Source organism: Paenibacillus sp. ALE3, assembly GCF_054113405.1.
Map to the genome: position 1 here is coordinate 1,045,344 of NZ_CM134214.1, position 230,686 is coordinate 1,276,029.

210 protein-coding genes and 3 pseudogenes (2 of these 213 only partly in view) are annotated in these 230,686 nt (G+C 43.7%); 157 read left to right on the top strand and 56 right to left on the bottom strand.

Annotated features, from left to right (window positions below):
• The 3 genes from ACXHJ2_RS04775 to ACXHJ2_RS04785 form a co-directional block, all read left to right on the top strand.
• Positions 1–676 carry the 3' portion of a LytR/AlgR family response regulator transcription factor gene (locus ACXHJ2_RS04775; RefSeq protein WP_013372559.1) on the top strand. 89 nt of this gene lie to the left of the window's left edge, so the window shows 676 of its 765 coding nt (coding positions 90–765); its start codon lies beyond the left edge, outside the window; its stop codon occupies positions 674–676.
• 189 nt (positions 677–865) lie between these two features.
• On the top strand, positions 866–2,119 hold the full coding sequence (locus tag ACXHJ2_RS04780) for an L-lactate MFS transporter (protein WP_165083113.1): 1,254 nt from the start codon (positions 866–868) through the stop codon (positions 2,117–2,119).
• A 176-nt stretch (positions 2,120–2,295) separates the two neighbouring features.
• Complete coding sequence (locus tag ACXHJ2_RS04785) at positions 2,296–3,207, top strand: serine/threonine protein kinase (protein ID WP_013372556.1); 912 nt, start codon at positions 2,296–2,298, stop codon at positions 3,205–3,207.
• 40 nt (positions 3,208–3,247) lie between these two features.
• On the opposite strand, the gene ACXHJ2_RS04790 is transcribed toward ACXHJ2_RS04785, so the two are convergent.
• Entirely contained in the window at positions 3,248–5,338 is a 2,091-nt protein-coding gene (locus ACXHJ2_RS04790; protein ID WP_238791100.1) for a vWA domain-containing protein, read from the bottom strand.
• A gap of 591 nt (positions 5,339–5,929) precedes the next feature.
• Here ACXHJ2_RS04790 and ACXHJ2_RS04795 point away from each other — a divergent pair.
• From ACXHJ2_RS04795 to ACXHJ2_RS04865, 15 genes are all read left to right on the top strand, one after another.
• On the top strand, positions 5,930–8,146 hold the full coding sequence (locus ACXHJ2_RS04795; protein WP_025676112.1) for a hypothetical protein: 2,217 nt from the start codon (positions 5,930–5,932) through the stop codon (positions 8,144–8,146).
• A gap of 119 nt (positions 8,147–8,265) precedes the next feature.
• Positions 8,266–8,691: a hypothetical protein gene (locus ACXHJ2_RS04800; protein WP_007431573.1), complete on the top strand. Its 426-nt coding sequence runs from the start codon at positions 8,266–8,268 to the stop codon at positions 8,689–8,691.
• A gap of 130 nt (positions 8,692–8,821) precedes the next feature.
• Positions 8,822–9,274: a J domain-containing protein gene (locus ACXHJ2_RS04805; RefSeq protein ID WP_165083117.1), complete on the top strand. Its 453-nt coding sequence runs from the start codon at positions 8,822–8,824 to the stop codon at positions 9,272–9,274.
• Positions 9,275–9,306: 32 nt separating this feature from the next.
• Positions 9,307–9,855 carry an FHA domain-containing protein gene (locus ACXHJ2_RS04810; protein ID WP_040103096.1) on the top strand — a complete coding sequence of 183 codons (549 nt, stop codon included), beginning with the start codon at positions 9,307–9,309 and terminating at the stop codon, positions 9,853–9,855.
• Positions 9,856–9,919: 64 nt separating this feature from the next.
• On the top strand, positions 9,920–10,447 hold the full coding sequence (locus tag ACXHJ2_RS04815; RefSeq protein WP_040103097.1) for an FHA domain-containing protein: 528 nt from the start codon (positions 9,920–9,922) through the stop codon (positions 10,445–10,447).
• A gap of 35 nt (positions 10,448–10,482) precedes the next feature.
• Positions 10,483–11,313: a PP2C family protein-serine/threonine phosphatase gene (locus tag ACXHJ2_RS04820; RefSeq protein ID WP_165083119.1), complete on the top strand. Its 831-nt coding sequence runs from the start codon at positions 10,483–10,485 to the stop codon at positions 11,311–11,313.
• 22 nt (positions 11,314–11,335) lie between these two features.
• Complete coding sequence (locus ACXHJ2_RS04825) at positions 11,336–13,213, top strand: PP2C family protein-serine/threonine phosphatase (RefSeq protein WP_165083121.1); 1,878 nt, start codon at positions 11,336–11,338, stop codon at positions 13,211–13,213.
• Between the two features lie 47 nt (positions 13,214–13,260).
• On the top strand, positions 13,261–14,580 hold the full coding sequence (locus tag ACXHJ2_RS04830) for a hypothetical protein (protein WP_013372548.1): 1,320 nt from the start codon (positions 13,261–13,263) through the stop codon (positions 14,578–14,580).
• Entirely contained in the window at positions 14,577–15,266 is a 690-nt protein-coding gene (locus ACXHJ2_RS04835) for an iron-dependent peroxidase (RefSeq protein ID WP_165083123.1), read from the top strand. Before ACXHJ2_RS04830 ends, ACXHJ2_RS04835 begins: the two co-directional genes overlap by 4 nt.
• 31 nt (positions 15,267–15,297) lie before the next feature.
• On the top strand, positions 15,298–17,949 hold the full coding sequence (locus ACXHJ2_RS04840; protein WP_165083125.1) for an Hsp70 family protein: 2,652 nt from the start codon (positions 15,298–15,300) through the stop codon (positions 17,947–17,949).
• Between the two features lie 61 nt (positions 17,950–18,010).
• A complete protein-coding gene (locus tag ACXHJ2_RS04845; protein ID WP_165083127.1) occupies positions 18,011–18,523 on the top strand; it encodes an RDD family protein in 513 nt (170 codons plus the stop codon).
• A 59-nt stretch (positions 18,524–18,582) separates the two neighbouring features.
• Positions 18,583–18,738 carry a hypothetical protein gene (locus tag ACXHJ2_RS04850; RefSeq protein WP_165083129.1) on the top strand — a complete coding sequence of 52 codons (156 nt, stop codon included), beginning with the start codon at positions 18,583–18,585 and terminating at the stop codon, positions 18,736–18,738.
• Between the two features lie 17 nt (positions 18,739–18,755).
• A complete protein-coding gene (locus ACXHJ2_RS04855; protein WP_165083131.1) occupies positions 18,756–19,532 on the top strand; it encodes a DNA and RNA helicase in 777 nt (258 codons plus the stop codon).
• Between the two features lie 501 nt (positions 19,533–20,033).
• The gene (locus ACXHJ2_RS04860) at positions 20,034–20,966 is read left to right on the top strand and encodes a DUF2167 domain-containing protein (RefSeq protein WP_165083168.1); all 933 of its coding nucleotides are present in this window, start codon (positions 20,034–20,036) and stop codon (positions 20,964–20,966) included.
• A gap of 50 nt (positions 20,967–21,016) precedes the next feature.
• Positions 21,017–21,682 carry a hypothetical protein gene (locus ACXHJ2_RS04865; protein ID WP_044787221.1) on the top strand — a complete coding sequence of 222 codons (666 nt, stop codon included), beginning with the start codon at positions 21,017–21,019 and terminating at the stop codon, positions 21,680–21,682.
• Positions 21,683–21,776: 94 nt separating this feature from the next.
• Here ACXHJ2_RS04865 and ACXHJ2_RS04870 read toward each other — a convergent pair whose 3' ends face one another.
• From ACXHJ2_RS04870 to ACXHJ2_RS04885, 4 genes are all read right to left on the bottom strand, one after another.
• Complete coding sequence (locus tag ACXHJ2_RS04870; RefSeq protein ID WP_238791653.1) at positions 21,777–22,028, bottom strand: helix-turn-helix domain-containing protein; 252 nt, start codon at positions 22,026–22,028, stop codon at positions 21,777–21,779.
• 5 nt (positions 22,029–22,033) lie between these two features.
• Entirely contained in the window at positions 22,034–22,351 is a 318-nt protein-coding gene (locus ACXHJ2_RS04875) for a hypothetical protein (RefSeq protein ID WP_238791651.1), read from the bottom strand.
• A gap of 15 nt (positions 22,352–22,366) precedes the next feature.
• Positions 22,367–22,720, bottom strand: a complete 354-nt coding sequence (locus tag ACXHJ2_RS04880; RefSeq protein ID WP_342366153.1) for a PocR ligand-binding domain-containing protein — start codon at positions 22,718–22,720, stop codon at positions 22,367–22,369.
• 90 nt (positions 22,721–22,810) lie between these two features.
• Positions 22,811–24,595 carry a helix-turn-helix transcriptional regulator gene (locus ACXHJ2_RS04885; protein ID WP_165083133.1) on the bottom strand — a complete coding sequence of 595 codons (1,785 nt, stop codon included), beginning with the start codon at positions 24,593–24,595 and terminating at the stop codon, positions 22,811–22,813.
• Between the two features lie 260 nt (positions 24,596–24,855).
• On the opposite strand from ACXHJ2_RS04885, the gene ACXHJ2_RS04890 reads away from it, so the two are divergent.
• On the top strand, positions 24,856–27,030 hold the full coding sequence (locus ACXHJ2_RS04890) for a serine hydrolase domain-containing protein (RefSeq protein WP_165083134.1): 2,175 nt from the start codon (positions 24,856–24,858) through the stop codon (positions 27,028–27,030).
• A gap of 733 nt (positions 27,031–27,763) precedes the next feature.
• Here the strand turns inward: ACXHJ2_RS04890 and ACXHJ2_RS04895 are convergent.
• Positions 27,764–27,886 (bottom strand): annotated as a pseudogene (locus ACXHJ2_RS04895) (PocR ligand-binding domain-containing protein); the annotation flags it as partial.
• A 193-nt stretch (positions 27,887–28,079) separates the two neighbouring features.
• On the opposite strand from ACXHJ2_RS04895, the gene ACXHJ2_RS04900 reads away from it, so the two are divergent.
• The 4 genes from ACXHJ2_RS04900 to ACXHJ2_RS04915 all read left to right on the top strand — a co-directional run bounded on the left by ACXHJ2_RS04900 (position 28,080) and on the right by ACXHJ2_RS04915 (position 33,380).
• On the top strand, positions 28,080–29,213 hold the full coding sequence (locus tag ACXHJ2_RS04900) for a glycerol dehydrogenase (protein ID WP_040103107.1): 1,134 nt from the start codon (positions 28,080–28,082) through the stop codon (positions 29,211–29,213).
• A 1-nt stretch (position 29,214) separates the two neighbouring features.
• Positions 29,215–30,975, top strand: coding sequence for a dihydroxyacetone kinase subunit DhaK (gene dhaK, locus ACXHJ2_RS04905; RefSeq protein WP_165083136.1), 1,761 nt, complete (start codon positions 29,215–29,217; stop codon positions 30,973–30,975).
• Between the two features lie 163 nt (positions 30,976–31,138).
• On the top strand, positions 31,139–31,390 hold the full coding sequence (locus ACXHJ2_RS04910; protein WP_165083138.1) for a hypothetical protein: 252 nt from the start codon (positions 31,139–31,141) through the stop codon (positions 31,388–31,390).
• Between the two features lie 385 nt (positions 31,391–31,775).
• Positions 31,776–33,380 carry a cellulase family glycosylhydrolase gene (locus tag ACXHJ2_RS04915; RefSeq protein ID WP_165083140.1) on the top strand — a complete coding sequence of 535 codons (1,605 nt, stop codon included), beginning with the start codon at positions 31,776–31,778 and terminating at the stop codon, positions 33,378–33,380.
• 279 nt (positions 33,381–33,659) lie between these two features.
• Here ACXHJ2_RS04915 and ACXHJ2_RS04920 read toward each other — a convergent pair whose 3' ends face one another.
• Entirely contained in the window at positions 33,660–34,664 is a 1,005-nt protein-coding gene (locus ACXHJ2_RS04920; protein ID WP_013372535.1) for an LLM class flavin-dependent oxidoreductase, read from the bottom strand.
• 152 nt (positions 34,665–34,816) lie between these two features.
• Here ACXHJ2_RS04920 and ACXHJ2_RS04925 point away from each other — a divergent pair, with 152 nt between their 5' ends.
• On the top strand, positions 34,817–35,140 hold the full coding sequence (locus ACXHJ2_RS04925; RefSeq protein ID WP_016324638.1) for a DUF3817 domain-containing protein: 324 nt from the start codon (positions 34,817–34,819) through the stop codon (positions 35,138–35,140).
• Positions 35,141–35,283: 143 nt separating this feature from the next.
• Here the strand turns inward: ACXHJ2_RS04925 and ACXHJ2_RS04930 are convergent, their stop codons facing one another.
• Positions 35,284–36,240: an acetylxylan esterase gene (locus tag ACXHJ2_RS04930; RefSeq protein ID WP_165083142.1), complete on the bottom strand. Its 957-nt coding sequence runs from the start codon at positions 36,238–36,240 to the stop codon at positions 35,284–35,286.
• Between the two features lie 36 nt (positions 36,241–36,276).
• Positions 36,277–36,540, bottom strand: a complete 264-nt coding sequence (locus ACXHJ2_RS04935; protein ID WP_238791104.1) for a YkgJ family cysteine cluster protein — start codon at positions 36,538–36,540, stop codon at positions 36,277–36,279.
• A 297-nt stretch (positions 36,541–36,837) separates the two neighbouring features.
• Between ACXHJ2_RS04935 and ACXHJ2_RS04940 the strand changes: the two genes are divergently transcribed.
• Positions 36,838–37,095, top strand: a complete 258-nt coding sequence (locus tag ACXHJ2_RS04940) for a GlsB/YeaQ/YmgE family stress response membrane protein (RefSeq protein WP_013372531.1) — start codon at positions 36,838–36,840, stop codon at positions 37,093–37,095.
• Between the two features lie 125 nt (positions 37,096–37,220).
• On the opposite strand, the gene ACXHJ2_RS04945 is transcribed toward ACXHJ2_RS04940, so the two are convergent.
• Positions 37,221–38,513 (bottom strand): MFS transporter, encoded by a 1,293-nt coding sequence (locus ACXHJ2_RS04945; protein WP_165083146.1) that lies wholly within the window; start codon positions 38,511–38,513, stop codon positions 37,221–37,223.
• Between the two features lie 280 nt (positions 38,514–38,793).
• Between ACXHJ2_RS04945 and ACXHJ2_RS04950 the strand changes: the two genes are divergently transcribed.
• Genes ACXHJ2_RS04950 through ACXHJ2_RS04960 form a run of 3 tightly spaced genes read left to right on the top strand, consistent with a single transcriptional unit; the run spans position 38,794 to position 41,098 of the window.
• Entirely contained in the window at positions 38,794–39,645 is an 852-nt protein-coding gene (locus ACXHJ2_RS04950; RefSeq protein ID WP_165083148.1) for an amino acid ABC transporter substrate-binding protein, read from the top strand.
• A gap of 17 nt (positions 39,646–39,662) precedes the next feature.
• Entirely contained in the window at positions 39,663–40,331 is a 669-nt protein-coding gene (locus ACXHJ2_RS04955; RefSeq protein WP_025676010.1) for an amino acid ABC transporter permease, read from the top strand.
• 14 nt (positions 40,332–40,345) lie between these two features.
• Entirely contained in the window at positions 40,346–41,098 is a 753-nt protein-coding gene (locus ACXHJ2_RS04960) for an amino acid ABC transporter ATP-binding protein (RefSeq protein WP_165083150.1), read from the top strand.
• An 86-nt stretch (positions 41,099–41,184) separates the two neighbouring features.
• Here ACXHJ2_RS04960 and ACXHJ2_RS04965 read toward each other — a convergent pair whose 3' ends face one another.
• The 3 genes from ACXHJ2_RS04965 to ACXHJ2_RS04975 all read right to left on the bottom strand — a co-directional run bounded on the left by ACXHJ2_RS04965 (position 41,185) and on the right by ACXHJ2_RS04975 (position 45,343).
• Complete coding sequence (locus tag ACXHJ2_RS04965) at positions 41,185–42,342, bottom strand: MFS transporter (protein ID WP_165083152.1); 1,158 nt, start codon at positions 42,340–42,342, stop codon at positions 41,185–41,187.
• 260 nt (positions 42,343–42,602) lie between these two features.
• Positions 42,603–43,886, bottom strand: a complete 1,284-nt coding sequence (locus tag ACXHJ2_RS04970; RefSeq protein ID WP_165083154.1) for an AAA family ATPase — start codon at positions 43,884–43,886, stop codon at positions 42,603–42,605.
• Positions 43,886–45,343 carry an RtcB family protein gene (locus ACXHJ2_RS04975; protein ID WP_058830074.1) on the bottom strand — a complete coding sequence of 486 codons (1,458 nt, stop codon included), beginning with the start codon at positions 45,341–45,343 and terminating at the stop codon, positions 43,886–43,888. The genes ACXHJ2_RS04970 and ACXHJ2_RS04975 overlap by 1 nt, the downstream gene beginning before the upstream one ends.
• 542 nt (positions 45,344–45,885) lie before the next feature.
• Here ACXHJ2_RS04975 and ACXHJ2_RS04980 point away from each other — a divergent pair.
• From ACXHJ2_RS04980 to lpdD, 5 genes are all read left to right on the top strand, one after another.
• On the top strand, positions 45,886–46,215 hold the full coding sequence (locus tag ACXHJ2_RS04980; protein WP_007431533.1) for an ArsR/SmtB family transcription factor: 330 nt from the start codon (positions 45,886–45,888) through the stop codon (positions 46,213–46,215).
• A 28-nt stretch (positions 46,216–46,243) separates the two neighbouring features.
• Complete coding sequence (locus ACXHJ2_RS04985; RefSeq protein WP_165083156.1) at positions 46,244–48,025, top strand: SulP family inorganic anion transporter; 1,782 nt, start codon at positions 46,244–46,246, stop codon at positions 48,023–48,025.
• Between the two features lie 512 nt (positions 48,026–48,537).
• The gene (locus ACXHJ2_RS04990; RefSeq protein WP_165083158.1) at positions 48,538–50,163 is read left to right on the top strand and encodes a S8 family serine peptidase; all 1,626 of its coding nucleotides are present in this window, start codon (positions 48,538–48,540) and stop codon (positions 50,161–50,163) included.
• Positions 50,164–50,704: 541 nt separating this feature from the next.
• On the top strand, positions 50,705–56,203 hold the full coding sequence (locus ACXHJ2_RS04995) for a S8 family serine peptidase (protein WP_165083160.1): 5,499 nt from the start codon (positions 50,705–50,707) through the stop codon (positions 56,201–56,203).
• Positions 56,204–56,383: 180 nt separating this feature from the next.
• The gene (lpdD, locus tag ACXHJ2_RS05000) at positions 56,384–56,734 is read left to right on the top strand and encodes a prenylated flavin chaperone LpdD (protein ID WP_025365561.1); all 351 of its coding nucleotides are present in this window, start codon (positions 56,384–56,386) and stop codon (positions 56,732–56,734) included.
• 8 nt (positions 56,735–56,742) lie between these two features.
• Here the strand turns inward: lpdD and ACXHJ2_RS05005 are convergent, their stop codons facing one another.
• A complete protein-coding gene (locus ACXHJ2_RS05005; protein WP_025676003.1) occupies positions 56,743–57,330 on the bottom strand; it encodes a hypothetical protein in 588 nt (195 codons plus the stop codon).
• 221 nt (positions 57,331–57,551) lie between these two features.
• On the opposite strand from ACXHJ2_RS05005, the gene ACXHJ2_RS05010 reads away from it, so the two are divergent.
• Both ACXHJ2_RS05010 and ACXHJ2_RS05015 read left to right on the top strand, forming a co-directional pair.
• Positions 57,552–57,923 carry a DUF4190 domain-containing protein gene (locus ACXHJ2_RS05010; RefSeq protein WP_013372515.1) on the top strand — a complete coding sequence of 124 codons (372 nt, stop codon included), beginning with the start codon at positions 57,552–57,554 and terminating at the stop codon, positions 57,921–57,923.
• Between the two features lie 93 nt (positions 57,924–58,016).
• On the top strand, positions 58,017–58,319 hold the full coding sequence (locus ACXHJ2_RS05015; RefSeq protein ID WP_165083162.1) for a hypothetical protein: 303 nt from the start codon (positions 58,017–58,019) through the stop codon (positions 58,317–58,319).
• A 73-nt stretch (positions 58,320–58,392) separates the two neighbouring features.
• On the opposite strand, the gene ACXHJ2_RS05020 is transcribed toward ACXHJ2_RS05015, so the two are convergent.
• Entirely contained in the window at positions 58,393–58,545 is a 153-nt protein-coding gene (locus tag ACXHJ2_RS05020; protein ID WP_017426780.1) for a DUF1540 domain-containing protein, read from the bottom strand.
• A gap of 333 nt (positions 58,546–58,878) precedes the next feature.
• Here ACXHJ2_RS05020 and ACXHJ2_RS05025 point away from each other — a divergent pair.
• Positions 58,879–60,023, top strand: a protein-coding gene (locus ACXHJ2_RS05025) for an IS3 family transposase (protein WP_457874148.1) whose coding sequence is annotated in 2 segments (ribosomal slippage) — positions 58,879–59,152 and positions 59,152–60,023 — 1,146 coding nt in all. Because the reading frame shifts where the segments join, the coding sequence is not laid out codon by codon here.
• A 109-nt stretch (positions 60,024–60,132) separates the two neighbouring features.
• On the opposite strand, the gene fabV is transcribed toward ACXHJ2_RS05025, so the two are convergent.
• Positions 60,133–61,320, bottom strand: a complete 1,188-nt coding sequence (gene fabV, locus ACXHJ2_RS05030; RefSeq protein ID WP_165081803.1) for an enoyl-ACP reductase FabV — start codon at positions 61,318–61,320, stop codon at positions 60,133–60,135.
• Between the two features lie 189 nt (positions 61,321–61,509).
• On the opposite strand from fabV, the gene ACXHJ2_RS05035 reads away from it, so the two are divergent.
• The 5 genes from ACXHJ2_RS05035 (at position 61,510) to ACXHJ2_RS05055 (ending at position 71,955) form a co-directional block, all read left to right on the top strand.
• Positions 61,510–67,758 (top strand): WIAG-tail domain, encoded by a 6,249-nt coding sequence (locus tag ACXHJ2_RS05035; RefSeq protein WP_165081805.1) that lies wholly within the window; start codon positions 61,510–61,512, stop codon positions 67,756–67,758.
• A gap of 157 nt (positions 67,759–67,915) precedes the next feature.
• On the top strand, positions 67,916–68,395 hold the full coding sequence (locus ACXHJ2_RS05040; protein ID WP_040103124.1) for a hypothetical protein: 480 nt from the start codon (positions 67,916–67,918) through the stop codon (positions 68,393–68,395).
• Between the two features lie 174 nt (positions 68,396–68,569).
• Positions 68,570–69,280: a response regulator transcription factor gene (locus ACXHJ2_RS05045; protein WP_040103125.1), complete on the top strand. Its 711-nt coding sequence runs from the start codon at positions 68,570–68,572 to the stop codon at positions 69,278–69,280.
• 2 nt (positions 69,281–69,282) lie between these two features.
• Positions 69,283–70,662, top strand: coding sequence for a sensor histidine kinase (locus ACXHJ2_RS05050; RefSeq protein WP_165081807.1), 1,380 nt, complete (start codon positions 69,283–69,285; stop codon positions 70,660–70,662).
• A 225-nt stretch (positions 70,663–70,887) separates the two neighbouring features.
• On the top strand, positions 70,888–71,955 hold the full coding sequence (locus ACXHJ2_RS05055; protein WP_013372507.1) for an ABC transporter ATP-binding protein: 1,068 nt from the start codon (positions 70,888–70,890) through the stop codon (positions 71,953–71,955).
• 145 nt (positions 71,956–72,100) lie between these two features.
• On the opposite strand, the gene ACXHJ2_RS05060 is transcribed toward ACXHJ2_RS05055, so the two are convergent.
• Entirely contained in the window at positions 72,101–73,384 is a 1,284-nt protein-coding gene (locus ACXHJ2_RS05060) for a pectate lyase family protein (RefSeq protein ID WP_165081809.1), read from the bottom strand.
• A 443-nt stretch (positions 73,385–73,827) separates the two neighbouring features.
• Between ACXHJ2_RS05060 and ACXHJ2_RS05065 the strand changes: the two genes are divergently transcribed.
• A complete protein-coding gene (locus ACXHJ2_RS05065; protein WP_165081811.1) occupies positions 73,828–74,565 on the top strand; it encodes a cyclase family protein in 738 nt (245 codons plus the stop codon).
• A 123-nt stretch (positions 74,566–74,688) separates the two neighbouring features.
• On the opposite strand, the gene ACXHJ2_RS05070 is transcribed toward ACXHJ2_RS05065, so the two are convergent.
• The gene (locus ACXHJ2_RS05070) at positions 74,689–75,102 is read right to left on the bottom strand and encodes a DUF4183 domain-containing protein (protein WP_013372504.1); all 414 of its coding nucleotides are present in this window, start codon (positions 75,100–75,102) and stop codon (positions 74,689–74,691) included.
• Between the two features lie 249 nt (positions 75,103–75,351).
• Here ACXHJ2_RS05070 and ACXHJ2_RS05075 point away from each other — a divergent pair, with 249 nt between their 5' ends.
• A complete protein-coding gene (locus ACXHJ2_RS05075; RefSeq protein WP_274597485.1) occupies positions 75,352–76,176 on the top strand; it encodes a DUF4183 domain-containing protein in 825 nt (274 codons plus the stop codon).
• A 39-nt stretch (positions 76,177–76,215) separates the two neighbouring features.
• Here ACXHJ2_RS05075 and ACXHJ2_RS05080 read toward each other — a convergent pair.
• Together ACXHJ2_RS05080 and ACXHJ2_RS05085 are read right to left on the bottom strand one after the other, a co-directional pair.
• Positions 76,216–76,452 (bottom strand): annotated as a pseudogene (locus tag ACXHJ2_RS05080) (oxidoreductase); the annotation flags it as partial.
• A complete protein-coding gene (locus tag ACXHJ2_RS05085; protein WP_238791051.1) occupies positions 76,448–76,606 on the bottom strand; it encodes an oxidoreductase in 159 nt (52 codons plus the stop codon). The pseudogene ACXHJ2_RS05080 and the gene ACXHJ2_RS05085, both read right to left, overlap by 5 nt.
• 294 nt (positions 76,607–76,900) lie before the next feature.
• Here ACXHJ2_RS05085 and ACXHJ2_RS05090 point away from each other — a divergent pair, with 294 nt between their 5' ends.
• The 3 genes from ACXHJ2_RS05090 (at position 76,901) to nfi (ending at position 78,928) form a co-directional block, all read left to right on the top strand.
• Entirely contained in the window at positions 76,901–77,485 is a 585-nt protein-coding gene (locus ACXHJ2_RS05090; protein ID WP_165081813.1) for a TetR/AcrR family transcriptional regulator, read from the top strand.
• 74 nt (positions 77,486–77,559) lie between these two features.
• Positions 77,560–78,141, top strand: a complete 582-nt coding sequence (locus ACXHJ2_RS05095; RefSeq protein WP_025676090.1) for an NAD(P)H-dependent oxidoreductase — start codon at positions 77,560–77,562, stop codon at positions 78,139–78,141.
• A gap of 82 nt (positions 78,142–78,223) precedes the next feature.
• Entirely contained in the window at positions 78,224–78,928 is a 705-nt protein-coding gene (gene nfi, locus ACXHJ2_RS05100) for a deoxyribonuclease V (protein ID WP_165081815.1), read from the top strand.
• Positions 78,929–79,019: 91 nt separating this feature from the next.
• Here the strand turns inward: nfi and ACXHJ2_RS05105 are convergent, their stop codons facing one another.
• Positions 79,020–79,349: a hypothetical protein gene (locus ACXHJ2_RS05105; protein ID WP_013372497.1), complete on the bottom strand. Its 330-nt coding sequence runs from the start codon at positions 79,347–79,349 to the stop codon at positions 79,020–79,022.
• 253 nt (positions 79,350–79,602) lie between these two features.
• Positions 79,603–80,796: a glycoside hydrolase family 5 protein gene (locus ACXHJ2_RS05110; RefSeq protein WP_013372496.1), complete on the bottom strand. Its 1,194-nt coding sequence runs from the start codon at positions 80,794–80,796 to the stop codon at positions 79,603–79,605.
• A gap of 337 nt (positions 80,797–81,133) precedes the next feature.
• On the opposite strand from ACXHJ2_RS05110, the gene ACXHJ2_RS05115 reads away from it, so the two are divergent.
• The 9 genes from ACXHJ2_RS05115 to ACXHJ2_RS05155 all read left to right on the top strand — a co-directional run bounded on the left by ACXHJ2_RS05115 (position 81,134) and on the right by ACXHJ2_RS05155 (position 91,004).
• A complete protein-coding gene (locus tag ACXHJ2_RS05115) occupies positions 81,134–82,156 on the top strand; it encodes a substrate-binding domain-containing protein (protein ID WP_165081816.1) in 1,023 nt (340 codons plus the stop codon).
• Positions 82,157–82,487: 331 nt separating this feature from the next.
• Entirely contained in the window at positions 82,488–83,726 is a 1,239-nt protein-coding gene (locus ACXHJ2_RS05120; RefSeq protein WP_238791571.1) for a PTS ascorbate transporter subunit IIC, read from the top strand.
• 72 nt (positions 83,727–83,798) lie between these two features.
• Positions 83,799–84,140, top strand: coding sequence for a cupin domain-containing protein (locus ACXHJ2_RS05125; protein WP_040103134.1), 342 nt, complete (start codon positions 83,799–83,801; stop codon positions 84,138–84,140).
• 257 nt (positions 84,141–84,397) lie between these two features.
• Positions 84,398–84,841, top strand: a complete 444-nt coding sequence (locus tag ACXHJ2_RS05130; RefSeq protein WP_165081818.1) for a HEAT repeat domain-containing protein — start codon at positions 84,398–84,400, stop codon at positions 84,839–84,841.
• A 273-nt stretch (positions 84,842–85,114) separates the two neighbouring features.
• Positions 85,115–86,875 carry a cache domain-containing sensor histidine kinase gene (locus tag ACXHJ2_RS05135; protein ID WP_165081819.1) on the top strand — a complete coding sequence of 587 codons (1,761 nt, stop codon included), beginning with the start codon at positions 85,115–85,117 and terminating at the stop codon, positions 86,873–86,875.
• 2 nt (positions 86,876–86,877) lie between these two features.
• Positions 86,878–87,678, top strand: coding sequence for a response regulator (locus ACXHJ2_RS05140; protein WP_165081820.1), 801 nt, complete (start codon positions 86,878–86,880; stop codon positions 87,676–87,678).
• Positions 87,679–87,814: 136 nt separating this feature from the next.
• Entirely contained in the window at positions 87,815–89,158 is a 1,344-nt protein-coding gene (locus tag ACXHJ2_RS05145) for an extracellular solute-binding protein (RefSeq protein WP_013372489.1), read from the top strand.
• Positions 89,159–89,184: 26 nt separating this feature from the next.
• Positions 89,185–90,066, top strand: coding sequence for a carbohydrate ABC transporter permease (locus tag ACXHJ2_RS05150; protein ID WP_165081821.1), 882 nt, complete (start codon positions 89,185–89,187; stop codon positions 90,064–90,066).
• Between the two features lie 56 nt (positions 90,067–90,122).
• Positions 90,123–91,004 (top strand): carbohydrate ABC transporter permease, encoded by an 882-nt coding sequence (locus tag ACXHJ2_RS05155; RefSeq protein WP_043886031.1) that lies wholly within the window; start codon positions 90,123–90,125, stop codon positions 91,002–91,004.
• A gap of 194 nt (positions 91,005–91,198) precedes the next feature.
• Here ACXHJ2_RS05155 and ACXHJ2_RS05160 read toward each other — a convergent pair whose 3' ends face one another.
• From ACXHJ2_RS05160 to ACXHJ2_RS05170, 3 genes are all read right to left on the bottom strand, one after another.
• Entirely contained in the window at positions 91,199–91,621 is a 423-nt protein-coding gene (locus tag ACXHJ2_RS05160) for a hypothetical protein (RefSeq protein ID WP_165081822.1), read from the bottom strand.
• Between the two features lie 378 nt (positions 91,622–91,999).
• Positions 92,000–92,695 carry an Imm3 family immunity protein gene (locus ACXHJ2_RS05165; protein ID WP_165081823.1) on the bottom strand — a complete coding sequence of 232 codons (696 nt, stop codon included), beginning with the start codon at positions 92,693–92,695 and terminating at the stop codon, positions 92,000–92,002.
• A gap of 20 nt (positions 92,696–92,715) precedes the next feature.
• Complete coding sequence (locus ACXHJ2_RS05170) at positions 92,716–95,820, bottom strand: deaminase domain-containing protein (protein WP_165081825.1); 3,105 nt, start codon at positions 95,818–95,820, stop codon at positions 92,716–92,718.
• 383 nt (positions 95,821–96,203) lie between these two features.
• On the opposite strand from ACXHJ2_RS05170, the gene ACXHJ2_RS05175 reads away from it, so the two are divergent.
• The 9 genes from ACXHJ2_RS05175 to ACXHJ2_RS05215 all read left to right on the top strand — a co-directional run bounded on the left by ACXHJ2_RS05175 (position 96,204) and on the right by ACXHJ2_RS05215 (position 104,283).
• Complete coding sequence (locus ACXHJ2_RS05175; protein WP_165081827.1) at positions 96,204–97,166, top strand: helix-turn-helix transcriptional regulator; 963 nt, start codon at positions 96,204–96,206, stop codon at positions 97,164–97,166.
• Between the two features lie 108 nt (positions 97,167–97,274).
• Positions 97,275–97,901, top strand: coding sequence for a type 1 glutamine amidotransferase family protein (locus ACXHJ2_RS05180; protein ID WP_165081829.1), 627 nt, complete (start codon positions 97,275–97,277; stop codon positions 97,899–97,901).
• 49 nt (positions 97,902–97,950) lie between these two features.
• The gene (locus ACXHJ2_RS05185; protein ID WP_165081831.1) at positions 97,951–98,475 is read left to right on the top strand and encodes a VOC family protein; all 525 of its coding nucleotides are present in this window, start codon (positions 97,951–97,953) and stop codon (positions 98,473–98,475) included.
• Between the two features lie 606 nt (positions 98,476–99,081).
• A complete protein-coding gene (locus tag ACXHJ2_RS05190) occupies positions 99,082–99,399 on the top strand; it encodes a hypothetical protein (RefSeq protein WP_013372457.1) in 318 nt (105 codons plus the stop codon).
• A gap of 75 nt (positions 99,400–99,474) precedes the next feature.
• On the top strand, positions 99,475–100,158 hold the full coding sequence (locus tag ACXHJ2_RS05195) for a DUF5819 family protein (protein WP_165081832.1): 684 nt from the start codon (positions 99,475–99,477) through the stop codon (positions 100,156–100,158).
• Between the two features lie 544 nt (positions 100,159–100,702).
• Positions 100,703–101,479, top strand: coding sequence for a DCC1-like thiol-disulfide oxidoreductase family protein (locus tag ACXHJ2_RS05200; protein ID WP_412534808.1), 777 nt, complete (start codon positions 100,703–100,705; stop codon positions 101,477–101,479).
• Between the two features lie 10 nt (positions 101,480–101,489).
• On the top strand, positions 101,490–102,614 hold the full coding sequence (locus ACXHJ2_RS05205; RefSeq protein ID WP_013372454.1) for a serine hydrolase: 1,125 nt from the start codon (positions 101,490–101,492) through the stop codon (positions 102,612–102,614).
• Positions 102,615–103,547 (top strand): M23 family metallopeptidase, encoded by a 933-nt coding sequence (locus ACXHJ2_RS05210; RefSeq protein ID WP_040103149.1) that lies wholly within the window; start codon positions 102,615–102,617, stop codon positions 103,545–103,547.
• Positions 103,548–103,770: 223 nt separating this feature from the next.
• Complete coding sequence (locus ACXHJ2_RS05215) at positions 103,771–104,283, top strand: copper amine oxidase N-terminal domain-containing protein (RefSeq protein WP_165081834.1); 513 nt, start codon at positions 103,771–103,773, stop codon at positions 104,281–104,283.
• A 415-nt stretch (positions 104,284–104,698) separates the two neighbouring features.
• Here ACXHJ2_RS05215 and ACXHJ2_RS05220 read toward each other — a convergent pair whose 3' ends face one another.
• Positions 104,699–105,571 carry a copper amine oxidase N-terminal domain-containing protein gene (locus ACXHJ2_RS05220; protein WP_058830046.1) on the bottom strand — a complete coding sequence of 291 codons (873 nt, stop codon included), beginning with the start codon at positions 105,569–105,571 and terminating at the stop codon, positions 104,699–104,701.
• A 268-nt stretch (positions 105,572–105,839) separates the two neighbouring features.
• Complete coding sequence (locus tag ACXHJ2_RS05225) at positions 105,840–107,267, bottom strand: pyridoxal phosphate-dependent decarboxylase family protein (protein WP_165081836.1); 1,428 nt, start codon at positions 107,265–107,267, stop codon at positions 105,840–105,842.
• A 189-nt stretch (positions 107,268–107,456) separates the two neighbouring features.
• Here ACXHJ2_RS05225 and ACXHJ2_RS05230 point away from each other — a divergent pair, with 189 nt between their 5' ends.
• Positions 107,457–107,702 carry a hypothetical protein gene (locus tag ACXHJ2_RS05230; protein ID WP_238791066.1) on the top strand — a complete coding sequence of 82 codons (246 nt, stop codon included), beginning with the start codon at positions 107,457–107,459 and terminating at the stop codon, positions 107,700–107,702.
• A 164-nt stretch (positions 107,703–107,866) separates the two neighbouring features.
• Here ACXHJ2_RS05230 and ACXHJ2_RS05235 read toward each other — a convergent pair whose 3' ends face one another.
• The 8 genes and pseudogenes from ACXHJ2_RS05235 to ACXHJ2_RS05270 all read right to left on the bottom strand — a co-directional run.
• Entirely contained in the window at positions 107,867–108,226 is a 360-nt protein-coding gene (locus ACXHJ2_RS05235) for a putative zinc-binding protein (protein ID WP_165081838.1), read from the bottom strand.
• 188 nt (positions 108,227–108,414) lie between these two features.
• Positions 108,415–108,747, bottom strand: a complete 333-nt coding sequence (locus ACXHJ2_RS05240; RefSeq protein ID WP_164964593.1) for an Imm8 family immunity protein — start codon at positions 108,745–108,747, stop codon at positions 108,415–108,417.
• Between the two features lie 216 nt (positions 108,748–108,963).
• Complete coding sequence (locus ACXHJ2_RS05245) at positions 108,964–109,755, bottom strand: hypothetical protein (protein WP_165081840.1); 792 nt, start codon at positions 109,753–109,755, stop codon at positions 108,964–108,966.
• A 92-nt stretch (positions 109,756–109,847) separates the two neighbouring features.
• On the bottom strand, positions 109,848–110,228 hold the full coding sequence (locus ACXHJ2_RS05250; RefSeq protein ID WP_238791052.1) for a hypothetical protein: 381 nt from the start codon (positions 110,226–110,228) through the stop codon (positions 109,848–109,850).
• 851 nt (positions 110,229–111,079) lie between these two features.
• A complete protein-coding gene (locus ACXHJ2_RS05255; protein ID WP_058830042.1) occupies positions 111,080–111,505 on the bottom strand; it encodes a hypothetical protein in 426 nt (141 codons plus the stop codon).
• Positions 111,506–111,629: 124 nt separating this feature from the next.
• Entirely contained in the window at positions 111,630–112,112 is a 483-nt protein-coding gene (locus ACXHJ2_RS05260; protein ID WP_058830041.1) for an antitoxin YezG family protein, read from the bottom strand.
• Positions 112,105–115,173 (bottom strand): DNA/RNA non-specific endonuclease, encoded by a 3,069-nt coding sequence (locus tag ACXHJ2_RS05265; protein WP_238791053.1) that lies wholly within the window; start codon positions 115,171–115,173, stop codon positions 112,105–112,107. The genes ACXHJ2_RS05260 and ACXHJ2_RS05265 overlap by 8 nt, the downstream gene beginning before the upstream one ends.
• Before the next feature lie 465 nt (positions 115,174–115,638).
• Positions 115,639–115,851: pseudogene (locus ACXHJ2_RS05270) on the bottom strand (phenolic acid decarboxylase); the annotation flags it as partial.
• Between the two features lie 179 nt (positions 115,852–116,030).
• Here ACXHJ2_RS05270 and ACXHJ2_RS05275 point away from each other — a divergent pair.
• Positions 116,031–118,271 (top strand): right-handed parallel beta-helix repeat-containing protein, encoded by a 2,241-nt coding sequence (locus ACXHJ2_RS05275; RefSeq protein ID WP_165081842.1) that lies wholly within the window; start codon positions 116,031–116,033, stop codon positions 118,269–118,271.
• A 444-nt stretch (positions 118,272–118,715) separates the two neighbouring features.
• Here ACXHJ2_RS05275 and ACXHJ2_RS05280 read toward each other — a convergent pair whose 3' ends face one another.
• Positions 118,716–119,546, bottom strand: a complete 831-nt coding sequence (locus ACXHJ2_RS05280; protein WP_165081844.1) for a methyltransferase domain-containing protein — start codon at positions 119,544–119,546, stop codon at positions 118,716–118,718.
• Positions 119,547–120,082: 536 nt separating this feature from the next.
• Between ACXHJ2_RS05280 and ACXHJ2_RS05285 the strand changes: the two genes are divergently transcribed.
• The 4 genes from ACXHJ2_RS05285 to ACXHJ2_RS05300 all read left to right on the top strand — a co-directional run bounded on the left by ACXHJ2_RS05285 (position 120,083) and on the right by ACXHJ2_RS05300 (position 124,784).
• Complete coding sequence (locus ACXHJ2_RS05285) at positions 120,083–120,631, top strand: restriction endonuclease (RefSeq protein ID WP_457874637.1); 549 nt, start codon at positions 120,083–120,085, stop codon at positions 120,629–120,631.
• A 12-nt stretch (positions 120,632–120,643) separates the two neighbouring features.
• The gene (locus ACXHJ2_RS05290; protein WP_165081846.1) at positions 120,644–122,461 is read left to right on the top strand and encodes a DUF4209 domain-containing protein; all 1,818 of its coding nucleotides are present in this window, start codon (positions 120,644–120,646) and stop codon (positions 122,459–122,461) included.
• A 319-nt stretch (positions 122,462–122,780) separates the two neighbouring features.
• Positions 122,781–123,728 carry a hypothetical protein gene (locus tag ACXHJ2_RS05295; RefSeq protein WP_165081848.1) on the top strand — a complete coding sequence of 316 codons (948 nt, stop codon included), beginning with the start codon at positions 122,781–122,783 and terminating at the stop codon, positions 123,726–123,728.
• The gene (locus ACXHJ2_RS05300) at positions 123,729–124,784 is read left to right on the top strand and encodes a hypothetical protein (protein ID WP_165081850.1); all 1,056 of its coding nucleotides are present in this window, start codon (positions 123,729–123,731) and stop codon (positions 124,782–124,784) included.
• A gap of 210 nt (positions 124,785–124,994) precedes the next feature.
• On the opposite strand, the gene ACXHJ2_RS05305 is transcribed toward ACXHJ2_RS05300, so the two are convergent.
• Complete coding sequence (locus ACXHJ2_RS05305; protein ID WP_165081852.1) at positions 124,995–125,219, bottom strand: helix-turn-helix domain-containing protein; 225 nt, start codon at positions 125,217–125,219, stop codon at positions 124,995–124,997.
• Positions 125,220–125,327: 108 nt separating this feature from the next.
• Here ACXHJ2_RS05305 and ACXHJ2_RS05310 point away from each other — a divergent pair, with 108 nt between their 5' ends.
• The 7 genes from ACXHJ2_RS05310 (at position 125,328) to ACXHJ2_RS05340 (ending at position 133,471) form a co-directional block, all read left to right on the top strand.
• Positions 125,328–125,594 carry a hypothetical protein gene (locus tag ACXHJ2_RS05310; RefSeq protein WP_052452895.1) on the top strand — a complete coding sequence of 89 codons (267 nt, stop codon included), beginning with the start codon at positions 125,328–125,330 and terminating at the stop codon, positions 125,592–125,594.
• A gap of 357 nt (positions 125,595–125,951) precedes the next feature.
• On the top strand, positions 125,952–127,346 hold the full coding sequence (locus ACXHJ2_RS05315; RefSeq protein WP_165081854.1) for a TldD/PmbA family protein: 1,395 nt from the start codon (positions 125,952–125,954) through the stop codon (positions 127,344–127,346).
• Between the two features lie 3 nt (positions 127,347–127,349).
• Complete coding sequence (locus tag ACXHJ2_RS05320; RefSeq protein ID WP_165081856.1) at positions 127,350–128,693, top strand: TldD/PmbA family protein; 1,344 nt, start codon at positions 127,350–127,352, stop codon at positions 128,691–128,693.
• A gap of 215 nt (positions 128,694–128,908) precedes the next feature.
• Positions 128,909–130,300 carry a threonine synthase gene (gene thrC / locus ACXHJ2_RS05325; RefSeq protein ID WP_165081858.1) on the top strand — a complete coding sequence of 464 codons (1,392 nt, stop codon included), beginning with the start codon at positions 128,909–128,911 and terminating at the stop codon, positions 130,298–130,300.
• Positions 130,301–130,717: 417 nt separating this feature from the next.
• On the top strand, positions 130,718–132,094 hold the full coding sequence (gene gdhA / locus ACXHJ2_RS05330) for an NADP-specific glutamate dehydrogenase (protein ID WP_165081860.1): 1,377 nt from the start codon (positions 130,718–130,720) through the stop codon (positions 132,092–132,094).
• Between the two features lie 280 nt (positions 132,095–132,374).
• Positions 132,375–132,767: a MarR family winged helix-turn-helix transcriptional regulator gene (locus ACXHJ2_RS05335; protein WP_165082050.1), complete on the top strand. Its 393-nt coding sequence runs from the start codon at positions 132,375–132,377 to the stop codon at positions 132,765–132,767.
• A 50-nt stretch (positions 132,768–132,817) separates the two neighbouring features.
• Positions 132,818–133,471 (top strand): nitroreductase family protein, encoded by a 654-nt coding sequence (locus ACXHJ2_RS05340; protein WP_016821829.1) that lies wholly within the window; start codon positions 132,818–132,820, stop codon positions 133,469–133,471.
• Between the two features lie 144 nt (positions 133,472–133,615).
• Here ACXHJ2_RS05340 and ACXHJ2_RS05345 read toward each other — a convergent pair whose 3' ends face one another.
• Both ACXHJ2_RS05345 and ACXHJ2_RS05350 read right to left on the bottom strand, forming a co-directional pair.
• Positions 133,616–134,773, bottom strand: coding sequence for a VanZ family protein (locus ACXHJ2_RS05345; RefSeq protein ID WP_165081862.1), 1,158 nt, complete (start codon positions 134,771–134,773; stop codon positions 133,616–133,618).
• Positions 134,774–134,780: 7 nt separating this feature from the next.
• Positions 134,781–136,124, bottom strand: coding sequence for an amino acid permease (locus ACXHJ2_RS05350; protein WP_013372423.1), 1,344 nt, complete (start codon positions 136,122–136,124; stop codon positions 134,781–134,783).
• Between the two features lie 272 nt (positions 136,125–136,396).
• Here ACXHJ2_RS05350 and ACXHJ2_RS05355 point away from each other — a divergent pair, with 272 nt between their 5' ends.
• A complete protein-coding gene (locus ACXHJ2_RS05355; protein WP_185156519.1) occupies positions 136,397–138,391 on the top strand; it encodes an AraC family transcriptional regulator in 1,995 nt (664 codons plus the stop codon).
• 117 nt (positions 138,392–138,508) lie between these two features.
• Here ACXHJ2_RS05355 and ACXHJ2_RS05360 read toward each other — a convergent pair whose 3' ends face one another.
• Complete coding sequence (locus ACXHJ2_RS05360; protein WP_090738590.1) at positions 138,509–139,561, bottom strand: 2,3-butanediol dehydrogenase; 1,053 nt, start codon at positions 139,559–139,561, stop codon at positions 138,509–138,511.
• A 341-nt stretch (positions 139,562–139,902) separates the two neighbouring features.
• On the opposite strand from ACXHJ2_RS05360, the gene ACXHJ2_RS05365 reads away from it, so the two are divergent.
• Positions 139,903–140,940 (top strand): LacI family DNA-binding transcriptional regulator, encoded by a 1,038-nt coding sequence (locus ACXHJ2_RS05365; RefSeq protein WP_013372419.1) that lies wholly within the window; start codon positions 139,903–139,905, stop codon positions 140,938–140,940.
• 87 nt (positions 140,941–141,027) lie between these two features.
• Positions 141,028–141,663 (top strand): hypothetical protein, encoded by a 636-nt coding sequence (locus ACXHJ2_RS05370; RefSeq protein WP_165081864.1) that lies wholly within the window; start codon positions 141,028–141,030, stop codon positions 141,661–141,663.
• A 97-nt stretch (positions 141,664–141,760) separates the two neighbouring features.
• Here ACXHJ2_RS05370 and ACXHJ2_RS05375 read toward each other — a convergent pair whose 3' ends face one another.
• On the bottom strand, positions 141,761–142,690 hold the full coding sequence (locus ACXHJ2_RS05375; RefSeq protein WP_165081866.1) for an AraC family transcriptional regulator: 930 nt from the start codon (positions 142,688–142,690) through the stop codon (positions 141,761–141,763).
• Between the two features lie 350 nt (positions 142,691–143,040).
• On the opposite strand from ACXHJ2_RS05375, the gene ACXHJ2_RS05380 reads away from it, so the two are divergent.
• The 3 genes from ACXHJ2_RS05380 to ACXHJ2_RS05390 all read left to right on the top strand — a co-directional run bounded on the left by ACXHJ2_RS05380 (position 143,041) and on the right by ACXHJ2_RS05390 (position 145,540).
• Positions 143,041–143,778: an SDR family oxidoreductase gene (locus tag ACXHJ2_RS05380; RefSeq protein WP_040103170.1), complete on the top strand. Its 738-nt coding sequence runs from the start codon at positions 143,041–143,043 to the stop codon at positions 143,776–143,778.
• Positions 143,779–144,007: 229 nt separating this feature from the next.
• The gene (locus ACXHJ2_RS05385) at positions 144,008–144,286 is read left to right on the top strand and encodes an ArsR/SmtB family transcription factor (RefSeq protein WP_013311367.1); all 279 of its coding nucleotides are present in this window, start codon (positions 144,008–144,010) and stop codon (positions 144,284–144,286) included.
• Positions 144,287–144,367: 81 nt separating this feature from the next.
• The gene (locus ACXHJ2_RS05390; protein WP_165081868.1) at positions 144,368–145,540 is read left to right on the top strand and encodes an MFS transporter; all 1,173 of its coding nucleotides are present in this window, start codon (positions 144,368–144,370) and stop codon (positions 145,538–145,540) included.
• Here ACXHJ2_RS05390 and ACXHJ2_RS05395 read toward each other — a convergent pair.
• The gene (locus tag ACXHJ2_RS05395) at positions 145,496–146,185 is read right to left on the bottom strand and encodes an acetyltransferase (RefSeq protein ID WP_165081870.1); all 690 of its coding nucleotides are present in this window, start codon (positions 146,183–146,185) and stop codon (positions 145,496–145,498) included. The two genes, ACXHJ2_RS05390 and ACXHJ2_RS05395, sit on opposite strands and share 45 nt — an antisense overlap.
• Positions 146,186–146,638: 453 nt before the next feature.
• Here ACXHJ2_RS05395 and ACXHJ2_RS05400 point away from each other — a divergent pair, with 453 nt between their 5' ends.
• Positions 146,639–147,010, top strand: a complete 372-nt coding sequence (locus tag ACXHJ2_RS05400; protein ID WP_025679288.1) for a hypothetical protein — start codon at positions 146,639–146,641, stop codon at positions 147,008–147,010.
• 210 nt (positions 147,011–147,220) lie between these two features.
• On the opposite strand, the gene ACXHJ2_RS05405 is transcribed toward ACXHJ2_RS05400, so the two are convergent.
• Positions 147,221–148,222 carry a chitosanase gene (locus ACXHJ2_RS05405; protein ID WP_165081872.1) on the bottom strand — a complete coding sequence of 334 codons (1,002 nt, stop codon included), beginning with the start codon at positions 148,220–148,222 and terminating at the stop codon, positions 147,221–147,223.
• 420 nt (positions 148,223–148,642) lie between these two features.
• On the opposite strand from ACXHJ2_RS05405, the gene ACXHJ2_RS05410 reads away from it, so the two are divergent.
• The 4 genes from ACXHJ2_RS05410 to ACXHJ2_RS05425 are packed head-to-tail and all read left to right on the top strand — an operon-like array spanning position 148,643 to position 150,837.
• Complete coding sequence (locus tag ACXHJ2_RS05410; RefSeq protein WP_165081874.1) at positions 148,643–149,446, top strand: isocitrate lyase/PEP mutase family protein; 804 nt, start codon at positions 148,643–148,645, stop codon at positions 149,444–149,446.
• 20 nt (positions 149,447–149,466) lie between these two features.
• The gene (locus ACXHJ2_RS05415; protein ID WP_025679286.1) at positions 149,467–150,027 is read left to right on the top strand and encodes a bifunctional transcriptional activator/DNA repair enzyme AdaA; all 561 of its coding nucleotides are present in this window, start codon (positions 149,467–149,469) and stop codon (positions 150,025–150,027) included.
• A 23-nt stretch (positions 150,028–150,050) separates the two neighbouring features.
• A complete protein-coding gene (locus ACXHJ2_RS05420; protein WP_013372407.1) occupies positions 150,051–150,578 on the top strand; it encodes a methylated-DNA--[protein]-cysteine S-methyltransferase in 528 nt (175 codons plus the stop codon).
• Positions 150,550–150,837: an antitoxin Xre/MbcA/ParS toxin-binding domain-containing protein gene (locus tag ACXHJ2_RS05425; protein ID WP_013372406.1), complete on the top strand. Its 288-nt coding sequence runs from the start codon at positions 150,550–150,552 to the stop codon at positions 150,835–150,837. The genes ACXHJ2_RS05420 and ACXHJ2_RS05425 overlap by 29 nt, the downstream gene beginning before the upstream one ends.
• A gap of 114 nt (positions 150,838–150,951) precedes the next feature.
• On the opposite strand, the gene ACXHJ2_RS05430 is transcribed toward ACXHJ2_RS05425, so the two are convergent.
• Positions 150,952–151,509, bottom strand: coding sequence for a YdhK family protein (locus tag ACXHJ2_RS05430; RefSeq protein WP_058710295.1), 558 nt, complete (start codon positions 151,507–151,509; stop codon positions 150,952–150,954).
• 288 nt (positions 151,510–151,797) lie between these two features.
• Between ACXHJ2_RS05430 and ACXHJ2_RS05435 the strand changes: the two genes are divergently transcribed.
• Positions 151,798–152,637 (top strand): MetQ/NlpA family ABC transporter substrate-binding protein, encoded by an 840-nt coding sequence (locus ACXHJ2_RS05435; RefSeq protein ID WP_165081876.1) that lies wholly within the window; start codon positions 151,798–151,800, stop codon positions 152,635–152,637.
• A 66-nt stretch (positions 152,638–152,703) separates the two neighbouring features.
• A complete protein-coding gene (locus ACXHJ2_RS05440; protein ID WP_165081878.1) occupies positions 152,704–153,879 on the top strand; it encodes an aminotransferase class I/II-fold pyridoxal phosphate-dependent enzyme in 1,176 nt (391 codons plus the stop codon).
• Positions 153,880–154,072: 193 nt separating this feature from the next.
• On the opposite strand, the gene ACXHJ2_RS05445 is transcribed toward ACXHJ2_RS05440, so the two are convergent.
• The 4 genes from ACXHJ2_RS05445 to ACXHJ2_RS05460 all read right to left on the bottom strand — a co-directional run bounded on the left by ACXHJ2_RS05445 (position 154,073) and on the right by ACXHJ2_RS05460 (position 157,531).
• Positions 154,073–154,558, bottom strand: coding sequence for a DUF5381 family protein (locus ACXHJ2_RS05445; protein ID WP_090738600.1), 486 nt, complete (start codon positions 154,556–154,558; stop codon positions 154,073–154,075).
• Positions 154,551–155,387 carry a hypothetical protein gene (locus ACXHJ2_RS05450; RefSeq protein ID WP_058710292.1) on the bottom strand — a complete coding sequence of 279 codons (837 nt, stop codon included), beginning with the start codon at positions 155,385–155,387 and terminating at the stop codon, positions 154,551–154,553. The genes ACXHJ2_RS05445 and ACXHJ2_RS05450 overlap by 8 nt, the downstream gene beginning before the upstream one ends.
• A 34-nt stretch (positions 155,388–155,421) precedes the next feature.
• Positions 155,422–156,507, bottom strand: coding sequence for a WXG100 family type VII secretion target (locus tag ACXHJ2_RS05455; protein WP_165081880.1), 1,086 nt, complete (start codon positions 156,505–156,507; stop codon positions 155,422–155,424).
• Positions 156,508–156,781: 274 nt separating this feature from the next.
• The gene (locus ACXHJ2_RS05460) at positions 156,782–157,531 is read right to left on the bottom strand and encodes an MORN repeat-containing protein (protein ID WP_165082054.1); all 750 of its coding nucleotides are present in this window, start codon (positions 157,529–157,531) and stop codon (positions 156,782–156,784) included.
• Between the two features lie 157 nt (positions 157,532–157,688).
• Here ACXHJ2_RS05460 and ACXHJ2_RS05465 point away from each other — a divergent pair, with 157 nt between their 5' ends.
• The 33 genes from ACXHJ2_RS05465 (at position 157,689) to ACXHJ2_RS05625 (ending at position 190,011) form a co-directional block, all read left to right on the top strand.
• Positions 157,689–158,615, top strand: coding sequence for a cell division protein ZipA C-terminal FtsZ-binding domain-containing protein (locus ACXHJ2_RS05465; protein WP_165081882.1), 927 nt, complete (start codon positions 157,689–157,691; stop codon positions 158,613–158,615).
• A gap of 11 nt (positions 158,616–158,626) precedes the next feature.
• Positions 158,627–159,337, top strand: coding sequence for a DUF1963 domain-containing protein (locus ACXHJ2_RS05470; protein WP_238791055.1), 711 nt, complete (start codon positions 158,627–158,629; stop codon positions 159,335–159,337).
• A 24-nt stretch (positions 159,338–159,361) separates the two neighbouring features.
• Positions 159,362–159,832, top strand: a complete 471-nt coding sequence (locus tag ACXHJ2_RS05475; protein ID WP_165081886.1) for a DUF6097 family protein — start codon at positions 159,362–159,364, stop codon at positions 159,830–159,832.
• Between the two features lie 50 nt (positions 159,833–159,882).
• Positions 159,883–160,353, top strand: coding sequence for a hypothetical protein (locus ACXHJ2_RS05480; protein ID WP_165081888.1), 471 nt, complete (start codon positions 159,883–159,885; stop codon positions 160,351–160,353).
• A gap of 34 nt (positions 160,354–160,387) precedes the next feature.
• Complete coding sequence (locus ACXHJ2_RS05485) at positions 160,388–161,185, top strand: hypothetical protein (RefSeq protein ID WP_165081890.1); 798 nt, start codon at positions 160,388–160,390, stop codon at positions 161,183–161,185.
• Between the two features lie 123 nt (positions 161,186–161,308).
• Positions 161,309–162,097, top strand: a complete 789-nt coding sequence (locus ACXHJ2_RS05490; RefSeq protein WP_043886028.1) for a YwiC-like family protein — start codon at positions 161,309–161,311, stop codon at positions 162,095–162,097.
• A 15-nt stretch (positions 162,098–162,112) separates the two neighbouring features.
• Positions 162,113–163,219, top strand: a complete 1,107-nt coding sequence (locus ACXHJ2_RS05495; protein WP_025679268.1) for a TIGR04053 family radical SAM/SPASM domain-containing protein — start codon at positions 162,113–162,115, stop codon at positions 163,217–163,219.
• Complete coding sequence (gene hemY, locus ACXHJ2_RS05500; protein ID WP_165081892.1) at positions 163,212–164,633, top strand: protoporphyrinogen oxidase; 1,422 nt, start codon at positions 163,212–163,214, stop codon at positions 164,631–164,633. Before ACXHJ2_RS05495 ends, hemY begins: the two co-directional genes overlap by 8 nt.
• A gap of 109 nt (positions 164,634–164,742) precedes the next feature.
• Positions 164,743–165,450 (top strand): DUF542 domain-containing protein, encoded by a 708-nt coding sequence (locus tag ACXHJ2_RS05505; protein ID WP_165081894.1) that lies wholly within the window; start codon positions 164,743–164,745, stop codon positions 165,448–165,450.
• A 46-nt stretch (positions 165,451–165,496) separates the two neighbouring features.
• A complete protein-coding gene (gene modA / locus ACXHJ2_RS05510) occupies positions 165,497–166,348 on the top strand; it encodes a molybdate ABC transporter substrate-binding protein (RefSeq protein WP_165081896.1) in 852 nt (283 codons plus the stop codon).
• Between the two features lie 2 nt (positions 166,349–166,350).
• Positions 166,351–167,022 carry a molybdate ABC transporter permease subunit gene (gene modB / locus ACXHJ2_RS05515; protein WP_238791056.1) on the top strand — a complete coding sequence of 224 codons (672 nt, stop codon included), beginning with the start codon at positions 166,351–166,353 and terminating at the stop codon, positions 167,020–167,022.
• Positions 167,023–167,220: 198 nt separating this feature from the next.
• Positions 167,221–170,895 (top strand): nitrate reductase subunit alpha, encoded by a 3,675-nt coding sequence (locus tag ACXHJ2_RS05520; RefSeq protein WP_165081898.1) that lies wholly within the window; start codon positions 167,221–167,223, stop codon positions 170,893–170,895.
• Positions 170,885–172,474 (top strand): nitrate reductase subunit beta, encoded by a 1,590-nt coding sequence (gene narH / locus ACXHJ2_RS05525; RefSeq protein ID WP_016324613.1) that lies wholly within the window; start codon positions 170,885–170,887, stop codon positions 172,472–172,474. The genes ACXHJ2_RS05520 and narH overlap by 11 nt, the downstream gene beginning before the upstream one ends.
• The gene (gene narJ / locus ACXHJ2_RS05530) at positions 172,467–173,033 is read left to right on the top strand and encodes a nitrate reductase molybdenum cofactor assembly chaperone (protein ID WP_013372382.1); all 567 of its coding nucleotides are present in this window, start codon (positions 172,467–172,469) and stop codon (positions 173,031–173,033) included. The genes narH and narJ overlap by 8 nt, the downstream gene beginning before the upstream one ends.
• The gene (gene narI / locus ACXHJ2_RS05535; RefSeq protein WP_013372381.1) at positions 173,030–173,713 is read left to right on the top strand and encodes a respiratory nitrate reductase subunit gamma; all 684 of its coding nucleotides are present in this window, start codon (positions 173,030–173,032) and stop codon (positions 173,711–173,713) included. The genes narJ and narI overlap by 4 nt, the downstream gene beginning before the upstream one ends.
• Before the next feature lie 45 nt (positions 173,714–173,758).
• Entirely contained in the window at positions 173,759–174,211 is a 453-nt protein-coding gene (locus ACXHJ2_RS05540) for a GAF domain-containing protein (protein WP_013372380.1), read from the top strand.
• A 1-nt stretch (position 174,212) separates the two neighbouring features.
• A complete protein-coding gene (locus tag ACXHJ2_RS05545; RefSeq protein WP_165081900.1) occupies positions 174,213–175,277 on the top strand; it encodes an ATP-binding protein in 1,065 nt (354 codons plus the stop codon).
• Positions 175,278–175,284: 7 nt separating this feature from the next.
• The gene (locus tag ACXHJ2_RS05550) at positions 175,285–175,932 is read left to right on the top strand and encodes a response regulator transcription factor (RefSeq protein ID WP_040103856.1); all 648 of its coding nucleotides are present in this window, start codon (positions 175,285–175,287) and stop codon (positions 175,930–175,932) included.
• 208 nt (positions 175,933–176,140) lie between these two features.
• A complete protein-coding gene (locus ACXHJ2_RS05555; protein ID WP_165081902.1) occupies positions 176,141–177,337 on the top strand; it encodes a nitrate/nitrite transporter in 1,197 nt (398 codons plus the stop codon).
• Positions 177,338–177,445: 108 nt separating this feature from the next.
• A complete protein-coding gene (locus ACXHJ2_RS05560; RefSeq protein ID WP_165081904.1) occupies positions 177,446–178,465 on the top strand; it encodes a ThiF family adenylyltransferase in 1,020 nt (339 codons plus the stop codon).
• A gap of 86 nt (positions 178,466–178,551) precedes the next feature.
• Positions 178,552–178,995: a molybdenum cofactor biosynthesis protein MoaE gene (locus ACXHJ2_RS05565; RefSeq protein WP_165081906.1), complete on the top strand. Its 444-nt coding sequence runs from the start codon at positions 178,552–178,554 to the stop codon at positions 178,993–178,995.
• Positions 178,988–179,221 carry a MoaD/ThiS family protein gene (locus ACXHJ2_RS05570; protein WP_165081907.1) on the top strand — a complete coding sequence of 78 codons (234 nt, stop codon included), beginning with the start codon at positions 178,988–178,990 and terminating at the stop codon, positions 179,219–179,221. The genes ACXHJ2_RS05565 and ACXHJ2_RS05570 overlap by 8 nt, the downstream gene beginning before the upstream one ends.
• A gap of 69 nt (positions 179,222–179,290) precedes the next feature.
• Positions 179,291–180,307: a GTP 3',8-cyclase MoaA gene (moaA, locus tag ACXHJ2_RS05575; RefSeq protein ID WP_165081909.1), complete on the top strand. Its 1,017-nt coding sequence runs from the start codon at positions 179,291–179,293 to the stop codon at positions 180,305–180,307.
• A gap of 9 nt (positions 180,308–180,316) precedes the next feature.
• Positions 180,317–180,502: a hypothetical protein gene (locus tag ACXHJ2_RS05580; protein ID WP_165081911.1), complete on the top strand. Its 186-nt coding sequence runs from the start codon at positions 180,317–180,319 to the stop codon at positions 180,500–180,502.
• A 199-nt stretch (positions 180,503–180,701) separates the two neighbouring features.
• Complete coding sequence (licT, locus tag ACXHJ2_RS05585) at positions 180,702–181,526, top strand: BglG family transcription antiterminator LicT (protein WP_165081913.1); 825 nt, start codon at positions 180,702–180,704, stop codon at positions 181,524–181,526.
• 116 nt (positions 181,527–181,642) lie between these two features.
• Positions 181,643–183,559, top strand: a complete 1,917-nt coding sequence (locus ACXHJ2_RS05590) for a beta-glucoside-specific PTS transporter subunit IIABC (RefSeq protein ID WP_165081915.1) — start codon at positions 181,643–181,645, stop codon at positions 183,557–183,559.
• Between the two features lie 28 nt (positions 183,560–183,587).
• A complete protein-coding gene (locus ACXHJ2_RS05595) occupies positions 183,588–185,045 on the top strand; it encodes a glycoside hydrolase family 1 protein (protein WP_165081917.1) in 1,458 nt (485 codons plus the stop codon).
• Between the two features lie 226 nt (positions 185,046–185,271).
• A complete protein-coding gene (locus ACXHJ2_RS05600; protein ID WP_058710280.1) occupies positions 185,272–186,108 on the top strand; it encodes a methyl-accepting chemotaxis protein in 837 nt (278 codons plus the stop codon).
• 112 nt (positions 186,109–186,220) lie between these two features.
• Positions 186,221–186,571 carry a hypothetical protein gene (locus ACXHJ2_RS05605; RefSeq protein ID WP_113050012.1) on the top strand — a complete coding sequence of 117 codons (351 nt, stop codon included), beginning with the start codon at positions 186,221–186,223 and terminating at the stop codon, positions 186,569–186,571.
• A gap of 86 nt (positions 186,572–186,657) precedes the next feature.
• Positions 186,658–187,464, top strand: coding sequence for an alpha/beta fold hydrolase (locus ACXHJ2_RS05610; RefSeq protein WP_165081919.1), 807 nt, complete (start codon positions 186,658–186,660; stop codon positions 187,462–187,464).
• 31 nt (positions 187,465–187,495) lie between these two features.
• On the top strand, positions 187,496–188,479 hold the full coding sequence (locus tag ACXHJ2_RS05615) for a sensor domain-containing diguanylate cyclase (protein WP_165081921.1): 984 nt from the start codon (positions 187,496–187,498) through the stop codon (positions 188,477–188,479).
• Positions 188,480–188,522: 43 nt separating this feature from the next.
• Positions 188,523–188,918 (top strand): hypothetical protein, encoded by a 396-nt coding sequence (locus ACXHJ2_RS05620; RefSeq protein WP_165081923.1) that lies wholly within the window; start codon positions 188,523–188,525, stop codon positions 188,916–188,918.
• A gap of 130 nt (positions 188,919–189,048) precedes the next feature.
• Positions 189,049–190,011 (top strand): helix-turn-helix domain-containing protein, encoded by a 963-nt coding sequence (locus ACXHJ2_RS05625; RefSeq protein WP_165081925.1) that lies wholly within the window; start codon positions 189,049–189,051, stop codon positions 190,009–190,011.
• 86 nt (positions 190,012–190,097) lie between these two features.
• Here ACXHJ2_RS05625 and ACXHJ2_RS05630 read toward each other — a convergent pair whose 3' ends face one another.
• Both ACXHJ2_RS05630 and ACXHJ2_RS05635 read right to left on the bottom strand, forming a co-directional pair.
• Complete coding sequence (locus tag ACXHJ2_RS05630; protein WP_165081927.1) at positions 190,098–191,693, bottom strand: S-layer homology domain-containing protein; 1,596 nt, start codon at positions 191,691–191,693, stop codon at positions 190,098–190,100.
• Between the two features lie 301 nt (positions 191,694–191,994).
• On the bottom strand, positions 191,995–193,755 hold the full coding sequence (locus ACXHJ2_RS05635; RefSeq protein ID WP_165081929.1) for a methyl-accepting chemotaxis protein: 1,761 nt from the start codon (positions 193,753–193,755) through the stop codon (positions 191,995–191,997).
• A gap of 251 nt (positions 193,756–194,006) precedes the next feature.
• Here ACXHJ2_RS05635 and ACXHJ2_RS05640 point away from each other — a divergent pair, with 251 nt between their 5' ends.
• From ACXHJ2_RS05640 to ACXHJ2_RS05655, 4 genes are all read left to right on the top strand, one after another.
• Complete coding sequence (locus tag ACXHJ2_RS05640; protein WP_165081931.1) at positions 194,007–195,206, top strand: MFS transporter; 1,200 nt, start codon at positions 194,007–194,009, stop codon at positions 195,204–195,206.
• 220 nt (positions 195,207–195,426) lie between these two features.
• Entirely contained in the window at positions 195,427–195,561 is a 135-nt protein-coding gene (locus ACXHJ2_RS05645; RefSeq protein ID WP_274597486.1) for a hypothetical protein, read from the top strand.
• A 36-nt stretch (positions 195,562–195,597) separates the two neighbouring features.
• Positions 195,598–195,753 carry a hypothetical protein gene (locus tag ACXHJ2_RS05650; protein ID WP_238791596.1) on the top strand — a complete coding sequence of 52 codons (156 nt, stop codon included), beginning with the start codon at positions 195,598–195,600 and terminating at the stop codon, positions 195,751–195,753.
• Positions 195,754–195,769: 16 nt separating this feature from the next.
• Complete coding sequence (locus ACXHJ2_RS05655) at positions 195,770–196,177, top strand: hypothetical protein (RefSeq protein WP_238791058.1); 408 nt, start codon at positions 195,770–195,772, stop codon at positions 196,175–196,177.
• Between the two features lie 130 nt (positions 196,178–196,307).
• Here ACXHJ2_RS05655 and ACXHJ2_RS05660 read toward each other — a convergent pair whose 3' ends face one another.
• A complete protein-coding gene (locus ACXHJ2_RS05660) occupies positions 196,308–197,309 on the bottom strand; it encodes a hypothetical protein (protein WP_165081935.1) in 1,002 nt (333 codons plus the stop codon).
• Between the two features lie 278 nt (positions 197,310–197,587).
• On the opposite strand from ACXHJ2_RS05660, the gene ACXHJ2_RS05665 reads away from it, so the two are divergent.
• The 9 genes from ACXHJ2_RS05665 to ACXHJ2_RS05705 all read left to right on the top strand — a co-directional run bounded on the left by ACXHJ2_RS05665 (position 197,588) and on the right by ACXHJ2_RS05705 (position 207,224).
• Positions 197,588–200,350, top strand: a complete 2,763-nt coding sequence (locus ACXHJ2_RS05665) for an alpha-L-rhamnosidase (RefSeq protein WP_165081937.1) — start codon at positions 197,588–197,590, stop codon at positions 200,348–200,350.
• Positions 200,351–200,364: 14 nt separating this feature from the next.
• Positions 200,365–201,558: an MFS transporter gene (locus ACXHJ2_RS05670; RefSeq protein ID WP_165081939.1), complete on the top strand. Its 1,194-nt coding sequence runs from the start codon at positions 200,365–200,367 to the stop codon at positions 201,556–201,558.
• A 28-nt stretch (positions 201,559–201,586) separates the two neighbouring features.
• Positions 201,587–202,585 (top strand): AraC family transcriptional regulator, encoded by a 999-nt coding sequence (locus ACXHJ2_RS05675; RefSeq protein WP_044787682.1) that lies wholly within the window; start codon positions 201,587–201,589, stop codon positions 202,583–202,585.
• Between the two features lie 89 nt (positions 202,586–202,674).
• The gene (locus ACXHJ2_RS05680; protein ID WP_165081941.1) at positions 202,675–203,682 is read left to right on the top strand and encodes a phosphotransferase; all 1,008 of its coding nucleotides are present in this window, start codon (positions 202,675–202,677) and stop codon (positions 203,680–203,682) included.
• A gap of 84 nt (positions 203,683–203,766) precedes the next feature.
• Positions 203,767–204,927, top strand: coding sequence for an immunity 26/phosphotriesterase HocA family protein (locus tag ACXHJ2_RS05685; RefSeq protein WP_165081943.1), 1,161 nt, complete (start codon positions 203,767–203,769; stop codon positions 204,925–204,927).
• Between the two features lie 30 nt (positions 204,928–204,957).
• Complete coding sequence (locus ACXHJ2_RS05690) at positions 204,958–205,476, top strand: hypothetical protein (protein ID WP_038978048.1); 519 nt, start codon at positions 204,958–204,960, stop codon at positions 205,474–205,476.
• A gap of 35 nt (positions 205,477–205,511) precedes the next feature.
• A complete protein-coding gene (locus tag ACXHJ2_RS05695; protein WP_016821759.1) occupies positions 205,512–206,171 on the top strand; it encodes a DUF2625 domain-containing protein in 660 nt (219 codons plus the stop codon).
• Between the two features lie 28 nt (positions 206,172–206,199).
• Positions 206,200–206,634 (top strand): hypothetical protein, encoded by a 435-nt coding sequence (locus ACXHJ2_RS05700; protein WP_017428304.1) that lies wholly within the window; start codon positions 206,200–206,202, stop codon positions 206,632–206,634.
• Positions 206,635–206,687: 53 nt separating this feature from the next.
• Positions 206,688–207,224, top strand: coding sequence for an SMI1/KNR4 family protein (locus ACXHJ2_RS05705; protein ID WP_165081945.1), 537 nt, complete (start codon positions 206,688–206,690; stop codon positions 207,222–207,224).
• A 106-nt stretch (positions 207,225–207,330) separates the two neighbouring features.
• Here the strand turns inward: ACXHJ2_RS05705 and ACXHJ2_RS05710 are convergent, their stop codons facing one another.
• The 3 genes from ACXHJ2_RS05710 to ACXHJ2_RS05720 all read right to left on the bottom strand — a co-directional run bounded on the left by ACXHJ2_RS05710 (position 207,331) and on the right by ACXHJ2_RS05720 (position 209,362).
• The gene (locus ACXHJ2_RS05710) at positions 207,331–207,915 is read right to left on the bottom strand and encodes an RBBP9/YdeN family alpha/beta hydrolase (RefSeq protein ID WP_165081947.1); all 585 of its coding nucleotides are present in this window, start codon (positions 207,913–207,915) and stop codon (positions 207,331–207,333) included.
• Positions 207,916–208,108: 193 nt separating this feature from the next.
• A complete protein-coding gene (locus ACXHJ2_RS05715) occupies positions 208,109–208,678 on the bottom strand; it encodes a DUF1697 domain-containing protein (RefSeq protein WP_165081949.1) in 570 nt (189 codons plus the stop codon).
• 33 nt (positions 208,679–208,711) lie between these two features.
• On the bottom strand, positions 208,712–209,362 hold the full coding sequence (locus tag ACXHJ2_RS05720; RefSeq protein WP_165081951.1) for a hypothetical protein: 651 nt from the start codon (positions 209,360–209,362) through the stop codon (positions 208,712–208,714).
• 216 nt (positions 209,363–209,578) lie between these two features.
• Here ACXHJ2_RS05720 and ACXHJ2_RS05725 point away from each other — a divergent pair, with 216 nt between their 5' ends.
• The 4 genes from ACXHJ2_RS05725 to ACXHJ2_RS05740 all read left to right on the top strand — a co-directional run bounded on the left by ACXHJ2_RS05725 (position 209,579) and on the right by ACXHJ2_RS05740 (position 213,824).
• Positions 209,579–210,574 (top strand): hypothetical protein, encoded by a 996-nt coding sequence (locus tag ACXHJ2_RS05725; protein ID WP_165081953.1) that lies wholly within the window; start codon positions 209,579–209,581, stop codon positions 210,572–210,574.
• Positions 210,571–211,659 (top strand): hypothetical protein, encoded by a 1,089-nt coding sequence (locus ACXHJ2_RS05730; protein WP_238791059.1) that lies wholly within the window; start codon positions 210,571–210,573, stop codon positions 211,657–211,659. The genes ACXHJ2_RS05725 and ACXHJ2_RS05730 overlap by 4 nt, the downstream gene beginning before the upstream one ends.
• Before the next feature lie 93 nt (positions 211,660–211,752).
• Entirely contained in the window at positions 211,753–212,691 is a 939-nt protein-coding gene (locus ACXHJ2_RS05735) for an ADP-ribosylglycohydrolase family protein (RefSeq protein ID WP_165081955.1), read from the top strand.
• Positions 212,692–212,903: 212 nt separating this feature from the next.
• A complete protein-coding gene (locus tag ACXHJ2_RS05740) occupies positions 212,904–213,824 on the top strand; it encodes a hypothetical protein (protein ID WP_165081957.1) in 921 nt (306 codons plus the stop codon).
• Between the two features lie 43 nt (positions 213,825–213,867).
• Here the strand turns inward: ACXHJ2_RS05740 and ACXHJ2_RS05745 are convergent, their stop codons facing one another.
• Entirely contained in the window at positions 213,868–214,437 is a 570-nt protein-coding gene (locus ACXHJ2_RS05745) for a TerD family protein (RefSeq protein ID WP_165081959.1), read from the bottom strand.
• Positions 214,438–214,613: 176 nt separating this feature from the next.
• On the opposite strand from ACXHJ2_RS05745, the gene ACXHJ2_RS05750 reads away from it, so the two are divergent.
• The 13 genes from ACXHJ2_RS05750 (at position 214,614) to ACXHJ2_RS05810 (ending at position 228,389) form a co-directional block, all read left to right on the top strand.
• Entirely contained in the window at positions 214,614–217,001 is a 2,388-nt protein-coding gene (locus ACXHJ2_RS05750; protein WP_165081961.1) for a polyprenyl synthetase family protein, read from the top strand.
• A 228-nt stretch (positions 217,002–217,229) separates the two neighbouring features.
• A complete protein-coding gene (locus ACXHJ2_RS05755; RefSeq protein ID WP_165081963.1) occupies positions 217,230–217,769 on the top strand; it encodes a CueP family metal-binding protein in 540 nt (179 codons plus the stop codon).
• Positions 217,770–218,053: 284 nt separating this feature from the next.
• A complete protein-coding gene (locus ACXHJ2_RS05760) occupies positions 218,054–220,117 on the top strand; it encodes a methyl-accepting chemotaxis protein (RefSeq protein WP_165081965.1) in 2,064 nt (687 codons plus the stop codon).
• Between the two features lie 372 nt (positions 220,118–220,489).
• Entirely contained in the window at positions 220,490–220,927 is a 438-nt protein-coding gene (locus ACXHJ2_RS05765) for a tyrosine-type recombinase/integrase (RefSeq protein ID WP_058829984.1), read from the top strand.
• A 163-nt stretch (positions 220,928–221,090) separates the two neighbouring features.
• Positions 221,091–221,903 carry a class I SAM-dependent methyltransferase gene (locus ACXHJ2_RS05770; RefSeq protein WP_058829983.1) on the top strand — a complete coding sequence of 271 codons (813 nt, stop codon included), beginning with the start codon at positions 221,091–221,093 and terminating at the stop codon, positions 221,901–221,903.
• A gap of 261 nt (positions 221,904–222,164) precedes the next feature.
• A complete protein-coding gene (locus ACXHJ2_RS05775; protein ID WP_058829982.1) occupies positions 222,165–222,950 on the top strand; it encodes a hypothetical protein in 786 nt (261 codons plus the stop codon).
• Positions 222,951–223,105: 155 nt separating this feature from the next.
• Positions 223,106–224,155: a hypothetical protein gene (locus tag ACXHJ2_RS05780; protein ID WP_165081967.1), complete on the top strand. Its 1,050-nt coding sequence runs from the start codon at positions 223,106–223,108 to the stop codon at positions 224,153–224,155.
• A 154-nt stretch (positions 224,156–224,309) separates the two neighbouring features.
• Entirely contained in the window at positions 224,310–224,681 is a 372-nt protein-coding gene (locus ACXHJ2_RS05785; RefSeq protein WP_058829980.1) for a hypothetical protein, read from the top strand.
• A 296-nt stretch (positions 224,682–224,977) separates the two neighbouring features.
• Positions 224,978–225,070 (top strand): competence inhibitor ComI, encoded by a 93-nt coding sequence (gene comI, locus ACXHJ2_RS05790; protein ID WP_007431380.1) that lies wholly within the window; start codon positions 224,978–224,980, stop codon positions 225,068–225,070.
• Positions 225,071–225,450: 380 nt separating this feature from the next.
• On the top strand, positions 225,451–225,867 hold the full coding sequence (locus ACXHJ2_RS05795; protein ID WP_058829979.1) for a DUF2569 family protein: 417 nt from the start codon (positions 225,451–225,453) through the stop codon (positions 225,865–225,867).
• Between the two features lie 236 nt (positions 225,868–226,103).
• Positions 226,104–226,709 carry a class I SAM-dependent methyltransferase gene (locus tag ACXHJ2_RS05800; RefSeq protein ID WP_058829978.1) on the top strand — a complete coding sequence of 202 codons (606 nt, stop codon included), beginning with the start codon at positions 226,104–226,106 and terminating at the stop codon, positions 226,707–226,709.
• Between the two features lie 254 nt (positions 226,710–226,963).
• Entirely contained in the window at positions 226,964–227,392 is a 429-nt protein-coding gene (locus ACXHJ2_RS05805) for an NUDIX hydrolase (RefSeq protein WP_058829977.1), read from the top strand.
• Between the two features lie 172 nt (positions 227,393–227,564).
• Positions 227,565–228,389: an HNH endonuclease gene (locus ACXHJ2_RS05810; protein WP_058829976.1), complete on the top strand. Its 825-nt coding sequence runs from the start codon at positions 227,565–227,567 to the stop codon at positions 228,387–228,389.
• An 88-nt stretch (positions 228,390–228,477) separates the two neighbouring features.
• Here ACXHJ2_RS05810 and ACXHJ2_RS05815 read toward each other — a convergent pair whose 3' ends face one another.
• Positions 228,478–228,765, bottom strand: a complete 288-nt coding sequence (locus tag ACXHJ2_RS05815) for a hypothetical protein (protein ID WP_058829975.1) — start codon at positions 228,763–228,765, stop codon at positions 228,478–228,480.
• A gap of 171 nt (positions 228,766–228,936) precedes the next feature.
• On the opposite strand from ACXHJ2_RS05815, the gene ACXHJ2_RS05820 reads away from it, so the two are divergent.
• The 4 genes from ACXHJ2_RS05820 to ACXHJ2_RS05835 form a co-directional block, all read left to right on the top strand.
• The gene (locus ACXHJ2_RS05820) at positions 228,937–229,161 is read left to right on the top strand and encodes a helix-turn-helix domain-containing protein (protein ID WP_058829974.1); all 225 of its coding nucleotides are present in this window, start codon (positions 228,937–228,939) and stop codon (positions 229,159–229,161) included.
• A gap of 184 nt (positions 229,162–229,345) precedes the next feature.
• Positions 229,346–229,813, top strand: coding sequence for a DUF2691 family protein (locus ACXHJ2_RS05825; RefSeq protein ID WP_058829973.1), 468 nt, complete (start codon positions 229,346–229,348; stop codon positions 229,811–229,813).
• A gap of 200 nt (positions 229,814–230,013) precedes the next feature.
• Positions 230,014–230,442: a hypothetical protein gene (locus tag ACXHJ2_RS05830; protein ID WP_058829972.1), complete on the top strand. Its 429-nt coding sequence runs from the start codon at positions 230,014–230,016 to the stop codon at positions 230,440–230,442.
• 215 nt (positions 230,443–230,657) lie between these two features.
• Positions 230,658–230,686, top strand: partial view of a hypothetical protein gene (locus ACXHJ2_RS05835; protein WP_238791060.1) — the 5' portion only. 481 nt of this gene lie beyond the right edge of the window; only the first 29 of its 510 coding nucleotides appear in the window; the start codon lies at positions 230,658–230,660; its stop codon lies off the right edge, out of view.

Here is a 230,686-nt window from a genome sequence, read left to right on the forward strand (position 1 = left end):
TAGTTTCGAGGATGGGCTGGATGTGTTCCGGTTTCTGCAAGATCAGGAGACGGATGCGATCTTTCTGGACATTAACATTCCTTCATTGGACGGGATGCTATTGGCACAGAACATTAGCAAATTTGCTAAAAAGCCCTATATTATTTTTACGACCGCCTATAAAGAACATGCGGCGCAGGCTTTTGAACTAGAGGCGTTCGACTACATTCTCAAGCCATATGATGAAAAACGGATCGCATCCATGCTGCATAAGCTCGAAAATGCTTATGAGCAGCGAAACGCTCAGATACAGGAACCTGTCCAGGCTGGGCAACCCCGAGCTGCTGAAACCAGTACCGTTGCTGCTCCGGGGCGTATTAATCTGCTGAAAAATGACAAAATTATCGTAACGGATGCAAACGATATTTACTATGCGTGTGCGCAGGAAAAGGTAACTCGTGTCTTTACAAGGCACGAAGAATATACGATGCCGATGAGCATTTCGGAATTTCATGCCCGCCTGCCGCAGCAGGACTTCTTTCGCTGTCACCGATCGTATACGGTTAATCTGTCGCAAATCCGTGAAATTGTACCTTGGTTCAATCATACGTATCTCCTGCGCTTGCGTGGACTAGAAGCAGAAATTCCGGTGAGTCGCAGTAAGGCCAAGGAATTCCGGCAAATTATGCGACTTTAAAGGCATTTCATTCCGCTATATGTGCATTTCATTCCTCAAACGATTTCTGGCTGACATGCAGGGTTATAATAACCGTGTAGACAGGATCCTTACAGACTTGCTCTTTCACAGACGCAAAGCGTACTGGATTCACGGTTATCATCATAACAAATGGATGCTGTAGAGCCGGAATGAAAAGAGGAGATCAATATGAAATCAAACAGCGGAAATCGCCTGCTGGTCGTACTTGGAACGATTATTGTCCAGATGGGCTTAGGTACCATTTACACATGGAGTTTATTTAATCAACCATTGGTGGACCGCTTTGGCTGGAACCTCAGTTCGGTCGCTATTACATTTTCAATTACCAGTTTTGCACTGGCGTTTGCTACGTTATTTGCAGGCAAGCTACAGGATAAATGGGGACTACGTCGTCTGATTTTGTGTGCAGGTGTCGTGTTAGGGGCAGGGCTCATGCTCAGTTCACAGGTAACTTCGTTATCCTTACTGTACATTTTGGCGGGTATTATCGTAGGTTTTGCGGATGGAACGGCATATATTACATCACTGTCGAATCTGATTAAATGGTTTCCTGAGAAAAAAGGACTTATTTCCGGTATTTCAGTTGGGGCCTACGGAACAGGCAGTCTGATATTCAAGTATATTAATGGTTCGCTGATTCAGTCTGTTGGCGTATCGCAAGCGTTTCTGTATTGGGGAATGATCGTGCTGATCATGATCGTCGGGGGTTCTTTCCTGGTGAAAGAAGCAGTAGTCATGAATAAGCCTTCGGTACAAAATGGGGCTGTACAGCGGGACTACACCGTTAAAGAAATGCTGCGCACCAAGCAGGCATACCTACTGTTCGTCATGTTCTTTACCGCTTGTATGAGTGGTCTCTACTTGATCGGAGTGGTCAAAGATATCGGCGTACGGATGGCTGGTTTGGATGTAGCAACAGCCGCTAATGCGGTCGCTATGGTCGCTATTTTTAACACGGCGGGTCGGATTATATTAGGTGCGCTATCCGATAAGGTGGGTCGTCTGAAAGTGGTAGCAGGTGCACTTTTAACAACAGCAATTGCAGTTACAGTACTGAGTGTGATACCCCTGAATTTTGGTTTGTTCTTTGCCTGTGTAGCAGGGATTGCTTTTTGCTTCGGCGGCAATATTACAGTCTTTCCTGCCATCGTAGCTGATTTCTTTGGTCTGAAGAACCAAAGCAAAAACTATGGTATTGTGTATCAGGGCTTTGGCCTTGGTGCGCTGGCGGGGTCATTTATCGCTGCCTTGCTCGGCGGATTTATCCCAACATTTACCACAATTGCTGTGCTATGCGTCGTATCGTTCCTGATTGCCCTCACCATTCGCACCCCAGAACAAGGTAAAGGCAAACTGCGCAGTGAACGGAAGAAAAATGCCAACGGTGTACGCAGCATGAAGCCAGGTACAAAATTAGGTTAAACGATTTGAGAAAATAGGACCAGATGAATGCCAAAAGACCTGTCATCATTCTCTAAGGGAGATTATGGCAGGTTATTTGTTTTTCCAATAACCTATTTTACGCTATAATAAAAAGATGTGTAATAAGCCGATATATACAAAAGACATAAGCTAAGAACCTGACAGGAGGACGAGTCATGATCGTGGATACAAGCGGGAATCTGCTTGCCCGCAATACGAAGCTGCGAAATACATATCAAATTCGAAGCGCCTTGTCCCGCAGTGAGCTGGCCATCGTGTATACGGCAAGGCTGTTGGATAACCGAGAAAAGGTCATTGTGAAGGAATTTTTTCCGAATGCACTGGCTTTACGGGGGACAGATCGAAAAACGGTCACTTGTAGCGCTACGATGCAATACAAATACGTGGAATTTATGCATTATTTTTTGCGTGAAGGGCAAATGTTAAAGGAGTTAAGTCATCCGGGAATTGTCGGTTATATAGATCATTTTGAGGAAAATGGAACTGCTTATCTGGTCATGGAATACTGTGCAGGCAAAACGCTGGATCGAATGATGCAAGAAGAGGCTGTGCCAACGTCTGATCCTGCTTTTCTGTACCAAACGTTGCTGCCTTTAATTGATGCCTTGGAGTATATTCACAACAAAGGAATTATTCATCGGGACATTAAGCCAGGCAATATTATGATTGGGGAACATGGCAACATCAAGCTGATTGATTTTGGCTCTGCTGTGCATTTTGAAGGCAAGGAGCATCCGATCTTCACCACGGCAGGCTATTCTCCGCTGGAATTTTACTCTAACCGTTCGCGGCAGGGGCCTGTATCGGATATTTATAGCTTGGCCGCAACGCTGTATTATTGCCAAAAAGGATCACCTCCACCGGATGTGCCAGGCAGATTATTTGCAGATCGAACCGAACGGATTCGGATCGAAAATGCAGGGATTTCACTACTGCCGTATGTTATTAGGCGCGGTCTGGAAGTACAGGCTACCAAGCGTTGCCGCTCACTTCGATGGTTTAAAGCCGCCCTACGTGCGGAATATTGGATAAAAAAAGGGAAGCGCCCTACTCTTACGGTTCGTTAACCGTAAGAGACGGCGCTTCTCTTTTTTTATTCCGACGATGTTATCCTGTCGGAGCTTGAATATGGTCGGTGTAGACTGAAGTATTCGGCTTAATCGCTTTATAGCGCAGCTCAATTTCAGTGACACCATCCTCAAATGTGATATATAGTTTGTCACCATACTCCATGACCGCTTTTTTGTTGCGGGTCAATCTGACTTTTCCATGCTGCAGGGCGCAGCGTGTATCATGTTTCACGATCAGAGTCCCTTTTTTACCTGCGGAAAATAGGATTCGTTCCGCTTCTGGTAACGGTTCGTGAACGTCAAGCGTACGGAATAACTCCTGCAAGCTGACCTTATGACCCGGAAAGGAGGTAAGCGGCCAAGATTTTACCGGAATCTCCTGCCCACTCGCTGTAGCGAGAAAATATCCTTCGATTCTTCCAGCAAACTGAGGCTTCGGTCGCAAGAACCAATACAGAAGAGCAGCTATCACAATACTGATGGCTACTGTCCATTTAATGGCTGTATACCGGGATTGGACTGAAACGGTCAGTGTTGCGCTGCTGGATGCACCTTCTGGATCGGTAGCGGTAATCTTTAGCTTCGTGTCACCTGTGTGAAGCTCGGATAGCAGCAGATCATTACCGTTAATCTCGGCATTAATCGTATCGCAAGAAGCTCCTGAATCCAGCTTAAAGTTCAGCTTGTCATGATTAGGATCAACAATAAAGTCCGATAAACTTCGACGGGAATCACCGTCTTCTTTTATCAGGCGAATCGTCAGGTCTTTTAAGGCCTGTGGTGCTGCATTGGTGGCGTGAACCTTATGTACAATTCCCTTACGGTACCACTGCGGACTATCCAGAGATAGCTGCCATGTATAATCACCCGTTTGGGGGAACGCATATTCGGTATGAAAGGCTCCTGACTTATAGGTCATAGGCACCTTTTTAGCTGTACCGCCCTTTACAGGGGTAACTATAATATGGGCTTGGAGAGATGTGTATACGGCATCATCTGTAAGCTTTTGGCCATCCGGTAACACGAGCTGAGCTTGAAATGGTGTCGCTTGTCCCTTCAGCAATTGCATAGGCTTGTCGCCATGAGCTGCTGTTGTTTGCGTTCCCCCTGTAGTAGCTTCAGCTTCCAGTCGGTAGCTGCCAAGTAAATTGATTTTAACCAAATCTCCGCGTATGCCCCGTAATTTTAACTTCACTTTACCTGCTTGTGGATGCTCAATTTTCAAAATTGCATATCGGCTCGACTTGTACCTGCGGACATTTTCTGAATTGGAGTATAGCTGGGTTTCCAGCAGGGGATGCTCCGACAAAAGCACCAGATTGGCTTCCTCCATACTAGAGTCCGGTAGAGTCACCGTTAATTCTTGCATCTCGCCAGTGGTCGTAATTGCAGCAACTGGAACGAGCTTGGAGCGAATTTGACTGGCAAAAATACGGTTCAGAATTTCGGGCAGATCCTCAGCACTACTGGTAATAAAAGAAGCTCCTCCCGTTTGAGAAGCGATCCGTTCGAGTTCTTGCCGGTTTACCGTGCCATCATGATTCAGACCAATCGTATACACCGGGTATCCCTTGGTCTGTGCAGATTTGATGACAGAGGATACATCGTTATTCGAGTCACCCTTGGACCGAGAACCAGAAGAGGCACCAAAATCAGTCTCTCCATCTGACAATAAAATCATAAAAGGCTGACGCCCTTGGGATGATCCTGCGGCTAGCAGTTCTGAGCCTTTACGCAGTCCCAGTCCCAAATCTGTATAACCAGAACGGTTCAACATTCTGATTTCCTGCTGGATTTGCGATTTTTGCGCTGCCACGCCAATCGAAGTCAGTGGTTTTGAGGCGACAACGTGATGGTTGTAGGCGACGAAACCCACACGTGTACGGTCTGCATCACTCAAGTCCATAAACATACTGATAACTTCGGCGGCAATACCCTCGGGATCCGTGTCTCTCATGGAATAGCTGGTATCCAGTACAAAAACAGCATCGTAACCCTCGCTTGGAGCAGTCCTCAAAGATGCTGCATTAGCCTGATTTACAGTGCAAATGACCCCGTTTAAGCCCGTTTGAAAAAATAGTACAAAAGTCATGAAAGTGATAATTCCTAGTTTCCTTATTCTGAACATAAGCTCCTCCATCGGCGAGACCAATGTGGGCGTACCAACTCTCCTAATCCTTGGGATATAAGGGATAAAGGATCAAAACAGCTGAAAAACCTCACATTAGCCATGAATTTGATACTTTTACGCTTCTCAGAAATATCCAATGAACTTCTATCGGTCATTGGATTCCATTTGTGAATATTTCCCTGAAGAAACAGGTCTAACATATCATAAAAATTACATACTTACGCATAAAATGAGTCAAAATGCCCTGTTTCAATCTGAGACTACAGAAATTGACAAAACTGAAGAGTGCTTTGTATGATAGCTTTCGTATCAACGGCAAAAATTGGGATTGAAGTTAGGAATACGAAATCATAAATTTGAAATTTCTGTGTTATATGACTTTTGATTTTGAATTTCCTCTCATTTGAAATGCCTTGCCGTTAAAAGTCGAATAGCGCTTCGGACCGATTTTTGAGGTTATATGCCTGTACCGTAAATGTGGTATAAGCTCAATCCTTTGACGAATTTAAATGTTAAGTAGGGGGGAGGAGGCAAATGAACTAAAATTGAATATTCGTCCGTTTCAAATTGGACATCCCGTGTCCGTATATGGAGCAATGGACCTATAACTCATACTTTATTCATTTGCCGACAACGATGGAAATCATTTATCAAACCAACCGGACAATGCTTTTTGAAGAGATTAACCCGGAAAAGCTGGATCTGATCACCATTGTAGGTGATGTGAAGGGTATCGACAGCTTGAGCGATGAGAAGATCAAGGAAATTAATCAGCACCTTCTGGTGCGTAGCTTTGACGAATTTTTGGATAAGTTTTCACCGACCGTATATTCATTTTTTAACGCGGCCAATCAAAAGGTCGTCTACACCCTTAAAAAGCCTGAGGGAATTGATGAGGATAGCATTTCTGAAATTCGTATCAATCAAAGTAATGATTTTCTGAAAATGTTGTTTACGCTCATTGATACTAAGCGCAGTCAAGGAATCACCAATGTAGATTTCAAATTTGAAAATCTGCTGGATATGATTTCACCGAAAAAGGTTATGGACGATATTCGTCAAGTCCGCAAAGAAATTCACTATATGTACGGTGAATACGACAAGCTGGATGATGGCGATCCGAAGAAACTCGACATGGGTGACAAGCTGAATGCCATGTTCGAGGAAGCGAGCCAGAACTATAACAACGTTATGGCTATGCTGCCTCTGGCAATTGAGGACATCAAAACCCGTCTTTTGCTCGGTGGAGCCCAAGAGGAAAACGCCGGTGAGTTGATCCAGGTGGGTATGCTCTCCATTGGGGAAAGCGGCGAACTGAAAATTATTGAAGCGCCGAAGAGCGAAAGTACTGAGCTGATGCTGTTGGATGAGAACAGCACTGGCGATCTCTCCCAAGTATTCGAAGAAGACTATAACTCTATCACAGATACGCCTTCTGACTATGTGAAGGACTTGGTGGTTCGCACGTTTGTGCCACTTCCAGCTGTTCAGACCAAGGTTGACACAGCGGTTGAAGTTCAAAACTACAACACGTATTTGGAGTTCTATAAAAATGCCAAGGATGATTTCGTAAAGGCGGTTAAGCCGCTGGTAGAAAAAATCCTCGGTGTCAAAATGTTCTTCGACCAATATGCGACGAAGAGCAAAGGAATGCTGCCGACAATGCTGGTGGCGAATAACAAGCTGGACATGCTGGTGAAAAGCAGCAATATTCCACGTCTGGAAACGTACCTGAATACCGTAAATGCCAAAAATGAATTCAGCGACACCATCTGGTTCGGGATCGTTCCATCTATTGAACTGGAAGCAGCCGGTAAGGTGAAGGTGTCTCGTGAACGCTTTAAGGGCAACGAGAAGGTCGTAAAGCAGGGCGGAAATTCAATGGAATCGCTCTCGATGCTGCTGCAAGTCGTGAAGGATTACAAAATTCAAATGTTCTTTAACTTTGAATCCGGTGAAGAGACGACCTTCAACAGTATGGCGACAGCAGGCATCGACAAGTATGTCGATAAATGCGCCAGTCTTGTGCGCAGAGAATATAGCGAATTTGCAATTCCTTGTGTACCGAACTTTACCATTATTCCGAAGGATAAATCGGGTGTCATTATTGATAGCAAAATGCTACAGACCGAAGACGGTGTGCAACTTTCCAAGGAAAAAGAAGATATTCTCAAACTGTGGATCGAGGGCGTATATGTAGGCGCTGCCTACGTGGCTGCTGGCTTGGTCGCTTCTTATCAATGTCCTGAATACCTGCGTGAGACGTTCAAAACGGTCAATAAAAACTTCCCTGGTGTACGCTTCGACATTGAAGCTGGGGACAACAGTCTGCGCACAGTGACGACGATGGCCAAGGAAATCACTGGGTTCACCAACACGATCAAGGATGCCATCAACCGTAAAAACTTTGGCTTTGTATTCTCGTCTGAGAATGCTCAGATTCAGGATAAGGATATCCGCCGGATTACTGTCTACAAGGCAAGAAGCATGGCGATGTCTGAGGACGGCTTTGACTCCATCTACAAAACGCTGGTCAGCACGTACATTGAACGTATTTTGCGCTACCAAACAGGAGACTTCAAGCACGAAAATATCGTCCGTTTCTTTAGTAACAATCCGAGCAGTCAGAAGAGCAAGTGGCTGAGCAGCAGAGGATCTGTGAACTCGATCATTCAAGACGGAGACGATATGAGCTTCATTATTGATGAGAAAAGCAATATGTGCCATATCGATCTGGTCTTCAATGGTAATGTGAAGAACCTGGAAGTCATGATCACTAAGGGAACCAGCTCGGTCAAATCATGATCCGAGCACTACGAAAGATGTTAGAGGCGTTTCTATCCAGAACCGCCTTTATACATAAATCGCGGAGAAGCACTGCTTCTTCCGCCATCATTTTACCTAATATCAAGGAGGCAACACACATGGGATTCAGATTGAAAGTAGAAGGACAAGAAACAATTGAGCTGGGCTTGGATAACATCCAAACGGTTATTTATGACACCGATACACCGGACGATTCCAATGCACGCTCCACTGACGTAGGCTCCACGCTGCGCATCAGCGGTAAAATCATCACAGCAGTAGACGGTGACAGCGCGGATGACACGTTGAAACTGGCTTTGTGGTCTCTGGTTCCTGCTGAAAAAGCAGACAGCTACCGTAAAGTAACACTGGAAGTTATTGCAGCTGATCAAGTTGTGCGTAAAATCTACTTCCCGAATGCTTTCGTTGTAGACTACAACGAGCACTTCGGCGACACAGAAGGTGTAGGTGCATTTACACTCTACATTAAACAAAAGAAAGACAAAACCGAGCTGGCTACCATCGACGGCGGATATCCGGTTTAAGCTTAACATCTTAACGTTAAGCGCAGCTTAAACACACACTCACCCGGCGCATACGTGAAGGGTGGATAAATATTAAGAGGCCTACGGGTCTCTTAATATTTATTTTTTTCGGAGAGGGGAACATCAGACAATGACCAACTACTATGAGCTGCTCGGTGTCGGCCGGGATGCTTCGGAGGCAGAGATTAAGCAAGCTTACCGTAAACTGGCCAAAAAGTATCATCCTGATACCAACCAGGGAAGCGAGGAAGCAACGCGCAAGTTCAAGCTGATTCACGAGGCTTACAATACCTTGCGTGACGAAGCATTGCGGCAGGCATACGATGCTGAGCTCATCCGAAAAGCAACGGGAACTAGCGGAGAACAGCAAGAAAAAGCAAAAGGGGCAGCAGCACCTTCAGGGGGTACACGTAGGGCAGCCAAAGGATTCAATCCGGCTGACATAGGCACTGATTTTGAGCAATTTTTCGGCTTTCATCCGAAAACGAAGGAAGGCTCACCAGGGAAAAAAATGAAAAAATCCGGTGATCCGACGGATACCTCAGCCATGTTCAACCAATTTTTTGGTATTCGTAAAAAGTGATGATTTCAGGATAGAAACGGGGGAAGCAAGCAGTGAAAACGGCGCAGAGCAGATGGGTTTTCATCATAGATGTTGCCATGTTCGGGCTGATGCTGGCGATCGCCTTTTATGTGTTTAACCGTACAGGCTACAGCGGTTTGAAGACTGTGGTCGCAATAGGTATTGGGATTAGCGTGCTTGTATACATACTGCGCAATCTGGTTTCCGTGGTCCCTGTGCCAAGGCCAAAGGCAGAGCGTAAACGGATTGCAAAACTGGTGTTAATTGATGAAGAAGGTGAATCCATTAAAGAATGGTATATCGAAGGCGAAACATCATTGTTAATCGGCAAAACAACGTCACGCTCTGAGGCGGATATTGATTTGGCAGGTACAGATTATGCTTCCTTGGTAAGTGTGGAGCATGCGGTACTCAACCGGGTAAACAGTGACTGGTTTGTGGAGGATGTGGATTCCGGCAATGGGACCGGGCTACGGTCTGCGAACGAAAGTGTAACCAAGAAGCTGGAAAGTGGCGAGCCTTACCGAATTTACTCAGGTGATTTATTATATATTGCCAATACCAGGCTGCTCGTTAAATAGAAGAAGTTGCACAATCCTTAGATTACTGTAAAGACAATCAAGACAATGGGGGAAGGAACCGACTATGAGTTTGACAAGATGCCCGAACGGACACATGTTCAGTACACGAAAGCACGGAAATACGTGTCCTTATTGTAATACAGTAGTAAATATAGCCGCACCCAAAAATGCCGAACCAGCAGCGAAAACAAACGTTGCAGGAGACGATGACAAAACCATGCCGTATTTAGGCGAAACCGTAGGGATTCATCCAGTAACCGGATGGCTGGTATGTATCGAAGGAGCACAGGTGGGTCAGGACTATCGCATTATGGCGGAGAAAAACTTTATCGGGCGCGCAGAGGAAATGCATGTCCGTATTATCGGAGACAACACGATTTCCCGCAGAAATCATGCGGTCATTGTGTATGATCCGAAGAAACGCAACTTTTACTTGCTGCCAGGCGATTCGTCAGGCTTGGCGTATCACAATAACGAGGCGGTATATTCACCAGTGGAGCTGGCTGCTTATGACGTGATTCAGCTCGGGCGCAGCAAATTTATCTTTATTCCGCTGTGCGGCGCTCATTTCGAGTGGGATAACGAAAATTAGAACGGAAGTGGGCAATGGTGCAGGGAGGTAACGATATGCAGCCTTATTTTGTTGTATGTGGAGCTGCGGTGCTATGCGCTGTTCTTCTCATCATCCGTATACGACTGACGCGAAGTTCCGGCAGCCGTACCGTGAGTGGAATTGAGATTGGAAATGGTCAAACGATCGGGAGCCGGAGCGAGCAGGATGATTATTTCTCCAGTATGACCACCCCTGTCGGTACGCTGGCGGTTGTTGCAGACGGGATCAGTGGGCTGGCCAATGGGCGTATGTCCAGTACCTTGGCTGTGACGACTTTTACGAAGGCATTTGCCAAGTTAGAAGATGCAATGAATTTGAACGGATATTTTGCAGAGGCCGCAACCCAAAGCAATCGCGGCATTTTGCAAAATTTGAATGGGCAGGGCGGGGGAACGACGCTCGCGGCGGTCATTGTGTGCGGCTATCAGCTGTATTACGGAGCGGTGGGTGACAGCTTGATTACAATTTACCGCAATGGTCACTTTCAGACAGTCAATTCCAAGCATACTGCGGAAACACTGCTGGAGGAACGAGTGCTTGCTGGACAAATGACCTCGGAGGAAGCTAAAACGAGTCCTGTACGCAATCAACTGGTCAACTACTTGGGCTATGAAGGCTTTGAGAGCATGGAACTGGGGAGTGCACCGATTCGTCTGTATTCGGGTGATTATGTGCTGCTATGCAGTGATGGCATTCAGGAGGCGCTGACGGAGATTGAGCAGGAAGAGATCATGCGCAAGGGCGGAACTCCGCAGGAAATGGCGGATGCCATGATCGACACCATCAACGATAAAGGGTTTAAAAGTCAGGATAATGCGACAGTGCTTATTTTGGCGATAGGATGAAACAAGAAAGACGGGGGTAGCGATGCGCAAGGACAACAGCGATTTTAGTACCGCCTTTGTGTCGGAAGCGGGCTCTTACATAGACAACCGGGACTATTTTGCATTCATGGAGACGGACGACATGGCCTGTTATGTCCTCGCAGATGGTCTGGATTCAGATCAGGAACTGCGCAGCGCAGAAATGGTTGTCAAAACGGTGCTGGAAAACTTCATGGAGAAACCTTCCATGTCCAAGCGGCGCTTGATGAGAGATCTGCGTGAAGCGCAGGAATGGCTGCAATTTGAAAGCCGTCGTGTTCGGCTCAAGGCCAGTCTACTGATGGTAGTGACCAACTATAACAAAATGGTGTACGTTTCGTGCGGTAATGTGCGACTATATCATTTTCGCAATGGAAGGCTTAATTTTCGCAGTAAGGATCACAGCCTGGCTCAGTCATTGGCGGATGATGGACGTATTCCAGACGAAGCGACCAGTACACACGAGGAACGGGGCAATCTGCTGGAATACCTCGGGAATCCGAATGGGGTTCATGCCCATTTCGCCAAAAAGACACAGCTTGCAGATGGAGATGTAATGCTGCTCGCTACATCTGGGATGTGGGAGGATGTTGAACTGGCGGAAATGCTGGGTGCGCTGGAGGAAGCGAAGGACCCGGGTATGCTGACGGATACGTTGGAAGAGGTTCTGCTGAGCAAACAGCGCCGGACGGTTAATAATTACACGGCTGCCGCCATTTATGTAAACAAAGTTTTTCAGGAAAAACCTAAAAACCGTCGTAAGCTGATCAAACGGATCTTGATTGCGTTGCTCGCCTTTGTAATCGTGGGCGGGGGAGCATGGATTACACTGGCGCGTATGGCTGCGAACAAAGCGGCTGCGCTGGAAACGATGATCGAATCGGCTCAGGCCGCGGATGATTATGCAAGAGCAGGAGATTATGCAAAAGCGCTCAAATCCTACAGTGAAGCGAAAAACGCGGCAGTTAAAATTAACGATAAAATTCACAAGCGATTGTATACAGCTGAACAGAAAGTATCTCAATTGATGGTTGACGGGGACGGCTATGTGGAAAAGGCCGATTTTACCAAAGCTGAAGCCAGCTACGATAAAGCACGGAAAAGCGCCGGACTATATCCGCCATTTAATGTGAAGGATATTGAAAAAAAAATCGACCAACTGGACAGCTATGCCGAGACGGCGAGCTGGATGAAGGACGGAGATTTAAAATTCCAGGGTGGCGATTACACAAATGCACTCAAGCTGTACAAAAAAGCAAATAAGGCTGCGATGGAATCCGGCTATACGTCCGCGCAAAAAGAGTTGGAGAAGAAAATTACCGAGACCAATGATAAATTGACATCCATCCAGCAGCAGCTCAAGGAGATTCAAGCTGGCAAACTTCAGGCCAAAGGGGATCGGCTGATGAAAGATCTCGATTATGAAGGAGCCATTGACGCTTATAGCGGGGCACAGGAGATTTATCAGGAGATCGATAAGCTCGAAAGTGTTCTGGCGCTGGAGCGGAGCATAGCCAAGGCGGAGGAAAAGCAGAGCGCGGAGCAGCAGCAAAATGGTCAGCTTCCTGCTGGATTGGGATTGTCTGACGGAGCGATGAATGACACAGATACCGGGGACGCAGCGAGTGAAGCTTCATCTTCTGCTAGGGCAACCTCTGCCACAGCATCACAAACGAAGGTTGCGCCGACGGCTTCAACGGGCACTACGTCCGCGAAGAAGGAAGCCTCTCCGGCTGCAAAGAGCAGTGGTACGGGGGATGGCAATGCCGCTTCGATCAAGGCGGACACCAGCAAAGAGCAAGGAACTGCTGATTCTGCTTCTAAAGCAGCCGGGGCGTCTAATTCAGAGAGCTTAGATCAGGCTGCTGCGAACGGGAAATAAGTTTTTAATGTTCATTGAATGCTGGAGTCGGAAAGGAGTGAGGCGTCGTGAAAGAGCTGGTACAGGATCGTTTGAGCAAGATGGACGATTTAGAGCAGAGACGTTTACTGAAAAATATGATGGCCGGGGTATTTATGAACCTCGTCGAATATCAGGAAGAAATGACCCGCCAGCTAGAACGGCGGGTATTTGAGGAAATTGAGAATACGGAAGAAAAGTTTGATGTGTATGTGTCATTGACATCGCGTGAGGACTATGACCCGATTCATGAATTTTTATATCCTGTGTTGCCCTCCGATGCAGAAGAAAAACAGGTAGACATCAGCCGTGTGGCAGAGGTGGTGGGCGAAGGCGGGGAGATGCCGTTATTTACGCTTTTTCTCGAAATGGAGACCGAACGAATCTCGGCACTGGTACGCAGCAAACGAATTTTCTCAGGAATGCTGGTCACGGAAACCGGAAACTATCCGATTCGTTTTCGTTTGGAGCATAACCGTTCTTATATTTTGGAGATTGAGCAGTTGTATCATACGTTTATGCAAAATGGTATGCCGTGGAAAACGATTAATCACCCGTACGCTTATAAATTTGTGGACTGTGTATTGATTGGTGGAGACGGCGAACCGGCCGCTCATGAAGAAATCCATGAAATCACGATTTCGTTGGAGGAATTCGACATTTTTAAGAAAGCCGATGTTTTTCCGCTATGGAACATTGAAAGATTGGCTCTAAAGAACAGCGGTTTTCCTATACCAGCTATGGATCGTGTGAACTATGAGCATGTGCTGCCTTTGCGTAAAACAGGACCAGAGCATGGTTACCTGATTGACGGGACTGAAAGCGATATCCGCTATATCAAGCGGACAGAAGAGGAACTGACGATTGTCACACCCCGTGATAAATCTGGCGAGTGGAATGTGTTGAAGGTTACGAAACCAGCTACAACCAAGCTTAGTCGTCAGACCTATCCGGTATTGTCCAATCGGCGGCAAGACAGCTTTTTGGGTCGCTATGCAGGGAAACAGGCCGTGATTGTCCGGGCCAAAGCAGAGATCACGCGCATCGTCAATTCGTTTGAAGCGGCACAGGGGCTGGAGCTAGAGCGTGTGGACATCTGGGGAGGTGCAGGGAGAAATGATATAAGCAACCTTGTAACCAAAACTCAGACGTATCTGTTAAATCCGTTTGTCAGCGATAATGTACGGACAGAGGATGGCAAGCAGATCATGCGATTGGGGTTCAGACGTGGTTCCGAGGATGTTTTGCCAACTGCACCTGCTTACATTTTATCCGATTTAATGAGCTTTCTGGTGTCGGAAGTGCAGATGTATTTTCCAGAGTACAAGTGTGAAGGAGAATGGGTGTGAATTATGTTTGGGATCTGCTCATGCGCGCAAGGAAACAGGGGCTGGATGTAAATAAAATCCGTTTTGTACCCGCTGTCAGCTACTCTCCGTATATGGAGCTTAGCTTGGCTGAGCTGAATACTTCCCATTTGGAGCAGGTAGTGGAGATTAATCCGTACTACCGCTTTTATTCTATTTTTCGGGATCTGTTTCCACCGGATGCAGCAGAGGATCTAGAGCTGAGAGAGTCGCTATTTGATATTATGATGCATTTTCTGGCGGAGATCGATTTGTATCAAGGAATGAATCGGCGAGAGTATCATATCCGGTTTGTTCAGCGTGATATTGCGGATGGCATTTTTGGCCCGAAGGTAAAGGAAGCTTTTGGACAATTAAACCGTGAGGAACAGGACGCAATTGCTGAAGGCCTGCTGCGCCTGTATGAGACGGGGGAAGCCGTACATCTGCTAAAACAAACGATGCGTCGCGTCTTTCATCGCTCGATCATTTACACCAACTGTGAGGAAAAAGACGAACTGCTCATATATATTGGTCAGGAGGAAACGATGCTCTCACGAATCAAAGTCGATTTGATTCTCGATTTATTTCTTCCAGCACGGTTTACGACGGAATTGTATTGGACCAGTCATTTCGGCATTTTGGAGGAAGAACCTACAATGAAAATTGACGCTATCGCCCTCTATTAAAGCTAAATGGCTAAGAAAGGACATGTGAACGATGAACGGACCCTATACATACAGGTTGCTAGAACCGCTCACCGATCGAAAAAACGCTCGTTTCACGACCAAATACACGCGGGCGGAATTGGAGCAAATGACGACCTTTCAGTTGCGTGGCATATGTGATAAAGAGCGACTGGTCGAGGGCTTTGCGAATCGTCTGGCACGTGAAGAATTGATTCGCGTAATTTTGCGATTTCGTAGCGCGGAGGAGCATCTACTCATCACCAGACCCAATCCTGGCGGTTTTGAACGTATGCAATTGGCACTACAGCGCAACTGGAATGACCGCCCGCAGGAGAGCGGCGGTATCCGGGTTCCCGCCAAAATCACGCTGTATCAGGGGGTGCGCACAGGTCGCATGGACAACTATCGGATCGAATCCGATTTGCCTTGGCTGAGCTCATCTAATGTGCTGCTGGTGAATGCGACAGGGGAATTATGTGGTGTTTTAAATTTGGTGAAGGATGAGGGACGAACAGGCGTATATTATCTTTCTCGTCACCGCGATGCTGAACTGCGAGAGACGTCCAATCATAGCTATAGCTTGCTGTTTCTGCGAAGACAGGAGTCAGAATATTTTTATAACCTCTACTATGGAGATAAGCCGATGCTACCGCTGAAACTTCAGGGTCACCGAATCCCGGTGGCAGAGCTGATCATTCGGGGAACGGAAACAACCGATGCGGTACTGGCGATTGATTTTGGCACCTCGAACACTACGGCAGGTGCTTATTTGGATAGTTCCTACGTTACGGCCCCTGATACAGGGATGAGCAGCACAGTAAGGCTGGACGCCATCAATTATGTATCATTCCCTGGTCCAGAAGGTACGGAAGGCGACTGGATCGAAGTGTTGCCGACCGCTATTCGCGTCGCGGACTGCTCCAATCCTGAGCATATCGTTTATGCATTTGGGGAGGAGGCATTGCGTGGAAGCGATGTGGCAGGTAGCCGTGCCACGGTATTACGGGGGATTAAACGTTGGGTCAATGACTATAAGCGAATCGAAGAATTAATGGATTCTGAGGGGAATACAGCAACCGCTTCCCGCAGCGATATTTTAGCGGCTTTTATCCGTTATGTGATTGCTACAGCCGAGCAACAATTTAAGTGTCGGTTTCGCAATTTACACTTTTCTGCTCCTGTCAAGCTGCAGCCCCAGTTTATTGAGATGTTTAGCGATATTTTGCCTGATTACCGGATTGAAGCAGAGGATGCGCTGGACGAAGGGCTGGCAGTGCTCTACAACACGTTGGCAGACCAGATGGAACGAGGAACTTTTGCAGACGGTGAGGAGTATCAGGCACTTGTCATTGATTGTGGTGGGGGCACGACAGATCTGTCTTCCTGCCGCTTTCGGATAGAAGATGGACGAATTGCTTACAAGCTGGATATTCACACAACGTATGAAAATGGGGATACCAACTTTGGCGGCAACAATCTGACTTACCGGATTATGCAGTTTATGAAAATTGTATTTGCAGGTTATTATGCTGCCGAGACGCGTTTGCCTGACACCGATATTGATGCTCTGATCGGCATTCCTTCGGGAGATTTGTACCGTCATGTGGATGAGTTTGGTGTAGATGCTGTATATGCAGGGCTGGAGGAACGCTATCGTGACGCAGAGGCGATCTTGCCTACCGCGTTCAAACGGTATGAGCATGCTACACGGGATGAATATCAACGGGTACTGAGTAATTTTCATCTGTTGTGGAGTGCGGCAGAAAATATGAAAAAGGAATTTTTCCTACGTACGGGGATCTTGCGCAGTCGCTTTGAATCCGAGCAGGTATTATCTGCTGAAAGCGACCTGAACATTGCCGTAATGGATCGTTGGCTGGTTTCGGTGATTGAGAACGGACGGTTCCGTGATGAATATGGTTTGCCTGATGTGGTGTTTAATATTCGTGAAGTACAGCAGCTACTTAAGGCAGATATCTACAATATTGTGCGCAAGTTTCTGGATGATTTTTATTTGGAGGGGCGCTTGCAGGATTATTCGATTATCAAACTGACCGGGCAGTCCTGCCGGATAGACGTGTTCCGCGAAGCGCTTAAGGAATTTGTGCCAGGGCGCAGTATTGAGTTCCGACAAAAGGCAGAAGATTTAAGCCGGGTACCTGAGTTGAAAATGGCCTGTCTGCGCGGGGCTATCCGTTACCTAAACGCTAAAAAAATGGGGACCATTGAGCCTGTCATTACCAATCATATTCCAGCTATTCCGTATACGGTCAGCGCATGGACGCATACGGGGCGTGAGAAGGAGCTGATTGCGAGTTTGGAAAGCAGCCGGGTACGCGGTTCGATTTCCCGGCCGTCTCAAGCGGTCGAAGTGGAATTCTTCCTGACGGCCAACGGGGGTAAGCTGCGTCAGCGCCATGTGTACCGCAGTCGGCCAGATGCTTTTGAACCCATGCCGTATGAGGAAATCGCAGAGCTGTACGGTCGGGATATCCCGCAGGATGATACGGACTCCATCCGCAATGAGGAAACGAAATATTTTGTTTTTGTCGGGGATAGTCGTTGGGGCTTTTATGTAGTACCGATTACCCGCCGTGATGAATTGCTGTATCTGGGTCCCAAGCGCTTTTTTGCCTTCGAAAATGATCTCTCCGAGCTGGATTTCTTTGACGGCACGAAATAATAAATTAAGAATTATTCAAATGCAGAAATCAGAAAAGCACACAACACTTGGAGGGAATAACATGCTGTATGCAGGTTTTTGGAAACGAACTTTAGCCTATATCATTGACATCCTTATTTTAGGATTTGTATTTATGATAATCGGACTGGTCTGGATCATCATTCAGGCCATTGGAGATTGGGTGCCATCTCCGGCAGAAACCTCTATGCTGACAAACGGGCCGACTGCTATTTTTACCATGCAATTATTGGGACAAACTTTGATGAATTTGGGGGCTTCATGGCTGTATTTTGCGATCATGGAATCGTCCAAATGCAGAGCTACGGTGGGCAAACAGGCTCTTGGTATCGTTGTAGTAGATGAATTTAACCAAAAGCTGAGCTTTGGACGTGCGAGTGCCCGCTACTGGAGTAAAATTGTATCGAGTATCATTTTGTGGATCGGTTTTATCATGGCAGGCTTTACAGCTAGAAAACAGGCTCTTCACGATCTGATCGCCCGTACCTATGTTGTGGACAAGCGTGAGCTGAATTATATACTTCGCGAGCAGGCTGGGCGCGGAGCCGGGATGTAAAGGTAGGTAATAAATTCTGAGATCATAATGAACCTCAGTCTTCAATCAGGGGGAACACGATGGATTTACGCAGATGTATAGAAAAGAATTTTCGTCTATTTATTGGATTACTTGGAGTAAGTAAAGCTCCACCCACCACCGATGATGGAGTTACAGTCCCGCCGCTTGCGCCCGGTGTGAATCGGCTATCTGTTCCCCTAAATAAAGAAGAATAGAGAAAGGAGGGAACCCCATGTTAACGCATATCGTTCCAAAGTTTGAAAAAGGTCGTATTCTCAAAACCGAGATGCTGGAAAATCTGCGGGATTACCCCCGTAGCTTTCTGGATATCCGATATCAGGATTATTCGGATGGCATTATTACCGGAATGAACGTGACCGTTGGGGAACATGCGCTGACCGTAGGCAGAGGCATTGTAAAGCACAAGAATAGATTATACCTGCTAGAGCAGGAACAGGAAGTGCCGTATGCAGCCACGGGGCAACTGTCGGTGTTGAAGCTGCTTTTTTTGGAACAAACAGATCGCCCGGATTTCACCGTGCATCATGCAGATATTGTGCTGGAGGCCGAGGCTGAGATCGGATTGGATGAACTGGAGCTGGGCCGGTTCAAACTCAAAGATGGAGCCGTGCTTCGTTCCAATTATCAGGATTTTGCTGATATGGCTACTGAATTTAATACATGGAGTGATATCCATGTCCCGTTTGCGGGCTTGTATCAAAGCACATTGCGCCCGGAAACGATGCGCTACTTTGCATCCGAACTGCTCAAAAGCGGTACAAACGATCCGATGGATTGTATGTTTGCACTGATGTGTCTGAACCTGGAAGCTGTGGACAGAGAATCTATCCAGCATTATATTGCGAACCGAAGTGGTGCAGAATATAAGGAATTTTCACATGCTCAGCTCCATAGGCAGTTAGTGTTGATTTTGGAAGGAGCCGGACGGGGGAAGCGCACAGCAGGCCGCTGGCAGGGCGGCGGAGCCGGACGGATGATTGTGGATTAAAATAACTGATAGAGGAGTGGAGTGTGCATCCCCTCTATCTTTACTTCTGTGCCCCAGCATTTGTTAAATCAATCTGGTGTAAGCCTATACATTTTTTAAAATAAAAAAGATGACATATGTATAAAAAACAGGAATAAAGTCACTAAGACTATAGTCGCTTGTTCGGTGAAGTGTGCATTCCTTATTCTGCTGAAATTCGACATTTTATATGCTAGATGAGACTTGAACGGATAAGTTGCAGCCATTGCGCAATTGTGCTTGTCCATGATGAGTCTTTTCATATCGCTCCTCCCATACCTTGTAAAACCAGTCCGATTAGAGTAGAAAATTTGCATACATATGTATAAAAATGAGTATTAAGTCTTGCAAACGCCCTTTGTTACGGTGAATTGACAAAATATAAAGCAGTGGCTAATATGGTTGGGGACACGGGAGATATTGGAATTTATAAAGGGGTAATGAGTTTTGAACAAGAGACTAGATAACAGATGTAACCACAAAATGAGATGGGGCCAAACGATTTTGGGAGCGCTGTTGGCGCTTAGTCTGGTGTTACTCAGTGGAGGAAATGCGTGGGCTTCATCCAGTGAACAATTAAAATGGATTGAGGGTGGCCGAAAGGTAGACCTGGGAAATGTGGCTGCGGTTGATTTAGACTCATCACTTCTTTTTTTGGATGCGGCTAACACTGCGAAGGTAAGCGAGATGAATCACGAGAAGCCATCTGGCAAGGAAATTGGGAGTATATTTCCGAAGGATGAAAATCAAAATTGGGAAGTTGTTTTTGAATACTATGAACTTGGACATATCAAGGATGATGAAAAAGAAGACATCGATGCAGATGCTATTCTAGATAGTTATAAAGAGGGTACGGAAGAGAGTAACAAGGAAAAAGCGGAAAGTGATCGCCTGTATGTTACGGGCTGGGATGTGGAGCCTTTTTATAATGAAGCGACCCATAATCTAACCTGGTCTATGCTGGCGGAGGATGGGAACAAGGAAAAGCTGATTAATTATAATGTTCGCGTGCTCACTCGTCAGGGGTATATCTCTGTCATATTAGTGTCCGATCCTGCACATTTGGACGCGGATAAGAAGTTTTTGAATGAGAAAATATTACCCAAGCTGACCGTCAAATCAGGGGAGCGATACGAGGATTTTAATGCTTCAACAGACAAAATTTCTGAGTATGGCCTGACTGGACTGATCTTGGGAGGAGCCGGTTTGGCAGTAGCTAAAAAGGTAGGCTTGTTGGCATTAATCATTGCTTTTGTTAAGGGCGCGGGAGTTAAGGTGCTCGTCCTCATTGGTGCTGCTTGTGTAGGTGTGTTTGGTGTGATAGGCAAGTTTTTTGCCAAATTATTTCGCAAGAAAAAATCAGAATCCTTGCACAATGAAACGAATGCTCAGGATCAGTCAGAAACATTACGATAGCTCTAAAGAAACACACCATAATAAAATTGCTGATAAAAAGGGGGATTTGTATGTCCGTTCATGATGATGAGAAAACGAAAATTTATAAATTGGATAATAAACGTTTTGCTATTCTTCATCCTCATGCCATTCTTACCGATTTGGCTCAGGCTCAGGCAGAAGCAATCAGTGTGCAGCTTTCCGAAGGGACTGTGACGATGGAAGAAATGGAGCATTATGATTATTGTATTCCATTACATGCAATAGAAAGCGTGCAAACAAATTTGACCAAATTTGATGATACATTGCTTCTTACCTATACAAAAGCAGGTAGCTCCACACCTGAAAAAGTGAAAATGGAATTTGCCAGTGACGAAAAGGACGCGTTCGTACAGCATTTGTACAGCTACATGAAAAAGGATTATACTTATGAGCAATCTACGAATACAGCTTGGGCATCTATGAAACCGTCGATCGTCTTTTTTCTATACACATTATTGATCGGGGGCTTTCTCTCCTGGCTAGCGTATTATATGGAGACGGCTGATGAGTATTCGTTCAGGGTGCCTGCCATCCTGTATCCGGTTGTTGAGCTGATTTCGTATACGGGATATATGCCGGTCGCTATCTTTATGGGAGTAATTGTATTGATTTCCTTAATGATGGTCGTCAAAAGAGCCATCAAACCAAGCACTAAACTGGTGATTAAGCGCAAATCACAATCACAGGCAGCCTGATCAGCACACACAGATTATGTAGCTTAGGCAAGAACATTATGAACAGATGATCATGGTAACAATATACCCATGAATCATCTGTTTTTTCGTTTATTTATCCCTTGTAATACTTTCGGTACACCGCAGGTGTTGTGCCTTCATATTTTTTGAATATTTTAATAAAATACTCCGGCTCATTGAAGCCAAGCTCACTACTGATCTGGGATACCGGAATATCTGTGGCTTCGAGCAGCTGCTTCGCCCATTTCATATTTAAGCGGGACAGATAGCTGGAAAAGTTCTCACCCGTTTCTTTCGCAAACAGCCGACTAACATAACTCGGACTAATGTGACACAAGTCAGCCATGGCTTTTAGAGAGAAAGTTTCACCCTTGTGCTCATAAATATATTCAAAAGCGGGTTTGAGTACAGGATTTCCGCACGGAATATCCCATCCCCTGAGGAGTTCAGATAGGCATCTGCTAAGATATTATTCATTTCTTTCTTAAGGCTTTCGATATGCTTCAGCGAGTAGCCAGGAAGGATCTCGGACAACTGCGGAGTGGACTCTATGGCCGAAGCCTTTTCGAACATTTCCGTGAGAAGATTTTTGTTCATCGCTTCTTCAACAATATAATTACACAATAAGGATAACATGTTGGAGATCATCTGAATTTCCTGATAAGTCATCGTCGGCAGATCGGCCTAGTAGTCCTTAAGTTCCTCCCATTTGGAACTGTACAGTTTTTCATTTTTTGACGTGAGGATTTGTTCCAGCTGTAAAGCGCTCGAAGGATCGGCTAGGCGAACCTGACCTGCCATGACGGCGCCGATGTACTTATCGTCGATAATAATCGGTACTGCGATGTCAACGATGTCATAATGACAGAGATAAATATAAGGTTTGTTGGAACGCACCGCTTCAAGTCCACCACGAGAGTCACATTTCTGGCAGTAGGGAAGGAGATTCTCATCTTGGCGAACCTTCTTGCAGAACGATTGGCATTGGCTGTGGCTGGTTACAGGATAGAAAAAGCGGTAGTTTAAGACCCTGATAATAAAGTCTTAGACTGCCGCTATTGTTGTTCAACTAACGATCCCTGTTAGTTGAACAGTTTAACTCAAGGATTTCTCCCGTCCTTTTGTCTTCTATAGAATACTCTCATTTCTCGCCAGTTCAATCGCTTCTTCCCGGTTGCTGACACCGAGCTTCGAGTAAAGGGTGGAACAGTAATTCCGTACCGTTCCCTCCGATAAATATAGTTTGGTGGCAATCGATTTGTAACGAAGTCCATCCGATAAAAGCTGTAAAATTTCCCTTTCCCGTTTCGTCAACCCATACGGATCATTCGGGCTGTACTTCTCTAACTGCTCACGTTGGCGCTTCATCTCTTCGAATACGCGTGTGGCGATCGACTGATCAAGCCACGTTCCCCCGCTATAGATGAGCTTCATCGCTTCCATCATCTCTTTAGGACGAGTTGACTTCAGCATATATCCTTCCGCCCCATGCTCCAGTGCTGTTGCTGCCTGTACCGAATCCTCAAACGTTGTCATGATCACAATCTTCATGTTCGGCCAGCGTTCTTTCATTTGAAGGAAGGTCTTGAGTCCGTTCATCCCTTGCATGTGCACGTCCATTAACACGATATCCGGCTGGTGCCGCTCACATTGTTCTAATGCTTCTTGCCCATCACTAGCTGTACCACCAACGATAAAGTTGTCCTGCTGGCTTAAGATTTGCTGTAAGCTGTCGGCAATCATCACCTGATCGTCAACAATAAGTAGGCGGATACTTCCCTGTCCAGCTTCTACCTTTATGGGAACATTACAAATGACAACGGTTCCTTGCCCTGATTGTGAATGAACGGCCAGCGAACCTTGCAGTTGCTCAAGCCGTTCTTTTATTCCCTTTAGTTCTAAGCCGAATTCGATGGATTCTATTCCGTTGCCATTATCTTCGATTTGTAGACGGAGTTGCTGACTTTCGAAATACAGATCAACAGATATCTCACTTGCTTGGCCGTGACGAACCGTATTTGTGAGCGATTCTTGCAGGCAACGGTATAGACAAAAGCTAATTTTTTGCATAACGAGCGTCTCACTGCCGATCACACGGAAGTTGACCGTTACACCAGTTGACTTTATAAATTTTTCTGTCAGTTCCAGTAGTGCCTCACTTAACGATTGGTTCAAGCGCGCATCAGAGGGCTGATGAAAATGCTTTCTGATATCATCCAAGCTGTCTTGTGCTATTGAGACAAGTTTGTCGACTCGTTCGATTTGTGAATCAGGAACCGAGGATCGGAGTGATTCAACGCCCACAATCAGCGAGGTTAGCGAATGCCCAATTGTGTCATGCAACTCATATGACAGCCGATTACGTTCCTCGATCAGTGTAAGCTCCTCGATTTGCTTAATATGCTGCTCCAATAATTGCTTCTGTTCTTGAATGATGCGGCCTTGCTTATGAGACTCAATTAATATGCTAAAAGCCATACCGATCGCAAAACCAAAGCTGCAACTAAACATGAACTCGTACGGGAGACGATTGGTAATCAACCCGTTCAAAGCCGGAAAAATAATCCCACTAGAGATTCCCGTCCACATATATGTTCTGCGACTGCTGGCCACACCAATAATGATCACCAATAAAACGAAAGTCCAAGTCAATGCAGGCGCTACATAGGCCACAAATAGATAAAAAAAGCCTGTCATTAAGACTTCGACTGCCAGATACCAATTTTCTTTTCGATATTGAACGATCAATGGAATGGCATAAACCAAAAAGGCAATAAGGATGATGACTCCGAACGGAACGGCTATCATTGCCGGATACATAACATCTGCTATGACGATGATGCCTAGCCAAATCGTTCGTAAAGCAAAAATCACCCAATTGTACCAAAACCATTTTTTTATCATGGATAACATTTGTCATATACTCCTGCTCATTTGAATGGTAAGAAAATTCCCGAATGTCTCTGACTCATCATGCCTCATCAATTCCCGATTCGTCAAGCAAAATCGCCATGTCATACAGCCTCTATGACATTCTATCATGTCGCAAACATGATGGGTTGGCATGATGTCATTTATAGAAAGAACGGTTTTGTCACTATGTGATTTTACAGCCCTGAAAATAAGGTGGATGTGTGAGACAACACAATTCAACTTACAGGAGATGATGAGAAATGAAACCATTCCACATGAAAAAAGGAGCGTCCCTTACGTTATCTGCATTATTGATAGGAACGCTGATACTACCTACTTACGGTTGTGCGGAGGCAGGTGTGGACCAGGCAATCACGCAACAAAAGGAAACGGTTCATGCCAAAACAAAAGAAGCGATTGATAAAGCTGCTGCCAGCGAAAACATCCCAGGTGTCATCTTTGCAGTAAAGAAGGGAAAGGATTTCTGGTCGTATGCTTCCGGCGAAGCGAATGTAGAAAGTAAGAAACCGATGCAAGCTGACTATTCATTTCGAATTGGGAGTATAACGAAATCGTTCGTCGGTGTAGTGGCCCTGCAACTAGCTGAGGAAAAGAAGCTAAGCCTCGATGACTCGGTAGAAAAATGGCTCCCAGGTGTCGTACAAGGAAACGGATATGACGGTAACAAAATTACGATTCGTCAGTTATTAAATCATACGAGTGGAGTGGCAGACTACTTAGATGATGAACTCAAGGAAAGTTTACTCCAGAACTCCACTCAAACGTTTACAGCAGAACAACTCATTTCTCGCGCATTAAAGCATGCACCGACCAAGGGTGACTATTCGAATACGAATACAGTGCTGATGAAACTCATTATCCAAAAGGTCACAGGAGAAACATATGCCGAACAAATCAAGAAACGAATTATTGAGCCGCTGCAACTAAAAGAAACGTTTTTACCAGAAAACTCGCAATCCATTCCGAAAAACAGCCCGAATGGATACTTTAACAATGCCGGTACATTAATGGATATGACTGACCTTAACCCTTCGTTTGCAGACGCAGCAGGGGGAATGATCTCGACTGCGAAAGATTTAACAACATTCTTTAGTGCTTTATTGGGCGGAAAATTGTTAACACCTAAGATTCAGAAAGAAATGTTAACCACTGTTGATACTCCACACGGGAAATTCGGACTCGGTATTCAGGAAGTAACATTGCCGAATGGCACTACCATATGGGGTCATCAAGGTGGCATTCCTGGATTCACCAACTTCGCAGGTGGAACAAAAGACGGCAAGCATGTGATCGCGATGAGTATTAACGTATTAGAAGGTGCTGTACCTCATATAGAGAACATCCAGATGACTGAGTTCTCGGGACAAGCCAAGCAACCTTCCACCCCGGATCAAGCAGCTGGAAAACATGGGAAAGAATTGAAACACTTCATTGATCAGAAAGCAAAAGTCGAGGGAGTCCCTGGAATAATTGCTGCTGGGTTAAGAGACGGAAAATACTGGTCTTATGCAGCCGGTGTAGCCAACCTCGATCATAAAAATCCGATGGAGCCAGACTTTACTTTCCGTATTGGCAGTGTCACAAAGGCGTTTGTTGCTACCCTTGTCTTACAGTTGGCTCAGGAGAAAAAGCTGAATCTGGAAGACTCGGTAGAAAAATGGCTCCCAGGTGTGGTAAAGGGTAATGGGTATGATGGCAACAAAGTCACGATTCGTATGTTATTGAACCAAACGAGCGGGATTGCAAGCTATACGAATCTAGACATGCGATACGCTACCTCATTCCCTCAATATACCGTTAATGACCTTGTACGTATGGGACTGGCTAAGCCGCCAGTATTTCAACCAGGGGCAGGCTGGGACTATTCGAATACAAATACCGTACTAGCTGGTCTTGTTATTCAAAAGGTGACAGGAGAAACGTACGATGTACAGATTAAGAAACGGATCCTTGGCCCGCTTCAGATGACAAATACATCCTTTAGTGGTAGTAATCCAAAAATCCCGGGCAAGCATGCCACAGGCTATAACATGAATCAGGCAGGGAAACTGTATGATTTCACAGAGTATAATCCTTCATGGGCGAATGCTGCGGGGGAAATGATCTCGACAGGAAAAGATTTGACCACCTTTTTTAGTGCGCTTTTGGGTGGGAAATTATTAAATGACAAGATGATGAAGCAGATGACAACAGGTGTGGACTCACCTTTTGGCAAATATGGACTTGGAATTTATAAGGTGACTCTGCCGAACGGAAAGACCTATTGGGGACATGGCGGCGGCATTCATGGGTTTGAAACGCTAGCGGGTGGTACCTTAGGCGGGAAGGATATTTTGGTGACGAATATCAATGCGGTGGGTCCAGAACCTGTCATCGCTAATCAAGCCATTTTCGAAAAAGAATTTAGCCGTTGAGTTAAAAAGGAAAAATGATAGAAGGCTTTTGCTTTGGGAACTCCAAGAGCAATAAGCCTTTTTCCTTTTCAGCTCTTATCCATAAATTTATTTATCGATACACTTTCCCCTGATATTAATGACCATACAGAAGTCTTACCCCTATCATATTTCATAGCCTTTTAGGCTAACCTCCTATATTCCTTGCTTTCTGTATTGTTGGCCGAGTTGTCTATTTGTCTTGTATGGATAGTTGGATTTCATACTCTGATTACACAATTTGATAAATCAGCCCAATTGCACACCCTGTAGCAAGAAGGTGGTCTGCTGTCCATGATCTGCAGCAGCCGGGTTAATCCAAAGCACTTCAGTCCGCGCCTGCCCCGTTTCAATCACTTGCTGCCGTTATTCACGTTGCCAATCACTCAACATATCGTCGTATAGCTCATTTGAATAACCGAATATCAGGACCGGTCCAGAATGATCCTTCAGGGCATTCAACAATACCGAGTGATCATCATCGGTCATCTCATTCCTGTAAATATCTCCATTCCTGGTGCCCATAATGTAGGAGTGTCCGCGTAGATTAAGACATCCTCTCGTTGATACCTTCCAATTACCTGTAGCGCAGGTCTATTCTCGATTTGGATTTCCTTCAACCGCTCAGCTACCACTTTAATTTTGTTCGGTAAGTCATTCCAAATTACACCTATAGGTACCGGTAGTCCAATTTCTAATTCAAAATCTTCTTTCGCGGATTCCCTCTATAATCGACGGTGAGAATGGCTAATTTGGTAACGGATGCTAATGAATCCTGCAACTGCTCCCACTTTTCCAAATCAAAGATTTTCTGGATACTTAAATGTTCACGTATCAAGATTCTCATCCCTTAATGGTAAATTATCCTGTAAGCAACAACAAAAAAGTACAATTCACATGACATGCTTCAGTGCAAAAAAATACGATTGCAAATTATAATATATTCCTTGATTCCTCCAATGTAAAGTTCACATGGTTCGTTTATAGTTTAAATCAGAACGAAACCAACACAATAAAGGGAGGAATTATAGATGAGAAAAGCTTTTATCAGCCCAAGCAAATATGTACAAGGTGAAAATGAATTGTTAAATTTGGGTTACTATGTGAGCACCTTCGGCAAATCTGCCTTACTGATCGCGCATCCAGCCGATGTGGAGCGGGTGAAAGATAAGCTTGATTCCACTACGGAAAAGTATAACGTAACCTTTATTGAAAGCGGTTTTATGGGTGAGTGCTCCAGACAAGAAGTGTCTAGACTTCAAGAAATCGCCACTGCGAATGGATGTGATTGCATCGTTGGTCTCGGCGGTGGCAAAGCGATTGACGCGGCGAAATGTGTGGCACAAGGGGAAGCGCTTATCATCTGTCCGACGATTGCTGCGACGGATGCGCCGACAAGTCACTCGGCCGTTCTTTATACTCCAGAAGGCGCATTCGACGATTACGCCTATTTTAAACAAAGCCCGAGTGTCGTATTAGTCGACACCACTGTAATTGCCAATGCACCAACCCGATTCCTCGTATCAGGTATGGGTGATGCACTGTCGACATACTTTGAAGCCCGTGCGACCTCCCGCTCTTACTCCAGGGTCAACGCTGGACTGCCTAACGGAGTACGCGAGGGACAGTGTGCGCCAGCCGTAGGTACGAATGCGGCGTTGGCACTTGCAACGTTATGCTATGAAATGCTCTTAAAAGACGGTGCCAAAGCAAAAGCGGCATGCGATGAAAATCAAGTTACACAAGCACTCGAAAATATCATTGAAACTAATATTTTACTCTCAGGTCTTGGCTTCGAAAGCGGCGGACTTGCTGCGGCCCATGCGATTCATGATGGACTCACCATTTTGGAAGGCACGCATCATTATTATCATGGAGAAAAAGTCGCATTCGGTACGATCGCACAGCTGGTGCTCGAAAACGCACCGACGGAAGAATTACATCAGGTACTGGATTTCTGTTTAACCATCGGTTTGCCGGTCTGCTTGGCCGATATCGGTGTCGATCATATCAGCCGGGAAGAACTCATGGAAGTAGCTGCTAAAGCCTGCATTGAGGAGGAATCGATTCATGCCATGCCGTTTCCGATCACGGTGGAGCAGGTTGCAGCGGCAATTGCTGCGGCCGACCGGATCGGCAGCCAGTACAAAGCGGAGGTAAAATAGCATGAAAAAGGTCATCAACCGTACGGAAAACTTGGTTCTTGAGATGTGCAGCGGTATTGCGCTCGCGCATCCCGAGTTGGAATTTCTACCAAAATATAAAGTGCTCAAGAAAAAGGAACTGAACACGGAGAAAGTAACGCTCATCAGCGGCGGCGGCAGTGGGCATGAGCCCGCTCACGCCGGCTTTGTCGGCAAAGGGATGCTCGATGCGGCGGTCTGTGGTGATGTTTTTGCCTCTCCTTCGCAAATTCAAGTGTATCAGGCCATTCGAGCAACCGCTGGGAAAAAAGGCACACTGCTGATTATCAAAAACTACAGCGGCGATATCATGAACTTTAGAAACGGTGCCCATTTGGCTGCTGAAGATGGTTTGGAAGTGGACTATGTAAAGGTTGAAGATGACATCGCTGTAGAAGACAGTCTATATACGGTCGGACGACGCGGTGTAGCGGGCACGGTACTTGTGCATAAGATCGCGGGTGCAGCAGCAGAAGAGGGCCGTAGTCTGGCGGAAGTCAAAGCAGTGGCGGAGAAAGCCGCTGCGAATGTACGCAGTATCGGATTTGCATTGACGTCGTGCACCGTGCCGGCGAAGGGCTCGCCAACGTTTGAGCTTGAGGATGATGAAATGGAGTACGGCGTCGGCATCCACGGTGAGCCTGGTATCAGACGCGAAAAGCTGACGGATGCGGATACGCTGGCAGATAGAATGGTAAGTGATCTCCTTCGAGACATGCAGATCGAAAACGGATTCAGCGGAGAAATCGCTCTGCTGATCAATGGTTTTGGCGGTACGCCTCTACAAGAACTGTACCTTTTCAATTATGCGGTCACTCGCGAACTGGCAACGAAGGGAATCAAGATCAATCGAGCTTTCGTTAACAATTATATGACGAGTATCGATATGGCGGGCATCTCAGTTTCGATCATGAAGCTGGACGGCGAGTTGAAAACGCTACTTTCCCATGAAAGCAACGCGCCGGCGTTCAAGGTGTCTGGACCTGTTGATCATGTTGAATTCACGGAGCTTTCAACTGTAGCAGACGAAAATCGGCAAGTATCTTTCGAGGTGGAAACCGCTCCTGCTTTTGCAGTTATTGAGGATAACAAGATTACGTTGAACAATCTGATCTACCTGGTTGACAAAATAAGTGCAGTTATCATCAAGAATGAGGTGCCTTTCTGCGATCTTGATTCTCATGCAGGCGACGGAGATTTTGGTATGAGCGTTGCGAAGGGATTTCGTCAGCTGAAACGGGAATGGAGCGATATCCTAGACCAAGATTCTTTGACGATGGGGGCCTTTCTCCATTCGTGCTCGCTCGTCATCATGGAATACTGCGGCGGTGCTTCGGGCCCGATCTGGGGCTCGGCATTTCGCGCAGCAGCACGCTCTGCGGGCGAAAGAAACGAGCTCACCGTTACCGAATTCGCAGATCTGATGCAGGCTGCGGTGCAAGGCATACAGTCGACAGGCGAACGTTCTTTCGGCAGAGGAGCCGTCGTTGGTGATAAAACGCTTATTGATGCATTAGTGCCATGTGCGGATAGCTGGGTAGAGAGCGCGAAATCAAATGTTGACGTGAAGGCAGCCTTTGTACGAGGTGCTCAGGCCGCTGTACTAGGGGCCAAAAAGACAGAAAACATTGTGGCGCGTATGGGACGTGCCGGAGCGGTCGGAGAGAGAAGCCTTGGTTATCCAGATGCGGGGGCTTATGCGCTTGGAGTAATTTTTACAGAGCTTGCTGAATGTTTGAATTGATTCGCTAATTCTTAAAAATTCAAGGTTTGTTCATTGCAATTGGGATGCATTAGGTTTATAATTTCAGACGGATTCAAAAGGCTTATCCCTGGATCCGTGGGAGTTCATCCCATCTGAGCAAGCATACTGCATGCTCAAATAAGAATTAAGCGAGGGATTTACAATGAAAACCTGCTGCACCATCCAAGTTGACGAAGACAGTTTAGTTATTGATTTGCCAGAAGAAGGAACCACGCTAGAGTCCCTGCTCGGTGATATTGAGAGTTGTGGAGGCAGTGAAGAACCTTGGCTACAACTTATAGACAAGGTAATGGGTAACTCAACTGAGACTGTACTGACAGATCAAGCGACGGATGGCGGCGATATGAACGAAGATCAGGCAACCCAAGAACCTCAAGCTGCCGCTAAGGGGTAATAGGGACATCATACATTAAGACGAATTGTTAATATTATCTGATCACATATAAGATCATGATAAGACTGCTGTACCGAGCCTAGGCATCGGGAAGCAGTCTTTTTTTAGGTTAAACTTAATAAGTAAATGAGACTTTTGTCCCTTCAGTACTCTACAGTAGCCAACAAAGGGGTACATATCCCAAAACCGTGACTTCTTATTCATTTTCTGGGATAAAGTCGAAACGTAACATGAAACTAACTATAATAGTAGTAGCATCCATATACAGGTAAGTGACATCGAATGTTGGACCTGATCCTTTTATTGTATAAAAGAGGGGGCGAAAAAGCGGAGAACAACGTACTGATAAGTCTTATCTACTTTATTAAAAGGAAGGAATGTGTAAATGATGAACGGGCAATGGGTCCTGCCAAGGATCGCAAAAAGAGTAGCAGTAATGTTAACAGCAGTGTTGCTATTGACGTTAACGAATGGGTTCAACTGGAATGCGCCGACAGCAGAGGCGGCCGGGACGACCCCTGTGGAACGTTACGGACAACTTTCAGTAAAGAACGGTAAACTGGTGGATAAAAATGGACAACCTGTACAGCTCAAGGGCATTAGTTCTCATGGCGTTCAGTGGTTTGGGGATCTGGTGAATCAGGACACTATGAAATGGTTACGGGACGATTGGGGCATTTCCGTGTTTCGAGTTGCGTTGTACACTGAAGAAAATGGTTATATTGCCAACCCTTCATTGAAAAATAAAGTGAAGGAAGCAATTGAGGCAGCACAGAAACTGGGCCTGTACGTCATTATTGACTGGCACATTCTCTCGGATGGCGATCCGAACACTCATAAAAATGAAGCCAAAGCTTTCTTTAATGAATTTTCCACTAAGTACGGTCATTTGCCTAACGTAATTTATGAACTTGCTAATGAGCCGAATGGGAATGTAAACTGGAACAATCAAATCCGACCTTATGCATCTGAGGTATCTCAGGTTATTCGAGCTAAAGACCCGGATAATATTATTATTGTAGGAACAGGTACTTGGAGTCAGGATGTACATGATGCAGCAGACCATCCGCTTCCAGATAAAAATACAATGTATACCGTGCATTTCTATGCAGGTACACATGGACAATCTTTACGTGATCGGATTGATTATGCCCTGAACAAAGGTGTAGGCATTTTTGCTACCGAGTGGGGTACAAGTGACGCTTCGGGTAACGGTGGTCCGTTCCTGAATGAATCCAAAGTATGGACTGATTTTATGGCCAGTCGCAAAATCAGTTGGGCCAATTGGTCGCTTTCCGACAAAAATGAGACCTCTGCTGCCCTGTTGCCTGGTGCTGACCGCAAGGGTGGATGGCCTGATTCACAATTAACGGCTTCCGGCAAATTTGTAAAACAGGCGATTCTGGAAGGCTCCAGCAATCATGGTGGAGGAAGCAACGGCGGGAATAGCGGCGGAGATGGCAACAATGGTAGTAATAACAATGGTGGAAACAACGGTGGCGATCACAGTGGAAGTACACCAGGCGGTAATAATGAAGGGATTGTGCTTCAATATCGCACTGATGACACGAACGCCAAGGATAATGCAATCCGGCCTCAATTTAATATCAAAAATACCGGAAAAACAGCTGTGAAGTTGAGTGACCTGAAAATTCGCTACTATTACACAGATGAGAGCAAACAAGCTCAGCAGTTTTTTATAGACTGGGCCAGAATTGGTAATGAAAAGGTAAAAGCAACTTTTGTAACTTTGCCAAATCCGAAGTCCAAGGCAGATAAATATGTAGAAATTTCTTTCACAGATGGAGCAGGAACGATCCAGCCCGGCGGCGAAACTGGAGAAATTCAATCTCGTATTCATGCGGCGAATTGGAGTAACTTTGATGAGACTAACGATTACTCCTATGGAGCTGCCCAGACAAAATTCGCAGACTGGGACCAAGGCACCGTATATCAACAGGGTAAGCTTGTATGGGGCATAGAACCCTAGGATATGCTGTAGCTACTACCAACTACTGAACGAGTAAAATATATGGGACTTTTGGTTGCGGTCTTTTGAGGTTATGCTATAGTGTATACGCCTTTGGTGTATGTCATATACTACCAAAGTACCATATGACGTTCAACTTTTGTGGTGTCTACACTACTTCTATAGTACAGATGGGTTGGTTCTAATGAACCGATCCTTTACAACAAACCCCCGCTGTTGCCATTATAGGCAGGCGGGGGTTTTAATGTGCTGAAAATTAGCCTATGTTTAACCTTCTGTTTATACCAAATTAAAAGCTTTGGCCAGCAGCCGATAGGACTGAACACGCTTATCAAAGTCATGAATCGATGAAACGACCAGTAACTCATCGGTGCGATACTGCTCAGCCAGTCTCAGCAGCTGTTCCTTGCACTGTTCAGGAGTGCCAACAACACGCCATGCTGCGGACTGACGTAGCCGCTCACGATCAAATTCTGTATAGGGATAGGACATGGCTGTTTTCACCGATGGAAGAGAATTCATTTCTTTACCCTGCATGAGTAAAAGGAAATACAAACTAGCACTGGACGCCAGCTGCTCAGCTTCCTCTTCAGTTTCAGCGCAGGCTACCGTAACTGCCGCCATAGAGCGGGGCTTATCTCCTAAAATCGAAGGCATGAATTGCTCGTGGTAACGCGCGGTAGCTTCTACGCCGCCCGGAGTACCGAAAAATTGGGCAAAGGCATAGGAGGCACCCATCATCGCGGCCAATCTGGCGCTCTCCCCGCTGGAGCCAAGCAACCATAATTCAGGAACGGTCGATATCATCGGGGAGGCGTGAAGACCAGCAAACCGATGATTGTCAGGCACCGAATCATGGAAGTAGTCGATTAAATCTAGAATCTGCTGTGGATATTGTTCGACAGCTTGGTATTTCCCTTCCTGCAAAGCGCGAGTAGCCAGCGGCAAGCCGCCTGGAGCACGCCCAATCCCCAAGTCAATGCGTCCTGGGTGGAGCGCCTCCAGCAGACGGAAGTTTTCAGCTACTTTATATGCGCTGTAGTGTGGTAGCATAATACCGCCTGAACCCACACGAATACGCGATGTATGAGCGGCCAAATGGGCAATCAATACCTCGGGACTGGAGTGTGCTAGAGTTTTGGACGCATGATGCTCGGATACCCAATAGCGGCTGTACCCCAGTTGATCAGCTTCACGCGCTAAATCTGTTGTATTAGACAATGCATCTTGAGCGGAACCGCCTTCAGGAATATGAGATTGGTCCAGTATACCCAGTTTAAGCATTTATAATCACCTCTCACACAACTGTATCAAACACAACTCATTTGGTCAAAATCCAAAAATGGATAGGTTGGAGTTTGTGGATCTTTTCGTTATAATAAAAGATGCATAAGGGATGAGAGAACATTCCTGCTCATGGAGAGGGGATTGAATTTGTGTTAAGAACACCTTTGGGGCGTGTCCGGCTCATGCTCTGGATTCAAGCTATAGCGTATTTGGCGATACTATTCACCCACCAGCCGCTGCAAGCTGCGGGCATGACCCAGGCGGTTATGGTGATTGGTAACATATACCGGGTGAGCTTTCTGTTGCTCCTCGTTGCTCTGATCTATGGAAAAACCGCATTGCATTGGTCTATACGGCGGCCTCTTTTCATTATGTTTGCATCCTTCATTCCGTTTGGCCTGATGATTATGGATTTTGTTTGGGTGCGAAAATGGACAGGGGATTCGGCAGCAGAACAGCGAACTGCATCGTAAACTTTGCAGAGATGCTTTGCTGTGAAGTGTCGAGGAGCTTGTCAGGGTAAGCAGGACTGGCTCCGATGCAGTTGAAAGAACATTACGCAGATAAATGCGTGGTGTTCTTTTTTTATGCACCAGAACCGGAGGAAACCGTTAACTCAATCTAATGCTAAGATTTGAACTAAAAATTCAGCCGTCTTGCGTCTATGGAAACCTTCTATCCAATGTCCGGTGAACGGATAAACTTCAATTGTTTTTGGTGATTCAATGCGGTTATAAGCAGCAAAAATCGTCTCTGGCATGCACACCGTATCCTTCAACCCTACAGATACCATGACCGGGATACGAATGCGATGAGCTAGATTCATCACGTCAAAATAACTCAATGTATGTAGTACCTGCTCCAAATGCTCGGGGAAGCGGTTTGCGAATTCGGCAGCTTCTGTCAGTGAACTGGTAGAATTCATCATGCCAAAATCCATATGACACATATTAGGAATATCCGCTACTATAGTAGCAGCTTTATCGCTGAGCGCACCCACCATTAATGCAAGTCCACCACCCTGGCTGGCGCCACTGATTGCGATTTTATCTGCATCGACATCGGACTGCTCCGCCGCCCAATCTACGGCTCTAAGGGCATCGGTTGTAATCGTTTTGTAGTAGCAGGTATCCTTGTCCAATATTCCTTTCGTAACCCAGCCTTTAACGGTTCCGTGTGGATCATTCCGACGATCTCCCGTTTCTCCTCCCTGACCACGAACATCTACCGCCAATACAGCAAAACCAAGCATTAGCCAAGATGAATAATCTTCAGGATAGCCCTTTCCGCCTGTGTAGCCATGAAACAGAACGATGCATGGAAGTTTTTGATCTCCAGCATATCGGGGGCGTACATACCAGGCATGCAGAGGCGTATCATCGACCCCCTCAAAAGTGACCCGATAGGCCGTCATATGAGGATACGGTGTTTCTACGGGCGTTTTGAATGCATGTACAGGTTTGACGTGAACTTCTCTCAGTGTTTTGTCCCAAAATAAATCCATATCTTTGGGGGTGGTAAGATCGGGACCGTACTGCTTCAATTCGGCAATTCTTTTTTCAATAACATTCATAATCAAAAATTCTCCTTCATATCGAATGAGTTCGCCTTAAGTTTTACTTGGTAAAGTGGACTTCTCCAGCTCTCTCAGCAGCTCAAATGCTCTTTCATTTGTGTCTCCGCATGTATCATTATCCGCATGAAAGCCACTGCATACGGCAGGACGCTCGGGTTTTCCAAATAATTGGCAACGGTAATCAGGCGTGAGCTGAGGGCATGGAACACCAGCAGGTTTTCCGTCTGGCATGCCGGGAATAGGGGAAGAAATCGTAATGGCAATGCAACATGCAGCACATCCTACTCGACACTCCAGTGGGGGTCACTCCTTAATAATTTGTTATTTTTGTAACTTATGCATGAAGTGACTTCAGTGAAGCCATAATGTGAGGATGGCACAAAAAAAGCAGGAATACAAGGATAAACGAATAGGAGACACACTTTTCACACAAAGAGCATAAATAATCTGGGAGGCACGTAGGATGATATCAAGCCCCCAAATCAGCGTTCCATTGCGTGGTAATATTAACCAATTGGTCTCTGTGTGTTCAAAAGGAGTTCGAGTGGTTAATAATAGAACACAACGATAAAAACTTAAACGAGGTGACGCAAAATGAGTTGGTTATGGGCATTGATTGTTGGCGGTATTATTGGTTGGTTGGCAGGAATTATCGCAGGTCGTGATGTTCCGGGTGGCGTGATTGGTAACATCATCGCCGGTTTTATCGGTGGATGGTTGGGTAGCTTGATTCTGGGAGACTGGGGTCCTGAAATCGGATCGTTCTACATCGTTCCTGCATTAATTGGTGCGATTGTGCTAGTCGTGATTGTGAGCTTGATCTTCCGTTCCGTTGGACGGAGCAGAGGTTAACTTTACGAATTATTGAATAGACTCGTCCTATGGGACGCGAGTCAAAATGGAAAAAAGCTGCTTCCGCAAGGTTCACAAATGAACCTGTGGGAGCAGCTTTTTTTGAGAAAAGGTTACATATTCCCCTATTGAAACCGTCTGATATGAGGAACAATTAGCACGCCCAGCACGATACACATGCCGATGGTTGCAAACATACCAATGGTGAGGATACCACCAAGCTTGTCGGCCACGGCACCTACGGCCAGATAGCCGACAGGAAGCAGTGCAAAGGAAAACATCAAATCCAGACTGGCTACACGTCCAAAGGATTCAGCGGGGATTAATTCCTGCAGGCTTGTCTCCCAGATAATTGCAAAAATCATAATGCCAAATCCTTCGAGCATCATGCTCATAATTAATCCTGGCATCCAGGTGACTATAGACAACAGCAGTAAGGCGAGACCGCTGACAAAAGCTCCTAAGTAAGCGAGCAGACCGCGGTGTTTCCAATGCTTGCGTGATCCATACACAAAGGCTCCCAGCATGGCACCAATGCCACTACTTGCCATTGCAATGCCGTATACGACTGGATTATAGCCATGATGAACCTTGAACAGCCACGGGATGAGCACAGCGATAATACCTGAATAACAGATATTAATGAAAGAAAAGGCGAGAATCGTAATCCATAGCCAAGGATGGCTTTTGAGAATAGTAAAGCCTGCTATAAAATCCTTGAGAAAATGTTGTCCACCCTGATCTTCCTGTTCTGAATCGGCCTGACGTTTACCGATGATGGAGGCCAAATGAGCACTTAGCATCCAAAAACAGGCAAAGGATACCAGATAAGCGATAGAATCCAGTCCAAAGCCGACACCCGGGGAGGAAAAGGATACAATAAAGCCTCCTAGCGGAGGACCGAGTAGACGAACGGCTTGTATACTGATTTGACTTAGCGCATTGGCAGCATTGCGGATGTCCGGTGTGAACACTTGTGCACGTAAGGCCGAATAAGCCGGATTAAAGATACCATCCATCAATCCGTACAACGCAAGACCAACGAATAGGAACGGCAACTTCATCCCGTCCGTAAACATCAACACCGATGCAACGAACATCAGACCAAAGCGGGCGACATTCGTGAACAGAAGAAGACGAATTCGGTCAATTCTGTCCACGATCATTCCTGCGAAAGGAAGAATAAGTACGTTTGGCAGCATATAAACCGTCATCGCCAATCCCATGATGGTGGTCGAGCCTGTCAGAGAATAGATAACCAGTGGCAAAATGACTGTCGTAACAGAACTTCCTAACATAGCGATCCAATGTCCAAGCCACAAGAGGGTGAACGCTCTGGATTGCTTTAAAGGTGAAGTAAAGGTAGCCCAGGCTGAGTGCCTTCCTTCAGGGGATAAAGTTGTATTATGGGTATCCATGATCACACTCCGGTAAATATTTCTAATCTGTATTTTAAAACCTATTATACGAAATCTCTTATGTAATGGTACACAAAAAGTTGCTGCGAGGGAGAGTAAAGATGAATAGCCTGCCTATGATTGAGTCAACCTAGAATAGCCTTAGATGATAAAAAAATATAACTTACCTTTTGGATAGGGATTATTGGATAAAAGCATTGACGCGCGAAAATGAATGATGTACTATTCAATGACTAGCCTGCGCTAGGTGATCAAGAAAAAGGGAAAGAGTGTGGATAACATGAGAAAATTTAGTTTTTTACCGATTGTACTCATCGTGATGGCATTGCTGGTTTCGGCTTGCGGCAACAATGATAAAGGCGCTGGCACGAATAATGCATCTACTGGAGAGAACGGTTCTAATAATGGAAAAGCAGATACAACGGCTGCTGCTACTCTTGAATCTGTCAAAGCCAGTGGCAAGCTGAGAATCGGTACGGAAGGTACCTATGCTCCGTTTACTTACCATGATGCTGCTGGCAAACTGACAGGCTTTGACGTCGATATTGCAACTGAAGTAAGTAAGCGCCTGGGTGTGCAACCGGAATTTATCGAGACGCAATGGGACGGAATATTTGCAGGCTTGAACTCCAAGCGGTTTGACGCAGTATTCAATGAAGTGTCTATTACAGATGAGCGCAAGCAAAAATATGATTTCTCCGATCCGTACATTGTCTCTAAGGCAGTTCTGATCGTGAGTGAAGATAATACGGACATCCAGAAATTTGCGGATCTAAAAGGTAAAAAGGCAGGGCAATCTCTGACTAGTAACCTGACTCAAATCGCAAAAAGCAACGGTGCGGAAATTGTAGCAACCGAAGGATTCAACCAAGCTATTGACCTCCTCACTTCCAAACGGGTAGATGCGACCGTCAACGACGGGTTGTCTTATCTGGATCTGAAAAAGCAAAAGCCAGATGCTCCAATCAAAAAGGTGGACGAATCTTCGGATGCTTCACACAGCGCAGCTGTATTTAATAAAGGCAGCGAAGATTTGATCAAGGAAGTTAACAAAGCGTTGGCTGATATGAAGGCTGACGGTACGTATCTGAAAATTTCTGAAAAATATTTTGGAGCCGATGTGTCCAAATAATAAAGGATGTCTGTACAATGGATGATCGCCAAATACAAATTATTATGGATTCATTATTACCTCTGCTAAAAGCAGGGGTTTCTTTTACGATTCCGCTCACGCTGATCTCTTTTGCTCTGGGACTCGTGCTGGCGCTGATTACTGCGCTCGCCCGGTTGTCCAAATGGAGAATACTCAAGCTGATCTTCGGCTTCTATGTATGGGTGATTCGAGGAACTCCTTTGCTGGTGCAATTGTATATTATTTTCTATGGTTTACCTTCGGTGGGTATTACACTGGACCCGTTTATTGCTTCAGTGATCGGTTTTACGCTCAGCGTGGGGGCCTATAGCTCTGAAATTATGCGTGCGGCTATTATTTCCATTCAGGAGGGTCAATGGGAGGCAGGATACTCCTTGGGGATGACACGCTGGCAAGTGCTGCGGCGGATCGTGCTCCCCCAAGCTTCCCGTGTGTCGGTGCCTCCGCTTGCCAATTCATTCATCAGCTTGGTAAAGGATACCTCACTGGCTGCCACTATCACCTATGTGGAAATGTTCAGAACGGCTAATCAGATTGTAGCTACCACATACGAACCGTTATTAGTGTATACCGAGGCTGGGGTTATTTACCTGCTGTTTAGTACGATATTGACTGTGCTGCAAAATTATTTGGAAAAGCGTCTGAGCCGTTTTTCCGTTAGATAAAGGAGATTGTACCGGTGATCCAAATTCGGAATATACACAAGTCGTTCGGCTCGCTGGAAGTGCTTAAGGGTATTGACGTGACGTTGGATAAGGGGAAAGTGCTTGTAATTATCGGTCCTTCCGGTTCTGGTAAAACAACACTTTTACGCTGCTTGAATTTGCTGGAGGTTCCCGACCAGGGAGAAATTCAGGTAGGTGATATTGCACTGAATTTTGCGAAAGGGACGAAGCTTCGGCAAGAAAACATTTTGGCGCTGCGTAAGCGGACAGGGATGGTATTTCAATCCTACAACCTATTCCCCCATATGACCGCTGTGCAAAATGTGATGGAGGGGCAAGTCACGGTTCAGAAAAAAAGCAAGGACGAGGCGCGCAAACGTGCACTGGAGCTGCTGAAGAAGGTAGGCTTGGCTGATAAAGCGGAATCCTATCCACATCAATTGTCGGGAGGACAGCAGCAACGGGTCGGTATTGCCCGGGCAATGGCAGTCGAACCTGAGGTGCTTTTGTTCGACGAGCCGACCTCTGCTCTTGATCCCGAGTTGGTAGGTGAGGTGCTCAAGGTCATGAAGCAGTTGGCTGCCGAAGGGATGACGATGGTTATTGTCACCCATGAAATGAAGTTCGCGGCAGAGGTTGCTGACCATGTAATCTTAATGGATCAGGGCGTAATCATTGAGCAGGGTACGCCATATCAGGTGCTAGAGCAGCCAACCAGCCCACGGGCCATCCAGTTTTTGAACAGACTGAGTGGGGAAACGGAATAAACTGAACATACAGGCAGCTACAGCTGGGCATTTGAAAAATAAAGCCTCGCACCCGTAGCTGCCTTTTGCTCATCAGTTGTCCTCTTTTATTTCATTTTTAATGTAATCAAGAAGGTAATCAAAAGAATGCAACAGCCTGTTAAAAATGGAGCGAACATATTCGCATCAAATAAAAATCCCGCTAGAGTAGGGCCTAAAATATTCCCGACACTCATATAGGCATTATTCATACCAGCTACATATCCTTGCTCATTTCCTGCCATCTTCGACAATTGTGTATTAAGAGCTGGACGAAGCGTAGCTGTAGCAAAGAAAATAAGGGAAGTCACAAGAAAGATACTCCAAAAATCTTTGGCGAAGAGAAATAAAACATAAGCAGCAGAGGTGAAGAGAAGCGAGCCTTTGATCAACCTTTTTTCACCAAACTGATGGATCATTTTAGCAACAACTAATGCCTGCATACCGACGCCGATCACAGCACCTGCAGTTAGAAGGATTGAAATATTTTGCGGTGAAAATTGGAAGCGATTCGTTACATATAAACCAAGAACGGATTCAAAATTAGCAAGTCCAAAAGTCATCACCAGGACAATGACAAAGAACATCGCATATTTTGATTTCAATGACCTTGCATACTGTTTGAAAATAGACTCTCTTTGATGATTAATTCTTGCTCGTGCTGCCTTCATTTGTTCTTTCGATAAACTTTCAGGTAAACAAACGATTGAAAAAATAACTGCAATCATAGCTGCACCTGTTGCTGTATACAGTGGCACTCTCGTTCCATATCCTGCAAGAAGGCCTCCAAGTCCTGGACCAATGACAAATCCAAATGACATCGCTGCCGCTAGTAGACTATTTCCTTTGCCACGTTCTTCGGTTGTTGTAATATCAGCTACATATGCCATCATGGGTGGAATAATCAGGGCTGCTGCAACTCCTTCCAGAAGTCTTGAGGTATACAGCATCCACAGCTCATCTCCAATAGCAAAGATCAATTTAGCTACAGCAAAAACAATAACACCTGCGACGATAAAAACTTTTCTCCCATATCGATCAGACAGCTGCCCAGTCATGGGCGAGAGCAGGAATTGCGTTATGCCATAGGCTGCCACCAATAAACCGATGGCCCGCCCACTGGCACCAAATTCAATGATCAGTTCCGGCAGAATAGGGGTGATCAAACCAACGCCGACCATCACAATGAATATATTGATCATGAGAATTGCGAGTATTCTTTTCATACAAAAAAAACCTCCTTATCCATTGGTTTCTGGATAGGAGGCAGACATACGAACAAGAAGATACACTGCTCCCGTCAAAGAAGCAATGCTCTTATCGTTAATACCCAAAAGCCTACACTAATCCTATCCAGAAAATTCGTAAGATTACGTTTTTTCTTTGGGAATAGGATTAGTAGATCATTGGCTTAAGGTCACCCTTTCGGTACTTTATTGTTTATCAATGTAACATAAATTTCATAATGAGGCAATAAAAGGATGAATCAGAAGAAGCCGACTCGTCCTTCGGATACATTTTTTAACCAGTCCTGCTTGCGGCTTTTATCAAGCTCGCCTCGCATACCTTTAATAATCAGCTCAATATCGGCTTTTCCTTGTTCATGCCATTCTAGAGCCGTACTGACATATAGTTCTCCGAGCTGAGCCAGGGAGAAGCCGTCTGTCATCGCTGCCGCCTTCTGTGTACCTGTCTCACCTGCAAAAACAAGGAAGTTACGCAGCTTGAGATACGCGAGTCGCAGCGCTTCGTCAGGCAGACTGATTTCATAAGCCCGATCGAAGCGGCCCGCCCGGTTCATCAGACCCGGATCGATTTTCTCGGGATAATTGGTCGTTCCGATCAGGAAGATACCCTCCTTGGATGTAGCGCCGTCGAGCGTATTCAGGAAAAAGGAACGAACCTCCTGAGGCATGGAATCAATGTCCTCAATGACCAGCACCATCGGAGCCAGGCGAGTAGCTGCCTCGAACACCTCTTTGACCGATTCACTGGTTGTATATTCTGTAATTTGCCAGTAAGCGGCCGGACCTGGCACGCTATTGGCAATAGATTTCACTAGGGTTGTTTTACCGTTGCCTGGATGGCCGTATAGCAGAATCCCACGCTTGTAAGGAATGTTATAAGTCTGATAGAAGGTACGATCCGCTTCAAAAAACTGATCAAGTGATCGGAAGATATCCCGCTTGATTTCCGCTTTCAAAATCACGTCATCCCGCGTAATTGCGCGGGTTATCGGCTCTGCCTGCCGGGAGAGTCCCCGGCTTGTATCGGTGAAGACGGTGACACGCTTCATATTTTGCTTGCGTTCACGCCCGCGTACGCCTGCGAGGAAGCTTTGCAGTTCCTGGTCGCCTGTAGCAAACACATAATCTTCATTATATACGCCATTATCACGGAAAAAGGGAACTCGTGCCAGTGCAATCCCCCATTTGGGATAGGCAAATACATTGTTACGCATCGACAGATGCACACCGTATTCAGGAGTTGGCCCGTCATCGTCATACTGGATGGTGCGTTCCTCCAAACGATCGAACACCCGTGCCACATGCTCCAGCTCAGGGCTGCCTGAACGAATATCCTCCTCCAGCAAATCCCAATACTCAATATTGGGATCATCACTGGCGTACAACTCATATTTTACGCCATAGCGGTTATAAAGTGCTTCACTAATACCGTCGATCAGACGGGCATAAGCAGCATAACCGGTAATGCGTCCATCTGTACGTTCGTCAAATTCATAAATAGCTGGGGTGTCTATACTCAACATTATTTTGCTCCTTTCAGGGCGGCCAGCGGTCTACATTTGGCTACAACGGCTGCAAGTCCTGCCCCGGTAACACTTTCAATAATATCATCTACATTTTTGTAGGCTTGTGGAGATTCGTCGATAATACTTTCCAGAGATGCCTGGTTGACCACAATTTCGTCGTCTGTCCCTACACCCAGAGCGCCTGCAAAATCGTCCACACTCACGAGCCGTTTGGTTGCAGATCGCGAGCGAATACGGCCCGCTCCATGACAGATGGAGTGAAAGTTATCCTGACCGCCTGGTAAACCTACCATAATATAAGAGGCAGTCCCCATAGAACCGGGGATCAGGGCCGGATGCCCTGTCGACTGATAAGGTCGCGGATTGTCGGGGTGTCCTGCTGGAAGAGCGCGCGTCGCACCTTTACGATGTACAAACACGCTGCCGTGATCCGGATGGGATTCCTCCCAAGCATAATTGTGCATCAGATCGTACAGAGTACGCAACTCGCACTTTGTACCAAAGACATCGCGGAAGGCTTCTCGCACGGAGTATGCAATCAGATGTCGGTTCACCACAGCATAATTCAGCGCTGAATACATCATATCCACATAATGTGCTGCCTCGGGATGATCCAGCGGTGCGAATACCAGTCTCGGATCGGAGGTGCCGAGACCGAGACGGCTCATCGCTTTGGCAATGGCAGATGAACTGGTCTGGCTGACTGCTCCCCCCCAAGCACGTGATCCGGAATGAATCATCACAGCCACCTGACCGTCGAACATCCCCCAAGCTTCAGCGACTTCTCTATTTTCTTCTGCAATTTCAATCGCCTGAATTTCGACGAAATGATTGCCTCCACCCAGCGTGCCGAGCTGCCGATGAGCCCGGTGCCAAGTACGATCTTCGACGAGATTCAGCACTTCCTCGTCAAAGGAGAACTTACTGTGCTCTACATGGCTCAGTGAGGTGGATTTCTTAGGAGTGTAGCTATCCGGGATATATTTATTAGGCAAGCCATGCAGGCCTTTGCGTACAATATGCTCCAGCCGTATATCCGAATAATGTCCGCGTTGGTGGGCTTCCATCGGCAAGTATTTGTCGATCGTCTTAACCAACTTGCGACGTAGTTTAATTTCCTTTAAAGCATCTTTGTGCAGATTGGTCAGGTGTACACGCATGCCACAGCCAATATCACTACCGACGATGGAGGGAGATACATAACCGTCTTCCATTCCCCATACCGCAGTTGTACCGATGCAGGTTCCGACGCCTACATGTACATCCGGTGTGTATCCCATATAGCGGATACCTGGAATTTGTAAATTGTTATTAGCCATCTCGAACACTTTGTAATCCAGTGAGGAAAAGAGTTGCTGCGAAGCGTACACGGTCAGATCCCCTGCCGGAAGCTTCATCAGGTGGCTGTATGGTCCTTCATGAAAAGATGAATTGGTCGTAGGTTGTATATTCATAATAAATGGGTAGATCCCTTCTTCATGTAAATTCATAACATCGTATAAAAAGATTTGAAAAAAACAAAAAAGCCGCAGACTTGTCGTCTACGGCTTCCTGCACCGAAAGTGTCATTACATTTTATGATCAGTACATCATAAAAACATAAATAACCTGTTCTTTCAATAGCATGCAAAATAAAAAAAGCCTGGCATATCACGCTGTCAGACAGCGTGATACCCCCATCATGTTGCCCGAACGGGGCCGATGAGACGAAATTTCGAATATGTGATTGTATCATGCTGACTGATTGTCATTATCGTGTAAAGCTTGGTCATGTCTGTCGGCCCCCTTTTCTTAAAGTTAATTGTTATGTTAATGGAAACCTGTGGAAGCTGTCAACCCTGAAAGATAAAAGTGTGGAAAAATGTGACTATACGCATGGTGAAGTGTGAGTAACATCATAGTTCAATTGACCCAAAGCTGTTATTGTACTGAATATTCAAATATTCAGATATTGTTGATCGTTATGAAACAATTCTGTGAGGGGGACGGCGCAGGAATGGAAGGAGATCTCCAGAAGTTTAAGGCTGACTTTTTCAAAGCATTAGCTCACCCTCTGCGCATCCGCATTTTGGAGGTGCTGAGTGAAGGGGAACGGAATGTGAACGAGCTGCAGACTGCGCTTGGTTCCGAAGGTTCTGCCGTATCGCAGCAATTGGCTGTTTTACGGGCTAAAAATTTGGTGAACAGCTTCAAGGAAGGCACAACGGTCGTGTATTCACTACGTGATCCGCTCTTAACGGAGCTGCTAGCGGTGGCGCGGCGAATTTTTGACAATCATTTAGTCGAAGCGATCTCGTTGCTGGAAGGCATACGTAACGAGAAGTAATGCTACTACAGAAAAGAAGGGTTACAGGATGAAGTGGAGAGGAAGGTTTGAAGGCTATAACGCAGGGGCTTTACGAAAGGATTTAATTTCTGGAAGCATCGTGGCGATTGTGGCTATCCCGCTCGGTATGGCGTTTGCCATTGCATCGGGGGTAAAGCCGGAATATGGTCTGTACACAACCATCATAGCGGGAATTTTGATTTCACTACTGGGTGGGTCCAAATTTCAGATCGGAGGACCTACAGGTGCGTTTATTCCGATTTTGCTGGCTATAGTCATGCAGTACGGCTATGAGAATTTACTTATAGCTGGTTTTATGGCAGGTATTATACTCATTTTAATGGGTGTTCTAAGGCTGGGGGCATTGATTAAGTTTATTCCCAAGCCCGTAACCATTGGCTTCACGGCCGGGATTGCCGTGACGATCTTCAGTGGTCAGATTGCTAACTTTCTCGGCTTGCGCGGGGTAGAGCGACATGAAACCTTTCTGCCTTCGATGGCAGAGATCATCCATCGGCTTCCTTCACTCAATGTGTACAGCATCCTGACAGCTTGTATCAGTTCTGCTGGACTTATTGTGGTGCCTAAAAAATGGCCCAAGATACCTGGCTCACTGGTCGGCCTACTCTTGTCAACGCTGGTGGCAGCTTTGTTTTTTCCAGGGCAGGTGGCTACGATTGGCTCTGCTTATGGCGCAATTCCGGCATCTTTGCCTGAGCTGCATATTCCTGCAATGACGTGGGAATTAATCGTGAAGCTCTTGCCGCCAGCACTTGTTATAGCGATGCTGGGGGCTATTGAATCACTGCTTTCAGCGGTGGTAGCTGACGGGATGACGGGAGACCGCCATAACAGCAATCGCGAACTGGTTGGCCAAGGGATTGCCAATTTGCTGACACCACTATTCGGCGGTATTCCTGCGACAGGTGCCATTGCCCGTACGGCCACCAATATCCGCAACAACGCGGTTTCTCCTATGTCAGGTATTGTGCATGGGGTCGTTGTACTCCTCATTCTGATGCTTTTTGCACCTTATGCATCTAATATTCCGTTAGCTAGTATGGCACCGGTGTTGATGGTAGTGGCCTGGAATATGAGTGAGCGCAAGCATTTTGCGCACATCCTCAAAACACGGACAGCGGATTCTATTGTGCTGGTCGTCACTTTTTTGCTGACGGTTTTTACGACGCTGACAACGGCTGTGGAGGTCGGCCTGATTCTGGCAGTTGTATTGTTTGTCAAACGTATGAGCAATACACTTTCAGTAGATAAGGTGCTTCCTGATCCTTCTGTCAAGCATGAAAAGGTAGGCGCACATATGGTCACAGAGCAGCATGATTGCCCGCAGGTGGCTATTTATAATGTGGAAGGCCCCCTATTTTTCGGTGCAGCTTCAGCGTTGGAAAACTCAGGTGTAGGGGGACAGACTGGTCTCCAGCAAGGGATTTTGTTGTTGCGTATGGGAAAGGTCCCTTTTATGGATATGACGGGAGAAGCTAACTTTACTGCATTAATACAAAAATACCGAAAGTTTGGTGGAACAGTGCTTGTGTCCGGACTCCAGCCTCAACCGCTGGAATTACTGCATAAAACCGGATGCTATGACATGATCGGACAAAATCATTTTTTTGAACATACGGGAGAGGCCTTAACAGCAGCTCTTGCAATGGTAAATCAGGATCGGTGCAGTGGGTGCAGACATATGGCTTTTCGAGAATGTACGAGCCTGTGTCGTAGAACCCAGGAAACCAAATCTTCCTTTCCAGAAGGAGCCGTTTCGGTTCCCATACCTGTAAATAGCGGCAGATAGCGCTTTTCTACTTTTGCTGCTGAATGCCGAAAAACCTCTTCTATGATCCGAAACAAAATGCACGAAGAAGACCCGCATTTGTTTTGAAAATGGAAGAGGTTTTTCAATTTTTCAAGAAAAAAAGGAATAAAATTCAAAAAAAATGCTTGAATATCTGATTTTATGACACTATACTAGATTCAAAAGATACCATATGTTTAATTCTTTTGTTTTAAATTGTATTTTAATATATGCTTATCAACCTCCTCGATCACTTCTAGTATCTTACCCTACCTTTTTCTTCATTTTTTTCACTTACTTTCTTCCAGACTTGTCCACAGTTCTTAATTGAATGTCGTTCCTTGCGGTCTGCACCAAAGGTTATTCACCTTAGAATATGACCTATGGATTTCACCCCAGAATCTATTTTTTAAAGGAGGTGAGTACCAGAGGCTATTTGTGAGCTTTTGACGCTGCTATCGGAAGGTTGTCTTTGAGAATCAAAAAAACCAAGTAAAGTGAGATGAAAAGTATTGATTAAGTCGAAAAATATCAAAAAGACGCTGTCGGTCGGTTTTACCGCTATTCTTGCTTTTTCTCTGATTTCTCCGGTGTATGGAGATTCCAGCACAACCTCCTCACCAGGAGCATCGACGATTTCCGCCAAGGTTTCAGCCAAGCTGAACCAGCAATTCAGCACCAGCGAGTATGTCACCTATCTGGTTAAATTAAAAGATCAGGTAGATACAGAATCTGTTGCTAAACACGCATTTCAGAAGGCTTCCGCCGAGCAGATTTCCCCCGCTGCTGCTAAGCTTTCTGTACGTAAAACGGTTGTCAACTCTCTGATGGATACCGCAGAAAAAACTCAACCATCTGTGGAAGAATACTTAAAGAAGGAAGTCAATAACGGAAACGTAAAAAAATACAAGAGTTACTTTATCGTGAATGCATTTGCGGTAACCAGTACCAAAGAGGTCATGGATAATCTCGCAACCCTACCTGAGATCGACAAAATTTTACCAGATGAAAAGCGCGAGCTGCAAAAGGTAGAAATAGATAAGGATGCCCAGCCGGTAGGGGAGCAATCAACAGCAAACCAAGCAGTTGCAGATCAAACTGCTGTCGACCCGGCTGTGACGGAAGAGAATGCACAAAAATCGGTGCAAGAATCCGTATATAAAGATGCGGTAACGCCAAGTCGTGTCGAGTGGAATATTTCCAAAATCAAAGCACCGCAGGTTTGGGCCAAAGGTATTGACGGCAAAGGCATTGTCGTTGCCAATCTAGATACAGGTGTTGAATATACTCATCCAGCACTGAAAAGAAAATGGCGGGGGCTGAATGCTTCTGGTCAAGTCGTGAATCCTGAGCTGAGCTGGTATGATGCGGTTAATGGAGCATCGCTGCCCACAGATTCGAATGGACATGGTACACATACGATGGGGACAAGCGTTGGCTCAGACAGCAACGGTACGAATGAAATCGGTGTTGCTCCGGGGGCCAAGTGGATTGCCGTTCGAGTATTCAATCCGGATACCACAGACTCCATCTTGCTGGACGGCGGGCAGTGGATTCTTGCGCCTGTAGATAAAAACGGCAAAAAACACCCTGAGCTTGCACCGGATGTGGTGAATAATTCTTGGGGTGGTGGACCTGGTTTGGACGAATGGTATCGCCCAGTGACCAAGGCGTGGAGAGCGGCTCAAATCTTCCCTGAGTTCTCCGCAGGCAACACAACACTATCGAACCCGGGCGGACCTGGGTCTGTGGCTAATCCGGCAAATCTGCCTGAAGCCTATGCCACGGGAGCCACCGATATCAATAACAAGCTGGCCAGCTTCTCGTTGCGTGGTCCTTCTCCTTATGGCGAAGTGAAGCCAGAAATCTCGGCTCCTGGCGTGAACATCCGTTCTTCTGTACCGGGCGGGGTTTATGAGGGTGGATGGAACGGTACCTCTATGGCAGGCCCGCATACTGCCGGATTAGCGGCATTGCTGCTTCAGGCTAAACCATCTTTGACCGTGGATCAATTAGAGGATGTTATTTCGAAAACAGCGACACCGCTGACAGACAGTCAGTATCGGACCTCACCCAACAATGGTTATGGATATGGTCTGATCGATGCGCTTGCTGCGGTGAACTCCGTACTTAACTAAGAATATCAGACAGGTTTAAAAAAAAGATCCCCGAAAATCCCTTTGGGTGGCTCGTACAAGGATGCATGCACCTGCTAACCGTGTGTTGCACTCATGACGTAGCCGCTAAAAAGGGGTTTTCGTACATAAATGAATATAAAAGTCATAGAATTTCAAGAAAAATGCAAAAAAATGACTTGTATATCTGTTTTGGTAACTTTATACTATCCATAATATATGATTTTATATCAATTTTTAATATAAAATGTAATGATATAACATGTAATGGTATATCATGTTTTTTTCTTCGAAATGCTCCTGCTTTTTCTCCTAGGTATCTACTGAATTTCATCGCTTTTCTATTGGATTATAAACTCACCTATGAAGTACTGCCATCTATGAACAGCCCAATACTTTTATATCTTTCTATAATCTATGAAGGAGGTGGTCGCCAACACATCGTATTGCGCAAGCCGCGTGTTTGATGTGCAAGGCATGAGGTCTGACTCTTGTACAGGTTATTTCGGAATCATTAAACCTAGTAAAAGGAGTGGAAAAGTAATTGATTAAACCTAGACGTTTCAAGAAATCGTTATCTATTGGACTCTCTTTGCTTATGGCCTTTTCATTTGTTCAACCCGCTTTAGCGAAAAACACACCGGATGGCTCCAAGCTGGAGCTAAAATCAGCCTCACACAAGGTCACGACTGCGAAGGTGTCCCCGAAACTGACCAAACAGTTTGAGGAGAACAACTATGTTACTTATTTGGTCAAATTAAAAGAACAGGTAGATACCAATAAGGTTTCCAAAAATGCTCTCCAAAAGGCTTCACTTGAGAAAATAACACCTTCCGCCGCAAAAATGGCTGTACGTAGCCATGTAATCAGCTCTTTGCGTGAAACGGCTTCCAGAACTCAATATGGGCTTGAAAGTTATTTGGATAAGGAATCAGAGAGCGGCGGAGTAAAAGAATATAAAAGCTATTTTATTGTCAATGCTTTGGCTGTCACGAGCACTAAGGAGGTGCTGGACCATATTTCGAAGCTGCCCGAGGTCGATAAAATTTTGCCGAATGAAACACGTTATCTGCAAAAGGTAACGGTTGATAAGCAGCCAGAGGACACAGGTAACAAAGCGGCTGGAACAGCAACGGCAGCAACAGCAAAGTCTGACACAGCACAGAAGGCTGTAGAAAAGGACGATAGCAAAACATCGGCATTGCCCGGCAATACAGGCAAGAACGCTGTGGATCCATCTACGGTGGAATGGAATATATCCCATATTAACGCACCACAAGTGTGGGAAAAAGGAATTGACGGAACCGGAATCGTGGTCGCCAATCTCGATACAGGCGTAGACTACACGCATCCGGCCCTGCATCGCAAATGGCGTGGTCTGGATGCGGCAGGCAATGTCGTAAATCCAGAACTGAGCTGGTATGATCCGCATAGTCATGCGGCGCTTCCGGTCGATCAGGAAGACGATTCCCATGGTACGCATACGATGGGCACGATGGTCGGCTCCGAGGAAAATGGAACGAACCGAGTGGGCGTTGCCCCTGGTGCAAAGTGGATTGCGGTTCGGATTTTTAATCCGGAAACGACGGATGCAATTATACTGGACGGCGGTCAATGGCTGCTTGCGCCAAAAGATGCTCAAGGTAATCTTCATCCCGAGCTTGCTCCAGATGTGGTGAACAACTCGTGGGGAGGCGGACCGGGTCTTGATGAATGGTTCCGGCCTGTAGTTCAGGCGTGGCGGGATGCTCAAATCTTTCCCGAATTCTCCGCAGGGAACACCTCTCTCTCCAATCCGGGCGGACCTGGATCGGTAGCCAATCCGGCCAACTATCCGGAATCCTTTGCCACGGGGGCAACCGATATCAATGATAAACTGGGAAGCTTTTCATTGCTGGGACCCTCACCTTACGGTGAGATCAAGCCCGAAGTTTCCGCGCCGGGTGTAAATATTCGTTCAACCGTGGCTGGTGGCGGTTATAAAGGTGGCTATAACGGTACTTCCATGGCCGGTCCTCATGTTGCGGGTCTGGCTGCTCTGCTGCTGCAAGCGAATCATTCTCTTACCGTGGACCAGCTGGAGGAAATTTTGGAAAACACGGCTACCCCTCGGACAGACAGCACATATCCTACTTCGCCAAACAATGGATATGGACATGGTGTCATTAATGCACTCGATGCAGTCGGATCTGTCATGCAGGGTCTGGGCTCTGTATCCGGTAAAGTCGTAATAGGTGGCGACGATCTGGAAGCGCCTGTTCTTGAGCATACACCGCCTGCAGCTGCATTTGAGGGTCTTGATATACCTTTGACGGCTCATGTAACGGACGATGTCGGCGTAATAGCCGTTGAGGCCTTTGCCAAAACAGCGGGTTCGTCAAACTATGTATACATTCCGTTGGAGCGGACCTCTGGAGACAGCAAAGATGGTACATATCAAGCGTCCATTCCGACCTTTTTGGTGGATAGCAAAGGTTTGGAATACTATATTCGTGTAAATGATTTCGGTAATAATGGTTTTGAAACGGAAGTATATAAGGTGAATGTCTCTAAAGGTGTTAAACCAGGCTACACACAAGACTTTGAAAAAGACATTGCCGGTATTAATATCGGGGGTCAGGGTAGTGTTTGGAAATGGGGAACCCCGACAAGCGGCCCTAAAGGTGCACATTCGGGTACAAAGGTCATCGCGACCAATCTCGAAGGCCAATACCAGACCAACACCAACAGTTATTTTATGGCTCCTCCTATTGATCTGACCGAGAGTTCCAAGGGGGCACTGGTTAGCTTCAAGCATTGGTACGATCTTGAAAACAATTCTGATTTCGGCAAAGTGTATGTAGCGACCACCAACAATCAGAATGCGTTTGAGCAGGTATTATCGTTTACTGGAACCAGCAATGGCTGGAAAACACAATATCTTGATTTGCGAGCATTTGCGGGTCAAAAGGTATACCTCCTGTTCAACTTTACTAGTGACAATACGATCGTGAAAGATGGCTGGTATATTGACGATCTGTCCATTCAGGAACCAGACGCCGTTGCACCTGCTGCCCCTGGCCATTTGACTGCTGAAGCAGATAATGTGGGCAATGTTACACTCGCCTGGGGTGCTTCCTCTGATGAAGATGTGAAGCAGTACAAGGTGTATCGTTCAACCCAGTCCGGCAAAAATTATACTTCCATCGGTACAACTTCTGGGCTGACCTACACGGATACGATCACCGTCGGTGGTGCGACCTATCATTATGCAGTGGCAGCCGAGGATTATAGCGGTAACGAAGGTGTCAAGTCGAACGAGGCTTCACTAAGAGTGGACGTGCCGGATACGCTGTATAGCAATCATTTTGATGGCAGCTCAGACAATGGTTGGACTCATTCCGGGACCAAGGATGAATGGGAACGCGGCATTCCTAAGGAAGTAGGACCGGGGAGCGCAGTGTCCAAGCCGAATGTGTGGGCCACCGATCTCGATAGCAACTATGAGAACGGTGCTGATTTTTCGCTGGTTTCTCCAAAAATTAATTTGAATGGTATACGCAATGCAACACTGACCTTCAACCACTGGTTTGAAATTGAGGGCGGCTATGATTACGGATATGTAGAAGTGTCCAAAAACAATGGCGACACGTGGAGTGAGCTGGGTAAGTTCTCACATAATACAAGTGGTAAGAATTGGGCGCCTGTTTACTACAATCTGGATAGCTATACCGGCAACGAGATTCAAGTTCGTTTCCGCTTGAAATCGGATAACAGTGTGAACAAAAATGGCTGGTACATTGACGATTTCCGTGTGCTGGGTGTTCCAGCTTCGACAGTGACCAAGGATATCGTACCTGAGTCCAATATCAAGCTGGAAAAAGCGGAAGAACAATTCCCGCTGTATAAAATTACAAGCACTGAAAAGAGTGAATTCCAGGAAAAAGTGAAGCCGGCAGATGCATCCGTGGAGCGTGGACGTGTCGGTCTTGACAGTCTTCCAGCCAGTGCTACCGTTACGGTACTGGAAACCGGACGTTCGGTGAAAACAGACCCAACCACGGGCAAATACAGCTTCACTCATGTAGCAGGTGACTATACGCTGAAGGCCGAAGCCTACGGTTACGTGCCTCAGACGAAAGCAGTCACGATTGAAAATAACAAAGTCATCAGAGCAAACTTTAGTCTCCAGGCTGTCCCTCACGGTACGATTCACGGGGTTATTACCGACAAGCAATCCGGTGAACCGATCCAAAAAGCGAAAGTATTGGTGCTGGAAGATGCACGTATTGCTCCTGTAGAGACGAATGAGGCTGGAGAATTTACGCTGGACGTGCTGGAAGGAACATACACATTGTCCATTGCAGCCGAAAATTATTACAGTGACAGTGTTTCCGTGATTGCTCCTCCAAACGGCAGTGTTGAAGCGAATGTCACGTTGAAGCCTTTCATCGGTTTCCAAGGAGGCATTGCCTATGATGACGGTACAGGAGAAAATGCCAGAGCCTTTAACGCGGCAGGCAATTCATGGGCAGTGAGAATGACACCTGAGTCGGAAGTGGCACAAGTGACAGGAGCATCCCTTTTGTTCTGGAACTCTGCTTTCCCGAATCCGGGGGGAACGGCATTCCAATATTCTATCTATGACGCCTCCGGTGCAGCAGGAGCACCAGGACGTCTATTGGCTGGTCCATTCGACGGGACTGCTGTCCGGGATGAGACACAATGGACGACGGTGCAGCTTCCAGAGCCGGTGACGGTTCAAGGTGATTTCTACATCGTATATACACAGTCTGCGGTAGGGACACAGTCACCAGGTCTGGCTACAGATGAAAACAGTCCCAATGCGCTCCGCAGCTGGCAAGGTGTAAGCGGCACATGGAGCCAATCACCTGAAGAGGAAGGGAACTACATGATCCGGGCTATCGTCAGATATCCGGTGAATGCTCCAACGATTACGACTCCTACGAAGGCTACGTATACGCAGGAGGAAACGATTACCGTAACAGGAACTTCTCCGGCAGAAGGAGCTGATATTCAGCTCTTTAACGGTAAGGAGCTGACTGGCACAACGAAAGTGAAGGATCGTCAATTCAGTTTGTCGGTCGATCTTCAGCCAGGTGCTAATCCGCTAAGTGTTCAAGCGGCGGTATACGGCAAAGTAACGGATCGTTCCGAGCCGGTGGTTGTAACGCTCGATCAGACTAAACCGGGTCTGATCCTGACTTCACCTGATGAAGGAGCTCGTACAAATGCGGGTGTGGTCAGTGTAACCGGTACGGTGTATGACGAGTTCCTCACCGAATTGACGATTAACGGCGAGCCCGCTCAATTCGGAAGTGACGGTAGCTTTAATAAACGGCTGCTTATCAATGAAGGTGAAAATCAAATTACGGTAACGGCCAAAGATCTTGCCGAAAACGAAACGACTGTTACACGCTCGGTGTATGTCGATACAGCGCTGCCGAAGCTTGAAAATATTAGCCCTGCTGAGGATGTACGTATTACTCCAGGACAGCCGGTACGAGTAGCTTTTGACAGTGCATCCGGTTTGGAGGCATCCTTCCATGTGGAGCTGCCCTTTAACCTGTCCACTTTGGCCCGTAATGAAATTCCATTAAATGAAACTTCGTCAGGCCACTATGAAGGTACTTATCTCACTTCATCTTCTCTGAACCTGGAAGGCGGAGTCATCGTGATCCGGGTAAGGGATGCAGCGGGGAATGAAGTGGAGACGGAGGCGCCGGGGAGGTTGTATGTAACCCATGGTGGAGGAGAGGGCCCAGGTCCGAATCCACCTACATCGAATGAAAAGCCGGTAGCTATTATCCAGGCGAATGACTCAGCCAAGAAGAACAAAAATGTACAATTTAATGCCAAAGCTTCCCGCGATACAGATGGTGAGATCGTCAGCTACAGTTGGGATTTTGGTGATGGCGATACGGCGGTCGGTTCCAAGGTGAAGCATAAATTCACCACAGCCGGAACGTATACCGTGGAGCTAACAGTAACGGATAATGACGGCGCAACGGGTAAGGCAGTGCATACCATCACAATCCGTTAACAGCAAGTAAGAGGATGGGAGTTTTTTTAGAATACAATAAAGGTCCACAGCAAGCCACTGTTAATAGAGGCTGCTGTGGGCCTTTTTAAATTTGTCCAACAGTTCAGGAAGCGATACAATGAATGGTACTCTATGAAGTGAATCGTTTCACAATAATATTTTTTAGCAGGAGAGGATCATATGATTCATTTGGAAAAAGAAAGCGGACGTATCCGTCTTGTGCTGGATGCCTATTTTATGGGAGAAGATATCGTTGTGCTCATATCAGGCGGTGATCAGCCTCACTTGGGGACGATTACTGCAGGGGCTAGGCTTGAGCCGATTCAAACCGTGCAATTGCAAAACCACAAGGAATTTTATATTACTGAAGAAATTGCAGTTCGCTTGCGTAAAGAGTTTGCGGGTAACTTCGCCATTTGCTGCGGGACGCATTTGGATCATGCAACCAAGGACGAAATCCGAGTGCTGACAGACATGGCTATACAAATGGGAAAAGAGCTCATTGAAGAACTTAAGCAAGTGCGCTTGTAGCAACCTTTTTAAGTGAACTCTCGAAAAAGTAGATTGCGATAGGGGTACTTACTAAAGGGATACTTAAAAAGCAATGCAAAACCATCATCCTCAATGTCTACAGATTTTAGCGCAGAGGATGGAATTAAACTACGGATCATTACATGAACTGCACGCTGGTCTTGCCTGTTGATCGCTTTGGCTAGGGCAGAAGCAAAGCATTCATTGCGTGCCAATTCGCGATACAGCGGAAAAACGGCTTTGGCAATGGCGCGATGAACCTTTGGCTCAAATGTAAACTGCACCGTCCCGGGTGGAATCGTCGTACCGTTCGTGTAATAGAGCATCGGCGGCTGAGCTAAAAAGGAAACAAAGTAGCCAATCCCATTCGTACCTAAGCCTTGTTTGGCGGCAAATGGCGCTACCGAGCAGAGAAGGGATTTCATCCGATCCAAATTACCCTGAACGACAGCTCGTGACCATTGGACGGCAAAAGCACGTTGGGTTGCAATAGCTTTGTAAAATGGCAGCATGGCGGCGGATATTTTCCGAAGTGTCTCTGCATGTAAACGTTGGTGAGACGAGCCCTTTCTGCGGGCTGTTCCACGATATAACATAGCTCCGTCCTCCTTGGCAGGATGCTCTCTTGGAGCGTAATTTATCTGTAATAGGTACAGTACTGTATGCCCGGTTATCTCAAAAAGTGCTAAGATGCTACGCTTCTTCTTTTTAACGTTCTAATTTAAAAAATTGAAATAAGTACTGTCCTGATTTGTAAGATTGTGGTACCCTAGAACTTATATATTGCTATTATAATTATTGGAGTTGAATTAAACAGATGAGTGACTTGTACAAGGAGCCTCGATCTTCCGATCCTTTTCAGGAGCCGAACGATTATAACGCTCCATTTAACCAGCCCCCAGTAGTTCCACCTACAAACAGTAAAGCTGTTGCCTCGATGGTGCTCGGGATTTTATCTGTTGTCATTCCCTATCTTGGGTTGATTATCGGAATTGTGGGTATTATTTTGTCCAGTCTTTCCCTGAAGGAAATTAACCGTCATGGCGAGCAAGGCAGAGGTATGGCCATTGCTGGACTGGTATGTAGTATTATCGGCACACTGATTTATGCACTGATTATTATTTTCTTGGTTATTGTTTTTGTTGTGGCGGCCTCCAGTGGCGATCCAGATATTTTTTCAGACATTTAATGAATTAAAGAATGTTTGAGTCAGACAAACCATTCACGATTTGCCTATTGGATGCTATGATACAGGGAGTCCAATCAAGGAGAGTGAAGCTTTATGGCACGTACTCAAACACAAAAGGCGTTAAGCAAGGCGAAACGCGCCGGGATCTATTGCGCGGCACAGAGCCGCAAAACGAATGATCATTATGGCGAAATTTCACAGCACACGCGAATGAAGCCAACCAAGCAGGAACAATTACAAAAGGTCAAGCACAAGAAGCGACTCGTTCAGGGTGACGCTTCTTTTTTTGTCTTAAGCGAAGTCGAAAAACTTCGAGGAAGTGAATGTATAGGAGCGGATAGCATTTTCCATAACATAGGCCAAAAAGAACTTGATAATAATTATCATTCTTGTTAGAATCATAAGAAAGAAGGAACCCTGGCAGGGGCTCCTTCATGATAAAGCTATGGTTTGGCTTGAAAACTAAGGTCTATTTTGCTTCAAAGGTTTTGCAGTCTGTTTCTTCGGACGTGTGAGTGTTTGCAGGCTTGTTGCTTACGATATAAATAGAGCTTGCGCTGCATTTATTATCCTGAGCCCAGTACGTGCATGAGTTGACTTCGCACAGAACGTCTTTTGCCATATTGTTCACCTCCTTACAGGGATGTGATGGGCTGAGCAAAAATAATCACGGTCAGTCAAGGTAGGACTTGTCCAACTGTGCTTACCCTCTTGGTAAGAAGAGGGATTTTGCTATGTCTACTTGTACAATATCAAATGAATTTTAAAATTGCAATATTTACACATTTTGCAGTTCAAAATAGACACAAGTGTTCCTTTTTAGTTAGAAAACAAAAAGCTGTCCTTGTGCAGAAGAGATGGGGACTGACCCCTTAACGTGAGACAAATCAAAACACCTTCAAGAGAATGCAACCATGTCGTAAGATATGGAGACAACCTTGGAGGTGTTTTTTCGTTGGCAACAAGAGTCAGTTATCCATTAGAAGTTAAAATGAAGGCGATTGAAATGAGAATGGCTGGTATACCGGTCAAAGAAATCATGGAGCAATTAAACATACGAAACAAGACACAAGTGGAAACTTGGATGAGATGGTACCGTAATGGCGAGCAGAACCGTTTAGAGCAGCCTGTAGGCAAACAATACAGCTACGGCAAAGGGCCCGAATACACTTCGGAATTAGAGAAGGTCCAGGCTGAGAACAGGTTTTTGAGACAACAACTAGAGTTGCTAAAAAAGTACAGCGTAATGGAGAGGAGGTATCGTCAAAGATCGTAATGGAGTGGATAGAGTCGATCCGAGGGGAAGTGAGTGTGAAGCAAGCTTGTGCATGGATAGGAATCTCTCGCGCCACGTACTATCGCTGGAAGGCGGAGTATGCGAGCAAACTTGAGGATCACTTGGTAGAGAAAATCCGTGAACTCTGTATCCAGCATAAATATCGTTATGGATACCGGAAAATCACCGCCTTGCTTCGGAGGGAGTATGCGGTAAACCACAAACGCGTGCAACGGATTATGCAGCGTGAAGGGCTGCAATGTCGTGTCAAAGCGAAGAAACGGAAACCTACTGGGCAACCCATTCATATCGCGGAGCATCTACTAAAGCGACAGTTTGAAGCAGATACGCCTATGCAAAAACTTGTAACGGACATTACGTATTTGCCATTTGGAGGAAGAATGTTGTATCTGTCGAGTATTTTAGACTTGTTTAACGGAGAGATTGTGGCATACAGTATAGCTGACAAGCAGGACACCGCCTTTGTGCTCGATACCCTTCGTCAGTTGCCATCTCTACCAGGTGCAATACTTCATAGCGATCAAGGCAGCGTCTACACATCCTTGGCCTACCAGGAAGCGGTAAAAGGAAAAGGCATTACCATGAGCATGTCCCGTAAGGGAACGCCTGCTGATAATGCCCCCATCGAATCGTTTCATTCCACACTAAAGTCTGAAACGTTCTATCTCGAAAGTTTAACCTGTACGACGACGGCAATCGTCGAGCAGACCGTTCGAGAGTACATCCTTTACTATAACTCAATTCGCATTCAAACAAAACTAAACAACCAGTCGCCGGTTCATTTCCGACAACTGGCTGCTTAAACTTGGAAGGTGTTTTGATCCCTGTCTCACAAACGGGGGTCAGTCCCATGTTCTTCTGCCAGAGACAGCTTTTTTATATTTTTCTAACAGAATGGCAGCACTAAAAGACTTAGCGTGCGTTAGGAATATTTACGATCGGATCAATATCAGCATCATAGTCCACACCCTCGAACTCAAAGCCGAACAGCTGGAAAAATTCGCGACGATATCCTTCAAGATCGGACAATTCATAGATATTATGGGTCGTCAGTTCCTCCCATATTTTCGCTACTTCTGCCTGCACATCCTCGCGCAGTTCCCAATCATCAATGCGAATACGACCTTCTTGATCTACCGCAGTTTCTGGTGCATACAGACGCTCGGCAAACAGGCGGTAGCTCTGTTCTATGCACCCTTCATGCAGCCCTTTCTCCTTCATCACCTTATATAAAGCGGAAATATACAGAGGAACGACAGGGATGGCCGAACTGGATTGGGTAACAAGTCCTTTGGTGACTGCGACGAAGGCGCGTCCACCCGTGGTTTTCATCTGGTCGTTCAGCTGACGAGCTGTCGCCTCCAGATGATCTTTTGCACTTCCGATACTGCCTTCTCGGTAGATGGCTTGGGTAATATCTGAACCGATATACGAAAAAGAGAAGGTAGTGGCGTTATCAGCGAGCACGCCGCCTGCACGCAAGGCGTCAATCCACAATTTCCAATCCTCACCGCCCATAACCTCTACAGTCCCCTGTACTTCTTCTTCTGTTGCCGGTTCGAGCGTCACGCTGCTGACTTCACCGGTGTGAAAGTTAACGGTCTTATTCGTGTAAGGCTCACCAATAGGTTTGAGCACGGAATTAGACGTTTCGCCTGTGCGGGGATTAGTACGGCGACCTGAAGCAACACTGTAAACCACCAAATCGACTTGTCCCAGTTCTTCGCGAATGGCTTCCACCGTTTTGGCTTTGACCTCATCCGAGAAGGCATCTCCTGTCACGCTTAAAGATTTAAGCCCAGCATCCTGAGCTGATTTTTCAAATGCAGCAGAATTATACCAGCCTGCTGATGCTGTGCGTGTAGCCGTAGCATTGCTAGGACGATACACGCCAATTGTATTGGCACGCGCACCGAAAGCGGCCGTAATTCGAGATGCCAACCCATATCCGGCAGATGCCCCGATCACAAGCACATTACGAGGTCCCTGGATAGCAGGACGGGCTTGTACATAGTCAATTTGCTCCTGAACATGTTGGGCACAGCCCACCGGATGAGCAGTGGTGCAGATAAAGCCACGTGTTCTTGGTTTGATAATCATGTTATTGTAGTTCCTCTCTTCTTGTAGCAATCTTCACCCTTACTATTTTAACTTTTAACAATTTTTTTTCAAACGTGGATTTCAGTAAGTATCCTTTTTACCCAAAAGTGAATCTCTGTACAGGGTGGCAAGTGCCTAAGAGTCTGCATATGATGCTGTAACGATAAACATGAGAAGGGAGAGAGCTGCTTGAAGAACAAGAGCCGCAAAACCAACAGAAACAAAAAGCCGCTCTATCGTGTAATTGACCCGGATATGAATGAGTTAAATATGATACAACGCTCAAAACCACTACCTGCGGAGAGGGAGACAGAAGCAAGACTTCATCAAGTTGCTTCTCCGCCTCCCCCAACTACAGAGGAGTCGGAGCTACAGACAATTGTCGAGCCTGAAGTCGAGGCTCTGCACGAGAAAGAGATTGAGGTTGCAGATGTAGAGGAGACTCCAGCTTTGAGGGAAGAGCCCCCACTGCCAGAGCTAGAACCAGAGCAAGAACTAGAGCCGGAACCAGAACCAGAACCAGAACCTGATCCAATTGATGTGGAAGAAATTTTGAACAATAAGAAGGCTCCGCATGTAAACAATGCTTTCATCTATACAGACGATTTGAGTGATTTCGCTGTGACAGGTGAAAAGATCGCTCCCGCTTCCATAGATTCCAGCAAGCTGAAACAAGAGAGTATCCAAACGGAATTTCTAGCAGATTATGCTGTTCATACAATTAAAATAGCTGACGGTGCTGTGACTGCTTCGAAGATTGCTCCCGACTCCATTACGGTCGAGCATCTGTCGGACGCATCAGTGGCAGGCAGTAAATTGCAGGATCGCTCTATTAGTGGTGAAAAACTTCGTGATGGCAGCATCACTCCAGAAAAGCTGGCGGATAAAATTATCAGCGGCGATCATATTGCCAATGGCTCGATTGAAAGCCGTCATTTCAAGCAATGGATCGTGTCTTCAGATATGCTTCAAGATCAGTCGGTCACCTCCGATAAAATTCGCAGCGGTACGATTCAATCGAACAATTTGGCGAATGAAGCTGTTGATAGCTCCAAGCTGGGCGATCAGTCTGTGACCACCTCCAAACTGCGGGATGGGGCTGTGGATGGAACTAAAATCCAGGCAGGTAGCATTGAGAGCGCACACCTGACCGAGCATGCCGTTCATGCCCGGCATCTAGCTCCGGGTTCGATTAATCGCAAGCAGCTATCCGACGGAATTGTGGGCAGGGAACAATTGGAGGAAGGTGTTGTCAGCGGGCGTCATCTGGAGTCTGAGGCAGTCACCAGTACGCACATTCAGGCAGGAGCAATTGAAAGAAAGCATCTCAGTCCTGGCTCCATCGGGGAAGAGCAGCTTGGAACGGGCCAAGTGACAGCCCGGCATATCGCGGATCGGAGTATTCAATCCAATAAACTGGCAGATCAGTCTGTAGGCTCATTGCAAATTGTTGATCAATCCGTCACTTCATCCAAAATATCGGATCAGAGCATTCTCCCACACAAAATTGCCGATGAGGCAGTACTTACCAGACATATTGCAACAGCAGCCATACAAGGACCCCAGATTTCTCCGGAGGCAGTTTCTTCCGTGCATCTTCAATCCGAAATTATTCGGAAAGATCATATTGCACCAGAGGCGGTTACGGAGCAACATTTGCATGCCGGGGCTGTGACAAGCGAGAAAATAGGGAAGGGTGCAGTTCTGGATCACCATGTGGCGAATCAGGCTATCAAGGAAAATCACATTGCTTCGAGCGCTATTAAGTCTGACAAAATCGCTGACGAGGCGGTTATAGAAACTAAAATTGGCACAGGGGCGGTAACCGGAAATAAAGTTGCGTCTCAAGCCATTACCCACGTACACATTGCAACGGGAGTAATCCGTGAGAACCACCTTGCCGACAACAGTGTGGGCGGAAAGGCATTACAGGCTCAATCGGTGGATTCAGCCCATTTGGCCCAGAGTTCTGTACAGAGCAAGCATCTTGCGGAAGACAGTGTCGGAACCGCGGCGTTGCAAGAACAGTCCGTTACCGCAGACATACTAGGTGAAGGCGCTGTTCAAACCGCACATTTGGCCAGCGGAGCGGTATACTCCCACCATTTGCAGGATCATGCCGTTACTTCGTTGAAACTATCGCCGGAAAGTGTGGCTACGGATAAAATTAATGATTTGGCGATTACTGCGCCTAAGTTAGCTGAGGGCAGTGTCACTTCCTCCAAGCTGTCTGCTCGTTCTGTGCAACCTTGGCATATTACAGATAAAGCGGTGCTGAGCAACCATCTGGCTGTTGAGGCAGTGGAGGCGAATCATCTTGCTCCGGAATCCGTCACCTCCAACCATTTGCAGTCTGCTTCGGTCCAAACCAAACATCTCGCCCCAGATAGTGTGTCCGGCCATGCACTTCAGTCGGAAAGCGTCACTTCCGAGAAGTTAGCGGCTCGGGCTGTGCAGGCTTCCAACCTGGCGGAAAACAGCGTGGGACCCGGGCATTTGGCTGCACAGGCCGTACACACCAGACATTTGGCCGCAGGATCAGTAGAGGACACGATATTAGCCCAGAATGCTGTGAAGTCTGAGCATCTTGCAGCAGAATCCATCCAATCCGAGCATTTGCAAAGCGGGATCATTCAGGGAGAGCATATTGCATTGCAGGCGATAGCGACTCCGGCCATACAGGATGAAGCGGTTACCTCTGCCAAACTATCAGAGGAAAGTGTAACCTCTACCAAGTTGTCAGCCCATGCAGTGCAGTCCGGGCATATTATGGATGAAGCTGTACAAAGCAACCACTTGGCCGTGGCGGTTGTGGACTCGACCCATCTGGCATCTGGAGCGGTCACCTCAGTGCACCTACAGGCCTCCTCGGTGCTTACGAGACATTTGGCTCCGGATAGTGTGTCCGGTCGTGCACTACAAGCGGAAAGTGTTACTTCGGAAAAGTTGGCAGCCCGTTCGGTACAAGGAATGAACCTTGCAGAAGGCAGTATCGGCCCTTCACATCTATCTGTGCAGTCCGTACACACGCGGCATTTGGCAGCTGGAGCGGTACAGGATAGAGTGCTGGCAGAGGGAGCAGTGAAGTCCGTGCACATTGCCCCGGAATCGATCCAACCACACCATCTGCATACTGAAATCATTCAGGGCGAGCATATTGCATCTCAGGCCATATCGACCGATGCTTTACAAGATGAGTCTGTGACATCTAACAAACTGGCAGATGAGGGCGTGACTGCCGCCAAGCTGTCGGCCCACTCGGTACAGTCGTGGCACATTACAGACGAAGCGGTGCAAGGAAATCATTTGGCAGCAGAATCCATCCAGTCGAACCATCTGGCGCCGGAAAGTGTCACTTCAGCCCACTTGCAGTCTTCGTCAGTGCTCACGAGCCATCTGGCCCCGGATAGTGTGTCCGGCCGTGCGCTACAATCGGAAAGCGTCACCTCGGAAAAGCTGGCAGCCCACTCGGTGCAAGGAACGAATCTTGCGGAAGACAGCGTCGGCCCGTCACATTTGTCTGCACAGTCGGTACACGCCCGACATTTGGCAACTGGCGCAGTACAGGATACAGCGCTGGCAAAGGGAGCAGTGAAGTCGGCACACATTACCGCGGGGTCAATCCAGCCGCATCACCTGCACACAGGAAGCATTCAGGGCGAGCATATCGCATCCCAGGCCATATCGACCGATGCTTTGCAGGATGCGTCTGTTACCTCCGATAAATTGGTGGATGAGGGTGTGACTGCCGCCAAGCTGTCGGTCAACTCGGTACAGCCGTGGCACATTACAGATGAAGCTGTGCAAGGAAATCATTTGGCGACAGAAGCCATCCAGTCAAGCCATCTGGCCTCGGAATCCGTTACCTCTCGCCATTTGCAGGCCTCTTCAGTGCTTACGAGCCATTTGGCGCCAGATAGTGTATCCGGTCGTGCACTACAGGCGGAAAGCGTCACCTCAGAAAAGCTGGCAGCACGCTCGGTACAAGGGACGAATCTTGCGGAAGGCAGCATCGGCCCGTCACATCTGTCGGCACAGTCCGTACACAGCCGGCATCTGGTAGCCGGAGCGGTACAGGATAGAGCGTTGGCAGAGGGAGCAGTGAAATCTGTGCATATCGCTCCAGAATCGATCCAGTCGCACCATTTGCACACTGGAAGCATTCAGGGCGAGCATCTGGCATCCCAGTCGATATCGACTGATGTTTTACAGGATGAGTCCGTTACGTCTGATAAATTGGCGGATGAGGGTGTGACTGCCGCCAAGCTGTCGGCTCACTCAGTACAGCCGTGGCACATTACAGATGAAGCTGTGCAAGCTAATCATTTGGCAGAAGAGGCCGTTCAGTCGAGCCATCTGGCGCCGGAATCTATCACCTCAGCTCACTTACAACCTTCGGTGATACTTGCGAGCCATTTGGCACCAGAAAGTGTATCTGGTCTTGCGCTACAAGCGGAAAGCGTCACTTCGGAAAAGCTGGCAGCGCACTCGGTGCAAGGGACGAATCTTGCGGAAGATAGCGTCGGTCCTTCGCATTTGTCCGCACAGTCGGTACACACTCAGCATTTGGCAGTTGGCGCAGTGCAGGATACAGCGCTGGCAGAGGGGGCAGTGAAGTCGGTACACATTGCCACGGAATCCATCCAGCCGCATCACCTGCACCCTGGAACCATTCAGAGCGAGCATCTGGCATCCCAGGCTATATCGACCGATGCATTACAGAATGAGTCCGTTACGTCCGATAAATTGGCAAATGAGGTCGTGACTGCTGCTAAAATATCTCCACATTCCGTACAGCCATGGCATATTACGGACGAAGCCGTGCAAGCCAATCATTTGGCAGAAGAGACCATCCAGTCGAGCCATCTGGCCCCAGAGTCCGTCAGCTCAGCCCACTTGCAGTCTTCGGCGGTACTTGCGAACCATCTGGCCCCTGATAGTGTGTCTAGTCGTGCGCTACAAGCGGAAAGCGTCACCGCGGAGAAGCTGGCAGCGCACTCGGTGCAAGGAACGAATCTTGCGGAAGGCAGCGTCGGCCCGTCACATCTGTCTGCACATTCGGTACACACCCAGCATCTGGCAGACGGTGCAGTACGGGATACAGCGCTGGCAGAGGGGGCAGTGAAGTCGGTACACATTGCCATGGAATCCATCCAGCCGCATCATCTGCAAACCGGAACCATTCAGAGCGAGCATCTGGCATCCCAGGCTATATCGACCGATGCATTACAGGATGAGTCCGTTACGTCCGATAAATTGGCAGATGAGGTCGTGACAGCTGCCAAAATATCTCCACATTCCGTACAGCCGTGGCACATTACGGACGAAGCAGTGCAAGCCCATCATTTGGCAGAAGAGACCATCCAGTCGAGCCATCTGGCGCCGGAATCCGTCACCTCAGCCCACTTGCAGCCTTCGGCAGTGACGATCCAGCATATTGCGCCAGGGAGTGTATCTGTTCACGCGCTCCAGGCAGGCAGTGTGAACGCTGAGAAGCTTGCGCTTCGGGCGGTGCGAGCTTCGAATCTGGCGGAAGCCAGCGTAAGCTCCGTACATTTGACAGAACATGCCGTGCAAGCCCAGCATTTGTCCGATGGAGCGATTCAAGAGTCAGCACTGGCAGAAGGGGCTGTGCAGTCCCGCCACATTTCACCGGATTCTGTCCAATCCGAGCATTTGCAAGCAGGAGCTATTCAGTCACAGCATATCGGCTGGCAGGCGGTGTCAGAGGAAGCTATACGGGATGGAGCGGTGACGTCCGGCAAACTCGCAGATGGAACGGTGGAGTCCCGCCATGTGGCTGAGGAGGCAATTGAAGGCCACCATATTGCAGAGGAAGTCATTGATTCGCACCATCTGAAACCCGGCTCAGTAACACTGAATCAATTGTCCACAGATATTCATCTCTCGGGACTTTTGCCTGAGGAAGGAATCAGTGGCGACAAACTTCAGGCAAACAGTATATCTCGCAGCCATCTGCAGAATCAGGTCGTCGACAGTGAGGTGCTGAGCCCAGAAGCTGTAGGTCCAGAGCATCTGCAGGCTGCTGCGGTACAAAGTCATCATGTGGCAGAGCAGAGCATCGAAGGTCATCATCTGGTAGAAGGTTCCGTGGGCTCACGTGAGCTGGAACTGAACGCAGTGAAACCAGAGCATTTGAGCATCACCCCGGTCCGTACTTGTACAAATCAGCCTGCATTGCAGCAGTTTGGCAGAGCGCCGTTTCTTTTAAAGGGAAGCGAAGGAGAGACAGAAGTAACCATTGTATTCGGGGAGCCATTTGTGAACCCGGATTACACATTGGTAGCGATGACGAACCATCCTCTCTTCCATGCAACGCTGAAATCTCAGACGACTCATGGAGCGGTGATCGTTGTAACCAAGTGGAGTGAAACCGCGCATAACTACGGTATTGTTTCCTGGATTGCCATCGGTTAGTGGAGATGATGGTTGCAACATTTATAGCGTGCAGACTCATGTATTTTTCAGATACAGAGCTGCACGCTTTTTCATATACTTTTCACATATTTGCTCCACAATTATCCCGAATTCTCCTGATAAGCTAAAGATACTTTAAAGGAGAGGTGATTCAATCATGAAAAAATGGACTAAAAATGCAGCAGCCGTATTGACCGTAGTAAGTGTACTGGGAGGAGCAAGCAGCGCATTCGCCGCTACAGCAACCACAACTCCAGTCACCACTGCACCAGCCATCAAAGCTCCTGCGGTTACGACTCCTGCTAGCAAAACACCGTCAAAAGCGCCTGCAACGAAAACACCTGTGGTGAAAGCACCTGTTAAAAAAGCTCCTGCCAAAAAAGCCAGTGCGAAAAAAGTGGCAAGCCACAAAGCAAAAGCAGTGAAAGCAAAACACCGCACAGTTAAACATCATGCGAAAAAACATAATGCTGTTCAACGCAAGGTAGCGGCACATAAAACTCGTGCACAACATGTTGTATCTAAAAAAGTAACCCATAAAGCTCCAGTAAAAAAAGCAGTCCCAGCTAAAACAGCTCCAAAAACGGTGAAAACAGCTCCAAAAGCAGCAGCTAAAGTAGTAACAAACAAAAAATAAGGTAGAAGGTAGAAGTTAGTTAGCTTTCAGTTCACCTAGCATATACAGCAGCGATTCATGATAAGAAAAGACGGGACCGGGAACGGTATACCCGTCTTTTGTCTATTCTGTGGGGCTTCTGATAAGCTTAAGAAAGGATGCTAGCATTCAGAACAACAGCAAGGAGTTAAGGCTATGACAAAAATAGTAGTAGTGGATGACGATGTGTTCATTTTGCAACTAATATCTGAATATTTGAAAAAAGAGTCCTATGAGGTAACTTCCTTTTCCAGTGGGAAAACACTGGTAGAGCATATCCGAACCAACCGTCCGGATTGTCTCGTGCTTGATATTATGATGCCAGGCATTGACGGGCTTTCTCTATTGACTCAGCTTCGTGAGTTTACAGAAATGCCAATCATTATGATCTCCGCGCGCGGAGAGGAAAATGACCGCATCCATGGGCTGGAATTGGGATGCAGTGACTTTCTGACCAAGCCCTTTAATCCAAGGGAGCTGGTGGGAAGGGTCAAAGCGATGCTGAGACTGAGCAAGGCGGGCACGTCTGCATCTGATGACAAGCAAGCAGCAGAGGGCGCAAATCTTTGCCATGCAGGCAATCTGTGCATTTTTGCTGACTTTCGTAAAGTTACAGTAGACGGACGAGCGGTGAATTTGACCTCGCGTGAATTCGATCTGTTGCTGTTTCTTGCGAATCATTTGGAACGGCCTTTTGGCAGAGAGCATTTGATTCAGCAGGTGTGGAGCTATGATTTTATAGGAGATGTGAGGGTCGTAGATGATCTGGTCAAACGTATTCGCAAAAAGTTGGCAGAATACCACTCCACGCTCGTCATTAACACGGTATGGGGATTTGGATATAAAGCAACGGTTCAGGAGATGTAGCCATGCGTACGATGAGAGCCAAAATTCTGCTGTCCCTGTCTATTGCAATGCTGATTACTGTCTGTATTACGGTGGTCTTATTTATCAGGCTCATCGACGACATTCTGGTGAATCAGGCCAAATCCAAGCTCCATGAGCAGGCACGCAAAGCCGTCCATATTATGAGTGACGGGGGCTTTGATCGACTGGATAATGCTGAACTTAACTATGTTATCAAGGGTGTGCTTTTATCTGCCGATTACTTTATTTTAAGCACGAATAACCGCATCATCGACTCCAGCGTCTCTGGAATGGAAGGCAAAAAGCTCGAGCGTTTGCTTTTGACCCGCCAGGGCTTTTTTGCCTCGGTTCATCCGTCTGCCCACGATCTGGTTACTACACATGAAGGGGTTGCTGTCCTTCAAGGTAAAAAGATACTGTTTACGAATGAAGAATTGCCCGGACAACCTTTTCGGATCTTTGTATACTCACCCTTATCTTCTTTGAGAGCACTCTATGTACCGTTAATGAGAACTACGCTGTTGTCGATCGTCGCGAGTTTTCTGGTGATTCTCGTTATTGGTCTGATGGTTGTTTCACGTCTGGTGCGTCCGCTCAAGCGATTGAAAGAGGCGGTAGGCAACTATGAGCCGAATCAGCCGCAGGATAGTGATTTTCCGCAGGCGGACAAAAGCGAAATTGGCGAACTGATAGGCACCTTTCATTCCATGTCCGCTCGCATTCAGCAGCACCACCACAGCCAAATTGAATTCCTACAAAATGTATCACACGAGCTAAGAACACCGCTAATGTCCATTCAAGGCTATGTATATGCCATTCAGGATCAAGTGGTATCGCAGGACGAGGGACTGAGCATTATTAAAGTGCAATCCCAGCGATTAATTGATATGGTGGAAAAGTTGCTTCAGCTATCAAGGCTGGAGGCGCTGAATGAGGAATGGCCTGTCTCTTTGATTGATCTGAGAAGTATGGCAGAGGACGCTGTTCATCTGTTGATGCCGATGGCCAGCGAACGCTCTATCTCGCTGCGAGTGGAGGGAGAGGGTCTGCATGTGGCCGTTCCGGCCGAGCAATTATTCCGCATGATATTGAATTTGCTGCAAAATGCAGTTCGACACACCTCCACAGAGGTAGTCATTCATTTGGAGACGGGGACAACATCGGAGGTTGTGTGGGTTATGCATGTAGATGATGATGGGGAAGGTCTAACCGAATCTGAAGCAGCCGAGGTGTTCGGAAGATTCTATACCGGATCAAATGGTGCGACGGGACTAGGATTGGCCATCTGCCGTCAAATAGCCTCCCGACTGAATGGAGAATTACTTTGTACACGATCGCCATTAGGTGGGGCACGCTTCAGCTACATTCAACGCATGTCATGACGCATGTTATAAATGAGGAAAAAATGGTTAAAAATGATCAATTTTTCGCTAAAACGTGCCATTAATATGACATTTCATGATAGGTTTTTGGTGATATTTTAGATATTGCTTGACTGGCAGGTACTAAAATGAGTAAAATTATTCGTATATACCTTGACTCATGAACGTCGTTTTTTTAGATAGTGGTCAATAATAGTGATGAATAATAAATGAAAGAGTGATGAGATGAACCGCCTTTTGGAAGTGAAGGACTTAACGATATCTTTCAAGACCCGTCAGGGACTAGTGCAGGCCATTCGTGGCGTAAACTTTCATGTCAATAAAGGAGAGACGCTGGCGATTGTCGGTGAATCCGGCTCAGGCAAAAGCGTAACCTCACAAGCTGTTATGAAGCTGATCCCGACTCCTCCGGGCGTTTATCAAAAGGGTCAAATTATGTTTGACGGACAAGAGCTGATTAATAAAACGGAAAAGCAGATGCAAAAAATTCGTGGTAAGGAAATTGGTCTGATTTCTCAGGACCCTATGACTTCACTTAACCCGACGATGAAAGTCGGTAAGCAGATCACGGAAGTGCTTTTCAAGCATGAAAAGATATCCAAGGACGCTGCTCGCAAGCGGGGTATTGAGTTGCTGAATCTGGTAGGTATTCCACATCCTGAACAGCGTTTTAACCAATATCCGCATGAATTTAGTGGCGGTATGCGTCAACGTGTCGTCATTGCAATGGCATTGGCTGCTAATCCGAAACTTCTGATTGCCGATGAGCCGACGACTGCGTTGGATGTAACCATTCAAGCTCAAATCTTGGAACTGATGAAGGATCTTCAGAAAAAAATTGATACTTCTATCATCTTTATTACTCATGATCTCGGTGTTGTGGCGAAGATGGCGGATCGCGTTGCTGTTATGTATGCAGGGCAAATCGTGGAAACAGGTACGGTTAATGAAATTTTCTATAACCCAAAACATCCATATACATGGGGACTCCTCGCTTCCATGCCTAGTTTGGACAGCCATGGTCAGAAGCTGGCTGCGATCCCGGGAACACCACCGGATCTGCTTCACCCACCTGTAGGGGATGCTTTTGCAGCCCGTAGTTCTTATGCCATGAAAATTGACTTTGAGAAAGAGCCTCCACTCTATCAATTGTCTGATACACACTTTGTGAAATCATGGCTGCTTCATCCAGATGCACCTGCGGTTGAGCCACCAGAAGCGGTGAAGGCTAAACTTCGCAAGCTGGATAACGCATTTGAAAAGCCAGTTTTAGTTGAACAATACGGCAGTTAAAGCACGATATCATTTGTAAATAATCAAATAATAAATAAAAAAAGGCTGTTTTCTCCGTGTGAATTAATATTACGGAGGAACAGCCTTTTTGGTGTAACACCACAGGTTGTATGAGTCTGTGGTGATTTGTATTATACGGCAGCGCTTACAACTTGCCGGAACCGGCTTGGGAAGTGACTTCTGTCTTCACGCTGGCGGATGGGGAAATTTTATCGTTCAAGGATGGCTTCCAGCCTACAGAGGAGCTAAGCCCCGCGCTGGAGCCTGCGTTTACGGCCTGTCCATTCAGAAGTGTGCCAGTGTCTGACAAGGCAGTTCCACCAAAAACAGTCACAATTTTGGCTGCGGACAGTCCTGCAACGTCAATGACATTGTTTTCAGCAAAGATTTTAGAGGATTTGCCCGCGCCCCATATATACAGTGTAGGGTATTCAGAGCGTTTTACATCACCTGTATAGTAATTGTTATATAGATGGACTTGTCCATAACGTACGCGCGGTGTGCGTTGTACTGTATTCTCATAATAATTGTGATGCAGGGTTACACGTAAAGCCCCTTCATCTGCTGTTTTACTGTCGCTGTTGCCGATAATGGATGTTTTGTCATGATCGTAAAAGTGATTGTATGAAATGGTAACCAGATCACCTTGGTTAATCACATCGAGCAGTCCATCATGATGTTGGTATTCTTGACCGTAGAAGGTGCCGTTTCCGCTATCGGGGTGAGCCCCGTCATTGAACGTATTGTGATCCACCCATACATGCGTGGCTCCGTTAATTGTAATGCTGTCATATTCTGAATTCCAATTGCCTGTACTGCCATCAGTTGGGTCCCATTGTGGGAAATAATCGTAGGCATCCTGAAACTCAATATTACGGATAATGACGTTGTCTGTACCCTTTTTTAATTGGAAGTTTGCGCCATTAATGACGGCATTGTTGCCCAGACCGACAATCGTTGTATTGGATGGAATTTCAATAACGATACGACTGGCTTGATTCTTCTGTGATGCCTTACGTGCATCTTCCAATGTACCAGAAGGAACCTTTTTCCCCCATGTAGACGGATCATACGCCTTGAGATACGCATTGAAATCATACTTAGAGTCCTTGTAATCGTTCAATCCTAATGGTTTATTATTGTCATCGACGTTAGCATTGATTGTACCTTTGACATAAATAATTTTAGGTGTAGTGTTGCTGCTCTTGCCTAACGCATCGACAAGTTGTTTACGGTTCGTTACGGTGAAAGTATTGGAGGAAGTAGCAGTAGCTCCACCTGTTGTGCCAGTAGAAAAGGCGGCCCAGCCGTTTTTGCTGCCGAGTGTCTCCTTGCCAATATCGCTGGCTGCATGAGCAGGTGCACCCATAGGAGCCAGAGTAGCGAACAGTAACACGGCTGCGATTCCGAGTGAAAATCTCTTTTTCATAAAATACCTCCGTATATTGGATAAATGGAGTAGACGAACGAAGGGAGTCCCGGGTGCTCCTGTAGTTTCTACATGTTCTATCATACTTTGTGTTCCAGTATTTGTTAATATAATAAAAGTTACATACTAAAATTTTTGTCGAATTTTTTATATAATTCAATAGAGCCCTTCTTTTTCCAATCAAAACGCATATGCTAGAATGAAAACGTTAACAATCATACCGAACAGAAAATGTATATATGATTATATGGAATTTTACTGGTGAATTTCTTTTAAAATCAGTCTGTTCATCTTCATATTAAAGCAAAGAAAAATTGAACGGTTTTTCTCATAATGTTAACGATTTCAAGCCAAAATACGAAGGGGAAGGACAGGGGATTTATGGATTTTTGCAGCATCCTCAGGTACAATGCTTGTAATAAAGCTGAGGAGGAATGGGCATCATGGCAGAGCATTTAGCAGATATCCTGAAGTTGTTGAAGCAAAAAGAGTGGGTGGACTTGTCCCATGCCTTTTATCCCGAAATTCCCCATTTTCCGGTTTTCGATAATGTTCAGGTGGATACCCTGTTTACCCACGACGATGGCTTTTTTGTAAAACAATACTGCTTTCCAGGGCAATATGGAACTCATATCGACGCCCCCGTTCATTTTGTGAAGGGTAAACGTTATTTACATGAGCTTTCGTTGAAGGAACTGGTTTTGCCGCTGGTTGTCATTGACCGTTCAGCAGCCGTTGCAGCCAATTCCGACTATGAGCTTACGGTTGCGGATATTCTGGATTTTGAACAAGAGCACGGACGGATTGCCGATCAGTCCTTTGTCGCCTTTCGTAGTGATTGGAGCAAGCGTTGGCCTGATCCTGATGCTTTCTCGAACAAGGACAACGCTGGAGATGCACATTGCCCGGGTTGGTCGCTGGATGCGCTGCGCTTTTTGGTAGAGGAACGAAATGTTGCTGCTATTGGACATGAAACACTGGATACTGACTCCTCTGTAGCTTATCGAAAAGAGGGCAAGCTGGTAGGAGAATATTACATATTGGAGCAGGATCGATATCAAGTTGAGGTGCTGACGAATTTGGACAAGCTGCCCCCGAAGGGTGCAGTCATTTATAATATTGTACCGAGTATTCAGGATTCTCCGGGATTTCCGGTGCGCTCCTTTGCTATTTTGCCTTAATCTTGAGCTTAAAAGACCGATTCAGATCTGGACATCTGAATCGGTCTTTTTCTAGCATATACGGGGTAGTGTACAGCGTGAATGACCATTCAGTCCGGCTTGGTTCAAAATCATTGAAACGTCTTATGTGATAATCGTTACGGTAGGGGCAGAGATGGTAGGCTGAGTTGTGATAGTAGAGGTTGTGCCGCTAAAATCAGATATTTCTATGACAGCGGGGACACCTGGTGTAATATCTACGGAGGCAATGACCAGACTTGCCGTGGTTAGGGTGAATAAGGAGCTCTGCTGAATAACTCCGTTAATATAATAATTAGCAGAATCAGTAGCCGTTAATGTTGGCAAAGCAACGACTGGAGCATCGGCATCATCTACGAAGCTGGCAGCAGGAATAGTTGTTGTTGTTGCTCCGATCATCCCGGCTGTAATGGTTGCAAAAAAACGAGTCACGGCTGGGGTTACAGTCGTGCTTATGGCACCACCAGTAGCTACTGGAGCAGTAGCTACTGCTGTGTATACAGGTTTTATGATGGGCATCGTTTTCATCTCCTTTCTTTACTGGGATGAGCCACTGCTGGCTCTTAATCAATAAATGATTTTTCAACCTATTCGGAAACGGCATATGAACCTTCCTATTAATAATAGGGTAAATGGAGAAAGCCCTATTTTACTGCGCAAAAAATGAAAGCGAATACTTGGAATCTGCATGCTACAAATGCCTAAGACCCTAATGGGAGATGTGCATACAATACATAAGTATGAGAGGAGGAGGTGTGTACGGCTGTTATGAAAAGACGCGATGCATCACTAAGGAGGCAAGGAAAGAGACCGGTACATTGCAAGATCAACAAACGAAAAAAGTGCAAGCCCCGGTATTCATTCAAAGATAAAACAAAAACGGGGCTCCATGCTCAAAAGCATCCAAAACTAATTATTATACAACGACGCTTCAGAAATACTCCTGCCAAACGGAAGAGGATAGAGCATACAGGAAAGCAAGGTCTGCCAGGCGAAGCCGGGGTGACAGGAGCGCCAGGAGTACCGGGAATTGCGGGAACACCAGGAACACCAGGAATACCTGGAATACAGGGTCCAGCAGGAACACAGGGAGCACCGGGAGTGCCAGGTCCAGCTGGGGCTCCCGGTAGTGCAGGCGCAACAGGTGCACCTGGTCCTACCGGAGCACAGGGCATACCTGGCCCTACCGGAGCCCAAGGCATACCCGGTTCTACCGGGGCACAAGGCGTAACCGGTCCTACTGGAGCCCAAGGTATAACTGGTCCAACAGGTCCGGCTCCTGACATCTCCAATGTTGAAATTGTCCCTACGGCTGAGCGGTATTTTTATTTTACTCCTGATCCGATTGAATCTTCAGTCACAATTATGGCGGATCAATTTTCTGTAGATGGTGTGCAGGGGGCTTTTCAGAGGTTTCATGTTGGAAGCAATAGTTATGCCAATCTGTATATTAACGGGATGTTACAAGAAAGAACGTTGTTCAGCTTGACACCTTCATCGCTGACGATTCACCTCAGCGAAGGGGAGACTATTTCCTCCGGCACACCTATTATTGTGGAAATTGTTCAATTTAGTGTGCGATACAGTGCATGACATTGCTCGCGATGAATACTTCATGTGATGGACATTATTTTAAAACCAAAAATGGTTATAGGGTGCAGGTCCTTCAATACGAACACCGAGTTGCTCGGCTGCCTGTCTGGGCCAGAATGGATTACGCAGCAGTTCCCGACCTACTTCAACCAGATCCGCCCGACCATTACGCAAAATTTCCTCGGCTTGAATACCGTGAGTAATCAATCCTACGGCCGCGGTAGCTATATCAGCAGCCTGACGAATAGTCTCCGAGTAAGGCACCTGATAGTCAGGAGCGTCCGACATGGCAAAGCTGGAGACCGGCTTTAGAGCCTTGGTCATGGATGGCCTGCACCACTTTTTGCAGCGGGGAAATGTGCTCGTCGCTCCATATGCCAAGGCTGCCCGAATCTTTTCCCTGCTGGGTGACTGCATGCACTTCAAGCATGATTAGCCCGACTTGTCCTAGCGCCGAGCGCCGTAATGCAGCGTATGCCAATCGGTTGCTTTTCCGTCCTCTTTATTTACGCTTCAGAACGCCCGCTTTTATTCGGTTACATATGTATTTTATAGGAATAAAATGAGGCGCTACACGTATCATTTAACGTATTTATGACCATTCACTTATAAAAACATGGTATTTTAGGTTTATTACGATGGATTTTAAATTCAAGCATACAGACAGGTTGAAACTGTATAAATATGATTTGCAATTTGGTTAGCAATCACTTACTATAATCCTATGAATAAGAAAACACATGTAGACAGTAAAAAGAAGGATATTCTGCAGGCAGCGATGTGCTTATTTGCAACCAAAGGAATTGATGGGATTTCGGTCAAAGAAATTGCAGAGGCTGCCGGTGTGACAGATGCTGCGATTTATAAGCATTTTAAGAGTAAAGACGCGATGGCCTTGGAGGTATTCGGGCAGTATTGCAATAGCTATACCACCTTAATTGACTTTTATCGCAAGCAGAATGGGAGCTTTCTCAGTCGTTTCCACCAACTGGTGGATGAAGTGCTGAATATGCATGATGAGGACCAATATGGATTGCTTCTACTATCACAGCATCATGAGCTGTATGTTGAAGCAAGCCAGAACCAGAATGTGCGTCAGCCGCTGGAGGCGTTGACTGAATTCATCGAACAGGGGATTCAACAAGGTGAACTGCCGAAGCAGGATGTTCAGCTATCCGGTGTGCTCGTCATTGGAGCCATTACACGCTTGTCCGTGTCTAGCCTGGAAGGTGAACTTCCACAGCAGCTGGTTCCATTTGCCGTAGAGATCAAACAACGTTTAACTGCTTTATTAAGTAAAGGTCAGTAGTGACCTTTTCTTTTTAAATATAAAGTTAGTGTTTTCTAACTAAAATCATAATATGAAGGTAGGAAGTGGCTTATATGTCTAAAAAAATATTGGTGATTCAGGGGAATCCGGTCGCTGACAGTTATGGAGAAGCGCTGGCTCAAGCCTATGTAAAAGGAGCCGAAGGCGCAGGGGCTGAGGTTCGCTTATTGCAGCTGTCCGCGTTGGAGTTTAATCCAAATCTATCAGGTGGATATCGGAATAAATTGCCGCTTGAACCTGATTTGATTCAAGCACAGGAATGGATTAAATGGGCAGAACATCTCGTTTTTGTCTTTCCGATCTGGTGGGGCAGTTTGCCTGCGTTAATGAAGGGATTTATTGACCGTACCTTTATGCCGGGATTCGCGTTTAAATATCAAAAAGGAAAACCCTTGCCTGACAAGCTTTTAAAGGGAAGAACAGCCCGCCTTATCAGCACGATGGATGGTCCGCACTGGTATTACCGATTTTTCCAAGGACAGCCTGGGCACCGGATGATGAAGGATTCCACGTTACATTTATGTGGAGTCAAACCAGTACGTTCTACAACCATTGATCTCATGAATAAGAGGACAGAGCAACAGCGTAACGAATGGCTGAGCAAGGTTGAGCAGCTAGGACGAAGCATGAGCTAGGTTTTCGCCATCTCAATAGCAAACACGCTGATCCATTAACATATAGAGGACATTTGGAAAACTACATTCTAAGAGGATAGAAATGAGGCACAGAAAAATGGAACCAATCATAAATCATGAATGGGATCTAAATGAAAAAGAAGCGGTGAAATTACAGCAGGAGTTATCTTTAAAAGTTACAAAAGAAGATCGATTCCCTGAAATTCAATATGTTGCTGGGGTAGACGTGGCATACAGTGAACAAAGTGATCTCTTAGTTGCGGCCATCGTGATTTTAGATGCTAGCTCATTACAAGTAGTGGAATCCATAGTGGTTGAAGATGCTGTCCATTTTCCCTACATCCCCGGATTGTTTTCATTCAGGGAGCTACCGCCTATAGTAAAAGCATTGAAGCAAATCAAGACCTCTCCCCAACTGGTGGTCTGTGATGGACAAGGAATTGCCCATCCTAGACGATTCGGATTAGCCAGTCATTTAGGTGTTATATTTGATATTCCTACAATTGGATGTGGTAAAACGAGGCTATGGGGTGAATTCGAAGAGCCATCTCGAGAACGAGGGACATGTTCGTTATTAATGGATCGTGAGGAAATTATCGGTAGGGCGTTAAGAACCCAGGACAACATTAAACCTCTGTTTGTATCCGTAGGACATCGTATTTCATTAGAAACGGCCTGCAACTGGATATTAAAGCTTTGTCCACAATATCGCTTACCTGAGACCACTCGACAAGCTGATCAGCTTGTGAGAAAAGCTTTATCACAAATAAACCAGGGGAGTATCTGATCATAATCGATCTACATAAGGAAAAAACACCACAGTGGAGCAACTGGCTCGCATTGTGGTGTTTGGAATAGCTCATGTTTTACAATCAACGTTATATAAATATCGATGCAACGATTAAAATAAATCCGATCGCTAGACCGGCAGGGCCCCAATAATGCATAGGGATAAAAAACAGACTGTGCTGGGTTCCCATTCGATAGCGTTGTCCTGTTTCCATATCAACGAGCACCTTGTCCGAGTCGGCGTTAAGTGCTTTACCCAAATACCAGATAATAACTCCCGACACAATGAACACAAAAGCCATCGGCAGCCGGGAATCTATGGAGTCAAGCCCAAGAGCGGATACTAAACTGCCGACAATAACGAATAAAATTCCTGGAATAATGATATTTAAAATACCAAAGCCCTTCCAAATAATCACATGAAAACTTCCTTCCTAATTATGTTTACGTTCATGGTGAGTCTCTCGTCGAAATGATTTTCACATCCAACATATGTATTTATCGGTTAAAAGAGAGATTTAGTTTACAATATGACCCATTCATTAGGGAATTTACAATGTGTAAAACTGGAAAATGAAAAAAGCCGTTTCTCCACCTTTTCGTAGTCCCAGCACAAGCTGGACTGAAGGAGGAAAAATCGGCTTTTTTAATAAACGGATTGAAGTTCTGTGCCTATTCGGCGCTTGCTTTCACTTGCTCTGCTATGAAATTTACAGGCTTCATAATCCGGCTCAGCATGTCCTGCTTCGGACGGTTCCAGGTAACCCAGTCATCCAGCAGCAGACCACCTGTATCGCCGCTATTCGGATTCAGGGACCAATACGTAAAGTACAGGTTGTTGGCACCAATATAGTCTACGAGTGCATTTTGCCATTTACCCTCAGCGGAAGACGAATCAACATTGCGACCGCCGAATTCACCGACCAGCACCGGAGCTATGTTTTGCTTACTGATGTAGCCCCAGGTTTGATCCCAGATTGCTGGCAGGTTGGACGGGAAGGTTGAATCGTTGAACCATGGCTGCGAAGACACACCAGGACCGTAGTCATGTGGTGAATAGACGACACGGTTCGGTACGTCCAGAACGACAGGATAGTTGGCTACACCTGTCAGGTTGCCGCCCCACCAATATTGGCTGTTGTTGCCTTGTACATTATGGTCCACACCTTCTACCAAAATCAGCCAATTCGGATTCACAGACAGAATGGCATTCCCTGCACGCTGCGCCGCGAGACGCCAGTCTGTGGAAACATCGCCTGTTCCCCAGCTTGCCTGACCGTGCGGTTCGTTGTGTAAATCTGCACCAATGACGGTAGGATTGTTTTTATAACGTTCAGCCAACATCTTCCAGTCGCTGATCCAGCGGGACTCAGGGTACTGAGAGGTATACCATAGCTCGGATTGTCCACCTGAGCCTGGGCGGTGACGGTCAAGGATAATCTGAATACCGCGTTGTCCAGCTTTTTCGATCAGCTTGTCCATAATTTGAATCGGAGTCAATCCGACCAGATCAGGATTTTTGTAGTAATCAATACTGTCCGGACGAGAGCTGGAATCCAATAACTGATTGCTGTAAGGCAGACGGATGAGATTATAACCTTCCTTCTTCACCTGATCCAGCATGTCGTCCATTGAGCGGCTCCATAGTCCATGCAAAGTGTAATTAGGGGTTTCCAGACCAAACCAGTTCAGACCGTTAAATGCGGCCTCTTTCCCGGATTCATCTACAATCTTGTTTCCTTGGGTATGATAATATCCTTTCACGCTGGCTGCATCTGCCGAAGGTGGAGTGTACCCATACAGTGTGAAGCCCATGACGAGGGAGGCAATGACGAAAAATGTTTTTTTCAACCCTTTTTTCTTCATGATTCTTGCTTCCTCCTTTATATAAATGATATTGTAACCGATTACAGTTCCATTTTATGTTCAAATCTTCCATCAAACAAGTTCATAAAATTTGTATATTTTTAAGATTTCGTTCAAAATTATTAGTTTTGCGACAAGGGATATTTAGGTTAGGGGGTCTAGCATTTGTGGGGCTGAATTATGGGGTGAGGCACGTTCCAACTCACATTTATTATATTTTCCTCCTGTAAAAGAAGGTATATAATAAAGGAAATTCACATTACATACAGGTTGTAGAGTACATACAGAGTTGAAAATGAACACATGCCTAATACGCAATATAGAAAGGGGGGGAATCATGGTAACCACGATGAAAGAAGTCGCAGAACGTGCAGGGGTGTCGAAGAGCACAGTTTCACAGTTTCTGAATAAAAGATACAACTATATGAGTGAAAGCACCAAGAAGAAGATTGAGCAAGCGATTGAGGAGCTCAGTTATATTCCCAATGAGGTGGCGCGCAGTCTCAAGCAAAAGAAGACCTTTATTGTGGGGGTTATTTCTTCAACTATTTTGTCGAGATTTACAACAGAAATCGTGCGCGCAATTGAAGATGAATGCCAACTGGAAAATGTCCAGGTCATTGTCTGCAATACTGATGATGATTCGCTCAAAGAGAAAAAGTACGTCCAGTCGATGATCGCTCGGCAAGTGGATGGACTTATTATTTTTCCGACAGAAGAGAACAAAAAATTATATGTTTCCCTTGTCAAAAGTGGCTATCCGTTCGTGTTTGTGGACCGAAAAATCGATGAAATCAACGTAGACACGGTGCTGTTAAATAATGAAAAAGCTAGCGAGCTTGCGGTTGAAGCACTGATTGAGCATGGTCACAAAAATATCGGCATCATCACGTTTCCCCTAGGCAAAAAAGCAATTACCACACGAAGTGAGCGGCTGTCCGGCTATAGAAATACGCTCGGCAAACATGATATATCCATGCATGAAAACTATATCAAAAGCGGCAGGCTGGATGAAATGCCTGATCTTATTAGACAACTATTTTACATGGAGAGCCCGCCCACCGCAATCATTGCTACGAATGACATGATTTTGGAGCAGGTGCTGATCTATGCCAAAAATAATCATCTGACCATACCTAATGATTTTTCCTTGATTGGGATAGATGATGTATCCTTTGCATCTTTTTATAATCCGCCGATCACTACCGTTTCCCAGCCGAGTTTTGAAATGGGGAGAAGAAGTGCGAGGCTACTGCTCGATAAAATTGATCATAAAGAGCAGAAGCATGAGCAGCTGTCAGACATCATCCGATTAAATCCGGTCATTAACCACAGAGAATCTGTCCAAAAGTTAAATTGAATAATTGGAATAAGTATTTTTTTCTTTTTTGAAAACGTTTTTATGAATTCTATTGTAAAAGGAAAATAAAGAGCTATAATGATCTTATGATTCGAGTCATGAATACCCTTTCTGGTAGTGTTGAGTGTAGTGATGACTGCAACTTAATAGAGGAGAGGAGTGAACCATAAACGGAAATTTATGATTGGATTTGTGATATAATTCACAAAAAAATCAGTTCTACTTCTTTTTACATTCCCGGAAGGGAAAATTTTTTTCAAGCATTACTAAATCGATTTAGTAAGAATGAAAAATAAAAGAAAAGAAGGTCGGGATCATTATGGAAATGTTTATGAGCATTATCAGGGAGCCATCCATCATTATTGCGATTGTGACATTACTCGGTCTCATATTCCAGAGGAAGAAAGTATCCGAGATCATAACCGGAACCACCCTTTCTTTCATGGGCTTTACCATGATTAAGGTCGGCGGCGGAATTTTAGGAGGCGTGCTCACCAACTTCAGCCAAATATTTTCTTTTGCGTTCAACCTTAAAGGTGTCGTACCAAGCAATGAAGCTATCATGGCCCTGACCATTGATCAGATCGGGGCGGATGCTGCGCTCATTCTACTTTTTTCCATGAACCTTAACATCGTGCTTGCGCGCCTGACCAAGTTCAAGTACATTTATTTGTCTCTCCACTTGATTTTGTTCATGAGCTTTGCCGCTACAGCCGTTATGAAAGGTCTGGGTCTCAGTTCGCTAACTACAATCATCGTTGGTTCCTTGGTCATTGGGAGCTATATGGCAGTGTTTCCTTACCTGCTCCGAAATGCCAGCAAAAATATTATCAAATCGGATGAATATACAATTGCTCATGCTTCCATGACTTCTTACATTCTCGGTACCTATTTAGGAAAAGTTTTAGGCAATCGTGAACATGACACCGAAAATGTAAAAATAAATGACCGCATCAGTTTTTTGCGTGATCCCAATGTCGCAACAACCTTGACGATGCTGGTGCTTTTGTTGGTATCTGGACTGGTTGCTGGTTCTGAATATGTCAGCAAATTATCTAACGGCAAAGAATACCTCGTCTTTATCCTCGAACAATCAGCCACTTTTGCTGCTGGCTTGTATATCGCAAAAGCAGGTGTTAAGCTGTTCACGACTGAAATTGTACCCGCTTTCAAGGGGTTCTCCCAAGTGTTCGCACCTGGAGCAGTTCCTGGGGTGGATGTTCTGGTACTGTTCGACAAATCACCCAATTCCGCGTTGGTAGGCTTCTTGATCAGCTTTTTCACAGGTGTGGCCTGCGTTTTTGTTTTCCCGCTTATCGGACTGCCTGTTATTGTACCGGGGATCATGGCCTGTTTTCTCGCTGGCGGTGCAGCCGCGATATTTGGCAATTCCAGCGGTGGTTTTAGAGGGGCAGTCATTTCCAGTTGTCTTAATGGATTCTTGCTCTGTTTGCTGCCGGCTCTCACCTTGCCGCTCTTTTCTTTTTTGGGTGCCGACGGAGTGACATTCGCCGATCCCGACTTTACAACCCTTTCCGGATTACTTTGGCTTATTTTCCGCTGGTTTTAAACTAAATCGATTTATGAATCTTTAAAAATACTCATCTAAATAAATTGGGTTCTAAATAAGGAGGAATGATTCATGTTTTTTAATGACCAAGATATTCAAATGGATACAGTAGACAGTAATACGACCCGGAAAGTGCTGGCCCACAGTGACCAGCTTATGTATGTCAAAGTGATGTTTGCTAAAGCCCAAACTGGGGAGATCCTGTTGCATAAGCATGCCCATGAACAAGTTACTTATGTTTTGAAGGGAAGCTTTAAGTTCATGATCGATAATGGGCAAACCAAGGAAGTACAGACTGTTAAAGAAGGAGACAGCATCCATTTTCCATCCGACACTCTTCATGGCTGTATCCCGCTGGAGGATGACGGAATTTTGCTAGATGCATTTACACCAGCACGTGCCGATTTTCTATAAATTTTCTTACTAAATATGGCTATTATCGAGCATGCCGAATATAAAAAACTGTACCAACGCAGGTTTTCAGTTGTTAATCTGCACCAGTGAGCCTGAGGCGGAGCCTTGGGTTCTTTTTTGTTCATATTATTGGCTGTGGGTCCAATGCACTTCATAATGATCTTTTTTAGTAGAAGACCAGCAAGTATGTTATATTTAACAAACGGCAATCGTGATGAACAGCAGTGTAGTGATTTTTAGAAAAGGATGAGATTATTTTGGAAAACAACGAAACTCAGCAGGAATTTGCAGAAGTATATGAGCAGCTTAAGGTGGCTGCAAACCGAACCTCCGATTGGAAAGCGCGTCTAGCAGCGGTGAATGATCTGGGTGCATGGAAGAACCAGCAGACGATTGACTTGCTGACGCACCGAATGAATAATGATATGGTATATGTCGTTCAGGAAGCTGCTTACCACAAGCTACAGGAATGGGGCGAAAACGTACAGCCACCTGTGCGCAAAGAGGGTGAGCTTGTTAAGGGGCTGACGAAGATACTGGTGCGGATTAAAAAAAGCCTGCCAGCCGACCATACCTATAATGATTTTCGCGAGAAGCTGCGTAAGATGAGAGTCGATATTTATGATATCTATGAAGGCAACAAGGGTACTGAATTCGATCAGTGGCTGGAGCAAAAATGGGCTTCGTTATCGACAAGATAATGCATGAACCCTGCCATTGATGTACTTCTGAGGACTGCTTTGGTAATGCAAACCAAGTCTTAACAAGGATAAGGTGTTATCTTTGTTAAGGCTTTTTTAATATATATCGTTATTACGTGTTATTATCAAACGCAATGATTTCAAAGAGGGCTGGCCGTTTTAATTAATCTCTGCTAAAAAGATGCCAACAAAGGGGAACGATGCGCTAGAATAGAAAAATAGAAAGCGTTATCATTATCAGCTTTTCTGCGATGATTCAGGGGGAGAAGGCTTATGCGTTCAAGGTTTCAACCATTAAACACGTTGCGTAATCAGATCTTTATCGGCTTTATATTGGTAATGCTCATTATGATGAGTGTGGCGGGAGCGTTTATTTATCTTAATGTCTCTCACCTGTTGAAAGACAGTGCCGAACGGCATATTGGTCAAACCGCAGTACAAGCAAGCGGCAGACTGGATGCATTAATCGGCCAGATGGACAGCCTGACGGAACAAGTGGCGAATCATCCATCTGTTCAGCATATTTTGCTGGAGGAGCGTAATGGGGGCAAGGTGACTTTCGGACAGCGTCAATCGCTACTGCAAGTGATGCATAGCTATCAGGCTTATATGCCAAGCGTTGGCTCGCTGGAGCTGTATACCGCTGAAGGGAAGATGTTGTTTCCGATTAGAGAAGGCAGTCTGGAGGATCGTATCGGACAGGCGGACATTCGGGAAGCAAATGAGATGAAAGGCAGGCTGGTCTGGATCGGCATAGATCCTGAAAATCCCCAGTCGCTGCTGGCGATTCGGCAGGTGAGCCTGGTGGATCGCTGGTTTTCACGCGGAGGATATCTGATTACCCGCATGGAACGAAGTTATTTTGGGCTAAATGGTACGTCAGCGACCCATGAAGAAGCAAATGAAACTATGCTGCTTGTAGATCGCCGAGGGCAGCTGCTGTCGGGTGAGCCTATGAGTCAGACTAATTTGTTAGATGTATTGCACAGCAAGACACAGACGGTTCATATTGGAGAGCGCGAGTATGTGAAGGCAGTTCAGCAATCGGAACGGACTGGCTGGTCGCTGCTGATCCTGATTCCAGTTAGCGTCGTCACAGACGGAATTACGGTTTTACGGACGACACTTATTATTTCGGCGTCTCTAGGTGCCGTGTTATTCCTGTTCATGTCCTTTATGCTGTCAACGTTGATTACCAGACCGATAGGTCACTTGATTCAGGCGATGCGCCGTTCACGGGAAGGAGCGTTGGCCTTGAATCCTGAACCTGCAGCAGCGGTTGAATTACGGGAATTAAATGCAGAGTACAACACGATGATTGTCGATATCAATGAATTGATCCGTGTCATTTGCGAGAAGGAGGCTTTACAAAGCCAGACCGAGCTTAAAGCACTGCAAGCGCAGATCAACCCGCATTTTCTTTTTAATACGCTAGATGCATTCAATTGGTCGCTGCAAGAAAAAGGAGAGGAGGAGCTTGCCGGGCTGATGGTGTCCATGTCGCGGCTGTTTCGTTATGTGATCGAACCGGCTCACCATGACTCTTGGGTGACACTTGGGGAAGAAATAGCACAAGTCCGTCGTTATCTGGAATTGATGGAGATGCGTCTGGGCGAACGTCTGAGCTGGCAAATTCATATGCCACCAGAGGCATCAAGCATTCCGCTTCCTAAGCTGCTGATCCAGCCCATTCTAGAAAATGCAATCTTACACGGTGTCGAAAATCGTATCGGCAATGGCCGTGTTGAAATTCGAATCACTCCTTCGGCGAGGTTGGGTTGGACTAGGATCGAGGTTGTAGATAACGGACCTGGAATGACACAGGAGGAACTTGCAGCTGTGCGTACAGCGTTGATCGAGGGATCTGCCTGTCAGAGCAAGGGAACTGGTATGGGACTGGTTAATGTGCAGCGCAGGCTTGCTCTCTATTATGACAGTGCATCTTATCCAACGGACGGCGTGCTGATCTACAGTGCTGTGCAGGAAGGAACGGTGGTCGCTTTTGAAATTCCTGATGAATACGGGGGGCGGTAGGAATGAGTTTTTCATCCAAGACCATTGTTATTGTGGACGATGAACAAAGAACACGTCAGGGGATACATCAGACACTGGAGCAGTGGGCCTCCGGGAAATACCGAATTATGACATCGGGGAATGGCCTGGAGGCATTACATATGCTGCAAGCGGAGAGGGTTCATCTGCTGATTACAGATGTCCGTTTGCCGGAATTCAGCGGGCTGGATTTAATCCGCTCTCTGGAACGGGAGTCATATCGTCCGGCGATCATTGTGATCTCGGGATATGCGGAGTTTGATTATGTCCAGCAGGCGCTTCGTCTCGGAGCCGTTAATTATTTGCTCAAGCCGATTGATAAGCAGGAGCTGCTGAATGCGGTAAATGAAGCACTTCAACTTGAAGAGGAACGGCAGCGGTATAAGAAGCTGGACAAGCTGGCTGACCCTGTTCTGCTAGAGCTTGACCTCCAAGCGACTACGCTTAGCGATCCGGTACGGCGAGCCTTTACCTTTATGGCAGAGCATCTTCACGAACCCATTACGATGGCGCAGACTGCAGCGCATTCACACCTGAATGCGAGCTATTTTAGTGTTTTATTTAAGGAGCAAAGTGGTTTGTCCTTCAGCGAATATCTGCACAGGATACGGATACAACGGGCTAAGGAGCTGCTGCTGCATACCCAGTTGACGATTGCCCAAATCGGTGAGCGCTCAGGCTACCGGACAGATAAATATTTTATTAAAGTATTCAAAGCGACCGAGGGGGTAAGTCCCAGCCGCTATAGACAGCAGATGCGTAAAGGACCAGAGAATATCGACTGACATATAGGCTGCTCACAACCCAATAAAAGTGGAATTATACCCAATGAGCGTACCCTGTTGGAAGCAGAAATAGAGTGCTAAACTTACAAATGATAACGGTTACAAAAAATATAATTACAATAACGGAGGTCTAACGATGTCCAACGAGTATTCAGTTCGTAAGCGCTCACATCGAAAATGGGTTGCTGGGTTGACCCTGCTGCTGTCATTCATGCTAGTGCTGTCCGGTTGTGGTGTTGGTAAGGATGGGCAAGGCGGTTCCAGTGGAGCTGGGGGCAAGGTTACGCTCAAAATGATGCACTTATGGCCAGAGGGAAGCTCGGCACAGCAAAGCAAGCTTGTAACTCAGATTATAGATCAATACCAAAAGGATCATCCGAATGTCGTCATTCAGCAGGAAGTGCTGGAAAATGAACAATACAAAAACAAACTCAAAGTGCTGTCAGCTTCCAATGAATTGCCAGATATCGGCATCACTTGGGCCGCCGGTTTCATGGAGCCTTACGTTAAAGGTGGATTATTTACGCCGATGGATGACCTGCTGCAAGGTTCCAAGCTGAAGGACAAATTCGTACCGGGAACGACCGATGCCTATGCGCTGGATGGTAAAACGTATGCGCTTCCGATCGAATTGAACATAACACCCATTTATTACAATAAAGCCATATTCCAAAAATACAACTTGAAGGTACCTGCGACATTTGATGAATTTAAGCAGGTGGTGAAAACACTTGTAGATCATGGAGTTGCACCGATTGCATTGGGCAATAAAGACCGCTGGACGGGTTCGCTTTGGTACATGTATCTGGCAGACCGTATAGCAGGTAGCGAAACGCTGAAAAAAGCAATTGACGGCTCAGGATCATTCGATGACCCTGGTTTAATTCAGGCGGCCTCCGAAATTCAGACGCTGGTGGATATGAACGCCTTTAACAAAGGATTTAACGGGTTGTCCAATGATGAAGGAAAATCCGAGTTTATGAACGACAAAGCGGCGATGTATTTGATGGCTACTTGGGAGCTGCCGAATTTTACGACTAATCCCGAAATCCCGCAAGCGTTTAAAGATCAAGTCGGCTTCTTTAAATTCCCGATGGTTGCAGGCGGCAAGGGCAACGAGAACAGTTGGGTAGGAGGTCCGGGAGTCGGCTTGTTTGTTTCGGAAAATTCCAAAGTAAAAGAAGAAGCCAAAGCGTTCGTGGAATACTTCGTAGAAAAATGGGGAGAGCAATCGGTCACACAGGCGGGCGTTATTCCAGCGACGAAAGTGGACACCTCCAAAGAAAAATTGCCCAAGCTGTATGTCGATCTGCTGAATGGGCTGAACCAAGCCAGCAACATTACATTGTTCGCTGATGTACAAATGAAGCCGAATGCAGCGCAGGTACATTTGAATATGATTCAGGCGTTATTTGGTAAAGCGGTGACACCGCAACAATTTGCCGACCAGCATAAGGCTGCCATCGAGAAAGGAAATTGAAATTGACCACCTAAGGAGGTATGACCGTGGAAAAGGTCATGTCCAATAAGCTCGTCATTGCTCTCTATGTGTTGCCTTCCCTGCTGCTGTTATTTGCCGTGATTTATGTGCCCATCGTACTGACCGGCTATTACGGCCTGAATCAGTGGAATGGAATCGGCCCTATGACTTTCGTAGGGCTGGATAACTATCAACATTTGTTCACAGACGCGGCATTCTGGCAAAGTGCTTGGCATTCGCTGCTGCTGGCCTTGTTTTCAGGCATCAGTCTGATCGGTTATCTGGTCGTTGCGATGATTCTGTCAGGAAAAATCAAGGGAGCGAATCTGCTGCGGAAAATTTATTTAATTCCCATGCTGCTGTCTTCTGTAGCGATCGCTCAATTGTGGCTCAAAATGTATCACCCGACCAACGGAGTGCTGAATTCTTTGCTGACATCGGTCGGAGTTCACAATCCGCCCGAGTGGTTGGCTAATCCGTCTCTGGTTCTGCTTGCCTTATTCATTCCGATTATTTGGCAATATGCAGGCTTTTATATCCTGATCTATTATGCCGGGCTGAAAAACATTCCCGAAACGCTGATGGAGGCTGCACGGATCGACGGAGCCAGTGCCTGGCAGATTGCGACTCGTATCAAATTGCCTCTACTGCGCGAGGTAATTAACGTGACGATCATATTGTCCATTGTCGGCTCGCTCAAATATTTTGACCTGATCTACGTCATGACGGACGGTGGGCCGAACGGGGTCAGTGAAGTGATGGCTTCGTACATGTACCACCAGGCGTTCCGCAGCTTCGATTTCGGATATGGCAGCGCTACAGCCTTTGCCCTGCTGCTCATCTGTCTGGTTGCTACGTGGGTGATTCGCAAGGTGACCGCTACTAGTGACACCATCCAGTATTCATAGAACATTCATGCAATTAGATCATGGGTAACAAAGGACAGGAAGAGGGAGGAACGGATATGAAAACCCAGGCAGCCGCCAACTATCCGCTTGGAGTCGCTACTCGCGGCAAAATGTTAACTCGGGTCGGTTATGCCGCTTTGTATATACTTTTGATCATCTTAGCGGTGACGCAGCTTTTACCGCTAGTGTGGCTGATGCTTTTTTCGCTTAAAAATAATCAGGAAGTGTTTAACCTTCCACCGTTTGCACTCCCGTCCCAGCCGCATTGGGAAAACTATATGAATGTGTGGACCAGCGGCAATATCGGACGGTATTTCTTCAATAGTGTGTGGATTACGGTCATATCTGTGGCGCTGACCGTGCTGCTTGCCAGCTTTGTTACGTTTGCCATTACACGTATGCGGTGGAAAGGGAGTCAGCTGGTCCTCGGGCTCTTTATGGTCGGACTCATGATTCCGGTCCATTCCACTTTGATCCCGTTGTTCAGTATGTTTCTCAAACTGCATCTAACAGATACTTCGGTATCCATCATCCTGTCGTATGTCGCTTTTAATCTGCCAACAACGATGATGATCTTGCTGGGCTTCTATTACGCTCTGCCCCGTGAAGTGGAAGAAGCGGCCGTTATGGACGGCTGCTCCGTCAACCGGATGTTCTTCCGGATTGTGCTGCCCATGACCACCCCCGTCATGGCAACGACGTCTATTATTAATATGATCTACAACTGGAACGAGTTTATTTTCGTCAATACGTTCATTAGCTCTGATGAAAATAAAACACTGACCGTCGGCGTTCAGAACTTTATCGGTCAATATACGACCGACTGGGGAGCAATCGGAGCCACGCTGATGATCAGCATTTTGCCCATTTTGCTCGTGTTCCTCATCATGAGTGACCGGATTGTGGAAGGGATCGCAGCCGGGTCAGTTAAAGGGTAAAGCAAATTTTCTTGATTAGAAGAGCACCCCCTAGTGTAGACATTGGATCAATCCTCTTGGTTTGTCCGATGAGTGCTAGGGGGTGCATTTTTATGTGAGTCTAGATTGGGTTGAATGAAAATGAAGTGGAAAACCCATAATGTTAAGCCTTTTCAGAAAATTATCCGAATTTATTGACAAACTATTGACATGGCTTATTTGAATCTTTCTAAACTATGATATGGATTCGAAATATTTCCACCAACTTCATCAATTGTTTCTATAATTTCTTTTAAAATTAATTCGTCTATATCCTTATCTTGATTTATTGAATCTTTAATTTTTTGAAAGCAATTTTTTAGTCCGAGGTTTACAACAATTGAAAGAATGATATCTACATCATCATAAGAGTCAGTATTCGACAACCTGTGAAGCACCTTATCTATACTATTTCTTACTTCGATTTCCAATAATTCATAGGTCATAACTTGTCTATCTGTTAATTGACTAAGAATTAATAAAAAATCCTCTTTCTCAATTTTACCAGTATCAAATTCATTCAATACGTTTTGAAACATCAACGCTAATGTTTCTGTTGGTAATACATCGGGTAATTTCTCAATTTCTTTATGATCCATTTGTATTCCTCTTTATTGGGATGTGGAACTTCATTTAAGGATCAATTTTTTAGTCCAAGTTCATCTGTCTTTAATTGTTTTCTCTATCTTTGTTTAAAATAGGGAAAAATTCTTATTTTTTTGATAAAATCGTTTGCGTAACGTTTCGAGAAACCAATCTTCGTATCTCTCTCCCGTGTGTTAAGAGAGAGGAATGGAAATTTATCGTTGTCTGCAGACAAGCTGGACTATTCTACTTTTTTGTCTTAGATTTCGATTGTACCAAAAAAGCTCGTTCCTACTTTTAAGATTCAAGTTGAAATAAGCTTCGTGAAATTTCGTTTAGTTCGTTTAGTTATGGGGAAATTTCAATGAATTTTTAAAAGAGTTATTCCACTATTAGGAAAGTCGACTTAATACTTTTTTAATTCGCATTTCTAGTTCTAATTTTTCTTTTTCTAGCAATTGTTCTTCAAAAATATCTGCTATGTTAAACTGCTGTAATTCTTGTTTAATTAGTTTTAATCCATCGATCTTTGGTAGTCCTTGGTTTAATAAGTTTTCAGCTAGTGTGGTATACACGATTATTTTTTCACTTAATGTATTTTTACAATCACGTTCAAATCGCTGAAATACACTAGAAAAAATTTCATCGGGCAAGACACTCTCTTCGTAAATTTGGTTAAAGAAAACATTAACTTCATTTGTCAATTCACCGTAATACCAACATACTCTTGGATAATAGTCTAACATCTTATTTTCCAACTCTTGTAATACAAAATTCTTACGATTAAATAAGTCACTGTATTGCTCAGTGGTTAATTTTTGTTCTTGCTCAATTAAATTAAAATCCAGTTCAGATAATCTGTTGCTTAAATTATTTTTAACAGTATACAAAACTCTTGGAAGAGTTAATAATATCTCCCCGTAAACGACATTAATTAAAGCCTTATCTGTTTCACTTCTATTCATCAATCCTTCAAAATCATAGAATGTTCTTGCAATTGCTTCTTTACTACTCATCATTTCCTCGTTTTTATAATCCTGGTAATTCTCAAGAATACTATCAATTAACTCATCATAATTCCAAGCCATTTCTTAACCACCTTATTCAATTATTTAGGGTTAATAGTTATGTTATTATTATGGATAACCTCAATTTTAACGTTAGGATATTCTTTGTCAAATTGTTGGATGATTTCGTTACAACTTCCACATGTATCTTTTTCAGTGAAGAGTTTGATATTTCCTGATGCATTGTGGTTATCACCTAATCGATCTGCTACATCATTTAAAATTTTATACTCTGTATCCCCATCTCTCATATATATATTTCCTTCTGCATCTGGAGCTTCAGTTGCCTTGAATTTTGGATTGTCGGGTTTGAAAGAGAACTCTTCAGTTCCAGGTATTTTTTTAGCAGAGCTATGAATTTTACTATGGGCATAAAAGTCTTCCTTCTTAACCCCGGACACCTTCACTTCTGCATATGCGAAGTTACCTGTTTCTTTGTATTTGTTTGACAATCGACCTCTAGCCTTCGCGACCTCATCAATAAAATGTTGATCCATTACAGAATCGATTCGGCTAGTTGGAAATCTGTTTACTGTTCCCTGAGCAACACCGCCTGGCTTCTCAACTTTATTAGGTTTTGAATTTGAAGGGTGGGGTGACTCTGTTTTTTCGTTTATAATTTTAGGTCTTGGATAAACCGGTTCTTTAACTGGCGGATTTAGTATAGTTTTCGGCTTGAAAAATGAACCGGCTCCCTCAATGGTCGCTGCTACACTAATGATATTGGACAAATGGTCTGGTGACAAAGGGTCTTCAGGTGTCAAAGCTCCGCGTATAGCTTCTGTTATTCCAAATGTAGCAAAATTGATTGCGTCACTACCAGAGTTACCTTGATTACGTCCGCGCTCCATATAGGCTTGATACAATCCTTTAGGTATACCAAATGACCAATAATCTAAAAATTCACCAATGGAGTTTAATTGATTTTGAGACCTTACGTTATTAGCCTGCTCTATGCCTTTGTATAATTCAGCTAGGCTGTTTGCTGTTTTTTGAGAAGCATGTGCCTGCTCCATGGCTAATTGACTTTTTATCATCGCGCTGCTACCTGTATAATCCAGGTAACGATCCCACCAAGACTTAGGCTTCTCAGCTTGTTGTTTAGGCTGTTGCTGTGCCATGCGGCTGTCGTAAGCGGCTCTCCAGCGTTTTCTTACATCTTCTGGAACCTGCTGATACGCATGAATCATGGCATTTGATTCTTTCAGTAGGTTTTGAACTAGTTCCAGTGTGCCACCGGAATGCGCTATATGACGGGCGCTCGTAAACACTTTCCCAAGAATCCATTTGCTATAATAGGCTTGTTTAGCTTCCTCATGCTCGTGTAGACTAATCAACCCTTGCATGGCCAAACCAGCCAAGTGTTTCAACGGATGAATGCCGTTCCCCTTACTGCCTCCAACTGTAGGGATTCCTTTGCTCCGAACAGGGATCGCTGCGGTTGCTCTCAGAATCACACCTCCCGCAGGTCCACTTAGCGCACCTGCTACAACACTGGCCGCTTTTCCCATCACTGGAATGGAACCTAATAGCTTGGATACTGTCCCCATCAAGGCATTCGCCTGTTTAAGCTCTGCTGGACTGGTGACTTTTGCTTTTGGGGTAGAGGTTTGGCTGCTCGATGATGTCTTAGCTGCTGATGCAGCTTGTGCGGCCTCATAGGCTTTGATGCTCATCAGTGGCGGCTCAGGCACAGGAGGGAGGTCAGCAACGAAAACAGGTGCTTTTACCGTTCCTTCCTGATAAATCACTGGAGCCTTGGTATCCGTCTCACCATCCAGTACCATGCTGCTGGCTCCACCTTTTAAGTATAGCGCCGTGCCAGCTTCGAGTGATAGTTCCTCGCCTGCACCGAGCTTCACATGACCACCCTGAATCTGCACATTCCCCGGACTGCCGATGGTAATGCCGTTACCTTCATGAAGTGTAATGGAAAATTCACTGGAGGTGGATAGAGTCAGCTCATGCTCAGACATTTCTACGCCGCTACCTTGCACATGTTGCCATACCTTCACATTCGGCTGTCCATTGGTGTGGCGTTGTTGTCGCAGCGAATCCGTTACATAGGCATCCTGTTCGCGGTGTGTTGGCAGATACAATTCCACCACTTCTCCTACTTCAGGCATATCGTACCAGCCGCTATGTTCTTCGGCAACATAACGGGTGGCTACCGGAAACCAGCACGCTTTGGCAGGATCTTGCTTCGGGTCAATGTCCAGTTGAAGCTGTACAAAATCCTGTTGTACCTTCAGCACCGTTCCTATCAGCGAAATCCCGGTGGTCTGATCGTTTTCATACCGGGCATAGCGAATATTCTGTTCGGCTTGGAGATCGTAACGGGTACGCAGCAATCCATCCGTTAATGTGGTCACTGCTCGAACCACGACCAACTCTTTACCTTGTCCAATGGGTAACGTAATGAGGTCGCCAAGCGCATAGTATTGCAGACTTTCAATCATATAGGTGACATACGAGCCAGCACGTTCTCCCGGCTTTTCCGCATCCAATTCATGAAACGTTTTGCGTACACGATAAAATACATCCCGTTCTACCTTATGCTGCTTGCCTTCTGGCATCCCGAAGAAAACCTTGGGTGAGGCTGCGGTTACCTCTGGCACAAGTACGGAACCGAAGCGAGAAGCGAGGCGTTTTAAAAACGCCCAATCGGTCTCCTCATATTGTAAAACAAATGTCTCTAGTTTGGCATAGTGGCTCACCGTATCAATGGCATCTCCGTACTGATATTTTCGAACCAGTGCTGTGACCAGATCATCATAAGTGCGATGAATATCTTGATAGGAGCGTCTTTTTACCTTAATATCCATCTGATATGAATGGGAAGCTGCCTCCAGTTCAAACGTATACACGCCTCGCACACAGCGTACGGACATACGTGTAACAATCCCATGGAATAGCCTTCTCAGCGATTGTCCCTGATCATCCAACTGACGAATCACAATCGGCTCTTGCTCCGTATTTTGGCTGATACAAGCGGCTTCCTGTTCTTCGGAGAGTATGCCACTGATATGTAAATAGGCATGATCATTAATGGTACGTGTTATTTGAAGTTGTTCGATGTGTAGTGGCTGAAAGGGACCATAAAAGCGTAGGCTTTCATATCCGATCCCAGCTGATAATACGCTCAAGTGAGTTCATAACTCCTTTCTAGATGCGATGGGTAGTTCCACGTAAAGCACATCATCTTGCATTCGCTTCTGATTAAAGAAGCCGCAGATGAGCACAAACGATGATTAAAGATTGATATGTAATGTATTATGAGGGTTGTTTGGTATTAAGAAACGAGAGGTGATATTTAATAAACAACCCAGCATATGTATTTATCGGTTAAAAGAGAGAGTTAGTTTACAGAATGACCCATTCATTATGGTATTTACTATGTGTAAATCTGGAATTTGGAGATATGAGAGGGAAGTATAAGATGGAAAAAAGCATATAATAGGTGGTAAGAGGGAGTATAAAGTGATATTTATAAAAGATTAAGCTTTAATAAGAGAGGAGGGTTCATGTTATGCCAAAAAACGGTAATATGCTGGCCATTTTATGGATGCTGAATTCGGGTGTGAAAATGACCGCAAAACAAATATCCGAAAAGTTAGAAATAAATATAAGGACAGTTTATCGGTATATTGACGCACTATGCGCCAGTGGAGTGCCTATAATATCCGACACGGGTCATCATGGCGGGTATCGCTTGCTGAATAATTTTATTAGAGCACCTTTACTATTTGATATGGAGGAAAAAAAGGCGCTCCTTCATGCTGCGGTTTTTGCAAAAGAGGCTGGATACCCTTTGAGTGAGGCATTAAGCAATGCGACGTCAAAATTGAAAATGTATTCGAATCAAGAGCAGGAAAGTATACTTAGTCGTCATTTAGCCGGATTTGAAGTGATAAATCGCATGGGAGATCCTTCTCTTCAGCCGATATTGGCAGAATTGGAGCAGGCTGTAGCCAACGAATTCTCTGTCGAAATGGATTATCGCACAAGCCATGAAGAACAACCCAAGAATAGAATGATAGACCCCTACGGAATGGTTTACTGGAACAACAAATGGTATACTGTTGCATTTTGTCACCTAAGGAATGAGATCCGTAGCTTTCGGGCAGATCGGATTCTACAGATTAAGCGTACTCCAAGCCTATTTAAGCGGCCTGAGGCTTTTTCGGCTCGTGAATTTTTTATGCAAAATCTGTTACCTGATTTAGTAGGCAAGGACGGTTTAATTTCTTTAATGATCGAAGGCAAGTCAGAGGCATTGGATGACTTATGTCTGCATTGGTTTTTGGGGCATCATCTGAAAGAACGAACCGCTAACCAAGCCATCTTTTTGCTTGAGGAAAAATCACTTCATACATATGTCCCTTATTTACTCCTCCCCTATGGGAAATCCATTCAAGTCATCGAACCACAGAGCTTGAAGGAAAAACTAGTTGCTGTTGCGTCGGAGTTAGTAGAATATTATCAGCGCTAAAAGCTTCACTGACAGCAGATGTCAGTGAAGCTTTTTTATAATGGGGATAATCACGGGTTACCGAGGTTGGTATCACTTGATAAATTATAAAATAAGGAGAACCTGTGAATGAATAGTACGGTATATCTTTATGTTTTTGACACTATGGCAGACTGGGAGATCGGTTACTTAACTGCCGAACTGAACTCGGGGAGATATTATAAAAAGGGGCTGGTCCCATCCAAAATAGTTACTGTGGGAATGGAGAAGACTCCTGTCACTACCATGGGTGGATTGAAAATCCTGCCTGACATCAAACTGGATGAGTGCAGTATTGAAAGCACGGATTTATTGATTTTACCCGGTGGAAATACATGGACAGAAACCATTCACCAACCGATCTTAAAAGTCGCTGAGAGGTGTTTAGAGAAAGGTATATGGGTTGCAGCGATTTGTGGTGCTACCATGGGACTTGCCCAGGCAGGACTGCTGAATTCACGTTCGCATACGAGCAATGATCTGGAATACCTTAAAATGATCTGTCCCACCTATACGGGCGAAAAGTATTACAAAATGGAGTCTGCTGTAACGGATGGAAAACTAATCACTGCATCTGGAATGGCTCCGTTGGAATTCTCCGTACACGTTTTGAAAGCTCTAGGTGTGTTTTCTTCTAAAACATTAGAGGCTTGGTATAGTCTTAATAAGACTCGTGCATCCAAACATTACTATGAATTGATGAATTCAATCCAATGAAGCTAAGCATAAAACTGAACTGTTACGATCATTTAAAGGAGGAGTTAAAATGACTGAAAGCAGAGAATATGTGGGAGTGTCAGGTAAATATACAAAGAAGGGAATACCCAACGGCTTTACATCTATTACCCCGTTTATTACTGTGGAGAATCCTTCGGAAGCAATAGAGTTTTATAAAGCGGTTTTCAATGCGAGAGTTAAGGATATTACTGAATTTCCTGATGAGAATGGCAATAAAATCATTGTTCATGCGGAATTAGATTTTGGAAATGGTTTTTTGCAGCTGGGAGCAGCGAATCCGACATATCAATTGGTCTTGCCGCCAGATGAAGGAAATGCGTGTTATTCTTTCGGAATTTACGTAATGAATGTGGATCAGGTCATTGAAAATGCGGTAGCAAGAGGAGCGAAAGTAAGGGAACCCGTTACAAACTTTGTTTCAGGTGATCGATTCGCAAGTATATTGGATCCCTGTGGAGTAAGATGGTCTATTATGACCAGGATTGAGGATTTGTCAGAAGAAGAAAGTAGTCTTAGGGTTGCTGAATGGGCCAAAAGCTTTAGTGAAAAATAGATGCGATCACTTTTTAATAAAAAAGTATTAAGAATGACAGTTTGCTGAAATGATGTAATAGAAATTCGGATGCCAGATAGTTGGCCCAAAATACGGCAATCATTGTCACCACACAAGAGAGGGGCTAGTTGATAAATGGAGAGAGCTCCTCAAGTCTGATACATATGGCTTGAAGAACACTGATAATAACAATTAATGTATATTAAAAGTTTGGAACAGAGGTTTAACTCCCCACGTCTTTATACTGAAATCCGCTCATTGAGCGGGTTTTTGCTTTTAATCACCCTTAATTGTAGAGCAAATGTAGACATGAAACTATTTAAGGCACAGAGTTTGATGGAGTTTGTAGAGATTGCTGTTTTCTTCTCTTAATGGATTTTAAAATGAAGTGCGACACCTGATGGAATAAGTTAAAATCCTAAATAATTTTTTGAATTTTAATTACTAAAAATTTATGCTTATGATTTTTGGCAAGGGAAAATAAGATATAAAATATGGAAGGAAGTGATATAATAAGTAATTATATTCAATAATAGTCATATAAAAAGTTATAAAACTAAGAGATTGAAATTATTTTGTTACTAACCATTTTAGGAGGAATTATCTATGAAGAAAAAATTAACAATACTTAGTCTGGCTCTAGCCATCACAGCCTTCTCTACTGTAAGTTTAAGCGCTTCTTACGCTTCTGATTATGACGTTTCCTCTGGAAATTCTTCTCCTTTAATTAGCGCGAATGCAAATGGTGCTGCTGTTGAGCCTCAAGCAATAGCCTCCCTTGCTCGTAAAGCAGTACAAGTTGGTAAAGCAGCTTATGAAGCTAACAAGGATGCTCTGAGAGAAGCGACCCGCTTAGGAAGTCTATTAGGTACAGGTGTTTCTAGCAGTGATGTAGAGAATGCAGATGTAATTTTTGATAAATAGCTGAAATATCAGGGGGAGGATCAGATTTTTATGTTTCTCTCTCCCTGATGTTATTAAAAAGAGGTGATTTCTTAAATGAAAAAAAGAAGTGAAGCGTGTATTTTAAATGCTACGTTATTCTCTTTATCGTTGTTCTTGATGGTTCATTTCTTCTTTATTTTACTTCACGCTGGACCGCTTAACCCGGTCTCTGTTTCATTGAAATCAGTAACTGATAACTATGTTGGACGTTTTTTTCAACAAAACTGGCATCTATTTGCTCCCCAGCCTATGACTCAAAATCTAAAATTATATGTACGTGTGAAGTATAAGGGGGAGGGCAGTACCAAAACTGTTTTAAGCAATTGGTATGATGTTACTGAACCTATGATTAGGACGAATGAGACGACAGTATTTTCACCTTATAATAGGATGCTCAGAATTGGAAGTGGATACATACATCAATTATATATAGGAGGAAAAGATGATCTAACATATAAATTAATGGATAAAATATCAAAAAAAAATAATATGTCCAAAGAAATAAATGCTTCTTTAGAAAAGGATTCGGATCAAGTTGAACAAATCATATATCGCTATGCTTCTGCGTTTGCAAAAAGGGAGTTTTTGAAACATGAAATAACTGATGTCCAGTTTATGACCTCAATATCGGATGCGATTCCATATTCAAAGCGGAATGATCTTCATTTTAAAGTGAAAGAAGAGAATGTCGTATATGATTGGAAAGGAGTTGTAAAGGATGTTGTTGAATTACCGTAATTTTTTTATGAATGAACGCTTTCTTATTGGTACAAGTATCCTTCGGATATGTATTGGGTTGATATTACTTTTCAATTATTTTATTCATTATAAACAAAGATACTTTTTTTGGCACGAATCTGGAATTAATATTTATTCTACTGGGTACAAGTCATTAACATGGTCTTTATATAATTTGAATTCATCAGCTTTATTTTTTGACTTTATCTATCACCTAGGAATTATAGTTACTATTTTTTATTTAATAGGATATAAAGGCCGTCTTTTTTCAATTCTAGCCTACTTATTTTTTTATTCATTGTATGTTCGCTCTTTTCATATTAGTGACGGAGGAGACAACTTACTTATAGTGAATATGTTTTTTCTGTTGTTCACCAATAACACTGCCTATTTCTCTTTGGATTCTAAAATGAACAACTCACGTGGAAAAGACTCGAAAGACTCTTTACTCTATAAGTTATCCGTGATAATCCACAATTTTGCAGTACTTTTTTGTATTATACAACTGTGTATTGTTTATTTTTTCTCAGGAATGTACCAGCTTATGGGCGAAATGTGGCAAAACGGAACAGCACTTTATTATATATCTCAAGTGAGAGAGTTTAGCAGACCTATTTTGGATTATATGGTTAACCATTATGTTGGACTCACCATTCTATTCACTTATTTATCTATAATTATTAAAATTGCATTCCCTTTTGCTGTGATTAATAAGAGGCTTAAACCGTTTGTAGTTATTGCCATGATATTGTTTCATATAGGTATTGCTATAGGAATGGGTTTGCTGACATTTTCGTTAATTATGATTGTTATGGAATTATTGTTGTTTACGGATCAAGAATATAAAAAGTTATACCATTTTATAAAGATCAGTTTCCGGAAAATAACAATTACAATTCGAAGAAAAACAAGAAGATTAGGATATGTAAGCTTTCAACACAAACAAATTCTGGTTTTCTATGATGGTTGGTGTCCTGTCTGTACAAATATAAAAGACTATTTGTACAAGCTGGATTATTTTAGAATGCTACGGCTTGTTAGTTTTCGGAATTCTTCATTGGTTCAAGCATACAAATTAGATGTTGATGAATTACAAAGGCGAATGCATAGCTTCTCACTGAATGATCCCAGTAGAATACACCGCGGAATTGACTCTATTGCACAAATTTGTACAAGAATACCGTATCTATGGTGGGCGGTTCCCTTTATAATCATTTTCAAAAAAATGGGTATAGGCGGTTATTTGTATGATTATATAGCTTCTAAAAGAAAAGTGATTCCTGTAGGGAACTGTGACGATTTATGTGAACTTCACCATTAAGGAGCAAAGTATGCAAATAATCTTATTGTTAGTAGCTATAACTTTAATATTTGTTTTCATATGTATCCTGTTTTTGCTCATTGCGAAGCGCCAAAATAATAAGAAAACAGAAATAGATGTTCTAAGCTTTTTGAAGGAAAATCCGAGTAAAGCTTCTTTGTATATGATCAAAAATGGTATGGAGAAAATCAGCTACAACTCAGAAGTTAAAATGCCGCTTGCCAGCACTGCGAAAGTGATCATCGCTATTGAGTTTGCTCGCCAAGTAGCGGCAAAGCTGTTAGATGAACATGAACTTGTGGATTTAGAGGAATTAAATAAATTTTATATTCCTGGTTCTGATGGCAACGCTCATAATAGCTGGATCAAATGGATTAAGTCAAATCATAAAGAGGTTCAAGGAAAAATTACATTATTTGAAATTGCTCACGGTATGTTAGCTTACAGTTCTAATGCCAATACAGAATTTCTGATGGATAAAATGGGATTAGATGAGATAAATGAAAATATAAATAAACTCTCACTTTCGTTACATGATAAAATTTTTCCTTTTTCATCTGCGGGTTTAATGTCTTCTTATATCCAAGAAGTAGATAAAATAGGATTTAAAGAATCGATACAAAAAATAAGTGAAATGACCTACAAAGAATACATGGAAAAATCCATTGAAATTCACCAGATACTAAATAGTGATAAGGGGTTAGGATGTATTCAGAAATGGAACACCAAGCAGAATTATGCACGAAGGCTTCAAGTGCTGGAATCGCGCAAGCTTCCTCGTTCAACGACTAAAGAATATGCTTACCTCATGAAGCTTATACACAAGGAGGAGTTGGTTCCTTCTACTTTAAATCCATATCTAAAAATGCTAATTCAGCGACAGGTGGATAACTCCAAGCTAATAGAGTTCGGAAACAAAGGTGGGTCTACCATTTCTGTCCTAACAGAGGCTTTATATTGTACGGATCGGGAAGGAAATGACATTCAACTAGCCATGTTTATTCAAGATGATTCTGGGGTGGATCACATTTGGCTCAAGCAGAAGCTGGATTTATTTTTTCATAAATTATTAACGGATACTGAATTTCAAAAAGAGGTAAGTAAAAAATTATCATATGATAAAGGAAGAAATTGAATGCTTTTTTATTTTGTAAAAATGCTGCTGATTCCACTTATACTTTATTGGATTATGGCTTACTTTCCATTTAAAAATCGTATTTCGTGGTATATTCACACTTTGTTTACAAGTGCATATACGTTCATGATTTTATTCATAAATGATTGGACAGAAATTAGTTATTATTTACGTCCGGTTTGCATCGTATTGTTTGGATGTTCCTTATTCCGTCAAATGGTTACTTTACGCTCTTTTAAATTTAATGGCTTAAATAGAAAAACACGAATATTCCTTTCTCTTTATGGTTTATTAGCGATATATCAAGTTTTTATATGTATTTTATTTAATATTTCATACATTACATCCACTCCTAAACACGAAGATGCAGTCGATTTAGCGTTCCCTTTGAAAGGAGGGGCTTACGAGGTAGTGAATGGTGGAATGAGTTCATCTATGAACTATCACTTTTCGCATCGTACTCTGAAATATGCGGTGGATATAACCAAGCTCACCCCGTTAGGTTCAAGAAAAGGAAAATTTGATAATCCTGAATCTTTAAAATCCTATCCCATTTATAATGATTCAGTATATAGTCCGGTTGAGGGTAGAATTATCGAAGTTGTGGATGGAGTAGAAGATAATGTGCCAAACTCCTTGGGTCGTAGTAATACAAATATGATTATCATCAAACACAAAGGATATAATATTTTGCTGTTACACTTGAAGAAAAATAGTCTGTTAGTTAAGAAAAATGATTTTGTCAAGGTTGGACAAGAAATTGCGAAAGTAGGAAACTCAGGTTACAGCAGTGAGCCGCATCTTCATATTCATGCTATAAAACATGACAATAAGAGAGATTACTTCAATGGAACTTCGATACCTATTACTTTTAATGGTAATTACTTAAAAAGAAATGATTTATTGCTTAATCAAACGCTTATTTTTCGATAAAAATGAATATCTCCTTAGAACGTCGGTTTGAGAATTTGTTTGTCAGGTTTTCCGTATCGTGTATTGTTCTTCAAAGCAAGTGTTTTTAACTTAAGCGAGACATCGTCTCGACACATGTTGATTACTGTTCACTGTCAGTAAGGAAAGATTGAATACAGGATGCATTTGGTGTTTTAGCTTCTCAATGAGGGGCTAGTTGATAAATGGGGAGAGGTAATAAACCATGTTAAAACGTATAATTTTACCCTTAGCTGTTATCTTTGTGTTTGTTTCTTCTATCTCAGTTGAGAACGCTTATGCAGGATCTAAATTTAGTTATAATGTTGAAGTTGATGTAAATAACAGCGCTTTGACATTAGATCCATTTGGAGAGAAATCTACAAACGAAAATAATAGCATTTTGACAACAGACATCAATCCCTATATAGAGAGATCCACCAACACAGTATACGTCCCTATTAAATTCATATCTGAGGGCTTGGGAGAGTCTGTCTCGTGGAACAGGCCTACACAAGAAGTTACCATTAAATCGAAGAATGGTACAATTATACGATTAACCGTGGGTAGCAAAGTTGCATACGTGAACGATGAAGAAAAGATGATGCCAAGTGCTCCCGTTATGCCAGAATTTCCAAACCGGGTCATGGTTCCTCTTAGATTTGTTTCGGAAGTTCTGGGAGCTATAGTAAATACAACGACGATCAATGGAACATTACATGTTCACATTAAGAAATAATGCTTGATTGCTTGGGAATAGGTAACAAACCAAGGACTCTTCTAATCTTGGATCGTAGGTTTGAGGAGTGAAAATTTTTAATGCATATTAAAAAGTTCGGAACAGGGGGGGCAACTCCCCATGTCTCTATACTGAAACCCGCTCTTGAGCGGGTTTTTGCTTTAAATATTTAAGACATCGAGTTAAGTGAGCTTGTAGAATTCTGCTACGTTAGTACAGCTGTTGTAATCCTTCGAGAAACTAATCTAGCCAATGGGCGAGGTAGCATAAGAAAAGCCATGACTCAAGACATACTCTTATCAGTTAAAGAGCTAAGGGCCTTTTAATTGATTTTTAGTATTGTATATCTATTTGACAGAGTCTGTTCAGACCGACTACCAAGCATTTGTATTGAGTTTAAACTTCTCCAATATTACTATTTTCGTTCGTTCTTCGTTTTTAATGTTCTTCCGGCAGCTAATATATACTGCAAAGGGTCATTTATTTTGAGATACGACAGACTTTGAGACACGCTGCCTTCCGGATTAACTTTTGGACGTTTTCGATCCGGGAGATCTATAGACGCGAAGTCTGCATCTATATCCACCGTTTGATTAAAATAGCCAATGATGTGCAAATCTTCTTTCCCTTCTCTAATCGTAGAGCCTGTCCGATTTAATCCACTCACCGTAATACTCCCTCTGGTTTCGCCTGCTGAGTTTTTCTCTTCCACAAGCTTGAAATTTTGAATATCCAGTGCAGAAGGATTATCAAGAATGAATCTTCCTTGGTCCAGTTCTATTACTCTTTGAAAAGTCTTGCTTTGGTCAAAAGCCGGATTTTTTAAAATCACTTTGTTGTTCCTGTACTCAAACGGGATATTCATACTTCTCAGCAATACTCCAAGCGGAATGACAAAGGCATCCTGAATCACTTCGGGCTGAGTGTCCATCTGTGCTGGAGTATTGTTCAGTTTATATGTTTTTGCTCCCTTTTGAAACACAATTTCATTTGAACTCCACCTGATTTTTGCTTCCTGAAGTTTACCGTTATAATCAACTTTTGCGCCAAGAAGCTCGGCAACGGAACGAAGCGGAACCATGAGACGTTTTTCTTCATTAACGTAGGGACCAATCGGTGTGCAGTACAAAACATCATAATCATTCACTTTGAGCAAAGAGGTTCCTTTGACATGAATAGAGTGATTAATCGGTGCTGCATTAGCGTTATAAGAAGAGGTTCCAAATATAGCACTCACAAGAACTGCAAGAGATAATACAGCCGTTCTATAAAAATATTTTCGTTTCATTTTTTTACCCTCCGTGAATTGAGATAGGTTGCGTAAGATCGCATGTTTGCTTTGGAGCAGTGATAGTTTGTCCTTCTTTGACACATGTGGAGTGCGTACGTTTTAGGATTGAGTGCTGTTCATTGTTACTGCATTGTACAATGGCAAATAATTTGGAAGATGTCTGGGAAAACAGTAAAGAGGGGCGGCGTGCCCCTCTTATTTGTGTGATGCTGAACATTTTCATCTATTTACAGAAAGTGTAGCACTTCATTTTCACAATTGAACATCACAAAAAAACTTTTTTCTCATTCAATGATCTTGCTATATTCGATAAAAGCTGAATTGTATTCCTTATCTCATCTTCGGTAGTGTCTGGGTGAATTGCACAGATTCTGAGAACCGTTTTTCCATTAAGTTGTGTCGTAAGCACAGAGGCGTATCCGTTCGTCATCATTTCTTGGGAGATCCTTTTATTGAGTGAATCTAATTCTTGGTCGGATAATCCAGGTGGTGCATATCGAAAATTAACAATCGCTAACTGCGCGGGGGATACAATTTCCCAATGATTATGTTTCTTGATTTCATCTTCAGCCCATTCTGCGAGTTGAACTCCATGCTCTATGGCTTCACCGACAGCATCAGTCCCCAAAGCTTGCAGTGTCACCCACAGTTTCAAACTTCGAGCAGGTCGCGTTAATTCGGGGCCCAGATCCCAATAATTAATATATTCTTCATTAGTCTCGGCATCTTTCAAATATTCTGGATGTGTGCTGAAGCAGTTTCTAAGCTGTTGATTTTCTTTGGCTAAAACTACGCTGCAGGAATAGGTTTGCATTAGCCATTTATGTGCATCCCAGGTGATACTATCTGAACGCGATATCCCGTTCAAAAGAGACTTATATTTCGAAGAAGCCAAAATCGACGCACCGTAAGCTCCATCCACGTGTAACCAAATATTATGTTTTTCACATAAGTCAGCAATTTCGTTTAGCGGGTCAATGCTTCCTGTATTGGTTGTGCCTGCCGTGGCAATGATCGCAAAAGGTTTCATGCCAGCCGCCTGATCATCCATTATTTTTTTCTCCAAGGATGAAACATCCATACGAAAATTTTTATCACTTGGAACCTTTCTGATTTGATCACTACGGAATCCGAGGATGCGTAGCCCTTTGGCGACCGATGAATGAGTTTGATCTGAAACATAAGCAGTTCCAATGGCATATTCCTGCTCGGATAACTTTGCATTGCGTGCAGCCGCTAAAGCGGTCAAATTCGACAGCGATCCGCCCGACAGAAATAAGCCTCCAGCCGTATCGGGATATCCTGCTTGGTCACACATCCATCGGATCACTTCTCCCTCTAAAAGGCTTGCGCTCGAACTCAGCATCCAGCTTCCGGCGTGGGTATTATAAGCACTGGTCATGATATCTCCTAACCAAGAGTAAAGAGACATTGGACTAGGAACCAAGGCGAAAAAGCGAGGGTGTTGCATGAAAGTTTGATGAGAATAAACGTTTTTCCTCATTTCATCGACAACTTCTTTTACGGGTCTTCCTTTTTTGGGAAAACCAATTTTCCTTAAATGATTTATTGTTTCCTCATCTGCAGTGTTGATTACTTTTTGAGATCGGATATTATTATTTTCTGCCATATATGAATGTATGAACCGCTCAATAATCTCACCTAATTGCTGATTTGGTTCTTGATTCATCATAAGCATCTCCTTTACTTAATATCAACAAAGTATAATATAACATCTGTTGTCATTTTGTGATATTCACCGATTTCATCATTATGTTTATTTTTAGGCTCTTCGCTATTATGTAAAGTAATTCTCAAAGGCAAAGAGGGCTATATAATCGCCGTTCAGTGCAGCTGCTGGAAACGTGATGTTGGGAATGAGATAGTACTCCAACTCAAGGCTGGTACGCAGGTACATAGTTGCTGTGTTGCTTGGATGGTAACGACGAGTAATTTTTCAAGGCAGCTAAGGAGGCGGGGGAGCTTGAATAGGAGGGGGAACCTTAGTTATCTGAAAAGTATTAAAAAAAGAATGTATAGTCACTTGTATAAAAGAAAAGGGTTCGAAAACGCTTTGCCATATGTTGCAAATGAGCTGCTTAAAAATTTGAAAAATGACTCTAATTAGAGCTCCAAATTTTTTAGGATCTTTATATCCAATGATTAAACTGGGAGTAAAAAAATACTGGTGGCCCTTAAAGATGTGATAGGAGCCACCAGTAAAAACTAATTTATGATATTGTTACATAATAAGAGCCATCTTTCGATACACACCTTAATTTTGACTAAGAATTATTGTCCAATTTGTTCTAAGATTTGTGTGTAAGCATTCCTATAATGATCAGGGTTAGGATCTTCTCCTATGATCTTGGGTACGTCAAAGTCAGACAGCAGGAAATGGTGTTTGGGTTGAACTTCATGCCTTGCTAAGCAACTCCTGCAACAGGACAAGGGACAGCCGTCAATTGCAATGATGTCACGTCCCGATTTTGCTGTTCTGACAAGGGGTTTGACATCACCACCAACACCAGCTATACAGGACATTTCAGCGACTTTTTCTCGATCCATTTGTATAGCGATCATGTTAGCGGTTTGTGCTGCGGAGGAACATCCAGAACAAGAATAGACAAGAGGTAAATCAGTTCTTTTCATCTTTGTACACTTCCTTGTTTTTTCTTTGTGATCGATCACGGTATCTTTGGTTTCAGCTGAAATAAATTTAAAATTGTTTATATTTTAACTTAAATTTACAGTCTAAACCGTGATCGTGATCACGACATTGTTTTTGTGAAATCTGCTATAGGGCTAACTGTGTGTATGTAAATCAACTAGATCTCTAATTATTCATCCATCTCCCAACGAAAATATGTAGATAGGTTTTTGTATGCCTTATTAATATCATCATCTGTGCATTTATTAATGATACGGTTTAATGTTGCTTCAAGTGTATTTTCATTAAAGTCCTTTGCTATAAAATGACCATGCCCGATAATAATATCACCTTGATCTGCCATTCTATCTAACCTTTTAGGACTTATTAGTTCAAATGAAAACATGTCTGATGCTCCATTTATTTCACTGGGTCCGATATCTACATTATAAGTAATATAGAAATCGTCTATATCTTCACCCCAATCCTCATACATCTTTGTTAAAGCCTTTATTATAAGCAATTAATTATTCTCCTATTCTTCAATATCAATATGAACATTACTTATCTGCTTTGATGCCTATTCTTTACCAGCACTGTATTCTTCGAACACTTTCTCTTGTAAGTCAAACACGTTAAGATGTGGAGGGATCTCAAGTCATTGTTTTAGGGGAAAGATAGGAGCGTGTTCTATACAAAACAAAACAACTCTCGCAGTGACTTCTTTGGCGCTATGTTTTTATTTTGGTAGAGTGTAAATAACATCAAATGGGTTCTTATCTTCAAAAAAATCGGTGTAGAGCTTTGCAATTTCGTTTGAATTCAAATCCTTATTATATCGCAATAATCTCCCTAATTTCACCAATACGTCAGCTTCTTTTGAGGTTACTATTTTCTTTTGTACTATATTTTCTGTATTTTTTGGGGTTACCCATGTCCAATCATTCATAGCCGCTTCAGTAAATGGATATCCAAAAGATAACGAACTGACATGAGCGTATTCTGAACACAGAGGATGAACAATTAATAAAAAGGCTGCAATTATTCCTGAACGATATCTTATCCTTTGTGCATTTTGAACCTCTTGAGCAAATGATTCTAGGTAATGAGGGATTTCTCCCCAATTAGAGCGTCCCATTGAAACTAGTATTTCAACGGCAAATTTATTATTTAATTTATTGGCCAATTGTAAGAATATCTGATTGTTTGTAGAGCCAGAGGCGGTAAATGCACCTAAACATCTTGCAGCTTCCTTAACGTTAGTCGCACCTTCTGATATAAGTTTCACATATTCGTCCAGTATCGTATTGTCGCTAACGAATTCTGGAGATTCGACGATTGTTTCGATTAAAAGTGCCTTTGTACTCCGTTCTTTAATCAGAGGAATCATACTAACAAGTTGAGCAAAATAGTCACCCTCTAATTCTTCTAAATTGCAATCATTTTTTAATAAATTTAGAGCAGCTACTATAACACTATCATCTTTATCTAAAGTAGCATTTGTTATTAGATGTATAATTTTTGCAACCACAGATTTCTTCCTCTCAGGATTTGATTTAAAGGCTCATCCTCCTCATTGTTTCAGAATAAGCCATTAGATGATCCTTTTATTTAACATTTGAACTACTCACTCTTAATAGTTCTTCTCCCAGATCCAAAATACTCTTGGAAAAAGTTGAAATCAAACAACTTCCCAAGAGATTTCATGTGTTTAGACTCTCCCTTTTTTAAATTTGCTTGCTCTATGCTACTGCTATTCATGAAATCAAAAGGAACTGTCTCCTCAATATTCAATGTTAATGTTATTTTAGGCTTACTTTCAGTAACAATCATTAATGCTACGTAGCAATCCTCTAGGAAAGATAACTTCCCCCCGCATTTACATACAATATCACTGCTATCAATTGTATAGGGCCAACTGTAAGATTGCTCACGTCCTGCAAGAAGGTTACCTTCAGTTAGTTTGAAATCCGCACCTTTGACCCCCTCAATTCGAACTTTCATTTTTCCAAATACAAAAAGTGAATCATCTTTTACATGAAGTCCCTGATTTTTATTTGATCTTTAAAATTATAAATATCTATCACTGTATTTATGAGTTCAAATTCGTATATTCCTCTAACATCACTTGGAAAATTCAAAAAAATAGTCGGTGTAAATTCTCCATCACCATCTATAATTCCATCAAATTCTTCATTACTTATATCAAGAGTAAGTATCATTTCACTATAACCTCACTTTCTTATAAAGGTGTACTAATCTAGCATTGGTGATTTTATATTTTCACCATCTGTAGTTAAATAGCTGCCATCATTGGGGATCTCTCGTCTTTCACCTTTATCTTCAACCCTCTATCCTCTAATGTTCTCACCAGCTTGTTCATATTACCAAACGGCATTAAGGCCAAGAGTAAAGCAAAAAAATAAGTCAATCATGGTAGTATCTGACCATAATCGACTCGTTCGACTTAATTCAAAAATGTTATTTAGGATACTCTGATTTTACTTTTATCATATAATAAACAGGAAAAAGTTACCTTTTATATCCGCTATCTTTAAAAATATCTTCTTCTAAATAAGGATAATTCAGTAGCTCTAGATTTTTTTTAGTGATATACCTGGTTTGATTTTCATCAAGATTATTATTGATAAATAAACACTGTTCTTAGTGAATTTCCCTCCCTTAGCCGTTTGAGTCTGTGTATGTAAACTCTGATGGGGAGGGATGGAAAGTTATTGTTTTTTTGGATGGAAATCCATACATACTAATAAAACAAGTTGGAATGAGCTTTTGTAAGTTTATCGAGTGCTTGAATCAGTTAGTGTTTGGTTTGTTGGTAAGTATTCGAATTTACTCTAAAAACTCTTTTCTGCTTGAATTTGTTCAAACCATTCCATTGAAATATCGTCTGCAGTTTTAACCGGATGATTAGTGTGTACTAATTCATAATTGTAATTAGCTGTTAATTTGTTTGATTTGACATCATAAATTATTTTCATTTCTGTAGGTATTTCACGTCCATATCTTTTGCATAAATGAAAAGATTTCTCAATATCATTGTTTATTATTTTTATAACTCTACGTTGTCTTTTAACAGATACGTCATATACAAAAACGTCTTTTTCTGCACTGTTTAATACATCATTAAGTTTATGTCTTTCAATAACTTTGTTGTTTATACGATAAAAAAAGTCGCTAGAAATCATTCCCTCTTCATATGAGCAATAAATATAAATTTTATCTGCTCTATCATTAACATATTCCAAGCAAATGGAAACCATATCAGCTTGTAACTCGCTAAAAAAATTTTCAAATAGATTAGTTATATAAATCTCTCCTAATTTAGGATTAGAAGGTCTCCAAACTATCTCAATATTATTTTCTCTAAAAGTAACATAGTTATGCTTATTTATTTTCTCTTTCTACAGTTTCAAGATACTTTTCTAAATGCTTTTTTCCTGAGTTACTTTTAGGCATAATGCCGAGATAATTGTATTTCCAAATCGTTTTTCTTGCATGAGGGTCTGTGTTCGAAAGATTGTCATAATTAAAATCAATTTTGAATTTTCCTGTACTTTCTAATACTAAAGTTAGATTGCTCCAGGCCTCTTGGTCGTTATCTTTAAATTCTCTCCAGAGCACCTGAATTAAATCCACTAATTCATTCCACTTTTCAGAATATTCAATTTCACTTACTGTGAAAATTTCAGGAATGTCATGGCTGTAAACAGCTGTATCACTACCCTCAGGATAAAAGTAAAAATATGCAGTTTGGGCACCGTCTACGATTTCGCCGTACAGGTAGACCTTAGACCATTCCTCGGGAATCGCATCCACTATGACTTCTGCTATTTGTTGATATAATATTCCTAATCGTTCATCATTCATTCAATTTCCCTCCTGGTACATTATCGAATCTACTAAATTCCCAATCTTCTTCACCAATTTTATATTTAATATCAAAACTTTCAGGACGTTGAGAATTCCCCTTGTAATTTGGTGTTATTTTTACCTTCACTTCATCGCCTTGTTTAAGTGCGTCAGCCCAAGAATTTTCGAGTTTCTTCCATTCACCTTTATTTAGATTACCATTCATTGGCACGAGATTATCAAGATTCCCTGAACCCTTAAATATACTTGCAATCAGATGGCCACCTTCGTCATCAGGCAAACGATCTTCTCGACCTGCAATCCTCTGAGCATATCCGTTTCTTTTTCCGTCTCCTAATTTGAGTTCACCTTCCACATTTGAAACACGTCCTTGACCATCGGTTTTATAATTGTATCCTTCCTTACTAGTATACTCAATATCTGGTTTCAAAACCTTTTTGCGACCATTTTTAGTGTAATGATCTCCATAGTTTACTTTGGTAGGATTTTCTGAAATCTTCTCAGTTTTAGGCGGTTTCTCCTTAGGTTTGCTCGGCTTAGGAGGAGCGGAACCATGTTTGCCTTCATCTTTGATCATTTGCCAGAGTTCAGCGGAGCTTTTTCCAGTGTTGGACGCGCCACTGTAGAGCGCCTTACCTCCATGAACCATGAAACCAGCGGATGCTGCTGCTGCCAGTACGCCTACAGGAGTTAATACGCCCGTAGAAGTCGCAATTACAGATATGCCTTCTCCTCCCACCCCAGCGATTACTTCCCCAGCACCTACTAAAGTGCTAACCACGTTTCCTGCAACTTCGCCTACCTTACCTGCTGTCGGGTGCTTAGGATGATAGTCACGTTGCTTATATAAATCCATTGACATATTCACCTTGATGGTTTCATTGGCTCCCTGAGCAGCATCCCATATCAATTCACCTTGAAGCTGTGCCGCTTCCCTTTTTGCTTGAGCAGCCATCATGTCATTTTTAGCACTTTGTTCAAACATCTTTTCCCACCAAGGCTTAGGTTCCACGACTTGTGGTTTAGGCTGCTGTGCCATGCGGCTGTCGTAATTGGCTCTCCAGCGTTTTCTTACTTCTTCCGGAACCTGCTGATACGCATGAACCATGGCATTCGATTCTTTAAGCAGATTCTGTACTAGTTCCAATGTGCCGCCGGAATGCGCTATATGACGTGCGCTCGTAAACACTTTCCCAAGAATCCACTTGTTATAATAGGCTTGTTTAGCTTTCTCATGCTCGTGTATACTAATCAACCCTTGCATGGCCAAACCAGCCAAGTGTTTCAACGGATGAATGCCGTTCCCCTTACTGCCTCCAACGGTAGGGGTTCCTTTGCTCCGAACAGGGATCGCTGCGGTTGCTCTCAGAATTATACCACCCGCAGGTCCACTCAGCGCACCCGCTACAACACCAGCCACTTTTCCCATCACTGGAATGGAGCCTAATAGTTTGGACACCGTACCCATCAAGGCATTCGCCTGTTTAAGCTCTGCTGGACTTGTGACTTTTGCTTTAGGAGTAGAGGCTTGGCTGCTAGATGAATCCTTGGCTGCTGATTGAGCTGCTTCATAGGCTTTTATGCTCATGAGTGGCGGCTCAGGTACAGGAGGGAGGTCAGCCACGAAAACAGGAGCCTTCACTGTACCTTCCTGATAAATCACCGGAGCCTTGGTATCTGTCTCACCATCCAGTACCATACTGCTGGCTCCGCCTTTTAGATACAGCGCCGTTCCAGCTTCCAGTGAAAGTTCCTGTCCAGCATCAAGCTTCACGTGACCACCCTGAATTTGCACATTCCCCGGACTGTCAATCGTAATGCCGTTACCTTCATGCAGTGTAATGGAAAATTCACCGGAGGTGGATAGGGTCAGTTCATGCTCAGACATTTCGACGCCGCTACCTTGCACATGTTGCCATACCTTCACATTCGGCTTTCCATTTGCGTGGCGTTGTTGTCGGAGCGAATCCGTTACATAGGCATCCTGTTCGCGGTGGGTGGACAGATACAATTCCACCTGTTCCCCGATCTCAGGCATATCGTACCAGCCACTATGTTCTTCCGCGACATAACGGGTGGTGATGGGAAACCAGCACGCTTTGGCAGGATCTTGCTTCGGGTCAATGTCCAGTTGAAGCTGTACAAAATCCTGCTGTACCTTGAGCACCGTTCCTGTCAGCGAAATTCCAGTAGCCTGATGGTTTTCATACCGCGCATAGCGGATATCTTGTTCGGCTTGAAGATCATAACGGGTGCGCAGTAAGCCATCTGCTAAGGTTGTCACTGCTCGAACCACGACCAGTTCTTTGCCTTGTCCAATAGGTAACGTGATAAGGTCGCCTAGTGCATAGTATTGCAGGCTTTCGATCATATAGGTGACATACGAGCCAGCACGTTCTCCCGGCTTTTTCACATCCAGCTCATGAAACGTTTTCCGTACTCGATAAAATACATCCCGCTCCACCTTATGCTGTTTGCCTTCTGGCATACCGAAGAAAACCTTGGGCGAGGCTGCGGTTACCTCTGGCACAAGTACGGAGCCGAAGCGAGAAGCGAGGCGTTTTAAAAACGCCCAATCCGTCTCCTCATATTGTAAAACAAACGTGTCCAATTTGGCATGGTTGCTTACCGTATCAATGGCATCTCCGTACTGATATTTTCGAACCAGCGCTGTGACCAGATCGTCATAGGTGCGGTGAATATCTTGATAGGAACGTCTTTTACGTTTGATATCCATCTGGTATGAATGGGAAGCGGCCTCCAGTTCAAACGTATACACGCCTCGCACACAATGTACGAACATACGTGTAACAATCCCATGAAACAGCCTTCTCAGCGATTCTCCATGATCATTCAACTGACGAATCACAATGGGCTCCTGATCCATATTTTGACCAATACAAGCTACTCCCTGTTCTTCGGAGAGCATCCCACTGATATGTAAGTAGGCATGATCGTTAATGGTGCGTGTTATTTGAAGTTGTTCGATGTGTAGTGGCTGAAAGAGACCATAAAAGCGTAGGCTTTCATATCCGATCCCATCTGATAATACGCTCAAGTGAGTTCATGACTCCTTTCCAGATGTGATGGGGATTTTTCTAAGTTGAATTTGCTTCTGATTATAGAAGCCGCAGATGAGTACAACTTGAGTTAAGACCCATATGTATCACTGAGTTTATTTGGCATAGAAACCTTGTTATTCGGATTTAGGAGTTTCAAGTAAGCTTCCATTCAAGGTACAAAGGGCAAGAGGAGATATTTAAATAACAGTCCAGCATATGTATATATCGGTTAAAAGAGAGATTTAGTTTACAGAATGACCCATTGAAAGCGGTATATACAATGTGTATTTATGGGAGAAGGAGATGTTATGCGATGTGTAATATGAGTTAATATGGAAACCTACCAACCTGGTCATACCCCTGTCAAGTAGACAGGGTATGACCAGGTTGGTAGGTGTTTTAATTTGTCTTACGTTATGGGACACAGGCTCAGGCTTTTTAGTTCAATTCGTCTTGATTGACTATGCTTGCAACTTACCCGCACGAATATCATCTGTCATGCCCGCGTAAGGTGCCTGGGCAATCAACTTCTCGTTGTTCACACCTGCATTTTCAATGAAATTAATATATGCGAATTCAGGAACTACATGCTTCGGATAAGTCTCATACTTTTCACGCGATTCTTCCATCAGAGGGATGAAATTATTTTGATAGCGTACTTTAATCTCTGGATGGGTTCAGTATCGGAGAAGCTTCGCCGAAAGAATCATAAACTTTAAGTCGGTATAAGTCGATTAAATAATTAAGGGCTTATATATACACAAATTTCTATATTAGAGCATACCTAGCAGTGAACTTAGGCCCAAGCGTAGAAGCCGTATCTAAAAATAGAATTCATTCCAGGAGGTAAGCTATGAATAAGAGAACAGGCTTTAGATTTTTAGTTGTAATTATGATGATTTATGTATTTACTTTTAATCTGGGTGTGGAAACTGTAAAGGCAAATTCCGTATATTATGTTTCTACAACGGGGAATGACATCACTGGAACCGGTACACTATCAAATCCATGGAAAACCATACAAAAGGCAGCAGATATCATGACAGCCGGAGATACCTGCATCATACGAGGTGGTACATACCAGGAAACAGTAACACTTCATACTTCCGGAACTTCTGCAAATCCCATAAACTTTGAGGCTTATACAGGAGAGAACGTAACGGTATCCGGTGCCGATCCGGTTACTGGCTGGAAAAATTACTCCGGATCCATCTATTATGCGGAAATGAAGGGTTCCCTTGGAACAAAAAATCAGATATTTGTTAATAAGCAAATGCAATTTGAAGCTAGATGGCCCAATTCATCAACACTTGATCCCTTAAATTCAACATATGCAACAGTTGATTCCGGTTCCACTACAACCATCAAGGATGGAAACTTAACTCAGGCACCTGGATACTGGGTTGGCAAAACGGTTTGGAGTGTTCCGGGAACAGGCTACAAATCTTATAAAAGTACCATTACCAGCTCAAGTGACGGCTCCATTACCTTTGATCAAATAGATACTGCAGCGACAGGCGGTAACAGCTATTATATTACTGGTAATCTTGAAGATCTTGACAGTGCGGGAGAATGGTATTTTGACAGCATTACTGGCAGACTTTATTTATGGGCACCTGGTGGAGTTGATCCGAATACTTTGACAGTAGAAGCAAAGAAGCGGACTTATGCATTTGATTTAAGTTCCCGCTCTTACATAAATATTACCGGAATTAATATCTTTGCCTCCAGCATTAAAATGTCTAATTCTAATTACTGTAAAGTTTCTAATATGATTGCGGAATATGTCAGTCATGATTCGGATGTTACCAGACAATACAGTACAGGGATATTTATGTCCGGTACCAATAATGAGCTTAGAGACAGTACTTTGACCTACAGTTCCGGTAATCTGGTGAGTATAGAGGGAACAGGAAATAAGGTAATTAATAATCTTATTCATGAAGCAAATTATTCGGCAGCGGATATTCCGGCAATCTATCTATTGGGGGCAAACCATCTAATCAGTCATAATACGGTATATAACGCTGGACGTCATCTGATATTTATGCCTACCCAAAACAGCCAGATACAATATAATAATCTGTACAATGCAGGAAAGCTGACAAAAGACTGCGGAATACTCTATGAATTTGCCTGGGATGGGCAAGGGACGGTAATTCATCATAATTACATCCATGATAATCTGGCAAAGAATTATTCCGGCACTGGTATCTATCTGGATAACGGTAGCAAGGGCTATATTGTGCATCATAATGTTGTATGGGGAAACTATACAGGGATAAGATTGAATACACCCAGTAATTTTAACCTGATTTATAACAATACCACCTACAGTAACGGAAATGTAGGATATTGGGGAAGTAATTTTCAGTCAGATATGTACGGCGACAGAATTTTCAACAATATCTTTACTACTACCTTTACACTGCCTGGTACTCATATAGAGGGAAATAATATTACCTCAGAAACCAATCCGTTATTTGTGAATCCCACAGCATATGATTTCAGGTTGCAGTCTACTTCTCCAGCTATTAATGCAGGGGCTGTAATATCTGGAATCACGAATGATTATGTTGGTGCGGCACCGGATATTGGAGCATATGAGTTCGGTGGAACTGACTGGACTGCCGGGCATGATTTTTCTTCACCTCCGGACCCGGTTTTTGAGAGTGTCAGCCTACTTTATGTTAATAACGTAAGGCAATCTGATTTCGAGAAAGGGATAATCTCACCATGGGCAGCAACATATTCAGATACTGCTGCAAGTGTATCGGTACCAAGAAGCGGCTCTAAGGGTGTTAGATTGGGACCCGGAGAAGATGGTATCGAGCAGGTACTTACGGGGCTAAGTCCTAATACCAGCTATATGTGTACCGCCTGGGTTAAGGCAGACATAGGAGAGCGGATTCAGATTGGCGTTAATGGTTTTGAAGGAACGGATGCATCCGCAACATCTGACAGTACATCCTGGACGATGGTAAACATTCCTTTTACAACCGGAGCAGGCGCCACCAGGGCAACAGTGTATGCTTACAAGAATCCTGGTACAGCATATGTTTATGTGGATGATTTTGGGGTAGTTGAGCAATAAATTATTTTACTGGTTTTATGTTTGACAGGATTGTCAGAAAGTCAGAAAAACCAAGACTGCCTTGGGGCAGATGGATTAGGAGGGACACTTTCAGTCAAAATAAAAAAAGAAAGACATAAAGACTCCGATCTAAAAACGATAGATTTTCCGCCAAGGGGCGACCAGGCCTTAGGGTCATCATTTTTGTACACTCAAGGCACGTTGAGTGCGTGGTCGTAATATGTCGAGATGAGAAGCATTAATATACGAGGGTCAAGAGCAATTTGAATATGTTCCTGCATTCAAAAAATTGTTTTAGGGTTGAGTGCGGGAATATATTTTATTTACATAAATTGGTTACGCGGAATCCATGTGCTGTTAGTACGGAAGATTATTAGCGATATACTTGCTTAAAAGTAAAGAGGGGAGAATCCCTCTTTTTGTTGATTTAAAATAGTAGCATCTTTAGCCTAATGAGGTTATCTTTTGTACAATAATTTTAGTCATGGCATGTTTGTGAGGAATGCCTGACGAGTTACAGTCGAAAATAACTTCCGAACTATCTTCAATGAACCAGTCGTGATAATGTGTAAGCAGTTCACCAGAGTACCACTTATATGCATTAGGTTCTTTTTCAGGTGGTGGAGCAATAAACGGCTTGTTTACAAACACATTAAAGATATGCAAGCCGTTTGGATTTGTATACTGCTTATAATTTTCAAATATTTCTTTGCGGAATTCCGGTTTTATGTAGTGTAGGACACCACTTGAAAAGATTACGTCAAAATGTGTATCCAAACGATAATCTAAAATATCTGCCTTGAATACATTAACATGAACACCGATTTTTTCAGCAAGTTTCTTAGTTTTCTCTATACCTGCGTCCGAAACATCAAATGCAGTGACATCATATCCATTTCTAGCAAAAAATACGGCGTCTTTTCCCTCACCACATCCAATATCCAATAATTTTATGTGTTTATTGGGGGGCATAAACTGCAAAACCTGATAACACACTTTATTAGGTGCAGTACCCCAGTAATATTCTTGCGTTTTATATTCTTCCTCGTAAATGGTAATCGTTTTATCCTGTGATACATACCCAAGAAGCTTGTCTATGCTTACTTCTAAAGTTCTTGATAACTGAGGTAGTAACGATATATCAGGCATTGTATAAGCATTTTCCCACTTGGAAACGGCTTGAAATGAAAGTCCAAGTATTTTTGCGAGTTCTTCTTGTGTAAGTCCTCTTTCTTTGCGGTATATGCTTATGTTTCTTGCTAATTTTTCCTTCATAAATTCTCACACTCCTTTATGTAATCCAATTCTATTTGAGTTTGTTGGTACGAACAATAACCTCATATTTGATTTTTTATAATTTTCAACCACCAGTTGAGCAAAAAGATTTTTGACCAATCCTATAATGTATTACTGATATGTTATCAACGACTCCTTGTTTTTTACAGAACACAAATAATCTCAGTCTTCTCTTAAATTAGAAGATGAAATGAATTAGGTCCTTGGTATTATTCAAGGGCTTTTTTTGTTCCATATATCCCCATGAATATGCTATAGTGTAAGAAATAAAGAAGATTTATGCAGAATTTAGTAGGGATTTGGCTTTTTTTATTTCCTTGGTCGTGGGTATATAGTCCTTTGATATAAATTGAGATATTCCAATGAGGTGAAAGTAAGTGGCAAGAACTTATTATGCAGAAGGCAGGCAAGCTGCTTATGTATTGAGAGGGTTATTTATTATAGTCGGTCTTACTATTTAATTTAAAATACCTGGTCTACATTGGGGGTACCTTTTTGGCATCTTACTTGGCTCTGTGATTCTTGGAGAAATATTTGGATCGATGTGGACACGAAAGCAACGACAGAAAAAGAAAAGTAAGGTCGCTGGTACGAAAAAAACTGGTAGGAGTAGAACTGCTAGCACGAACAATGGGGTAAGCAAGGCAAAAGGGAAAATAACGAGTAAAAAACTAACTGATGCACAGATTCTCCAAGCTAATGTAGATACACTATCAGGAACAGATTTTGAACGATTAATGGAGCTTTATTATACAGATCAAGGTTATTCAGTACAGCGAGTTGGTGGGTCAGGTGATCATGAAGTTGATTTGATCCTCAAAGGTAAAGAGGGCTATAAAATAGCTGTTCAATGTAAACGCTGGAAGCGTGATGTCGGGAATGATATAGTACTCCGGCTCAAGGCTGGTAAACAGGTACATGGTTGCTATGATGCTTGGATTGTGACGACGAGTAATTTTACAAAGGCTGCTAAAGAGGCGGTGGATAGGTTGAACATTAAGCTGATTAATGGGGTGGCGCTTGCTGATAGGCTAAAAAGGTGGAAAAAGAATCGTGTAATATAGGAGGGCGAACCTTTGTTATCCGAAAATATCAATAAACAAGATATTGATGGTGTCTTTTGGGAGAATGTTATTTCTGTTGTTGACAGTAAAGAATGCACCTCATATTATCCTTTATTTTATCAAAAAGCGCGTGAAGCCAAAGAAGCAAAAAATAAATTGGAATATCAGGTATATGAATTGTTAGGGATGATTACCTCATTCCATTTAGATACTGATTCTAACAACATGTCTAGTGCACCGTTTAGTTCTTCCGTAATTTTAAATGAGTCTAGGAGCGCAAATCTAGAAGATCTTAGTGAGTTTGATCTGAATCTACTTGATTTAATTGTTGAAAATATAATTAATGCTGAGATGAGAGCAAGAGTAGCGGATATATTATGGGTTATGAAACGAGATTTTAAGATCGCTGCTTTAGCCGTAAATTCGTACCTCGAATCTTTTTGGAATTTAATTGATCCAGAAGACTGGACGGGTTGCTGCACTAGAATAGAAAGAGCCTTGCAGATAGCTGTTTTATTGGGACGAAAGAATACCCCTTATCAGTCAAGTATTGATACAGTTGAAAAAGCACTAGACAAACTAAATGGTAACGATCCCTTCTATTTATCCGAAACGTTAATGGAATTACTCATACAATATCGTGAAGGTGATCCGCTAAAATATTCTAATTTGTCAGAATCAATGGCGTTACAATCGGAAAATGATAATAATATGGCGAAAGCAAGAGCATACTGGGGAATTTGTGCTCGATGGCACCATATAAGAAAAGATAAAGATAATGAAAGAAAAAAATTGATTTGTTTAGCAGAAACGTTTGTTAAGGAATCAGAAAATGAGATCTCCCGAGAAAAACCTATTTATACGAAGGCTTCAAATCATTTAATAAGTGCAATTGAAGCGTTGAGAAGAGCTGGAAATACGAAAAGTAGAATTGACGAAATCCATAAAGTGTTAATCAGGTATCAAAAAAAATCAGTTTCGGAATTGATAGAGGTATCGAGCGGTAAAATTGATATAAGTCATTATGTAGAAGAAGCAGAGAAAATAGTAAGTAATAAAAATTTAATTGATGCATTGTTTGCCTTGGGTACGATTGGGAAGCCACAAGATAAATCAATTTTAAGAACACAAGTTGAAAAATCATCTAAGAAATTTATGTTTCAACATCTTTTCACTTCTGTTGCAGTAAATGAAATGGGTAAAGTGATGGAACGTCAACCATCGATGACGTCAAGTAACCCAGAAGAAGTTGAAGCAGCGATAAGAGTTGAGATGTATAAGAAAGGTCAATATTTCCGCTTTCTTCATACACAAGGCTTAGTTGAACCTGCAAGAAAGAAAATTTCATTGGATCATTATGTTAAAATTCAAGATTTTTATCCAATTGTGTATAACAACCCGTTTGTACCAATAGGTCGGGAATTGATTTTTGCTCAAGGACTTCAGCAAGGTATAAATGGTGAATTTCTGATTAGTTCTCATCTTTTAATCCCTCAACTTGAGAATTCGATAAGGCATATCCTCTATGAATCAGGATATTTAGTGTCTGGAATAGATGCTCAGGGGATACAAGATGAACGTAATTTAAATTCCTTATTATATCTACCAGAGCTAGAAGATCTTTTGACAGCGGATATAACCTTTGACTTGCAGGGACTTTTAGTTGAGAGATTCGGCAGCAATTTAAGGAATAGGATGGCTCATGGACTTCTAGATTATGATCAGTTCTACTCATTTGAATTAGAATACCTGTGGTGGATTACATTGCATCTTTGTTGCCTTTATAAGTCTATCTATATAAGAAATATTAAAAATAACGTCCTAGAATAAATGAAATACAAAAAAACATATTTGTCGTATAAAGAATTATCTTTATACATCGGTTTAATTTGAGTCTGTTTTTTTATATTCATGCTCTTGATGTTTCAAAGGTGATAGGCTTGGAAAGTTGTGTTTTGCAAAAAAAGAGATTGAGTTATTGATATACTCCAACCGAGAAAATGTTTGCAGGAATTTAAAGGTGAATCATCATGCTAATAAAGCTAACCTGTAGCACTGTATATTTGTATGGCAAGAACCGTGTGACAGAGATTCATAAGTGTTTAACTTAATTAAAAATTATTCTTATACTTAGGGGATACTCATGATAATGTTCCGTTTACATCCACCGTTTTTAAATATACCTGAAGAAAATAATTTCTCTGATATGTGGGAAAATATTTGTTTGAAATTGCTAAAGCTTGAGAAGGGGACAAATAATATTCTTAGAAGATCACCTCCGGAGTCTGGAGTAGACCTTTATTATGAGGAGGAAAAAATAGCTTATCAATGCAAATGTGTTATTCAAGATAGCGGAAAGTTTAATATAAAAAAAGCCAAAGATTCTCTAGAAGCTGCTCTAAAAATAAAAGATGAATTACTTTGGGAAAAGTATGTCATTTGTACGAATATTAATTTAACTGGATCACAAATAAATCAATTGAAAAATATCTATTCTGGTGTTGAAATAAGAGACAAAGATTACTGGATTGGCTTATGTGAGAAATACTATTCCTTGATAAAACACCATTTTAATACCGTGTTAAGAATTCCTGAAACGAGTATTGTTAATCATTTCAACACACAAATTAACTTACCTAAACATAAAAAAAATTATCTTCAAAGTTTGCTTCTAAAAGGTAATAATATTAATGTACTTTTTTATACTAAAAAACATGACACTCTATATGAATTAACTGTGTCTTTACATTATACAGTGAGGGATTTGATTATCCTCTTAAGAGCTAGAATGAATCTTACTAAACATTATTCAGAACAAATTGTTGATGATTCTGAAATTACAGAGGTTCTGAAAATTGATAATGTTGATTATTTTTTAGGTAGTGGATCAGAAGATCAAACTTTAAAGCAATTAAATATTCAAAATGGCGCTATTATATGTTATGAAATTTTGGTTTATTTGAACGAATTTGGTATAACTATTCCTTATTTATTGCTAAACAATAAATATTGTAGGAAAGAAAATTTTGAGACTAACATAGTACAAAAAGTTTTTAGTGAGTTTGATCGTAGTATTTCGGGAGGAAGAGATGATTAAATGGGAAGTAAAATTAAAAAATTATTCTTATTTGGACAAGTCTCCAAATACTCTCTAGAAGACTTTGAAAGGAAAGAAATGATAGCATTTGATTACTACAAATCTTATACAAATTATATTAATGAACATTATCCATTCCCTAATGGTTTAGTATTTGAATATGTAGAGAAATTTTCAATTAACGGATCTGCATCGTATGAAAAAAATAAATCAGTGATTAGCTTAAATGTTGGAACAATACTTAGAATTTATACATTGTTTTATAATATACTATCGAATTTTTCTATTATTGAATCTTTAGATCATTTATCTAAAGACCACATTAATATACAGAACATTTATACTTATAATGATGAATCTATACCGTATTCTTACAATTATAGTTATCCATTAAACAGAGAAAGGATAATTATAGCGGAATACATGGCAATGTTTGCAATCAAATTCATTATTAATCATGAAGCAGGTCATCACATAAATGGTCATCTGGGATATATCCATTCTATTACTTCATTAAAGATGATAGATCCGATAAGGGAAGATTACTCGAATATCATACCTACTTTAGACCTTCAAACAATTGAAATGGATGCGGACGCTTTTGCCATTGCCCAACTTGTAAGAACTTTACTACTAACAACGCAAGACAAATTTATTTCAAACTATATTGACGATTTCGCCACCTTTATTAGAATGTTCGTTTCCTCTATTCATCTTTTGTTCCTACTTATGGATCAAGGTACTCCTAAAAGTATATTTAATACTCATACTTCTAACTATCTTCCGACATTAATAAGAAGTATATTAGCTGTAGATTGTATGGAAGAAAATTTAAGAATTGTGTTTCCAAATATGATAAATCACGATTATTTACAAGAAATCTCAACCGATTCCTTATTGAAAGCTAATGAATACTTTATCAAAATAAATGGAAATAAAAATTTCGATTCTTTAGAAGATTATGATATCGCTTATTATAATAGAGTAATTAAAAAAAATTGGAAGCAACTTAGACCAAAGCTACAAAAATATGCTACTGTAGATTTGGCTAAATAGTGTTATGGGTTGCTGATACTTGTATTCGATTCAAGGCTTCACTTTTTCACGATTACTATTACCGCAAGCTACTATTTAATAGGATTTCAAAAAGCAGTTTCTCAATAAATAGCTTCTACTTATGCTTAACAGGCCATTTATATAGTCTTACTTTTTTGTCATTTATACTAGGACTAAGTAAATGGCTCCTGTTTAAAAACATTTAATTCTTTAGTTCTCCTTTATCTCAACCAGATCAATAATTTCCCGAATATCTTCAATGTTCATAGCTTCGGCTATTCTTTCGATATGATTAAAATTGATGCTCTCACGTTTCCCAGATTGAAGTTCGCTTAGAGCAGCGTGTCGTACATCAGATAAACGTGAGAGTTCTCTCAAGGAAATATTATGTTTTCTCGTAATTTCGTTTATTTTCACAATTACTTTCTTTGCCATTAGGGTTCCCACCTTATTTTACAAATTTTTCTTGATGATACGCATAAACGTAACATATAATTTTTGTAAAACTGGTACTCATACACGTACCAAAAGGTGGGGAATATTTTGACTTCTCAGAGTGACATGGTAGCAGAGTATGAAAAGTTAGTAGAACTTGAAAAGCAATACACAGCGAGGATTCAAACTTGTATTAAATTACTTGGAGATGCGTTTAACATTATTGCTGCCAAAGCAGGAGCGTTGAGCATGGATTCAGTTAAGGAAGCGGCTTATTATTTACACTCAACGGAAATTGAACTAAACCATGTTTTGTACTATATCCGTTTAGAGAAAAGTATTTTAACTAATCAGTTAGAGATTGAAACAAAATGAAGCAAACCTAAGCATAGCAGTGGAGGGGACGGAATCGTTCTGAAGAAGCGGAGCGATCGGAAGAATGATCCGTCCACGTAGCGTCCTTACATGCACATACGTGCTCAATCCAACCAGTAATCAAGCAACTCAAGCTAACCTGACATGACCTTTCAAGGTCTGATCAGGTTTTTTCATTTCAATCCCTCCATCCCCGCGCATAAATCTTCACGCCCCTCCCAACACCGCCACCCAAATAGTTACACCCACTCCCAACATCATGTATAGTAAAGTTATGGGAAATAAACATGAACCCGCATATAATCAGGAACGCTTAGCCGTACAATATGAAACATGGCAAAAACGAGGAGGAACGTGATGATACATCCAACACAGATTCAGGATATGCTGCAAGCCGCGCTGGAGACGGGCGGGGATTTTGCAGAGGTGTTCGTCGAGGACCGCACCAATGGACAACTGGGCATGACCGGGGGAGTCGTGGATACGGCATTATCAGGCCGGGATTTTGGGATTGGCATTCGGATCATGAAGGAGCATTTCTCGGTGTATGCCTACACCAGTGATATGAGCGAACAGAGCCTGATTCGACTGGCCAAATCGGCTGCCACGGCCATTCGCGGCGGTGGAGTGCCAGGTACACACATCACTACACTCCATCCCCATGCGATTCCTAACCACCACCCGATTGCGATCATTCCTGACGCTTCACAGAAACGCGCCAAGATTGACATGATGAGACGGGCGCATGAGGCAGCAAGCCAATACGATCCTTCCATCACGCAGACTTCCATTGGGATCAGTAACTCAATCCAAAACGTGCTGATCGCCAATAGCAACGGGCTACTGGTGGAGGATACCCGCACGTATACACGCATGAGAATAAGCGCGATTGCGACTGATGGGGAGCATAGACAATCCGGGTTCCGTGGGCCGGGAGCGTATGCAGGGACTGAATTCTTGGAGAATCTGAATATCGAAGAAAATGCGAGACACGCCGCTCGTATTGCGACCACGATGGTCAAAGCGGGATATGCGCCTAGTGGCAGACTGCCCGTCGTGATTGAGAACGGCTTCGGTGGCGTTCTTTTTCACGAGGCGTGTGGACACGGGCTGGAATCTACGGCGGTGGCTCATGGAACCTCCGTGTTTGCGAATAAGATCGGGCAGCAGGTGGCTTCACCGCTTGTCACGGCTATAGACGATGGAACGATTCCGAATGCGTGGGGCTCGCTCAATATCGATGATGAAGGAGCGCCGACACAGCGCAACGTATTGATCGAGAACGGCATTTTAAAAGGATATCTGATCGACCGCATGGGTTCGCGCCAGATGGGTGTACCTGCGACAGGATCGGGACGTAGACAGTCCTATAAATTCGCGCCTGCATCCCGTATGAACAATACGTTTATTGCAAATGGCGAGTCTACCCGTGAAGAGATCATTGCCAATACGGAGTACGGGATCTATGCCAAATCGCTGGGCGGTGGTTCGGTGAACACCTCGACGAGCGAGTTTAATTTTGCAGTCGAAGAGGCATACATGATTCGCAACGGCAAAATTGCCGAGCCGGTCAAAGGCGCAACACTAATCGGCAAAGGCATTGAAACCCTGCAAAATATTGATAGGGTCGGCAACAATCTGGATCATGGTCAGGGGATGTGCGGCTCGGTCAGTGGAAGTCTTCCGGTCAACTGCGGACAGCCGACGATTCGTGTGTCCGAAATGACCGTTGGCGGACGGAAGGGGGAATAGGCGATGAATATTCAGCAATTTCAGGAAGCATTGTTTGCGAAAGGCCGGGAAATCGGCTATGCGGATATGGAAATCTACTATGTAAATGGACGTTCTACCTCAGTGAAGGTACTGAAGGGAGAAATAGATCAATATACCATCGTTGAAAACGGTGGACTTTCCTTCCGTGGTGTCATTAACGGGAAAATGGGCTATGCCTCTACGGAAAAGCTGGAACCGGATGTGATCGACTTCTTATTGGAAGAAGCACGCAGCAACGCGGACATATTGGAGAGCGAGGAGCAGGATGAGCTGTTTGCGGGCTCTGAGAGCTATCCTGAGCAGCCTGCTTATGCCTCAACGCTTGCTGACACAGTTCCTGAGATTCTGATCGAAGCGGCGCTGGAAATGGAGCGTACAGCGCTTGCCGCAGACCCACGGATTGTGATGGCTCGGCATTGTTCAGTCAGCATTCGTGAAAATGAAGTCCTGATTGTGAATACCAAAGGGTTACACTGCCATCGTCGTAAAAGCCTAGCGACCGCTTATGTGTATGTGATTGCAGCAGACCATGGCGAGACCGTTACCGGGGGCTGGCATGATTATTCGCTGCGGAGCGTGGAGGAGATCGATATTGCGGATGTGGCGCATAAAGCCGTAAAAGAGGCCGTTTCCAAGCTGGGTGCGCACACCATCCAATCGGATAACTATCCGGTCATCTTCCGTCATGATGCAGCAGCGCAATTGCTGGCTGCGTATACGTCGGTATTTTCAGCGGAGTCAGTGGATAAAGGCTTTTCACGCTTGGCTGGGAAACTGGGGCAAAAGGTGGCAAGCGAACGTATTACGCTGATTGATGATCCGCTGATGGAAAACGTTCCGGCAGGCAGCACGTTTGACGCCGAGGGTAGCGCAACGCATCGTAACGAGATCATCAAGAATGGAGAACTACGGACGTATTTCCATAACCGCAAGACGGCTCGCAAGGCTGGGGTGCAGAGTACCTCTCATGCTTCCAAGGGCAGCTATAACGGTAAAATTGGGGTGTCGTATCATAATCTGTACGTGGATCCAGGCACGTCTACGTTGGAGGACATGATTCGCAAGATGGATCGTGGGCTGATGATCGTCGAACTCCAAGGGCTGCATGCGGGTACGAATACGGCGTCTGGTAATTTTTCGCTAGCTTGTCTGGGCTACTGGATTGAGCAAGGGCAAGTGGTCAGAGCAGTCAATCAGATTACGGTATCGGGCAACTTCTTTGACGTGCTACAGCAGGTAGAGGAAGTTGGCAACGATTTGCGTTTTACGGGAAGCTGCACATCTCCTTCGCTCAAGCTGGCTGCACTCTCGATTTCAGGTTCCTAATGGCTGGAGCAGCCTGCTTTTTTCACACTTACGGCCTGTTCCTGACGTTCTAATTGCCTGGCGATGACAGATGCCTGATGCATCAGGGTATGGTAAAGTAGGAGAAAGTCTTTGAAATATGAAAAAAAGGCTTGGTTACAGCACCGCGACAGGGTATTATAGACAATAATATATTCGAAAAAAGGTTCGAATTGAATTTTTATTGGGGGATGTATATGAGATATATAAGCACTAGAGGTCGAGTAGAAGCCAAGGGATTTATTGATACCGTGCTCATGGGGTTAGCTGACGATGGAGGTCTGATGGTACCGGAGCAGATTCCGACGGTGTCGGCAGGTACGCTGGAGCAATGGGCGACATTGAGCTACAGAGAGCTGCTGCTGGAAGTTTTTGCGCTGTATATCAATGATGAGATTCCTCGTGAAGATTTGGAACAACTGGTGGAGCGCAGCTATGCGAGCTTCCGTCATCCGGAAGTTACGCCAGTGAAGAAGATCAACGATTCCCTGTCTATTTTGGAGCTATTCCATGGGCCTACGTTCGCGTTCAAGGATGTGGCGCTGCAGTTTATGGGTGAGTTTTACTCCTACGTGTCCAAAAAACAGAATGAGATCATTCATATTTTGGGTGCAACCTCTGGCGATACCGGGGCAGCAGCCATTCAAGGCGTACGAGGCAAGGAAGGCATCAAAATCTGTATTTTGCATCCGCATCAAAAAGTGAGCAAGGTACAAGAACTGCAAATGACGACGGTAGATGATGAGAACGTGTTGAATCTATCTGTAAAAGGGAACTTTGACGATTGCCAAAAAGTGATTAAGGACCTGTTTGCTGATTTGGACTTCAAAGCCAAACATCATCTGCGGGCGATTAATTCGATTAACTTTGTGCGTATTTTGGCGCAAACGGTATATTATTTCTATGCTTATTTCCGGGCGCAGGAATCTGCGGGTACGAAGAAGATCAATGTCAGTGTGCCTTCCGGCAACTTTGGCAATATTTTTTCCGGCTTTCTTGCGAAGAAAATGGGTCTGCCAATCCATAAGCTGATCATTGCCACGAACGAAAATAATATTTTGGAGCGCTTCGTGAAGACAGGCGAATACCAGCCGGGCGACTTCAAGAGCACATACAGTCCTTCCATGGACATTCAGGTGGCAAGCAATTTCGAAAGATATCTGTACTACTTCCTCGGAGAGAACGCAGCCAAGGTATCTGAATACATGAATAACCTCAAAACTGAGGGACGGATTGTGATCGGGGCAGAGGATTTAAAGCGTGTCCAGCAGGATTTTGAGGCGCTTGGTGCTTCGAATGAGCAGTGTCTGGAGCTAATCAAGAAATACAAGGCTGAATACGATTATTTGCTCGACCCGCATACAGCTTGCGGTATTGCCGCGTATGAGGCGTATAATGGCGCGGACGAAGTATGTGTGACCTTCGCAACAGCACATCCGGCCAAATTCGATGAGGCGATCCGTCTGGTGGACATTAAGCAGGAGTTCCCGGCGCAAATTGAACAATTGTTCGCCAAGCCGCAGCATCAGCAGGTAGTCGAGCATGACGAGGCCGAAATTGTGCGTCAGCTTGAAGCCTTTTATGTGTAACAGAATATTTTCGTAATGGTGAGTTGTTACATTCTTACGGATGGGAAAGAGGCTGCGCCCTATGCGCTAGCCTCCTTTTTTATATCCATATTTTCCAGATATGATGTATGTTTTAGTTTCAATTTGTTCACATTATAATGCCATATAGAGTAAGGTGTTAGACCTTTGAAAATCGTGAAAAAAGCCCGTGAATCAAGGGATTTGGCTTTAGGAATATAACAGGCAATGGTAGATTCATAGAGTTATTTAATGAAGGATACAAAAATCTTTTATAGGGAAATTGGATGTATTTATATAAAAAATCATGTATAGTTAACTAAATTTTATGAATACATAAAGATCCACTCTCAAAGGTGCAGAATAAAGTCATTCCGTCATTTAACAGAGGGGCTAATTATAAAAGGGGTGTATTAAATAATGACCATGATCCGTCCAGAGCAGAGTCAACAAGCAGCAGCCGAATATGTGCAGTCCGTTTTTGAGCAGGTTATCGCGCGCAATCCTCATGAGAATGAATTCCATCAGGCCGTCAAGGAAATATTGGATTCGCTAATTCCGGTATTGGCTAAGCATCCTAAGTATATGCAGCAGGGGCTGTTGGAACGGCTAGTGGAGCCAGAGCGTGTCATTACCTTCCGTGTACCTTGGGTGGACGATGCAGGCAATGTACAGGTCAACCGTGGCTTCCGCGTACAGTTTAACAGTGCGATTGGTCCTTATAAAGGTGGACTTCGCTTCCATCCATCTGTGTACCTGGGTATCGTCAAATTTTTGGGTTTTGAGCAAATTTTCAAAAATGCGTTGACGGGTCTTCCTATCGGTGGTGGTAAAGGCGGTTCGGATTTTGATCCCAAAGGTAAATCAGATAACGAAGTGATGCGTTTCACACAAAGCTTTATGACGGAGCTGTATAAATATATCGGCCCAGATGCCGACGTTCCGGCAGGGGATATTGGTGTAGGCGGCCGTGAGATCGGATACATGTTCGGCCAATACAAGCGGATTCGCGGAGGACATGAAGGCGGCGTCCTGACGGGTAAAGGGATTCATTATGGAGGTAGTCTCACACGTACGGAAGCAACTGGCTACGGCTGTGTGTATTTTGTAAACGAGATGCTGCAAGCTCAGGGCTTGTCCTTTGAAGGACAACGTGTCGTTGTGTCGGGCTCGGGCAACGTATCTATTTATGCGATTGAAAAAGCACAGCAGCTCGGTGCTACAGTCGTGGCATGTAGTGACTCGAATGGTTATGTCTATGATCCAGACGGTATTGATCTCAAGCTGGTGAAACAGCTTAAAGAAGTGAATCGTCTGCGAATTAGTGAGTATACGAAAGAGCGTCCAGGCGCAATCTATACAGAGGGCTGCTCAGGTATCTGGTCAATTCCATGTGACATCGCATTGCCATGTGCAACACAGAATGAAATTGACGAGCAAGCAGCACAGTTGCTGGTAAGCAATGGCGTAAAAGCTATAGGTGAAGGTGCGAATATGCCGTCCTCGCTACAGGCTATTGAAGTATTTTTGGAGAACAGAGTTCTGTTTGGACCAGCCAAAGCTGCTAATGCAGGCGGAGTAGCAGTCTCGGCGCTCGAAATGTCGCAGAACAGCATGCGCCTGTCATGGACCTTTGAAGAAGTGGATGCCAAACTACATGATATTATGAAAAATATCTATGCTAACAGTGTGAAGGCGGCTGAGGAATACGGCGTGCCAGGCAATCTGGTGGTCGGAGCGAACATCGCCGGATTTGTGCGTGTAGCTGATGCCATGCTGTCTCACGGAATTATCTAATTGAACGCTACAATTCCTTTTCTCAACTGTACAATGAAATAACCTAGCTAATAAAAGCAAACTTGAAGCTGAGCGGCTCCGTGGGAGTCGCTCAGCTTTTATTTGGAATGAGGCACTTTATTTTTTTCAGGGACTTGATTTATTGTTAAAGAGGATGTATATTACTTGATAGATCAATAATTGATGGATCAAAGGTTGAATCACGAGACCCAGCGATATGCTAAAGGGAGGAGAGATTGATATCACCCAGACACCATCCGAAGCTGAGTATATTTTTGATATGCTGTTGCTGCTGAACAAGCAGATTAGCTCCAAGTTTGAGCGATGTGCAGGGATCAGCGCATCCAGATTGCAGCTATTATGCAAGCTGTATCAAGTGGAGGAGATTAGTCAAACGCTGCTGCAAAAAGAGGTTGGCATTGACGCTGCAGCCGTTACGCGTCATTTGAAGCAACTGGAAGCGACAGGAATGGTCACACGACGCACGAAGCCAGAGGACAACAGGGTTACCTTGGTAAGCCTAACCGATTATGGGCGTGCGCGTATTGTCATCTTTAAGCAGGAGCGCTCGCAGTTTGTAGCTCAGCTGCTACAGAGCTTCGACGAGACCCAGCGGCAGCAGCTAGCTGATATGCTGCAAGTGATGAATAGTCATATATCCAGTATGGACTGACAACATTGTAATTTTACATTTACCCACAGAGGAACAAAGGAGAGATTGGAATGAGTAATACGAATACATCCAATATTGTAAAAACGAATGATTTTAAAGAAATCGCATTGGGACGCCGTTCGGTAAAAGTATACGATCCGTCCGTGAAGATCAGCCGCGAGGAAATGACTGAGATTTTGACGGAAGCTACACGTGCACCATCATCCATTAATCTGCAACCTTGGCGTTTCCTTGTGATTGACAGCCCGGAAGGTAAAGCAACCCTGGCACCATTGGCTCGTTTCAACCAACGTCAAGTGGAGACCTCTTCGGCCGTGATCGCTGTGTTTGGGGATCTGAACAACTTTGATAATTTCGAACAAATCTTCGGAGAAGCTGTAGAACTGGGCTATATGCCACAAGACATTAAAGAAATGCAACAGGAAAAGGTAACAGCCCATTTTGCTGCCCTTGATCCAGTGGTGAACAGAGAAACGGTCCTGATCGACGGTGGATTGGTGTCCATGCAGCTTATGCTGGTGGCACGTGCTCATGGCTACGACACTAACGCTATCGGCGGTTATGAAAAGGATCAAATTGCTGAAGCCTTTGGTATGGACAAAGATCGTTATGTCCCTGTTATGCTCATTTCGATGGGTAAAGGAATCAACGAGGGTCATCCGTCCACACGTCTACCAATTGATCAAATTGCACAGTGGAAATAAGTTGAGTTAACATCTATACGCAACATAAAATATACGCATCATAAAAAAACAGGCAGAGCTAAGGACATCCCTTTGCTCCGCCTGTTTTTCTATTTGCCTGGATGCAATGCAAATCCGGGGCTTGATGACGTGTCGATCTTCTGGTTATTTTTGTACTATATTCGCTCCCGACGTCTGTGTTGGGTCAGCGGGGTCATTCTGAGTAGGATGGTAGCGCTTGGGCCATATAATCTGGTGCGAAGTATGGCTAAGCTCCTCATAAAATAACAGGCCTTTCTTGAATAGGCGTATGACCAGATGGAAAAAGAACCATCCGTTTATCACCAACAGCACAAGACTGATCAAAACATTTATCCAAGGAGACAGATGAGATCCCAGTACAGATCCACCTAGTACGTAATTCAGTCCAAAATACAACCAATACAAGAGACTGTAGCGCTTAATGAGCTCCCACAGGGAAACTCTTTTTCCTCTCCCTGTAAGATGAATGCGTACCAGCCACTTCCCTGGAGTTCGTCCATTCGTTAGGTAAGGAACCACCATAAAGTATATCCCGCTGGAAACCCAGAAAGCAGCAGACACATGCATGGACTCCATAATGCCGAGCAACCCCGTCCAAAGGATAGAATCCACTAAAAAGGCTACTCCTCGTCTTGTATAGGACACCCGTTTGGTCGTAATGTCCAAGTGCTTGTCCAGATGTTCCAAACGGGGAAGGAAGCGTGAGAACCATTCGCCGAGCAGAAAGCCCAGCATACCGCCCAATGTGTTAGCCATCAGATCATCCACGTCAAACACACGATACGCATGGTCAAAAAATCCATACAATCCTGTCAGCTGTGTCACCTCAAAGAAGAGGGACAAGGTGAAGGACAGAATGAGACACCATCTCCATCGTGCACGGAAATAATAACGTAAGAACATACCGAAAGGCATGGTCATCATCACGTTAAAAACCACTTGCAGAAAAGCACGCTCCTTCAGCAAATGAACATAACTGGAGGGATGAGCAGGTGAAACGGATGTTTCTCTTATAATGTCTTGCACGAACTGCAAGGGCATCAATTGCAACGCTCCCCCGGCCAAGGCTGCATTATGACGCGATGCTGGAAGCGGTAGTATGACCAAAAAGAAGGCGTTCATCAAGTATAACAGCATCAAGTAAAGCAACCACGCTCTAGCCTTGTGAATATAGCCATGTCTGCGATATTGCACGATGAGAAATGGTAGTGTAAACAGTAACGCAGCAACAGGGAAGGCTAGAAAAGCATATGAAACTGGAAACAGATACGATTGAATCATGAGCTGTTTAAGCCTGCTTTCTCCGGAACTTCACCAAAGACCAGATGATCAAAAATGCCATGAACGCCACGCATACGCTGATACTGATCCGATTTTGCGGGTCAATCAAGAACAGGAAGGCAATGACCCATAGGCATCCCACTGTTACCGCCGTTATATAAGGGTATCCCCATATCTTGAAAGTAGGCTCTACTGGATAAGATTTGCGCAGTTTCAATTGGGACAGGCAGATACAGCTCCAGACAAGCAGTACGACAAAGCCAGGTACAGCCATCAAAATACGGAACAGCCCGTCCTGAGCGACGTATGCGACCATGGAGCCAACAATCAGGATGACTGCGCACAGTTTGAGACTGTTCACCGGAACTCCATTTGAAGACAGGCGCGCGAGTGACTTGGGACCTTCTCCATTAATCGCCAGCGAATGGAGCATGCGTGTAGCCCCGTAAATTCCCGAATTGGCGGCAGACAGTACAGCAGTGATCAGAATAAAGTTCATGACATGAGCTGAGCCTTGAAGCCCTACAGAAGACAATACCTGTACAAACGGGCTGGTACTTGCATCCAATTGGTTCCAGGGAATCAAGCCACAAATAATAAGAATTGGCAGCGTATAGAACAAAACAACGCGAAGAATAAAACTTTTAACCACTTTAGGCAGTACCTTTTCTGGATTTTCAGTCTCCGTCAACGTCAATCCGATCAGCTCAGACCCTCCGTAAGAAAAGGTAACGACCAGCAACGCCGAAAAGATAGCCAGCCAGCCATTGGGGAGAAACCCGCCGTGCTGCGCGTAGTTGCTCAGATAAGGTGGAGTTTCAGTGGGAATAATTCCGAATAGTATACAGCCACCCAAGGCGATAAAGATAATAATCATGGCGATCTTAATACCCGCCAGCCAAAATTCCAGCTCCCCTAAACCGCCGACACTCAGCATGTTGACGACAATAATGAAAGCCGCACTTGCTAAACTGAGGAGCCATAGAGGAACATCTGGCAACCAATATTGCAGAAAGCTTCCAGCAGCAATGACCTCAATGACACAGACGGCCAGCCACATGAAGCAATACAACCAGCCGATAATAAAGGAAAGTCGCTCTCCAAAAGCCTTACGAATAAAATCCTTCATATTCATGTTGGGGTAGACCGTCGCCATCTCGGCAATCGCTCCCATAACGACCAGGAGCAGAAGTCCTGCAAAGACATAGGACAAAATAACTCCAGGTCCTGCCAAGCTAATCGTTTCGGTACTTCCTTTAAAAATCCCCGTCCCGATGACTCCACCCATAGCCATAAAGGTAATATGCCGTGGTCGAAGCTTTTTGTGTAAAGTTGCTTCATTTGATTTCAATATGAAATCCTCCTTCATCATAGTGTATAGCTTCAGCATAGCCCAAGCAGGGTTACTTCAATTAGACTTATACTACATGAAAATATCCAATTAGGAAATGAAAGAAATAGGATCTGGTAGGAAGAATGACATAGATAGGGGACAAACTGGTGAACAGAGGCAGAATGATATCGTTGACGATTGTTGTATTATGATATCATTCTGTCTTTATGATATATAATGAGGTTGGTTTGAAAAAAAGTATGATATTTAAGAAGCGGAGGCTTGGATACGTGAAGCAGGATCGGCAAAAGCAGACAGGTTCCCATACCGGGATGAGCAAGGGGCATGAAGCTGATGAGCTGAACAAGCTGCTGTCCGTATGGCTTCATTCGTCGATCCGTGTCATGGATGTCCGGCACATTCGACTGGAAGCGGAAGAGCCGGTTCAATCGTATCGTCTTCCAGCCCATGCTTTTGTGTTTATGCTACAAGGTAGCGTACGCTTGGCTGGTGATTGGGAGGATGAATCCCATTCAGGGTATGTACTGCATGGCAGCAAAGGTTTTGAACTGAGCATAAAGCCCGCGTCATGCGGGATCGAATATATTCTTGTACTATATAAAGCAAACTCTTTTTCGGGAAACACGGTGTATAATCATCCTTCGATAGCTTATGGTTTCAGACCGTCCTATCCGGTTATACTATATCAAAAGCTGCAACTACTGGCGGACGCCTGGCAGGATCAAGAGACGTTATCGAAGATTCAGGCTCAGGGTCGGTTCTATGATTTTGCATATGAATGTATGCGTCAATGGCAGGAGCCGCAGGCTCGGACTTCCACGCGGGATGTCGTGGCACAGACAATTCGATTTATGCAGGCTCATTATGCGGAATCCATCACACTGGAACGTCTGGCCGGATTATTGGAATGCAGCCCGCGACACCTGACCCGATTATTTAAAAAACAAACGGATTGCAGCCCGATTATGTATCTGATTCAATTACGGATGGACAAGGCGAAGGAGCTTTTGCGGAAGACGGATGCCACTTTACAGGATATTGCTGTGAGTGTGGGGTATCCGGATGTGTATTTCTTTAGCCGGGCATTCAAAAAACATACTGGTGTATCCCCGGTTCATTATCGGGACAGCTTATATTCATCTGCTTTTATTAGTAATATGCGTCTGGATAATCCATCAAGCATGTCTGAATGTTCCATTGATTCGAAAAGTGGCGCCCTGCATACTGTTATTGAGGATAATAATCATTATCAAAATCATGATGAAGGGATTTTACGAATGAATAGAAACGCAAAGCATTCCATGGCATTTATTTTATTGCTTAGTTTTACCCTGCTGCTGAGCGCATGCTCAGACTCATCCAGTCCTGCGGCAACCGATGGCGCTTCGCAAGGGAACAATAATACATCAGCGGAACCAACATCACAGGAAAGGGTGCTGAAGGATGCACTTGGGCATGAGGTGAAGGTTCCGGCTCAGCCTCAGCGTGTGCTCGCTTCTTATCTTGAGGATCATCTGGTAGCGTTGGGTGTTAAACCGGTAGCCCAATGGTCGGTAGGTAAAAATTCAGTTCAAGCTTACCTGCAAAAAGAATTGAAGGATGTTCCTGCGATCGCTTCAGATCTTCCGTTCGAGGCGGTTCTGAACTTCAAACCTGATCTGATCATTATGGACAGTGCGAGTATGGTCGAAGGTGACAAATATGATCAATACTCCAAAATTGCTCCGACCTATGTTGTAGGTAGTAATATGAATAATGATTGGCGCCAAGAGCTGCTGACCGTGGGTGAGGTGCTGAATAAGAGCAGTGAAGCGAAGCAGGCATTGAGCGATTACGACAAAAAAGCAGCAGAAGCGAAAGCCAAGCTAAGTCAGAAGGTAGGACAAAAAACCGCTGCGGCATTGTGGGTAACGGATAAAAACGTATATGTGGTGAACCAGAATCTATCCAGCGGTGATGTATTGTACAAGGATTTGGGATTTAAGATTCCACAGGTCGTACAGGAGATTTCCAAAACAGCCAAGGCGAACTGGAGCAACTTATCCCTGGAAAAACTAGCTGAGCTGGACGCTGATTATATCTTTATCGTGAACAGCAAAAAAGTGAGCAAGGATGAGATTATTAAAGATCCAGTCTGGGCAGGAATACCGGCAGTTAAAGAAGGGCACGTATACGATTTTGGTAAGGATTCCAGCTGGTTGTATACAGGTACAATCGCAAACAGTCAAATGATTGACGATGTTCTGAAAAATGTAATGAAATAAGCAAAACGGTAATCAAAAAACGCTGCTCATCTTGACGACAGTATGTCGCAGGAAGAAGAGCGTTTTTTTATATAAAAAGATGCCTGCAAAGGGCAGACATCTGGTTTATATTCGATATTAGGATTGCGGAGATACCAGGATTTTAACCTGATTTTTCTCTTTCAGGAGACCTTCAAAACCTTGCTCGATCACTTCTTCGAGCTTAATACGTTTGGTCACAAGTTTGTCAGCAGGGAAATATCCTTTTTCCATCAAGCTGATGACAGCCGGGAATACATCACGGTAGCCGATAATACCAGTCAGATTGCGTTCTTTCATGACAATATTGTTTGGTTTGATCGGAGCTTCTTTTTCAAAAATGCTGACGATCATGATTTGTCCGCTGATTTTAGTGGATTCAATCGCTTGAGTCAGCACAGGAGGTACTCCAGTGACTTCATAGGCTACATCTACGCCACCGTTGGTCCGTTTGTGCAGCTCTTCCACAACATCATAAGTTTTAGGATCAAGCACGATAGCACCCAGCTCTTCAGCTTTAGCTTTACGCTCTTCGGAAAGCTCTACTGCATAAATCTCGGATGCGCCTGAAGCTTTCAACGCTTCAATTACGAGCAAGCCGATAGGACCAGCGCCAAATACGACAGCTTTATCGCCGACTTTCAATTGGCTTTGACGTACAGCATACAAAGCAACAGCCGAAGGCTCTACCAAAGCGCCTTGCTCGAAAGATACGCTTTCTGGAATTTTGTGAACCATGTGCTCGTCAGCTGCCACATATTCGGAAAATCCACCGCCGCCGCCTGCCAAACCGAGGAAGCCCATTTTATCGCACAGGTTATATTTACCTTGTTTACATGCATCACATTCCCCACATGCAAACACAGGTTCTACGACTACACGGTCGCCAACCTGAATTTTGGTTACGCCTTCACCGATTTCAACGACTTGTCCAGAAAATTCGTGTCCCATCACAACTGGAGCCTTTTCACCAGTCAATGGATGCTGAGCATTTTCAGGAATGAAGATCGGTCCTGCTACATATTCGTGAAGATCACTTCCGCAAATACCACACCATTCGACTTTGATTTTTACTTTTCCGGGAAGAGCAGCGGGCTGCTCAATGTTTTCCAAACGTAAATCTTTTACTCCATGCCATCTCAATGCTTGCATGTTTTGTCATCTCCTTGATGATTATATGATCATTGCCGCTATAAAAGTGAATGAATTAGGAAACGTTTCCGAAAAATAATATGTCACAATTTTTACACATTGTCAAACCAAATTAATGCAAAAAGCACTTGATTTTTTTGTGAATATAATCACTTGTGACTATGGCGCTATATTTGACTCATTGCTTAGTACAAAAGAATTTTTGCGAATTTTGCAAGTGAAGCAGAGGCTAGAAGAAAACGAATTCAATTTTTAGAGAACTATTCTGTGGTATAATATCTATATTAGAGAGTTTATGTGCATAGATAGAAAACGATTCCGAGCGTGAAAGGATTTTGGGTGTGTCAGAGCAAAAGAAAGTAACCATAGAGGATGTAGCCAAGCGGGCAGGGGTTGGTATTGCGACTGTCTCTAGGGCTATTAATGATAGTGAGGGCATCAGCCCCAAGACGAAAGCATTTATTTTGCAAGTGATTGAAGAAATGGGCTTTACGCCCAATACCTCAGCTCAAAGTCTAAAGGTGCGGCAGACACGGCAAATTGCGCTGGCTGTACCGGATATTCGGAACGCGATCATTCCAGAGATTGCTTGGTCTGTAGAACAGGCTGCCAAGCAGCACGGTTATCGTGTCGTGCAGATCAATACGGCCGGGAATGCCAGAATGGAGCTTGAAACGGTGCGTGAGGTTAAGAAGCTGCATGTAGACGGACTTATCATTATGCCGCTGGCATATCCTAAAATGCTGGTAGACCTGATTAATAAAGCCAGCGTTCCGGTGTCGATTATTAACTATGGTAAGAAGCTGGGTGAAGACGTTAAGGCGGATATCGTCAGTTTGGCCCGGCAAGAGGGAAGACTTGTGATGGAGCATTTGCTTAAAATCGGGAGAACGAGAATTGCTTATGCAGGTGCGGCGAAGGACAAAATCGAAGAGAGATACTTTGCTTACGAGCAGTCTCTCCAGCACGTGGACCCTTCGCTTGTGTATTTTGGCGATGATTTTTCCTTTGAAACTGGGCTGCGGGCAGCCGATTATTTTTACAGCTTGAAAAATATGCCGGATGCCATTTATGCAGTTAATGATATGGTGGCCATAGGAATCGTAAACCGCTTTAAGGATTTGGGTGTAAAAGTACCACAAGAGGTTGCAGTGGTTGGTATTGACAACAATTTGTGGGCGACCGTAACGACCCCACAGATCAGCTCAGTTTCTATCATGGGGGAAGAGGTGGCACGCCTGGCTGCGGAACTGCTGCTTAAGCGAATTCAGGACCAGACCGTGGGAGATTATGAGCGTGTACAGTTCGAGCCTCGTTTGATCGTCAGGGAATCCAGCGTCTCTGTGATCCGTAAGCCTACGGTTGGGCGTGACGAGTAGAAGATAAGTCTAGCTCTGAACCCTATTCCGTTATAACCATGGATGAATGGCTGCAGGAGTAATAGATATGGATAGGAGAGTGGATTCGTGTCAAAAGGTAGCGTGTTTGTTTCTGTAGCTTGTACTATACTTTTGCTGGCTGTAATCATAGGGTGTACTCCCCATGCTGACCCTGCGGCGCCGTCTGAAGCAAGCAATGAGGTGTCTAAGCATAGCGCAGTCAGTACGCAGCGTGCCCAGCAAAGTAAAGAGGAGCTTGTGCTGTCCTTTTATAAGGATTCCTCTCTCAAGGATGAAGTAAAGGTACGTCACATTACGGACCAATTGGCAGGTATTGATTGGAGGAAGATGAACGAAATCAGTGAACATCAAAGCATGGAAATTATCGAATATTTGTATAAGCAGCGTGCTTTGATTCCTTCGGAAAGTTTCCCCAATGTGATCAAGGGCACTGCTGGCTTGGATGGAGCGCTGACTGAAAGCTATGATGCACTTATGGGAGATTTGTTTACAAGGGACAAAGCTGCGATGATCCGAGCATTGGCAAATATGGACAAAACCAACCGTGTACATGGTATAGGGGGCATCGGGTATGCTCTCAGCTATAGAGACCCCAAGGAAGTCAAGAAAGAGATTCAACAATGGCAGGCTGGGCAACAGCTTACTACGGCAGAGAAGGATGTTATTCGTGCTCTGTTCGCCAAGCTGGATAATCCCTATTGATGCTGAATGAGTGATGAGCTTTGCCTCGAAGTATATAAAATGAAAAGCTGCTTCTCTACCCGAGGCAGCTTTTTTGTGCTGTTTTTACATCCTGCGATTATGATTGGAGGTGATCCTGGTCTACACGCAAGCGCTTGGTATCACGAATTGGAGGCAGGCCGAACAAGCGAGCGTATTCACGACTGAATTGAGAGGGACTCTCGTAGCCTACCTGAAAACCGACATCTGCCGCATCTGCTGATTCAGATAACAACAGGCGACGAGCTTCTTGCAGACGTAATTGTTTTTGATATTGCATGGGGCTCATAGTCGTAACCTCTTTAAAATGACGATGTAGCGACGAAGGACTCATACTAGCCAGTTGGGACAATTCCTCAATTCGCAACGGCTTATCATAATCTTGTTTAATTCGCTTTATGACTTCTGCGATCCGGCTTAAATGGCTGCCAGTCATGACCAGTTGTTTTAAGGATTCCCCCTGCTTCCCCTGTAAAATCCTATACAATATCTCACGAATGACTAATGGAGCCAGCACCGGAATATCCTGCGGTCTTTCCAAAAGATGTACGAGCCTTACCACGGCATCCAGCAGTAGGGAGTTGGTTTGACTTACATACAAGCCTCGTCTGGAATCAGGTATTGAGGTAGTAGGAAAAGTAGACTCCTTGATGAGATCCAAAACCTGATGCGGATCAAAATTGAGCCGGAGGCACAAGTACGGGGCTTCTGCTGAGGATTGTATCACCTGTCCGGAAATTGGTAAATCCACCGAAACCACAAGGTAGTCGGATGTGCCGTAATAGTAACTTTCCTCTGCGAGTATCACAACTTTTCTCCCCTGAGCCACAATGCATAAGGCGGGTTCATGAACCTGATAAATCGGAACGGTGGTATTCGAACTTCGGACGAAGTAAAGTGAAGGGATATCTGTAGCGTGAACTCCGTCGTGACTTGTAAATTGTTCTATGAGACTGGGCAATTCTGCTTGCTTTTCCGTAGTAGAACTCTCAATTTCGGTTGCTTTCACTAGGACCCTCCCTTTTTCACAACGTAGCTAATCTTCACTCTTCAGTGGACAATTCACTTTAAGATGCGCTTTGTTTTTCGATATCGATTTGAATTCATATTAAGTGTATTTGGAGGATTAGGCAATAATTTGCTCTGATTCTTCTACCAGCCCGATGGACATTCCTCTCATAATAAGATGCAGATACAACACCTAATGAGCAATTAAGAAAAATAAAAGTGCAAAGGAGTGAAATAGTCATGGAGAGCAACAAAGCGGAAAAAAGTGTACACGCTTCTCAGTATCCCTATATAGGGATGTGGGTAACTTATCGTTTTTCAGTAACATTTTAAACTAAAGGAGGAACAAGCATGTTAAATATTAAAGGGAAAGTCGCAGCTATTACAGGGGCAAGCAGTGGAATCGGTGAAGCTACTGCTCGTTTACTTGCTCAACATGGGGCTCATGTGGTATTAGGGGCCAGACGCACAGAACGATTGGAGGTTCTTACCTCCGAAATTCGTTCAAAAGGGGGATCCGCTGATTATCTGCAACTGGATGTGACCCAAAGGGAGCAGATGGAAGCGTTCATTAAGTATACTGAAAAACGATTTGGACGTGTGGATGTCATTGTGAACAATGCGGGAGTGATGCCTCTTTCAAAATTGGAAGCCCTGAAGGTAGAAGAATGGGACCGCATGATTGATGTTAATATACGAGGCGTTCTGCATGGGATCGCGGCAGGGCTTCCCATTATGAAAAAGCAAGGATTTGGTCAGTTTATCAATATTGCCTCTATTGGCGCGTATAGTGTAACTCCGACTGCAGCAGTATACTGCGCAACGAAGTATGCAGTTCGGGCCATTTCCGAAGGATTGCGTATGGAGGTTGGAGGAAATATTCGTGTAACACTGGTATCACCGGGAGTAACTGAATCCGAGCTTGCCGACAGTATTTCTGATGAAGAGGCCCGGCAGGGAATGAAAGAATACCGCCGTATTTCAATTTCGCCGGATGCCATTGCTCGTTCCATTGTGTATGCCATGGAGCAGCCTACAGATGTAGATGTGAATGAAATCATTGTCAGACCCACGGCAAGTCCGAATTAACACCATGAAATGAAATCCGTAGTTCATCTTTGCATTTAGATTGTTTGGTCCTCTATCTTTATGGATGGGGGATTATTTTATTATAAGTATGAGAAAGACCATTATTCACACTATAGAGTTCAAAAAAGATGTGACTTTACCATAACGGGTTTACTTTTACCAAAGTTTGTGTTAACTTAATTTCGACAAACATCGAAATTAAGGCTGGAACTGAAGGGAGACGAACAGGGTGAAAGATACAACAGAGATGCAGCAAGCTGTAAAAATATATAAAGCACTTGGAGAACCGACTCGTCTCAAGATAGCACTTCTGTTAAAAGAGGAAAGTGACCAATGCTGCTCTGTGCTGGGCGAGAAGCTGAACAGTGTAGCTATTTCAACGCTATCGCACCATCTGAAGCAAATGGCAGAGTCGGGGCTGCTCACATACCGTAAAGAGGGGACGTTTATTTATTACAGTTTGGATGTGGAAGCAGCACAGAAATATGCCCCGTTCCTGATCACATAATTTTTTTTAGTCTTAATTTCGATATTTGTAAAAATATAAAAATATAAAAATACAAAAAAGGAAAGAGGCGTTATTTACAAAATGCAGAGCACGTGGAAAGTGTATATTTTGGCAATTGTTAGTTTTTTGGTAGGCACATCCGAATACATTATCTCAGGCATTTTGGATCAGATTGCGACAACCATGGGGATTACAGTGTCCGCAGCGGGCCAGCTAATTACAGTCTTTTCTCTTGCTTACGCGATTGGCACGCCGATTCTGATGGCAGTAACAGCTAAATGGGACAGACGCAAGCTGCTCTTGAGTTCCCTCGGATTATTTGCCGTAGCCAATGTCCTCTCCTTTGTTTTGCCGGGTTTTGGAATGTTTATCGCTGCACGTATTCTTATGGCCCTCGGGGCAGGGATGGTCGTGGTTACAGCATTGAGCATTGCTGCGAAAATTGCCCCAGCTGGCAAGCAGGCTAGTTCTATTGCTACGGTCACTATGGGTTTTACAGCCTCGCTGATTATCGGGGTGCCGCTTGGAAGAATGATATCTTCTGCAAATGGCTGGAAAACCGTATTTCTCGGCATCGCTTTGACAGGGATTATTGCTTTGATCGTTATCGCTATGACAATCCCTCGCTTAAAAGGAGATCAACCGATTCCCTTACTACAGCAGTTTGCTCTTCTGAAGAAGCCTGAAGTTGCTTTGGGATTAGCGATTACCTTCTTTTGGGGAGGGGGATATTCCCTCGCGTATACTTACATTTCACCGTACTTGCTGAATGTATCAGGTGTAGGGGATAATATGCTAAGCTCAGTATTACTTGCCTTCGGGATTGCCAGCCTGATCGGGTCGAAAATCGGTGGATACAGCGCAGATAAAAAGGGTATTTCCTTTACATTATTTGGGGGCATGGTGTTGCATGTCTTTTCCTTGCTTTTACTTCCTGTCGCCGCTCATTCTCTAAGTGTAGTATTTGTCTTACTGATGCTGTGGTCGTTCGCAGCCTGGACAACCGGACCTACTCAACAATATAACTTGGTCACTCTCGTACCGGAATCTTCCGGTGTGATGCTGAGTCTCAATCAGTCTATGATGCAGCTTGCTATGGCAGCCGGAGCTGGAATTGGTGGTGTGGCTGTTAGCCAGGTTTCGCTGGCTTCTATCACTTGGTTTGGAGCAGCTGGTGTCGCCATCGCCATGGTAGCTGTATATTTACTTTCACGAAGATCTTCGGTTCACACGGAATTGGGTGTGATAGAATAAAGAATTATAGATAATTGAAGGATGAGCCCAGCGATAGATGGCATCGCTGGGCTTGTTTATTTTGAATGAGCAAACATATGCTCTCTTACAGCAGGAGGGTTTATCCAAACGCAATATCAGTAGTTCTGCTGCCTCCGCAGCTGAAATTTGACTTGCTGGATCAACTGAATGGTCTAAAGCCTCCTCTGCAAAGCCAGCTAGAAACTGGGCAACTAACTGTACGTCCTTTGAAATGGCTTGTCGCAGAATTCCCCCAACGCCTAAAGGTTTTTTGTATTCAGGACAGAAATAAGATTCCATGACCATGTGTGTATGTACCTGAGCAGTGTGCCGCTCGGCGTAAGCATTTGCGAACTTCTCGACGGTTTCGACATCACCACAGACACCTGGTAGGTTGTTTCCTTTTAAATAACGTAATAGTTGTTCGATATAGGTCAACTGATGGTTGCCGATGATTTGCTGTGAAATCCATAGCCAAGCCTTATGTCCGGGTGATTGAGCGAAAATCATATTTCCATCAGACGTTTTAAGGCATGTTGATTCTTCTGACTCACATATTCGATGAAGCAAATTATATCGAACCTCATCAGCTAAAAATAAATTGTGATTTAATAGATCGTCGTATGGGACTAGCTGCTCAATCATGGCTTTGCCTCCCTAAAAATGAGGTTTGATCTAATGTACTTGTATATGCTATGAAAATTAAACTGCTACGAAGTACTGTTGTTATATCTACTAGGACTTAAACTTCCGCGCTATAAGTTTCTTATTCTTTTGTCGCCAAATCCATCTTTCGATAAAGTTTTTTTCTTTTCTTTCCTGAAGCGTTTCTTTCATACCCTTAATGAGAAATTCGGATCTTCGCTTGTCGTTCCTGCTAATTTCACGTAGTTCCTCAATAAATTTATCGTCCATGTCTACATCTCCGTTAGTTCAGGATTTTCCAAATTGCTAAGCTAGATTATACAGAACGTATGTTCCTTTTTCAAGTCTGCGTCTGCTCTATTCAATCACATAACCATTTTTAGATGGATGCTGCGAGGCCCGCGCCAATCGGATGGTGAAGCATAAGATAAAGTTGAAAGGAGGAATTACAATATGGACAACAAAGCATATGTATCTCAAACGTATCCACGTCTTACAGTTTACAACGAAGAAAATTTTCGGGGTTCCAGGAGAGTATTCAGAGGAAACCTAGGCATTCGTAATACCGATAATATTCTCGACGGCATCGAAAGTCTGCGTTTCTTTTCTACCAGCAGCAATGCTACACTTGTACTCTTTACTGGCACGCGGTTTAGAGGTAACTTCCGTGTGTTTAGAGGCAATCGCAACATTGCCGACCTGGATGATCTGATTCGCGGGAATGATGTGGAATCTATTATCTCTACCAATCAACGTTTGACGTTGCAGCAAATCCGTAATATCCGCAGTACTGGCAGACTGCCAGCTGGCTATCGGATCATCTAACGGACTCCATTCGACACAATAAACATTTTACAAGACTACTTCAGGAGCTTGCAACTTTCGGGCTTCTGGAGCAGTTTTTCTATTTGTACACAATGCCTACATAATAGAACGATGAGAAGAACTGTATGGAAGAATGAATGGAATGTTATTTTCATGAAAATAAAATAAGGAGGGCATACGATATGCTCTCCTTATTACGTATATGGTTATTTACTTCATTTCCCAATTAGTTACTTTGATTATGGCTGCATCTGCGTTCTTAAGATCTGTTTCGCCAGAAGCTAAAAGAGAACTCCATTGTTTCACCCGATTCTTACCATTAGGAGGTTGGTTATAATCGTTGGTATCGACAACCAATGTACGCTTAGCATAGAAGTTAGTCATGAATGTCTTTTCATTCGTGCTATTGCCAGATCGTGAGAGGACTCCTTCAAGACTACCGTCATCACCCGTAGCACCTTGATTGAGTGCAGTGTCGACAAATGATCCAATCGTCAGAGCAGTATTAAATCCGCGCTTCCGGGCTTGCTGCACACTATATTCGATATAGGTGTCATAGAACGTACGCCACATGGCTTCTCTCCAAGCTTCATTATTTTGGAGAGCCTTGATCTTCTTTTTGATTACACTATCGCTATCGCTGAGTTTTAAAATCGAGCCATTCATTTTCCCCTTCAGTCCAGCACGGGCTAATCCACCTGCAATGGAAGGATTGCTAGCTCCACTAGCAGCATCAAAAGCTTTGAATAAGGCCGGACCGTCTGGTCCCGTATCATTGGAACCGCCTGTTGTTGCTCCAAAAATACCAATGGTATATCCACGATCATCGCCAATATCTTCAGCATAGCCATAGAATTCAGTCCATTTCAAAGAATCCTGCTCTGGCTTATTCACTAGCTTCATAATATTATCCCATTGCTCACCGTCGAGTCCTGTATTATCCTTCAGAAATTGAAGTGTTGAAGGTGAGAAATTAGCATCATGATCAATAGCTGTAACCGCTGTTTGGCTAGTAGTCTCCTCGCTGGTGAGGGGGATTTGCTGTATATTTGATTCATTTGTTTCTTGTACTGGAGTTCCGTTTTCTTCAGCAAGAGCCTTGGCGGGTAAGGGGCCGTACAAGCTAGAGAATGAAGCGATTACAGAGAAGCTTAGCAATATCATAAAAAACTTCGTTTTATGGGAAATGAGTTTACTGCTGATTTTAAACATATAACTCCTCCTCTAATAATGTAATTGTGAAAGGCTAAAAGAAATGTTACATATAAAAAAAGTGATGCTGTGTCAGTAGTAAGTAGCAACACCAAATACACTTTTAAAGCTTACGTAGATTAGCATCTAACTCGAATTAATTTAGCAAGATTATAGATAAGAAACATATGATTGAACAGTGCTCGAATAACCATTTTTATTCCAGTTTTGTGAATTGTAACTGGATACATTGGCCTAAATCTTCTGTTTTTTAATTCAAAATTAGATTCGTAGAGTGTATGAAAAACAGAAGGAACACTTTAACAGCTCGTTTGAATTCAAGTAATTAGATTAACACAGACCATAAACGCAAGAATGAGGACGAAAACCAATACAGCCTCTTGATAGAATGAGATACATCACCTAACAGGAGGTTATAAATTGAACAAAATACAAGAATTTAACGATTTGCATACATCAGAGGAAATTTTATTTCTAGGGAACGCCTGGGATTTGCTATCTGCCCTGTCTCTGGAAAAAGCAGGCTTTAAGGCGATAGGTACGACAAGTTGGGGAATTGCCAATACGCTTGGGTTTTCAGATGGAGAGCTTATTGATTTTGACCAGCATGTAAGCATCATTCGGACGATTGCAGAGCATGTTCAGATTCCAGTGTCGGCAGATATTGAGGCAGGATATGGGAAGGATGTAGCAACGATTGTTGAGCATGTATTAAGGACAGCCGATGTCGGAGTGGCAGGGATTAATATTGAGGATTCATTAAAACAGCAAAAGGGGCTTCGAGAAGTGAGGGCGCACAGTAACCTGCTGTCCAAAATAAGAGCTGCCTTGGATGTTCATGGGTTTAAAGATTTTTTTATAAACGCAAGAACGGATACATTTTTGCAGATAGAAGCTCCACTTTCGGAGACCATAGAAAGGGCCAAAGCGTATGTGGAAAGTGGTGCGAACGGCATTTTTGTGCCAGGGTTAAAGAATGATGAAGAGATCAGAAAAGTTGTATATCATATACATGCTCCGCTTAATGTTTTATCCTTGCCAGGTCTGACGAATGTCCGCCAGCTTCAGCAGTTAGGAGTCAAAAGGTTTAGCTTTGGAAATGCGTTTTCTGATAAGATAATAGTTGCTTTGCAAAAGAATGCGGAACAGTTGATCAACCTTCGAGATACGTCACATTTATATGATGATTTTGCAAATCCTGAACTAGATGAGTATGAACTATAGAAGGGACGGAATCTTCGATCATGGCTAACCTTAGTCTTTCTTTTGAAGAAATGTGGGATAAAATTATAGCATGTGATCGTAAATATGACGGGGTGTTTTTTACCGCTGTGAAAACAACCCGTATATATTGCCGACCTTCCTGTCGATCCCGAAAACCGAAAAAAATCAATGTCGAGTTTTACTTTGATGTGGACACCGTGGAAAAAGCGGGTTTTCGCGCTTGCAAAAGATGCCAGCCTCATATAGATCATTCGCCGTATATCAGGCTTGTCCAGAATGTGGTTGCTTTTTTAATCAATCATTATAAAGAAAAACTAGTATTGCAGGATATTGCAGACCATGTTGGAATAAGCCCTTTTTATTTGGATCGGATTTTTAAACAGGAAACCTCCGAAACCCCGCGTACGTATTTGGAAAAAATAAGAGTAGATAAGGCGTCCTATCTTCTTAAAAATACAGATCTTACGAATCTTGAAATTTGCTATGAGACAGGCTTCCAAAGTCCCTCAAATTTCTATAAGTCGTTTCGCAGCTTGAACCAATGTTCTCCTAGTGAGTATAGGAAGTTACATAAAGATTAGGAATGGAAGGTGGTTATCTTTTTATGAGCAAGCTATCCGTATTGAATTATGTATCGCCGATTGGAGAGATAGAGATACAGGGCACCAAAGAGGCTGTCTATTCTATTATGTTCTCTAATCGGAATGAGCCCTTAACGAGGCTTACAGAAGAGGCTCCAGTCCAAGTATTAGAGGAATGCGCCAGCCAGCTTGACGAGTATTTTAAAGGTGAGCGCTTTAAATTTTCGTTTCCTTATGCTTTTGAAGGTACAGACTTCCAGCAAAAAGTATGGAATGCGCTGGTGACCGTAGGTTACGGTAGAACGACAGCTTATAAAGATATTGCTCTTGCTATTGGAAATGAAAAAGCAATCCGAGCTGTTGGCAGTGCGAATGGCAAAAATAAGCTGAGCATTGTGATTCCATGTCACCGAATTATCGGATCGAATCAGAAACTAACTGGCTATGCAGGGGGCCTATGGAGAAAAGAATGGCTTCTTCAGCATGAGAAGCGTTGTCTGGGATCAAAAGGAGGGCTCATGGATGAGAGAGATATATTTGAAAGAGTTTAAGCCGGAAAGCTGGGCCAACATGGTTCAAATCTATCAGGAGCAATATGATCAGGTAGATCCAGCGGTAAGAGCAAAGGTGGCCAAGAGTGAAATTCCAAAGGAGATTCAGATTGTGCTGCTGCCTGACATGGGCGAATATTTGCTGACTTGGATGGATCGAAAGGTTCCCGCACTTGGTCACGAAACACCGTCGGATTATTTAAAAAGCGAAGAAGGGACCAAAGCACTGAAGGCAGCCATTCTGCGTATGCCGCGTTAAACAACTGACACAAGGAGATACATATGAACACGTCCAAACCCCAATCAAGCTATACAAAGGGAGCCGTTGCCGTGCTCCCTCTGGCGATCACAAGCAACCTGTGATAAAAGAGTTCTAATTGGCTGAAAGCTCACTCTCCGTCACCCATTTATGATTTTTGACAGGCTCTCCTCCTGTAGTCGGCGTGTAATCTACCATATATACGGTCGTTGGTTCAGCGGAATCTATGGTAGCCTTAGCCCCATCCATCCCCTTCATATGATCTGCCGCCAGGATAACTTCCGTTCCCGGTTCATAGGGCTCGCTGCTTGCATCCTTAATCTCTTCATGGATAACCCACTTATGATTAGTCACTTTTTCTCCTCCAGTCGTTGGAGTATAGGAGACTGTATAAGCAGTAGTCGTATAAGCACCCACAATCGTGGCCGTAGCGCCGTTCATGCCTGCCATATGATCGGCTTGCATGGTCGCTTGACTGCCAATTTTGAAGGCTGGATGTTCAGCTTCTTTTAGCCCAGCAGGAAGCTCACTGGAAGTGGAATGGTTCATATCTGATGTGTCGTGCTGTTGACTGCTGTTTGTCGTATGCTCCTGATCTGGCGTGTTACTGTTCCCGCACCCACTCAAAATAATCATGACTGCACCAGCAAGCAAAGCCCATTGTTTTTTCATATTTAAATAGCTCCTTTAGGATTGTATTTACACACTCAATTATACCCCCTGGGGGTATAATTGAAACAGAATTATATTACAAACTTGTGAAGTGTTTTGCCTTCAAGCGGAGCGCCTGATGTGATCCTTTTGAGTTATGCGGAAGATGCGTAATTAAATATTGTTGACAGTGAATAAAAAATTATTGTAATATCTACAAAACATATCAAATTACTATGTTTTAAAAAGCTGTAAACATTTTAACTCACTAAACGTAGATCATATCAAGGAGCAGGGGGAGACATCAAAATGAAGAAACAATGGATTTCATTTATATTGCTACTGGGAGTAGTCGTGCTCTTTATTTCAGGCTGTGGCAGCAAGAATACGTCGGGCGGCGCTGCTGGTGAAGAAAAGAAAACACTGCATATCAGCTTTAATCCCGGCCCATATAGCGATCAGTTTAAGAATGGTGTGGCTCCATATTTGGAGAAGAAGGGGTATAAGATTACATATAAAGAGTTTACAGACGGGGTTCAGCCCAATGTAGCCGTGGCTAATGGTGATATTGATGCCAATGTGTTCCAGCATTCGCTCTATCTGGATTCTATGAATAAGCGGGAGAATATTGATCTGGTTGGTGCTGTGCAGGTCCCGACTCCTCCAATGGGATTGTACTCCAGCAAGCATACCAGCCTTGACGAAATCAGCACTGGCGCCCAAATCAACCTGCCCAACGAGCCAGTTAATATGCTGCGCGCGCTGAACATTTTGAAGGAAGTAGGTTGGATTACGTTAAAGGACAATATCGATCCATTGCAAACCTCGGTGAATGACATCACCTCTAATCCGCATCATCTGCAATTTGTTGCTACCGATCCGGCACAGGGGCCACGTGTACTGGAGGATGTTGATTTTGCGGCTATACAAGGGAACTTTGCTGTATCGAATGGAATGAAGTTGACCTCGGCATTAAAGCTTGAAAATATGACAGACCCGTTCACGAACGTGGTGGCTGTGGACAGCAAGAATAAGGACAAGCCATTTGTCAAAGACATTATTGAGGGATATCATTCAGATGAATTCCAACAGTACATCAAATCGAATCCTGCGTATGAAGGCTACAAGCTGCCAAGCTATTTTAAATAAATGGCTATGATCCTGGCGGGCTGACATTCTCAGTCTATATCTTATGGATAGAAGGTGGAGATAAACGTGATTTTTTCATCCTCTGATCTCGTCAAGGCTCTGCCTGACAACTATTTTAGTGCAATCGATGACAAAGTGAATCTGTATAAAAGCAAAGGAATAGATGTAATTAATTTGGCAGCCGGCAACCCGGATCAGCCAACACCGCCGCATATCATCAGCGCTTTGAAGGATGCGGTCGATCAACCGATTAATCAGGGCTACCCGCCTTTTCATGGAAAAAAAAGCACGCTGGAGGCAGTCGCTGCGTTCTATAAACGGGAGTATCAGGTGGAGCTGGACCCTGAACGGGAAGTTGCCGTATTCAACGGCTCTGCCATAGGTGTAATGGGGATTCCACAGACGTTGCTGAATCCTGGTGATTGGTTATTGACCACCGATCCGGCATATCCCCAATATTATTCCGCTGCTGCGCTGGCAAGAGCCCATATTCATACGATTCCACTGAAAGAGAAGCATGGATTCTTGCCTGATTATACAACCGTGCCGGAAGAAATCGCAGAGCAGGTCAAACTGCTCATGATTAATTATCCGAACAATCCGACAGGAGCCGTAGCTACTGTAGATTTTCTGACGAAGACACTGGATTATGCTGCTCGGTACCAGTTTCCGGTTATGAATGATTTTGCTTACGGTGCTCTTGGCTTTGGTGGACATAAGCCGATTAGTCTATTGCAAATCCCTGGCGGCAAGGAGTATGGTGTCGAGACGTATACAGCTTCCAAAACGTATAACATGGCTGGATGGCGCTTCGGCTTTGCGGTTGGAAATGCGTCCGTCATTGGTGCACTCAAGCATTATCATACGCATGCCTACAGCACTGTTTTTGGTGCGGTACAGGATGCAGGAGCTGTCGCATTGCTGGGCACCCAGGAGCCAGTACGGGAACTCGCGGCGTTATATGAGCGGCGACGTGATGTTCTCATTGCAGCGTTACGAAATATTGGCTGGGATGTAGCTGCTCCCCAAGGGTCCTTTTTTGCCTGGTTCAAGGTGCCGGAGGGGTATACATCGGCTTCCTTTGCAAACTTTTTATTGGATGAGGCGCATGTTGCGGTTGCCCCTGGAGAAGGCTTTGGTCGTGCAGGAGCTTCTCATGTGAGGGTCAGTCTGGTGAATAGTGAAGAAAGACTGCTGGAGGCGGTACAGCGCATCGCAGCAACGGGTGTTTTTCAAGCTTAAGCTGGAATAAAAGAAATTCATGGAGGGATCGAGAAACGAACTTTGAGTATAGCCATATCGGAGCCATGGAAGAAGAAATAGCAGGTTTGAGAGCGCAAATCGAAGGGATAAAGATGACCCAGATTGCGAACGGGATTTTTTATACGGGTCATCTTCAAGGCAAGGAAGTTATTGTGCTGCGTCCATGCAATGTTCAGGAACGTATTTTCTTTGGCTTGCCATACTGGTTAATGAGAGTTCGAAGTTGTTTCCCGGCTTGATTCAATTCCATATCATTCAACACATAATCGGTGCTGACTTCCCAGGTGCTGCGGTCATTCAGATAAAAAATAAAGGCGGGGAAGCGAGGGCGCAGCCATTTACGGATGGAGGCCCCCTCGAATTCGACTTTAGTGATTGCAGACCACGGGACAGTTCGAATACCATCGGAAATACTGTGTTCGTCAAAGATGAACAGGAAGGCTTCCTTACGAAGCGTTCTGCTCAAACAGACCACCAAATAACTACCGAAAAAAGGAATTCCAATAATGGCGGACGTAATAAAGAAGAAGATTTGCAGAGCAGAGATATCTTCGTCGATAAAAATGAGCAACAGCAAAAACAGACAAATCAGCACAAACATCAAGCTGCCCAGGGCTTTCCAAAATGCCAAAGATCTGCGATATACAATTTTATCCACGGAATACCGCCTCGTCGGGTACAAACGCCTGAATGAAATGAGTGATCCGTTCTCTCCAGTCTGATTCGGTCACACTTTCAATTCGCAGGCATGGGGTGGCCTGCATATCCAGTTCTGTATTTCTTACAACCCACACATCATTCGTTCCTTTAAGAACAAATAGCAGATTCGTAACGGAAGGACCCTCTTCATCCGTGTCCGTGTATACCATCTGGCTCAAATTATCCAGGCTGCAGTGATTACGATTAAAATCCTCTCGCCAGTCTTGTATCATTTGTTGATCCAACTCTTGAAGTTTCCACGTTGCCATTTGCTGCATCGTGAAGTTGGATGAGGTCAACTCATTCCACTGTTCTTCTGTCAGATCGACGTATCGGCTGTGACCATTGAAGCTGGGAGCCGACAGGCCGAACAATTGATCAATATCGTGATGCCAGTCTTCTGGAGAAGACCAGCGAAAGAAATGGAGTTCATTGTGGCTGGAAAAGTGATACAGAAAACGTTCGTTTCCATGGTGTATCGTTAATGTATTTTGCTTGTCCTGCTGCTCCTTGTATCCACGCAGCATTTGGCGGCTTTGTACCAGATGAGCTAGCATTTCAACAATGAACGCATCAAATTCAAGCTGCTGTTGCCCGTCATCCTGCTGTTCCAACAAGCCTTTGGATACCAGGCTATGTGTTGCAGCATGAAAAAGCAGTTCCCAGCGATCTTCGGTTAGTTCCCCGTAATAGGATTGGAGCAGACCCGAAGCCATATCCTCTGCACCCAGCGCGGTCAAGGCAAAGCCTAGTTCCTCAAGCGTTAAAATTACCGTTTGTTTGTCCATAGTCAGGCTCCTTCTCCATCTGTTAAGTGTATGTTTATTTAAATAGTTTGCTGGCCCAGCGTATCCCTTTTTCGGCGAATTTGGCGACTTTTCCACCTGCCCAGCTCCCCACTGTACCGCCGACGTATGCACCGACGGCTGCACCAACCGGACCGCCGATAGCACCGCCTATGGACCCCAAAACGACAGCTCCGCCATAAGTTGCGGCGGTTTTAATCGCTACGTTAGAAGCAGATACAGCCACATCCGTTCCGGTAAGCTTCCCGCTTTTCCATTTTCCAGCCAGACTGATGCCTTCGCCCACAATATTCATGGTGGCATTAATTGGATATAACTTTTTGGCGATCATGCCGGGAATTTGGCGTGTTGCTATGCCGTAGCGTCCTTTTTCCACCCCGGCGATGACGTTGCGCGTCCACTGAGGAAAGCTGTTGGCTTTGTTAAACCCAAGGCCGAGCTTACCCATTTGCAGCTTTCCAGCTAAACGATCAAAACCTTTCAAGCCCTTCATCACAATACCTGGTTTAGCGAACTGGCGGTTTATGCTTTTGCCCAAATTACGCATAAAAGCATTGTTACCTTTGCCTTTCACCCATGCCGCATTATGTATAACCGCTCGAGTGGGATTTTTCAGACTTTTCTTGAATTCTACTGTTTTGGTGAGCACAAGTGTGGAAGCCAGACCGCTATAGATCGCTGTTCCGGCAAAGCCCAGTTGCCCTCGCCATTTATTGGCCTCTGACAGGCTGTTAATGGCTATATCTGCGGGATCGTTTCCTTTTTTTCCGGAAGTTGCTCCTTCACTGCTCTTAATCTGTCCGCTTTGATCTCCTTGGTTAATCCCTGTGTCTGCTTGGGTATCTATTTCCTTGAATTTTACTGCAATCGAACTCAGCTCTGTGCTGACAGAACCGACGGTTTGAGTGAAAGCGTCCATTTGTCCACGTGCTTTGTGAAAATCCTGATAAAAGCGCTGCTGTGTCGTTCCTGCCCAGCTATTCTCTAGCATTTGAATATGCTGTGACAGTTGTCCGCAAATTTGTGCCCCCAGCTCACGTGCCTGCGCGAACTGCCTGGAAACCGCCTCTAGTTTCTCAGGAGGAACCATAATTTTAGCCATGATGTCCACCTCGGATGATTAAAATAATTACTTTATATTTTAGTGATTCTAGCGGAGGTTAGCAAAAAAAGGAGGGGGTTTGAGCGAAAAATAAGTCATTTGTATGAGTTCATTGATGGGCATAAGGGAGAATAGTAGGAGTCGTTATGATCCGAAGTTCTTATATGTCATTTATGAAGAAAATGGAAAAAGACTCTCTTTCTTGTAGGGATTTCTATAAGAAAGAGAGGGCTTCTTGCGTAGAGGCTATTTATATACTGTGCGATACTCTAACTTATTTGAGAGGGACCTGCTTGGACAATTTTTCAAACTGCTGCAAGTGAGGGGTGACCTTGGCGGTAATCCCTTTGAGATACTTGATGGCCGCTTGTCTTTGACGTTCTTTGGTTGCGACCTCTTCAGGGAACATGGAGTATTCCTTTTGAACAGAGCCATTTTTATAATTTACGGAGAAGAGCTCTCCTTGCTGCCATCTTTGGACCAGATCCTGATTACTGTGCAAGATGTTTAGCACTTCTTTTCCATTTTTATAAGTGAAGCTATAGTCTGGATCGGCTACAGCATGGATCACTTGGTAGCCGTTCTGTAATCCATTATCCTGAAAAGTACCTACTTGGATCTGATTCGAACGGATCGTTCCATCCGATTGCGTCACTTTTTCAGTCTGCGTACCCTTACCGCTAATCGTGTCATTGCTCCATGTTCCGTTGTATACGACTTTATGATGTTGTCCATCTGCATCTGTATATTGATTCATATATTTTCCAGTTCCTGATCGCTTGCCATTCACAAAATCGCCCGAATACTGCTTGTATTCGCTCCATTTGATCGTACCACGTCCGTTTGGCTGTCCATTCTCAACCTCTCCGTAGTAAGTCGTCTGTCCGGATAACTGAAGCAGTTCCTTGGTCGCAGCCGCATTCACCGTAGGTATATTATTTACCAACAGCGTTCCTGAAATCAGCGATGCAGACACCACTATAGGCAGGGACAGAGCCTTTCCTTTTTGCCAAAGTTTTTGCATCATGAGTTCTCCCCTTTCGAAGCTTTGAGTTTCTACGAGTCATGTTCAACAACCCAGCACTTTTAACCTATTTTGTGCTTGGTGGTTTATAGTTTAATATAGATTGAGAATTATAGGAAACTATAAAGTAAAAAATAGGTAATAAGGAGGAGGGATTTTGATTTTACCTGAATATGGAAGTGAGGATGTATCGAGCATCCTTGCCGTAGAGTTGGATCATGGGCCTAGAAAGACAATAAAGGGAGTTCATGAAGTAGAGCCAGATTCTAATATCTACTGGCTGATAGATGTGGAATTCTGTGATTTTACGTTGTCAGATGAAGACATTTTGCAATTGCTCAAAGGATATATCGTATACGGGCATGTCCAAGATTTGCAGATATGGACTAGCGTCGGGCGTAGACTAGAAGGCGAATGCCGTTATGATAAAATCTGTATTTGTGTGGATATATTCAACAATGTAGAGATGCAGATTTGTTTGGAAGAAGCCAAGGTTGCTGATTTTATGAACACACTACCGGCGCGATTTCAGGAGAAGGGGACCATTCGTGTGCTTCCTCGGGAGGATGCTGCCCATGCACGTGCAAAAGCGGAAAAGCTACAAGCCTTTACAGATCAGGAGGGTGAGAGGGAACACTTTGTCATGCTTAGGCTGGTAGCGGATCAAGATCAATCTTATCGTGGAGCGGACATTTGGGATGTCATGCTGAGCCTTGGAATGAAGTGGGGAGATATGGATATTTTCCATGCACACCATCACGGTCCGGGAGGCAATGATGAACTATTTAGCGTACATACGGGAACAGAGCCTGGATTTTTTTGGCTGAGTACACTTGCAGAGGATCGCTTTGCAGATTTGATTTTCAGTATGGATGTGGTAAGAACGGTGCAGCCGCAAGCTGTGTTTGAGGCGATGTGGAAAAGTGCCGAATATGCACGCGCCAGACTCGGCGGAACATTAGTCAATGAACAAGATTTGCCAGCTGTACCGGAAGATTATCTTTGTCAAATTCAAGAGATGGAAGACCGATTAAGTGAGTTTGGATTTAAAGCTGGCGAGTATGCTGTTGCGTTTCTACTCTAGCCTAGAAAGGGGTGATTTCGTTGTCCAGCAACTCTATCGAGAAGCTAAGAACGATTCTAAAACGTAAAGCTACTATTTTTCATACAGGGGGCCGCAGACCGTTAGATTCCCTGGAACAGAGCTGGATTGGCAGAGTTACAGTGGCTTTGCCGGCGGAAGAACAACCCGTTGATGTACAGGGGAATGATATGGCTCCGATCATGCAATTGTATTTGCCTGCTATGCCTTTTGTTCCACAAGCTATGCGTGATGTCAAGCTGTTGACGGTCTTCCTGTCTCCCGATGTTCTGGATCATGAGGACATGGAAGGATATATGTGTATTCGTGAGTATACGTCGGTAGAGGATTTGGTCGAAAAAGATTTTGGGGAGGCATTCATGCATATCAAGGCATTCCCGTTATTCCCCGAGCTCATAGAGAATGACTATCCCGTTTGGGACGGGGAAGATATCCCTGAGGAATATGGTGATGCCCTCAACAACATGGATGAGGAGGAACCCGACTATTTTGAGGACATCGTGGAGGAAATACATGCGGTTCACAAAATCGGTGGCTATCCCAGCTTTATTCAACCAGGCATCGACTTTGGCGAAGGCTATGAATTTATGTTTCAGATTGCGTCAGATGCCAAAGCTGGATTGAATATTGTCGATGGGGGCAGCTTTTATTTTGCCAAGCATCAGAATGAAGGAATCTGGCGGGGTTACTTTGATTTTTACTAAATATTGAAATGGGGTAAAAAAGAGATGAATGTTTTAGGTCAGTTAGGATCTGCCATCCAGAGCAGTCTATTTATTCAATCCGAACTGAAGAAAGCACATGCCTTGATTCAGAAGCACGACCTGCCTGTAGAGCAGGTGGAGGATGATTTTCACAAGCAGATCATCTTGCTGGAGCAATATGCCGGCACTCGCATTTTTCAGCAAGGGCTTGCCAGATACAAAGTAATTAATGCAATGCTTTTGATCATATCTGTGATTATACTGCTGGCAGCAGTTATCGTTGCGGCGGTGGAATATTTGCAGCCGGAACGACATCTGCTGCAAGTGTTGGTGAATGCCATGTTCGACTACTGGGTTCCCTCTATTACAATACTTAGTGTTGTATTCGTGGGTGTGATCGTTCTTGCCATCGTTAGAAATGTTTATGCCAGACGATTACATACGCGTGTGCTGGATCGGTCCTGGCAGGCCATTTTCCAACATGTGGACAAATGAGGCTAGAGAGCAACTAGTAGATTGTCATACCAGCTTAAGGAGTGGCAGCAATGAATGACTGGGAATCGGGAATCATTCATGTTGATAATGAGCACGCGTTTTATTCTTCTTTAACGGAAGATCAGTTGTTAGAGACTGCTTTGTACACGAAATATTTTCATTCAGTAAGAAAGCTAGGAAATGGGTACATTTGGTACTATTTTGATCAGGTTCCTTTGCTGCACCGGCATTTTTTTGTGTCTGTATGCTTTAAGGATACAACCCTAATTGTTGTGGAGATTTCGCTCCAAGGCAACGAATTTCCAACCTCATGGGATAATTGGTCTGAGGAAGGGGAGAGAAAGCGGCAAAGGGAGCATGATCATTTGTTAGAACAACATTTGTCCATGAAGCCAAGCTATCGTCAAACCAAGCCTTACCCCTATATGGAATATGAACTGAACTGGGGGAAAATCTCTTCTTATTTTGACCCCCGGTCGGGAAATACGGCCATTGCTTTTAAGTATAAAGATGATTGTTGAAGGTGAGAGTGTCAGACGAGTAAGGAGAAGTGTGATGGATAAAAAAGCAAAGAAAATACTTATGAACACTTTCTGGTCCTCCAGCGGCTGGAAGCAGGAGAGGGAACCTTTTTCGGGTGAGGATTTTGAATATGCCAAAAGTATGGGCTTGATGTTCGATCCGATCACCATTACACATGATGAGATTATAAAAAGGTTATATGAGCTGCACCAGCAAAAGGCTACAAAAGAGCGAGTGGCAGCAGCGTTTTTACACAGTCTTTCCACGAAAAAAGTCCATTTACGAAGCGCCTTATCGAGCTGGGCATTAACCGCAAAACTGCCTTTGCACACCTATAGGGAGCGGCCTGTCGTCCTGCCAAACTACAGTAGCTGTGGGGATTGTAATTTTCATAAACTAATGTCCGATAAGGAGTACGTCAATAAGGATTTGAATGTACTGAATTTTGAACGAATCAAATGGGGAGGTATTCGGCTGAATCACCTTCTTTATTGTTGGATGGACCTCGAATTGTTCAGTCAAGAGGAGGAGTTCCAGGTTACTGATGAGGATCTGGTTATCCTTCATAACATGCTGGAAGCGGTTCAGGACTGTGAGGATCAGAACGGTCCACGACAATTGGAGAAGCGCTGGAAAGATGTGCTCCCATCCAGTAAAAATGAACGCGATGTGGCTATGGAAGTATGGGGATATGCAGGATTGCTCACACCACGGGACACACCTCGCAGGCGCCGCGGCGGCAATGATGATTTTTGTTCGGTAGCAGCCTGGCAAGGAGATGACGGATACTCACAGGAAGCGCTCGACTATTACTTCGGTACGTTTTTATAAAGAAAGTGAAGGTTTATCTTCAGGTTAGGCTATTCCCCCAAACAAATAAGGGAACTCCCTGATTGGTTCAATTGGACAGAATACTTAGAATTAAAGTAGGGTGAAAAATTGAACTTTGGGGGAATGGATGATGAGTCGATTAACCGTAGCTACAAAGATGTTACACATTGTGAAAAAAGGATCAAGACTTTGAAAGGGATCAGTAGATACATCCCCAATCAGCATGGAGCTTGGGCAATGCTCATTCTTCCATTTTTGTTTGGCTTAGCTGCTTCTCCAAAACAATTCATTCATATACCTCTATTCGTATGCTGGTTTTTTATCTATTTATTTAGTTTTCCTGTTCTCCAATGGATCAAAACAGGAAACAGTAAAAGATACCGTAAACCTGTTGTTATTTACGGAGCAATACTCCTTCCTCTTTTAGCTTCTCTAGTCTGGGTTAAACCTGCGTTGATCTGGTACGGAGTTCTGCTTCTGTTCTTTTTTATGGCTAATATGTATTACGCCAAAATGAAGAATGAGCGTGCTTTGTTAAATGACATTGCCGCGATTCTGCTTTTCTGCTCTTTTATATATCCTGTTGTTCATATTGGAGAAGGCGGAGATTGGACGCTAACCACAGAGCTGTTTTTGCTGTTGGTGTGTTATTTCATAGGAACGGCTCTTTATGTTAAAACGATCATCCGTGAAAGAAAAAATCCACGTTACTATTATGCGTCTATTATCTATCATTTGATCATTGTGCTGTTTGCCGCCTGGATCAAGGTGTTTTTGGTTATTCCATTTTTAATTTTGTTCATACGAGCTATATGGCTTCCTAAGTTCGAGTTAAAGGCAAAGCATGTAGGCATGGCTGAAATTGGATTTTCATTGATGCTCTATGTATCTGTGCTGTTTTTATATTTTTAAAAAGGAGAGACATCAATGATATCTTTGCAAACGCCACGAGATTATCGCGTAGACCCGTTTATCGTCATTTGGGAGGTAACAAGAGCTTGCGCATTAAAATGCCTTCACTGTAGAGCGGAAGCCCAATATAAGCCTGACCCTCGTCAGCTGACATTTGAAGAGGGCAAAAAGCTGCTTGATCAAATCGCCGAAATGAATCATCCATTAGTGGTTTTCACAGGTGGAGATCCGTTATCGCGTCCTGATTTGTTTGAGCTGGCTCAATATGCAATTGAGGAGAAAAAGTTATCAGTTTCAATGACGCCCAGTGCTACCCCGAAAGTGACACGAGCAGCAGTCGAAAAAGCAAAGCAGGTTGGCTTATCACGGTGGGCTTTTAGCCTGGACGGTTCATGCGCGGACATTCACGATCATTTTCGAGGGACTGTGGGTTCTTATAATACGACCATGCGGGGAATTGGCTATTTGAAGGAATTGAACATTCCTATCCAAGTGAACACAACCGTGTCCCGATACAATCTTCACGATCTGGAGCGAATTGCAGAGAAGGTAAAGGAAATGCAGGCGGTGTTATGGAGCTTGTTTTTTCTCGTTCCAACCGGGCGTGGTATGGAAAAAGATATGATTACTCCTGATGAGCATGAGGCTGTAATGAAGTGGTTGTATCAGATACAGCAACAGATGCCCTACGGTGTAAAGGCTACCGAAGCACCTCACTATCGAAGGGTTGTCCTACAGGAAAAGCACAAAGCAGGACAGCATAGTGCAACGTTCGAACAAAAAAGGGCAGATGTTCTGGGGCGTGCCCCTAAAGGTGTAAATGATGGAGATGGATTTGTTTTTATCAGTCATATCGGCGAAGTGTACCCGAGTGGTTTCCTGCCGCTAACATGCGGGAATGTACGAAAGGATAGTTTGGCCCATATTTATCGGAACTCTCCGATTATGAATAATCTTCGGGATAAATCTCTGCTTAAAGGAAAATGTGGAGTCTGCGAATTCAATACAGTCTGTGGAGGCTCCAGAGCAAGGGCTTTTGCCATCACAGGAGATTACTTAGAGAGTGATCCATATTGTGCATATATGCCTGGAGTGGGGAAGGAAACGTGCGCTTATGAATAAAAATGCTAAAAAAGTTGTGATCCTCGGTGGAGGAATAAGCGGTTTAAGTGCTGCCTTTTATGTGAAAAAGCTGGCGGAGGACAGGCAGCTTGAAGTGGAGATTACATTAGTGGAGAAAAGCGACCGCCTGGGAGGAAAGCTGCAAACGGTTCGCCAAAATCATTTTATGATCGAAAAAGGACCAGATGCTTTCCTGGCCAGAAAGACGGCTATATTGGATCTGACTATGGAGTTGGGACTGGAAGCTGATTTGGTGTCAACAAACCCGAAGGCCAAGTCGGCCTCCATTTTGCATAAAGGCAAGCTGCATACCATGCCGATGGGCTTTATTTTAGGTATTCCAACCAAGCTAACTCCCTTCATTCGGACAGGGTTAATTTCTCCATTGGGAAAAGCGCGCGCAGCCATGGATTTGATCATTCCAGCCAAGAAAGGCGATATGGATGAATCTCTGGGAGATTTTATCAAGCGGCGTCTAGGTAAAGAGGTGTTGGAGCAGATTACAGAGCCTTTGTTATCTGGTATTTACGCTGGCGATACGTATTCTCTTAGCCTCAAGTCAACCTTCCCTCAATTTAAGCAGATGGAACAAAAGCATGGAAGTCTGATTATAGGTATGGCTAAAGGGGCGGGGAGAAAGTCGGGTGCACCTAACAAATTGCCCGAAATTGCCAAGAAAAGCATGTTTCTTTCCTATCGACATGGATTATCGACCATCGTGGAGCGGTTAAAGGAAAAGCTCGACACTGTCCAATTTGTGATGGAGCAGCGTGTGGCTGAGATAAGAAAAGAGAACGGTTATCAGGTAGTCCTGGACCAAGGACAAATCATAGATGCAGATACAATAATCTGCGCTATTCCAGCCTTTGAGGCGGCTAAATTATTTTCCGATATCACAAGTGTGAGCTGGCTTAATAAGATCAATTACGTTTCGGTAGCGAATATTTCCTTGGCGTATAAAAATTCAGACCTTCATCTTTCCTATGAGGGTACAGGATTTTTAGTTCCTCGTAAGGAAGGAAAAATGATTACGGCCTGTACTTGGTCATCTATAAAGTGGAGCCATACCGCACCTGAAGGGTATACACTCTTGCGGACTTACATTGGCCATGCAGGTGCCCAGGAATGGGTTCAGATGACAGACGAGGAACTAGTGGAAGCAGCCCGCAAAGACCTGAAAGATCTAATGGGGATCGATGCTCAACCTGAAATGACCGAGGTCAGTCGGTGTAATCAATCCATGCCACAATATCCGATTGGGCACAAAGAGCAGATGGCGAAGGTGAGACATGATTTGTCACAGTATTTTCCGAATGTATTTCTTTGTGGCGCTGGTTATGGAGGCGTTGGCATTCCAGATTGTATCGCTCAAGGCAAAGAAGCAGCTGAACAGCTGGTCTCAGGTTTTTTATAATCAGGCTCTTTCCACGAGTGAAAAAGGGATCACCCTAATTGGTTCAGCCTTGAGAGAGACATAGAATGAGAGTTGAGTATAAAACTGAAGTAAGATGGGGGAATGAAAAATGAGCCAGTTAACGGAAGAAACATGGGTAGCGGACATTGTGGAAGAAATACCCAAAACAAGTGACTTGTTCCGTAAACTACGGATTGACTTCTGCTGTGGCGGGAAAATATCGCTCCGTGAAGCAGCTGCTAGCCGGGGGCTTCACGCTGGTGAACTGCTGGCGCGGGTGCATGAAGTGGAGGAAAATCAGGCACAGCACAAGCAAATGCAACCTTCCTCACTCGAACCCAAAGAACTGATCGCCTATATTCAGAATGAGTATCACACAAAGTTATGTGAAGAACTAGCGGCGCTCACACCGTATATTACCAAACTAACGCGGGTTCATGGCGAACGTTATTCGCACCTAAAGCGAGTGAATGAACTTTATACCTTGCTTAAACAGAAGTTAACGATACATATTCAATTCAAGGAAAGCCTCCTGTTTCCGTTGATTCAAGCGTTTTTTCAAGACTCGGCATTTGAGCGTGTGGACGCACTTCACTTTCATTTATCCGAGTTGCAAGAGGAGCATCAAGCGATTGTGGATATACTGCAGGAGCTGCGCTTGATTACCAATGGCTTTGAGCCGCTGCAGGAAGCTTGTGGTACGCATCGACTTGTATTGAAGCGTTTGGAGGATCTGGAAGCAGACATTTATAATCATATTCTTCTTGAGAATTGTACCTTAGTTGAACGTACCAGACAGGCACAACTCCATTCATAATGTAACCTCTCACTTAATGACAGGCTGAACGTAAGGAGCCAATAAAATGAAGAAATTTGTTAAACATAGTCAGGCACTCTTTTTTATTTTTGCCATTGTGTTATTACTTGCGGGGTGCGGTGCGGGGCAACAATCACCTTCAAGTGGTAGCAGCACGGCCCAGAATGAGGTCTCCGGCCAGGATTCATCGAACAAGGCTGAAACTGTTGATCTGACCATTTCCGCAGCCGCGAGCTTAACAGATGCACTCAAAGAAATTCAACCGTTGTACGAATCATCCCATAAAGGTATTAAATTGAATTTCAACTTTGGTGGTTCTGGTGCACTGGAAAAGCAGATTGAGCAAGGAGCTCCATCGGATTTGTTTTTGTCTGCTTCGAAGAAAAACATGAAGTCTCTCGTAGATCAGCAGTTAATCGAGAGCAATCAACAAAAAACATGGCTGACGAACGAGTTGGTAGTGGTGATCCCTGCAGATGGGACGATGAGCATCACGAGTGTAAAGGATTTAACGCAAAGCGAAGTGAAAAAGGTAGCAATCGGTATTCCTGAGAGTGTTCCTGCAGGCAAATATGCACAGGAAGCACTGACGAACGTAAAGCTTTGGGATGTGCTACAGGACAAGCTCGTTCAGGCAAAAGATGTTAGACAAGTGCTGCAATATGTGGAAACGGGTAACGCAGATGTCGGATTTGTGTATAAGACAGATGCGTTGACTTCGCAAAAGGCGAAAATTGCCTTTGAGGTGGACTCTAAAACTTATTCAACGGTTGAGTACCCTATCGGGATCATCAAAGCTTCCAAGCACATCCAAGAAGCCGAAAGCTTCTATGAATACCTTCAATCGCAAGAAGCTCTGAATATTATGGCTAAGTATGGATTTACCATACCGAAGTGAGCATGCAGGCTATAGATTGGAACGAATATTGGCCTCCGATCCGATTATCGTTACAGGTTGCACTGTTATCCAGCGTTTTGGTGATCCTATTAGGCTTGTTTGCGGCATGGTCCATGTCGCGGTTAGGATTATTCAAAGGGAAAACACTCGTTGAAACCGTGCTTATGCTGCCTTTGGTACTCCCACCAACGGTAGTTGGATTTTTACTGTTAATCTTACTCGGACGAAAAAGTTGGTTTGGACGTTTGGTGGAGCAATGGTTTGGCGAGCCTATTGTATTTTCATGGTGGGCTGGGGTTGTGGCCGCGGTGGTTGTGGCTTTTCCTCTAGTCTATCGAACACTGAGAATGGGATTCGCTTCAGTGGATCAGGACTTGGAAAACGCGGGACGCTCAATGGGGGCAAATGAATGGCAGGTCTTTCGATATATCACCTTTCCGTTGATTTTCTCTTCTTTTAAAGCGGCCTTTATACTCGGGTTTGCCCGTGGGCTGGGCGAATTCGGGGCTACGCTGATGATTGCCGGAAATATTCCGGGTAAAACACAAACGATCCCTACAGCCATCTATATTGCAGTAGATTCTGGTCATCTTCCTATGGCCTGGGTATGGACATGCTCTATTATACTGATTTCCTTTATGATGCTCCTGTTAACAGGCCAAAAGAAAAATTAATTTATTCATACAAGCTTCCCTCTGGTAGAGGGGGCTTTTTTTGTATCTTTCCATAGAACGAGGGATTTTCTATAGCGCTATAGGACATTCCCTAATGGGAACGGAGATGAATGAATTACATAATGAGAGTAAGCGAATGAATCTTCCCCGTGAGTTTGCGATGGGCTGATTCATTCTGAAAAGGAGCGTTGATCACCGATGAAAAAAAAATACAGTCTCAACTTCTTCAAGCCAATCGAGAGCTATTCTGGAAATTGGTCAATCCTTGAAGAAAAAAATAGAGAATGGGAAAACGTGTATCGCCAGCGTTGGTCTCATGACAAAGTGATTCGTACGACGCATGGTGTTAACTGTACTGGCTCCTGTAGCTGGAAGGTTTTTGTTAAGAATGGCATCATCACCTGGGAAAATCAGCAAATCGATTACCCCTCCTGCGGTCCAGACATGCCGGAATTTGAGCCGCGTGGATGCCCGCGTGGGGCTTCATTTTCTTGGTATGAATACAGCCCGTTACGTGTGAAATATCCATATATGCGCGGTAAGTTGTTGCGACTCTGGCAAGCTGCCCTCAAGGAGCATAGCAATCCGGTAGACGCATGGGCCAGCATTGTGGAAGATCCAGAGAAAGCCAAACTCTACAAATCGGCTCGCGGCAAAGGCGGCCATGTTCGTGTGGCTTGGGATGATGTTCTGCACCTGATTTCGGCTCAATTAATTTACACAATCCGTAAGTACGGTCCTGACCGGATTGCAGGCTTCACCCCCATTCCGGCGATGTCAATGATTAGCTACGCCTCGGGAGCTCGGTTCATTTCTCTGCTTGGTGGGGAGATGTTGAGCTTTTACGATTGGTATGCCGATCTTCCGCCTGCTTCTCCTCAAATTTGGGGTGAGCAAACGGACGTACCTGAATCCTCAGATTGGTACAACGCAGGTTATCTGATCATGTGGGGCTCGAACGTGCCGCTTACCCGGACGCCAGATGCCCATTTTATGACGGAAGTACGCTATAAAGGAACGAAGGTTGTATCCGTGGCTCCGGATTTGGCGGAAAATGTGAAGTTCGCTGATAACTGGCTTGCACCTAATCCAGGTACAGACGCCGCTGTGGCACAGGCGATGACGCATGTCATTCTGGATGAGTTCTATCAAGAACGCCAGGAACCTATGTTCATTAACTATGCCAAGCAATATACAGATATGCCATTCATGATTCTGCTTGATCCCCACGAAGGAGCCTGGAAAGGCGGACGTTTTCTGCGGGCCAGCGATCTGGGGGATGCTTCACAACATGCAGATTGGAAACCGGTCATATTCGATGAAGTAGCAGGCGAAATGATGGTTCCGAACGGTACAATGGGACAGCGCTGGGAGCAAGATAAGAAATGGAATCTGATCTTGGAGCGGGAAGACGGAACAAAGGTTGAACCTGCGCTCACGGTGGTAGGTCATGACGAGCAATGGGAAGAAATCATATTCCCTTATTTTGATAACGCAGGTAACGGAACGTTTAAACGTGTCATTCCGGCGAAAAAAGTACGTCTGGCTGATGGTTCAGAGCGTTTCGTAGCCACCGTATATGATTTGATGATGAGCCAGTATGGTGTCGCTCGCAATGATAGCCCTCATAATGCAAAGGACTATTACGATGCAGCTTGTCATTATACTCCTGCCTGGCAGGAAAAGATCACGGGAGTCAAGGCATCGGTTGTAGTGCAAGTTGCTCGCGAATTTGCTCAAAACGCAATCGACACCCAAGGACGTTCTATGATCATTATGGGGGCGGGTATCAATCACTGGTTCAACAGTGACACCATTTATCGCTCCATCTTGAACCTGGTCGTGCTGACTGCTTCTCAAGGTGTCAACGGCGGAGGCTGGGCGCATTATGTAGGTCAAGAGAAGTGCCGTCCTATTGAAGGCTGGTCAACGATTGCCTTTGCAAAAGACTGGCAGGGACCGGCTCGATTGCAAAATGCTACTTCATTTTTCTATTTTGCAACAGAACAGTGGCGCTATGAAGAAAGTGGCACCGACACATTGAAATCACCGACTGCGGGAGATGTCAGTTACCAGCATCCGGCGGACTACAATGTGCTTGCTGCCCGGTTGGGTTGGATGCCTTCTTACCCGCAGTTTAATAAAAACAGCCTGCTATTCGCTGAAGAAGCAGCGCAATTAGGCAAGAAGTCAAACGAGGAAATCATTAACCATACTGTGGAAGAGATTAAATCGCGTAAGACCCGTTTCGCTATTGAAGATCCAGGGGCAGCAGAGAACTTCCCGCGTTCACTCTTTATTTGGCGGTCCAACCTCATTTCCAGCTCGGCCAAGGGACAGGAATATTTCATGAAGCATTTGCTCGGAGCCTCCGACGCGCTGCTTGCCCGACCGAACGAAGATCAGAAGCCAGAGGAAATCGTTTGGCGGGAAGATGTAGAAGGAAAGCTTGATTTGATGGTCGCACTTGATTTCCGGATGACCACAACGCCATTGTACGCGGATGTCGTACTTCCGGCGGCAACCTGGTATGAGAAGACGGATTTGTCCTCAACAGACATGCACCCGTTCGTACATCCATTTAATCCGGCGGTAAATCCGCTTTGGGAATCCCGCTCAGACTGGGATATTTACCGTCAGCTGTCTGAAACCTTCTCGAACATGGCCAAAGTGCATCTGCCGGGAATATATAAAGACCTTGTAACTGCACCGCTTGGACATGATTCTATAGGCGAAATTTCGCAGCCGATGGGTCTTGTCAAGGATTGGACGAAGGGCGAGGTCGCTGCTGTACCGGGTAAAACTATGCCTAATTTCAGCATCGTAGAACGCGATTACACGAAAATCTACGATAAGTATGTCTCGCTCGGTCCCAATTTGGCTACAGGAAAAACGGGCGCGCACGGCGTTAGCTTCTCGGTAGCGGAGGAATATGAGGAATTGAAGAAGCTGAACGGGGTCTATTACGATGAGTCCATCAAAGATGGACTGCCGAAAATCCAGACAGCTCGCCAAGTGGCCGATACGATCCTCCATCTGTCGTCGGCAACCAATGGTCGTGTCTCCCAAAAAGCCTACGAAGAGGCGGAAAAGGATCACGGAGTGAAGCTGATGGACATCTCAGCCGACCGCGCTGCCGAGAAAATCACGTTCCAAAGCATTACAGCGCAGCCGCGTGAAGTTATACCGACACCGGTATTCAGTGGCTCCAACAAACAGGGACGTCGCTACTCGCCATTTACCACGAATATTGAGCGTCTCGTTCCGTTTCGGACTTTGACAGGCAGACAGCATTTCTATATCGATCATGAAATCTTCCAGCAGTTTGGGGAGTCGCTGCCTATCTATAAACCGACTTTGCCACCGATGGTATTCGGCACGCGTGATCGGGAAATCAAGGGTGGTCAGGATTCACTGGTGCTTCGTTATCTGACTCCACACGGGAAATGGAATATTCACTCCACCTACCAGGATAATCAGCATATGCTTACGCTATTCCGCGGAGGTCCTACGGTATGGATCAATAACGAAGATGCAGCGACTCATGCTATTGCCGACAATGACTGGCTGGAGGTGTACAACCGTAACGGTGTCGTAACCGCCCGGGCAGTTGTCAGCCACCGGATGCCAAGAGGAACGATGTTTATGTACCATGCTCAAGATAAGCACATTCAAGTGCCAGGCTCCGAAATCACGGATACACGCGGGGGCAGTCATAATGCGCCAACAAGAATTCATCTCAAACCGACCCAGATGGTTGGTGGATACGCTCAGCTTAGCTACGGATTCAACTATTACGGTCCGATCGGCAACCAGCGCGATGTGTACGTAGCGGTACGTAAAATGAAGGAGGTTAACTGGCTTGAAGATTAAAGCTCAAATTGCCATGGTCATGAACCTGGATAAATGTATTGGCTGCCATACGTGCAGCGTGACGTGTAAAACAACTTGGACAAACCGCAAAGGTGCGGAATATATGTGGTTCAACAACGTGGAAACCAAACCTGGTATTGGGTATCCAAAACGCTGGGAAGACCAGGAGCAGTATAAGGGCGGCTGGCAGCTTCGCAAAGGGAAGCTTGAACTGAAGTCAGGGAACAAGCTGTCCAAGATAGCGCTAGGTAAAATTTTCTACAACCCCGATATGCCTGAAATGAAAGATTATTATGAGCCGTGGACTTACAATTATGAACATTTGACCAACGCTAAAGAGCAGAAGCATTCTCCGGTAGCACGTGCACAATCTGCTGTAACAGGCGAAAAAATGGATCTGAATTGGGGACCAAACTGGGAAGACGATTTGGCAGGCACCCATGTGACAGGACCTCTTGATCCCAATATTCAGAAAATCGAAGAAGAGATTAAATTCAATTTCGAAAAGTCATTCATGTTGTATCTCCCTCGGCTTTGCGAGCACTGTCTGAATCCGAGCTGTGTCGCGTCCTGCCCTTCGGGTGCTATGTACAAACGGGACGAGGATGGCATCGTGCTCGTGGATCAGGAAGCATGTCGCGGCTGGCGATATTGCATGACGGGTTGTCCATACAAGAAAGTGTACTTCAACTGGCAGACGAACAAAGCAGAAAAATGTACCTTCTGCTTCCCGCGCGTGGAAGCCGGGTTGCCAACCGTCTGCTCCGAGACATGTACTGGACGAATTCGTTACCTTGGCGTTCTATTGTATGACGCGGATAAGGTGCAAGAGGCTGCTTCTAAAGAGGATGAGAAAGATCTGTATAAAGCACAGTGTGATTTATTCTTGGACCCAAGTGATCCGGCAGTGATTGCGCAGGCCAAAAAAGATGGGATCTCGCAAGACTGGATTGAGGCAGCGCAGAACTCACCGGTCTACAAGCTTGCGATTGAATATAAGCTGGCATTCCCGCTTCATCCGGAATACCGCACGTTGCCGATGGTCTGGTATGTACCACCACTTAGTCCGATCATGAATTACTTTGAAGGGAAAGACTCCATCGAGAATCCGGATATGATCTTTCCAGCTATCGAAGAAATGCGCACGCCTATTCAGTATCTTGCCAATATGTTGACGGCGGGCGACACCCAGACGGTGAAAGAATCGCTGCAGCGGATGGCTATGATGCGCTCCTATATGCGCGCCCAGTCCACAGGACAATCTTTCGATGAAAGCCGTCTGGAACGCACTGGCATGACAGCACGTCAGGCAGAGCAAATGTACCGGCTTCTGGCCATTGCCAAATACGAGGACCGTTTCGTCATTCCGACATCGCATAAAGAGGGTTATGCCAATCCATATCGCGCCCAAGGAGCTGCCGGTTACGGTGATACTTTAGGGACTATGGATAGTTGTGGAACTCAAGGAGCTGGCTGTAGCGGTTGTAGCCTGGGAAGCTCCACAGGAATGGAAGAGCCTTCGAAAACAGGCAAGCAAATGTATGAAGAAAACTTCTACGGGGGTATTTGGCGTGATTAATGTAGCGAAACTGTATGAATTCAAGCCTTCATTCGGGTTTTTCGCCCAACAACTCATGTACCCAGAAAAGCTGGATTTTCATCCGGCTTTTCTGGAAGCATCCTTTAATCCGGATCATCCTGCGTATACGCATGCTAATATGTACTGGTCTTTGATGCAAGAGTTTAGTATGGAAGAAATCCAGGAAATGTATACGGAAACTTTTGATTTTCAAAAAAATTGCGCACTATATATGACTTACTTCAAGTTCGAAGATGCAAAGGAAAGAGGACAAATGCTGGTCAAGTTAAAGGTCCTCTATGAAATGTATGGTCTTGAAATGCCAGATGGAGAGCTGCCTGATTATCTGCCGCTCATGTGTGAATTTCTATATGCCGCTGAATGGGTGCAGGATGCAAAGACGACAGAAAACTTCCGCATGCCCATCGCGATTTTGGAAGACGGCACCTATCATTTGCTTAAAGCGCTGGAAAAAATGGAAAGCCCGTATTTTCATCTGGTCAAGGGACTGCGCGAAACGCTTAAAGCTTGCGTAGAACAGGAGGCAGCCGCGTTATGATGATGGAGCAGTTTTTATGGGTCATTTTCCCTTATATGTGCGTGGTCATCTTTATCGTAGGTCATATCTTCCGCTATAGAACTGACCAGTTCAATTGGACGGCAAAATCGAGTGAATTTATTGAAAAGAAACAATTGATGATTGGAAGTCTCTTATTCCACTTGGGGATTATTCCTGTTATATTTGGTCATGTGTCTGGTCTGGGCATACCCAAAACCTGGATGCATGCGCTGGGTGTAAACGATCATCTATATCACATTGGAGCGGTCTATATTGGTGGAATATTTGGGGCTATGACGTTCCTGGGGATGTTGATACTTACCTCTCGACGTTTTACAATTCGTAATGTGCGCCGTTTAAGTACAGCTTCTGATTTGATTGTAAATGTATTGCTGTTGGCGCTTGTATGCATGGGGATGTTTGCAACTCTCGTAACGAATGCGGTACAGCCTGAATTCGATTATCGGGAGACGATCTCAATCTGGTTCCGCGGCCTGTTCATATTCCGTGTCGACCCGACACTGATGAGAGATGTACCGATTTCTTTCAAGCTTCATGTACTTATGGGTTTTGCGATTTTTGCGTTCTGGCCGTTTACCCGGCTTGTACATGTGTGGAGCGTTCCGTTGAATTATGTGCGCAGAAGTTATATCCTGTACAGAAGACATAAATCGAACTAGGAAAGCGGGCCCTGCCTTCTTTCCTAGTTTTATTAGGAGAGAGTGATGAATAATAAGATGGATTATCAAAGGGAGCTTGAGCGAATACGCGAACATTTCGGTTATGATTTTATGGCACTTGCTCTGGTTGAACCGGCCGAATATCAATACGTCATTAAATGGAAAAATGCCGCTGGCAATTTAAATGATCGATTTAAGCGGATTGTGCTGCAATCTGGAAAGGGCATAGCAGGAGTCGTGTTTAAAACCGGGAAGTCTGTCTTTATTCCATCTGTTCATCAATATGTTGGGGCAGAGAACCTATTTAACTATCCGATCGTTCAATCCGAAAAGCTCAAGAGTCTCGGGGCTGTGCCTCTGTGGAACGATGCTCGCGTCGCGGGCGTACTATTGGGTGGATTTCGAGAAGAACAACTGATGACCGAAGCCATGATGCGTGATTTGGAAGCCTTGGCACATGAGGGATTTGGAGAGTTGAACGGGAAGGAAGTGATTTGAATTGACATTGTCTATAGGGACAGACTCTTTGAGTGCGCTAATGGTAAAGATGTTTGAGAACAGCACAGAAGCTATCTTCTTTTTTGATAGGGAAGGGAAAACCCTAGCCATGAATCCGGCGGCTGAGGAGATTGTAGGCGATGACGTTCTCATTCAACTCTATGAAGGACAGGACAGAGCTTTATGCGGAACATGCAGGGGTTATACAAGCGACACAGAGCCTCGCACCTGCCTTGACTGTTACTTCAATGTGCCTGAATCCGACAAATTTGCTTCTTTTCAAGTCTATTTGGAAACCAAAAGCAATGGCATGGTTCCCTATGCCGCTTCTTTTCACACCGTTGATTCTACAAATGGAATCCGGGTGCTGATGCTGAGAGATTTGACCCCGCAATTTCAGACGCAGGAAAAATTATATCAAAACAAAATGATGAAGCATGTCATTGAAGCACAGGAAAATGAGCGAAAACGGCTTTCCAGGGAACTGCACGACAGTGTCGCCCAGGAATTGATGAGCGCGGTTGTTGAACTACGGGTGCTAAAATACATGACGAATGATGATCAGCTCATTAAAAACATGAAGCAGACGGAAGCATCCATGACACGCTTGCTGGATGATATCCGTAACCTGTCTGTGGAACTCCGGCCTGCCACCCTTGATGATTTTGGACTTGAAGCGGCATTCCGTTCCCACTTTAAGCGGGTCGAGCAAAGCTTTGGTCTAGTGGTTGAGTTCGCATCTGATCTTCCCCAAAAGCGGTATGGAAGCGAAAAAGAAACAGTCATTTACCGCGTCTGCCAGGAGGCTGTGCTCAATGCGTTGAAGTATGCCCAGGTCGACACCATTAAAGTTTCTTTGTCCGAGCATGAACATTCGCTTCGTTTAACTGTAGAGGATGATGGGATTGGCTTTGATAAAGGGGGCAAACCTATTGGAACGGGACTTGGTCTGTATGGTATGCAGGAGCGAGCAGAGCTGGTAGGTGGAAGTTTTGGCGTCCTTTCTAATGTTGGTCAAGGAACCAAAGTCTTTTTACAAATTCCGATTGGACATGAGGAGGAATAGAAACTTGATCAAAATTGTATTAGCGGATGACCATGCCATTGTACGAAGTGGATTTTCCATGATTCTCAACTTCCAATCGGATATGGAGGTTGTGGGAACGGCTGCGGACGGTATTGAAGCGTATACTATGGTAGCTAAACATAAGCCGGATATTCTCATTATGGACCTTAGTATGCCTCCAGGCGAAAGTGGATTGATCGCTACAGGCAAAATTAAAGAGGACCACCCCGATACTAAAATTCTGATTTTAACCATGCATGATGACGAAGAATATTTATTTCATATCTTGAAGAACGGTGCTTCAGGGTATGTTTTGAAAAATGCACCCGATGAGGAGCTACTGCTTGCCATACGAACCATTCATGGGGGTGGGACTTATATCCATCCTAAAATGGCTACTTCTCTTGTGCGTGAGTTCATCAAGAAAGATACAACCTCACAAACAGAGGATCCGTATGAGATCCTGTCCAAGCGTGAGTTGGAGATTCTCCCTCTGGTCGCAAAGGGATACGGTAACAAGGAAGTTGCCGAAAAGCTGTTCATCTCTGTCAAGACCGTGGAAGCGAACAAAGCTAAAATCATGGAGAAATTGAATTTAAAAAGCCGGCCTGAGCTGGTCCAGTATGCTTTAAAGAAAAAAATGCTGGATTTTTAGTTTATGAAGAAGATCATTTTTAGTCCAATAATTTATCTAGAATGAATCAAGCAGCTTCTTACGGGAAGCGGCTTTTTTTATTTTCAGGGACTCCCCTGACTGGGAAAGGGGAGTCCCCTATATTCGAAAGGAACGGCTAGCGGCTACAATAGGAACAGAAAAATACAAATCAATCATTCGACAGAAAAAAGTTGAAAAGGTGAGTTAAATGATTAGAAAAATGCAGTTGCCGCTACAAACATTGAACTTGATTCTTGGATTCATGGTGTGGGTCATCATTTCTTCCCTCATGCCGTTCATTACGGAGGATATCGTGATTCCACCCGGAAAACTGGCCATGGTTACGGCGATTCCGGTCGTGCTTGGATCGATTCTGCGCATTCCGCTTGGTTATTATGCCAATATTTTCGGGGCGAGAATCGTTTTCCTCGTTAGCTTTGTTTTGCTTTTGTTTCCGGTCTACTATATCAGTGAAGCTTCTACGATGACGGATTTAATTATCGGTGGCTTATTCCTTGGAATTGGGGGAGCGGTGTTCTCGGTTGGAGTGACTTCACTGCCCAAGTATTATCCGAAGGAAAGACATGGCTTTGTCAACGGGATGTATGGTGTGGGCAACTTGGGGACAGCGGTAACGACTTTCTCTGCTCCAATTGTAGCAACACAGGTAGGATGGGCACTTACAGTCAAGCTGTACCTTATTCTATTGCTTGTTTTTATCGTTTTGAACTTCTTCTTTGGGGACCGTCATGAAGCTAAAGTCAAAACCCCGATTATGGAGCAAATCAAAGGGGTTTACAAAAATGAAAAGCTTTGGTTTTTCTCGCTCTTTTATTTTATTACGTTTGGCTCATTTGTAGCTTTTACGGTGTATCTACCGAATTTTCTCGTATCAAACTTTGAACTGGATAAAGTGGATGCAGGGATGCGTACAGCAGGCTTTATCGCGATTGCCACATTCTTCCGCCCAATCGGTGGCTGGCTGGCGGATCGTTTTCAGCCCTTGTTCCTGCTGGTAGGTACGTTTGCTGTGTATACGGTTGCTGCGATTCTTCTGGCTTTTTCACCAGACATCACCTTGTATACCGTAGGGTGCTTGGCTATCGCTGTGAGTGCAGGAATCGGGAACGGTGTCATTTTCAAGCTAGTTCCATTTTATTTTAATAAACAGGCAGGTATAGTGAACGGAATTGTATCCATGATGGGTGGCCTGGGTGGCTTTTTCCCTCCGATCTTGTTATCGACGATTCATGCCGCTACTGGCCAATATTCCATTGGGTTCATGCTGCTCTCCCAAGTGGCACTGGCTAGCCTGATTCTCGTCATATGGCTATATTATCAAGCACGTTTCCCTGTAGCTGCCGAGCAGAACCACTTTGAGAAACAAAAGGAACTTCAGCAGTAAAGCATTAAGAGTGAATAAATTATAAAGGCACCTTTAACGTTTCTAGCGAGAGCCACAGGAATAAGCACAAAGTTAACGATCGCTCTTCAACGTTAGGGGGACATTGTGATGAAGGAACGTTATTCAAGACAGATTTTATTTAGACCCATCGGCAGTGAAGGACAACGTAATCTGTCTGAAGCTGTTGTAACCATTATCGGCTCCGGGGCACTAGGTTCCGCCATTGCTGAAACATTAGTAAGAGCGGGCGTCGGAGAGATTCACCTGGTTGACCGTGATTATGTGGAGACGTCGAATCTGCAACGCCAGCAGTTATTCACGGAGCAGGATGCTGTACAAATGCTCCCCAAGGTTATGGCTGCTGAAAAAAGACTGAAGGCGATACGAGAAGACGTACGCTTGTATACCTATCTCGACAGCCTGGATGCCGGGCTTGCTCAAGAGCTTGCTGGTAAAAGCACATTGCTGATGGATGCAACGGACAATTTTGAAACTCGGTTACTTATAAACGATGCTGCACTAAAGGCTGAAATTCCATGGATTTACGGCGCCTGTGTTGGAAGCACAGGCGTTGTTTTTCCATTCGTGCCGGGCAAGTCGGCATGTTTTCGCTGCCTTCTGCCCTCGCTGCCAGCGATCAATCAGACCTGTGATACGGCTGGAATCATATCGCCTGCTGTCCAAGTGACGGCCGCCCTCCAATGTGCAGAAGCCATGAAGTGGCTGAGCGGCAAACGTGATAAGATGCGCAGCAAGGTTCATCTATTCGATCTATGGGAAAATACGCAAATGGACATAGGGATTTCCCGCATCCGGAATCCAGATTGTCCAACCTGTGGAGAACAGCCTGAGTTTCCTGCACTGACAGCAACCCATCGCTCGGCATATGCGGCGCTGTGCGGGCGGGATGTGGTGCAGGTTCTTCCAGACCCTCATCGTCCGATCACGCTGGACGATGCAGAGAAGATGGGCAGGCTTATGGCGGAACATGTAAAAAGGACCCCTTATTTCGTTGAATTTTATGCCTTTAAGCATCGAATGATTTTATTTAAAAACGGAAGACTCCTCATTCACGGGATCGGAAGTGTTGCCAGAGGTCAAAAGCTATACCATCAGTTGTTTGGTTGAACAAGAGATATAGATCCGATAAATGTAAATAATGTATATAGTTTTTCTAGCAGAGTAGCTTGCCGGATGGCTGGAAGGTGGAAAAAATGAGTGTATTTGAAATCGTGACGGAGCCCATTCTCCCACAGGCCTATGCGGATTATGTCTTAAGACCGGAAGCAGGAGCAGTGACCCTATTTACAGGGCATGTAAGAGAGTGGACCCAAGGCGTACGGACGTTATACCTTGCATACGAAGCTTATGTACCTATGGCCGAGAAAAAGCTTGCAGAGATTGGCCGCGAAATTGAACAGAAATGGGAAGGGACAAGAGTAGCAATTGCACATCGGATTGGTGAACTTCAGATCGGTGATATTGCCGTTGTCATCGCCGTCTCCTCACCACACCGCTCGGATGCATATCAGGCGAATGAATACGCAATCGAACGGATCAAGGAAATCGTTCCAATCTGGAAACGAGAGATGTGGGAAGACGGCACGCAATGGGTCGGACAACAAAAGAAAAAACCGGAGGAAATCAGTCATGATTAAGCTGTACTATTTTGCAGGACTCCGTGAGGTGACGGGGAAATCTGAAGAAATGGCAGAATTGGCAGGACAAACTGTAGGAGAATTATGCAGTTGGATTACAGATAAATATCCGGATATGCCGATCAAGTCTACACGAATTGCAGTAAACGAAGAGTACGCGTTGCTTACAGATGTACTGCAGGATGGAGATATCGCAGCTTTTATTCCGCCTGTTAGCGGTGGCTAGTGAAAATGCTCGTCATGTGTCCATTTCTGCAACGTCAAATACAGCTAATGAAAAAAAGAAGGTGGTCACATGAGTTCACATTCACTGAAAGACCTATTGCGGCGTCCGATCCGCGATTTACGTATATCTGTTACGGATCGCTGCAATTTCCGCTGTTCCTACTGTATGCCAAAAGAAATTTTCGGCGACGATTTTGCCTTTCTTCCCAAAAGCGAATGCCTATCGTTTGAAGAGATCCATCGCCTTACGGAGCTCTTTGTAGGCCTTGGGGTCAAAAAAATCCGTCTCACAGGCGGTGAGCCATTAATGCGGCCGAATCTTCCCGACCTTGTCTCTCGAATTTTGTCTATCAACGGAGTGGAGGATATGGGGTTGACCACAAATGGCTTGCTACTAGGGCAACAGGCTCAGCGCCTCTATGACGCGGGGCTGCGACGACTGAATGTCAGTGTAGATGCTCTGAACCCCGAACTGTTCGGACGGATGAATGGGCGGGGCATTAAGCCTGCTTTTATTTTGAAGCAGATTGATTGTGCAAGAGAAATCGGATTTGAGATCAAAGTCAATATGGTGGTTCAAAAAGGTGTTAATGATTCTGAAATTTTGCCGATGGCCGCTTATTTTAAGGAGCAGGGAATAGCCCTTCGTTTTATTGAGTTTATGGATGTAGGTAACGATACCGGGTGGAGCTTCAAAAAGGTAGTAACAAAAGAAGGAATTATTGAGCGTCTTAAGAATGCGTACGAGCTGGAGCCGATAGATCAAAATTACTATGGAGAAGTGGCAAAACGTTACCGTTATAAAGACAGCGACGCGCAAGTTGGCTTTATTACTTCGGTTTCTGATTCATTTTGCTCATCCTGCACGCGTGCCCGTCTATCTTCTGATGGCAAGTTTTATACGTGTTTATTTGCTTCAGACGGATTTGATTTGCGCCAGATGCTTCGTAACGGGGCGAATAATGAGGAACTACTCGATGCGATTACTTCAGTATGGGAACAACGCTTAGATCGGTATTCCGATGAACGTACTGAAGAGACTGCAAACAACCGAAAAAAAATTAACATGTCCTATATTGGGGGCTGACATTTTATCATGGCAATGGGCCGTATTCAAGGTGCTGCTCCCAAAAAGAAAGCGCAAACATTTTTGTTGGCAAAACTTAAATTTGGTGTTATTATGATCTTGGGATTGTTACTGAAAAGGCAAAACCCGGGACATGGAACTGGATTTCCATGTGTTGGGTTTTGCCTTTTCTTTTTGTATACAGATTTGCAATAACGCAGAAAGGTGAGTGATGATGTAGGGCTTATCTCTCTTTGTGAATGCGCTTTCAATAAAATGGAGTTGTAGATCTTTACTGCACTTTACAGTTTGCAATGAAAGTTGATCGGCTATTACCGTCTTGTGACCTATCTGAAATATCGCCCAGCATCTAAAATCCTTTTTTAAATTATTACGGGATCAGGGGGCAGCCAGAATGATCATAACAAAGATATTTAATAATAACGCCATAATAGCCAAAGATTCAAAAAGGCATGAATTTGTTGTTATGGGTCGTGGAATTGCATTCAAAAAGAATGCAGGAGAACAAGTAGAAGAGCATTTAGTTGAAAAGGTGTTTGTGCTTAAACAAAAAGATGCTTCAGAAAAATTTAAATTATTGTTAGAGGATGTCCCTACAGAATATGTTTCGTTATGCTATGACATCATTGAATATGGAAAAAGCATATTGGAAGCACAATTGAGTGACTATGTATATGTTTCGCTTACAGATCACATGAACAATGCATTTAAAATGTTTGATGAAGGGTTTAAAAATGCGAACCCGCTCATCTGGGAAATTAAAAAATTTTATCCTAAAGAATTTGGAGTTGGCTTAAAAGCACTGGAGTTTATTGAAGACGAGACAGGTAAACGATTGTCTGAAGATGAAGCAGGGAATATAGCTCTTCATTTAATCAATGCTCAAGTAAACGGCTCCAACCATAAAGTAACTGATGTCGCTCAGCAAACTCAAAAAATACAGGATATCTTAAATATTATTAAGTACTCTTACAATATTACGCTAGACGAACACTCGACCAGCTATGAACGATTTATTACACATTTAAGGTTTTTCTTTCAGCGGTTAATTCAAAAAGAAAAATTAGCACTGGAAGATGATTTTCTATTAAGGCAAGTGAAAGCAAAGTACAAAAAAGCTTACAGCTGTATGCTAAAGATTGAGAAATACTTGGACACGGTATTATCAGATGAAGAAAAACTGTATATAACGATTCATATTCAGCGCGTAACTCAATGACCAATTGAATAACTCCTTGGATTGTTACTGGTAATGCAGGCGAAACCAACCTAGATCGAATTTGATCTATTTTGGTTTTGCCTTTTTTTATAAATACAAATAAAGGGGCAGTTACAATGAAGTATGAGACATTAGCACAAGACATCATCAGAAATGTCGGCGGCAAAGAAAATGTAAATAGTCTAACTCATTGTATTACACGCTTGCGCTTCAAGCTAAAAGATGAAAATAAGGCCAATACAGAGGTTCTGAAAAACATGGATGGTGTTGTCACTGTGGTAAAAAGCGGCGGGCAATACCAAGTGGTGATCGGTAATCATGTGCCCGAGGTTTATGCGGATGTTGCCACGATAGGCGGTTTCCAGGCAGGTGATTCAGAAGAAGCATCAGGTGAAAAAGTGAGTTTGTTCAATAGGTTTATTGATACCATTTCAGGTGTATTTACACCCACGCTGGGTGTCTTGAGTGCCACGGGTATGATTAAGGGCTTTACAGCATTGTTTGTAGCCTTGGGCTGGTTGACCGCAACATCAGGTACCTATCAAATTCTCAATGCTTTAGGAGATTGCTTGTTCTACTTCTTCCCTATTTTCCTGGGGTATACGTCGGCCAAAAAGTTCAATGCCAACATTTTTATAGGTATGGCGATCGGGGCGTCACTTGTTTATCCAACCTTTAGCACGATAACAGCCTCGGGTAAACCGCTATACACTCTATTTAGCGGCACTATATTTGAGTCACCAGTATACATCACCTTCTTAGGTATTCCGGTCATTCTGATGAGCTATGCATCAACTGTTCTTCCGATTATCATATCCACCTATGTAGGCTCAAAAATAGAAAATTTCTTTAAAAAGGTCATCCCTAGCGTAGTGAGAACATTCTTGGTACCGTTTTTCACCTTGTTAGTTATTGTTCCATTAGCACTGATTGTGATTGGACCGCTCTCGACTTGGGCAGGTCAACTGCTTGGCGCAGCAACGCTCTTTGTGTATAACTTAAGCCCAATTATAGAAGGTACCATCATGGGTGCTTTCTGGCAAGTATTTGTTATTTTTGGATTACACTGGGGTCTTGTTCCTATCGCTATGAACAACTTGGCGGTGCTCAAATTCGATCCGATCCTTGCTGCGACGCTGGGAGCTTCCTTTGCTCAAACAGGTGTTGTGCTGGCGATTTTGTTCAAAACCAAAAATGTAAAGCTGAGATCCCTTTCCATTCCAGCTGTCATCTCCGGGATCTTTGGTGTGACAGAACCAGCGATTTACGGGATTACACTACCACGTAAGAAACCATTCATTTTAAGCTGTATAGCGTCTGCGGTAGGTGGCGGTATTATAGGCATGATGGGAACGAAAGGCTATATTATTGGCGGCTTGGGCATTTTCGCGATTCCGAGCTATATCAGTCCATCAGGAATAGACAGCGGATTTTATGGGGCTGTTATCGGTATCCTGGTAAGTTTCGTATTAGGCTTCTTGCTTATGTTCTTTGGCGGATTCAGAGATGATGAGGTGAAAGAAACGAAAAAAGAAGCGAGTACAACAGGGGCAGCAAAAGGAGGGGAAGTATTAGTAAGGCAGGAGACGGTGATCAGTCCGTTAATGGGTGACGTAAAGCCTTTATCTGAGGTAACTGATGAAGCCTTTTCCACAGGTGCTTTGGGTAAAGGGATTGCCATTGAGCCTTCCGAAGGCAAGGTTGTTTCACCTGTAGATGGTGTATTAACATCCTTATTTTCGTCAGGTCATGCCATCGGAATTACCAGTGATCAGGGCGTGGAGATCCTCATCCATGTAGGCAAGGATACGGTCAAATTAAAAGGTAAACATTTTTATCCCAAAGTAAAACAAGGGGAAGCCGTCAAAAAAGGGCAATTGCTCATGGAGTTTGATATGGAGGCGATCAAAGAGGCAGGTTACGTTCTGACTACCCCTGTGATCGTTGCCAACACTGCTAGTTACTTGGATGTCATTGAAACGGAGAAAAAGACGATTGGTTATAAAGAGGATTTATTGACGGTCATGGTCTAAGCTACCAATATTTTAGGAGGAATGAACAATGAACAATAATATAACCAAGAAGTTTCCGCAAGGATTTTTATGGGGAGGGGCCACGGCTGCTAACCAATTTGAGGGTGGGTATAACGTTGATGGTAAGGGACTAAGCACTGCTGATGTCATAACAGCCGGGACGCATACTGTTTCCCGAAGAATTACGCCTGTGTTGGAAGAAGGCATGAACTATCCAAGTCACGAGGCGATTGATTTCTACCATCATTATAAAGAGGATATCCGATTATTTGCTGAAATGGGTTTCAAGGTCTTTAGAATGTCGATTGCTTGGTCCAGAATATTTCCTAACGGAGATGATACAGAGCCGAATGAGCAAGGCTTGCAGTTCTATGATCGTGTGTTCGCAGAATTGAAAAAGTACAACATTGAGCCTTTGGTTACAATCTCACATTATGAAGCACCGTTTCATTTAGCCCAAAAATATAATGGCTGGTCAGACCGCAGAGTCGTCGATTTTTATGTAAGATATTGTGAAGTGCTTTTTAACAGATACAAAGATGTCGTAAAATACTGGCTCACCTTTAATGAAATCAATATCTTAACCTTGTCTTTCGGAGCGTTCATGGCCGGAGCGATGATGCCAGAGGGAAATGGAGAGCTTACCTATGCTACAGTGAAGGATGAGCAGGTACTGTATCAAGCTTTGCATCATCAATTTGTAGCCAGCGCAAAGGCGGTAAAGCTGGGACATGAGATCAATAAGGATTTTAAAATTGGCTGTATGATTGCTTATATGTGTTCATATCCACTTACCTGTAACCCTGATGATGTTTTGCTGGCCCAACAAAAGGATAACTTGAGTAATTTCCTATGCTCAGATGTTCAAGTAAGAGGTGCTTATCCGGGATATGCTAAACGATATTTTAAAGAACATCATATCCAAATTACGATGCAGGACAATGATGAGGATGTCTTAAAAGAAGGTTGCGTAGATTTTTATACCTTCAGTTATTATTCATCTACTTGTGTCAGTGCAGACCCCAATCAGGAGAAGGTGGGTGGCAATTTATCCATGGGATTAAAGAATCCCTACTTAAAAGCAAGCGCCTGGGACTGGCAAATCGATCCACAGGGATTGAGATGGTCCCTCAATAACATTTATAACCGATATGAAATTCCGTTAATGGTTGTGGAGAATGGTCTGGGTGCCGTGGATACCGTGGAAGAAGATGGCTCCATTCAGGATGATTATCGAATTGATTATTTGAAGCAACACATTGAGCAAATGAAAGAAGCCATTGCTGATGGAGTAGATTTAATAGGTTATACGCCTTGGGGATGTATTGATCTGGTAAGTGCGGGAACCGGTGAAATGAAAAAACGCTATGGATTCATATACGTCGATAAGGATAATGAAGGTAAAGGGACACTTGCCAGATCCAGAAAGAAGAGCTTCTATTGGTATAAGAGCGTGATCGAAACCAATGGAGAACAGCTGGATTAATGCTTAGTGTGTGTCTTCAAAAAGTTGTACAGTCAGCGCGTGCCTATTCCATAGGTATGCGCTGTTTGGATTTAAAAGCGACTCCCCTTCAGGAAACTACGGTAAATGTATACAGATTAGGGGCTCAACCTAGCCAATAGTATGTTAATTCACTAAACACATGGGATGAAAATGTCGAAATAGAGGGTAGGATGGATAACAAAATATAAGGAAGTGGATACATATTATGAATCAAGTAGAAGCTGTTTTGACTGCCATGCCGTATATCAGAGAAGCTGCACGACAAGATGTTTTAATTTCCGTAATGGATAGAGAAAAATTTCTATTCTTTCAGTCGGGTAAAAGTTTAGTCTATGACTTCAAGGCAGGCGACCCTCTTCCTGATGTACACAAGAACTTCAAAATGCTAGTAGGCGGAGAAAAGACCAGAGTGCGTTATGATGCCGAAGTTTTTGGGTTTGCTGCTGATTCTTACTTTCATCCGATTAAGAATGAACAGAATGAGATCGAGGCAGTAATGTGCATCACCTATAGTACGGATAATCAAGATCAACTGAAGAAGTTGATGAGTCAAGCAGAGGATGTTACAAGCAAGCTAGTTGAAGGGATTCAGCATGTGGCGGCCCATTCGGAGGAGCTTAGTGCGACGGCCGAGGACATTTTAAGCAATACGAAAAAGGCGGTTGAGGATTCTGGTAATGTGACTGAGGTGGCAGGCTACATCAAGGAAATTTCAGAGCAGACAAACTTGCTTGGATTAAATGCAGCCATTGAAGCTGCTCGGGTGGGTGAGGCAGGAGCAGGGTTTGGAGTTGTCGCTGCAGAAATCCGCAAGATGTCTACGGGCACTAAGGAAGCAACTGGACGAATCGAGCAATCCTTGCAAGCTGTCAGACAATCCGTTTATAACATGGAACAAGAGATTACGCAGATTACGGTATCTTCCCAAGAGCAGGCCAAGCTTGTGTCGGAGTTTATGAATATTATCGATCAATTAAATGAAACTAACCAAGGCTTGAGAGGTTTAATAGAGAAAATCACGAATGATATTGATGCAAAATAAAGATTGAAAAAAAGTCTCGGTCTGTGAATTGTGCATTCCGTCATGGAAATGTAGATCACAGGGCGAGACTTTTTTTAAGTTTATAGATGAATAACTTGGAGTGGATACATGTATGAATTTGAATGGGTTGAATGAACAGAGTTACACAGAACTAGAGGATTATTGGGTGCGTGTATTTCTAAATGTAGTACAAGATCAGGATAAGGAGAACTGGGTGATTCCTTATTACAACACATCTTTTTCTAATGGTCAGAAATTCATGGATATGAACCCCATTTTTTCGGCTAAATCAAAATTAAGCCATAAATCCATCAGAATCATTCAAGAAACGGTTAATGAAGAGGATGACGTACACTATTGGTTAGATACGAATGGGAAAAACGAATTAGTTATTATTTGTTCCTTATCACAGCAACATGTGCGCAAGGTAAAAGAGATCATTAAACGCTGGATTTATGAATGAGATCCATTATCCATAATCAAATCTTTTCCGATATAATAGGGAAGAGAAGCCATAGAACAGATACTACCTCAGAGAGGTGATTTACAATGACCGTTGATATTCTCCTACGTAATAATGTAAAAGTGCTGGGCACAGGTAGCCAGACGATTGTGTTTGCTCACGGCTTTGGATGCGACCAGGATATGTGGCGTTATATCGTCCCTAGCTTTATCGACAACTACCAAATTGTCTTATTTGATTATGTTGGTTCTGGAGATTCCCAAATAAAATACTATGATTCCAAAAAATACAGTGACTTGCAAGGGTATGCCCAAGATGTGCTGGATATTATGGAAGCGTTAGACTTACGAAATACCATATTCGTCGGACACTCCGTTAGCAGCATGATCGGAATGCTCGCATCCATCCGCAGCCCTCAATATTTTGAACGCATTGTCATGCTCGGTCCTTCTCCACGCTATGTGAATGACCTGCCTTCTTATTATGGAGGCTTCGATAAGAGTGATATTGATGAATTACTGGATATGATGCAAATGAACTTTATTGGCTGGGCTAGTTACATGGCACCCATTGCTATGCAGAATCCCGAGCGAGGGGACTTAACCGAAGAATTGGAAAAGGCATTTTGTTCAAGAGATCCTCATATTGCACGGCAATTCGCAGAGGTTACATTTTTTTCAGACTGCCGTGTCGATCTTCAGCATGCTTCGGTTCCTACGCTTATTCTCCAGTGCTCAGACGATAGTATTGCTCCAATTGAGGTAGGGGACTATTTGCATACCCATCTTAGAAATAGCAGACTTCAGCAGATGAGAGCAAAGGGGCATTATCCTCATTTAAGCCAACCAGGAGAAACGAGCAATTTAATCAAAGAATATTTAGCCAGCGTGTAGCGTGTAATATCGTATGAAAGGCAGTCATGCAATGGATATTCAATTAGATAAAGCTCCCTGTGGATACTTTTCAATTTCGGACGCTGGGATCATTCAATCGGTAAATCAAACTTTATTGGACATGCTTCTGTATGAACGCGATCAATTGCTCGGGCGGCCGATTGAAACGACAATGTCTGTTACGAACAAGCTATTTTTTCATACTTATTTTTATCCCTATATCCAGTTGTACGGGCGTGTCGATGAGATGTACTTTTCGTTTCGCACAAGTGATCGACAGGATGTGCCTGTACTACTAAACGGGGTTCGCCAGGAACGAAACGGAGAAGCAGTGATTGACTGTGTAGTGCTTGTGATGCGTAAGCGTATTGAACACGAGAAAGATATACTACAGACCAAAACCAAGCTTCAGGAATTATATCAGGCTACGAATGAAGCCAACCAGAAGCTTGAACGATTGCACGAAGAATATGAAATCAAGCAGCAGGAATTAGTGAGGATCAATCTCCAGCTAGAAACGATGGCGTCAACCGATCCGTTAACCGGGCTTAAAAATAGAAGATATTTTCAAGATCAATTATTAGTCAGTCTAGCCTCTTTTCAAGAGACCGGAATACCTTTCTCGTTGCTGATCATTGATATTGATCGTTTCAAAAGCATTAATGATACTTATGGTCATCCGGTGGGCGACCTGGTGCTCACTCATCTGGCTGAGTTACTACAATCCATGTCACGGGAAATGGACATTGTCGCTCGGTATGGTGGTGAGGAGTTTGTCATTATTCTTCCGGGCAACAATCAACAGGAAGCCATTCGTACGGCAGAAAGATATCGTTCCATGACGGCCTCAAGGGATTGGGGAGAATACAGCATTACTGTGAGTATCGGTGTGGCAACGGTTACGCAAGCGGATACGGAACAATCGATAGTTCATCAAGCGGATTTGGCACTGTATGCTTCCAAGAGTGGCGGGAGAAACCGGGTCACGCATTCAGCAAGTCTCGTAAAGAAATAAATGAGGCTTCAATAACCGCATGAAGAGTTGGGGAGTGATAAACATGGGGGAAGCGTACAAGCTGGACTGTGATACCTGTGCTTATACTAAGAACATATTTGTAGGGTTTGGTTTTTCATATATGAGTTTGGAATCCATTGCTTCGTTTGTACAGGATACTGTCCTTAAACGACGTATTGGGGAATTCATAGGCAACCCTTCGACGAGATATGATGCTTATGACGCGTTATATGTATGTCCGGTCTGTCAGGCCATCCGCAATGAACTGTTTATTGAGATGATATCGGACTCATCACAGTATAAAATTTCTTATGCTTGTCCTAGATGCGCGAGTGTTATGGAGCAGGAACACATTGAAAACAATGTGCCTGTTCATTTGAGTTGCCCAGCATGTGAAAAGGGGAAATTGAAAGCAACGTTTTATATGGATTGGGATTAATAGATTCCCCGAATATCACTACAGCATACTCCAATAAGTCTGGTCAAACCATTCAAATTCAGCTAATATTAATGATAACGATTCTCATTTGAATCATCAAAATGAATGAAAACCTTTGAGGTGGATGCTTGTGAATTCAAATTCGTTATCATTAATATATCAGCATTATTTAGAAAAAACTCCATTTAGAAAACAAAACGAGCATACCTATATGATGTTACCAGAAGCGGGTAATGGACATATTTACCGAGTTACGACTTACAGCGGAATCGAGATTGTGTATTCGCATATTCAATATCACGAGCCTTATCCGACGAACTTTGCCTCCAGAGGACAAATGATTGAACTTCAATTTGCACTTTCGGGTCAACGTCATGTAAATATAGCTGGTCTGGACTACACGCTCCCGATAGGGCGGGGTGCTCTTATTTTTTTACAGGATTTCAAAGCATATTTCCATCCTCCCGTTAACGAACAATACCAATCCTTTGCGCTTGGCATTCCTGTCTCGTTGTTTAATTATGCAGCTTCACAGTTAGCAGCTCGTCGACAGGTAGCTATTGAATTTAATCAAATTCTGAAGGGTGCTGCGTTCCATCATCTTAGTTTTGAACTGGATCACAGAAGTATAGTGATGATTGAACATTTGATCAAAGACTTGAAAAGTGTGCATAGATCGCCTTTATTAATGGAAGCAGCGGCACTAGAGATTTTGAATAGGTTTATGATTCAATTATTTGATTTAACTCCCATGCCCGAAGGCCTATCTAAAGAAGATGTCAGAAAGTTGCATATGGCTCGGCAAATCCTTGAATCCAGCATGATTGATCCTCCTTCACTGATCGCATTATCAAAAAAGGTTGGATTAAATGATTTTAAATTAAAAAAAGGATTCAAAGCATGTTTTGGAACAACTGTATTTGAACATTTACGCCAAATTCGTCTTGAATATGCGATGAAGCTGCTTCGAAGCCAGGAAAGCAATGTAACAGAAGCTGCGATGGCTGTAGGATACAGTAATGTGAGTGCATTTTCAGAGCAATTTTTCCGGGAATACGGAGTGAAACCATCATCTTTGAAGAAATTATTTTAAAAATTCTGTTTTGACCATGTTAAAAAATATCAAGTAAATAAAAAGCTGGAATCCTGTATCGTAAGGATTCCAGCTTTTTTGGGTGCTTAATTCACGAAAGTTTCAATGCCATCTGTATTGATGGTTGAAGTATGGGTACGAGACGCTTCTTCAATATTTTTGAATGCCCAGTAATCTGTTGGTACATCCTTCCATGTAGCCTGAATGGTTCCTTCCAGGGGTCCTCGTTTTAAGATTGTGTTCAAAATTGTAACGGTTTCTACTCGTGTTATATATTTATTGGGTTGGAAGCTTCCATCATTATAGCCGGTAATCCATCCTGCATTAGCTAACGCTACAATGGAATCTCTTGCCCAATGTTTTTCGATATCGGTATAAGGAGAAGCTGTGGTTTGTGTTCCTTTAAGCTGCTTCCAGGATGCGAGTATTGCTGCCATTTCTGCACGGGTAATGGGTTGCTCTGGTCGAAATGTTCCATCTGCATACCCATTCATGAGGTGCTGTGTCGTAAGTGCTATAATCGAATCCTTTGCCCAATACGTGCTAGGTACATCTTTGTATGTCGTTGAGCCTTCTTTTGTCTCCAACTTCATAATCCTAGCCATCATTGCAGCGGTTTCAGCCCGTGTAATCGACTGGTCCGGTCGGAAAGTACCATCCTGATAACCCGTTATATATTTTTCATGCGCAACCTCGGATTGCTCTACTGGCATGATTTCTGGAGTCGGTAAAACCGTTGAAGAAACCGATGGTGATGAAGGTGTGGTTGTTTCACTGGAAGAAGATGAATCACTGCTATCCGTGTTATCCTTCTTATCTTTTTTATTGCTACTGCTGCTGTCGTTATTGCTAGTATCACCAGTTCCGCCAGTGTTTTCAGTACCACCAGTGCTTGCATTTCCATTTACAACCTGTATATACGCTTCAGATGTACTCGGGGCAAATCGAGCATCCCCGCTGTATATAGCAGTGATCGCGTGGCTTCCCACACTTAAGTCTCTTGTAGTGTAGTACCCATTGGCATAGCCGTTCGAAATGCCCACCGGCTCCATCGTCAGCGTATCTAATACATTCGTGCCGTCCATAAGAATGACCGTTCCAGTTAAATCGCCCGACGTTTGTGGGTTTGAAGTTGTCCTCACGCTAAACCTTACTTCTTGACCTTGACTAGACGGATTCGTCGAACTCAATACTGTAGTTACTGTAGGTCTCAGTGAAGGTGTAGGCGCAGGTGCAGATGCATTTACGACCTGAATGTATGGCTCAGATGTACTGGGAATAAAACGAGCATCCCCACTATATATAGCCGTAATCGGGTGACTTCCCACACTTAAATTACTTGTGGTGTAAGTGGCAGTGGCATATCCATTCGCAATGCCATTTGGCCTCATCGTCAGCGTATCTAATATATCCGTACCATCCATAAGGACCACCGTGCCGGTTAAATCCTTCGTAATTTGTGGAGTTGAGATGGTTTTGATGCTAAACGTTACGGATTGGCCTTGTTTAGAAGGGTTTGTCCAACTCGTTACTGTGGTTTCAGTAGCATACACAGCATCCGTTACACTAGGTGCTGGTGGGGAGGTTGCATACACTGCACTCTCGGAAAAACTCCATGTCCAGGTTCCAAATAAAACGATAACAGCAAGATAAGATAAACAAAAAGACTTGATTTTACGCATAAATTTCCTCCATAAAATTCCGGTGTCACGATGAACTTACTAAGATCCTCCATGATGACTAACCTACTAATATAATTTTCTTTCTTACACTACTGATTTACTATACTAAATGCCTCTGAACCAATTCTGAACCAAATCGACAAAAATCGTGCCCAATTCACATCGCTAGAAGGGGATCACGATTTGCGAGCCTTTTCCGTAATTTCTCAGAGCAAATGCAAAAAGGGTCAACCAGAAAGAAATGGTTGACCTCATAATATGAATAACAGTTTAGCGTGATATTTTGGAAAGACTTATTCCGTTAGTATTTAAATTTGACCGTTAGATCCTGTAATTTCTGTGACATATCCGACAAGGTCGTTGCCAGGCTGGTGATCTGCTGCATCGAAGCTAGCTGTTCTTCTGCAGACGCTGCAATATTCTGCGAGTTGTCCGCCGCTTGGAGCGCCAGACTCGATACGTTTTCTCCACTTGCTGAAATTTCCTGGACACTTGCGGTTATTTGCTCCGTGATGCTTGCAAGCTCTTCCGTTTGCTGTGCGATATGATTGGTGGACGTCACAATTTTATTAAACTGCTGCTCCGTCTCATTGGCAATTTTAATGCCGGAGTCGACATCCTGTTTTACGCGTTCCATGGTCTGAAGCGAATGCTCCATATCTTTGCGCATATTCTGAATCAACTCAGAAATCTGCCCGGAAGACTGATTCGATTGTTCGGCCAGTTTTCTTACCTCTGAAGCAACTACGGAGAAACCGCGGCCTTCTTCGCCTGCACGGGCAGCCTCAATCGAAGCATTTAAGGCAAGCAAATTGGTCTGCTGTGCGATATCCGTAATGGCATGTAGCATCGTGTCGATCTGTTGAGTGCGTTCATCCAACATTCTCATAACCGCATCGGTTTCATTGACAGAATGGTTAATCAAGTCCATTTGCTTCACTGTATGTTGTACAGCAGTACCGCCAAGGCTCGCCATTTCCATCGCGTCTGCAGACGATTCAGCAATAGTCAAGGAGCTATCCGTGATCCGTTGCATACCTATTGAAATTTCCTCAAGCGAGCTGGTTGTCTTCTGAAGCATCAGTTGCTGCTCCTTCGCACCGGCCGCCGATTCCTGAATTGCTACGGTGATATGCTCGGTTGCCTGTCCAGTGTGCTCTGCTCCAAGGGTCAATTCTTTCGAGGAAGCAGCGACCTGCTTGGTGGACAGGTTTACCTCACCGATCAGAAATCGAATATTTTTAATCATATGATTGAAGTCCTGTGCAAGCTCACCGATCTCATCTTTTGAATTCATTTTGACTTCTTGGACTGTTAAATCACCGTCCGCAACTGAGTTAAGCCGCTTTGCAATCGTGATAATAGGTTTCGTAAAACGTCCCGAAACAAAGCTTACGATAACTGCTCCCAGAATAACCGCAACAGCCGTAATAATCAGGACAATATAAAGGACTTTGGTCGCTCCGCTGTTAAATTCGTTAAAATATGCTCCAGAACCGATGATCCACCCCCAATAAGGATCCTTTTCAACGTACGAGATTTTCGTCTCTACTTGATCTGTACCAGGTAAAGCCCATTTGTAAGTGACGAATCCCCCGCCGTTTGTACCGGCTTTTACAAACTCTTTTCCCACATGCACACCGTCTTCGGATACGGCATTTATTAAATCCTGGCCTTCATTTGAAGGGTTCATCACTGAAACGGCATCTTGGTTGACTGCCCACGGATAACCTGTTTTACCTACAGTATATTTAATCTTTACCGGTCTTTTGTTATTAGCATCTTTTACACCGAGCAGTTCGATGCGCAGTTTTTCCTGTGCTTCCTCCAATGTTAAATTACCGGCTTCGACTTGCCCATTGAGGAAACTAATCATACCAATTACCATTTGCACACTATTCTTAAGTGCCACTTTGCCTGATTCATTCATTTCATTCTTGGAAACAACATAAGAACTGCTTCCAATCACAAAAGTAGGTACAATTAAAATAATCAAGCACATTATGGTTAACTTCGCCCTTAACGATCTCACCTTCATGATTGATCCTATCTTTGTTTTCACTGTGATTTCCCCCTTAGAGATCGATATACAGACTCAACCCACAACTGCGTTTTGTTACTAAAGGTAAAAAGACTGTACATCATATATCGTAAAAACTCGTCAGGAAATTAAGCCCTTTCAGCCTGGCTGCTGTTTTATAGGCTAAATTAAATCCGTTTAACCGCAAATTTATCCGTCTATAGGCAGTAGCTTTTTGGTATGCTCCGTATACTTCTGCATAGAGAGAATCTATAACAGAGGAGTGTGCGAGGATGAATAGAATAAAAGGGAGCATCTTTTTCAGTGTTTTTGTGGCTATGCTAGGGCTCATGCTCATTGCTCCAATTATGCCGCCCCTTATTCGTGAATTAGGCTTAAGAGAAAGCCATTCCGGAATAATTATATCGCTTGGTTCTATAACGATGGCCTTAATGGCTCCAGTATGGGGAAATCTGAGTGATGCAAAGGGCCGCAAGCCTGTGATTTTGCTTGGGTTTATAGGGATGTGTGTAAGCTGTCTGTTGTTTACGCTTACTCTTTTTGCAGGATTAAAGGGTTGGCTCAGTGGGGGACTGCTGTTAGTCCTGCTGATTGTTACACGCGGCTTAATTGGCGGCTTTATCCCGGCGGTGTTGTCATCTTCCCAAGCTTATATGGGGGATGTAACGAAGGGTGAAGAGCGTGGAAGTGGTATGGCTATTATTAGTGCGGCGAATGGGCTTGGGCTGGTATTTGGCCCCGCGATTGCAGGTGCCTTTACTTTAATAGGACTGTTATGGCCCTTATACTTTGGAATTGTCATTGCCGCTGTTGCATTCGTGGTGTCTCTACTGGCGATTCCGGCCGCCCAGCCTGTTATTCAGCAAAAACCTGCTCGAATTAATCCCCTCCAGCCAGGTCTAAGAATGTATTTGTTTGCAGGCTTGGTTACGATGATTAGTATTGTGACTATTCAGGTTATAGGTGGTTTTTATTTTCAAGATCAGTTAGGTCTTACATCCGAAGAAACAGCAAGAGTTGTTTCCTTTGGACTTATGTTCTCCGGAGCAGCGATGCTGATCGTGCAGATCATCCAAATGAGATGGCTTAAATGGCAGCCTAAGCCGATGATTTTGCTCGGTTCTCTATTCCTGATTGCTGGAATGGCATTATTTCTGATTTCAGCCAGCTTGGTCCTTTACTATGCAGCGTTCTTTATGTTTGGCATAGGCACGGGCTTACTGATGCCCGGATTTATGGCAGGTGCTTCGCTTTCGGTCAGTCAAGAACAGCAAGGGGGAGCAGCAGGGCTGGTAGCTGCGATACAGGGAATTTCCGCGATCATTGCTCCTATTTTGACGACCACTTTATATCGAGTAGACAAATATATTCCCTTTATTCTTATAGCGGTTCTGGTTGCTTGTATGGCTATCGTTATGCTGGGGGTAAAAAAGGGAGACGGGAATAGTAAGCCTGTGCCTGACAAGGCATAATAAATAAAAGAGTGATTAGATGAATCCATAGGCTTCCGGAGTATACTCACCGGAAGCCTATATCTATTATAATAAGTTATAAGAAATTTCAGGAAAATCAGAAGGGAGTGAAGAGCTTATGGAAATCCGGCAAAAATGGGTGGCATTAAACAAAAAATACAGCTTGTACGCACTCAGGTCTTTAAGTCAGGTTTTTTGAAAACGTGTTGGAGGAATGTAGATGGGTTGGGAGTATGGAATTAAGGTCGCAAATGTTAAGGATATTAAAGCGCTAATGGAACGCTTAGCTGAAGCATTGCCTAGGATTGACGGATATCGGATGCAAAGGGATGAGGATGGCTTTGTCCTGCTTTAGAATAATTCTGATTGGCCTGAAGCGCTCCAGATTTCATTGGAAGAGGCAAGAAATATTGAAGATTTAGAAGATGATGAACCTTATATCTATTGTCTATTTCATATCGGCGGCGGAGATGCGATGAGGTTGAGGGAAGGAATGTGCAGGGTGCTGGAAGAAGAGAAATGCGCTGCGGATTGGTTCGAGTTATAGCCGAAGAAAGGAGTGGGTGAGATTGAGTAAGAAGGACAAAAAAGAGATTCAGACACTAATCTATCGCTATAGCGGTCCACGAGCCAATATTGGATATACTTTTGAACCGCTGCGTTATGGGGATACTGATGAACCGAAGCTGGAGGAGATGATATTCATCTACGCAGATGACTTTGATATCGTGCTGTCTGCGTTAAAGTCCAAATATCCACTTGTCGATCCTGATACAGGAGAAACGTATGAGGCCTTTGACCCCTGCTGGGATAATCCGATACAGGAGTCGGTATGGCATGAAATATTAACAGAATTGGATGCTTGGCCTGCCAAGGAGCCGGAATTGCGCCTATTTATCGATTCCTTTACAGCGTGGGTCAGAGCGCATCTGAAGCAAGCAGATGGTATTATCGTGACCGGAAATCTGTAGAGAAGGCCATGCACTGCAATCCGTATTTTTGCTGCCCCTCGCTTCGAGGGGCGACCGGACGGCGAGCCACTGAGTCGAGTGCCTGGTTCTTTGCAGTACACGCGACAGTCTCCTTGTTGCAACTGGATTATTAACGGTGCTTTTGGTTTCTGATTAATGTTTGCTCCAATTCGGTATCTGCCATAAATTTGCTGGCAGATACAGCAAGCTGATATTGATTGGTCCCCATATTGTTAGCGGCAGGTTGAAGAATCCCTTTTATTGTTTGCCATAATGAAGAGGCCTGCAGGCTTTCTGCCCCAAAATGCAAGATGATATGGATACAGGAGGTAATAATATTGCGACCAAGTCCGTACAGGAACCATTCTTTTTCCTTCGTAATAAGCGGAATAATGGTTACCATCGTTTCCCACGCTTCATCCAATCGACCTGTTTCAATGAACTTCTCTGCCAAGTTAGATGCAGTAGAACAGTAATTATGATGATTTCCTTCTGTTTTTTCCATTTCGGCCAGCTTTTTGAGGGCTTCAATTTCACCTTCTGGATGGTTGCGCCATCTCTCATGATAAACGAGTGCCTGTAAATTTCCTTTGTTCCAATCCGTCTGCTCTCTGATCCACAAATCGATAAATAATGATAGATACATATCTTCCCCGAGCTCACTTGCGATATTGATGCAATCCTCAAGATCAGCTGTATCTTTGCTGAACAAATATGTTTCCAAAATCAACTCAGGGTCAAACCCGGCATATGTATCGAAATTGGCCTTCTTGGCCTGCTGGAACAAAATTTGGTCCTGCTCACGCTCATACTTTTGCAGTAAAAAAATGGCGTAATACAGAGCATCGCCAATCCCCTGAAAACTGTTCGTTTCCCTGTCTATAATCTCATTCACGAGCAGCCTTCTCACAATCGGTTCGTAATGCGGGGCATCTCGATCCTCACGATTATACATAGCCAAAAGCACCTTCAAGCGATTGGTATAGTTGGCATCACTTTTTCCATATTCCTCATTGTGTTGCTCCAAATAGTCAACCTTCGAAAAATCGGCGTGATCACTTATTAGACTCTGCAGCATTTCATCATAGGGTGCCATCATCTGATCCAGCAGCCCTTTGTAGTTCGTTTTCAATACTGTGATTCTCCTTTCTTGATCGGCTTAATACTACAATCCATATGTATATAAAACAAGCGATTTCCTTTTGAGACGGGATCGCTTAGTATAGCAGCGCTGTATACACGTACATATTTTTCTAATAAACCCATTTTAAGATTCAATATAAGGGGTGGACATTCAACACCTGTAAATCAAGCATACAACATGCAGGGATACAACATTGCGCACAACTATTGGAAGCGTTTTAATTTGAGTATAGAAACACAAAAGAAGACCTCAGGGAGGACATACGAATGCTAAAAGTGAAAGCGCTTAGATGTGAACATGTAAACAATCCGATTGGACTGGGTTGTCTAAAGCCTCGATTGAGCTGGCAAATTGAATCTGACAACATATATGTTTTCCAAAAACGCTTCCAATTGCAGGTATCCATACATCCTACTTTTGAACCGCTGCTCTGGAATCATTTTTCCTATTCGGAGCAATCCATTTTGTTTCCCTATGAAGGCCCTCCACTGGAATCAGGACAACGATATTATTACCGGGTAAAAGTTTGGGCTCAGGGAGCGGGGGACACCGAACCGGAGGAATCGGAATGGAGTGAGTTTGGCTTTTGGGAAATGGGACTGCTCCATGAGCAGGACTGGAAGGCACAATGGATTACAGTGGAGGAACGTAGCCTCCATGAAAAGTTTCAGACGAGAGCCCCTTTTGCCGCTTCCAAGTGTTTTTCAGTTGAGGGAAAAGTGAAAAAAGCAGTCATTTATGCCACAAGCCTTGGTCTATATGAGCTGGAGCTAAATGGACAAAGAGTAGGCGATGCCTATTTTACCCCGGGATGGACAGATTATAACGATCGTGTCCAGGTGCAAGCCTATGATGTGACTTCTACCATTCGAGAACAACATAATCGCATCACAGCCACGGTAGGAGAAGGCTGGTACAGCGGCTATCTAGGCTGGCAAAAGCGCAAGGATACCTATGGGAACACGAATGCTTTGTTATTTCAAATGAAGATTAGCTATGAAGATGGCCGTTCAGAACTCATTTGCTCAGATTCTTCCTGGGAGGAAACGAGCTGTGCCATTTTGATGTCGGATATTTATAACGGCGAAATCTATGATGCCCGATTGGAGCAGCAGGCAGGCGAGCATCGCTCCTTGAATGAACGGAAAATGATGCAGGTCGTCCCGTTTCCGTTAAGTCATCTGGTTGCTCAGGAGAACGAGCCTGTCCGTGTAATGAACCGATTAAAGCCTGTTGAGCTGATTCAAACGCCTAAAGGCGAACTGGTTCTTAACTTGGGTCAAAATATGGTAGGCTGGCTGGAATTTAAAGTTGAAGCTCCTGAGGGTACGGTTCTGAATTTGATACATGGTGAAGTGCTGGATCAGCAAGGGAACTTTTACCGAGATAACATTCGGGATGCAGCGCAGCAGATTACGTACATTTGCAGCGGCAAAGGGACGGAGATATTTAGGCCGCATTTCACTTTTCAAGGCTTCCAATATGTGAAACTTGAGGGCTTTCCGGCTGGCGTAGACATTGAAGATTTTACGGGCGTTGTTTTGCATTCAGATATGGAGACAATTGGCTTGTTCGAGACATCCGATCCAAAGCTCAATCAACTCCAGCACAATATTGTATGGGGGCAAAAGGGGAACTTCCTGGATGTGCCGACCGATTGCCCGCAGCGTGATGAGCGATTAGGCTGGACCGGCGATGCACAGATTTTTGCCAGAACGGCCAGCTTCAATATGAATAGTGCTTCCTTCTTCCGAAAGTGGCTGAAAGATTTGGCTTACAACCAGTTGGAGAATGGGGCTGTGCCTTTTGTCGTGCCGGATGTCCTCAAAGGAACCTTTGCTGACAATATGGACAAAACGACGGCCGCATGGGGAGACGCGGCGGTCATATGTCCGTGGACGATCTATCAATGTTATGGGGATAAGCAAATTTTAGCCCAGCAGTATGACAGTATGAAAGCATGGGTCGATTATATCCGTGCACAGGGGACTGAGGAGCATCTGTGGGATAGTGGTTTGCAACTGGGAGACTGGTTGGCGCTGGACAGCGAGGAAGGAAGCTATTTTGGAGCGACCGATGGAACGCTGGTAGCGACTGCATACTTTGCGTATTCGACTCATATTTTGGCGCAGACGGCCAAACTGCTGAATCGCTATACCGATTACAACACCTATCAAAGCCTGCATGAAGGGATTAAAGCCGCTTTTGCGAACCGTTATTTTGATGACGCTGGCAAGCTGACTTCGAATACCCAAACTGCACAGGTTGTGGCTTTGCACTTCGGATTGGTACCAGAAAGCTATAAAAAGCAAGTGATCCAGGAGCTCGTACGGCTGATAGAAAAAAATGATATGCATCTGGATACCGGCTTTGTGGGCACGCCCTATCTATGCCTAGTTTTATCCGACAATGGCTATACAGATGTAGCTTATAAAATTTTATTCCAGAATGATTATCCTTCCTGGCTCTATCAGGTTGAACGTGGAGCCACGACCATGTGGGAGCATTGGGACAGCATCAAAGTGGACGGCTCCTTCTGGAGCACTGATATGAATTCGTTCAATCACTATTCGTACGGTTCAGTTGGAGGCTTTATGTACCAAAATATTGCCGGAATCGATGTGCTTGAAGCGGGCTACAAAAAGTCACGGTTAGCACCCAAACCGCCTATTAATCTTACTTCGGCCCATGGCAAGCTGGAGACACCATATGGTGCGCTTGCTGTCCATTGGGAAATCGTGAATGAGGAAATGCAGATGACGGTTCACGTACCACATAATACGACAGCTGAGATTACGCTTCCAGGCGTTATGGAGCTGGATGCGCTACAACAGACCATTACCACACAATACCCGTCCATTCAGTATCCGCCTGGTAATGTGCCACGAGAGCTGGCCGGAAAATTAGGTTCTACCGGAGAACAGGCGACTTTCCAAAAGAGTGGAGACCATGAATTGACGTTTACCGCCGGGTCTGGACAGTATACGTTCCAATACAAATACAACCAGAGACTAAATAACATAGACTAGAGGTGAGAAGCTTGATGAATATTAAAAACAAAATATGGTTTAAAACGGCGTTGCTGTCCATTTCCTTAGTCCTGACATCAGCGAGTGCTATTTCGGCTGTCATCCCGATGATGCTGAACCAATTACCGGGAGTCTCCAGTTCGCTGATTGAAAGCGTAGTTACGATCCCGTCCTTCTCGATGATGCTGTTTGTGCTGCTGAGTGGTCCGATCTCTTCTCGCCTGGGTAAAAAAAATACAGTCCTGCTAGGACTTTTGCTCGTGGTCATCGGCGGAATACTTCCTATGCTCACTACGAACATTACATGGATTCTCGCGTTGCGTTTGGTGCTAGGCGCAGGCCTGGGGATGTTCAATTCGCTGGCTGTCAGTTTAATTAGTGATTTTTTTGAAGGGGACGAACGTGCTCAATTGGTAGGCTTTCAAAGCGCTGTACAAGGGCTCGGAAGTAGCCTGGCTACCTTTGTGGCAGGACAGCTTGCCCTAATCGACTGGCCGTTTGCCTTTTTGTGCTATGCGATCACGATTCCGATCGCACTGTTATTCTTTTTTATCATCCCTGAACCAGAGCGCGAGGAGCCTACAGTGAGCTCCATAGGAACGGGTCACAGAGGTGGGGGAATATCTCTATCTGTACTTGGCTTAGGAGCTGCACTTTTTCTGTTTATGACCTTTATTATGATTGTGTATACCAAAACAGGCATTATGATTGCTGAGAAGAGTATGCCTAATGCAGGATTTTTAGGGACCGCTTTGACGCTGTTCTCCTTGTCGACTATGATTGCAGGCTTCTTGTTTGGTAGAATATATAAATGGTTCAGAAATTACGCTCCTTTTATCTCCAGTTTATTAACAGCAACAGGTTTTGTCTTGCTCTGGTTTGCTCAGAATGTGACGATGGTTACGGTTGCCATGCTGATTATTGGCTTTAGCTTTGCACTGTTTATTCCCTATATTTTTACCATACTAACTAAAATCGTACCTAAGGGCAGTGAGACGATATCTATTTCAATTGCAATGGTAGGCTCCAATTTGGGAGCGTTTGCTTCGCCTTATATCATCAAGTTAGTTGGGGTGTTGTTTGGGAATGAAACTGCCTCGTTTGCCTTTCTCGTTTCAGCAATTGTCTTTACGATTGCTGCGCTCCTCTGTCTGGGAATCGCTATTAGAGGAAAGGGAAGCAAAGCACAGACGGCAGTTCACAGTTAATGGGAGTCTGAAGGAGGAGTCTGTGTTTATGAACCTGCATGAGTTGGATCAGTTGCTGAGAAGTAAAACTGAAATTGAGCTTCTGCAACAACAAAGCAATCAGGTGATTAATGATCTCTCCAAAGAATCGGAGAATGAGCGATTTTTTGATATGAATCTGAATATGTATCGAATGCCCGCTTTATTCTTTTTCGGAGAACATGATATTTATATTAGCAAGCACAACAGGTTTGCTCCGATGCTAGAGCACATGCATGAATTTATTGAATTAAACTATGTTTACTCAGGTAAATGCAACCAAATTATAGCAGGCAAAGAGATTCAGCTTTGTGAAGGTCAAGTGTGTGTTCTGGATAAGGATGTGCCGCACAGCATCTCTCCTTTGGGAGAAAACGATATACTGATTAATATCCTGCTGCAAAGAGAAACGATCTCGTCCCTCTTTCTACAGCGGCTATCCAAGAAAAAAAGTTTGATCGGTGAATTTCTCGCCAATTCAGTCCTTCAGCATCAGCACCATAATCACTTTATTATTTTTGAGTCGCAGCATAATGAGAATCTTCAGTATATATTGCGTAGAATCTTAATTGAATATTTTTCCAGGCAAGAGGATTCCATGGAGTTGGTCAAGGCTTATTTGCCAATTGTATTTGGAGAATTGGTTCGTGTATTGGAAAGCGAGCATAATATTCATGTAAACCAGCAGGAAAATCATATTACCTCTATTCTGAATTACATGGAAGAGCATTATCAGCATTTAAGCCTTCAGCAATTATCTAACCATTTTAATTACAATAGTACGTATTTAAGTAACAAGTTAAAAAAAGTTACGGGTCTTACTTACACTGAGCTGATTGCCAACATTAAGCTTAATACCGCCTATTCTTTGGTTGTGAATACCAACCTGCCGTTCGAAATGATATTTAAGCAGGTGGGATATAACAGCATGAGTTTTTTCTATAAAAAATTTAAAACCGCGTATGGTGCCACCCCGCAAAATATCCGAAACAAACAAATGAGAAAATGAAGAATACACAAGGACGTCCAATTTGAATTGGGCGTCTATATGTTATAATATCGGCAAATTCATAAGCTAGTAAGTAAAGGGGGATATCCTTGGAAGCGGTACTAAGACGGAACTGGCCAGAGTGGAACGGAAGATTGCAGAGACGAACCGGGGGCTGGAATAATACGACGTATTTTGTTAAGAGCGGTGGGCGAAGTGGGGTGCTGCGCGTCTACGATACACACAGGGATCGGGACAAAATTGAATTTGAGCATGCGGTTTTGCAGGCGCTGAGCAAGCAATCTCTATCCTTCAGGGTTCCAATGCCAATTCGAACGATTACAGGAGAGACACTTGCACAGGTTGACAAGGATAGTGGCAAATATGTGTGTCTATTCGAATACATAGAAGGTATATCACCCTTGGAGCAGGACCCTAGCTTTGCCCATTCTTTTGGCGAGGCAGCTGGTGAATTGTCTGCCGTGCTTGCAACACTTAATCTTGATATGACCCCAGTCTATCGGCCGTATTATGCTTTGCAGCAATCCTATCCATTATGTAGCCCGGAAGTAATCCAAGGCTTTTGTTTAAACCCGCCGGAGCCTCTCAAGAATTTTCATGAAGAGCTGCGCCTGATAGGAAAAGTATATGAAGAGATTACAGATTCACTTCAAGCATTGGAAGAGTTGCCGCATCAGCTTGTACATGGAGATTTGAACGCTTCTAATTTATTAGTAAAAGATTCTGATCATAGCCAGGTGGCTGCACTGCTTGATTTTGAATTTTGCACGTTAGACGTTCGGGTGATGGAACCGGCGGTCATCTTATCAGGATTTTTGGGGCAACCGGAGGAGACAACGGCTGTTCGTGATTTTTGTCGGGGCTTCAGCCGCCAGATCCGTTTAAGCCAACCCGAGATCGACGCTTTGCCTGTGTTGATGCTGCTTAGAAAGGTAGACGTATTTCTTCATTTTGTGAGTCGCTTTCTGGAAGGAACAGATCAGCCACACGTATTGCAAGAACAGGTCCAACAGATTGCGGCCGACTTGCTCCAACTGTCTACCAGCAGTAGCTGGATTCAGGAGGAGTTGGCCCAAGCTGGAACAATGTATGAATAAACGAGCTACATGCCGTGTTATGTTATAATTTCTGGAATAACAGAAATGAAGTCTATTGAATTAAACTCGGAACAGGAGGAGCAGATGAATAGTTGGTTAACGAACGCGTTACGACCCTATTTTGGGCTGGAGACGCTGGAAGAACATTGGGACGTGGTAGAAATTAAAGAAGGATATTTTGTTTGTATGGATGGAGATGTTATTCGCAAGCGAATTTCTTCTAAAGAGGATGCTTATGGAGAAGCTGATGTAGAGATTTTTACCCGTGATCGGGCATTTGTTCTGCCTAAAACGGCTCGTGGCAAAGAGAAAAAACTGAATTTTACAAGTGTTTCGAGCATCTCAGCAGAAGGTGTGTCCTTTTCAGCAGGCATTCGAAGAGATCGTCCTATTAGTTATGTTACTGCTGTGAATAGCAAAACTGGCGTGAGATTGCCCATCACTGGATGTGAGCATTTACATAGTAAAGAAGAGATCATGGATTGGCTTCAACGTTACCCGTCACTTGTGCCTAACGATTATGATCGAAAGCTGGATCGATTAAAGCATATGAAAAACCAGCGTTATAAAACCATCCCGGGAGACATCTTTCGTGTGGAAATAGACCTTTTTACAGATGGGTATGTATTGGTCGTCGGTGATTTGCGCCAAATGCAAAAGGATCAGTTGTTTGCAAAGGAGAGCATATGGAACAGTGTCATGACGATGCCTTTATTCGTACGTCCGTATTTGTGTACAAGTCGTGACCGTTCAATAACTTTAGAATCCATCACAGCCGCCCCGTTATCGGATACAACCTGGATTGTTATGGATGATTCCTTTATGCGAGGGTCCTACGAGTGGGTAGGGCATAAAGCATTGGTAGAAGAGGATATTGTGTTTCCGATGGGTTACGGCATTAGCACGGATAGCAGTAAAGAAAGAATATATAGGCTGTCCTGGGGAACGGGCACAATTTCCAAACCGGAAGGGGAGACAGTGTTCAAGTCTTCGCGGGAATTTTTAAATAACGGTGTGTATTCAGGTATTATTACGGACTGTTTTGGTCCTTGGGAAGAGCGGGAGTGGCACAAAACGCTGGATAATCCGTTGTATCGGGAGGAGCGTCGAAAAGCACTGGCCGAATTCGGATTCCCGGAAGACATTTCGTACGATGAGTTCAACCGCCAAACGGGAGGCCTGACGCGTTCGGAATATCTCGCATACTTGACAAGAGTCTACAGCGGAAAAAGAAAGAAGAAATGACACGGTTATACATCCTTTTAGGAGGGGCCAATGAAATATCTTAAAGATTGTCCGGAACCAGGCATGGGAACCTGGTATTTTGAAATAGACTCAGATGGCGTAGCCTATCGGCAAATTGTGATCCAGGATGACGGTACTTTTATTGCTTCTAATCGCAAGCACGAGCAATATCATTTCTTGTTAGCAGAGAAAGCGATTGATGATACAGAGCCCTATTATACGAAAATTAGAAAAAAAGAGTTTGAAGAAATCTGGTCTAGCAATCTTCACACCTTTAACAAGGAATGGCATCAAGTCAAAACCGTACTGCCGGTTGGGACTAAGGTAAGCGGATATATTGAAGCCTTTTTTCCACACGGAATACTTATTCATATTTTCCAGCACAATGCAGTCGGATTGGCAGACACCCATTCATATGCGGAAAAGACCCCATCTGAGTGGATGTATCCGAGGCATGAGATCACGGCGATTGTCCAAGGCTACGACGAGCTGAATCAGTGGGTGATTTTAGAGCAAACGCAGGTTTTCGAAAATCAGTTCAAAGGTTGAAAGATAGATATCGGAATACAGGAAGGAGAATGGATATGCATACGTTAACGGTTGATGAGCTGGTGGATCAGGATAACCATGCATGGGAAGAGGTCAGAAACATTCTGCAAGAAGGGAATAATCCATTTCGCATTGTACCGGCAGAATCGGAATCTGCTAGGGGAGATTCGCTCTACCGTTTGCAAGTGAGCACAAAATCGTACTTGGGAACGGTTGCCTATGAAACAGGAGGGATCATATTTGACCACGGATGGATCACCTTACTGGGTGCAGGTGGGCCTGAAATTTACGGTAGTTTGGCTTCGTGGAACGGGCTGCAAGAGCCAGTGAGCGTCCCTGCACTTGGGGGAATGCTGATTGTGGCCTATGATGCAGCAGGTGGCTTCTTTGGATTGGATACAGGGAAGTTTGGACGTAGCGGCCACATCTACTATTTTGCACCGGATGCATTGGAGTGGGAATCCACTGAGCTGGCTTATTCCGGTTTCTTGAGCTGGTTGGCTGAGGGAGATTTGGGCTTGTTCTACCAGACATTCCGTTGGAATGGTTGGCAGTCGGATATGGAGCAACTTCAGCCAGGAGAGGTATTTGCTTATTATCCGCCGCTATGGACTCAGGAAGGTGGCGGAGAGACCAGCCACAAATCACCTATAGCAATAACAGAAGCGTGGCAGGCGGTGACGGATCGGGAATAGCCGCGAGTGGGGAGGGGGACATAAGATCATGAATCATTCCATTCAATCCAAACTGGTGCAGCTGAATGAAATACTTTCTCAAAATAACATTGATCATTACTACATTTATGATTATACAAGTCGCCCCAAGCTGGTACTAGCAGGGAGCTTTGACTTTAGCTATTATCACAACATAGAGATCACTTTTTACGAGGTCTCATTTCTTTCCTGTCCGGGCGGTGTATTTTCAATTGAGTGCTTTAGACTGGCTAATGACAAGGAATTGGAAATGTTAAAAACCGTCTCTTACGGATTTCATGAGGGGCCTGTGATTTGTATGGAGGATAAAACGTTCGGCACTCGATTTTTCATTGCTGCTGAAAGCTTGGATTACGAGCTCAAGACCGTTTTTTACTATAAACGAGAGAACCTTCAACCTCATGAAAGTGTGGCTGAATGGGTTGAAAAAGATGGAGAAGGTTGAAAAAGGTAGCAACAACAACTTTTAGAGACGTCAAGGCAGGGAGGTTGGTTATTATGTGGAGTATTCATTTTGAGCAACAGTTTGTAAAATGCCCGGAAGCAACTGGTGAACAAATCGGGGATTTTTTGAGCACATGGAACATCAAGCTATCGGAGCAGGAAATTCACGAAATCCAACAAAGACAAGTGAATCCTTTCCCGAAATCGTCTCCATTTTATGATCAATATAAACCGCTAGATCCTGTGGGCTGGCATCTGCCCCAAGAACAATTTCCTGATAGTTACATAGAATTGCTGAAATACTCTAATGGAGGGGAATTTCAAAATGGAGAACGTTATTTTCAATTTTTCAATACCGAGGATTTGAGAGAAATGAACCTCGCCTACGAGCTGCCAGAGTATATGCCGGGTGCCGTGTCGTTTGCGATGGATGGGTGCGGAAACCACTATATGTTTGATATGAGAGAGGAAAAAACAAATAACGAATATCCCATTCTTTTTGCTCATTCCGGCAGTCTGGGGTATGACGAATGTGAACAGGTTGCTCATTCTTTTATAGAGCTATGCACGGAAAAATGGGCTTTATATTGATACCTTGACTAAACATACGCTTTATTATCCATAGTTCATCCAGTAGAAAATGTAAAACCCGCAAGCTGGACCCTTTTTGCCAGGTCTATTTTGCGGGTTTTTAACGCTACTTATTTTCATTCATCATTTCTATTAAAACTTGATAGACGATCGGTAAAGTGGTAAAGCCGTCACTTTGTAAAAAATGCCCTCCATGATCTAATTCGTAAAAATCAGCCTGAACATCTTCCGCTAGTTTCTTACTAAGTGCAAAGGGGACAATTGCGTCGTCCTTTGAAGCTATAACTGCACGCGCTTTTAGCGAATCCGTGATCTGCTGATGATCTAAATGGTCATTTGTAAATTCATCTAATGAAGGCAGGCTTGGCACTGGGTCAGTAAAACCGGAAACGAAAACGGCGCCACCTAGTGGTTCCGGGATGTTGACTTGCTGCAGGTATCTTAATATGGATACACAACCCAAGCTATGACCAATAAAATAGGTGTCTTTATGTAGGGCTTTAATATTTTGTAATAGGTGCTCAATCCACTCATTAAGTTTGGGGGCTTGCGAGTTGGGCATATCTAGTATATTTACCGAAACCCCGTCTTCCTGTAATTTATCTTGTAACCAAGGAAACCAATGATCTGTTGGCGAAGCTGTGTAGCCGTGGATTATATATACTTGTTTTTGATTTTGTAGGTTTGTCACAGTGTTTTTTCTCCCATTATTCAGTGTTTAGTTCATGCTGATGATAGGTGTCCCTCTTCGTCTGAGAACCCTTCCAGTTTAGCAAAATCTCTATGCCTATAGTATCAGAAATTGTTGATTTATATAGATAATTTTTTTAATGAGTTTTGGCGAGTTTTTGATCTTGCCTATCCCTATTTAATCACGACTACCGTCAGGAACTCATATCCTGCAACTCTTCCTGTTCAGCCATTTGCATCAGCTTATAAATCTGCCGTGCTGTGTTCACATTCCGCACCGTCATTTGCTGATACAGCTTGGTGCCGACTAATTTTGTTAACCCGCTTTTTGTGACTTGTTCCTTGCTGACAGAAAACAGAACGGCCCCGGTCGTATAGATGACATGCCCAATTCCCGGTTTCAAGGGAAGCTTGTCCAGAACGGAAACATCGTTAATCTCATCCCACAGAAACATTACATCACTTTTCATCTGTGTATCATTAGCCCATTCATTCGGCAGGGCCTCCATAATGCTCTGAATCTCCTTCATATTACGGACGATGACGCGGATAGGTAAGCTAAAATCCTCCAGAATCGCCTGTTCCAGTATGAGCGATAGCTCCTGGTTGGGCCGCTCCTGACTGGAAAAAATAATGTTTCCAGAATTAATGTAAGTCGTTACATGCCCCATACCTGCATGTTCAAACGTTTGCTTGAGCTTCTTCATCTCGATCTTGTTGTTGCCGCCAACATTGATGCCCCGCAGTAATGCGATATAGATCATAAAAAGCCCACCTCTCTTCAACCAATAGGATTTCTAACAAAGGGATAGGTAATTCAGCAAATACGTGGTTTGGTTTTCGCCCAACACATGATGCAGCAATGGTTTTACGTGCTCGATATATGCTGCTTTGGTTTCGTATGTATCTTCATCTATCAATTCTCCCTTAAAGGTACAGGCACCTTCAATCAGGATGGAAAGAGCAATAAAGAAGTTAGCTAAAGAGTCAGCAACTTGTTGCGCTGCCCCACCTTCAATTGCAGCATATACAGGCGAACCGGGTGCACTAGTATCGACAATGACTGGATCATCATTAAACGTGGCAATTACAACATGATGGGATGGCCATGAAGATGACTCATGAACAAGCTCTCCAGATGTAATGAAGCGATAGCCCAGCTGCTGGCGATATAAATGTTCTGGTGCGACAAAAAAGAGAACAGCAGCATCCCCGATTTCAACGGCTGCATTTTTTAATTTGTGTGTTCCCGCTGCCTTAGCATCGATCATTTCATAATGGCTATATAGGTACTCAAGCTCAGGGGATATAGGTATGCGGTTGTCCCAGCAATCTGTCAGGTTCTCCGTCCGGGGCTGGATGTCGTGGTCTTGGAACAGCCCGTAGGTTGCATTATACAGGTTTTGTTGTTGTACAAACCGGGTCAGAGCTTCGCTTAGCTGTTTCATAGGTGTTCATTCCTTTCTAATCGTAGGCTATGATCTTCATCATAACGTTTCATTCCTAGCATAAAGATATCATAATATAGAAAGGAAGAACATATGTTTCTGTATTTATGCCGCCTTGCCAGTCGATCCAGATTAATTTTACAATATAGGAGTTCGGATTAATGTGTGATGCCAGGTTCAACATGAAGTTTGGCTTGCTATGCAAGGAGGAGAGAAATGTCATTTTCTAAAATATACGATTACAAATTAAGAGCCTATTTTAATGAGCGTATTTCTGATGTTGATCATGAATATCTATTTTATTCCTATTCTGATCAAGAGCAAAATTTAAGAGTATTAACTCTGAATATAAACGAGCAGGATCATATTTCTTTAGTACGATGGCACGATCTGTTTGACAGGTCGCTATTTACAAAAATGGATCATCCCATTCTAAGCATAACGGATGCTGAACGTCTGATTCGATTGCTTTCGCTCATGTTTAACGTTTTTGATATACATAAAGATGCTGTTTATAGCCAAAAAAACTTATGTTGTTTCTATTATCAATATCAGGTTTCACACCTAGCAGAGAGAGGCAATGAATTCTCGCTTACTCAGGATAGGCTATTTTTTCTTCACCAGCTCTTATTTGAACTGGGTTTAGGGGATGACATTTATGATCGTTTAGCGATTGAAAATAATAAGCTGATGTATAGTATGGAAGACGCACAGCAGTATGATTTGCACATTCTAATTGATATGTTACATGAGCACATTAACAAAAATGAGATGGACATGGATATCCGGGTAGCGCTGGGAAAAATAAAAATTTTGCAAGGCCAGTTGATCAGCTTCATCCTGGGCAGTCATGATGTATATGATTTTCCATATGACGATTTCAACAAGCCGTTTGCAGAAGCAACCCTGTTTATACAAGCCTATAACTCCAATAAAAATAGGGTATTAGAGGTGCTGATCGACTGTATCAATGAGCATCAATCTCCAACAGAGCAGTTCATCTCCACTATGATCTTGATGAATTATTCCTATTTTGTTCTCAAAAGTAATCCTAGCGAAATTACATATTTTAAATGTTTTTGCAAGAAAAAACCGGGAGTTTTTATGAAAGTATTGTCTGCATTGCTTGAACTCAGATTTTTTGTCGATAAATCCAGCTTCACAAATACGGGCATAAATTATTATTTATCCAGATTAAAAGGGGTTAAATGATGCCATTTCATCACGTTTCTTTACCTGATTTACCACCGTCTATCGGACGTCTTACAGCCATTCATCCACTAAAGGGTGGCTCTCAGGAAAGCATATCCCTGCTAGCACTAAACACACAGGCAGAACTGTGGAGACTAGAGCTTCGCTCTGGCAGTGCCGAATTGTGTACACGTATTTGTATCCCTGATTTTAATCCCCTGCAACCTGTCCAAATGGTCACCAGTCCTGATGGCAAGTACGCAGCCATCTCCAATCGTTTTGGCCGGCATGCGGCAGTGTATGATTTAGTTCATGCTCAAGAAAAAATGCAATTATCACGGGACGAATACCACTACGATAAAAGTATGTTCCCCCTGGCATTTGTTCATCGAGATGGTGCATGTATTCTTGTTCATGGAACGGAATGGAACCGGCTGGATTTGACAGATGTAGAAACAGGGCTGCCTTTGACAGCAAGACCTACCCCGGTTTATAACAGCGAAAGCAAAGATGAGCATTATCTAGATTATTTTCATGGGAGGCTCCTAGCTTCTCCAGAGGGAAAGTGGATTGCGGATACGGGATGGGTATGGGCTCCATTAGGAGTAGTCCGAACTTGGTCATTATCCGATTGGCTGCTGAATCCATGGGAATCGGAGAATGGTCCGTCAGTTCGCTATCTTTGGCAAACCATAGATTGGGATGGGCCAGTGTGCTGGACAGGACCCGATACATTGGCGGTTTGGGGACAGATGGATGCCGATTTACTGGAGGAGGAAGATTGGGGAGAGGAAGGCGTGGAACCGGCGGTTGTCCTATTCGATATGACTAAGCCCGATTACCGACGTGTGCTTCCGGCGATCCCGCCTCTAAATTGTAAGCCTGAAGAAGACGGGATTTATCCATATCCCCAAGCGGATATGGCCGTTTCTGGCGACCGATTATTCTTATGGGGAAAAGGGGTCCCGCTTCAGGTATGGCGGCTTTCAAGCGGTGTGCGGGAACATGTAGATACGGAGCGATTTCCACTCATTTACCATCAAGAGGCAGGAATTTTCATTGAATTACATTCAGATAGCGGTTGTAAAGCCTTGAGCTACGAATAAAAGGCTCTTACCGCATTTTTGCTTCCTTCCCGGCGAGATGGAAAAATAAAATACACGTTAGTTATTACTTTTGAAAAGGGGCGTAGAATCATAATGGCACTGATCAAGGATCGTTTTTATGGATGTCTCGCTGGACTGGCTGTAGGGGATGCTCTGGGAACCACAGTGGAATTTAGCAGTCCAGGCACGTTTGAACCTGTAACGGATATCGTGGGCGGCGGTGTCTTTGGGTTAAAGCCGGGGCAGTGGACCGACGATACGTCTATGGCACTTTGTTTAGCCGAGAGTATGGTGCAAAAAGATAGCTTTGATCCAGCGGACCAAATGCGTCGCTACACCAATTGGTATCACCTGGGATATATGAGTAGCACGGGAACGTGCTTTGATATCGGTGGTGCGACGAGAGCAGCACTGCATCGCTTCGAGGCCTCTGGAGATCCGTATAGTGGGTCCGTTGACCCCATGACTGCCGGTAATGGCTCGATTATGAGACTCGCACCTGTTGCCATGGCCTATGCGAACCGCCCGGAAGAGGCCGTGATGTACGCCGAGCTGAGCTCGCGAACCACTCATGGAGCAGCCGAAAGTGTGGAGGCCTGTGCTGTGCTTGCTTCCATTCTTGTGGCAGGTCTGCGGGGAGCGGACAAAGAATCCATGTTATCGCCCGATGTCTGCTATAAGTGGCGGCAGGAACAGCCAGCTTATTCGGCAGCTATTGAAGAAATCATTCAGGGTTCTTACCAGCATAAGGAGCCGCCTGAAATCCAAGGAACCGGTTATGTCATTCGTTCCCTTGAGGCTGCGCTGTGGGCATTTTACCATTCGGCTTCATTTGAAGAGGGGGCACTGCTGGCCGTAAATTTAGGGGATGACGCCGATACGACCGGGGCGGTGTACGGACAAATTGCAGGAGCTTATTACGGGCTAAGTGGTATCCCGAATCACTGGCGCGAGAAGCTGGCGATGAAGGAGACGATCGATGAGCTAACGAAGGCTTTATGGCAGAAGGCCGACAAGGGCCAGACACTTTAAAAGGGACATCTATAAAGATCAAGCTGGGTTGCTTTTATTATGAAGCAGAACCCGGCTTTTTTTGTTAACTATATTTTTTCCCATGACTCATCTCTTGGGATTACTCCCCATATCGCCATACTTCCACCCTCCTCAACTGCATGTCGTTATGACAAAATGAAGTCCAGTACAAATCATACTTCACTTTACTGACTTTTAGAGGAGGAACTACATTGTCACACCAATATAAACAGCTTCATTCATTTGTCGATATTTCCAATTATATGAAAGGATTTGAGATCGTTTCGACCCAATTTGGCCCTGATAGATGCGTGTATATTTTGTTAATTGATAAAGTCCCAGAACGAGTGCGGGGGATGTTCCCGCCTGCCTCTCTTAAAGAGAGACGTACTTACAAGATACTTATTCTAGACGATCACATTGAAGAAGTGTATGTGGAGGGGCAGCAGTTTAACTATCATTATGTACAGCCTCTACATCATCATCTGCTGCTCGTCGGAGCACGTTGTCATTATTATGGACCCGGCCAATACGATTTAAATGGTAAAATCATTGACTATGAAGGCCGTACCGTGAATGAACTACTACTTGGAGACGGTATTCAGAGTGTTCAGGTTACAGGAGAAGGTACGATCTGGACCAGTTATTTTGATGAAGGTATATTCGGAAATTATGGTTGGAATGATCCTGTGGGGTCCTCCGGTCTAGTCGCCTGGAATAAAGAGGGACACAAAATATATGAAAACCAAGCGGCAGACATTCATGATTGCTATGCTTTGAACGTGGTTAGCGATCAGGAAATCTGGTTTTATTACTATTCAGACTTTTCATTAGGGTGCATTTCCGGTAGCGACCGTACGAATATTACGTTTATGAATCCGAGGATTTCCGGCTGTTCCGGGGTGGCTACAGATGGGGTTCACTTTTTGTTCGACGGCGGGTATGGAAAGAATGGACAATATGTCTTGAAAAAGAATGTGAAGCCAGGCAGCTTGAGCAAAGGACAACACATTCGCTTTTTAAATGACGAGCAAGAGTTCCTTCAGCCGCACGAACAGGATTTCAGAAAAGACCGCCTGCTGCTCCGTGAAGGTTCTCTGCTGTATCAGGTGGCTGTTGAAGAGTTAGCATAAAAACCCACGTCAGACGTGGGTTTTTCTTTAACATCAAAAATGCTTATTCATACGTTTTGACAAGATCATTCAGGGAGGTAATGGTGCTTCCTTCTCCAATAGCACCGAATTTCCACTCTCCTCCATAGCGGTATACTTCACCTACACGGATGCTACACATCCCTTTATAGTCCTCAGTCAAGTTGTATCGGAGAATCTCTTCATCTTGGGACGCATCTAATACTCGAATATAAGCATTGTTCACCATACTGAAATCCTTACGTCTACCAAAGCTAAAAAAACGGAATATATTCACAATAAATACGACTCTATGCACTTCAGGTGGTAGCTGTTGAAGGGATACGGTAATGACTTCATCATCACCGTCACCATGTCCTGTCAAGTTGTCACCACTATGTACGACGGCCCCACAAGGGCTATTTTTGTTTCCGAAATATACTAGATTTTTCGTCTGAGTCAGCTTGCCGTTCTCATCAAGAAGCAGTGCTGATGCATCAATATCCATGCTTCTACCCCTCATAGGGTCCCATCCAAGCCCTACTTTCAGCACGGATAAGTGTGGATTATTTTTGGTTAGGTCTACCTTCTGCCCTTTAACTAGACTAATACTCAACGTTATGCCTCCCTATCATTATTTTCGTTCTACTCTGAAATTGTAGCATATATATAGAAGGATATAATCTATTCGTAACTTCACAGACTTTATTCCGTATAAAGATAAAAACATGATCCAAATCGTTCCCTCAGGGAGAAATGCAACCATGTTTAACAAAATGAGAAGTTGAGGTAATGCATCATATGAATAAAAAATTTCAAGCCGATACAGGATATCAGCTGGCTGAACAGAAGGCGCTTCAGTATTTTGCATCACTCTATAATCAGGTCAAGGATAAAACTTATGTGACCTCTCTTATAGAAGATATCCATATATGGAAAAGGAATCATATCCATTCTTCTTCATGGTTATCCTTCTTTTCGCGGAATAAGAGAAAGCCGGATACCCGGGATTACTACAGATATATTCAATGGCTGAGTTACACAGGGAAACTGGATGATTATCTGAAGCGGAGTGTATCTTATATTTACATGAGGGATCTAGGCAAGGCTCTAGATTCTGCCGACACACAGACCCGGATTCAGCGCGTCATTGCTGACGTAAAAAGATATTTGCTTCAACCCACCCATGCTAACAGGAGAGATCAACCGGATTTTATGAATTTAGCGGGGGTGTATCGGTGGTCTCAAAAGGAAGGGATCGAAGCCACTGTAATCTGGCTAATCAACAAGCTTAACTCTGTAGCTTCTCATATTCCTGAGGAAATGGATGCAGAGCATGCCCAGCGCAAACTGATTAAAATCATCATTGGGGTTATTCTGCATGTGATGGAAGAAATGGACGAAGCCGTGTCACCTGTTGAACGTTCGTGCAGACTGGATAAAGCCATCAGGCTTGGGTATTCCTATGGGTTGACTTATCCTTTTATTGATGATCTGCTCGATTCTCAGCTGTTGACCGTTCAAGAGAAAGAACAATATTCCCATATGATACGTACCGCGCTTCTTACCGGATCTGTGCCAGAACTGGGCGACTGGTCCGGCGATCATATGAAGTTCATTCGCTATATCCATTCGGAGCTCTCGGATGCTTTTGAGTATATTAAGGCACATCAGCGGCCAGACACACAGCAAACCTTTTTCGAGCAGTCCTATGTTTTCTTTCATTCTCAAGATATCGACCGGGATAAGGATCTAACACGAGCTAATTACACCAATGAAGAGCTTTATATACCCGTTATTTTAAAATCTGCTTCTTCTCGCTTGATTGTCCGTTCCGTGATTAGTGCTCCTGAGGATGAAGGGTTTGAGCAACGAACATTCTATTATGGTATCTATAACCAGCTTGCTGATGATTTTGCAGATATGGCCGACGATATGAGGGACGGTGCGGTAACACCCTATACCTATTATTTAAAATATCATCATCAAAGATCGGATTTGATCAATCCCTTCGAACTATACTGGGCGGTCATTTCGAATTTGATCCATAACGTATATGACTCGGATGCTATGGCTCGCGAGGTGATACTGGACCGTGCAATAAATGGACTCAAACGTTATAAAGAACGGGTAGGGGCAGAAAAGTACAATGAAATAATGGAGATTTTTGCATCCGGAAATCCTGAATTCAACCGTCTCATCCAGAAGATGGTGGGCAAAGCGGAGGATGTAGATTTCTTGGATAAGCTGCTTCGGGACCAGATGATAACCCATTTGAAGAACGATTCGAGGGAAAAAGAAGACTTTATGAATACGGTCAAAACCGTCCGTGACCAGATTAACAACCAATTGAAAATTACCAAGCCTTCTGGGATCGAGGCCATGAAAGAACAGCTTATTGATGCTGCCAATTATAGTCTTGAGGGGGATGGGAAAAGGATACGCCCTATATTGACCTGGGTTATGGGTGTGAACGAATATGGATTAGACCCATCGGCAATCGTGCCTCTTCTAAGATCATTGGAATATATGCATACAGCCTCCCTGATTTTTGATGATTTGCCTTCCCAGGACAACGCCTCTACCCGTAGAGGGCGCCAGACATTACATCAGGTGCACAATAGCGCTACTGCGGAATTAACCGGTCTGTATCTGATCCAGAAGGCCATCGGGGAGCAATCGTCACTGAACCAGTTCAATGCTGAGACTGTGCTTGCCTTGATCCAATACTCGGCTCGTAAGGCAGAGGATATGTGTATGGGGCAGGCGATGGATCTGGATTCCAAAGGAAAGGCTTTGACCTTGGAACAGCTGAATATGATGTGCTTTTACAAAACAGGAGTGGCGTTCGAGGCTTGTCTCGTTATGCCAGCCATGCTCGCACAGGCCGAGGAATCAGAGATTGCTGCTTTGCAGAAATTTGCCTATCATATGGGGATTGCTTTTCAGATTAAAGATGATTTGCTTGATGTGGAAGGAGATACGCTGTTACTTGGAAAACCTGTGGGCCAGGATTCGGATAACAATAACTCGAATTTCGTGTCCATCCTTGGTTACGAAGGTGCCAGTAAAGAAATGTGGGAGCACTACTGCCTTGCCATGGAAGCATTAAAAGAGGTGCCACGCAATATCGCTTTTCTGAAGCATCTAATGAATTATATTGTGAACCGGGATCGTTAAAAAGAATTGTGCCCCATAGCTCTATAGGAGTGGTGGGGTGTTTGTTCGTTGAGACAGTAGAGTTGCTCATTTTCCCTTGCCCTCTTTGGTGATCATCTAATGTAATGCAGATACGTCTGGATAAACAAGCAAAGATGTGAATATCCGGTGACTTCAGTACCGTATTTTGTCCGTTACGGTGCGTTCTCCCTTATAATGATTTAAAACGGACAAGGAGATGAACTCCAGATGAAAAAAGGAATCTTGGTCGCTTCAGGGTTGGTTGTTGCGGCATTGGGCACGTACCTGATTGCAGGAAATATGCAGAAAGAAGGAGCGGACAAGCTCGGGACCACAGATATCAAGCAATTAGTACATGATATTAGCGCAGGCAAGGCAACAGCTCAGTCCGCTTCCATTAATTCCAGTCAGTTAATTGTTAATGGAGACAACACCCAACCCATAACTTATGATTTGCCTGACAACGAGTTTTTTGTTTCGATAGCGCCATATGTAGAAGAGACCCACCCTTGTGCTACTCATAGTCTAACCGGCTGCCAAGGCGAAATAAAAAATGGAAAGTTTAATGTGACCGTTCACGACTCCGAAGGGAATGTCATCATGGAGAATGCTGCCATGAAATCACAACCCAATGGTTTTATTGATCTATGGCTGCCGAGGGATAAAACATATCGTATTAGCGTGAATCATGAAGGTAAAACGGCTGAAACTGAATTCTCTACATATGAGAAAGACGATACATGTATTACAACGATGCAGCTAGGCTAACGATAGAGAATAATGGGGTTGAGCTTACAGATCGCTCGAACGCTTTAGGTCTGCAAACCCTCGCGTGTTCATAGCTTTTTTAGAAAAGAGCCTGCGTCTGACGGAGGCTCTTTATGCTGCCCTAATCTTTTGCTGGAGTTACTGAACAGGTTGGGAGGAAATCTATGAGGAATCAGATAGCAAAACTTTAAATTGTGTATACTAAAAACCTATTAAAACAGCTGCAAACTTCCGACATATTATCTAAGAGCTTTTCGCTCAATATTCCTCGGGGAGATGGCAGCATGTCACAAAATATGAAGAAGCGCGTATTCAGATCATCCAGCATCGCCAACACGTTGGCCATGGTCTTGTTAGTTATTATCGTTGTCGTCTTTGCAACCTTGGGGACGTTCATGTATGCTAGCACGCAAAGCATGCTTGTCAAGCAGCAAGAGGCCATGCTCCAGACCAAGATGCAGGCCACCGTCAGTCAATTTGATGCGTTATTTAAGGAAAAGGGCTCACTTGTCAAACAAATGGCAACAAATAATCTTTTTCGGCAGTATATAGAGACCACCGAATCAGCTGAAACGGTAAAAACTTCCCCACACGCTGCGGAAACCGAAGCGACTCTGGCAGCGATTGTAAAAGCAGAGCCATCATTTGCTGATGCTTGGATTGCGGGAATAGCTGGTAAAGGCTTCTTTCTACAAAATGATGGTGCTGTTTCCAAGCCGGATTTCGATATCAATACACGCCCATACTTCAAGCCAGCTGTTGAAGCAGACGGTTTATACTACTCAGAACCCTATAAGGACGTCAATACGGGGAATGTGGTCATGGGCATTTTCTATCCGATCAAGGATAGCGGTAACCAATTAATCGGATTTGCTGCTGTCGATATTGCTTTCAAAGACATCCCTGCTGTTATGCAAAGCTATTCGCTTGGAAGCACAGGCTATTCAATTCTTGCGTCCAAAACAGGTGATATTTTGTATCATCCTGATCAAAATAAAGTGCTGAAAGAAAAGATTAACGAAAGCACAGGTGATCTTGGCGAGATCGGTAAGAAAATGATTGCTGGTGAGTCTGGAGTACAGTTGATTAATGATAATGGCGAGCGTCGTTACATTGGGTATGCAACCAGTAAAGATACGGGGTGGTCCGTAGGTTTAACCATCTCTGAACAAGAGGCACTCTCAGAACTAAGAACCTTTACCTGGATTACGATTGGCGGTTTTGCTGCAGCTACCATCCTGCTGGTTATAATTTGTTATATAACGCTCCGCTATCTGTTGAGATCAATCCCGAAATTGCTTGCCAAAATCAAGCTGATTGAAAATGGGGATTTGACCGTTCAGTTTGATACGCATTCCAACAACGAAATCGGGCAAATTTCTCAAGGAATTTACAATATGGTTCAAAAAATTCAAGGCATGCTCCAAATGGTGGGCGGCTCAGCCCAAGTCTTGAATCAGTCCTCAAATGATTTGCAATCCATTTCTTCCAGAACCGCGATCACGATGAACGATACGGCGACAGCAATTAATGAAATTGCCAATGCGACGAACTACCAGTCCATCGAGACGGATAACATTTTACAAAAAACCGGAGCCTTATCCGGCCAAATTGACGAAATTGCTAATGATGCCAAAACCATCGAAACGATGGTGCAAATCTCTGCTGAGCAAAGCGGACAGGGGCTTGCGGTAGTAGATCAGTTATCCAGATGGGCGGAAGAAAATCACAATTCCACACAAGCGATGTCGGCCATCATTCAGGATATCGATCTGAGCCGTCATGAGATTTCGGGGATCGTGGATACGGTCAACCAAATTGCAACACAGACGAATCTGCTGGCGCTTAATGCTTCTATAGAAGCTGCGCGTGCAGGAGAACAGGGCAAAGGGTTTGCTGTGGTTGCCGGAGAGGTTCGCAAGCTGGCTGAGCAGACAGCGCTAGCAACACAGGAAATCTACAAGAAGGTCCGTGTCATCGAAGAAAAAACCAGCGTATCGGTTGAGCATACCGTTCATGGTCTGAAAATCGCAGAAGAAAATGCGAGATCGGTGGAGGACACGAAGCAAGTGTTCTTTAGTATTAACAAGGATTTGGAAGATTTAAAATTGCGAATGATCCAGATCAGTACGAACACCTCCAAAGTCCACAAGCACAAAGATGAGATTTTGCAGGCACTGGAGATTATCTCTTCTACCACCGAAGAGAATTCCGCTTCAACCGAAGAAGTTAGCGCTAGCACGCAGGAACAATTGGAAAGCTTCGAACAGGTTGCTGAACTCTCCAAACAATTAAACCAATTGTCCACTAAGCTGCAAGACGAATTAAAACAGTTTAAGGTTGAGTAACAAGGCTAGGCATGATTTTGACTAAATATACAGCAAAGCCCGCGTTCAGCGCGGGCTTTTTTACGGCTTATCTTATTTTCTTAATAAAATAAGCAGGCTATTCTTTTGTTTTTTCGGTGATGTGACGGAGGAACTGGACAAGTAAAGGCAAGACACTTTATGATGACGAAAATTGGACTTAATGGATCAATAATTCGATCTGAAAGAATCAGGGACTTAAGATGAATATCCATCTTAAGTCCCTTTTTTTGTGTAAAATTAGATTTCCAATTTTTTGAACGGCTGATATACTAAGGAGGCAAGTGAGATGAAGATAAACCTACTTTATCGGGATAAAAAAACGATTGGCGTACGGTTGGACGGGTAAGCGAAGTGGTGAGGTTGCGTCTTGAAGACTGCGACCGTGAACGGAAAGTACTGAAAGTTCGTCAGGGAAAGGGCAGGAAGGATCGGCAAACGCTACTATCCGAAGCGGCTTTTGCGGTGGTCGAGCAGTATATAGAGGTGGAGCAGCCAGCAGACTGGCTGTTTCCAGGGCAGAGGGAAGGCCGCCACCTGACGGAACGTTCAGCGCAGAAAGTGTTTGAAAAAGCGCTGGCTGAAGCGGGCATTCGCAAACAGGTGAGTATCCATTCGCTAAGGCATTCCTTTGCGACCCACTTGCTGGAGAATGGGATTGATCTTCGCTATATTCAGGAACTGCTAGGGCATCAGAGTGTGCGAACGACGGAGCGGTATACACATGGGAGCAGACGGGACATTGGGCGGATTCAAAGTCCGTTGGGTCGGATGAGCGGGCTGGAGCATTGAAACGCAGAAAGTGCAGGAATCAGGAACAAAGTGCAGGATTCACGAAGTTCGTGAATATGACGAAGAGAACATTTTTTCTAAAGTTCGTAAATAAGATGTTATCAGAAATTAATGCAAATCTGAAATGCTCAAATATAAATATCTACTAAGAGAAGGTGCCTTCATGGACAAGAATTCATTAAATAGAAGAAGCATTATTGTTGACGGGGAAAATGGTGTCGGCAGCTCGGAAGAGTTAAAAAAGAATGTTGTTCATAAAACAAACAGCCTATATTGGGATACCAAAGGCAATGACTTCTTAAAAGCAATCGTGCTCCCTTATTATGGAGCATTTATCTCAGAAGAAAAGTGCCAGCTCTTTGGTGATATCTCAGGAAAAAAACTGCTGGAGATCGGCTGCGGAAATGGTCAATCCTTGCAATATCAAGGGGAACGAAACGCATCTGAACTATGGGCTGTGGATATTTCAGAAAGACAAATTGAAAAGGCAGCGCAACATTTGAAGTCATGTGGAATAGCAGCAAAATTGATATGTTCTCCCATGGAAGAAGAATGCGGCATCCCGACGGATTATTTTGACTATGTTTATTCAATTTATGCCATAGGTTGGACCACCGATCTTGAGGGTACCTTTCGACGAATATCTTCTTACCTTAAAAAAGACGGGCTATTTATTTTCAGTTGGTCTCACCCTATACACAGATGGGTTACTACAGAGAATGATAGGTTTGTAATTAATAAGAGTTACTTTAATGAAGGTTGGTATCCGGTAGCAGTTGATGAAGGTGAGCTATTGTTAGCGGACCGTATGCTGTCAACTTATGTAAATGCGCTTGCAAAAGCTGGGTTTGTAATTGAGCTAATGATTGAGGAATCTGATTATGAGTTTATGCAATTGCGGGATGATAACAGCGATATGGCAAAGAGAGCAAAAATGCTTCCAGTAACTTTTGTGATAAAGGCAAGAAAACTATAAGATATAAAAACAAAAGCGAAACTGATTCCAAGATTTTTAGAGGTTCGAGGAAGGTATTGACATCCGATAACAAAAAAATTCACGCTGCGGGTCGCTGTCGCGCCCCTTGGTCCGCCCGAGGATTTTCAGGGAAGATTAACAGGCGGACAACCCTGCACTGCCTAACCGCATCGTGGCCGCTCCCGTTGGTCGCTTAAGGCAGTGAGGGTTCGTGAATGCCTGAACGTTATACGACATCTTTTAAAAAGTGAGGGCCTAAGTATGGATATTAATGAAATAAAAAACAATATTGAATATCTTGAACATATACGAATGCACTATACCCCTTTAAAATATGTGAAAAAATATGTAAAGAGTACAAAAGATATTTACGAAGAACGACGCTTACTTAAATCAGTTGAATTTGACTCAGATTCCATTGAATACTTTGTCGATATAATTGTCAAAGATTTAAAGTCGAATAGCCGTTTCCGTCGAATGGAATGCCTTAAGGTGCTTAAAAGAATAATCAAAAATAGATCTTCAAATAAGCTATTTAGTAAAAAACTTATAAATGATTTATTCTATATCTACCAAACCTTTATTTTGACTAGCACAGAAGAAATTCAGTGGGCAGTTAGTACACTTATTAAAGATCAGCCCTTAGAGGACGAACAAATTAATTGGTTGATTGATAACTTTGAAGAGTCTGAGCATATTGTAAACAGACTCTTACGTTATCCTACTAGTAACAGGCTTATTACTAACTGGGCACGTCAAATAGTTAATGAAAGAAAGCTTCAAGAAAGAGTTTCTGAAGTAATCGGAATACTGATTGAAGATGGTATTCCTGAAAATATAAAAGCAAGTAACAAAAATCTTATGTGGGCGATTTACTACTCCAAAGTATCGGAAGATGAAAAAAGAAAATTAATTTTAAAGCACCTAAACTATAAAGATTATTCATGTGCGATAGATGTTGCAATGAGGCTAGGAATTAGTGAAGTTTCTCAGGAACTATTAAGTCATTATTGTGGGCTTCTCAAAGAAGAAAATGACGTCGTATAACATAATATTCACACATCGGGCATATGCCCTCGGTCCGACAGAAGGATTTCGGGGAAGCAGAAGCAGCCGGACACATCTGACTTCGTCAGACGTCGTCAGACGTCGTGAATACGGGAACGTTAGGCGAAATTACATAAAAGGGATGGTTATTTAGAATGAAATTTTACTATTTATCTTTGTATATACATGAAACACTGAGCTCATTTGAAGACATCAAAAATAAAATAGATCCCCAATTAATTGAATTGTGTTTGGATACAAATATTTGTATATATCTAACCAGATTCTATAAGGAACCAAGTAGTCTTTTAGGTCAAAAAGATAACACTCTTGAAGAATTATTAAGTTTGCTTAAAAATATTGAGATGAATAATTTATTAGTTGACTTTTCTCTTGGACTGGAAGAGTCATGTCGAGAACTAAGCAACTTTGAAATTAATATGTCGAAGTTCCGTGACATGAATAATGCAATTAGATCTTTATTTGAGATGGATTACTTTCAAATGTTGCAGCACAGCAAAATTATAAAGTTTGAGCCATTCATTAAACACGAAACACTAAAAACGGACAGTAAAACAAAGAGTCTAGAAAGCGTAAGTAGTTTCCAACGTCTTCTATTTGTTTCGTATGCGTGTTTGTTAAAAATGTACATATTGGATAAGCAAAAAGAGTCGAAAAGTAATACTCAATTAATAATTGAGTATTTTGACTTTGTGGAAAAGGAAGTAGATATTTTTAGTGCTTCAACAACAATATTTGCTCATTATTATTTTAGTGGTAACAATAAAATTAGAAAGCTTATCCATAAAACAAAGAATAATGATGAAGATAGGCTGCACGCAATATGGAATGCATCGTTAGACTTAACATTTCCAACATTGGTGAGTCAAAAGCTTTTAAGAGATAAGATTGTCCCAGTTTTCGTAACAGCAGATGAAAATTTATCGTTAATTTTTGACTCGATGAAAATGAAATTTATGGTCGCGAATAAGACTGAAGCAGCATTGCCTCCGTTTTTAGAAGTAGATTATACAAGAACTAACTGGACCCAAGCTGAATTACAAGAAATTAATAATTATTATGATAGAATTATGGAACGAAGAAGATATAAATTCGTGTTTAATAATTTTGATCAAGAAGAAGTAATCAATCGTATGCGGATATTATGCTTCAATTTAGAAAAAGAACTGAAGAATTCTTTCTAGAATCATCGAAGAAGTACGCAAATTCGCCTAACAAAATATTCACGCTACGGACATTCGTCCTGGGTCCGGCATTCGCCGGACACCCAACATTCGTTGGGTCGTGAATACAAGAACGTTATGCGTAATTATTGAAAAGATCATGGAGGGGAAATCTATGAAAAAGAAAGAATATAAAGATAGATTAATTGAATTACTTAATGAAGGAATTGAAGAACTAACAACAGACCAAGTAATCCACAAAACGAAATTACTGATCTTTGAATATGAGAAAAAACAAGCGTATAGTACAGAAAATAAGGGGAGACCTTGGACAGATGAAGAGTTAAGAGTAGTATTATCATTTGCACCAACTAAAGAAAACATACTGAAGTTGGCCAAAGGATTTAAACGTAGCTACGGGAGCATTGAACAAATTTTTAGATGGGCTGTAACCACAGATGAAGAGATTATAAATAAGGGAAGAGAAGATGATATTTTTATAAAACAGATTAGAAGATTGTATAAAGAGATGGGTTGGAAGGCGTAAATTAGAATGTCAATCAATGGAGTGATAACTACACATAACATAATATTCAAGCTGCGGCCCCGTTGGAGCCTAGGTCTGTGAGAAGGATTTCGGAGAGGCATTTCAGCAGACAACCCCTTCGGGGTTCATGAATACAAAAACGTTATATGATAGAAATGAAAAGCAATATGATCAAAGAAGAATGAAAATACAATAAAACAGATAAGAACGCTTGTGCGCAGATGTAAATACAGGTAAAATATAGATACAATTGAATCTTGGGTGGGTATGGTTTCCCTTCGAAAGGAGGTGAAACCATGGAAGTGAAAGATGCGATGACTCTTATGCTATTATTCGGAACATTCATTCTTGCACTTTTAACATACATCAATAACAACAAGAGAAAGTAAAAACCCACCCCAAGGTTGACCGCCAAAGGTGGGTTTTTATTCCGAAAGCTTTAAGAAGGGATAAACCATCCAAGCCAATTGTACTGACCAAGTGTTGACGCACTTGGTCTTTCTTTAAGAATATGATAACACATGAGAAAAGATGAATCAAAGCTAAATTAAATAATTGAAGTGAAAAGGACAGGTTAGTAAGCAATCTCGAAGAAGCATATCCATCATATAACATAATATTCAAGCAGCGGCTCCTGATAGAGCCTAGGTCTGCGGGAAGTATATCGAAGAGGGATTTCAGCAGGCAACCCTACGGGTTCATGAATACAGAAGCGTTATCTGAAACCAATGCTCAATGCAAATAAAAGACAAAAATTAAGGAGCCAATAATGCAATTATCTCAGAATAGTATGAGTGGAATTAAAGGCTGGCTGCTTTTCTTTGTGATCTATTCTTTTTATCTACTTATAAGTAATTTAATAGGTCTTTATTTCGAATTTTATATTTATATGTTAGTTGGAACAATTGGTTGGAATCTTGCTAGAACTATTTCTGTCGGAATATATTTATTTTCTGAAGTCTTAATTATTGTTTCTCTAGTGCTTATATTGAAGAAGAAAAGGAAAGGACCAAATATAATAATTCAAATTGAAATAATCACTATAATATTTGGATTTTTAAACTTCATTCTCACAATTAACAAAATAGATGAACTCCCAAGTTTAATCTCTACAATTATTTTTGGATCAATATGGATTTTGTATTTTAAAAACTCAAAACGAGTCAAAGCAACATTTGAAAGTTAATCAAGAAGGCATTGGCAACAGATAACAAAATATTCACGCATCGGGCCATTCGGCCCTCGGTCCGGCAGAGACATTTTGGGGGAGTGGAAGCAGCCGGACAACCCTGCACTGGCTAAGTCCGTCGGATCCGGCGCGTTCGCTCCTTAAGCCAGTGAGGGTTCGTGAATACAAGAACGTTAGCAGAAATCCACGAAACAATAAAATTATAAAACCAAAAGACGAAGGAGACGATTGTTGTGGAGCTTTTCAGACAAGTACCACTGTATAGATTTTTAGCTTTATGTAATGAAAGCGGTATGGAAAGAACGGTATTGGACTGCGGGGCGGGAGGAGATTCCCCTCCATTAAGTCTATTTGCACATTATGGATACAAAACTATTGGAATAGAAATGAATATTGAACAGTTTCAAAAAGCGAATCGATTTGCAGAAATGAGAGGACAGAATTTAAATATACAACATGGTGATATGAGATCTTTATCATTTAGTGACGAGTCGATTAGTTTTGTGTATTCATATAACTCGGTGTTTCATATGAGAAAAGAAGATGTGAAACAATCAATCAATGAAATGAAACGGGTATTGAAACCCAATGGAGTATTATTTGTGAATTTCCTAACCGTTAAGGATTTTCGGGTTGGAGAAGGTATTGATTTAGGAGATAACCAATATGAACAGATTGAAGATAATGAGCCAGTTATCCATTCGTATTATGATTACAATGAAGCTGATGCGATGTTTGATGATATGAAATTAATCTATAAAGAAGATCGAGTTTTGGAAAGAATCTATGAGGGCAAAAAAATACGACAAGGATTTATTGATTACATATTAAAGAAATGAATATATAAAGATTTATCGTATGTAATTCGAAGAGGTCGTGGACATCTGTTAACATCGCATTCAACGCTGCGTGGCGGGTCAAGTCTGCCACTTGGTCCGGAAGAGGCATTTCGGGGGAGTGAATTCACCGGATACATCCCACCGCCTAACTGCCGCAAGCGGCAGCCGGCCCTATACGAGGCGCTGAGACGTCGTGAATGCGGGAACGTTATATGAAAGATATGCAGATCTAATCAGAAGGGAAGTCAAACATAATGATCAGAGTCGATGTAGCTTACTCCTTAATTACTGATCCAACCAATTCCAAAGTGTTAATGGTCAGGAATATTGATGATTCTAGTGACCGATGGTCTCTTCCAGGCGGTGCTGTTGAAAGAGACGAATCATTAGACCAAGCAGCAATAAGGGAAGCTAAAGAAGAAACTGGACTAGATATTAAAGTTCATGGAATAGTGTCAGTGAATGAATGTATATTTGTAAAAAAAGAAGAACATGTATTATTTATTACATTTAAAGGTGAGGTAATTGGTGGGAATGAAGAATTAGTTAGACCTAACGAAATTTCTGAAATAGCTTGGATTGATATAGAGAAGGCTGAACAATTAATGCCTTACTATAAAGATGGATTAAGAAGACTAATAGATGGAAATGAAATAACATATTTTAATGAAGGCAATAAGTAGTTTAGTGAGCTGTTAGAGACGGCATATCCTTTATATAACATTATATTCACGCTTTGGGCATGACGACCCTCGGTCCTTAAGCCTCTCGGCGTCGTGAATACGGGAACGTTACGTTATATGACATGCGATAGTTAATACTAAAATAAAAGAGGTTCAGATCAAGACTAGACATGTGAGATTTAGTTATAGTCAAGCAATTCAATTAGCGAATTGGTCAATAGAGATTTTTTACAATGAAGAAGATGTTTATGGATTTAAATTTAAAGATTTTTGGAATGAACTGAGAGAAGAAATAATATTAAGATTGTTAAAACCTCATAAAAAAACTATCTTACACTACTATTTAGAATACGTTGATGGATTTGTTGAGCATGATGTAAGAAGCACTTTAAGTAATCTTAGTGTTTCTGAATATGAAGCTTATATTTATTACGAAGTTAAGCTAATTGAAGGAGCAGGCATAGACCTACAGGAAGTTGACATAGATTTTGAATCAATTATTAATTGTGAACATTGTAAAAAATGTATTGAATGCATTCGATTTGAGGAATTTGTAGATTTTCTGGTTTCTATGCAAGAAGAAATTAATCCAACAGTAATTAATTCGAGTTTTCACTTATTAATGCTTAATAAATCATTCCTAAGAGATTTTCACGAAGAACTCGCGAATTGCTTAACTTACGAGGAAAATGACTTGGATTTCGAATATCCTGAAAGTTTTAAGAAGGGGAACAAAGTCAAAAGAATTCGATGGCCTGCCTGGTTAAAAAAAGGATTGTTTTACAGAGATAACGGAGTTTGTATAGTTTGTAGGAATGACTTGACGGGGGTTATTAATCGAGGAGGAGATTTTGAGATTGACCATATAGTACCTATTTCTAATTACGGGAATAATGATCCTTCGAACTTACAAATTTTATGTAAAGAGTGCAATTTGAAAAAGTTAAATAAAAGTAGCTTGATCTCAGTTTATGCAGTGCCCTTATGGGATATTTAAATATTCTGATGGCATTTCGAAAAAGCATCGCACTTCATATAAAAGACGTTATACAACAGAATCAAAATGAAAAAGAGCCAGAAGGCTCTCAATCTAAAGATATATGTAATTCGTTATGCAGGTGAAGAGCGTCCTTAAAACCCTGCAAATAAATTTCACGTTCTAAAATAGCTTGAACAGAAAGCTCAGCATCATCGTAAAGAAATAGGGTCTTATGTATATTCTCCGGTACGCCTTCATGTAACTGCTTGAAGTAGAGATTCCGTTCGGATGAGAACTGGTTGTAGCTGGAGTTGTTTTTGATAAGCTCGCCATATAAAGATTCAATTCGAGTATGAATCAGTGAATCAAGTAAGACTTCTAAAGAATTATGCATTTTAGACACCATCTAATGTATTTGATTTTATGAATAAAAGTCCAACTTATTAAATATAACTTTATCATATCGAATAATTAAGTCAATACATGTTGAAGATGGTTTTGATATAAAAAGTATACTTTCATATAATTAAAGAAAAATTCACTTGATGTGTGAAAGGAATCTCAGATGATTAGTTATAAACCTTTTCAAAAATTATTGATCGACAGGGAGATTAAGAAGCAGGATTTATTGAAAATGACAGGTATCTCGTCTGCTACAATGGCGAAACTCAATACGAACGAATATGTGTCATTAGAAGTGATTGATAAATTATGTGCGGCTTTAGGTTGTCAGCCAGGAGATTTATTGGAACATATAATTGGAACATATAGCAGAACAATGACAGATTAGAATCAAGAATGAATGTTGGTTAATCGAAGAAGTGATTCCATCGTATAACATAATATTCGAGCAGCGGCTCCTTTGGAGCCTAGGTCTGCGAGAAGGATTTCAGGGAAGCATTTCATCAGACAACCCCTTTGGGGTTCATGAATACAGAAACGTTACATGAAATCAGGGTGAAGTGGGTGAATAAATGAATAGAGGCATAAGTTTTGAAATTCCAAATTCTTATGGAAACCATCTTGGAGAGATTTTAAAGCCAATAGATATAACTACTTTCAGTTGGTTTATTGGTGGAGAAGAGTCATATTTTATCGTTGATGATACTTTAGGGGGTAGTCTCTTTCCAGACATGGTTACTGGAATGGATGGAGAAGATCTTAAAAAGATTATTGATTACAACAAGTACTACTTAATATTTGCGAATTTAAAGGCATATCCAAAAGGAGCAAATATAATAGATGTAATGTCATATGAAGAATATATTGCGAGTGAGTGTCAGATTATTCTTCTTGTGATTGATAGTGTGTACATAACAGTTTACTGCAAAGACCTTGGAAAACTTGAGGACTTATATGATCACATAAAGAGAAAGGGATATAAATCTCTGGAATATATAACTGATGAAAATGATACAAGGACAAGACTATCAGTTTGGTGATTAAAAACAAAAAATGATTGTTGTAAGTAGTTCAAGGAAGACGCTGAAATCTGATAACATAATATTCAAGTTGCGGCTCTAATGGAGCCTTGGTCTGCGGAATGAATTTCGGAGAGGCATTTCAGCAGACAACCTCGTTGAGGTTCATGAATATAGAAACGTTATGTGAAATCGACGATATTATTTAAGAGGTAAGCACAATGAAGATAATAATAAATAAAGAAGAACTTGAAGGCACTTGTTATATTGAAATTTTGCCGGGTAGATATCTTGGTCAATGTTGGAATGATACTTCAATCTTTTTGACCGAAGAAGTATTTGGTTTTATAGAGAAATCAATTGAAAGTGAATATACTACTTATGATCACTATGCTTTTAATGAGATTCAAAAGGAAATTTGGTGGAGAATCCTAGGGAGATTAGAAAGAGTAATAAATCTTCTTGAAGGACAACCCGAAATGAATACACTTAAAGAGCATATTGGCTTTTTCTTTGGATGTAGTGAAGATGAATTTATAAAAGACTATGAAAATAACATTGAAAAACTGAGAAAATTAATTAACGAATTTCAAACATGGATTAAAGAGCGATTGAAATCCCAAAATTATATTTCAGTACTAGGCATTTAGCTAATTTGAGGAAGTTGTCGACATCACATAACATCTATTCACGCTGCGGAACCTGACGGCTCCTTGATCCTCCCGAGGAATTTTCAATGGAGTGGATCTAGGCGGACAAAACCTGCGAACCTAACCGCGTCGCGGCCGCCCCGTTGGGACTTAAGGTTCTCGGGTTCATGAATACAGGAACGTTATGTGAAATCACATAAGATTTTAAAGGATGGATGATTCAATTGGATAATTTAGCGCTAGA

Coding starts and splice junctions, on each gene's coding strand:
- ACXHJ2_RS05620 (WP_165081923.1), top strand. CDS start 188,523: ATGGGGGAAGCGTACAAGCTGGACTGTGATACCTGTGCTTATACTAAG.
- ACXHJ2_RS05155 (WP_043886031.1), top strand. CDS start 90,123: ATGAAAACCCAGGCAGCCGCCAACTATCCGCTTGGAGTCGCTACTCGC.
- ACXHJ2_RS05090 (WP_165081813.1), top strand. CDS start 76,901: ATGAATAAGAAAACACATGTAGACAGTAAAAAGAAGGATATTCTGCAG.
- ACXHJ2_RS05070 (WP_013372504.1), bottom strand. CDS start 75,102: ATGCCCATCATAAAACCTGTATACACAGCAGTAGCTACTGCTCCAGTA.
- ACXHJ2_RS04870 (WP_238791653.1), bottom strand. CDS start 22,028: ATGGCTGACTTGTGTCACATTAGTCCGAGTTATGTTAGTCGGCTGTTT.
- ACXHJ2_RS05805 (WP_058829977.1), top strand. CDS start 226,964: ATGATCAGAGTCGATGTAGCTTACTCCTTAATTACTGATCCAACCAAT.
- ACXHJ2_RS05120 (WP_238791571.1), top strand. CDS start 82,488: ATGAGCATTATCAGGGAGCCATCCATCATTATTGCGATTGTGACATTA.
- ACXHJ2_RS05160 (WP_165081822.1), bottom strand. CDS start 91,621: ATGGATCATAAAGAAATTGAGAAATTACCCGATGTATTACCAACAGAA.
- dhaK (WP_165083136.1), top strand. CDS start 29,215: ATGAAAAAGGTCATCAACCGTACGGAAAACTTGGTTCTTGAGATGTGC.
- ACXHJ2_RS05685 (WP_165081943.1), top strand. CDS start 203,767: ATGAATAGTTGGTTAACGAACGCGTTACGACCCTATTTTGGGCTGGAG.
- ACXHJ2_RS05645 (WP_274597486.1), top strand. CDS start 195,427: ATGGGTTGGGAGTATGGAATTAAGGTCGCAAATGTTAAGGATATTAAA.
- ACXHJ2_RS04965 (WP_165083152.1), bottom strand. CDS start 42,342: ATGAAAAGAATACTCGCAATTCTCATGATCAATATATTCATTGTGATG.
- ACXHJ2_RS04955 (WP_025676010.1), top strand. CDS start 39,663: ATGGATGATCGCCAAATACAAATTATTATGGATTCATTATTACCTCTG.
- ACXHJ2_RS05435 (WP_165081876.1), top strand. CDS start 151,798: ATGAAGAAACAATGGATTTCATTTATATTGCTACTGGGAGTAGTCGTG.
- ACXHJ2_RS05005 (WP_025676003.1), bottom strand. CDS start 57,330: ATGTTATATCGTGGAACAGCCCGCAGAAAGGGCTCGTCTCACCAACGT.
- fabV (WP_165081803.1), bottom strand. CDS start 61,320: ATGATTATCAAACCAAGAACACGTGGCTTTATCTGCACCACTGCTCAT.
- ACXHJ2_RS05225 (WP_165081836.1), bottom strand. CDS start 107,267: ATGATGAATCAAGAACCAAATCAGCAATTAGGTGAGATTATTGAGCGG.
- ACXHJ2_RS05600 (WP_058710280.1), top strand. CDS start 185,272: ATGAATCAAGTAGAAGCTGTTTTGACTGCCATGCCGTATATCAGAGAA.
- ACXHJ2_RS05700 (WP_017428304.1), top strand. CDS start 206,200: ATGAATCATTCCATTCAATCCAAACTGGTGCAGCTGAATGAAATACTT.
- ACXHJ2_RS05220 (WP_058830046.1), bottom strand. CDS start 105,571: ATGAAACGAAAATATTTTTATAGAACGGCTGTATTATCTCTTGCAGTT.
- ACXHJ2_RS05775 (WP_058829982.1), top strand. CDS start 222,165: ATGGATATTAATGAAATAAAAAACAATATTGAATATCTTGAACATATA.
- ACXHJ2_RS04815 (WP_040103097.1), top strand. CDS start 9,920: ATGAGTTTGACAAGATGCCCGAACGGACACATGTTCAGTACACGAAAG.
- ACXHJ2_RS05505 (WP_165081894.1), top strand. CDS start 164,743: ATGAGCCAGTTAACGGAAGAAACATGGGTAGCGGACATTGTGGAAGAA.
- ACXHJ2_RS05415 (WP_025679286.1), top strand. CDS start 149,467: ATGGCTAACCTTAGTCTTTCTTTTGAAGAAATGTGGGATAAAATTATA.
- ACXHJ2_RS05720 (WP_165081951.1), bottom strand. CDS start 209,362: ATGAAACAGCTAAGCGAAGCTCTGACCCGGTTTGTACAACAACAAAAC.
- ACXHJ2_RS04900 (WP_040103107.1), top strand. CDS start 28,080: ATGAGAAAAGCTTTTATCAGCCCAAGCAAATATGTACAAGGTGAAAAT.
- ACXHJ2_RS05760 (WP_165081965.1), top strand. CDS start 218,054: ATGTCACAAAATATGAAGAAGCGCGTATTCAGATCATCCAGCATCGCC.
- ACXHJ2_RS05060 (WP_165081809.1), bottom strand. CDS start 73,384: ATGAAAAAGAGATTTTCACTCGGAATCGCAGCCGTGTTACTGTTCGCT.
- ACXHJ2_RS05335 (WP_165082050.1), top strand. CDS start 132,375: ATGCTGTTGCTGCTGAACAAGCAGATTAGCTCCAAGTTTGAGCGATGT.
- ACXHJ2_RS05075 (WP_274597485.1), top strand. CDS start 75,352: ATGAAAAGACGCGATGCATCACTAAGGAGGCAAGGAAAGAGACCGGTA.
- ACXHJ2_RS05780 (WP_165081967.1), top strand. CDS start 223,106: ATGAAATTTTACTATTTATCTTTGTATATACATGAAACACTGAGCTCA.
- ACXHJ2_RS05610 (WP_165081919.1), top strand. CDS start 186,658: ATGACCGTTGATATTCTCCTACGTAATAATGTAAAAGTGCTGGGCACA.
- ACXHJ2_RS04940 (WP_013372531.1), top strand. CDS start 36,838: ATGAGTTGGTTATGGGCATTGATTGTTGGCGGTATTATTGGTTGGTTG.
- ACXHJ2_RS05065 (WP_165081811.1), top strand. CDS start 73,828: ATGGCAGAGCATTTAGCAGATATCCTGAAGTTGTTGAAGCAAAAAGAG.
- ACXHJ2_RS05095 (WP_025676090.1), top strand. CDS start 77,560: ATGTCTAAAAAAATATTGGTGATTCAGGGGAATCCGGTCGCTGACAGT.
- ACXHJ2_RS05715 (WP_165081949.1), bottom strand. CDS start 208,678: ATGATCTATATCGCATTACTGCGGGGCATCAATGTTGGCGGCAACAAC.
- ACXHJ2_RS04855 (WP_165083131.1), top strand. CDS start 18,756: ATGTTAACGCATATCGTTCCAAAGTTTGAAAAAGGTCGTATTCTCAAA.
- ACXHJ2_RS05495 (WP_025679268.1), top strand. CDS start 162,113: ATGATATCTTTGCAAACGCCACGAGATTATCGCGTAGACCCGTTTATC.
- ACXHJ2_RS05320 (WP_165081856.1), top strand. CDS start 127,350: ATGAATATTCAGCAATTTCAGGAAGCATTGTTTGCGAAAGGCCGGGAA.
- ACXHJ2_RS05210 (WP_040103149.1), top strand. CDS start 102,615: ATGCTTTTTTATTTTGTAAAAATGCTGCTGATTCCACTTATACTTTAT.
- ACXHJ2_RS04910 (WP_165083138.1), top strand. CDS start 31,139: ATGAAAACCTGCTGCACCATCCAAGTTGACGAAGACAGTTTAGTTATT.
- ACXHJ2_RS05085 (WP_238791051.1), bottom strand. CDS start 76,606: ATGCTTGAAGTGCATGCAGTCACCCAGCAGGGAAAAGATTCGGGCAGC.
- ACXHJ2_RS05485 (WP_165081890.1), top strand. CDS start 160,388: ATGGATAAAAAAGCAAAGAAAATACTTATGAACACTTTCTGGTCCTCC.
- licT (WP_165081913.1), top strand. CDS start 180,702: ATGATCATAACAAAGATATTTAATAATAACGCCATAATAGCCAAAGAT.
- ACXHJ2_RS05125 (WP_040103134.1), top strand. CDS start 83,799: ATGTTTTTTAATGACCAAGATATTCAAATGGATACAGTAGACAGTAAT.
- ACXHJ2_RS04985 (WP_165083156.1), top strand. CDS start 46,244: ATGAAGTGGAGAGGAAGGTTTGAAGGCTATAACGCAGGGGCTTTACGA.
- ACXHJ2_RS05695 (WP_016821759.1), top strand. CDS start 205,512: ATGCATACGTTAACGGTTGATGAGCTGGTGGATCAGGATAACCATGCA.
- moaA (WP_165081909.1), top strand. CDS start 179,291: ATGAGTTCACATTCACTGAAAGACCTATTGCGGCGTCCGATCCGCGAT.
- ACXHJ2_RS05135 (WP_165081819.1), top strand. CDS start 85,115: ATGCGTTCAAGGTTTCAACCATTAAACACGTTGCGTAATCAGATCTTT.
- ACXHJ2_RS05570 (WP_165081907.1), top strand. CDS start 178,988: ATGATTAAGCTGTACTATTTTGCAGGACTCCGTGAGGTGACGGGGAAA.
- ACXHJ2_RS05475 (WP_165081886.1), top strand. CDS start 159,362: ATGAATGTTTTAGGTCAGTTAGGATCTGCCATCCAGAGCAGTCTATTT.
- ACXHJ2_RS05390 (WP_165081868.1), top strand. CDS start 144,368: ATGCAGAGCACGTGGAAAGTGTATATTTTGGCAATTGTTAGTTTTTTG.
- ACXHJ2_RS05400 (WP_025679288.1), top strand. CDS start 146,639: ATGGACAACAAAGCATATGTATCTCAAACGTATCCACGTCTTACAGTT.
- ACXHJ2_RS05540 (WP_013372380.1), top strand. CDS start 173,759: ATGAATAATAAGATGGATTATCAAAGGGAGCTTGAGCGAATACGCGAA.
- ACXHJ2_RS04780 (WP_165083113.1), top strand. CDS start 866: ATGAAATCAAACAGCGGAAATCGCCTGCTGGTCGTACTTGGAACGATT.
- ACXHJ2_RS05460 (WP_165082054.1), bottom strand. CDS start 157,531: ATGCAAAAACTTTGGCAAAAAGGAAAGGCTCTGTCCCTGCCTATAGTG.
- ACXHJ2_RS05560 (WP_165081904.1), top strand. CDS start 177,446: ATGAAGGAACGTTATTCAAGACAGATTTTATTTAGACCCATCGGCAGT.
- ACXHJ2_RS05420 (WP_013372407.1), top strand. CDS start 150,051: ATGAGCAAGCTATCCGTATTGAATTATGTATCGCCGATTGGAGAGATA.
- ACXHJ2_RS05145 (WP_013372489.1), top strand. CDS start 87,815: ATGTCCAACGAGTATTCAGTTCGTAAGCGCTCACATCGAAAATGGGTT.
- ACXHJ2_RS05275 (WP_165081842.1), top strand. CDS start 116,031: ATGAATAAGAGAACAGGCTTTAGATTTTTAGTTGTAATTATGATGATT.
- ACXHJ2_RS04890 (WP_165083134.1), top strand. CDS start 24,856: ATGAAACCATTCCACATGAAAAAAGGAGCGTCCCTTACGTTATCTGCA.
- ACXHJ2_RS05725 (WP_165081953.1), top strand. CDS start 209,579: ATGTCATTTTCTAAAATATACGATTACAAATTAAGAGCCTATTTTAAT.
- ACXHJ2_RS04945 (WP_165083146.1), bottom strand. CDS start 38,513: ATGGATACCCATAATACAACTTTATCCCCTGAAGGAAGGCACTCAGCC.
- ACXHJ2_RS05380 (WP_040103170.1), top strand. CDS start 143,041: ATGTTAAATATTAAAGGGAAAGTCGCAGCTATTACAGGGGCAAGCAGT.
- ACXHJ2_RS05115 (WP_165081816.1), top strand. CDS start 81,134: ATGGTAACCACGATGAAAGAAGTCGCAGAACGTGCAGGGGTGTCGAAG.
- lpdD (WP_025365561.1), top strand. CDS start 56,384: ATGATTCATTTGGAAAAAGAAAGCGGACGTATCCGTCTTGTGCTGGAT.
- ACXHJ2_RS05455 (WP_165081880.1), bottom strand. CDS start 156,507: ATGGCTAAAATTATGGTTCCTCCTGAGAAACTAGAGGCGGTTTCCAGG.
- ACXHJ2_RS05190 (WP_013372457.1), top strand. CDS start 99,082: ATGAAGAAAAAATTAACAATACTTAGTCTGGCTCTAGCCATCACAGCC.
- ACXHJ2_RS05705 (WP_165081945.1), top strand. CDS start 206,688: ATGTGGAGTATTCATTTTGAGCAACAGTTTGTAAAATGCCCGGAAGCA.
- ACXHJ2_RS05395 (WP_165081870.1), bottom strand. CDS start 146,185: ATGATTGAGCAGCTAGTCCCATACGACGATCTATTAAATCACAATTTA.
- ACXHJ2_RS04805 (WP_165083117.1), top strand. CDS start 8,822: ATGACCAACTACTATGAGCTGCTCGGTGTCGGCCGGGATGCTTCGGAG.
- ACXHJ2_RS04860 (WP_165083168.1), top strand. CDS start 20,034: ATGAGATGGGGCCAAACGATTTTGGGAGCGCTGTTGGCGCTTAGTCTG.
- ACXHJ2_RS05340 (WP_016821829.1), top strand. CDS start 132,818: ATGAGTAATACGAATACATCCAATATTGTAAAAACGAATGATTTTAAA.
- ACXHJ2_RS05555 (WP_165081902.1), top strand. CDS start 176,141: ATGATTAGAAAAATGCAGTTGCCGCTACAAACATTGAACTTGATTCTT.
- ACXHJ2_RS05140 (WP_165081820.1), top strand. CDS start 86,878: ATGAGTTTTTCATCCAAGACCATTGTTATTGTGGACGATGAACAAAGA.
- ACXHJ2_RS05730 (WP_238791059.1), top strand. CDS start 210,571: ATGATGCCATTTCATCACGTTTCTTTACCTGATTTACCACCGTCTATC.
- ACXHJ2_RS05590 (WP_165081915.1), top strand. CDS start 181,643: ATGAAGTATGAGACATTAGCACAAGACATCATCAGAAATGTCGGCGGC.
- ACXHJ2_RS05565 (WP_165081906.1), top strand. CDS start 178,552: ATGAGTGTATTTGAAATCGTGACGGAGCCCATTCTCCCACAGGCCTAT.
- ACXHJ2_RS04930 (WP_165083142.1), bottom strand. CDS start 36,240: ATGAATGTTATTGAAAAAAGAATTGCCGAATTGAAGCAGTACGGTCCC.
- thrC (WP_165081858.1), top strand. CDS start 128,909: ATGAGATATATAAGCACTAGAGGTCGAGTAGAAGCCAAGGGATTTATT.
- ACXHJ2_RS05185 (WP_165081831.1), top strand. CDS start 97,951: ATGACTGAAAGCAGAGAATATGTGGGAGTGTCAGGTAAATATACAAAG.
- ACXHJ2_RS05315 (WP_165081854.1), top strand. CDS start 125,952: ATGATACATCCAACACAGATTCAGGATATGCTGCAAGCCGCGCTGGAG.
- ACXHJ2_RS05755 (WP_165081963.1), top strand. CDS start 217,230: ATGAAAAAAGGAATCTTGGTCGCTTCAGGGTTGGTTGTTGCGGCATTG.
- ACXHJ2_RS04795 (WP_025676112.1), top strand. CDS start 5,930: ATGGAGCAATGGACCTATAACTCATACTTTATTCATTTGCCGACAACG.
- ACXHJ2_RS05010 (WP_013372515.1), top strand. CDS start 57,552: ATGAGTGACTTGTACAAGGAGCCTCGATCTTCCGATCCTTTTCAGGAG.
- ACXHJ2_RS04825 (WP_165083121.1), top strand. CDS start 11,336: ATGCGCAAGGACAACAGCGATTTTAGTACCGCCTTTGTGTCGGAAGCG.
- ACXHJ2_RS05020 (WP_017426780.1), bottom strand. CDS start 58,545: ATGGCAAAAGACGTTCTGTGCGAAGTCAACTCATGCACGTACTGGGCT.
- ACXHJ2_RS05295 (WP_165081848.1), top strand. CDS start 122,781: ATGTTCCGTTTACATCCACCGTTTTTAAATATACCTGAAGAAAATAAT.
- ACXHJ2_RS04840 (WP_165083125.1), top strand. CDS start 15,298: ATGAACGGACCCTATACATACAGGTTGCTAGAACCGCTCACCGATCGA.
- modB (WP_238791056.1), top strand. CDS start 166,351: ATGCAGGCTATAGATTGGAACGAATATTGGCCTCCGATCCGATTATCG.
- ACXHJ2_RS05405 (WP_165081872.1), bottom strand. CDS start 148,222: ATGTTTAAAATCAGCAGTAAACTCATTTCCCATAAAACGAAGTTTTTT.
- ACXHJ2_RS05615 (WP_165081921.1), top strand. CDS start 187,496: ATGGATATTCAATTAGATAAAGCTCCCTGTGGATACTTTTCAATTTCG.
- ACXHJ2_RS05215 (WP_165081834.1), top strand. CDS start 103,771: ATGTTAAAACGTATAATTTTACCCTTAGCTGTTATCTTTGTGTTTGTT.
- ACXHJ2_RS05665 (WP_165081937.1), top strand. CDS start 197,588: ATGCTAAAAGTGAAAGCGCTTAGATGTGAACATGTAAACAATCCGATT.
- ACXHJ2_RS04885 (WP_165083133.1), bottom strand. CDS start 24,595: ATGTTATCCATGATAAAAAAATGGTTTTGGTACAATTGGGTGATTTTT.
- ACXHJ2_RS05040 (WP_040103124.1), top strand. CDS start 67,916: ATGAAAAAATGGACTAAAAATGCAGCAGCCGTATTGACCGTAGTAAGT.
- ACXHJ2_RS05815 (WP_058829975.1), bottom strand. CDS start 228,765: ATGCATAATTCTTTAGAAGTCTTACTTGATTCACTGATTCATACTCGA.
- ACXHJ2_RS04975 (WP_058830074.1), bottom strand. CDS start 45,343: ATGAATATACAACCTACGACCAATTCATCTTTTCATGAAGGACCATAC.
- ACXHJ2_RS04915 (WP_165083140.1), top strand. CDS start 31,776: ATGATGAACGGGCAATGGGTCCTGCCAAGGATCGCAAAAAGAGTAGCA.
- ACXHJ2_RS05580 (WP_165081911.1), top strand. CDS start 180,317: ATGGCAATGGGCCGTATTCAAGGTGCTGCTCCCAAAAAGAAAGCGCAA.
- ACXHJ2_RS05425 (WP_013372406.1), top strand. CDS start 150,550: ATGAGAGAGATATATTTGAAAGAGTTTAAGCCGGAAAGCTGGGCCAAC.
- ACXHJ2_RS05670 (WP_165081939.1), top strand. CDS start 200,365: ATGAATATTAAAAACAAAATATGGTTTAAAACGGCGTTGCTGTCCATT.
- ACXHJ2_RS05770 (WP_058829983.1), top strand. CDS start 221,091: ATGGACAAGAATTCATTAAATAGAAGAAGCATTATTGTTGACGGGGAA.
- ACXHJ2_RS05165 (WP_165081823.1), bottom strand. CDS start 92,695: ATGGCTTGGAATTATGATGAGTTAATTGATAGTATTCTTGAGAATTAC.
- ACXHJ2_RS04950 (WP_165083148.1), top strand. CDS start 38,794: ATGAGAAAATTTAGTTTTTTACCGATTGTACTCATCGTGATGGCATTG.
- ACXHJ2_RS05825 (WP_058829973.1), top strand. CDS start 229,346: ATGAATAGAGGCATAAGTTTTGAAATTCCAAATTCTTATGGAAACCAT.
- narI (WP_013372381.1), top strand. CDS start 173,030: ATGATGATGGAGCAGTTTTTATGGGTCATTTTCCCTTATATGTGCGTG.
- ACXHJ2_RS05785 (WP_058829980.1), top strand. CDS start 224,310: ATGAAAAAGAAAGAATATAAAGATAGATTAATTGAATTACTTAATGAA.
- ACXHJ2_RS05235 (WP_165081838.1), bottom strand. CDS start 108,226: ATGAAAAGAACTGATTTACCTCTTGTCTATTCTTGTTCTGGATGTTCC.
- ACXHJ2_RS04850 (WP_165083129.1), top strand. CDS start 18,583: ATGGATTTACGCAGATGTATAGAAAAGAATTTTCGTCTATTTATTGGA.
- ACXHJ2_RS04785 (WP_013372556.1), top strand. CDS start 2,296: ATGATCGTGGATACAAGCGGGAATCTGCTTGCCCGCAATACGAAGCTG.
- ACXHJ2_RS05690 (WP_038978048.1), top strand. CDS start 204,958: ATGAAATATCTTAAAGATTGTCCGGAACCAGGCATGGGAACCTGGTAT.
- ACXHJ2_RS05180 (WP_165081829.1), top strand. CDS start 97,275: ATGAATAGTACGGTATATCTTTATGTTTTTGACACTATGGCAGACTGG.
- ACXHJ2_RS05250 (WP_238791052.1), bottom strand. CDS start 110,228: ATGAAAGTTCGAATTGAGGGGGTCAAAGGTGCGGATTTCAAACTAACT.
- ACXHJ2_RS05450 (WP_058710292.1), bottom strand. CDS start 155,387: ATGGACAAACAAACGGTAATTTTAACGCTTGAGGAACTAGGCTTTGCC.
- ACXHJ2_RS05055 (WP_013372507.1), top strand. CDS start 70,888: ATGAACCGCCTTTTGGAAGTGAAGGACTTAACGATATCTTTCAAGACC.
- ACXHJ2_RS05750 (WP_165081961.1), top strand. CDS start 214,614: ATGCATCATATGAATAAAAAATTTCAAGCCGATACAGGATATCAGCTG.
- ACXHJ2_RS05640 (WP_165081931.1), top strand. CDS start 194,007: ATGAATAGAATAAAAGGGAGCATCTTTTTCAGTGTTTTTGTGGCTATG.
- ACXHJ2_RS04820 (WP_165083119.1), top strand. CDS start 10,483: ATGCAGCCTTATTTTGTTGTATGTGGAGCTGCGGTGCTATGCGCTGTT.
- ACXHJ2_RS05820 (WP_058829974.1), top strand. CDS start 228,937: ATGATTAGTTATAAACCTTTTCAAAAATTATTGATCGACAGGGAGATT.
- ACXHJ2_RS04800 (WP_007431573.1), top strand. CDS start 8,266: ATGGGATTCAGATTGAAAGTAGAAGGACAAGAAACAATTGAGCTGGGC.
- ACXHJ2_RS05050 (WP_165081807.1), top strand. CDS start 69,283: ATGCGTACGATGAGAGCCAAAATTCTGCTGTCCCTGTCTATTGCAATG.
- ACXHJ2_RS05430 (WP_058710295.1), bottom strand. CDS start 151,509: ATGAAAAAACAATGGGCTTTGCTTGCTGGTGCAGTCATGATTATTTTG.
- ACXHJ2_RS05795 (WP_058829979.1), top strand. CDS start 225,451: ATGCAATTATCTCAGAATAGTATGAGTGGAATTAAAGGCTGGCTGCTT.
- hemY (WP_165081892.1), top strand. CDS start 163,212: ATGAATAAAAATGCTAAAAAAGTTGTGATCCTCGGTGGAGGAATAAGC.
- ACXHJ2_RS05520 (WP_165081898.1), top strand. CDS start 167,221: ATGAAAAAAAAATACAGTCTCAACTTCTTCAAGCCAATCGAGAGCTAT.
- ACXHJ2_RS05260 (WP_058830041.1), bottom strand. CDS start 112,112: ATGAATGATGAACGATTAGGAATATTATATCAACAAATAGCAGAAGTC.
- modA (WP_165081896.1), top strand. CDS start 165,497: ATGAAGAAATTTGTTAAACATAGTCAGGCACTCTTTTTTATTTTTGCC.
- ACXHJ2_RS05200 (WP_412534808.1), top strand. CDS start 100,703: ATGGGCGAAATGTGGCAAAACGGAACAGCACTTTATTATATATCTCAA.
- ACXHJ2_RS05480 (WP_165081888.1), top strand. CDS start 159,883: ATGAATGACTGGGAATCGGGAATCATTCATGTTGATAATGAGCACGCG.
- ACXHJ2_RS05205 (WP_013372454.1), top strand. CDS start 101,490: ATGCAAATAATCTTATTGTTAGTAGCTATAACTTTAATATTTGTTTTC.
- ACXHJ2_RS04790 (WP_238791100.1), bottom strand. CDS start 5,338: ATGTTCAGAATAAGGAAACTAGGAATTATCACTTTCATGACTTTTGTA.
- ACXHJ2_RS05280 (WP_165081844.1), bottom strand. CDS start 119,546: ATGAAGGAAAAATTAGCAAGAAACATAAGCATATACCGCAAAGAAAGA.
- ACXHJ2_RS05345 (WP_165081862.1), bottom strand. CDS start 134,773: ATGATTCAATCGTATCTGTTTCCAGTTTCATATGCTTTTCTAGCCTTC.
- ACXHJ2_RS05305 (WP_165081852.1), bottom strand. CDS start 125,219: ATGGCAAAGAAAGTAATTGTGAAAATAAACGAAATTACGAGAAAACAT.
- gdhA (WP_165081860.1), top strand. CDS start 130,718: ATGACCATGATCCGTCCAGAGCAGAGTCAACAAGCAGCAGCCGAATAT.
- comI (WP_007431380.1), top strand. CDS start 224,978: ATGGAAGTGAAAGATGCGATGACTCTTATGCTATTATTCGGAACATTC.
- ACXHJ2_RS05735 (WP_165081955.1), top strand. CDS start 211,753: ATGGCACTGATCAAGGATCGTTTTTATGGATGTCTCGCTGGACTGGCT.
- nfi (WP_165081815.1), top strand. CDS start 78,224: ATGAGGCACAGAAAAATGGAACCAATCATAAATCATGAATGGGATCTA.
- ACXHJ2_RS04865 (WP_044787221.1), top strand. CDS start 21,017: ATGTCCGTTCATGATGATGAGAAAACGAAAATTTATAAATTGGATAAT.
- ACXHJ2_RS04845 (WP_165083127.1), top strand. CDS start 18,011: ATGCTGTATGCAGGTTTTTGGAAACGAACTTTAGCCTATATCATTGAC.
- ACXHJ2_RS04970 (WP_165083154.1), bottom strand. CDS start 43,886: ATGTTGAGTATAGACACCCCAGCTATTTATGAATTTGACGAACGTACA.
- ACXHJ2_RS04980 (WP_007431533.1), top strand. CDS start 45,886: ATGGAAGGAGATCTCCAGAAGTTTAAGGCTGACTTTTTCAAAGCATTA.
- ACXHJ2_RS05675 (WP_044787682.1), top strand. CDS start 201,587: ATGAACCTGCATGAGTTGGATCAGTTGCTGAGAAGTAAAACTGAAATT.
- ACXHJ2_RS04875 (WP_238791651.1), bottom strand. CDS start 22,351: ATGACTTATCAGGAAATTCAGATGATCTCCAACATGTTATCCTTATTG.
- ACXHJ2_RS05015 (WP_165083162.1), top strand. CDS start 58,017: ATGGCACGTACTCAAACACAAAAGGCGTTAAGCAAGGCGAAACGCGCC.
- ACXHJ2_RS05595 (WP_165081917.1), top strand. CDS start 183,588: ATGAACAATAATATAACCAAGAAGTTTCCGCAAGGATTTTTATGGGGA.
- ACXHJ2_RS05110 (WP_013372496.1), bottom strand. CDS start 80,796: ATGAAGAAAAAAGGGTTGAAAAAAACATTTTTCGTCATTGCCTCCCTC.
- ACXHJ2_RS05300 (WP_165081850.1), top strand. CDS start 123,729: ATGGGAAGTAAAATTAAAAAATTATTCTTATTTGGACAAGTCTCCAAA.
- ACXHJ2_RS05830 (WP_058829972.1), top strand. CDS start 230,014: ATGAAGATAATAATAAATAAAGAAGAACTTGAAGGCACTTGTTATATT.
- ACXHJ2_RS05490 (WP_043886028.1), top strand. CDS start 161,309: ATGGATGATGAGTCGATTAACCGTAGCTACAAAGATGTTACACATTGT.
- ACXHJ2_RS05630 (WP_165081927.1), bottom strand. CDS start 191,693: ATGCGTAAAATCAAGTCTTTTTGTTTATCTTATCTTGCTGTTATCGTT.
- ACXHJ2_RS05360 (WP_090738590.1), bottom strand. CDS start 139,561: ATGCAAGCATTGAGATGGCATGGAGTAAAAGATTTACGTTTGGAAAAC.
- ACXHJ2_RS05045 (WP_040103125.1), top strand. CDS start 68,570: ATGACAAAAATAGTAGTAGTGGATGACGATGTGTTCATTTTGCAACTA.
- ACXHJ2_RS04920 (WP_013372535.1), bottom strand. CDS start 34,664: ATGCTTAAACTGGGTATACTGGACCAATCTCATATTCCTGAAGGCGGT.
- ACXHJ2_RS05255 (WP_058830042.1), bottom strand. CDS start 111,505: ATGGTTTCCATTTGCTTGGAATATGTTAATGATAGAGCAGATAAAATT.
- ACXHJ2_RS05175 (WP_165081827.1), top strand. CDS start 96,204: ATGCCAAAAAACGGTAATATGCTGGCCATTTTATGGATGCTGAATTCG.
- ACXHJ2_RS05195 (WP_165081832.1), top strand. CDS start 99,475: ATGAAAAAAAGAAGTGAAGCGTGTATTTTAAATGCTACGTTATTCTCT.
- ACXHJ2_RS05605 (WP_113050012.1), top strand. CDS start 186,221: ATGAATTTGAATGGGTTGAATGAACAGAGTTACACAGAACTAGAGGAT.